Origin of the sequence: Micromonospora sp. C28ISP2-4, assembly GCF_030519385.1 — a bacterium.
GTDB classification, from domain to species: domain Bacteria; phylum Actinomycetota; class Actinomycetes; order Mycobacteriales; family Micromonosporaceae; genus Micromonospora; species Micromonospora tulbaghiae.
In genome coordinates this window covers 341499-567573 of record NZ_JAUMKG010000003.1, presented here as the reverse complement: position 1 = coordinate 567573, position 226075 = coordinate 341499, and the positions used below count along the sequence as shown (strand labels likewise).

At 73.8% G+C, this 226075-nt stretch carries 219 protein-coding genes, 1 pseudogene and 1 riboswitch (2 of these 221 only partly in view); of the genes and pseudogenes, 83 read left to right on the top strand and 137 right to left on the bottom strand.

All coding sequences use genetic code 11. The features are described 5' to 3' along the window. The 15 genes from Q3W68_RS15940 to rpe form a co-directional block, all read right to left on the bottom strand. Positions 1-37, bottom strand: the 5' portion of a protein-coding gene (locus Q3W68_RS15940) for an RNA methyltransferase (RefSeq protein ID WP_302906151.1). It extends 848 nt beyond the left edge of the window; 37 of the gene's 885 nt are visible here — the first part of the coding sequence; the start codon lies at positions 35-37; the stop codon falls past the left edge of the window. 32 nt (positions 38-69) lie between these two features. Next, positions 70-462, bottom strand: coding sequence for a 50S ribosomal protein L20 (gene rplT / locus Q3W68_RS15935; protein ID WP_013285541.1), 393 nt, complete (start codon positions 460-462; stop codon positions 70-72). A 32-nt stretch (positions 463-494) separates the two neighbouring features. Continuing rightward, positions 495-689, bottom strand: coding sequence for a 50S ribosomal protein L35 (gene rpmI / locus Q3W68_RS15930; RefSeq protein ID WP_007075851.1), 195 nt, complete (start codon positions 687-689; stop codon positions 495-497). Between the two features lie 19 nt (positions 690-708). Further along, entirely contained in the window at positions 709-1359 is a 651-nt protein-coding gene (gene infC, locus Q3W68_RS15925) for a translation initiation factor IF-3 (protein WP_302906150.1), read from the bottom strand. Positions 1360-1684: 325 nt separating this feature from the next. Continuing rightward, entirely contained in the window at positions 1685-2158 is a 474-nt protein-coding gene (locus Q3W68_RS15920) for a PH domain-containing protein (protein ID WP_302906149.1), read from the bottom strand. Continuing rightward, positions 2155-3117: a DMT family transporter gene (locus tag Q3W68_RS15915; RefSeq protein ID WP_302906148.1), complete on the bottom strand. Its 963-nt coding sequence runs from the start codon at positions 3115-3117 to the stop codon at positions 2155-2157. Before Q3W68_RS15915 ends, Q3W68_RS15920 begins: the two co-directional genes overlap by 4 nt. Further along, entirely contained in the window at positions 3114-3959 is an 846-nt protein-coding gene (hisG, locus tag Q3W68_RS15910; protein WP_302906147.1) for an ATP phosphoribosyltransferase, read from the bottom strand. Before hisG ends, Q3W68_RS15915 begins: the two co-directional genes overlap by 4 nt. A gap of 44 nt (positions 3960-4003) precedes the next feature. Further along, positions 4004-4285 (bottom strand): phosphoribosyl-ATP diphosphatase, encoded by a 282-nt coding sequence (locus tag Q3W68_RS15905; RefSeq protein WP_198039659.1) that lies wholly within the window; start codon positions 4283-4285, stop codon positions 4004-4006. Between the two features lie 26 nt (positions 4286-4311). Then, positions 4312-4809 (bottom strand): 6,7-dimethyl-8-ribityllumazine synthase, encoded by a 498-nt coding sequence (ribH, locus tag Q3W68_RS15900; RefSeq protein ID WP_302906146.1) that lies wholly within the window; start codon positions 4807-4809, stop codon positions 4312-4314. A 4-nt stretch (positions 4810-4813) separates the two neighbouring features. Next, positions 4814-6079, bottom strand: a complete 1266-nt coding sequence (locus Q3W68_RS15895) for a bifunctional 3,4-dihydroxy-2-butanone-4-phosphate synthase/GTP cyclohydrolase II (RefSeq protein WP_120573848.1) — start codon at positions 6077-6079, stop codon at positions 4814-4816. Beyond that, complete coding sequence (gene pnuC / locus Q3W68_RS15890; RefSeq protein WP_302906145.1) at positions 6076-6771, bottom strand: nicotinamide riboside transporter PnuC; 696 nt, start codon at positions 6769-6771, stop codon at positions 6076-6078. Before pnuC ends, Q3W68_RS15895 begins: the two co-directional genes overlap by 4 nt. After that, positions 6771-7382 (bottom strand): riboflavin synthase, encoded by a 612-nt coding sequence (locus tag Q3W68_RS15885; protein WP_302906144.1) that lies wholly within the window; start codon positions 7380-7382, stop codon positions 6771-6773. The genes pnuC and Q3W68_RS15885 overlap by 1 nt, the downstream gene beginning before the upstream one ends. 1 nt (position 7383) lies before the next feature. After that, entirely contained in the window at positions 7384-8445 is a 1062-nt protein-coding gene (gene ribD, locus Q3W68_RS15880) for a bifunctional diaminohydroxyphosphoribosylaminopyrimidine deaminase/5-amino-6-(5-phosphoribosylamino)uracil reductase RibD (protein WP_302906143.1), read from the bottom strand. 167 nt (positions 8446-8612) lie between these two features. Continuing rightward, positions 8613-8785, bottom strand: a riboswitch (FMN riboswitch). A 74-nt stretch (positions 8786-8859) separates the two neighbouring features. Further along, positions 8860-9816, bottom strand: a complete 957-nt coding sequence (locus Q3W68_RS15875; RefSeq protein ID WP_302906142.1) for a response regulator — start codon at positions 9814-9816, stop codon at positions 8860-8862. A gap of 1 nt (position 9817) precedes the next feature. After that, positions 9818-10498 carry a ribulose-phosphate 3-epimerase gene (rpe, locus tag Q3W68_RS15870; protein WP_030502483.1) on the bottom strand — a complete coding sequence of 227 codons (681 nt, stop codon included), beginning with the start codon at positions 10496-10498 and terminating at the stop codon, positions 9818-9820. Positions 10499-10758: 260 nt separating this feature from the next. On the opposite strand from rpe, the gene Q3W68_RS15865 reads away from it, so the two are divergent. Next, on the top strand, positions 10759-11646 hold the full coding sequence (locus Q3W68_RS15865; RefSeq protein WP_302906141.1) for a septum formation family protein: 888 nt from the start codon (positions 10759-10761) through the stop codon (positions 11644-11646). A 77-nt stretch (positions 11647-11723) separates the two neighbouring features. Beyond that, entirely contained in the window at positions 11724-12614 is an 891-nt protein-coding gene (locus Q3W68_RS15860; RefSeq protein WP_302906140.1) for a septum formation family protein, read from the top strand. A gap of 43 nt (positions 12615-12657) precedes the next feature. On the opposite strand, the gene Q3W68_RS15855 is transcribed toward Q3W68_RS15860, so the two are convergent. From Q3W68_RS15855 to pyrR, 20 genes are all read right to left on the bottom strand, one after another. After that, entirely contained in the window at positions 12658-14406 is a 1749-nt protein-coding gene (locus Q3W68_RS15855; RefSeq protein WP_302906139.1) for a M28 family peptidase, read from the bottom strand. A gap of 234 nt (positions 14407-14640) precedes the next feature. Then, entirely contained in the window at positions 14641-16305 is a 1665-nt protein-coding gene (locus tag Q3W68_RS15850; protein WP_302906138.1) for an RsmB/NOP family class I SAM-dependent RNA methyltransferase, read from the bottom strand. Continuing rightward, positions 16302-17228 (bottom strand): methionyl-tRNA formyltransferase, encoded by a 927-nt coding sequence (gene fmt / locus Q3W68_RS15845; protein ID WP_120573849.1) that lies wholly within the window; start codon positions 17226-17228, stop codon positions 16302-16304. The genes Q3W68_RS15850 and fmt overlap by 4 nt, the downstream gene beginning before the upstream one ends. Positions 17229-17233: 5 nt before the next feature. After that, entirely contained in the window at positions 17234-17794 is a 561-nt protein-coding gene (gene def, locus Q3W68_RS15840; RefSeq protein ID WP_043324943.1) for a peptide deformylase, read from the bottom strand. 42 nt (positions 17795-17836) lie between these two features. Then, positions 17837-19099 carry a cytochrome P450 gene (locus tag Q3W68_RS15835; protein WP_302906137.1) on the bottom strand — a complete coding sequence of 421 codons (1263 nt, stop codon included), beginning with the start codon at positions 19097-19099 and terminating at the stop codon, positions 17837-17839. A gap of 94 nt (positions 19100-19193) precedes the next feature. Then, positions 19194-20174 carry an AAA family ATPase gene (locus Q3W68_RS15830; protein WP_302906136.1) on the bottom strand — a complete coding sequence of 327 codons (981 nt, stop codon included), beginning with the start codon at positions 20172-20174 and terminating at the stop codon, positions 19194-19196. A 225-nt stretch (positions 20175-20399) separates the two neighbouring features. Next, positions 20400-22400, bottom strand: coding sequence for a primosomal protein N' (locus Q3W68_RS15825; RefSeq protein WP_302906135.1), 2001 nt, complete (start codon positions 22398-22400; stop codon positions 20400-20402). A 59-nt stretch (positions 22401-22459) separates the two neighbouring features. Continuing rightward, the gene (metK, locus tag Q3W68_RS15820; RefSeq protein ID WP_030271053.1) at positions 22460-23665 is read right to left on the bottom strand and encodes a methionine adenosyltransferase; all 1206 of its coding nucleotides are present in this window, start codon (positions 23663-23665) and stop codon (positions 22460-22462) included. Between the two features lie 82 nt (positions 23666-23747). Further along, positions 23748-24956 (bottom strand): bifunctional phosphopantothenoylcysteine decarboxylase/phosphopantothenate--cysteine ligase CoaBC, encoded by a 1209-nt coding sequence (gene coaBC / locus Q3W68_RS15815; protein ID WP_302906134.1) that lies wholly within the window; start codon positions 24954-24956, stop codon positions 23748-23750. A gap of 14 nt (positions 24957-24970) precedes the next feature. Further along, entirely contained in the window at positions 24971-25237 is a 267-nt protein-coding gene (gene rpoZ, locus Q3W68_RS15810) for a DNA-directed RNA polymerase subunit omega (protein ID WP_013285517.1), read from the bottom strand. Positions 25238-25240: 3 nt separating this feature from the next. Continuing rightward, complete coding sequence (locus Q3W68_RS15805; protein ID WP_302906133.1) at positions 25241-25792, bottom strand: guanylate kinase; 552 nt, start codon at positions 25790-25792, stop codon at positions 25241-25243. A gap of 25 nt (positions 25793-25817) precedes the next feature. Further along, on the bottom strand, positions 25818-26135 hold the full coding sequence (gene mihF, locus Q3W68_RS15800; protein WP_013285515.1) for an integration host factor, actinobacterial type: 318 nt from the start codon (positions 26133-26135) through the stop codon (positions 25818-25820). A gap of 175 nt (positions 26136-26310) precedes the next feature. Beyond that, on the bottom strand, positions 26311-27150 hold the full coding sequence (gene pyrF, locus Q3W68_RS15795; RefSeq protein ID WP_302906132.1) for an orotidine-5'-phosphate decarboxylase: 840 nt from the start codon (positions 27148-27150) through the stop codon (positions 26311-26313). 87 nt (positions 27151-27237) lie between these two features. After that, positions 27238-28512, bottom strand: coding sequence for an adenosylmethionine--8-amino-7-oxononanoate transaminase (locus Q3W68_RS15790; protein ID WP_302906131.1), 1275 nt, complete (start codon positions 28510-28512; stop codon positions 27238-27240). 129 nt (positions 28513-28641) lie between these two features. Continuing rightward, positions 28642-29655: a quinone-dependent dihydroorotate dehydrogenase gene (locus Q3W68_RS15785; protein ID WP_302906130.1), complete on the bottom strand. Its 1014-nt coding sequence runs from the start codon at positions 29653-29655 to the stop codon at positions 28642-28644. A gap of 112 nt (positions 29656-29767) precedes the next feature. After that, positions 29768-33115 carry a carbamoyl-phosphate synthase large subunit gene (carB, locus tag Q3W68_RS15780; protein WP_302906129.1) on the bottom strand — a complete coding sequence of 1116 codons (3348 nt, stop codon included), beginning with the start codon at positions 33113-33115 and terminating at the stop codon, positions 29768-29770. Further along, the gene (gene carA, locus Q3W68_RS15775; protein ID WP_302906203.1) at positions 33108-34250 is read right to left on the bottom strand and encodes a glutamine-hydrolyzing carbamoyl-phosphate synthase small subunit; all 1143 of its coding nucleotides are present in this window, start codon (positions 34248-34250) and stop codon (positions 33108-33110) included. The genes carB and carA overlap by 8 nt, the downstream gene beginning before the upstream one ends. Before the next feature lie 3 nt (positions 34251-34253). Then, entirely contained in the window at positions 34254-35531 is a 1278-nt protein-coding gene (locus tag Q3W68_RS15770; protein WP_302906128.1) for a dihydroorotase, read from the bottom strand. Further along, complete coding sequence (locus Q3W68_RS15765) at positions 35528-36454, bottom strand: aspartate carbamoyltransferase catalytic subunit (protein ID WP_302906127.1); 927 nt, start codon at positions 36452-36454, stop codon at positions 35528-35530. Before Q3W68_RS15765 ends, Q3W68_RS15770 begins: the two co-directional genes overlap by 4 nt. Next, positions 36451-37035, bottom strand: a complete 585-nt coding sequence (gene pyrR, locus Q3W68_RS15760; protein WP_302906126.1) for a bifunctional pyr operon transcriptional regulator/uracil phosphoribosyltransferase PyrR — start codon at positions 37033-37035, stop codon at positions 36451-36453. The genes Q3W68_RS15765 and pyrR overlap by 4 nt, the downstream gene beginning before the upstream one ends. A gap of 286 nt (positions 37036-37321) precedes the next feature. Here pyrR and Q3W68_RS15755 point away from each other — a divergent pair, with 286 nt between their 5' ends. After that, positions 37322-37810, top strand: a complete 489-nt coding sequence (locus Q3W68_RS15755) for a transcriptional regulator (protein ID WP_013285505.1) — start codon at positions 37322-37324, stop codon at positions 37808-37810. Positions 37811-37877: 67 nt separating this feature from the next. On the opposite strand, the gene nusB is transcribed toward Q3W68_RS15755, so the two are convergent. The 4 genes from nusB to aroB form a co-directional block, all read right to left on the bottom strand. Beyond that, on the bottom strand, positions 37878-38288 hold the full coding sequence (gene nusB, locus Q3W68_RS15750; protein WP_302906202.1) for a transcription antitermination factor NusB: 411 nt from the start codon (positions 38286-38288) through the stop codon (positions 37878-37880). Positions 38289-38311: 23 nt separating this feature from the next. Then, positions 38312-38869 carry an elongation factor P gene (gene efp / locus Q3W68_RS15745; RefSeq protein WP_013285503.1) on the bottom strand — a complete coding sequence of 186 codons (558 nt, stop codon included), beginning with the start codon at positions 38867-38869 and terminating at the stop codon, positions 38312-38314. An 85-nt stretch (positions 38870-38954) separates the two neighbouring features. Then, entirely contained in the window at positions 38955-39395 is a 441-nt protein-coding gene (aroQ, locus tag Q3W68_RS15740) for a type II 3-dehydroquinate dehydratase (protein ID WP_302906125.1), read from the bottom strand. Continuing rightward, on the bottom strand, positions 39392-40468 hold the full coding sequence (gene aroB / locus Q3W68_RS15735; protein ID WP_302906124.1) for a 3-dehydroquinate synthase: 1077 nt from the start codon (positions 40466-40468) through the stop codon (positions 39392-39394). The genes aroQ and aroB overlap by 4 nt, the downstream gene beginning before the upstream one ends. Before the next feature lie 92 nt (positions 40469-40560). On the opposite strand from aroB, the gene Q3W68_RS15730 reads away from it, so the two are divergent. After that, positions 40561-41103: a DUF2243 domain-containing protein gene (locus Q3W68_RS15730; RefSeq protein ID WP_302906123.1), complete on the top strand. Its 543-nt coding sequence runs from the start codon at positions 40561-40563 to the stop codon at positions 41101-41103. After that, on the top strand, positions 41100-41921 hold the full coding sequence (locus Q3W68_RS15725; protein WP_302906122.1) for a cytochrome c oxidase assembly protein: 822 nt from the start codon (positions 41100-41102) through the stop codon (positions 41919-41921). Before Q3W68_RS15730 ends, Q3W68_RS15725 begins: the two co-directional genes overlap by 4 nt. A gap of 233 nt (positions 41922-42154) precedes the next feature. Here the strand turns inward: Q3W68_RS15725 and Q3W68_RS15720 are convergent, their stop codons facing one another. The 11 genes from Q3W68_RS15720 to Q3W68_RS15670 all read right to left on the bottom strand — a co-directional run bounded on the left by Q3W68_RS15720 (position 42155) and on the right by Q3W68_RS15670 (position 55756). Beyond that, positions 42155-42664, bottom strand: coding sequence for a shikimate kinase (locus Q3W68_RS15720; RefSeq protein ID WP_091424298.1), 510 nt, complete (start codon positions 42662-42664; stop codon positions 42155-42157). Positions 42665-42719: 55 nt separating this feature from the next. Then, entirely contained in the window at positions 42720-43898 is a 1179-nt protein-coding gene (aroC, locus tag Q3W68_RS15715; RefSeq protein ID WP_302906121.1) for a chorismate synthase, read from the bottom strand. 160 nt (positions 43899-44058) lie between these two features. Further along, the gene (locus tag Q3W68_RS15710) at positions 44059-44871 is read right to left on the bottom strand and encodes a shikimate dehydrogenase (protein WP_302906201.1); all 813 of its coding nucleotides are present in this window, start codon (positions 44869-44871) and stop codon (positions 44059-44061) included. 34 nt (positions 44872-44905) lie between these two features. Continuing rightward, on the bottom strand, positions 44906-46111 hold the full coding sequence (mltG, locus tag Q3W68_RS15705) for an endolytic transglycosylase MltG (protein ID WP_302906120.1): 1206 nt from the start codon (positions 46109-46111) through the stop codon (positions 44906-44908). Beyond that, a complete protein-coding gene (gene ruvX / locus Q3W68_RS15700) occupies positions 46108-46569 on the bottom strand; it encodes a Holliday junction resolvase RuvX (protein ID WP_252448521.1) in 462 nt (153 codons plus the stop codon). The genes mltG and ruvX overlap by 4 nt, the downstream gene beginning before the upstream one ends. A 241-nt stretch (positions 46570-46810) precedes the next feature. After that, entirely contained in the window at positions 46811-49492 is a 2682-nt protein-coding gene (gene alaS, locus Q3W68_RS15695; protein ID WP_302906119.1) for an alanine--tRNA ligase, read from the bottom strand. Beyond that, positions 49489-49794: a DUF6167 family protein gene (locus Q3W68_RS15690; protein ID WP_026267797.1), complete on the bottom strand. Its 306-nt coding sequence runs from the start codon at positions 49792-49794 to the stop codon at positions 49489-49491. The genes alaS and Q3W68_RS15690 overlap by 4 nt, the downstream gene beginning before the upstream one ends. Before the next feature lie 31 nt (positions 49795-49825). Next, positions 49826-50287 (bottom strand): DUF948 domain-containing protein, encoded by a 462-nt coding sequence (locus Q3W68_RS15685; RefSeq protein WP_302906118.1) that lies wholly within the window; start codon positions 50285-50287, stop codon positions 49826-49828. 146 nt (positions 50288-50433) lie between these two features. Continuing rightward, positions 50434-51051, bottom strand: a complete 618-nt coding sequence (locus Q3W68_RS28345) for a hypothetical protein (protein ID WP_368045741.1) — start codon at positions 51049-51051, stop codon at positions 50434-50436. A gap of 2927 nt (positions 51052-53978) precedes the next feature. After that, positions 53979-55469 (bottom strand): replication-associated recombination protein A, encoded by a 1491-nt coding sequence (locus tag Q3W68_RS15675; RefSeq protein ID WP_302906116.1) that lies wholly within the window; start codon positions 55467-55469, stop codon positions 53979-53981. 74 nt (positions 55470-55543) lie between these two features. Further along, entirely contained in the window at positions 55544-55756 is a 213-nt protein-coding gene (locus Q3W68_RS15670) for a hypothetical protein (protein WP_013285485.1), read from the bottom strand. 132 nt (positions 55757-55888) lie between these two features. Here Q3W68_RS15670 and Q3W68_RS15665 point away from each other — a divergent pair, with 132 nt between their 5' ends. Continuing rightward, a complete protein-coding gene (locus tag Q3W68_RS15665; RefSeq protein WP_302906115.1) occupies positions 55889-56629 on the top strand; it encodes a GNAT family N-acetyltransferase in 741 nt (246 codons plus the stop codon). Between the two features lie 94 nt (positions 56630-56723). On the opposite strand, the gene Q3W68_RS15660 is transcribed toward Q3W68_RS15665, so the two are convergent. From Q3W68_RS15660 to Q3W68_RS15635, 6 genes are all read right to left on the bottom strand, one after another. Next, complete coding sequence (locus Q3W68_RS15660; RefSeq protein WP_302906114.1) at positions 56724-58088, bottom strand: MFS transporter; 1365 nt, start codon at positions 58086-58088, stop codon at positions 56724-56726. Next, on the bottom strand, positions 58085-58699 hold the full coding sequence (locus Q3W68_RS15655; protein WP_302906113.1) for a helix-turn-helix domain-containing protein: 615 nt from the start codon (positions 58697-58699) through the stop codon (positions 58085-58087). Before Q3W68_RS15655 ends, Q3W68_RS15660 begins: the two co-directional genes overlap by 4 nt. A 61-nt stretch (positions 58700-58760) precedes the next feature. After that, positions 58761-59570: a sugar nucleotide-binding protein gene (locus tag Q3W68_RS15650; protein ID WP_302906112.1), complete on the bottom strand. Its 810-nt coding sequence runs from the start codon at positions 59568-59570 to the stop codon at positions 58761-58763. Positions 59571-59634: 64 nt separating this feature from the next. After that, a complete protein-coding gene (gene aspS / locus Q3W68_RS15645) occupies positions 59635-61458 on the bottom strand; it encodes an aspartate--tRNA ligase (protein WP_302906200.1) in 1824 nt (607 codons plus the stop codon). A 443-nt stretch (positions 61459-61901) separates the two neighbouring features. Beyond that, entirely contained in the window at positions 61902-62948 is a 1047-nt protein-coding gene (locus Q3W68_RS15640; protein WP_302906111.1) for a S1 family peptidase, read from the bottom strand. A 201-nt stretch (positions 62949-63149) separates the two neighbouring features. Beyond that, positions 63150-63626 carry a helix-turn-helix domain-containing protein gene (locus Q3W68_RS15635; RefSeq protein ID WP_302906110.1) on the bottom strand — a complete coding sequence of 159 codons (477 nt, stop codon included), beginning with the start codon at positions 63624-63626 and terminating at the stop codon, positions 63150-63152. Between the two features lie 55 nt (positions 63627-63681). On the opposite strand from Q3W68_RS15635, the gene Q3W68_RS15630 reads away from it, so the two are divergent. Further along, positions 63682-64182 carry a PaaI family thioesterase gene (locus tag Q3W68_RS15630; RefSeq protein ID WP_302906109.1) on the top strand — a complete coding sequence of 167 codons (501 nt, stop codon included), beginning with the start codon at positions 63682-63684 and terminating at the stop codon, positions 64180-64182. Positions 64183-64341: 159 nt separating this feature from the next. On the opposite strand, the gene Q3W68_RS15625 is transcribed toward Q3W68_RS15630, so the two are convergent. Genes Q3W68_RS15625 through Q3W68_RS15615 form a run of 3 tightly spaced genes read right to left on the bottom strand, consistent with a single transcriptional unit; the run spans position 64342 to position 67443 of the window. Beyond that, positions 64342-65277 carry an acyl-ACP desaturase gene (locus Q3W68_RS15625; RefSeq protein WP_302906108.1) on the bottom strand — a complete coding sequence of 312 codons (936 nt, stop codon included), beginning with the start codon at positions 65275-65277 and terminating at the stop codon, positions 64342-64344. A gap of 51 nt (positions 65278-65328) precedes the next feature. After that, on the bottom strand, positions 65329-66669 hold the full coding sequence (hisS, locus tag Q3W68_RS15620; protein ID WP_302906107.1) for a histidine--tRNA ligase: 1341 nt from the start codon (positions 66667-66669) through the stop codon (positions 65329-65331). Positions 66670-66723: 54 nt separating this feature from the next. Then, on the bottom strand, positions 66724-67443 hold the full coding sequence (locus Q3W68_RS15615) for an MBL fold metallo-hydrolase (protein ID WP_302906106.1): 720 nt from the start codon (positions 67441-67443) through the stop codon (positions 66724-66726). Positions 67444-67679: 236 nt separating this feature from the next. On the opposite strand from Q3W68_RS15615, the gene Q3W68_RS15610 reads away from it, so the two are divergent. Continuing rightward, a complete protein-coding gene (locus Q3W68_RS15610; protein WP_302906105.1) occupies positions 67680-68549 on the top strand; it encodes a peptidylprolyl isomerase in 870 nt (289 codons plus the stop codon). A 94-nt stretch (positions 68550-68643) separates the two neighbouring features. Continuing rightward, positions 68644-69486 (top strand): peptidylprolyl isomerase, encoded by an 843-nt coding sequence (locus tag Q3W68_RS15605; protein ID WP_302906104.1) that lies wholly within the window; start codon positions 68644-68646, stop codon positions 69484-69486. 72 nt (positions 69487-69558) lie between these two features. Here Q3W68_RS15605 and Q3W68_RS15600 read toward each other — a convergent pair whose 3' ends face one another. The 8 genes from Q3W68_RS15600 to ruvC form a co-directional block, all read right to left on the bottom strand. Beyond that, positions 69559-72006: a bifunctional (p)ppGpp synthetase/guanosine-3',5'-bis(diphosphate) 3'-pyrophosphohydrolase gene (locus Q3W68_RS15600; RefSeq protein ID WP_302906199.1), complete on the bottom strand. Its 2448-nt coding sequence runs from the start codon at positions 72004-72006 to the stop codon at positions 69559-69561. A gap of 250 nt (positions 72007-72256) precedes the next feature. Further along, on the bottom strand, positions 72257-72823 hold the full coding sequence (locus Q3W68_RS15595) for an adenine phosphoribosyltransferase (RefSeq protein WP_120573853.1): 567 nt from the start codon (positions 72821-72823) through the stop codon (positions 72257-72259). Between the two features lie 97 nt (positions 72824-72920). Next, entirely contained in the window at positions 72921-74108 is a 1188-nt protein-coding gene (gene secF / locus Q3W68_RS15590; protein WP_302906103.1) for a protein translocase subunit SecF, read from the bottom strand. A 1-nt stretch (position 74109) separates the two neighbouring features. Beyond that, positions 74110-76017, bottom strand: a complete 1908-nt coding sequence (secD, locus tag Q3W68_RS15585) for a protein translocase subunit SecD (protein WP_302906102.1) — start codon at positions 76015-76017, stop codon at positions 74110-74112. A gap of 223 nt (positions 76018-76240) precedes the next feature. After that, a complete protein-coding gene (yajC, locus tag Q3W68_RS15580; RefSeq protein ID WP_199733067.1) occupies positions 76241-76585 on the bottom strand; it encodes a preprotein translocase subunit YajC in 345 nt (114 codons plus the stop codon). 140 nt (positions 76586-76725) lie between these two features. Next, entirely contained in the window at positions 76726-77790 is a 1065-nt protein-coding gene (gene ruvB, locus Q3W68_RS15575) for a Holliday junction branch migration DNA helicase RuvB (RefSeq protein ID WP_302906101.1), read from the bottom strand. Beyond that, positions 77787-78389, bottom strand: coding sequence for a Holliday junction branch migration protein RuvA (ruvA, locus tag Q3W68_RS15570; protein WP_302906100.1), 603 nt, complete (start codon positions 78387-78389; stop codon positions 77787-77789). The genes ruvB and ruvA overlap by 4 nt, the downstream gene beginning before the upstream one ends. Next, positions 78386-78913: a crossover junction endodeoxyribonuclease RuvC gene (ruvC, locus tag Q3W68_RS15565; RefSeq protein ID WP_071095759.1), complete on the bottom strand. Its 528-nt coding sequence runs from the start codon at positions 78911-78913 to the stop codon at positions 78386-78388. Before ruvC ends, ruvA begins: the two co-directional genes overlap by 4 nt. Before the next feature lie 184 nt (positions 78914-79097). Here ruvC and Q3W68_RS15560 point away from each other — a divergent pair, with 184 nt between their 5' ends. Further along, positions 79098-79880, top strand: a complete 783-nt coding sequence (locus tag Q3W68_RS15560) for a 3-hydroxybutyrate dehydrogenase (RefSeq protein ID WP_302906099.1) — start codon at positions 79098-79100, stop codon at positions 79878-79880. 14 nt (positions 79881-79894) lie between these two features. Beyond that, positions 79895-81814 (top strand): helix-turn-helix domain-containing protein, encoded by a 1920-nt coding sequence (locus Q3W68_RS15555; protein WP_302906098.1) that lies wholly within the window; start codon positions 79895-79897, stop codon positions 81812-81814. Positions 81815-81876: 62 nt separating this feature from the next. Here Q3W68_RS15555 and Q3W68_RS15550 read toward each other — a convergent pair whose 3' ends face one another. The 3 genes from Q3W68_RS15550 to Q3W68_RS15540 form a co-directional block, all read right to left on the bottom strand. Beyond that, positions 81877-82485 (bottom strand): TetR/AcrR family transcriptional regulator, encoded by a 609-nt coding sequence (locus tag Q3W68_RS15550; protein WP_302906097.1) that lies wholly within the window; start codon positions 82483-82485, stop codon positions 81877-81879. A gap of 11 nt (positions 82486-82496) precedes the next feature. Next, a complete protein-coding gene (locus tag Q3W68_RS15545; protein WP_302906096.1) occupies positions 82497-84062 on the bottom strand; it encodes an MFS transporter in 1566 nt (521 codons plus the stop codon). 120 nt (positions 84063-84182) lie between these two features. Beyond that, positions 84183-85244, bottom strand: coding sequence for an FAD-dependent monooxygenase (locus Q3W68_RS15540; RefSeq protein ID WP_302906095.1), 1062 nt, complete (start codon positions 85242-85244; stop codon positions 84183-84185). A 54-nt stretch (positions 85245-85298) separates the two neighbouring features. Between Q3W68_RS15540 and Q3W68_RS15535 the strand changes: the two genes are divergently transcribed. Then, positions 85299-85856: a TetR/AcrR family transcriptional regulator gene (locus Q3W68_RS15535; RefSeq protein WP_302906094.1), complete on the top strand. Its 558-nt coding sequence runs from the start codon at positions 85299-85301 to the stop codon at positions 85854-85856. Positions 85857-85935: 79 nt separating this feature from the next. Here the strand turns inward: Q3W68_RS15535 and Q3W68_RS15530 are convergent, their stop codons facing one another. From Q3W68_RS15530 to Q3W68_RS15515, 4 genes are all read right to left on the bottom strand, one after another. Next, on the bottom strand, positions 85936-86574 hold the full coding sequence (locus tag Q3W68_RS15530; protein ID WP_302906093.1) for a transcriptional regulator: 639 nt from the start codon (positions 86572-86574) through the stop codon (positions 85936-85938). A gap of 90 nt (positions 86575-86664) precedes the next feature. Beyond that, the gene (locus tag Q3W68_RS15525; protein ID WP_302906092.1) at positions 86665-87741 is read right to left on the bottom strand and encodes a zinc-binding dehydrogenase; all 1077 of its coding nucleotides are present in this window, start codon (positions 87739-87741) and stop codon (positions 86665-86667) included. Continuing rightward, complete coding sequence (locus tag Q3W68_RS15520; protein WP_120570549.1) at positions 87738-89180, bottom strand: aldehyde dehydrogenase family protein; 1443 nt, start codon at positions 89178-89180, stop codon at positions 87738-87740. The genes Q3W68_RS15525 and Q3W68_RS15520 overlap by 4 nt, the downstream gene beginning before the upstream one ends. 45 nt (positions 89181-89225) lie before the next feature. After that, the gene (locus Q3W68_RS15515) at positions 89226-89879 is read right to left on the bottom strand and encodes a TetR/AcrR family transcriptional regulator (RefSeq protein WP_302906091.1); all 654 of its coding nucleotides are present in this window, start codon (positions 89877-89879) and stop codon (positions 89226-89228) included. A gap of 87 nt (positions 89880-89966) precedes the next feature. On the opposite strand from Q3W68_RS15515, the gene Q3W68_RS15510 reads away from it, so the two are divergent. Continuing rightward, on the top strand, positions 89967-91139 hold the full coding sequence (locus tag Q3W68_RS15510; protein ID WP_120570551.1) for an acyl-CoA dehydrogenase family protein: 1173 nt from the start codon (positions 89967-89969) through the stop codon (positions 91137-91139). A 90-nt stretch (positions 91140-91229) separates the two neighbouring features. Further along, positions 91230-91745, top strand: coding sequence for a peptidoglycan-binding protein (locus Q3W68_RS15505; RefSeq protein ID WP_302906090.1), 516 nt, complete (start codon positions 91230-91232; stop codon positions 91743-91745). A gap of 121 nt (positions 91746-91866) precedes the next feature. Here Q3W68_RS15505 and Q3W68_RS15500 read toward each other — a convergent pair whose 3' ends face one another. Beyond that, positions 91867-92904, bottom strand: a complete 1038-nt coding sequence (locus Q3W68_RS15500; protein ID WP_302906089.1) for an aminotransferase class V-fold PLP-dependent enzyme — start codon at positions 92902-92904, stop codon at positions 91867-91869. A gap of 108 nt (positions 92905-93012) precedes the next feature. Continuing rightward, a complete protein-coding gene (locus Q3W68_RS15495) occupies positions 93013-93888 on the bottom strand; it encodes a DUF2268 domain-containing putative Zn-dependent protease (protein ID WP_302906088.1) in 876 nt (291 codons plus the stop codon). 221 nt (positions 93889-94109) lie between these two features. On the opposite strand from Q3W68_RS15495, the gene Q3W68_RS15490 reads away from it, so the two are divergent. Next, a complete protein-coding gene (locus Q3W68_RS15490) occupies positions 94110-95633 on the top strand; it encodes an N-acetylmuramoyl-L-alanine amidase (protein WP_233586245.1) in 1524 nt (507 codons plus the stop codon). A 28-nt stretch (positions 95634-95661) separates the two neighbouring features. Here Q3W68_RS15490 and dnaE read toward each other — a convergent pair whose 3' ends face one another. Continuing rightward, positions 95662-99195 (bottom strand): DNA polymerase III subunit alpha, encoded by a 3534-nt coding sequence (gene dnaE / locus Q3W68_RS15485; protein ID WP_120570555.1) that lies wholly within the window; start codon positions 99193-99195, stop codon positions 95662-95664. A gap of 184 nt (positions 99196-99379) precedes the next feature. Between dnaE and Q3W68_RS15480 the strand changes: the two genes are divergently transcribed. From Q3W68_RS15480 to Q3W68_RS15465, 4 genes are all read left to right on the top strand, one after another. Further along, entirely contained in the window at positions 99380-99721 is a 342-nt protein-coding gene (locus tag Q3W68_RS15480) for a PadR family transcriptional regulator (protein ID WP_120570556.1), read from the top strand. After that, positions 99718-100662: a permease prefix domain 1-containing protein gene (locus Q3W68_RS15475; RefSeq protein WP_302906087.1), complete on the top strand. Its 945-nt coding sequence runs from the start codon at positions 99718-99720 to the stop codon at positions 100660-100662. The genes Q3W68_RS15480 and Q3W68_RS15475 overlap by 4 nt, the downstream gene beginning before the upstream one ends. Positions 100663-100833: 171 nt before the next feature. Then, a complete protein-coding gene (locus Q3W68_RS15470; RefSeq protein WP_120570558.1) occupies positions 100834-101373 on the top strand; it encodes an RNA polymerase sigma factor in 540 nt (179 codons plus the stop codon). Beyond that, a complete protein-coding gene (locus tag Q3W68_RS15465; protein ID WP_302906086.1) occupies positions 101366-101935 on the top strand; it encodes a hypothetical protein in 570 nt (189 codons plus the stop codon). Before Q3W68_RS15470 ends, Q3W68_RS15465 begins: the two co-directional genes overlap by 8 nt. Before the next feature lie 9 nt (positions 101936-101944). Here Q3W68_RS15465 and Q3W68_RS15460 read toward each other — a convergent pair whose 3' ends face one another. Further along, the gene (locus Q3W68_RS15460; protein ID WP_302906085.1) at positions 101945-103354 is read right to left on the bottom strand and encodes a serine/threonine-protein kinase; all 1410 of its coding nucleotides are present in this window, start codon (positions 103352-103354) and stop codon (positions 101945-101947) included. An 83-nt stretch (positions 103355-103437) separates the two neighbouring features. On the opposite strand from Q3W68_RS15460, the gene Q3W68_RS15455 reads away from it, so the two are divergent. Then, positions 103438-104040, top strand: coding sequence for a hypothetical protein (locus Q3W68_RS15455; protein WP_302906084.1), 603 nt, complete (start codon positions 103438-103440; stop codon positions 104038-104040). A gap of 46 nt (positions 104041-104086) precedes the next feature. On the opposite strand, the gene Q3W68_RS15450 is transcribed toward Q3W68_RS15455, so the two are convergent. Continuing rightward, positions 104087-104647: a GNAT family N-acetyltransferase gene (locus Q3W68_RS15450; protein WP_302906083.1), complete on the bottom strand. Its 561-nt coding sequence runs from the start codon at positions 104645-104647 to the stop codon at positions 104087-104089. Positions 104648-104734: 87 nt separating this feature from the next. Here Q3W68_RS15450 and Q3W68_RS15445 point away from each other — a divergent pair, with 87 nt between their 5' ends. The 4 genes from Q3W68_RS15445 to Q3W68_RS15430 all read left to right on the top strand — a co-directional run bounded on the left by Q3W68_RS15445 (position 104735) and on the right by Q3W68_RS15430 (position 108731). Next, positions 104735-106024 carry a sensor histidine kinase gene (locus Q3W68_RS15445; protein ID WP_302906082.1) on the top strand — a complete coding sequence of 430 codons (1290 nt, stop codon included), beginning with the start codon at positions 104735-104737 and terminating at the stop codon, positions 106022-106024. After that, positions 106021-106698: a response regulator transcription factor gene (locus Q3W68_RS15440; protein ID WP_120570563.1), complete on the top strand. Its 678-nt coding sequence runs from the start codon at positions 106021-106023 to the stop codon at positions 106696-106698. Before Q3W68_RS15445 ends, Q3W68_RS15440 begins: the two co-directional genes overlap by 4 nt. Before the next feature lie 81 nt (positions 106699-106779). Beyond that, positions 106780-107673, top strand: a complete 894-nt coding sequence (locus Q3W68_RS15435; protein ID WP_121686010.1) for an ABC transporter ATP-binding protein — start codon at positions 106780-106782, stop codon at positions 107671-107673. Then, a complete protein-coding gene (locus Q3W68_RS15430; protein WP_302906081.1) occupies positions 107670-108731 on the top strand; it encodes an ABC transporter permease in 1062 nt (353 codons plus the stop codon). The genes Q3W68_RS15435 and Q3W68_RS15430 overlap by 4 nt, the downstream gene beginning before the upstream one ends. A gap of 68 nt (positions 108732-108799) precedes the next feature. Here Q3W68_RS15430 and Q3W68_RS15425 read toward each other — a convergent pair whose 3' ends face one another. From Q3W68_RS15425 to pgsA, 7 genes are all read right to left on the bottom strand, one after another. Beyond that, positions 108800-109549 carry a YebC/PmpR family DNA-binding transcriptional regulator gene (locus tag Q3W68_RS15425; protein ID WP_043324998.1) on the bottom strand — a complete coding sequence of 250 codons (750 nt, stop codon included), beginning with the start codon at positions 109547-109549 and terminating at the stop codon, positions 108800-108802. 230 nt (positions 109550-109779) lie between these two features. Continuing rightward, the gene (gene pdxT / locus Q3W68_RS15420; protein WP_302906080.1) at positions 109780-110385 is read right to left on the bottom strand and encodes a pyridoxal 5'-phosphate synthase glutaminase subunit PdxT; all 606 of its coding nucleotides are present in this window, start codon (positions 110383-110385) and stop codon (positions 109780-109782) included. Between the two features lie 7 nt (positions 110386-110392). Next, positions 110393-111304, bottom strand: a complete 912-nt coding sequence (gene pdxS / locus Q3W68_RS15415) for a pyridoxal 5'-phosphate synthase lyase subunit PdxS (RefSeq protein ID WP_302906079.1) — start codon at positions 111302-111304, stop codon at positions 110393-110395. A 126-nt stretch (positions 111305-111430) separates the two neighbouring features. Next, the gene (locus Q3W68_RS15410; RefSeq protein ID WP_302906078.1) at positions 111431-111934 is read right to left on the bottom strand and encodes a hypothetical protein; all 504 of its coding nucleotides are present in this window, start codon (positions 111932-111934) and stop codon (positions 111431-111433) included. Positions 111935-112017: 83 nt separating this feature from the next. Beyond that, positions 112018-113178, bottom strand: coding sequence for a glycosyltransferase family 4 protein (locus Q3W68_RS15405; protein WP_302906077.1), 1161 nt, complete (start codon positions 113176-113178; stop codon positions 112018-112020). Between the two features lie 9 nt (positions 113179-113187). Continuing rightward, the gene (locus tag Q3W68_RS15400; protein WP_302906076.1) at positions 113188-114120 is read right to left on the bottom strand and encodes a phosphatidylinositol mannoside acyltransferase; all 933 of its coding nucleotides are present in this window, start codon (positions 114118-114120) and stop codon (positions 113188-113190) included. Next, a complete protein-coding gene (gene pgsA / locus Q3W68_RS15395; RefSeq protein WP_151500838.1) occupies positions 114117-114737 on the bottom strand; it encodes a phosphatidylinositol phosphate synthase in 621 nt (206 codons plus the stop codon). Before pgsA ends, Q3W68_RS15400 begins: the two co-directional genes overlap by 4 nt. Before the next feature lie 252 nt (positions 114738-114989). Here pgsA and Q3W68_RS15390 point away from each other — a divergent pair, with 252 nt between their 5' ends. Then, complete coding sequence (locus Q3W68_RS15390) at positions 114990-117146, top strand: elongation factor G-like protein EF-G2 (protein ID WP_302906075.1); 2157 nt, start codon at positions 114990-114992, stop codon at positions 117144-117146. 489 nt (positions 117147-117635) lie between these two features. Here the strand turns inward: Q3W68_RS15390 and Q3W68_RS15385 are convergent, their stop codons facing one another. The 4 genes from Q3W68_RS15385 to thrS all read right to left on the bottom strand — a co-directional run bounded on the left by Q3W68_RS15385 (position 117636) and on the right by thrS (position 122244). Next, entirely contained in the window at positions 117636-118694 is a 1059-nt protein-coding gene (locus Q3W68_RS15385) for an aldo/keto reductase (protein ID WP_302906074.1), read from the bottom strand. Between the two features lie 169 nt (positions 118695-118863). Next, entirely contained in the window at positions 118864-119556 is a 693-nt protein-coding gene (locus tag Q3W68_RS15380) for a hypothetical protein (protein WP_302906073.1), read from the bottom strand. 32 nt (positions 119557-119588) lie between these two features. Continuing rightward, complete coding sequence (locus Q3W68_RS15375) at positions 119589-120104, bottom strand: HIT domain-containing protein (RefSeq protein WP_162881603.1); 516 nt, start codon at positions 120102-120104, stop codon at positions 119589-119591. A gap of 121 nt (positions 120105-120225) precedes the next feature. Beyond that, positions 120226-122244, bottom strand: a complete 2019-nt coding sequence (gene thrS, locus Q3W68_RS15370; protein ID WP_302906072.1) for a threonine--tRNA ligase — start codon at positions 122242-122244, stop codon at positions 120226-120228. A 203-nt stretch (positions 122245-122447) separates the two neighbouring features. On the opposite strand from thrS, the gene Q3W68_RS15365 reads away from it, so the two are divergent. Beyond that, complete coding sequence (locus Q3W68_RS15365; protein ID WP_302906071.1) at positions 122448-123362, top strand: YcnI family protein; 915 nt, start codon at positions 122448-122450, stop codon at positions 123360-123362. 148 nt (positions 123363-123510) lie between these two features. On the opposite strand, the gene Q3W68_RS15360 is transcribed toward Q3W68_RS15365, so the two are convergent. Next, the gene (locus Q3W68_RS15360) at positions 123511-124440 is read right to left on the bottom strand and encodes an ADP-ribosylglycohydrolase family protein (RefSeq protein ID WP_302906070.1); all 930 of its coding nucleotides are present in this window, start codon (positions 124438-124440) and stop codon (positions 123511-123513) included. A 73-nt stretch (positions 124441-124513) separates the two neighbouring features. On the opposite strand from Q3W68_RS15360, the gene Q3W68_RS15355 reads away from it, so the two are divergent. From Q3W68_RS15355 to Q3W68_RS15345, 3 genes are all read left to right on the top strand, one after another. Continuing rightward, positions 124514-125203: a response regulator transcription factor gene (locus tag Q3W68_RS15355; RefSeq protein ID WP_302906069.1), complete on the top strand. Its 690-nt coding sequence runs from the start codon at positions 124514-124516 to the stop codon at positions 125201-125203. A gap of 29 nt (positions 125204-125232) precedes the next feature. Next, the gene (locus Q3W68_RS15350; RefSeq protein WP_302906198.1) at positions 125233-126624 is read left to right on the top strand and encodes a HAMP domain-containing sensor histidine kinase; all 1392 of its coding nucleotides are present in this window, start codon (positions 125233-125235) and stop codon (positions 126622-126624) included. A gap of 230 nt (positions 126625-126854) precedes the next feature. Next, a complete protein-coding gene (locus tag Q3W68_RS15345) occupies positions 126855-127130 on the top strand; it encodes a hypothetical protein (protein WP_302906068.1) in 276 nt (91 codons plus the stop codon). Here the strand turns inward: Q3W68_RS15345 and Q3W68_RS15340 are convergent. Continuing rightward, positions 127087-128112, bottom strand: coding sequence for an adenosine deaminase (locus Q3W68_RS15340; RefSeq protein ID WP_302906067.1), 1026 nt, complete (start codon positions 128110-128112; stop codon positions 127087-127089). The two genes, Q3W68_RS15345 and Q3W68_RS15340, sit on opposite strands and share 44 nt — an antisense overlap. Then, a complete protein-coding gene (locus Q3W68_RS15335) occupies positions 128109-128900 on the bottom strand; it encodes a trans-aconitate 2-methyltransferase (RefSeq protein WP_302906066.1) in 792 nt (263 codons plus the stop codon). Before Q3W68_RS15335 ends, Q3W68_RS15340 begins: the two co-directional genes overlap by 4 nt. 84 nt (positions 128901-128984) lie before the next feature. Between Q3W68_RS15335 and Q3W68_RS15330 the strand changes: the two genes are divergently transcribed. Both Q3W68_RS15330 and Q3W68_RS15325 read left to right on the top strand, forming a co-directional pair. After that, positions 128985-129968, top strand: a complete 984-nt coding sequence (locus Q3W68_RS15330) for an aldo/keto reductase (protein ID WP_302906065.1) — start codon at positions 128985-128987, stop codon at positions 129966-129968. Positions 129969-130053: 85 nt separating this feature from the next. Beyond that, positions 130054-130245, top strand: a complete 192-nt coding sequence (locus Q3W68_RS15325) for a hypothetical protein (protein ID WP_128138226.1) — start codon at positions 130054-130056, stop codon at positions 130243-130245. Positions 130246-130327: 82 nt separating this feature from the next. On the opposite strand, the gene Q3W68_RS15320 is transcribed toward Q3W68_RS15325, so the two are convergent. The 7 genes from Q3W68_RS15320 to Q3W68_RS15290 all read right to left on the bottom strand — a co-directional run bounded on the left by Q3W68_RS15320 (position 130328) and on the right by Q3W68_RS15290 (position 134622). Continuing rightward, complete coding sequence (locus Q3W68_RS15320) at positions 130328-130531, bottom strand: cold-shock protein (RefSeq protein WP_007075740.1); 204 nt, start codon at positions 130529-130531, stop codon at positions 130328-130330. 289 nt (positions 130532-130820) lie between these two features. After that, positions 130821-131093, bottom strand: a complete 273-nt coding sequence (locus Q3W68_RS15315; protein WP_302906064.1) for a DUF4235 domain-containing protein — start codon at positions 131091-131093, stop codon at positions 130821-130823. Further along, a complete protein-coding gene (locus Q3W68_RS15310; protein ID WP_302906063.1) occupies positions 131090-131431 on the bottom strand; it encodes a DUF3618 domain-containing protein in 342 nt (113 codons plus the stop codon). Before Q3W68_RS15310 ends, Q3W68_RS15315 begins: the two co-directional genes overlap by 4 nt. Continuing rightward, entirely contained in the window at positions 131428-131862 is a 435-nt protein-coding gene (locus Q3W68_RS15305) for a phage holin family protein (RefSeq protein ID WP_013285414.1), read from the bottom strand. The genes Q3W68_RS15310 and Q3W68_RS15305 overlap by 4 nt, the downstream gene beginning before the upstream one ends. A 240-nt stretch (positions 131863-132102) precedes the next feature. Further along, positions 132103-133299, bottom strand: coding sequence for a mechanosensitive ion channel family protein (locus Q3W68_RS15300; RefSeq protein WP_302906062.1), 1197 nt, complete (start codon positions 133297-133299; stop codon positions 132103-132105). Positions 133300-133375: 76 nt separating this feature from the next. Next, positions 133376-134197, bottom strand: a complete 822-nt coding sequence (locus tag Q3W68_RS15295) for a DUF1206 domain-containing protein (protein WP_302906061.1) — start codon at positions 134195-134197, stop codon at positions 133376-133378. A gap of 65 nt (positions 134198-134262) precedes the next feature. Then, positions 134263-134622, bottom strand: a complete 360-nt coding sequence (locus Q3W68_RS15290; RefSeq protein ID WP_302906060.1) for a hypothetical protein — start codon at positions 134620-134622, stop codon at positions 134263-134265. An 85-nt stretch (positions 134623-134707) separates the two neighbouring features. On the opposite strand from Q3W68_RS15290, the gene Q3W68_RS15285 reads away from it, so the two are divergent. Together Q3W68_RS15285 and Q3W68_RS15280 are read left to right on the top strand one after the other, a co-directional pair. Further along, positions 134708-135934, top strand: coding sequence for a cysteine desulfurase-like protein (locus Q3W68_RS15285; protein WP_302906059.1), 1227 nt, complete (start codon positions 134708-134710; stop codon positions 135932-135934). Continuing rightward, positions 135931-136218: a GNAT family N-acetyltransferase gene (locus Q3W68_RS15280; RefSeq protein ID WP_302906058.1), complete on the top strand. Its 288-nt coding sequence runs from the start codon at positions 135931-135933 to the stop codon at positions 136216-136218. Before Q3W68_RS15285 ends, Q3W68_RS15280 begins: the two co-directional genes overlap by 4 nt. 45 nt (positions 136219-136263) lie before the next feature. Here Q3W68_RS15280 and Q3W68_RS15275 read toward each other — a convergent pair whose 3' ends face one another. Continuing rightward, positions 136264-137763, bottom strand: a complete 1500-nt coding sequence (locus Q3W68_RS15275; RefSeq protein WP_302906057.1) for a glycoside hydrolase family 3 protein — start codon at positions 137761-137763, stop codon at positions 136264-136266. 139 nt (positions 137764-137902) lie between these two features. Here Q3W68_RS15275 and Q3W68_RS15270 point away from each other — a divergent pair, with 139 nt between their 5' ends. The 5 genes from Q3W68_RS15270 (at position 137903) to Q3W68_RS15250 (ending at position 142503) form a co-directional block, all read left to right on the top strand. After that, entirely contained in the window at positions 137903-138025 is a 123-nt protein-coding gene (locus Q3W68_RS15270) for a hypothetical protein (RefSeq protein ID WP_013285408.1), read from the top strand. Between the two features lie 115 nt (positions 138026-138140). Next, the gene (locus Q3W68_RS15265) at positions 138141-139088 is read left to right on the top strand and encodes a TIGR03557 family F420-dependent LLM class oxidoreductase (RefSeq protein WP_302906056.1); all 948 of its coding nucleotides are present in this window, start codon (positions 138141-138143) and stop codon (positions 139086-139088) included. A 49-nt stretch (positions 139089-139137) separates the two neighbouring features. Beyond that, complete coding sequence (locus tag Q3W68_RS15260; RefSeq protein WP_302906055.1) at positions 139138-140769, top strand: ATP-dependent DNA helicase RecQ; 1632 nt, start codon at positions 139138-139140, stop codon at positions 140767-140769. A gap of 63 nt (positions 140770-140832) precedes the next feature. Next, complete coding sequence (locus Q3W68_RS15255) at positions 140833-141336, top strand: hypothetical protein (RefSeq protein ID WP_302906054.1); 504 nt, start codon at positions 140833-140835, stop codon at positions 141334-141336. Between the two features lie 123 nt (positions 141337-141459). Beyond that, entirely contained in the window at positions 141460-142503 is a 1044-nt protein-coding gene (locus tag Q3W68_RS15250; protein WP_302906053.1) for a helix-turn-helix domain-containing protein, read from the top strand. A 177-nt stretch (positions 142504-142680) separates the two neighbouring features. Here Q3W68_RS15250 and Q3W68_RS15245 read toward each other — a convergent pair whose 3' ends face one another. From Q3W68_RS15245 to Q3W68_RS15210, 8 genes are read right to left on the bottom strand one after another with little or no spacing between them, the layout of a single operon-like run. Further along, entirely contained in the window at positions 142681-143670 is a 990-nt protein-coding gene (locus Q3W68_RS15245; protein ID WP_302906052.1) for a DNA topoisomerase IB, read from the bottom strand. Further along, positions 143654-144613, bottom strand: coding sequence for a glycosyltransferase family 9 protein (locus Q3W68_RS15240; protein ID WP_302906051.1), 960 nt, complete (start codon positions 144611-144613; stop codon positions 143654-143656). The genes Q3W68_RS15245 and Q3W68_RS15240 overlap by 17 nt, the downstream gene beginning before the upstream one ends. Then, positions 144610-145311 carry an SDR family oxidoreductase gene (locus Q3W68_RS15235; protein WP_013285402.1) on the bottom strand — a complete coding sequence of 234 codons (702 nt, stop codon included), beginning with the start codon at positions 145309-145311 and terminating at the stop codon, positions 144610-144612. Before Q3W68_RS15235 ends, Q3W68_RS15240 begins: the two co-directional genes overlap by 4 nt. A 55-nt stretch (positions 145312-145366) precedes the next feature. Then, positions 145367-146857, bottom strand: coding sequence for a PfkB family carbohydrate kinase (locus Q3W68_RS15230; RefSeq protein WP_302906050.1), 1491 nt, complete (start codon positions 146855-146857; stop codon positions 145367-145369). Beyond that, the gene (locus Q3W68_RS15225) at positions 146854-147561 is read right to left on the bottom strand and encodes an SIS domain-containing protein (RefSeq protein ID WP_302906049.1); all 708 of its coding nucleotides are present in this window, start codon (positions 147559-147561) and stop codon (positions 146854-146856) included. The genes Q3W68_RS15230 and Q3W68_RS15225 overlap by 4 nt, the downstream gene beginning before the upstream one ends. Then, positions 147561-148778, bottom strand: coding sequence for a glycosyltransferase (locus Q3W68_RS15220; RefSeq protein WP_302906048.1), 1218 nt, complete (start codon positions 148776-148778; stop codon positions 147561-147563). Before Q3W68_RS15220 ends, Q3W68_RS15225 begins: the two co-directional genes overlap by 1 nt. After that, on the bottom strand, positions 148763-149737 hold the full coding sequence (locus Q3W68_RS15215) for a glycosyltransferase (RefSeq protein ID WP_302906047.1): 975 nt from the start codon (positions 149735-149737) through the stop codon (positions 148763-148765). The genes Q3W68_RS15220 and Q3W68_RS15215 overlap by 16 nt, the downstream gene beginning before the upstream one ends. Next, entirely contained in the window at positions 149734-151311 is a 1578-nt protein-coding gene (locus Q3W68_RS15210; protein WP_302906046.1) for an HAD-IIIA family hydrolase, read from the bottom strand. Before Q3W68_RS15210 ends, Q3W68_RS15215 begins: the two co-directional genes overlap by 4 nt. A gap of 272 nt (positions 151312-151583) precedes the next feature. Between Q3W68_RS15210 and Q3W68_RS15205 the strand changes: the two genes are divergently transcribed. Both Q3W68_RS15205 and Q3W68_RS15200 read left to right on the top strand, forming a co-directional pair. Further along, positions 151584-152030, top strand: a complete 447-nt coding sequence (locus Q3W68_RS15205) for an SRPBCC family protein (RefSeq protein WP_302906045.1) — start codon at positions 151584-151586, stop codon at positions 152028-152030. A 90-nt stretch (positions 152031-152120) separates the two neighbouring features. Further along, positions 152121-152888 (top strand): polyprenol monophosphomannose synthase, encoded by a 768-nt coding sequence (locus tag Q3W68_RS15200; protein ID WP_302906044.1) that lies wholly within the window; start codon positions 152121-152123, stop codon positions 152886-152888. A gap of 264 nt (positions 152889-153152) precedes the next feature. Here Q3W68_RS15200 and Q3W68_RS15195 read toward each other — a convergent pair whose 3' ends face one another. After that, positions 153153-154745 carry an NAD(P)/FAD-dependent oxidoreductase gene (locus tag Q3W68_RS15195; protein ID WP_302906043.1) on the bottom strand — a complete coding sequence of 531 codons (1593 nt, stop codon included), beginning with the start codon at positions 154743-154745 and terminating at the stop codon, positions 153153-153155. A 72-nt stretch (positions 154746-154817) separates the two neighbouring features. Between Q3W68_RS15195 and Q3W68_RS15190 the strand changes: the two genes are divergently transcribed. Beyond that, a complete protein-coding gene (locus tag Q3W68_RS15190; RefSeq protein WP_302906042.1) occupies positions 154818-156251 on the top strand; it encodes an aldehyde dehydrogenase in 1434 nt (477 codons plus the stop codon). 60 nt (positions 156252-156311) lie between these two features. Here Q3W68_RS15190 and Q3W68_RS15185 read toward each other — a convergent pair whose 3' ends face one another. Further along, complete coding sequence (locus Q3W68_RS15185) at positions 156312-156716, bottom strand: ChaB family protein (protein WP_302906041.1); 405 nt, start codon at positions 156714-156716, stop codon at positions 156312-156314. A gap of 138 nt (positions 156717-156854) precedes the next feature. On the opposite strand from Q3W68_RS15185, the gene Q3W68_RS15180 reads away from it, so the two are divergent. From Q3W68_RS15180 to Q3W68_RS15160, 5 genes are all read left to right on the top strand, one after another. Next, the gene (locus tag Q3W68_RS15180; RefSeq protein ID WP_302906040.1) at positions 156855-157922 is read left to right on the top strand and encodes a YihY/virulence factor BrkB family protein; all 1068 of its coding nucleotides are present in this window, start codon (positions 156855-156857) and stop codon (positions 157920-157922) included. A gap of 57 nt (positions 157923-157979) precedes the next feature. After that, positions 157980-158396, top strand: coding sequence for a DUF2795 domain-containing protein (locus Q3W68_RS15175; protein WP_302906039.1), 417 nt, complete (start codon positions 157980-157982; stop codon positions 158394-158396). Positions 158397-158452: 56 nt separating this feature from the next. Continuing rightward, the gene (locus Q3W68_RS15170; RefSeq protein WP_302906038.1) at positions 158453-158914 is read left to right on the top strand and encodes an SRPBCC family protein; all 462 of its coding nucleotides are present in this window, start codon (positions 158453-158455) and stop codon (positions 158912-158914) included. A 101-nt stretch (positions 158915-159015) separates the two neighbouring features. Further along, positions 159016-159276 carry a hypothetical protein gene (locus Q3W68_RS15165; protein ID WP_302906037.1) on the top strand — a complete coding sequence of 87 codons (261 nt, stop codon included), beginning with the start codon at positions 159016-159018 and terminating at the stop codon, positions 159274-159276. Positions 159277-159439: 163 nt separating this feature from the next. After that, the gene (locus tag Q3W68_RS15160; RefSeq protein WP_018784964.1) at positions 159440-159652 is read left to right on the top strand and encodes a hypothetical protein; all 213 of its coding nucleotides are present in this window, start codon (positions 159440-159442) and stop codon (positions 159650-159652) included. A 1-nt stretch (position 159653) separates the two neighbouring features. On the opposite strand, the gene Q3W68_RS15155 is transcribed toward Q3W68_RS15160, so the two are convergent. Further along, entirely contained in the window at positions 159654-160100 is a 447-nt protein-coding gene (locus Q3W68_RS15155; protein WP_302906036.1) for a hypothetical protein, read from the bottom strand. 163 nt (positions 160101-160263) lie between these two features. On the opposite strand from Q3W68_RS15155, the gene Q3W68_RS15150 reads away from it, so the two are divergent. Beyond that, positions 160264-160626, top strand: a complete 363-nt coding sequence (locus tag Q3W68_RS15150; RefSeq protein WP_302906035.1) for a DUF6401 family natural product biosynthesis protein — start codon at positions 160264-160266, stop codon at positions 160624-160626. A gap of 60 nt (positions 160627-160686) precedes the next feature. On the opposite strand, the gene Q3W68_RS15145 is transcribed toward Q3W68_RS15150, so the two are convergent. Further along, positions 160687-161544, bottom strand: coding sequence for a hypothetical protein (locus tag Q3W68_RS15145; protein WP_302906034.1), 858 nt, complete (start codon positions 161542-161544; stop codon positions 160687-160689). A 199-nt stretch (positions 161545-161743) separates the two neighbouring features. Between Q3W68_RS15145 and Q3W68_RS15140 the strand changes: the two genes are divergently transcribed. From Q3W68_RS15140 to Q3W68_RS15130, 3 genes are all read left to right on the top strand, one after another. Next, complete coding sequence (locus Q3W68_RS15140) at positions 161744-163897, top strand: SpoIIE family protein phosphatase (protein ID WP_302906033.1); 2154 nt, start codon at positions 161744-161746, stop codon at positions 163895-163897. A gap of 9 nt (positions 163898-163906) precedes the next feature. Beyond that, positions 163907-164584 carry an HAD family hydrolase gene (locus Q3W68_RS15135; protein ID WP_302906032.1) on the top strand — a complete coding sequence of 226 codons (678 nt, stop codon included), beginning with the start codon at positions 163907-163909 and terminating at the stop codon, positions 164582-164584. A 101-nt stretch (positions 164585-164685) separates the two neighbouring features. Further along, positions 164686-165975 (top strand): sodium:proton antiporter, encoded by a 1290-nt coding sequence (locus Q3W68_RS15130; RefSeq protein ID WP_302906031.1) that lies wholly within the window; start codon positions 164686-164688, stop codon positions 165973-165975. A 20-nt stretch (positions 165976-165995) separates the two neighbouring features. Here the strand turns inward: Q3W68_RS15130 and Q3W68_RS15125 are convergent, their stop codons facing one another. Further along, positions 165996-166934, bottom strand: a complete 939-nt coding sequence (locus Q3W68_RS15125) for an NAD(P)/FAD-dependent oxidoreductase (protein WP_302906197.1) — start codon at positions 166932-166934, stop codon at positions 165996-165998. A 101-nt stretch (positions 166935-167035) separates the two neighbouring features. On the opposite strand from Q3W68_RS15125, the gene Q3W68_RS15120 reads away from it, so the two are divergent. Then, complete coding sequence (locus Q3W68_RS15120) at positions 167036-167260, top strand: DUF3072 domain-containing protein (protein ID WP_302906030.1); 225 nt, start codon at positions 167036-167038, stop codon at positions 167258-167260. Positions 167261-167262: 2 nt separating this feature from the next. Here the strand turns inward: Q3W68_RS15120 and Q3W68_RS15115 are convergent, their stop codons facing one another. Both Q3W68_RS15115 and Q3W68_RS15110 read right to left on the bottom strand, forming a co-directional pair. Further along, complete coding sequence (locus Q3W68_RS15115; protein WP_302906029.1) at positions 167263-167763, bottom strand: metallophosphoesterase; 501 nt, start codon at positions 167761-167763, stop codon at positions 167263-167265. A gap of 84 nt (positions 167764-167847) precedes the next feature. Beyond that, on the bottom strand, positions 167848-169647 hold the full coding sequence (locus Q3W68_RS15110; RefSeq protein WP_302906028.1) for a glycoside hydrolase family 15 protein: 1800 nt from the start codon (positions 169645-169647) through the stop codon (positions 167848-167850). 111 nt (positions 169648-169758) lie between these two features. Here Q3W68_RS15110 and Q3W68_RS15105 point away from each other — a divergent pair, with 111 nt between their 5' ends. After that, positions 169759-170346, top strand: a complete 588-nt coding sequence (locus tag Q3W68_RS15105) for a general stress protein (protein ID WP_302906027.1) — start codon at positions 169759-169761, stop codon at positions 170344-170346. A gap of 53 nt (positions 170347-170399) precedes the next feature. On the opposite strand, the gene Q3W68_RS15100 is transcribed toward Q3W68_RS15105, so the two are convergent. Then, positions 170400-170984, bottom strand: a complete 585-nt coding sequence (locus tag Q3W68_RS15100) for a DUF1684 domain-containing protein (protein WP_302906026.1) — start codon at positions 170982-170984, stop codon at positions 170400-170402. 103 nt (positions 170985-171087) lie between these two features. On the opposite strand from Q3W68_RS15100, the gene Q3W68_RS15095 reads away from it, so the two are divergent. Both Q3W68_RS15095 and Q3W68_RS15090 read left to right on the top strand, forming a co-directional pair. Continuing rightward, positions 171088-171570 (top strand): MarR family winged helix-turn-helix transcriptional regulator, encoded by a 483-nt coding sequence (locus tag Q3W68_RS15095; protein WP_302906025.1) that lies wholly within the window; start codon positions 171088-171090, stop codon positions 171568-171570. Between the two features lie 11 nt (positions 171571-171581). Beyond that, positions 171582-172568 carry a pirin family protein gene (locus tag Q3W68_RS15090; RefSeq protein ID WP_302906024.1) on the top strand — a complete coding sequence of 329 codons (987 nt, stop codon included), beginning with the start codon at positions 171582-171584 and terminating at the stop codon, positions 172566-172568. A gap of 43 nt (positions 172569-172611) precedes the next feature. Here the strand turns inward: Q3W68_RS15090 and Q3W68_RS15085 are convergent, their stop codons facing one another. Beyond that, a complete protein-coding gene (locus Q3W68_RS15085) occupies positions 172612-172737 on the bottom strand; it encodes a hypothetical protein (RefSeq protein WP_302906023.1) in 126 nt (41 codons plus the stop codon). 140 nt (positions 172738-172877) lie between these two features. Between Q3W68_RS15085 and Q3W68_RS15080 the strand changes: the two genes are divergently transcribed. Then, on the top strand, positions 172878-174467 hold the full coding sequence (locus Q3W68_RS15080; RefSeq protein WP_302906022.1) for a phospholipase D-like domain-containing protein: 1590 nt from the start codon (positions 172878-172880) through the stop codon (positions 174465-174467). Here the strand turns inward: Q3W68_RS15080 and Q3W68_RS15075 are convergent. Then, entirely contained in the window at positions 174416-175153 is a 738-nt protein-coding gene (locus tag Q3W68_RS15075) for a hypothetical protein (protein ID WP_302906021.1), read from the bottom strand. The two genes, Q3W68_RS15080 and Q3W68_RS15075, sit on opposite strands and share 52 nt — an antisense overlap. A gap of 333 nt (positions 175154-175486) precedes the next feature. On the opposite strand from Q3W68_RS15075, the gene Q3W68_RS15070 reads away from it, so the two are divergent. Beyond that, a complete protein-coding gene (locus tag Q3W68_RS15070) occupies positions 175487-176308 on the top strand; it encodes a SigB/SigF/SigG family RNA polymerase sigma factor (RefSeq protein WP_302906020.1) in 822 nt (273 codons plus the stop codon). 134 nt (positions 176309-176442) lie between these two features. After that, on the top strand, positions 176443-179052 hold the full coding sequence (gene hrpB, locus Q3W68_RS15065) for an ATP-dependent helicase HrpB (protein WP_302906019.1): 2610 nt from the start codon (positions 176443-176445) through the stop codon (positions 179050-179052). A gap of 3 nt (positions 179053-179055) precedes the next feature. Here hrpB and Q3W68_RS15060 read toward each other — a convergent pair whose 3' ends face one another. Beyond that, complete coding sequence (locus tag Q3W68_RS15060) at positions 179056-179781, bottom strand: PP2C family serine/threonine-protein phosphatase (protein WP_194800983.1); 726 nt, start codon at positions 179779-179781, stop codon at positions 179056-179058. A 214-nt stretch (positions 179782-179995) separates the two neighbouring features. Here Q3W68_RS15060 and Q3W68_RS15055 point away from each other — a divergent pair, with 214 nt between their 5' ends. Both Q3W68_RS15055 and Q3W68_RS15050 read left to right on the top strand, forming a co-directional pair. Beyond that, positions 179996-182602 carry a glycoside hydrolase family 9 protein gene (locus tag Q3W68_RS15055; RefSeq protein ID WP_302906018.1) on the top strand — a complete coding sequence of 869 codons (2607 nt, stop codon included), beginning with the start codon at positions 179996-179998 and terminating at the stop codon, positions 182600-182602. A 44-nt stretch (positions 182603-182646) separates the two neighbouring features. Then, positions 182647-182967, top strand: a complete 321-nt coding sequence (locus Q3W68_RS15050) for a multidrug efflux SMR transporter (RefSeq protein ID WP_069089914.1) — start codon at positions 182647-182649, stop codon at positions 182965-182967. A gap of 6 nt (positions 182968-182973) precedes the next feature. Here Q3W68_RS15050 and Q3W68_RS15045 read toward each other — a convergent pair whose 3' ends face one another. Then, a complete protein-coding gene (locus tag Q3W68_RS15045; protein ID WP_302906017.1) occupies positions 182974-183504 on the bottom strand; it encodes a DinB family protein in 531 nt (176 codons plus the stop codon). Between the two features lie 39 nt (positions 183505-183543). Next, positions 183544-184101, bottom strand: coding sequence for a GNAT family N-acetyltransferase (locus Q3W68_RS15040; RefSeq protein ID WP_302906016.1), 558 nt, complete (start codon positions 184099-184101; stop codon positions 183544-183546). Positions 184102-184490: 389 nt separating this feature from the next. Between Q3W68_RS15040 and Q3W68_RS15035 the strand changes: the two genes are divergently transcribed. Both Q3W68_RS15035 and Q3W68_RS15030 read left to right on the top strand, forming a co-directional pair. After that, the gene (locus tag Q3W68_RS15035; protein ID WP_302906015.1) at positions 184491-185795 is read left to right on the top strand and encodes an MFS transporter; all 1305 of its coding nucleotides are present in this window, start codon (positions 184491-184493) and stop codon (positions 185793-185795) included. Positions 185796-185818: 23 nt separating this feature from the next. Beyond that, positions 185819-186352, top strand: coding sequence for a GNAT family N-acetyltransferase (locus Q3W68_RS15030; RefSeq protein WP_302906014.1), 534 nt, complete (start codon positions 185819-185821; stop codon positions 186350-186352). A 1-nt stretch (position 186353) separates the two neighbouring features. Here Q3W68_RS15030 and Q3W68_RS15025 read toward each other — a convergent pair whose 3' ends face one another. From Q3W68_RS15025 to Q3W68_RS15005, 5 genes are all read right to left on the bottom strand, one after another. Beyond that, complete coding sequence (locus Q3W68_RS15025) at positions 186354-186611, bottom strand: UBP-type zinc finger domain-containing protein (RefSeq protein WP_302906013.1); 258 nt, start codon at positions 186609-186611, stop codon at positions 186354-186356. Then, positions 186608-188188 carry a Na+/H+ antiporter gene (locus Q3W68_RS15020; protein WP_302906012.1) on the bottom strand — a complete coding sequence of 527 codons (1581 nt, stop codon included), beginning with the start codon at positions 188186-188188 and terminating at the stop codon, positions 186608-186610. Before Q3W68_RS15020 ends, Q3W68_RS15025 begins: the two co-directional genes overlap by 4 nt. A 37-nt stretch (positions 188189-188225) precedes the next feature. Next, the gene (locus tag Q3W68_RS15015) at positions 188226-189191 is read right to left on the bottom strand and encodes a TIGR03885 family FMN-dependent LLM class oxidoreductase (RefSeq protein ID WP_302906011.1); all 966 of its coding nucleotides are present in this window, start codon (positions 189189-189191) and stop codon (positions 188226-188228) included. 88 nt (positions 189192-189279) lie between these two features. After that, the gene (locus tag Q3W68_RS15010) at positions 189280-190692 is read right to left on the bottom strand and encodes an NADP-dependent succinic semialdehyde dehydrogenase (protein WP_302906010.1); all 1413 of its coding nucleotides are present in this window, start codon (positions 190690-190692) and stop codon (positions 189280-189282) included. A 12-nt stretch (positions 190693-190704) separates the two neighbouring features. Continuing rightward, positions 190705-190968, bottom strand: a complete 264-nt coding sequence (locus tag Q3W68_RS15005) for a DUF6343 family protein (RefSeq protein WP_302906009.1) — start codon at positions 190966-190968, stop codon at positions 190705-190707. A 162-nt stretch (positions 190969-191130) separates the two neighbouring features. On the opposite strand from Q3W68_RS15005, the gene Q3W68_RS15000 reads away from it, so the two are divergent. Further along, complete coding sequence (locus Q3W68_RS15000; protein WP_302906008.1) at positions 191131-191724, top strand: antibiotic biosynthesis monooxygenase; 594 nt, start codon at positions 191131-191133, stop codon at positions 191722-191724. A gap of 99 nt (positions 191725-191823) precedes the next feature. Beyond that, positions 191824-192663: a GDSL-type esterase/lipase family protein gene (locus Q3W68_RS14995; RefSeq protein WP_302906007.1), complete on the top strand. Its 840-nt coding sequence runs from the start codon at positions 191824-191826 to the stop codon at positions 192661-192663. 46 nt (positions 192664-192709) lie between these two features. Here Q3W68_RS14995 and Q3W68_RS14990 read toward each other — a convergent pair whose 3' ends face one another. The 3 genes from Q3W68_RS14990 to Q3W68_RS14980 all read right to left on the bottom strand — a co-directional run bounded on the left by Q3W68_RS14990 (position 192710) and on the right by Q3W68_RS14980 (position 194585). Beyond that, a complete protein-coding gene (locus Q3W68_RS14990) occupies positions 192710-193453 on the bottom strand; it encodes an EcsC family protein (protein ID WP_302906006.1) in 744 nt (247 codons plus the stop codon). Between the two features lie 39 nt (positions 193454-193492). After that, a complete protein-coding gene (locus tag Q3W68_RS14985; protein WP_013285352.1) occupies positions 193493-193639 on the bottom strand; it encodes a hypothetical protein in 147 nt (48 codons plus the stop codon). Between the two features lie 94 nt (positions 193640-193733). Continuing rightward, a complete protein-coding gene (locus tag Q3W68_RS14980) occupies positions 193734-194585 on the bottom strand; it encodes a peptidase M23 (protein ID WP_302906005.1) in 852 nt (283 codons plus the stop codon). Between the two features lie 392 nt (positions 194586-194977). Here Q3W68_RS14980 and Q3W68_RS14975 point away from each other — a divergent pair, with 392 nt between their 5' ends. From Q3W68_RS14975 to Q3W68_RS14965, 3 genes are read left to right on the top strand one after another with little or no spacing between them, the layout of a single operon-like run. Then, on the top strand, positions 194978-195898 hold the full coding sequence (locus Q3W68_RS14975) for a proteasome assembly chaperone family protein (protein WP_302906004.1): 921 nt from the start codon (positions 194978-194980) through the stop codon (positions 195896-195898). A gap of 37 nt (positions 195899-195935) precedes the next feature. Continuing rightward, a complete protein-coding gene (locus Q3W68_RS14970; RefSeq protein WP_302906003.1) occupies positions 195936-196733 on the top strand; it encodes an exodeoxyribonuclease III in 798 nt (265 codons plus the stop codon). Positions 196734-196758: 25 nt separating this feature from the next. Beyond that, on the top strand, positions 196759-197073 hold the full coding sequence (locus Q3W68_RS14965; protein ID WP_302906002.1) for an antibiotic biosynthesis monooxygenase: 315 nt from the start codon (positions 196759-196761) through the stop codon (positions 197071-197073). A gap of 141 nt (positions 197074-197214) precedes the next feature. Here Q3W68_RS14965 and Q3W68_RS14960 read toward each other — a convergent pair. Then, positions 197215-197850, bottom strand: a pseudogene (locus tag Q3W68_RS14960) (class F sortase); the annotation flags it as partial. A gap of 245 nt (positions 197851-198095) precedes the next feature. Then, positions 198096-198674, bottom strand: a complete 579-nt coding sequence (locus Q3W68_RS14955) for a hypothetical protein (protein WP_302906000.1) — start codon at positions 198672-198674, stop codon at positions 198096-198098. A gap of 139 nt (positions 198675-198813) precedes the next feature. Here Q3W68_RS14955 and trmB point away from each other — a divergent pair, with 139 nt between their 5' ends. The 3 genes from trmB (at position 198814) to Q3W68_RS14940 (ending at position 202787) form a co-directional block, all read left to right on the top strand. Beyond that, positions 198814-199440 (top strand): tRNA (guanosine(46)-N7)-methyltransferase TrmB, encoded by a 627-nt coding sequence (gene trmB / locus Q3W68_RS14950; protein WP_302906196.1) that lies wholly within the window; start codon positions 198814-198816, stop codon positions 199438-199440. 75 nt (positions 199441-199515) lie between these two features. Further along, complete coding sequence (locus Q3W68_RS14945) at positions 199516-202020, top strand: RNA helicase (RefSeq protein WP_302905999.1); 2505 nt, start codon at positions 199516-199518, stop codon at positions 202018-202020. Positions 202021-202139: 119 nt separating this feature from the next. Continuing rightward, positions 202140-202787 carry a hypothetical protein gene (locus tag Q3W68_RS14940; protein WP_302905998.1) on the top strand — a complete coding sequence of 216 codons (648 nt, stop codon included), beginning with the start codon at positions 202140-202142 and terminating at the stop codon, positions 202785-202787. Between the two features lie 123 nt (positions 202788-202910). Here Q3W68_RS14940 and Q3W68_RS14935 read toward each other — a convergent pair whose 3' ends face one another. Beyond that, entirely contained in the window at positions 202911-203561 is a 651-nt protein-coding gene (locus Q3W68_RS14935; RefSeq protein ID WP_302905997.1) for a response regulator transcription factor, read from the bottom strand. A gap of 110 nt (positions 203562-203671) precedes the next feature. Here Q3W68_RS14935 and Q3W68_RS14930 point away from each other — a divergent pair, with 110 nt between their 5' ends. From Q3W68_RS14930 to Q3W68_RS14905, 6 genes are all read left to right on the top strand, one after another. Continuing rightward, complete coding sequence (locus Q3W68_RS14930) at positions 203672-204382, top strand: sensor histidine kinase KdpD (RefSeq protein ID WP_302905996.1); 711 nt, start codon at positions 203672-203674, stop codon at positions 204380-204382. 15 nt (positions 204383-204397) lie between these two features. Continuing rightward, positions 204398-205267 carry a manganese catalase family protein gene (locus Q3W68_RS14925; RefSeq protein ID WP_302905995.1) on the top strand — a complete coding sequence of 290 codons (870 nt, stop codon included), beginning with the start codon at positions 204398-204400 and terminating at the stop codon, positions 205265-205267. A gap of 81 nt (positions 205268-205348) precedes the next feature. After that, the gene (locus Q3W68_RS14920) at positions 205349-205540 is read left to right on the top strand and encodes a hypothetical protein (RefSeq protein ID WP_302905994.1); all 192 of its coding nucleotides are present in this window, start codon (positions 205349-205351) and stop codon (positions 205538-205540) included. 79 nt (positions 205541-205619) lie between these two features. After that, on the top strand, positions 205620-206879 hold the full coding sequence (locus Q3W68_RS14915) for an Nramp family divalent metal transporter (protein ID WP_302905993.1): 1260 nt from the start codon (positions 205620-205622) through the stop codon (positions 206877-206879). Between the two features lie 106 nt (positions 206880-206985). Continuing rightward, positions 206986-207918: a MerR family transcriptional regulator gene (locus Q3W68_RS14910; protein ID WP_302905992.1), complete on the top strand. Its 933-nt coding sequence runs from the start codon at positions 206986-206988 to the stop codon at positions 207916-207918. 4 nt (positions 207919-207922) lie between these two features. Next, positions 207923-208282 carry a YciI family protein gene (locus Q3W68_RS14905; protein WP_302905991.1) on the top strand — a complete coding sequence of 120 codons (360 nt, stop codon included), beginning with the start codon at positions 207923-207925 and terminating at the stop codon, positions 208280-208282. Between the two features lie 5 nt (positions 208283-208287). On the opposite strand, the gene Q3W68_RS14900 is transcribed toward Q3W68_RS14905, so the two are convergent. Beyond that, entirely contained in the window at positions 208288-208761 is a 474-nt protein-coding gene (locus tag Q3W68_RS14900; RefSeq protein WP_302905990.1) for a cytidine deaminase, read from the bottom strand. Between the two features lie 139 nt (positions 208762-208900). Here Q3W68_RS14900 and hrpA point away from each other — a divergent pair, with 139 nt between their 5' ends. Next, the gene (gene hrpA / locus Q3W68_RS14895) at positions 208901-212896 is read left to right on the top strand and encodes an ATP-dependent RNA helicase HrpA (protein WP_302905989.1); all 3996 of its coding nucleotides are present in this window, start codon (positions 208901-208903) and stop codon (positions 212894-212896) included. Between the two features lie 124 nt (positions 212897-213020). Here hrpA and Q3W68_RS14890 read toward each other — a convergent pair whose 3' ends face one another. Next, on the bottom strand, positions 213021-213950 hold the full coding sequence (locus Q3W68_RS14890; RefSeq protein ID WP_302905988.1) for a LysR family transcriptional regulator: 930 nt from the start codon (positions 213948-213950) through the stop codon (positions 213021-213023). An 83-nt stretch (positions 213951-214033) separates the two neighbouring features. Between Q3W68_RS14890 and Q3W68_RS14885 the strand changes: the two genes are divergently transcribed. The 6 genes from Q3W68_RS14885 (at position 214034) to Q3W68_RS14860 (ending at position 220907) form a co-directional block, all read left to right on the top strand. Continuing rightward, on the top strand, positions 214034-214717 hold the full coding sequence (locus Q3W68_RS14885) for a succinate dehydrogenase cytochrome b subunit (RefSeq protein WP_302906195.1): 684 nt from the start codon (positions 214034-214036) through the stop codon (positions 214715-214717). A gap of 1 nt (position 214718) precedes the next feature. Beyond that, a complete protein-coding gene (locus Q3W68_RS14880; protein WP_302905987.1) occupies positions 214719-216656 on the top strand; it encodes a fumarate reductase/succinate dehydrogenase flavoprotein subunit in 1938 nt (645 codons plus the stop codon). Next, positions 216653-217405 carry a succinate dehydrogenase/fumarate reductase iron-sulfur subunit gene (locus Q3W68_RS14875; RefSeq protein ID WP_302905986.1) on the top strand — a complete coding sequence of 251 codons (753 nt, stop codon included), beginning with the start codon at positions 216653-216655 and terminating at the stop codon, positions 217403-217405. Before Q3W68_RS14880 ends, Q3W68_RS14875 begins: the two co-directional genes overlap by 4 nt. Before the next feature lie 154 nt (positions 217406-217559). Beyond that, positions 217560-218744 (top strand): zinc-dependent alcohol dehydrogenase, encoded by a 1185-nt coding sequence (locus Q3W68_RS14870; protein WP_302905985.1) that lies wholly within the window; start codon positions 217560-217562, stop codon positions 218742-218744. Next, positions 218741-219685 (top strand): SDR family NAD(P)-dependent oxidoreductase, encoded by a 945-nt coding sequence (locus Q3W68_RS14865; RefSeq protein WP_302905984.1) that lies wholly within the window; start codon positions 218741-218743, stop codon positions 219683-219685. The genes Q3W68_RS14870 and Q3W68_RS14865 overlap by 4 nt, the downstream gene beginning before the upstream one ends. Before the next feature lie 76 nt (positions 219686-219761). Continuing rightward, on the top strand, positions 219762-220907 hold the full coding sequence (locus Q3W68_RS14860; protein ID WP_302905983.1) for an MBL fold metallo-hydrolase: 1146 nt from the start codon (positions 219762-219764) through the stop codon (positions 220905-220907). Between the two features lie 48 nt (positions 220908-220955). Here Q3W68_RS14860 and dgt read toward each other — a convergent pair whose 3' ends face one another. Beyond that, positions 220956-222467 (bottom strand): deoxyguanosinetriphosphate triphosphohydrolase family protein, encoded by a 1512-nt coding sequence (dgt, locus tag Q3W68_RS14855; RefSeq protein WP_302905982.1) that lies wholly within the window; start codon positions 222465-222467, stop codon positions 220956-220958. A gap of 45 nt (positions 222468-222512) precedes the next feature. Next, complete coding sequence (locus Q3W68_RS14850; RefSeq protein ID WP_302905981.1) at positions 222513-223775, bottom strand: nucleotide sugar dehydrogenase; 1263 nt, start codon at positions 223773-223775, stop codon at positions 222513-222515. A 171-nt stretch (positions 223776-223946) separates the two neighbouring features. Here Q3W68_RS14850 and Q3W68_RS14845 point away from each other — a divergent pair, with 171 nt between their 5' ends. Next, a protein-coding gene (locus Q3W68_RS14845; protein WP_302905980.1) for a Tex family protein crosses the window boundary here: on the top strand, positions 223947-226075 show its 5' portion. It continues 361 nt past the right edge of the window; 2129 of the gene's 2490 nt are visible here — the first part of the coding sequence; the start codon lies at positions 223947-223949; the stop codon falls past the right edge of the window.

Below are 226075 nucleotides of genomic sequence, written 5' to 3'. Positions count from 1 at the left end.
CGGCGTCGAGGCGCCTCCCCTGCGACTGTGACTGCATGGGAGACGCCTCGATCTGCCGTACGGGGTGGGTCAGGCGGCCTGAGCCGCGGCGCCACCGGTGCCCTCGGCCGCCACGGCGGCGCGGGCCAGCTCGACGATCGCCGCGAACGCGGCGGCGTCGTTGACGGCCATGTCGGCCAGGATCTTCCGGTCGACCTCGATGCCGGCCAGGCGCAGGCCCTGGATCAGCCGGTTGTAGGTCAGGCCGTTGGCCCGGGCGCCGGCGTTGATCCGCTGGATCCAGAGCTGCCGGAAGTCGCCCTTGCGGTCGCGACGGTCCCGGTAGGAGTACTGCATCGAGTGCAGCACCTGCTCCTTGGCCTTGCGGTACAGCCGGGAGCGCTGACCGCGGTAGCCGCTCGCGGTCTCCAGCAGGGTACGACGCTTCTTCTGGGCGTTCACAGCCCGCTTGACGCGTGCCATCTCAACTCCTTCTTCGGTTCAGGTGGCGCGCGTCAGCGGCCGAGCAGCTTCTTGATGCGCTTGGTGTCGGCCTTGGCCAGCTCGACGGTGCCGGTCAGCCGACGGGTCTGGGTGCTGGGCTTCTTCTCCAGGTTGTGGCGAAGGCCGGCCTGCTGGGCAACGATCTTGCCCTTGCCGGTCACCTTGACCCGCTTGCCCATACCCGTGTGGCTCTTCATCTTCGGCATTGGAACGTCTTCTCCCCTGTTACTGGCCGCTGGTCTCAGCGGTCACGCCGGTCTCACCGGCTGCTGCGGTCTCGCCGGCCGCCGGGGTCTCGTCGGTCGCCGGGGCGCCCGAATCCTCCGCGGTCCGGTCGCGCGGTCCACCGCGGGACGCCGTGGCGGCGACCGCGGAGGCCTTGACGGCCCGGTGCGGAGCGAGAACCATGATCATGTTTCGGCCGTCCTGCTTCGGCGCGGCCTCGACGTATCCCAGTTCCGTGATCTCGGACTCGAGCCGGCGCAGGAGCCGGTAACCCAGCTCCGGGCGGCTCTGCTCCCGGCCGCGGAACATGATCGTCACCTTGACCTTGTCGCCGGCCTTGAGGAACCGCACCACGTGACCCTTCTTGGTCTCGTAGTCGTGCGGATCGATCTTCGGCCGGAGCTTCATCTCCTTGATGACGGTCTGCTGCTGGTTACGCCGCGCTTCGCGCGCCTTCAGTGCGCTCTCGTACTTGAACTTGCCGAAGTCCATGAGCTTGCACACCGGCGGGCGCGCCATCGGCGCAACCTCGACCAGGTCCAGGTCGACGTCCGCGGCCAGCTGCAGGGCGCGCTCCAGCGGGACGATGCCCACCTGTTCACCCTCAGGACCGACCAGTCGGACCTCACGTGCCCGGATCTGCTCGTTCACGCGTGGTTCGACGCTGATGGGGCCTCCTCGAGTCGAGTCTTCTACGGTGCCGACTCCGTGGGCCCCCGGGTGGGAGCCGACCCGGAAAGCAGAAGGCCCCGGCGTATGCCAGGGCCCACTCGACCGGTCGGCACGATCACAGGATCGCGCATCCGGCGTCGGGACGTGCCCGAAACCGGGGACCGGACCCGGCCACCGTGGCGGCGACTCGGGTGGGAGCGGGCGCTCCGCTTCTCGACCGCCCGCGCGTCAGGGACGGGGGCAGTCTGGTCGACTCCGCAACACTACACCCTCGGCCCAGGCCCGCCCAAACCGGGCTCGCTGGTCAGCGGGGTGCCGACTGGCCGGCGGACAGCGCCGCCAGGTGCGCCTGGTGCAGGCGGCGCAGCGCGCGGACCCCCTCGACGGCGCTCTCCTTGTCGGCGGCCTGCAGCGCGACCATCGGCAGCAGGTCGTCGTCGTGCAGCTCCAGGCTGGCCCACGGTGCGCCCCTGTCGAACCGGACACCGCGGACGACCTCCCACGGCAGCTCGTACGAGCTGAACACGTTGCGCACCCGTACGCCCCTGGCGTCGGCGACCACGCGGGGGCGGGTGAACAGCAGGAAGCCGAGCGCGCCGAAGACGCCCAGGCCGATCATGGCGAACTGGTCGCCGCGCTGGAACGTGCCGTAGCCGTTGCCGGTGTCGCCGGTCAGCGACGTCGCGACGAGGCTGAACACCACGATCAGCGTGACGGCCGAGGCCCAGCAGACGACCCGGACGCGGCGGGGTCGCACGGTCACCACGGAATCGCTCACCCGACCAGTCTGCCATCCGGTTCGCGCGCGCCTTCGGCCGCCACACGGTCCGGGCCGCGCCGGCGCAGCCCGGTGACCACCACGGCGAGCAGCGTGAGCAGGGCGCCGGCCAGCACCGGCAGCCGGACACCGGGGCCGCCGGGCAGCACCAGGTCCAGCAGCAGCGCACCGCCGAGCTGCCCGGCCACCAGCGCCAGACCGGTCCGCAGCACCCCGGCGGCGCGTACCCCGACCAGCAGTGAGAGCACGATGCCGACGCCGAGCAGGCCACCGACGTAGAGCCACCACTGGGTGGGCCAGCGGGGCTGGCTCGCGAGCGCTCCGGTGAGCGCGGCGACCGCGCCGATCACCACGGTGCTCACGGCGAAGTTGACGGCGAGGCCGGCGGCCGGGCCGACCGAGGCGGCGACCCGGCCGTTGAGCGCGGACTGCCCGGCGACCGCCAGCCCGCCCAGGACGCAGAGCAGCACCAGCCCGACCGCCAGGTCACCGATCGGACGGCCGAGCTGGGCGAGGGCGACAGCGCCGACGCCGAGCACGGCCCCGCCGACCCGGGGCACCGTGAGCGGCATCCGCCCGGTGGCGGCCAGCCCGGCCCGGTCCACCGCGAGGCCGCCGAGGCTGCCGCCGGCCACCTGGGCGATAGTGAACACCGCCACCCCGAGCACCGGCACCACCACCGGCGCGACCAGCACGATCACCGCGCCGCCCACCCCGCCGAGGTACGTCCACCAGGGCAGCCCGGAGCGGCGCAGCGCGGCCAGCCCGGCGCGCATCGACGGCAGCGCCACGATCCCGGCCAGCACCAGCAGGCAGCCGCCGAGGTTGTTGACCACCGCGCCGAGGACCGGGGCGCCGGTCCGCTCCCCCATCTCGGCGTTGACCACGCCCTGGGCGGCCGAGGCCACGCCGCCCAGGACGACAACGGCCAACGCGGCCGGGAGCGGCAGCGGTCTCACAGCCGGCAGGCGTGGATGTTGGTGACCAGGATCGCGCGGGCGCCCAGCTCGTACAGCTCGTCCATGATCCGGTGGACGTCGTCGCGGAGCACCATGGCCTGCACCGCGACCCAGCCCTCCCGGTGCAGCGGCGAGACGGTGGGCGACTCGATGCCGGGGGTCAGCGAGCTGGCCCGGTCGAGCAGGCCGGCCGGCACGTCGTAGGCGAGCATCACGTAGCGCCGGGCCACCAGGACGCCGTGCAGCCGGCGCTGCAGCTGCTCCTGCTGGGCGCCTCCGGGCGCGCCGGCGCGGCGGACCAGGACCGCCGAGGAGCGCAGCAGCGGCTCGCCGAAGACCACCAGGCCGGCCTGGCGCAGCGTCGCGCCGGTCTCCACCACGTCGGCGACCACGTCGGCCACGCCGAGGCGGATGGCGTTCTCCACCGCGCCGTCCAGCCGGATCACGTCGGCCTTGACACCCAGCTCGGCCAGGTGCCGCTCGACCAGACCGGGGTACGCGGTGGCGATGCGGTGCCCGCCGAGCTGCTGGACGGAGGCGACGTCGTCGGGCCGGGCGGCGAACCGGAACGTGGCCCGCCCGAAGTTGAGGTCGACGATCTCCTCGGCCGGCGCGCCGGAGTCGATCAGCAGGTCGCGGCCGGTGATGCCGACGTCCAGGTCACCGGAGCCGACGTAGGTGGCGATGTCCTTGGGGCGCAGGTAGAAGAACTCGATGTCGTTGACCTCGTCCCGGCAGACCAGGTCCTTCGGGTCGGTGCGCTGGCGGTAGCCCGCCTCGCGCAGCATCCCGGCGGCCGACTCGGCCAGGGCGCCCTTGTTGGGTACTGCGACACGCAGCATGGGAGTGCTCCTTCGTTCGATCGGATGATCAGCGGGGAGGGCACTCACAGATGTCGGTAGACGTCCTTCAGTTCCAGGCCGGTGGCGAGCATCAGCACCTGCGCCTGGTAGAGCAGCTGGGAGATCTCCTCGGCGGCCCGCTCCGGGCCCTCGTGCTCGGCGGCCATCCACGACTCGGCCGCCTCCTCGACGACCTTCTTGCCGATGAAGTGCACGCCCTTGGCGAGCGCCTCGACCGTGCCCGAGCCCGGGGTGCCGGCGGCGGCCTTGGCCTGCAGCTCGGCGAACAACTCCTCGAACGTCTTCACGGAAGGCGATTCTTCCAGCCGCTCCTGGTGACGGGCCGGGTGGGTCAGGCGAAGCCGACCCGGTGGGCGGACTGGGCGTCGAGGGCGCGGACGGCCAGCGCGGCGTCCAGCGCGGCAACCGTCGCCGACCAGCCCTTGTCCTCGGCCGAACCGGGCAGCCCGGCCCGGTCGCGGGCCTGCTCGATCGTGTCGACGGTGAGGACCCCGTGCGCCACCGGCTTGCCCTCGTCCAGCGCCACCCGGGTCAGCCCCTCCGTGACCGCCTTGCAGACGTAGTCGAAGTGCGCGGTCGCGCCGCGGACCACCACGCCGAGCGCGACGACCACGTCGAAGCGGCGGGCCATCGCCTGGGCCACCACCGGCAGCTCCACCGAGCCGGCCACCCGGGCCACCACGGCCCGCGCCCCGCACGCCTGCGCGGCGGCCACCGCCCGCTCGGTCATGTGGTCGGTCAGGTCGCCGTGCCACCGGGCGGCTACCACGCCGACCGTCATCCCGGCGGCGTCCACCGCGGTCACGCCCGGCTCACCGAAACCCGCCATCGCCCTACGCTCCGATCTCGTCACCGGCGACCGGGCGGCCCATCGGCGCCTCGGTCACCTCGTCCAGTCCGTCCAGCAGGTGACCCATCCGGTCCCGCTTGGTGCGCAGGTAGCGCACGTTCTCCGGGTTGGACCGCACGGGCAGCCCCTCCCGGCCGGTCACGGTGAGGCCGTACCCCTCCAGGCCGGCCCGCTTGGCCGGGTTGTTCGTCAGCAGCCGCATCGTCCGGACGCCGAGGTCGTAGAGGATCTGCGCGCCGGTGCCGTAGTCGCGGGCGTCGGCCGGCAGCCCCAGGTCGAGGTTCGCGTCCACGGTGTCGCGGCCCTGGTCCTGGAGCTGGTACGCCTGCAGCTTGTGCAGCAGGCCGATGCCCCGGCCCTCGTGCCCGCGCACGTAGAGGACAACGCCGCGTCCCTCCGCGGCGACCCGGGCCAGCGCGGCCTGCAACTGCGGCCCGCAGTCGCAGCGCAGCGAGCCGAACACGTCGCCGGTGAGGCACTCGGAGTGCACCCGCACCAGCACGTCCCGCCCGTCGCCGAGGTCGCCCATGACCAGCGCGACGTGCTCGGCCGGGTCGTGCTCGGCGCGGTAGCCGAGTGCCCGGAACACGCCGTACGGGGTGGGCATCCGCGCCTCGGCGGCCAGCTCGACCTGCTTCTCGGTACGCCGCCGGTAGGCGATCAGGTCCGCGATGGTGACCAGGGTCAGGCCGTGCTCGGCGCAGAACTTCTCCAGGTCCGGCAGGCGCATCATGGTGCCGTCGTCGTTGACCAGCTCGCAGAGCACCCCGGCCGGGCGCAGTCCGGCCAGCCGGGTCAGGTCCACCGCCGCCTCGGTGTGCCCGGGGCGGCGCAGCACCCCGCCGGCGCGGGCGCGCAGCGGCACCACGTGACCGGGCCGGGCCAGGTCGGTCGGGCCGGTCGCGGCGTCGGCGAGCAGCCGGATGGTGTGCGACCGGTCGGCGGCCGAGATGCCGGTGCTGACACCCTCCCGGGCGTCCACTGTCACCGTGTACGCGGTGCCGCGCCGGTCCTGGTTGGTGTGGTGCATCGGCGGCAGGTCCAGCCGGTCGCACTCGTCCTCGGTCAGCGGCACGCAGATGTAGCCGGAGGTGTAGCGGACCATGAACGCGACCAGCTCCGGCGTGGCCAGCTCGGCCGCGAAGATCAGGTCGCCCTCGTTCTCGCGGTCCTCGTCGTCGACCACTACCACCGGGCGCCCGGCGGCGATGTCCGCCACCGCCTGCTCGATCGAACCGAACGTGCTCATGCCACGGCCTCCGAGTACGTCGCCGGGATCGGGGCGGGCGCGGTCGCGACGGCCCGGGAGGTGCGCCACCAGCTGTACAGGCCGGCCGCGCAGAACGCGCCGTAGACCAGGTACATGGCGGCCGACGGGTAGAAGCCGCCGCGCAGCAGCAACGGAACGCCCACCGCGTCGACGGCGATCCAGATCAGCCAGAACTCCACCCAGCCGCGGGCCATGCCGTACGTGGCGAGCAGGCTGCCGACCAGGATCCAGGCATCAGGCAGCGGCCCCCACGACCCGAGCGCGGCGAGCGCCGGGTACGCGGCGGCGGTGCCGACGGCGGCTGCGACGAGCAGGCCGAGCCGCTCGCGCCAGGTGGCCCAGCGCGGCACCACGGCCGGCTCGTCCCCGGCACCGGCGCGCCGGTTGCGCGACCAGCGCCACCAGCCGTACACGCTGACGGCGAAGAAGAAGACCTGCCGGCCGGCCTGGCCGTAGAGGTCGTGCGCCTGCGGGGTGACGAACACGCCGCCGAGGAACACGGTGAGCAGCAGCGCGTTGCCGATCATGCCGACCGGCCAGGCCCAGACCACCCGGCGCAGCCCGAGCAGCGCCGAGGCGAGCCCGAAGACGTTGCCGACGATCTCCCGGCCCAGCACCGGCGAGCCGGCCACGTGCACCTGGGCGTCGAGCAGCCAGCCGAGCGGGCCCATCACCGCGCACCCCCCGCGCTCCGGTCGCCGAGCAGCCGCTCGACGTACTTGGCCAGCACGTCCACCTCCAGGTTGACCGGGTCGCCGATCCGCTTCGTGCCGAGCACGGTGAGCTTCAGCGTGGTCGGGATCAGCCCGACGGAGAACCAGTCGTCGCCGACCTCCGCCACGGTCAGCGACACGCCGTCGACGGTGATCGAGCCCTTCTCCACCACGTACCGGGCCAGCCCGTCCGGCAGCCGGAACCGCACCGTCTCCCACTGCGCCGCGGGCTCCCGGGCGACGATCTCGCCGACGCCGTCGACGTGGCCCTGCACCAGGTGCCCGCCGAGGCGGCTGTTGAGCGCGGCGGCCCGTTCCAGGTTGACCGGGTCGCCGGGGCGCAGCGCGCCGAGCGCGGTGCGGCGCAGCGTCTCGCCCATCACGTCGGCGGTGAACACGCCGCCGTCGACGTCGACCACCGTCAGACATACGCCGTTGACCGCGATCGAGTCGCCGTGCCGGGCGTCCGAGGTGACGAGCGGGCCGCGGATGGCGACCAGCGCGGAGTCGTCGCCGGTCTCGGTGCTCCGGACGATCTCGCCCAGTTCCTCGACGATGCCGGTGAACATGTCAGCCCTCCCTCTTCCGGGGCAGCGCGGTGATCCGCAGGTCGGGACCGACCCGCGTAACGTCGGTGATCTCCAGTTCGATGGCGTCGGCGATGGTGCTCACGCCGGCGCCGAGCAGCGCGGTCGGGCCGGCGCCGAGCAGCTTCGGCGCGACGTACCCGACGATCTTGTCGACCAGGCCGGCGGCGAGGAACGCGCCGGCCAGCGTCGGCCCGCCCTCCAGCAGCGCGGCCCGCACGCCGCGGTGGTGCAGCTCCGCGAGCAGCGCGGGCAGGTCGACCCGGCCGTCCGGGCCCGCGCCGACCTCCGCGGCGGTGGCGACCCACGTGCGGGCGGCGCCGTCGCGGACCCGGGCGTCGGCCGGGGTACGCCCCGAGCTGTCCACCACCACCCGCAGCGGCTGCCGGATGGCCAGCGTGCCGTCGCGCAGGTTGCGGGCGGTCAGCCGGGGGTCGTCGGTGAGCACGGTACCCACCCCGGCGAGCACCGCGTCGACGGTGCCGCGCAGCGCGTGCACGTCGATCCGGGCCGCCTCCGAGGTGATCCACATGCTGGTGCCGTCCGCCGCTGCGGAACGCCCGTCGAGCGTGGCCGCGTACTTCCAGATCACGTACGGCCAGCCGCGGCGCATCGAGGTGAGCCAGGCCACGTTGCCGGCCTCGGCCTCCTGCGCGCGTACCCCGAGAGCGACCTGGACCCCGGCGGCGCGCAGCGTGGCCGCGCCGCCCGAGGCGACCGGGTTGGGGTCGGGCACCGCGATCACCACGCGGGACACCCCGGCGGCGATGAGCGCGTGGCTGCACGGGCCGGTGCGGCCGGTGTGGTCGCAGGGCTCCAGGGTGACCACGGCGGTGCCGCCGCGGGCGCGCGTGCCGGCCTGTGCCAGCGCGACGATCTCCGCGTGCGGGCCGCCGGCGTACGCGTGGAAGCCCTCGCCGACTACCTCGCCGTCGGTGTCGAGCAGTACGCAGCCGACCACCGGGTTGGGGCTCGTGGCGCCGAGGCCGCGCGCGGCCAGTTCGATGGCACGACGCATCGCCTCGTCGACGGAGACGCTCGCCATGGCCGCCTGTCCTCCCGCTCGCCGGTCACGCGCGGGCGGTTCGGGAGCGGCGGCACGAAAGCCGCGGACACGCGGCGGCGGAGATCCCGGGGACGGCGACGCCGACCCCGGGGAGCCCACGCGGCGGCTGAGGGTGCTCAGCGGCCGGCAGGGGCCTCCCCCGTTCCGCGCGCTGTCTCCCATCCGGACTTTCTGGGGGCGGACGAGCCGCACCCCAACCGTCGGCCCCGGATTCTCACCAGGTCCACCGTCCGGCCGAAGCCGTCCGGGTCGCGGGCTTACCACGGTCGGACCGTGGATCACCGCCGGTTCGGAATTTCACCGAGCCCCGCCAGCGCGTGGTGGGTATACGGGAAGTCTTACACGTTCCGCCCGGGCGCGCGCCACAGAGGCGAGCTACCTCACAGGACCGCCTCAGGTGACGCCGCGCCGGCGGTCCACCGCCACGTACGAGCCGGGCTGGCTCTTGGCCACCGTCTTCATCTCCGAGGCCACCGCGATCGCCTCCAGCGGGTCGGTGAACCGCTTGCCGGAATCGGACAGCGACACGCCGATGGAGAGCGTGACGAGCGCGGCGCGGCGGATGTTGCCGCGCCGGTCCTTCAGCTCGACGAAGCCGCGTTCCCGGTCGGTCGGGTCGTAGAGCGCGTCCGCGGCCTTCTCGAAGTCGACGACGGCCCGGCTGGTCAGCGGCCGGACCTGACCGGGGGTGCAGACGATGACGAAGTCGTCGCCGCCGACGTGGCCGAGGAACGCCGGCGGCAGCCCGATCGACACCACCGCCCGGTGCAGGCTTCGGGCCAGTGCCGAGATGAACTCGTCGCCGCGCACGAAGCCGTACCGGTCGTTGACGCTCTTGAACCGGTCGATGTCGATGTAGCCGACGGCGTAGTCGACGCCGTTGCGTACCCGGTCACTGATCTCCCGCCGGATCCGGCTGTTGCCGGGCAGCCCGGTCAGCGGCGAGACCTCCCGGAACTCCTTGTTGCGCCGCAACGTGGAGTTGACCCGGGCCACCAGTTCCAGCGTGTCGAACGGCTTGACCAGGTAGTCGTCCGCGCCGACGCTGAGCCCATTGACCTTGTCCTGGGTCATCCCCTTGGCGGTGAGCATGATCACCGGCAGGGCCGATGTCATCGGGTCGGCGCGCAGCCGCCGGGTCAGTTCCAGCCCGTCGATGCGCGGCATCATCAGGTCGACCACCGCGAGGTCGGGCCGCTGCCGCTCGATGATCTCCAGCGCCTCCTGGCCGTCGGCGGCGTGCAGCACCTCGAAGCCGTGCAGGCGCAGGTTGAACTCGACGAAGCGGGCGATGTCCTCGTCGTCGTCGACGACGAGGATCACGTCGGGTCGCTCGCCGGCCGGGTCCATCTCAGGCCCCGGTCATCGCGCGTTCCGCCAGGCCCCGCAGGCGGCGTACCGCCTCCGCGGGATCGTCGGCGCCGTAGACGGCGGTGCCCGCGACGAACGCGTCGGCGCCGGCCGCGGCGGCCTGCTCGATGGTGTCCGCGGCGATGCCGCCGTCGACCTCGATGCGCAGCTCCAGGTGCCCGCTGTCGACGTGCCGGCGGGCCGCGCGCACCTTGTCCAGCAGCTGCGGCAGGAAACGCTGGCCGCCGAAGCCGGCCTTGATCGTCATGATCAGCAGCGTGTCGAAGCTCGGCAGCAGTTCCAGGTACGGCTCGATCGGGGTGTCCCGGTCGATCGCCAGCCCCGCCTTCGCCCCGGCCGAGCGCAGGTCCTTCGCCAGCGCCACCGGGTCGTCGCACGCCTCGGCGTGGAACGTGACGTTGTACGCCCCGGCGTCGGCGTACCCGGGCGCCCAGCGCCGCGGGTCGGTGATCATCAGGTGCACGTCGAACGGGATCCCGGTGACGGCGCGCAGGCTCTGCACCACCGGCAACCCGATGGTCAGGTTGGGCACGAAGTGGTTGTCCATGACGTCGACGTGCAGCCAGTCGGCGGCGGACTCCACGGCACGGACCTCGTCGGCGAGGCGGGCGAAATCGGCGGCCAGGATGCTCGGCGCGACGATCGGCGGCGGTACGGTCACCGGGCCAGTGTACGAACGCGGTGATCCGGAGGTCGCGGCACGCCTCCCGGAGTGACAGGTGGTGATGCCCCATTCACCCGTTGTGCACCGTCCGGCCGTCCGGAAAGAAAATCGGCACGAATAGTCGCCGGTGACTAGCCGATCGATTGAAAGATGACGAAACTCCTACAGGGACGGTCACGTATGCTGCACGCCCGGGCGCGGGGGACGCCGTCGGGCCTGTGGCGACCGGCTGTCATCTCTCCCGGAAGGGGCGGACGATGCGACGGTGGCTCCACGTGCTCGCGCTGGCCGGCGCCGCGACTGTGGTGCTCGCGGGATGCGTGCAGGCGCACCGGGCCGACGGCGACCTGATCGACGACTGGGGGGCGCTGCCGGTGCCGCAGTTGTTCGTCCCGGCGACCGAGGCGTGCCTGCCCCGCCTGAACACTGTGGTGGCCGCCGCCACGTACGAGACGGTGAACTGCGCGGGCAGCCACCTGGCCGAGACCGTGCACGTCGGCCGGTTCAGCGGGCCGGCGGCGCAGGGCGTACGCCCGGAACCGGGCTCACCGGCGCTGCGGACCGCCCGCGCCGAGTGCGACCAGCGGGCCCGCGAGATGATCGGCGGGGACTGGCACGCCGCCCGGCTGACCCTGAACATCGCGCTGCCCACCGTCACCGCCTGGACGTCCGGCGCCCGCTGGTTCCGCTGCGACCTGGCCGAGACCGACAGCATCGACAACACCCGCCCGGTCAACCGGGTCGGCAGCCTGCGGGGCGCGCTCGTCGGCGACAACCCGCTGGTACACAGGTGCTTCGACCCGAAGCTGATCGGCCAGAACCTCAACTACATGGCCCCGGTGCTGTGCACCGAACCGCACCGGGCCGAGTTCGTCGGCGTGTACGAGGAACGCGACATGAGCTGGGCGGAGTTCACCCGGGGCGCGCCCGCCACGCACCGGCGCTGCATGACGCTCATCGCCGCGTTCGCCGAGGTGCCGGACAACGCCGAGCTGCCGTACCGGGCCGGGTCCATCTTCTATCCGCCGTCGCAGCGGGAGTGGGAGGAGGGCGACCGGGGCGTGCGCTGTTTCCTGTGGAGTGACGACCGCAAGCTGAACCGCTCGGTGCGCGGCGCCGGGCCCGAGGGACTCCCGGTCACCTGAGCGGCTGCCGTATGCTGCACCGCCGAGGCGTACCGGTCGGCCGGGCGGCGCCGGATGCGCGGGGGAGGTCGGTCGGGATGCGGCGATGGCGGACGGCAGTCACCGTGGGCGCGGCGCTGGCGCTGGCGCTCGGCGGCTGTGCCGCGCCCGCCCGAGTGGACCGCGACCTGATCGACGACTGGCCCGCGTTCGCCGCGCCTGTCGGTTTCGTGCCGAAGTCCGGCGCCTGCCACCCCACAGTCGCCGACGTCGGCTACCTCAGCGGCTACCAGCCGGTCGACTGCGCGACCCCGCACCGCACCGAGACGCTGCACGTGGGCACGATGACCGGCGCGGAGGCGGAGCGTTCCGCGCCGCCGCGTACCGGCTCGGCCGGGATGCGCGCCGCGCACGCCGACTGCGCCCGGCAGGTCACCCGGGCCGTCGGCGCGGACTGGCGCGGCGGGCGGCTGCGCCTGGCGGTGGTCTTCCCCTCGGCGCTCGCGTGGTCCGGCGGGGCCCGCTGGTACCGCTGCGACGTCGCCGAGATCACCGATCTGGACGAGGGCGCCGTGGCCCAGCGCACCGGCAGCCTGCGGGGCGCGTTGAAGCCCGGCTCGAAGCTGGCGCTCGGCTGCTTCAACCCGAAGCTGAGCAAGGACGAGGTGCAGTCGATGCGGCCGGTGGCCTGCACCTCGCGGCACCACGCCGAGTTCGTCGGCGTCTACCAGGCGCCGGACATCAGCTACGCCGAGTTCGAGCGCACGCCGCTGCGCACGCACAAGGCGTGCCGCGGCCTGATCGCCAGGTACGCGAAGCTGCCGAACGACGGCAACATGCAGTACCGGGCCGGCACCATCATCTACCACCCGTTCGAGGAGCAGTGGCGTGACGGCGACCGGGGCGTGCAGTGCTTCCTGTGGGTGTCCGAGCGTTCGCTGACCCGGTCGGTCAAGGGCGCGGGCGCGAAGGCGCTGCCGATCACCTGAGACCCGGGCGGGGCGGGCCGGCGCCCACCCCGCCCGGGACCGCTCAGCCGACCTGCAGCGTCACGTCGTCCACGACGAAGCTGGTCTGCAACGAGGAGTCCTCGACCCCGGTCCACTTCAGCGTGACCGTCTGGCCGGCGTACGAGGCCAGGTTGAAGGTGCGCTGGGTGTAGCCGGTGGCCTTGTTCAGGTTCGAGTACGTGGCCAGCGTGGTCGAACCGACCTGCACGGTGAGCTTGTCGTACGCGGTCGAGCTGGTCGTCTCGGCCGTGTCGATGTGCAGCCAGAACGAGAACGTGTAGCTGCTGCACCCGGCCGGCAGCGTGACCGACTGGGACAGCGTCTCGGTCCGCGAGGAGCCGTACCCGTTCATCCACGCCTTGTACGACCCGGTGCGGGCCGCCTGCCGGGAGTCGTTGGTGATGACGCCGGAGCTGGCCGTCCACGGCGTGGTGCCGGACTCGAAGCTGCTGTTGCCGATGAGCTGGCCGCCGGTGCAGCCGCCGCTGCCGCCGGTCACGGTGATCGTGTAGCTGGCGGTGCGGGTGGCCGAGCCGGTGCCGGTCACGGTGAGCGTGAACGTGCCGGTGGTGGCCGTCGACGAGGCGGTGACCGTCATGGTGGCCGAGCCGCCCGAGGTGACCGACGACGGGCTGAAGCTCACCGAGACGCCGCTCGGGGCGCCGCTGGCGGACAGCGCCACGGTCTGCGCGCTGCCGGCGGTGGTGGCGGTGCTGACGGTGGCGGTGGTGGAGCCGCCCCGGGCGACGCTGCCGGCCGTGGGGCTCACCGAGACGGAGAAGTCGTTGGACGGGGTGCCGCCGCCGACCGCGAGCTGCCAGATCGCGTACGCGACGCCGTCCGCGGCCCGGTTGAGGATGGTCGTGTTGATGTTGCTGGTGTTGTCGCAGGAGCGGTGGTAGCACCCGTCGTACGCCGCGCCCGCGGTGCCGCCCCACTTGCTGGCCTGCGCCGAGCTCTTGGTGTAGCTGGCGCCGGCCGCGTAGCCGGAGGTCTGGATGCCGGCGTTGGCGAACGAGTAGTCGTCCGAGCGGCCCTGCCCCTCGGTGTTCTCCTCCGGCGAGATGCCGAACGAGTCCCAGTACGCCTTCAGCGGCGCGGCGGTGGCCGAGGTGATCCGGTTGATGAAGTAGCCGCCGTTGGGCGAGCCCACCATGTCGAAGTTGTAGTAGCCCTTGATGTAGCCGCGCTGGGTGGAGCTGAGCTGGTTGACGTAGTGCTTGGAGCCCTGGAGGCCCTGCTCCTCGCCGTTCCACCAGGCGAACCGGACGCGCTTGGTCATGGTCGGGTTCTGCGCGGCCAGCACCAGCGCGTTCTCCAGCAGCACCGACGAGCCGGAGGCGTTGTCGTTGATGCCGGGGCCGGCGGCGACGCCGTCCAGGTGCGCGCCGAACATGACGACCTGGTCGGAGGGGCCCTGCGGCCACTCGGCGATCAGGTTGTTGCCCGGGTAGGTGCAGGTGGAGCAGTTCTGCTCGGTGACCGTGTAGCCGGCGGCCTGGAGCTTGCCCTTGACGTAGTTGACCGACGCCGTGTAGCCGGCCGAGCCGGAGCGCCGGTTGCCGCCGTTGCTGGTGGCGATGGAGTTGAACTGGGTGAGGTGGGCCTGGATGTTGCTCAGGGAGACGTCCGGCGCGGCGAGCGCGGCGACGGCCGGGGCGGGGGCGGGGGCCGGAGCGGGCGCGGCGGAGGCGGTGCCGGCCAGGCTCGCCGTCGTCAGGGTGGCGACGAGGGCGAGCGCGAGGCTCGTGGTCGGCGTTCTGCGTCTCATGGAGACTCCTCGTGGGGGTTCGGCGGGCGGGGGTGCCGGGACCGGTGATCGGAACAGTTACATGTATCGATCGCACAGTCAACGGGCTGTCACATCCCACCGACCCCCTCCCCCCACCGGGATGCCGCACACGCTCCATCCCTCCCCATTTCGGCGCATGACGATCAAGGAGTTCGTGTCCGGGCACGGCGGCCCCGGGACGCGAACTCCTTGATCGACTGCGGAGAGAGTGGGTCAGACCCGGCGCAGGACCGCCAGGAACATGGCGTCGGTGCCGTGGCGGTGCGGCCAGAGTTGCACCGTGGGACCGTCACCCAGCCCCGGCATGCCGGCCGGCAGCAGCGGCCGCGCGTCGACGAAGTCGACGCCGAAACCGCACCGCCGGGCCGCCTCGGTCACCGTCACGTGCGTCTCCACCACGTGCGGCGAGCACGTCACGTACGCGACCAGGCCACCCGGCCGGACCGCCCGCAACGCCGCGGTGAGCAGTTCCCGCTGCAACCGGGTCAGCGGCGGCAGATCCGACGGCTGGCGGCGCCACCGCGACTCCGGGCGGCGGCGCAGCGCGCCCAACCCGGTGCACGGCGCGTCCACGAGCACCCGGTCGAAGTGCTCCTCCGGCAGCTTCGGGTCGCTGCCCACGCTGCGCCCGTCGGTGTTCAGCACCGTCACCGGCAACCCACGGGTGGCCTGTTCGACCAGCCGCGCCCGGTGCTCGGCCACCTCGACCGCTGTCAGCCGGGCACCACGGATCGCGGCGAGCGCGCCGAGCAGGCCGGACTTGCCGCCCGGGCCGGCGCACAGGTCCAGCCACCGGCCGTCCGGCCCGTCCAGCGGTGCGGCCGCCAGCGCGTCCGCCACCAGCTGGGAACCCTCGTCCTGCACGTGCGCGCGGCCGTCGGCCACCGCCGGCAGGTCACCCGGCGCGCCGCCGGGCAGGTAGACCGCGTACGGCGAGAACGCGCCGGGCGCGCCGCCCACCTCGTCGGCGAGCGCCACCGGATCCGCCAGACCGGGCCTGGCGCACAGGTGCACCGGCGGGCGCTCGTTGTCCTCGATGAGCAGCCGGGTCGTCTCCCCCATGTCGCCGCCGAGCGCCTCGGCGAACGACCGCACGATCCACTGCGGATGGCTGTACGCGAGCGCGAGGTGCCCGATCGGGTCGGTCTCCTCGGCCGGGGCGATCTTCGCCACCCAGGCGTCGGCGTCCCGGCTGGTGATCTCCCGCAGCACCGCGTTGGCGAACCCGGTGGCGCCCGGCCCCACCGACCGGACCAGGTCCACGGTGGACGACACAGCGGCGTGCGCGGGCACCCGGGTGTGCAGGATCTGGTACGCCCCGAGCCGCAGCGCGTCGCGCACCGGCGGGTCGATGCGCTGCACGTCCCGCCCGGCCGCGTCGGTGACGATCGCGTCGAGTGTGCCGGTGTGCCGCAGCGTGCCGTAGGTCAGCTCGGTGGCGAACGCGGCGTCCCGGCCGGTCAGCCCGGCCTCGCGCAGCATCGCCGGGAGCACCAGGTTGGCGTACGCGTCGTCGCGGTGCACCGCCGCGATCGCCTCGTACGCGATCTGCCGGGGCAGGTCGACGGCCGGACGGGCCGGACGCCCGCCCCGCCGGTCCCCACCGAACCGGTCCCCGCCTCGCCGGTCACCGCGCTCACGGTCACCGCGCTCACGGTCACCGCGCTCACGGTCACCGCGCTCACGGTCACCGCCGAACCGGTCGCCGGCACGCCGGTCCGCGGCGGGCCGGTCGGCACGCTGCCGGTCGCCGCGCTCACGGTCGCCGAAACGGTCGCCGCCCCGACGCTCGCCACCGGGCCGGTCGCCGTGCTCGCGCGCGTACCCCCGGGCACGCTCGCCCTCGACGGGCCGGTCCGGGCGCTGCGGCCCCGTCACGCGAACACCTCGCCGGCGGTGACCCGGGCGCCGCGCGCCCAGTCGCCGGCGGGCATGGCCTTCTTGCCGGCGGCGCGCACCTCGCCGAGGCGCACCGGCGTGGTGGCGGTGCCGACGAGCACGCCGGACTTCTCCACGTGCAGCTCCCCCGGCTTCAGCTCCGGGCCGTCGGCCAGCGGCGTCACCGGGCCGAGCTTGACCCGGTCGTCGCGGAACGTGGTCCACGGGCCGGGCGCGGGCGTGCAGGCGCGGATGCGCCGGTCCACCGCGAACGCGGGGTCGCCCCAGCGGACCCGGGCGTCCTCCACCGTCAGCTTCGGGGCGAGCGAAACCCCGTCGGCGGGCTGCGGGACGGCCCGGGCGGTGCCGGCGCCGATCGCGTCGAGCACCGCGACCAGCAGCCCGGCACCGGAGTGCGCGAGCCGCTCCAGCAGGTCACCGGAGGTGTCGGCGGGACGGATCTCGTCGGTGACGGTGCCGTAGACCGGGCCGGTGTCCAGCCCCTCCTCCAGCTCGAAGACGCTGGCCCCGGTCAGCTCGTCGCCGTGCAGCACGGCGTGCTGCACCGGTGCGGCGCCGCGCCAGGCGGGCAGCAGCGAGAAGTGCAGGTTGATCCAGCCGTGCCGGGGGATCTCCAGCGCCACCGGCGGCACCAGCGCGCCGTAGGCGACCACCGGTACGCAGTCCGGCGCCAGCTCGCGCAGCCGGTCGAGGAACTCCGGCTCGCGCGGGCGGGCCGGGGTGAGCACCTCGACGCCGTGCGCGTCGGCCCACGCGCCGACCGGCGAGCGGACCAGTCCCCGCCCCCGCCCGGCCGGGGCGTCGGGGCGGGTGACCACGGCGAGCAGCTCGTGCCCGGAGGCGGCGATCGCGTCCAGGGCCGGTACGGCGACAGCCGGCGTGCCGGCGAAGACCAGGCGCATCCGGGTCACCGCCCCAGGCCGAACGGGTTGCCGGCGGCGTGCGGGCTGAGCTTGACGGTGGGCGGCGCGGCCTGGTCGTACCACTCGGCCTGGCGGATCGCCTTCATGGCCTCCTTGCGACCGGCCGGGTCGAGCCGGTCGACGAAGAGGACGCCGTCGAGGTGGTCGGTCTCGTGCTGCACGCAGCGGGCCATCAGGCCGGTGCCGACGATCTGCAACGGGTCGCCGTAGCCGTTGAAGCCCTTGGCGATCACGTTCTGCCGACGCTTGGTGTCGAAGTAGAGCCCGGGGATGGACAGGCAGCCCTCCGGGCCGTCCTGTTCCTCCTCGTCGGGGAACTCCAGCACCGGGTTGACCAGGTGACCGAGGACGTCGTCGACGTCGAAGGTGAACACCCGCAGGCCCACCCCGAGCTGCGGCGCGGCCAGGCCGGCGCCGCTCTGCTCGCGCATCGTGTCGGTCAGGTCGGCGATCAGCTTGCGCAGCTCGGCGTCGAAGTCGACGACCGGGTCGGCCGGCGTGCGCAGCACCGGATCGCCGAACAGACGGATGGGCTGGACGGTCACTCGGCGTGGCTCCTTGTCTGGGTCGAACGATGCCCGTCCAGTCTACGGAGTCGGCCCGGCCGCCCCGGGTGGCGTACCGGGAACGGTGACCGGGGACGCTTCGCGCCCCACGCTCACCGGCAGCGTGGCGTGGCCACGCAGGGTGAGCCGGGCCCGCCGCTCGGGCCGCCCCGCCACTGCCAGCCCGGGCAGCCGGCGCAGCAGCAGCGGGAACGCCACCTGCGCCTCCAGCCGGGCCAGCGCCGCGCCGAGGCAGTAGTGCGGCCCGGCGCCGAAGGACAGCGGATGGACCTGCGCCCGCCACGGGTCGAAGCGGGCCGGCTCCGGATAGCGGCGCGGATCGCGGTTGGCCGCGCCGAGCATCACGATCACCCAGCTCTCCGGCGGCAGGTCGACGTCGCCGTGCCGGGACGGCGCGGTGCTCATCCGCGAGGTGAGCTGCACGGGCGAGTCGTAGCGCAGCAGCTCGTCGACGTAGGCGGGCGCGAGGTCGGGCCGCTCGCGCAGCGCCGCCGCGGCGCGCGGATGCTCCAGCAGCGCCACCAGGCCGTTGCCGAGCAGGTTGGTGGTGGTCTCGAAACCGGCCACCAGCAGCACGATCAGGTTGGCCAGCAGTTCGTCGCCGGAGAGCCGGTCGCCGCCGTCGTGGGCCTGGACGAGCGCGGTGGTGAGGTCGTCGGCCGGGGCCCGGCGGCGGGCCGCCACCAGCTCGGTGAAGTAGCTCCGCAGCTCGGCCGCGCCCCGGTCGGCCACCGCCAGCTCGTCGGCGGTGATCTCCGGTTCGAGCACGCCGGTCAGGTCGGTGGCCCAGCGCCGGAACAGCGGCCGGTCCGCCGCCGGCACGCCGAGCAGCGCGCAGATCACGCCGACCGGCAGGGGGTACGCGAACGCGGCCATGAAGTCGACCGGCCCGTCGGCGGCGAGCATCGCGTCGACGAGTTCGTCGGCCTGCGCCTGCACCACGTCGCGCATGGCGGCGATCCGGCGCGGGGTGAAGGCGCCCGCGGCCAGCCGCCGCATCCGGCTGTGGTCGGGCGGGTTGGTGCGCAGCATCGACCGGGAGATCGACAGCACCGCCGGGCTCTCCCGCCAGCCGGGCATGAACTGGTCGCGCAACGCGTCGTCCATCACACCGAACCGGGCGTCGCGCAGGATCGCGTCGGCCTCCGCGTAGCCGGTCACCACGTAGAAGACCGGCCCGGCCTGGACCACCGGGCCGTGCGCGCGCAGCCGCTCGTACGTCGGATAGGGGTCGAGACGACCCTCGGGGGACATCAGCAGCGCGAGCGCGTCGGTCGGATCCACGATTCCGCCTCCCCAGGCATCGGAGGCCTTCATCATGCTCCGGCGCGCCGGATCGGGTGAACCCGTGACGGCGAGGTGGCGGTATCGCGCGCGGTCAGGCGCCGGCGCCCGGCTCCCCGGCGAGCACCGGGCCGCCGCCGAGCAGCGCGTGCTCCGGCAGCGGCAGCGTGATGCCGTGCGCGTCCTCCCAGTCGTGGATCAGCCCCGGGCGCGCCTGCGCGGTGAAGAAGTCGACAGCGCTGATGCCGCCGACCACCGGCTCCTCCACCTCGGCGACCAGCCGGGCCGGGACCATCGGCAGCCCGGCGCGCACCGCCGCGCTGAGCCGCCGGTGCCCGTCCACCACGAAGAAGTACTCGCCGGTGTAGCCGATGCTCAGCGGCTCCGGCTCGCCGACGCTGCCGGCCGCCTCGGCGGCGGCCTCGGAGTCCCAGAGGCCGCGTAGCGTCGACACGTCCTCGGTGGGGTACACCCGGGTCGGGTCGAGCAGCAGCAACGGCTGGCCGGCGCGCAGCACGTCCGCCCCCAGGCGGCCCTCGTAGACGTCGATGACGTGCGCGATGACCTGCTCCGGGTCGGCCCGCGTGGTGTCGCAGACCAGGTCGTAGTTGCGCAGGCGGGCCTTGTCGACGCCGTACCGGACGATGAACCGGCTGCGCTCGCTCTCGCTGCGCTCACGCAGCTTGGCCCGCGCCTCCTCCAGCGAGGTGTAGCTCTCGGCCGGGCCGGACGGGCGGGCCAGCACCCGCCGGGCCGCCTCGGTCGGCTCGGTGATCATGTGCACCTTGAGCGCGTCGGTGAAGAAGTGCCAGGCCAGGCGGGAGTCCATGACCAGGGACTCGCCGGAGGCGGCGATGTCGCGCTGGAGCTGGTCGACGTAGCCGTCGACGGCCTGGTCCAGCTCGGCGTGCAGGTTGAGCTGGAGGGCGGTCATCTGCCGCTCCTGGGCCATCTGGCGGTAGAGGTCGCCGACGCTGACCCGGCGCAGCCCGAGCCGCTTGGCGATCTCGACCGAGACGGTGCTCTTGCCACTGCCGAGGTCACCGTTGAAGACGATCGACTGACGAACGGTCACGACTGGTCCACCCCTGCTCACCGGCTGACTGACGACATCGAGTGTCGGCCCGACGTGCTCTGGCACCCGCCGCGCCGCGTCCCGCGCGGGAAACCGCGCGGCTGGGCATGACGGGCGATGCTATCACCGCCCGCTACCCGATTGCCGGACCAGGTGTGCGGCAAACCCCAGCTCACGACCGTGCGCGAGGGTGCGCGTGCGCACCGTCACGCGGGTCGCGTCCGATCAGAACAGCGTGAGCGGGTCGACCTGGAGCCGTACCGGGTCGGCCGCCTTGCGGGCGCTGCGCCGCCCGGCGGCGGCGTGCAGCGCCTCGGCCATCGCGGCGGCCCGGGACCGGGGCACGCGCACCAGCATCCGCTCCCGGCCCTCGTCGGCCGGCACCGGGCCGAGCACCTCGGCGTCGCCCGGCAGCCGGGCGCCGGCGAACAGGTCGGCCACCGCCTCGGCCGCGCCGGTGACGCTCGCCATCCGCACCGCCGGTGGGAAGCCCAGCTCCCGCCGCTCGGCCAGTTCCCGGGCGGCGAACCAGGCGGAGTCCCAGCGCAGCAGCGCCTGCACGGGCGCGAGCGCGCCGTCGGCGACCACCACGACCCGGCCGCCGGCCGTGCCGGGCCGGGCCAGGGCGGCGGCGGCCATCCACCGCCGCAGCGCCTCCTCGCCGGCCCGCAGGTCGGCCCGGGTCAGCAGCGCCCACGAGTCGAGCAGCAGCACCGCGCCGTAGCCGCCCTCGGCGACCGGCTCGGCGCCCGGGGTGGCGATCACCAGCCCGGCCCCGGCCGGCACCGTCGCCAGCACGTCCTCCCGGCCGGACGTCCGCACCGGCACGCCCGGGAACGCCCGGCCCAGCTCCTCGGCGGTCCGCCGGGCGCCGGTCACCGACGCGCGCAGCCGCCGCCCGCCGCACTCCGGGCAGGCGTACGCGGCGGCCACCCGCCCGCACCAGCGACAGGCGGGCGTGCCCTGCGCCGACGGCAGCGCGAGCGGCCCGGCGCAGTGCGGACAGCGGGCCGGGGCGCGGCAGTCGGCGCAGGCCACCGACGGCACGTACCCCCGGCGCGGCACCTGCACCAGCACCGGCAGGTCCGCGCGCAGCGCGTCCCGGGCGGTGGTCCAGGCCAGGCTCGGCAGCCGCGCCGAGGCCGCGCCGGGATCGCGGGCCAGTTGCGGATCGTCGCCGGTGGGCGCCATGGCCGGGGTACGCGCACGCACCACCGCCCGGTCGGCCACCACCTCGCGCGCCCAGCCGGTCTCCACCAGCAACTGCGCCTCGGCGGTCCGGGCGTACCCGCCGACAAGGGCGGCGATGTCGCCGAGCTGGGCCCGGGTGAGCAGCACGTCCCGGGCGTGCGGATAGGGCGCGCGCGGTTCGGCGTGCAGGTCGTCACCGTCGTCCCAGATCGCCACCAGGCCGAGCCGCCGCACCGGGGCGAACATCGCCGCCCGGGTGCCGATGACCACGTTCGCCTCGCCCGTCCGGGCGGTGAGGAAGGCCCGGTAGCGGCGGGCCGGGCCGTCGGCGGCGGTGAGCCGGACGTGCCGTCCCGCGCCGAGCACGGCGGTCAGGGCGGCGTCGAGGCGGTCCAGGTCACGGGCGTCGGCCACCACGACCACGGCCCCCCGGCCGCCGGCCACCGTGGCGGCGACCGCGTCGGCGTACCGGTCGGCCCAGTCCTCCCCCGGCAGCGCCGACCAGACCGCGCGGGCGGGCTTGCCGTCGGTGAGCGCGCGCAGCAGCGCCGGCCCGGCCGGGTAGTCCCGCCAGCCGCGCGGGTCCACCTCCGCCCGGCCGCCCGCGTCGGCGGTGTTGCCGGCGGGCGCGGTGTCGCCGACGAGGGCGCTGCCGCCGGCGGGTTCGCTGCCGCCGGCGGGCGCGGGCGCGTCGGTGGGCGACGCGTCCGCCGCCGTGACGGCCTTCTCGGCGCGGGCGTGCCGGGGCGGCACCGCCAGCCGGAGCACGTCGGCGAGACTGCCGGCGTACCGGTCCGCGACCGCCCGGGCCAGCCGGGCCACCTCCGGCGAGAGCACCGGCACCGGGGACACGACCTTCTCCAGGTACGCCAGCTTCGGGTGCTCGGACGACTCGGCGCGCTCCAGCAGCCAGCCGTCGACGAGCTGCCCGGCGAACCGCACCTTCACGCGTACCCCCGGCCGGGCGTCGGCGTCGAGCGCCTCCGGCACCAGGTAGTCGAACGGGCGGTCGAGGTGGGGCAGCGGCACGTCCACGCAGACGCGCGCGACCGGCGACCCCTGCGCGGGTCGCCGGTCGCGGCGCGTGGTGGCGGTCAGGCTCCCGCGGCCGACTTGAGGTCGGCGGCCCGGTCGGTGCCCTCCCAGGTCAGCTCCGGCAGCTCCCGGCCGAAGTGGCCGTACGCGGCGGTCTGCTGGTAGATCGGGCGCAGCAGGTGCAGGTCCCGGATGATGGCGGCCGGACGCAGGTCGAACACCTCGGCCACGGCCTTCTCGATCGAGGCGACCGGCACGGTCTCGGTGCCGAACGTCTCGATGAACAGGCTCACCGGGTGCGCCTTGCCGATCGCGTACGCGACCTGCGCCTCGCACCGCTCGGCCAGCCCGGCGGCGACCACGTTCTTGGCCACCCAGCGCATCGCGTACGCGGCCGACCGGTCGACCTTCGACGGGTCCTTGCCGGAGAACGCGCCGCCGCCGTGCCGGGCGTACCCGCCGTACGTGTCCACGATGATCTTCCGGCCGGTCAGGCCGGCGTCACCCATCGGGCCGCCGATCTCGAACCGCCCGGTCGGGTTGACCAGCAGCCGGTAGCCCTCGGTCTCCAGGCCGAGGCCCTCCAGCTCCGGCGCGATGACGTGGTCCCGGATGTCCGGGGTGAGCAGCGACTCCAGCGAGATGTCCGCCGCGTGCTGGCTGGACACGACGACGGTGTCGAGCCGGACCGGGCGCAGCCCGTCGTACTCGATGGTGACCTGGGTCTTGCCGTCCGGCCGCAGGTACGGGATCGTGCCGTCCTTGCGGACCGCGGCGAGCCGGCGGGCCAGCCGGTGCGCCAGCGCGATCGGCAGCGGCATCAGCTCGGGCGTCTCGGAGCAGGCGAAGCCGAACATCATGCCCTGGTCACCGGCGCCCTGCGCGTCCAGCGCGCTCTCCGACCCACCGGTACGCAGCTCGAAGGCGTTGTCGACACCCTGGGCGATGTCCGGCGACTGGGCGCCGATGGACACGCTGACGCCGCAGGAGGCGCCGTCGAAGCCCTTCTTCGACGAGTCGTAGCCGATGCCGAGGATGGTCTCCCGGACGATGGTCGGGATGTCGGCGTACGCCTTGGTGGTCACCTCGCCGGCCACGTGCACCTGACCGGTGGTGATCAACGTCTCCACCGCGACCCGGCTGTGCGGGTCCTGGGCGAGCAGCGCGTCGAGAATGCCGTCACTGATCTGGTCGGCGATCTTGTCCGGGTGGCCCTCCGTGACCGATTCGGACGTGAAGAGACGTGTCACGGCACTCCTAAGCATGTGAAGACTTTTAAAGGTCGCTCGGCGGCAGTTTAGTCATCATCGTTCCGCCGCGACCCGGTGAACGCGGGTCGACCAACCGTCAGGAACGCGACGGCAACCGCTGACAGACGAGGTCCCAGACGGCGTCGGCCAGGGCCTCCTTGGGTTGCTCGGGCAACCGGTGCACGGCGCCGTCGGCGCCGATCACGGTGGCCGCGTTTGTGTCGGCGCCGAAGACCTTGTCCACGCCGACCTCGTTGACGACGATCATGTCGGCCCCCTTGCGGGCCAGCTTGGCCCGGCCGTTGGTCTCCGCGTCGTCGGTCTCGGCGGCGAAGATCACCAGCACCTGCCCGGGACGACGGACGCGCCCCAGCTCGGCGGCGATGTCCGGGTTGGTGACCAGCTCGATGGTGGGTGCGACCCCGTCGTCGGACTTCTTGATCTTCCCGGTGGCGTAGCTGGCCGGCCGGAAGTCGGCGGGCGCGGCGGCCATCACCACGGCGTCCGCGTCGGCGGCCGCCGCGAGCGTGGCGGAGCGCAGCTCCTCGGTGGTGCCCACCCGGACCAGGTCCGCCCCGGCCGGGTCGGGCAGCGCCACGTTGGCCGCGACGAGCGTGACCCGGGCGCCCCGGGCCACGGCGGCGCGGGCGAACGCGTACCCCTGCTTGCCGGACGACCGGTTGCCCAGGAACCGGACCGGGTCCAGCGGCTCGCGGGTGCCCCCGGCGGTGACCACCACGTGCCGGCCGGCCAGGTCGGCCTCGGCCTCGACGCCGCGGGCGAGCGCCCGGCGGGCCACCGCGAAGATCTCGGCCGGGTCGGGCAGCCGGCCCTTGCCGGTGTCCCGCCCGGTGAGCCGGCCCACAGCGGGCTCGATCACCCGGACGCCCCGCGAGCGCAGCGTGGCCACGTTGGCGACTGTGGCCGGGTGCTCCCACATCTCCGTGTGCATCGCCGGGGCCATCAGCACCGGGCAGCGCGCGGTCAGCAGCGTGTTGGTGAGCAGGTCGTCGGCGAGGCCGTGGGCGGCCTTGGCGAGCAGGTCGGCGGTGGCCGGTGCGACCACGACCAGGTCGGCGTGCTGCCCGAGCCGCACGTGCGGCACCTCGTGCACGTCGGACCAGACGTCGTCGGCAACCGGCCGGCCGGACAGGGCCGCCCAGGTCGGCGCCCCGACGAAGCGGAGCGCCGAGGCGGTCGGCACCACCCGGACCCGGTGACCCGACTCGGTGAAGAGCCGGAGCAGCTCACACGCCTTGTAGGCGGCGATGCCGCCGCCGACCCCGAGGACGATCTCGGCGGGCATCGGCGCGGGCGCGGTTACGGCTGGTCGGTCGGCTCGGCGGTGAGCAGGCCCGCGTTGATCTCGCGCATGGCGATGGAGAGCGGCTTCTCCTGCGGGGTGGTCTCCACCAGCGGGCCGACGTACTCCAGGAGGCCCTCACCGAGCTGGCTGTAGTAGGCGTTGACCTGACGGGCGCGCTTGGCGGCGAAGATGACCAGCGCGTACTTCGAGGTGGTCTTCTCGAGCAGCTCGTCGATCGGCGGGTTGGTGATGCCCTCGGGGTTGGTGGCGATGGATCCCACGAATTAAACCTCTGCGTCTCGTGCGCCGCCCGCGGGCGGTCGGGCCGGAGCCAGGAAGGACGAACCGAGCAATCCTACCAGCTCGGCCGCGGCGCGCTCGGTGTGGTCGTGTGCCACGGCGTGGGCGAAGACCGCCGCCACGTCCGGGTCGGCCCGGTACGCCGGCGGCGCGAGCAGCACCAGCCGGGCGCCGGGCGCCGCCGCCCGCACCGCCAGCGCGCCGGCCAGGTCCAGCGGCAGCAGCACCGGCCGTCCCTCGGCGAGCCGCGCCCGCACCCCGGCCCGGGGCACGCCCCGGCGGTACGGCCCGATCCGGCACCACTCCAGCAGCTCCCCGGCGGCGATCAGCCGGTCGAAGGCGGGCGCGTCGAGGAAGACGCGGTCCACGCCGTCACGCTCGTCCGGACGGGGTGGGCGGGTGGTGGCGACCACCGGCACCCAGACAGACGCAAGGCGCGCCCGGACCGCCTCGACGACACTGTTCCGGCCGGCCCCGGAGGGACCGGACAGGACAGTGAGCCGAGCTGCCGAGCGCGCCTCGTCATCCGTGCTCACCGCTTGTTTCTACACGGCGGACCGTTCAGTTGGCGGCGAACTCTCCGAGCAGAGCCTTGCGCTGCTGCTCGCCGAGGCCGCGCAGGCGACGGCTGTCCGCGATCTTGAGCTTCTCCATGATCTGGGTGGCCCGGATCTTGCCGATGCCCGGCATCGCCTGGAGCACGGCCGAAACCTTCAGCTTGCCCACGACGTCGTCGGACTCGGCCCGCTCGAGGACGGTGGCGAGGGTGGTCTTGCCCTGCTTGAGCTGCTCCTTCAGCTCAGCGCGGGCCTTGCGGATCTCCGCAGCCTTCTCCAGCGCGGCAGCGCGCTGCTCGGGGGTCAGTGACGGGAGCGGCACCAGTTCTCCTCAGGTCCCTAGTACGGCGGGCTGAGCGCCCCACCGCATCTGTGAAACGTGGTGTCGCTGGCAACCAAAGGGGTCCGTGGTTCCCAGCGCGGGGAAAACTAGCGGTCAACGGAGATTTCGGCAACGTGGACGCGCGATGATCAACCCAAAGTGACCGAGCCGTCAGTCAGTCCGCCGCGCCCAGGGCGGCCCGGCAGTCGGCCAGCACCCGCTCGGTGGCGGCGCGCAGGCCGGCCGGGTCCGGGCCCGCGCCGAGCACCTCCCGGGAGTACGAGGGAAGCACCGACGGAAGCGCGGCGCCGAACACGGTACGCAACCCGGCGGGCGTTCCGCCCTGCGCGCCCAGCCCCGGCGCGAGCAGCGGACCGTTTACCGAGTCCAGATCGTGACCCGTCTCACCAACCGTCGCGCCGACCACCAGACCGAAGCTGCCGAGCGGCTCCGCACCCCGGTTGAGCTGGGAAATCTCGTCGATAACGGTCTGCGCGACGGTGCGCCCGTCGGCACCCACGGCGCGCTGGACGGAGGCACCCTCCGGGTTGGAGGTGAGCGCCAGGACGAAGACCCCGCCACCGTGCTCGGCGGCGGTGGAGAACATCGGGGCGAGCGAACCCACTCCCAGGTAGGGGCTCGCGGTGACCGCATCGACATACAGAGGGCTGGATGGATCGAGGTACGCCGAGGCGTACGCGGCGACCGTCGATCCGATGTCGCCGCGCTTGACGTCAAGCAGAGTGAGCGCTCCCAAATCTCGCAACTGTCGGATAGTTGACTCAAGCACACCCACGCCCCGGGCGCCGAAGCGCTCGAAGAACGCCGACTGCGGCTTGACCACGGCGACCCGGTCACCGATCGCCTCCACCACAGTGCGGCAGAACCGCTCCAGGCCCGCCACGTCGTCGGACAGGCCCCAGGCGGTCAGCAACCCGGGGTGCGGGTCGATCCCCACGCAGAGCGGCCCTCGTTCCGCCACGGCCCGGTGCAGACGGGCGCCGAACGTCTCCATCGCGTCTCTCCCTCTCCCGGCGGCTCCGGGCCGCCTGGCGTGTGCGGCGACGGGCCTCCCGTCGCGCCCTGTCGAACCCGGCCGGGCTCAGCCGGCCTTGACCGCCGCGGCCACCCCGGCGGCGATCCGCGCCACGTCCGCGGCGTCGCAGACGTACGGCGGCATCGTGTAGACGAGATCCCGGAACGGGCGCAGCCACACCCCCTCGGCCACCGCGGCGGCGGTCGCCCGCGGCAGGTCCACCTCGTGGTCGAGCTGCACCACGCCGATCGCGCCGAGCACGCGTACGTCGGCCACGCCGGGCGCGTCCCGCAACGGCGCCAGGCCGGCGCGCAGGCCCTCGGCGATGCCCGCCACCCGTCCCGCCCAGTCCTCGGCCCGCAGCAGGTCCAGGGAGGCGTTGGCGACGGCGCAGGCGAGCGGGTTGCCCATGAACGTCGGCCCGTGCGCCAGCACCCCGTCGGCTGAGATGGCCCGCGCCACCTCGGGGGTGCACAGCGCCGCGGCGAGCGTCAGGTACCCGCCGGTGAGCGCCTTGCCGACGCAGAGCACGTCCGGGGTGACGCCGGCGTGCTCGGCGGCGAACATCCGGCCGGTGCGGCCGAAGCCGGTGGCGATCTCGTCGAAGACCAGCAGGATGCCGTGCCTGCGGGTCACCTCGCGCAGCACGCGCAGGTAGTGCGGGTGGTGGAACCGCATCCCGCCGGCGCCCTGGACCACCGGCTCCACGATCACCGCGGCCAGCTCGTCGGCGTGCCGCTCCACCGCCGCCACCAGCGCCGCCTCGTACGCCGGGTCCGGCGCGGCGTCGAAGCCGGGCGGCGGCACCGGCGCGAACACCTGCCGGGGCAGCACGTCGCCCCAGAGGTGGTGCATGCCGCCCTCCGGGTCGCAGACGCTCATCGGGTGGAACGTGTCGCCGTGGTAGCCGCCCCGCCAGGTGCCCAGCCGGCGGCGCTGCGGGCGTCCCAGCGCCCGCTGGTACTGCAGGCACATCTTCACCGCGACCTCGACGCTGACCGAGCCGGAGTCGGCCAGGAAGACGTGTTCCAGGCCGTCCGGGGTCAGCTCGACGAGCGTGCGCGCCAGGCGTACCGCGGGTTCGTGGGTGAGCCCGCCGAACATCACGTGGCTCATCCGCCCGAGCTGGTCGGTCACCGCGGCGTCGAGCACCGGGTGCCGGTAGCCGTGGATCGCCGCCCACCACGACGACATGCCGTCGACCAGCTCCCGCCCGTCGGCGAGCCGCAGCCGCACCCCTTCGGCGCTGTCGACGACGTACGGCGCGCTCGCGGCCGGCATGGCGGTGTACGGATGCCACACGTGCCGCCGGTCGGCCTCCAGGATCTCCTCGGGCGTCACGTCTCCTCCTTCACCCCCGCTCCCCTCCCCCTCTCCCCCGCGATCTTGCAGTTGCCGCCCCGGCCGCGCCCGGAATGAGGCGGTGTGCCGGGGCCGGAAGTGCAAGATCGCGGGGGTGGAGGGGTGGGGTCAGGGTCGGGTGGTGCGGGTTATGGCTCTCGTGAGGGCGGGGCCCCGGTAGATGAAGCCGGTGTAGAGCTGGAGCAGTGCGGCGCCGGCGTCGAACATGCGGGTGGCGTCGTCGGGGTGCAGGATGCCGCCCACGCCGATCACCGGCAGCCGTCCCCCGGTCTCCCGGTGCACGAAGGCGACCACGTCCCGGGCCCGGGCGGTCAACGGCCGGCCAGACAGCCCGCCGGCCTCGGCGGCGCGCTCCCGGTCGGCCGGGGCGAGCCCGTCCCGGGCGAGCGTGGTGTTGGTGGCGATGACCCCGGCCGCGCCCCGGTCGAGGCACACCTCCAGCAGCTCGGCCACGGCCGGCTCGGTCAGGTCCGGGGCGATCTTCACCAGCACCGGCTTCTCCCCCACCAGCGCGGCGAGCAACGCGTCCAGATGGGAGCGGTCCTGAAGCGACCGCAGTCCGGGAGTGTTCGGTGAGGACACGTTCACCGCGAAGTAGTCGCCGTGCTCCTTGAGCGCCCGGTAGGAGGCGAGGTAGTCCTCGACCGCCTCGTCCAGCGGGGTCACCTTGGACTTGCCGAGCGAGATGCCCAGCGGCACGCCGAGCGGGCGCGGCAACGCGGCCAGCCGGTCCGCGAGCGCCGCCGCGCCCGCGTTGTTGAAGCCCATCCGGTTGATCACCGCTTCGCTGTCGCGCAGCCGGAACAGCCGGGGCCGGGGGTTGCCCGGCTGGGCGTGCGCGGTCACGGTGCCGACCTCGACGAAGCCGAAGCCCAGCGCCGGCCAGGCCGGCAACGCGAGTCCGTTCTTGTCCATGCCGGCCGCCAGCCCGACCGGGTTGGGGAAGCGCACCCCGAACACCGTGCGCGGCGCCGACCGGAAGTACGCCGCACGCAGCGCCGCGAGCACCGCCGGCTGCCGGGACACCGCGGCGAGCCGCTCCAGCGTCCACTCGTGCGCCCCCTCCGCGTCCCCGCCCGCGAGCGAGAACAGCCGGGGCCGCACCACCTTCTCGAAGATCACGCCCCGGCCCTCCGCCCGGTCCGGCCGATCTCCCCGTTGATCATGAGGTTGGCGGCGATGTGGATCTCCATATCCGCCGCCAACCTCATGATCGGCGCGGTCGGGCGCGCTGTCACTCGCCCGCCCGGAGGGCGGCGTGGAGGTCCTGCAGCGGGCGGACCTTCAGGTCGCCGTTGATGCGGGCCTCGATGCCCATGACGGCCGCCGCCGCGCCGGGGACCGTGGTGACGCACGGGATGTCGGCGCTCACCGCCGCGCTGCGGATCTCGTACCCGTCGGAACGGGCGCTCGCCCCCGAGCCCTGCGGCGTGTTCACCACCAGCGCCACGTCGCCGCCGAGGATCAGCGACACCGCGTCCGCGCCCTCACCCGACTCGTAGTGCTTGCGGATCTGCTCGCAGGCGATGCCGTGCCGGCGCAGCACCTCGGCCGTGCCGGTGGTGGCCACGATCTCGAAGCCCAGGTCGGCCAGGCGCTTGATCGGGAAGATCATGCCGCGCTTGTCCCGGTTGGCGACCGAGACGAAGATCTTCCCGGCGGTCGGCAGCGACCCGTACGCGGCGGCCTGCGACTTGGCGAACGCCTGACCGAAGCCGGTGTCGATGCCCATCACCTCGCCGGTGGACTTCATCTCCGGGCCGAGCAGCACGTCGATGCCCTTGCCGGACGGGGTGCGGAACCGCTTGAACGGCAGCACCGCCTCCTTGACCGCGATCGGCGCGTCGGCCGGCATGGTGCCGCCGTCGCCGGTGGGCGGCAGCATCCCCTCCGCACGCAGCTGCGCGATGGTGGCGCCGAGCGCGATCCGGGCCGCCGCCTTGGCCAGCGGCACCGCTGTGGCCTTCGAGACGAACGGCACGGTACGGGAGGCGCGCGGGTTGGCCTCCAGCACGTAGAGCATGTCGCCCTGCAACGCGTACTGGACGTTGAGCAGGCCGCGCACCCCGACGCCGCGGGCGATCTGCTCGGTGTAGTGCCGCACCTGGGCCAGGTGCGAGCCGGCCAGGGTGATCGGCGGCAGCGCGCAGGACGAGTCGCCGGAGTGGATGCCGGCCTCCTCGATGTGCTCCATCACGCCGCCCAGGTAGACGTCGCCGTCGGCGTCCACGAGCGCGTCCACGTCGATCTCGATGGCGTCGTCCAGGAACCGGTCCACCAGCACCGGGCGGTCCGGCGAGATGGCGGTGGCCCGGCCGATGTAGTCGCGCAGCGTGGCGTCGTCGTAGACGATCTCCATGCCGCGCCCGCCGAGCACGTACGAGGGGCGGACCAGCACCGGGTACCCGATCTCGTCGGCGATCGCCTTCGCCTCGTCGTACGAGGTGGCCATGCCGTGCGCGGGCGCGCGCAGCCCGGCCCGGGCCAGCACCGCGCCGAACGCGCCGCGCTCCTCGGCCAGGTGGATCGACTCCGGCGAGGTGCCCACGATCGGCACGCCGGCGTTCTTGAGCCGCTGCGCCAGGCCGAGCGGGGTCTGCCCGCCGAGCTGCACGACCACCCCGATGACGCCGGGGCCGCCCGCCTCCTTGCCGGAGGTGTCCTCGGCGTGCCAGACCTCCAGCACGTCCTCGAACGTCAGCGGCTCGAAGTAGAGCCGGTCGGCGGTGTCGTAGTCGGTGGAGACGGTCTCCGGGTTGCAGTTGACCATCACGGTCTCATAGTCCACGTCCCGGAGAGCCTGGACCGCGTGCACGCACGAGTAGTCGAACTCGATGCCCTGCCCGATCCGGTTCGGTCCCGAGCCCAGGATGAGCACCTTCGGCCGGGCCGAGGGCGCCACCTCGGTCTCCGAGTCGTACGTCGAGTAGTGGTACGGCGTGGTCGCCTCGAACTCGGCCGCGCAGGTGTCCACCGTCTTGTAGACCGGCCGGACGCCGAGCCGGTGCCGCAGCGTGCGGACGCCGTCCTCGGCGGCCAGCTCGGGACGCAGCGCGGCGAGCTGCCGGTCGGACAGGCCGGCCCGCTTGGCCCGGCGCAGCAGGCCGGCGTCGAGCACCGGCGCGTCCACGATCTCGGCGCGCAGCTCGACCAGCGAGGCGATCTGGTCCAGGAACCACGGGTCCATCCCGCCGGACGCCTCGGACACCTCGGCGATCGACGCGCCGAGGCGCAACGCCCGCTCGACCGTGTAGAGCCGGCCGTCGTGCGGGGTGCGCAGCGCCGCGAGGGTGTTCTCCCGGGTCGCGCCCTCGGGATCGGGGACGGTCCAGAAGCCAGATGACTTGGTTTCCATCGAGCGCATCGCCTTGTTCAGCGCCTCGGTGAAGTTGCGGCCCAGGCTCATCGCCTCGCCCACCGACTTCATGGTGGTGGTCAGCTCCGGGTCGGCGCCGGGGAACTTCTCGAACGCGAACCGGGGGATCTTCACCACCACGTAGTCGAGCGACGGCTCGAACGCCGCAGGCGTCTTCAGCGTGATGTCGTTCGGGATCTCGTCGAGCGTGTAACCGATGGCGAGCTTCGCGGCGATCTTCGCGATCGGGAAGCCGGTGGCCTTCGACGCCAGCGCCGAGGAACGCGACACGCGCGGGTTCATCTCGATCACGACGATCCGGCCGTCGGCCGGGTTCACCGCGAACTGGATGTTGCAGCCGCCGGTGTCCACACCGACCTCGCGCAGCACCGCGATGCCGAGGTCACGCAGCCGCTGGTACTCCCGGTCGGTGAGCGTCATCGACGGCGCGACTGTGACGCTGTCGCCGGTGTGCACGCCCATCGGGTCGACGTTCTCGATCGAGCAGACCACCACCACGTTGTCGTGGCGGTCGCGCATCAGTTCGAGCTCGTACTCCTTCCAGCCGAGCACGCTCTCCTCGATGAGCACCTCGTGCACCGGGCTGGCCGCCAGGCCCGAACCGGCGATGCGCTCCAGGTCCTCGTCGGTGTGCGCCATGCCGGAGCCCAGGCCGCCCATGGTGAACGACGGCCGGATGACCACCGGCAGGCCCAGCTCGGCGACCGTCTCGCGGACCTCGTCCATCGAGTGGCAGACCCGCGACCGCGGCACCAGCGCGGACGGATCCTCCAGGCCCAGCCGTACGCCGGCCTTCGCGACGATCTCCTTGAACAGCTGCCGGTCCTCGCCCCGGTTGATCGCCTCGATGTTGGCGCCGATCAGCTCGACGCCGTACTTCTCCAGCACGCCCGCCTCGTGCAGGGCGACAGCGGTGTTCAGCGCCGTCTGCCCGCCGAGCGTCGGCAGCAGCGCGTCGGGGCGCTCCTTGGCGATGACCAGCTCGACGAACTCCGGGGTGATCGGCTCGACGTACGTGGCGTCGGCGAACTCCGGGTCCGTCATGATCGTCGCCGGGTTGGAGTTGACCAGGCTGACCCGGATCCCCTCGCTGCGCAGCACCCGGCAGGCCTGGGTGCCGGAGTAGTCGAACTCGCAGGCCTGTCCGATCACGATCGGCCCGGAGCCGATCACCAGGACGTGCTTGAGGTCGGTCCGCTTAGGCATTCGTGCGCCCCTCGATCAGCTCTGCGAAACGGTCGAAGAGGTAGTCCGCGTCGTGCGGGCCGGCCGCCGCCTCCGGGTGGTACTGGACGGTGAAGGCGGGCACGTCCACGGCCCGCAGCCCCTCGACCACGTTGTCGTTGAGGCAGACGTGTGACACCTGGACGCCGCCGAACTCGGTCTGGATCACCTGGTCCGGCACCACGGCGCCGTCCCCGGCGCCCGGCACCTGCACGGCGAAGCCGTGGTTGTGGCTGGTCACCTCGACCTTGCCGGTCGCCCGGTCGAGCACCGGCTGGTTGATGCCGCGGTGGCCGTACCCGAGCTTGTAGGTGCCGAAGCCGAGCGCGCGGCCGAGGATCTGGCTGCCGAAGCAGATGCCGAACAGCGGGATCCGCCGGGTCAGCACCTCCCGGGCCAGCGCCACCGGGCCGTCGGCGGTCGCCGGGTCGCCCGGGCCGGGCGAGAAGAAGACCGCGTCCGCGCCGGTGGCGAGCAGGTCCTCGATCGTCGACCCGGCGGGCAGCACGTGGGTGGTCACGCCGCGGGCGGCGAGCCGCCGCGGCACGTTGCGCTTGATGCCCAGGTCCACAGCGGCCACCGTGAACCGGTGCTCGCCCTGCGCCTCGACCACGTACGGCTTGGCGGTGGTCACCTCGTCGGACAGGTTCGCGCCGACCATCTGCGGCGAACGGCGCACCCGCTCCAGCAGGGCGGCCGGGTCGTCCTCGACGCTGGAGATGCCGACTCGCATCGCGCCGCGCTCGCGCAGGTGCCGGGTCAGCGCCCGGGTGTCCACCCCGCTGATGCCGACGACGCCCTCGGCGGCGAGCCGGTCCTCCAGGCCGCCGCCGGCCCGCCAGTTGGAGCTGATCCGGGCCGGGTCGCGCACCACGTACCCGGCCACCCAGATCCGGTCGGACTCGTCGTCCTCGCCGTTGACGCCGGTGTTGCCGATGTGCGGCGCGGTCTGCACCACCACCTGCCGGTGGTACGAGGGGTCGGTGAGCGTCTCCTGGTAGCCGGTCATGCCGGTGTTGAAGACCGCTTCGCCGAAGGTCTCCCCGACGCTGCCGTACGCCTCGCCGTGGAACGTGCGCCCGTCCTCCAGGACGAGGATCGCCGATCTACGCTTCACCATTTATTTGACAGCCTTTCCGTCCAGGACCGTCGGCTCGCCGCGCAGGAAGGTCGCCACGATGCGACCCGGCAGCGTCATGCGGGCGTACGGGGTGTTGCGACTGCGACTGGCCAGCTCCGCCGGTTCGATGACGCGGCGGGCGGCGGGGTCGACCAGGGTCAGGTTGGCCGGTACGCCGGGTGCCGGGTCGAGGCCGTGCCCGGCGAGCCCGGCGATCCGGGCCGGGGTGCGGGACATCCGCTCGGCGATCAGGTCCCAGCGAGGGCCGAACACGTCGAGCGCGATCGACAGCGCCGTCTCCAGGCCGAGCATGCCCGGCCGGGCGTACGCCCACTCGCACTCCTTGTCCTCCACGGCGTGCGGCGCGTGGTCGGTGGCGATGACGTCGATCACGCCCTCGGCCAGCGCCTCCCGCAGCGCGGCGATGTCGGCGGCGGTACGCAGCGGCGGGTTGACCTTGAAGACCGGGTCGTAGCTCTCCGCTTTCTCGTCGGTCAGCAGCAGGTGGTGCGGCGTCACCTCGGCGGTGACCCGTACCCCGCGCGCCTTCGCCTGGCGCAGCACCTCGACGCTGCCGGCGGTGGAGACGTGGCAGACGTGCAGGCGGCTGCCGACGTGCTCGGCCAGCAGCACGTCCCGGGCGATGATGGCCTCCTCGGCGACGGCCGGCCAGCCGGTCAGGCCGAGGCGGGTGGACACCTCGCCCTCGTGCATCTGCGCGCCCTCGGTCAGCCGGGGCTCCTCGGCGTGCTGGGCGATCACGCCGTCGAACGCCTTGACGTACTCCAGCGCCCGGCGCATCAGCCGCGGGTCCGACACGCAATGCCCGTCGTCGGAGAAGATCCGCACCCCGGCGGCCGAGTCGGCCATCGCGCCCAGCTCGGCCAGGCGCTCGCCGGCCAGCCCGACAGTGACCGCGCCGATCGGCTGCACGTCGACCAGGCCGGCCTCCTTGCCGAGGCGCCAGACCTGCTCCACCACGCCCGCGGTGTCCGCGACCGGGGAGGTGTTCGCCATCGCGCACACCGCCGTGTAGCCGCCGAGTGCCGCCGCCCGGGAACCGGACTCGACGGTCTCGGCGTCCTCCCGGCCGGGCTCGCGCAGGTGGGTGTGCAGGTCCACCAGGCCGGGCAGCGCGACCAGGCCGGTCGCGTCGACGACTGTGGCGTCGCCCGCGGCGAGCCCACGGCCCGTCCCGGCCACCACGCCGTCGCGGATGAGCAGGTCGGTCGGCTCGCCGCCGACGATGCTGACGCCTGTGATGAGGTACGCGGTCACCGGTTGTTCCCTCCGAGCAGCAGGTAGAGCACGGCCATCCGCACGGAGACCCCGTTGGCGACCTGTTCGACGATGGTGGAGCGGGGCGAGTCGGCCACCTCGGGCGTGATCTCCATGCCCCGGTTCATCGGGCCGGGGTGCATGACGATCGCGTGCTCGGGCAGCCGGCGCATCCGCGGCCCGTCGAGCCCGTAGCGGCGGGCGTACTCGCGGGCCGACGGGAAGTAGGAGTCACCCATCCGCTCGCGCTGCACCCGCAGCATCATCACCACGTCCACATCTGGGAGAACGGCGTCGAGGTCGTAACAGACGTCGGTGCCGGGCGCCAGGGCGGCGGCGATGTCGACCGGGATGAGCGTGGGCGGGCCGACCAGCGTGACCTTCGCGCCGAGCGTGGACAGCAGCAGCACGTTGGAGCGGGCCACCCGGGAGTGCAGCACGTCGCCGACGATCGCCACGTGCAGGCCGTCGAGCCGGCCCAGCCGGGACCGCATCGTGTACGCGTCGAGCAGCGCCTGGGTGGGGTGCTCGTGGGTGCCGTCACCGGCGTTGACGACCGAACCGTCCACCCACTCGGCGAGCCGGTGCGGTGCGCCGGAGGCGGGGTGCCGGACGACGACCGCGTCCGCGCCCATCGCCTGGAGCGTGAGCGCGGTGTCCTTCAGGCTCTCCCCCTTGGCCACGCTGGAGCCCTTGGCGGAGAAGTTGATCACGTCGGCGCTGAGCCGCTTGGCGGCCGCCTCGAACGAGATCCGGGTGCGGGTGGAGTCCTCGTAGAAGAGGTTGACCACTGTGCGCCCGCGCAGCGCGGGCAGCTTCTTGACCTCGCGACCGGCCACCGTCGCCATCTCCGCGGCGGTGTCCAGGACCAGGGTGGCGGTGGCGGCGTCCAGGTCGGCGCCGGAGAGCAGGTGCCGGATCATGAGAGGGATCCTCCGTACAGCCGTACCTCGTCGGCGCCGTCGGTCTCGGCGAGGGTGACCTTGACGTTCTCGGCCAGCGCGGTGGGGATGTTCTTGCCGACGTAGTCGGCGCGGATCGGCAGCTGGCGGTGGCCGCGGTCGACAAGGACCGCGAGCTGCACGGACGCCGGCCGGCCCACGTCGCTGAGCGCGTCCAGCGCGGCCCGCACGGTGCGGCCGGAGAACAGCACGTCGTCGACGAGGATCACCCGTTTGCCGTCGATCCCACCGGTGGGCAGGTCGGTCGGGCCGACCGCGCGGGTGGCGTGCCGGCGCAGGTCGTCGCGGTAGAGCGTGATGTCGAGCACCCCGACCGGGACCGTGACGTCCTCGAAGGTGCTGATCCGGGCCGCGAGGCGGTGGGCCAGCGGCACACCCCGGGTGGGGATGCCCAGCAGCACCGTGTCGGCGGCACCCTGGGTCTTCTCCAGGATCTGGTGGGCGATGCGGTCGACCACCCGCGACACGTCCGCTGCGGCGAGGATCACCTTCACCGAGGGTTGTCGCGGCGGCGACGAGTGGGCAGCCGGTGGGTAGGCCACGGCGGACCTCCTTCCCCGCCTCACGGGACGGGTCGTTAAAGGACGTCTGGTCGGCTCCGGCTGGCCCGCGCGGGGCCCGGGCCGGGGCTTCACGCCACGTTACCAGCGGTCACCGGGCCGCTCGCCGCCGGTCCTGACCTGCTGGTCAGCCCGGAGAAATGGGGACAAGCCACACGTGGGTGCCGGAGCCCGTGGACGGCAACACTTGACCACATGTCGCAATCCCCGTACCGTCACGCTCCGTAGCGATAGCTCGGGGAACCCGAACAGCACTGGGAGTGTCCGAATGCCCTCTGAATACGCCAAGTCGCTGGGCGCCCGCCTGCGCTCCATCCGCCAGCAGCAGGGCCTGTCCCTGCAGGGGGTGGAGGAGAAGTCGAACGGGCGGTGGAAGGCCGTGGTGGTCGGCTCGTACGAGCGCGGCGACCGCGCCGTCACCGTGTCCCGCCTGGCGGAGCTGGCCGACTTCTACCGCGTTCCCGTCTCGGAGCTGCTGCCCGACGGCAGCGGGGTGCGTCACGAGCCCACCAGCAAGATCGTCCTGGACCTGGAGCGGCTCTACGACGAGGCCTCCGAGGACCTCGCGTACGTGGCCCGCTACGCGCGCGCCATCCAGCAGCAGCGCGGCGACTACAACGGCCGGGTGCTCTCGATCCGCGCCGACGACCTGCGCGCCCTCGCGATCGTCTACGACGCCTCGCCGTCGGGCCTGATCGAGCGGCTGACCGAGCACGGCGTGCTGGTCGCCGACCCGCGGGCGTTCTTCGCGTCCTGACACCCCGTACGACGAGAAGGGCCCGTGCCACAGCCGGCACGGGCCCTTCGTCGTTGTGTGCTGCACGTCAGCGCGTGGCGTACTCCGCGATCCGGCCGAGGATGCCGTTGAGGAAGCGGGGCGAGTCGTCGGTCGACATCTGCCGGGCCAGCTCCACGGCCTCGCTGATCGCCACCGCGTCGTCGATCTCGTCGACGTAGAGCAGCTCGTACACGGCGATCCGGGCCAGGTTGCGGTCGACCACCGGCATGCGCTCCAGCGTCCACCCCTCGGCGTAGCTGGCGATGATCTCGTCGATCCGGTCGAGATGCGCCGCCACGCCCTCGACCAGCCCGACCGCGTAGCCGAGGTGGTCGGGGCGCGGCTGCTCGATCCGTTCCAGGTAACCGGCGAGCACCTCGACCGGCGGGCGGTCCCGCAGGTCCGCCTCGAAGAGCACGTCCAGCGCCCGCTTGCGCGCCTTACGGCGCGCCGGCATCTGCTGCTTGGGGCCCTCGGCCATCAGGCTCGGCCGAGGTAACGGCCGTCGCGGGTGTCGACCTTGATCTTCTCACCGGTGGTGATGAACAGCGGCACCTGCACGGTCGCGCCGGTCTCGACGGTGGCCGGCTTGTTGCCGCCGGTCGACCGGTCGCCCTGCAGGCCCGGCTCGGTGTAGGTGACCTCGAGCACGACCGAGGTCGGCAGCTCGATGTACAGCGGCACGCTCTCGTGGGTGGCGACCGTCGCCTCGGCCTCGGGGAGGAGGTAGTTGGCGGCCTCGCCGACCGTGCCGCCGGGGACGGTGATCTGGTCGAACGTCTCCAGATCCATGAAGACGTAGTCCTCGCCGTCGGCGTAGAGGTATTGCATGGTGCGCTTGTCGACGGTCGCGGTCTCGACCTTGGTGCCCGCGTTGAAGGTCTTGTCGACCACCTTGCCGGACAGCACGTTCTTCAGCGTGGTGCGCACGAAGGCACCACCCTTACCGGGCTTGACGTGCTGGAACTCGACGACGGCCCACAGCTCGCCGTCCAGGTTGAGTACCAGGCCGTTCTTCAGGTCGTTGGTGGTGGCCATTTCCTGCCTTGATCATCAATTGGCGGACAGACCGTCCAAGTCTACTCGCTCTGTCGAATCGGACTCGCACGAAGGAACCTGCGGCTCACGCTCCGGCGGCGAGCCGGGCGGCCAGGTGGTGCAGCGCCAGCCGGTAGCCGTCCACGCCCAGACCGCAGATCACCCCGGTGGCAACCGCGGAGACCACCGAGTGGTGCCGGAACTCCTCCCGGGCGTGGATGTTGGAGATGTGCACCTCGACCAGCGGGCCGCGCAGCATCGCGCAGGCGTCCCGCACCGCGATCGAGTAGTGCGACCAGGCGGCCGGGTTGAGCACCACTGCCGCCGCCTCGTCGGCCGCCTCGTGCAGCCACGCGAGCATCTCGTGCTCGGCGTCGGTCTGCCGGACCACCACGTCCAGGCCCAGCTCCCGGCCGTGCCGCTCGCAGTCGGTCACGAGCTGGGCGTAGCTGGTCACCCCGTACACGTCGACCTGACGGGTGCCGAGCCGGCCCAGGTTCGGCCCGTTCAGCACGTACACCCTCACGAGCTGATCTCCGCGTACGCGGCGGCGAGCAGGTCGTCCGGCGGCGCCTCCAGGATCGCCGGGCGGGCGAGCCCGTCGAGCACCACGAACCGCAGCCGGCTGCCCCGGGCCTTCTTGTCCACCCGCATCGCGGCCAGCAGCTCCGGCCAGGCGTCGGCCCGGTAGCCGGTGGGCAGGCCGAGCGCGGTCAGCACCCGGCGGTGCCGCTCCGCGTCGGCCGCGTCGAGCCGGCCGGCGAGCCGGGCCAGCGTGGCGGCGTACACCAGGCCGACCGCCACCGCGTGACCGTGCCGCCAGCGGTAGCCCTCCACCTTCTCGATCGCGTGCGCCAGGGTGTGCCCGTAGTTGAGCACCTCGCGTACCCCGGACTCGCGCAGATCCCCGGCGACCACGTCGGCCTTCACGCGGACCGCGCGTTCGACCAGTTCCCGCAGCACCGGCCCGGCCGGGTCCAGCGCGGCGGCCGGGTCCCGCTCGACCAGGTCGAGGATGACCGGGTCGGCGATGAACCCGCACTTGACCACCTCGGCCATCCCGGCGGCCAGGTCGGCCGGGGGCAGGCTGTCCAGCGTCGCCAGGTCGGCCAGCACGCCGGCCGGCGGGTGGAACGCGCCGACCAGGTTCTTGCCGGCGGCCGTGTTGATGCCGGTCTTGCCGCCCACGGCGGCGTCGACCATGCCGAGCAGCGACGTGGCGACCGGCACCCAGCGCACGCCGCGCAGCCAGGTGGCCGCGACGAAACCGGCCAGGTCGGTGACCGCGCCGCCGCCCACCCCGACCACCGCGTCGGTACGGGTGAACCCGGCGTCGCCCAGCCGGTCCCAGCAGGCCGCCGCCACGTCGACGTGCTTGCCCGCCTCGGCGTCGGGCACCTCGATCAGCAGCGGTGTCACGCCGCCCTCGCGGACACTGTCGGCGAGCCGGTCGGCGAGCGCCTTGAGCGGCGGCGCGTGCAGGAAGGCCACCCGCTCGGCGCCGGGCAGCAGCCGGGGCGGCGGGTCCAGCAGGTCACGTCCCACGAGCACGTCGTACGGCCGCTCGCCGCCGACCGGGATCCGGGTCACCTCGTCCATCGCGGGCAGCCTAGTGCAGCGCGCCGCCCCTCCGGGGCGGTTGTCCACTGGCTGGGTGTTTGCCCGGCCGCTACGGGGGTACGGCGGCCGGAATGAGCGAGACGACGGCACACGCGACCCGACCGGAATCCACGACGAGCATCCGGCTGCCCGCCACGATCCTCGGCGTCGGGCTCGGCGGCTTCGTCGACGGCATCGTGCTGCACCAGGTGCTCCAGTGGCACCACCTGCTCAGCAGCACCGGCAGCGACCGGATCGGCGTCCGGGAGTACCCGGTGGACACCGTGCCCGGGTTGCAGATGAACACGCTCTGGGACGGCCTGTTCCACGTGGTCACCTGGGTGGCGGTGCTGACCGGGCTGGCCCTGCTCTACTCCCGGGTCACCGGCTCCCGGGGCCGGCTGTGGCGCTCGCCGATGCTGTGGGGCTGGGCGCTGATCGGCTGGGGCCTGTTCAACCTGGTGGAGGGCATCATCGACCACCACCTGCTCGGCATCCACCACGTCCGCAGCGGCCCGAACCAGCTCTGGTGGGACCTCGGCTTCCTGGCCCTCGGCGTGGTGCTGATCGCTGTCGGCTGGGCGATCCAGCGCCGCGCCCTCGCCGTGGACCTCTGCGCGCCGGAGCGCCGGTGATCCTGGCGCACGCCGGGCACGCCGGCGGCGGCTTCCCGGCCACCGCGCTGATCCCGGTGGCGCTGTTCTGGGCGTACCTGGCCGCCGCGCTGCGGCTGCGCGACCCCGGCGGGCCGGGCTGGCCGCACGCCCGCACGGCGAGCTTCGGGCTGGGCGCGCTGCTGCTGACGGCCGGGCTGCTGTGGCCGGCCGGTGACTTCGTCGGGCACATGTGGCAGCACCTGCTGATCGGCATGCTGGCGCCGCTGGCGCTGGTGCTCGGCGCCCCGGTCACGTTGCTGCTGCGCACGCTGGACCGGCGTACCGGCCGGAGCCTGGTCCACCTGCTGCGGCATCCGGTCGCGCGGGTCCTCGGCCACCCGGTGACCGGCCTGCTGCTCACCGCGGGCGGGCTCTGGCTGCTCTACCTCACCCCGCTGTACCGGGCCACCCTGGACAGCCCGGTCCTGCACACGCTGGTGAACGTGCACTTCCTGCTCAGCGGATGTCTGTTCGCCTGGTCGATCGCCGGGCCGGACCCGGGCCCGCACCGCCCGCGCGTACCGGTGCGGCTGGTGGTGATCGGGTTCGGGGTGGCCGCGCACGCCACCATCGCCCAGCTGCTCTACGCCGGGCTGTTCGTGGACGTGCCCGCCACCGCCGCCGAGCTGCGGGCCGGCGCCACGCTCATGTACTACCTGGGTGACCTGGCCGAGATCGCGCTGGCGCTGGCGCTGCTCGCCACCTGGCGACCGGAGCGGAGCCCTCGCCGCCGGGCGCGGAGCCCTCGCCGCCGGGCCGGACGCCGGACGGCCGGGACCGCTGCGGCCAACGCCTGACCGTCCACCCTTGCGCCGGCACGCCTTCTCACTCGCCCATGGCGTTCCACCCACCGACGTCATGCACGCCGACTGGAACACCACGGGTGCCACAACGCCCTGGAGACACCCACACCGTTCCACCCACCGACGTCATGCACACCGACTGGAACGCCATGAGTGTCACAACCCTTGGGAGACACCCACCGCGTTCCACCGAGGGAGCCGGGAGCCGGGCGCAGCGAGCGGGCGGGTCAGGGCTTGAGCAGCGCGGCGATCTCCGCGGCCAGCTCCTGCGGCGTACGCCCGTCGGTGACCACGGTCGCGGTCGCCACCTCGGCGTAGAGCGGTCGGCGCTGATCCATCAGGTGCTTGAGCGTGGCGCGCGGGTTCAGCGCGAGCAGCGGCCGGCCGGCGCCCAGACCGACCCGCTTGAGCGCGTCGGGCAGCTCCACCGACAGGTGCACCACCGTGTGGCCGATCAACGCGGCCCGGTTCTCCTCGGCCAGGACCGCGCCGCCGCCGAGCGCGAGCACGCCCGCGTGCGACGCGAGCGCCGCCGCCACGGCAGCCCGTTCGAGGGTACGGAAGTGCTCCTCCCCCTCGTCCACGAAGATCTCCGGGATCGGCTTGCCGGCGAGGTTCTCGATGTCGGCGTCGGTGTCCCGGAAGCCGACGCCGAGCGCCTCGGCGAGCGCCGTGCCGACTGTGGTCTTGCCGGAGCCCGGCGCCCCGACCAGCACGCAGACCGGCCGGGTGCTCATCGTTGCCGCCTTTCGTTCGCGACTGCGGGACTCCGCTGCGCTGCGTTCCTCGCGCTCACCGGACGACCAGGCTGTCGAGGTAACCGTTCAGGTTGCGGCGCATCTCGGCTACCGAGTCGCCGCCGAACTTCTCCACCGCCGCCTCGGCCAGCACCAGCGCGACCATCGCCTCGGCCACCACGGCCGCCGCCGGGACCGCGCACACGTCCGAGCGCTGGTTGATCGCGGTGGCCGGCTCACCGGTGGTCACGTCGATGGTCGCGAGGGCCCGGTTCAGCGACGAGATCGGCTTCATCGCCGCCTTCACCCGCAGCGGCTCACCGGTGGTGATGCCGCCCTCCAGGCCACCGGCCCGGTCGGTGATGCGCCGCACGCCGGTGGCGGTGGGCACGATCTCGTCGTGCGCCTCCGAGCCGCGGGAGCGGGCCTGCTGCCAGCCGTCGCCGATCTCCACGCCCTTGATCGCCTGGATCGACATGAGCGCGGTGGCGAGCCGCGCGTCGAGCTTGCGGTCCCACTGCACGTGGCTGCCCAGGCCCGGCGGCACCCCGTACGCGAGCACCTCGACCACGCCGCCGAGCGTGTCGGCGGCCTTCTTCGCGGCGTCGACCTCGGCGACCATCCGGGCGCTGGCCTCGGCGTCGAGGCAGCGCAGCGGGTCGGCGTCGATGCGCGCGGCGTCCTCCGGCGTGGGCCGCAGGCCCGGCTTGACCGCCACCGGGCCCAGCTCGACCACGTGCGAGACGATCTCGACGCCGAGCGCCTGGCGCACCAGCGCCTTGGCGACGGTGCCCACAGCGACCCGGGCGGCGGTCTCCCGGGCGCTGGCGCGCTCCAGGATCGGCCGGGCGTCGGTGTGCCCGTACTTCTGCATGCCGGCCAGGTCGGCGTGACCCGGGCGGGGACGGGTCAGCGGCGCGTTGCGGGCCTGGCTCGCCAGCTCCTCCGGGTCGACCGGGTCGGCGGCCATCACGGTGCGCCACTTGGGCCACTCGGAGTTGCCGACCCGGATCGCCACCGGGCTGCCCAGCGTCACGCCGTGCCGGAGCCCGCCGATGATCTCGACCTCGTCCTGCTCGAACGACATCCGGGCACCTCGGCCGTAGCCGAGCCGGCGCCGGGCCAGCTCGCCGGAGATCTCCCCGGTGGTCACCTCGATGCCGGCGGGTACGCCCTCCAGCATCGCGACGAGGGCGGGTCCGTGCGATTCACCTGCAGTCAGCCAGCGCAACACGACGGTCAGTGTGTCACGCCCGGTGGTCACCGGCGTACGCCGCCCGCCGCGTCCCGCCCACCGGACAGGGCCACCTCCGGCGCGCTGGTCTGCCGCCCGGCGGGTGAGGTGTTAACAGGGGGCCCTTCCTCTACCGGAGGCGTTAAGAAGGGGCCCTTCCTTACACCGGCAGCGCGGCGCGCATCGCGGCGCGTGGGGCGGCGACGCCGGTGAACTGCTCGAACTGGCCGAACGCCTGGGCCAGCAGCAGGTCCAGCCCGGAGACCACCCGGCACCCGGCGGCCAGCGCCGCCGCCGCGAGCGGGGTGGGCCACGGGTCGTAGACCACGTCGAAGAAGACGGACTCGGGCCGCCAGTCGAAGTTGTCGGCGAGCGGGTCGGCGACGCCCTTCGGCACCGTGGAGATCACCAGGTCGGCGCGGGCGTGCGCGGGCGCGCCGTCCCACTCGGCGCCGGCGAGCGGCACGCCGGCCACCGCCGCCACCGGGCGCAGCTCGTCGACCGCCTCCGGGCGGCGGGCCACCACAGTCACCTCGGCCGCCCCGATCCGGGCCGCCGCCGCGATGGCGGCCCGGGCGGTGCCGCCCGCGCCGAGCACTGTGACCACCGCCCCGGCCACGCAGCCGGCGCCGGTGAGCACCTCGACCATGCCGGTGACGTCGGTGTTGTCCGCGTACCAGGTGCCGTCGGGCCGGCGTACCAACGTGTTGGCGGCGCCGACCGCGGCGGCGACCGGCGAGACCTCGTCGGCCAGCGCGAGCGCCGCCTCCTTGCCCGGCATGGTCACCGACAGCCCGGCCCACTCGGGGCCGAGGCCCGCGACCAGGCCGGGCAGCTCGTCGGCGCCGGCTTCGATCCGGGTGTACGACCAGCCGGTCAGGCCGGCCGCCGCGTACCCGGCGGTGTGGATCACCGGGGAGAGCGAGTGGGCGATCGGCTTGCCGACCACCGCGGCGCGGCGGGGAGCCGAAATATGCACTGCCTCTGTCCCCCGGGTGACGTCGTGCCTAGAGAACGCCGTTCTCCTTGGCCTTCTCGATGTTGCGCTCATGCTCGGCGTTCGTCGTCGCGAAGGCCGAGTGTCCCTGCTTGTCGATGGCGACGAAGAAGAGCCACTTTTCGTTCGGCGGGTTCAGCGCCCCCTCCAGAGCCTGCTTCCCCGGGTTGTTGATGGGAGTCGGGGGCAGGCCCGGGTGGGCATGGGTGCTGTAGGGGTTCTTCTCGTCGTACAGCTCCGCTCTGCTCATGTCCTTCGACGCCTTCGTCGGCTTGCCGGTCAGCTCCCAGTAGTAGTTGACCGACACGTCGAACTGCAGACAGTTGCAGGGGAAGTTGCCGCCGTAGACCCGGTTGTAGGCGACGCGCGCGATCTTGCCGAGGTCGTCCTTGTTGCCGGCCTCGGCCTGCGCGAGCGAGGCGACGACCAACGCCTCGTACGGGGTGATGCCGCCGCGATCCTTCTGCACCTTCTCCGCGTACTGCATGCCGGAGGTGACGGTGAGGAAGTTGTCCACCATCAGCTTGAGCACCGTCTCGGCGGTGGCCTTCGGCGGGATCTCGTAGGTGTCGGGGAACAGGAATCCCTCGATCGACGGCTTGACCTTCTTGCCGTCGGAGCGCTTGAACCACCAGTCCGGGACGCCGAGCGCCTCCGGGTCCTTCGCCGCGGCCTCGAAGTCCTTGACCGGGATGTCGGTCTTCTCGGACAGCCGCTTGTAGACCGTCTTCGCGGTGAGGCCCTCGGGAATGGTGATCCCGTTGACGATCTTGTTCTTGAGGTCCAGCAGGGCCACGACCGCCGCGTCACCGCTCATCTGCTTGCGCAGCTTGTACGTGCCGGGCTGGATGTTCTTGCTGCGCGAGTTCTCCTCGGCGGCCTCGATGAACGCCTTGGTGCTCTTCACCACGTCGGCGGCGACGAGCGCGTCGGCCATGTCGGCGATCAGCGCGCCCTGCTTGATCTCCACGGTCACCTCACCGGTGCCGGAGCCGTCGTAGTCGGGGGTGACGAAGTAGTTCTGGACCCGGTCGAAGCCGTAGAACGCGCCGCCGCCGATGCCGCCCAGCAGGATCAGCGCGAGTGCGAGGGCGAGAAGGGTCTTGCCCCGGCCGCCGCCGGACTTGCCCTGGCGCCGGCGCACCGCGCCGCGCCGGTGCCGGCCCTTCTCCCCCCTGTCCGGCTCGTCGAACCCCAGATCAAGATCGTCGATCATTGCGTCCGCCTCCGCTGTGCGTCCAGCCAGCTCTGCAGAATCTCCACCGCGGCAGCCTGGTCGACCACCGCTCGTTGGCGCTTTCCCCGGACGCCCCGTTCGGCCAGCCTACGACTCGCGACGACGGTAGACATCCTCTCGTCCGTCAGCGTCACCGGAATCGGCCTCATTACATCAGCCAATCGGCTGGCATATGCTGATACGTTCACCGCCGCGGGGCCGTGTTTTCCGGCGAGGTTGACCGGCAGCCCGACCACGATCCCCACTGCCTCGTGCTCGGCGGCGAGCCGGACCAGCTCCGCCATGTCGGCGGGCACCGCGTCCGGTTCGGCGGTCAGATCGCGGGCCAGCGTCACCAGGGGCGTGGCGAGGATGCCGTGCGGATCACAGCGGGCCACCCCCACCCGGACCTGGCCGACGTCGACACCCAGCCGGACGCCACGGGACAGCTCGGTCACGACCGGACACCTCCCCGCCGGTACGGGCCAGGGCGGACCGGGTGGTCCGCCCTGGCGTCGATCGGTGCGCTCATGCCGTGCCGACCGGGCATGCCCTCACGGCCCTCGCTCCGCTCGGTGCGTTCGCTCATGCCGTGCCGACCGGGCATGCCCTCACGGCCCTCGCTCCGCTCGGTGCGTTCGCTCATGCCGTGCCGACCGGGCATGCCCTCACGGCCCTCGCTCCGCTCGGTGCGTTCGCTCATGCCGCGTCGGCGACCGCCCGCTCGACGGTGACCAGCAGGTTCGGCGCCTCCGTCGCGGGCAGCCCGCCGCCCTGGGCCAGGTCGTCGCTGCCGCCGCCCCGGCCGGAGAACGCGGCCTTGACCAGGTCCTTCGCGCTCAGGTTCCGCCCCCGGGCGGCCTGGTTGACGGCCACCACGAGCGACGCCTTGCCGTTTGCGCGGGCGGCCACCGCGACCACCGCCGGGCGGGCCGCGTCGATCCGGCCCCGGATCTCCTGGGCGAGCGTCCGCACGTCGTTCGCCGCCGCGCCCTCCGGCGCCTCGGTGCCGACGTACGCGACACCCCGCACGTCCTTCGCCTGCGCCGCCAGGGCACCGGCCCCGCCGAGCACGAGCTGGGCGCGCAGCTTCTCCAGCTCCTTCTCCGCGTCGCGCAGCTGGGTGACCGTCTGCTCCACCCGGTCGGCGACCTGCTCCCCCGGCACCCGGAACAGCTCGGCCAGCCGGGACACCAGCAGGTGCTCGCGGGCCAGGAAGCCGAACGCGTCCATGCCGACGAGCGCCTCGATCCGGCGTACCCCGGAACCCACAGACGCCTCGGAGAGGATCTTCACCAGGCCGAGCTGGGCGGAACGGGCCACGTGCGTACCGCCGCACAGCTCACGGGCGTAGTCGCCGACCTCGACGACCCGGACCCGCTCGCCGTACTTCTCGCCGAACAGGGCCATCGCCCCGATCCGGCGGGCCTCCTCCTGGCTGGTGACGAACGCGTGCACCTCCAGGTCGGCCAGCAGCACCTCGTTGACCTGCTGCTCGACGTCGTGCAGCACGCTCGGCGCCACACCCGTCGGGGTGTTGAAGTCGAACCGCAGCCGGCCCGGCGCGTTCAGCGAACCCGCCTGCGTCGCCGACTCGCCGAGGAAGTTGCGCATCGTCTGGTGCACCAGGTGCGTCGCGGTGTGCGAGCGGGAGATCGCCCGGCGGCGGGACACGTCGATCTCGGCGTACCCGGTCTCGCCGGAACGCACCTCGCCGCGCACCACCTTGGCCCGGTGCACGATCAGGCCGGGCACCGGCTGCTGCACGTCGAAGACCTCGACCTGGCCGCCGCCGACGGTGATGAGCCCCTGGTCGGGCTGCTGCCCGCCGCCCTCGGCGTAGAACGGGGTGGTGTCGAGCACCAGCTCGATCGTGTCCCCCTCGACCGCCGCGGAGATCGCGGCGCCGCCGGACAGCAGCGCGCGCACCCGGGACTCACGGCTCAGCTCGGTGTAGCCGGTGAACTCCACCGGCCCGCCGCCGTCGAGCACCGACCGGTACGCCGACACGTCGGTGTGCCCGGTCTTGCGCGCCTGCGCGTCGGCCTTGGCCCGGCTGCGCTGGTCGGCCATCAGCCGGCGGAAGCCCTCCGCGTCGACCTGCAGGCCCTGCTCGGCGGCGATCTCCAGGGTCAGGTCGATCGGGAAGCCGTACGTGTCGTGCAGCTGGAACGCCTTGTCACCGGAGAGCGCCGCCCTACCGGCCGACTTGGTCTCGGCGATGGCGGTGTCCAGGATCGTGGTGCCGGCGCGCAGCGTGGCCAGGAACGCGTCCTCCTCGGCGTACGCGTACTGGGAGATCCGGCCGAAGTCCTCGGCCAGCTCCGGGTACGACGGCGCCATGCAGTCGCGGGCCACCGGCAGCAGCTCCGGCAGCGCCCGGTCCTGGTAGCCCAGCAGCCGCACCGCCCGGATAGCCCGGCGCATGATCCGCCGCAGCACGTATCCCCGGCCCTCGTTCGACGGGGTCACGCCGTCGCCGATGAGCATCAGCGAGGTGCGCACGTGGTCGGCGATCACCCGAAGCCGTACGTCGTCCGGGTGCGACTCGTTCGCCGCGTGACCGGAGTGCGCGCCGTAGCGCTTGCCGGTCAGCTCGGCGGCCCGGTCCAGGATCGGCTTGACCTCGTCGATCTCGTAGAGGTTGTCCACGCCCTGCAGCAGCGAGGCCATCCGCTCCAGGCCCATGCCGGTGTCGATGTTCTTCGCCGGCAGGTCGCCGAGGATCGGGAAGTCCTCCTTGCCGACACCCGGACCGCGCTCGAACTGCATGAAGACGAGGTTCCAGAACTCCAGGTAGCGGTCCTCGTCGACCTCCGGGCCACCCTCCCGGCCGTAGGCCGGGCCGCGGTCGTAGTACAGCTCGGAGCACGGGCCGCACGGGCCGGGAATGCCCATCGACCAGAAGTTGTCGGCCTTGCCGCGGCGCACGATCCGCTCGGCCGGCACGCCGGTGGCGCGCCAGATGTCGTACGCCTCGTCGTCGTCCAGGTAGACGGTCGCCCAGATCCGCTCCGGGTCCAGCCCGAAGCCGCCCGCCTCGACCGGCTTGGTGGCCAGGTCCCAGGCGAGCGGGATCGCACCGGACTTGAAGTAGTCGCCGAAGGAGAAGTTGCCGTTCATCTGGAAGAACGTGCCGTGCCGGCTGGTCTTGCCGACCTCGTCGATGTCCGGCGTCCGGATGCACTTCTGCACGCTCGTCGCCCGCGCGTACGGCGGGGTCTGCTGGCCCAGGAAGTAGGGCACGAACTGCACCATGCCCGCGTTGATGAACAGCAGGTTCGGGTCGCTGATGGCGGGCAGCGGAGCGGACGGCACCACGGTGTGCCCGTTCGCCTCGAAGTGGGCGAGGAACCGCCGCTTGATCTCCGCCGTCTTCATCGCTGGTGGTCCTCCGGGAAAATCTCTCGGTCACCGATGCGCGGGTCCTCCCGCAGCTCGGCGAACTGGTCGTCGTACACCTCGCCGCGGGCGAAGGCCTCGTGGATCTCCTGCTCACGCTCGGCCATGCCGACCCGGACGTCGTCCACGAACGCCCGTAGCGACTCGACCAGACCGCCGGCGGACTCGGACAGCCCGCTGGCGATGCCGGCCGGGGTGTACGCCTGCGCGGTCCGGGTGGCCTTGCGCACCACCAGGACGCCCACGGCCACCCCGATGCCCAGCCAGAACAACCGCCTCATGCTCTCATCCTCCCGCGTACGCCGGCCGGGGTCAGCGGTTGCCGCGCTTGGCGGCCCGGCGCTGCTGCTTGATCGTGTCGCGCACCTCGCGCTCGGTCTCGGCGTGCCGGCGGGCGGAGGCCGCGCGGCGCAGGCCGTAGCCGAACGCGGTCACCTTGACCAGCGGGTTCGCGGCGGCGGCCGAGACCACGGTGGCCAGGTTCGCCACGTTCGCAGTGACGTTCTGCGCATGGGTCGTCATGGTGTCCACCTTGGCGAGCTGGAGGTTCACCCCGTCCAGCGAGGTCTGCACCTGCTCCAGCGCCACGTTGACGTTCTTCACCGTGGTGTTCACGTCACCGAGCAGCGGCGCGGTGCGCTCGTTCACGTCGGTGATCATGCGGGTCGTCGCGTCCACGGTGTGCCGCAGCCGCAGGATCGGCACCGCCAGCACGAGCACCAGCATCAGGAACGCGCCGGCCGCGATCAGCGCAGCGATCTCTCCACCACTCACGCGAAAGTCCTCCTCAAGCAGTGTCCCGGGACCCGACGCCCCGGAACGCGCGACCGTACCTACCCCATTCGCGCCACGCCGACCCGGTCACCGGGCGCGGACGGGCGTGCCAGCCCCAGACCCTACCGTCCGTGATGAAAGTCGGCTCACGACGGTGAGGGGGTCGCCTCGCCCAGCGGGTCGTCGGTCAGGGTCGGGTACGGATCCTCACCGGTGAGTGACGGATCGGTGGTCGGTGTCGGTCCGGTGCGCTCGTCGTCGATCGCGTTGCGCACCTTCACCGACACCAACGAGCCGGTGCACTCCGCCGCTGCGGGCGTGGCCGGTGCGGTCGGCGCGGGCGCCCCGTCGATCGGCGGAGGCGTGCAGGTGCGGTCGCGTACCCACAGGTCGAGCGTCAGTTCGTCCCGGCGCCAGCAGGTGTAGCTACCAGGGACCTTCTCGTCCGGGCAGCGGTCCACCTTCCAGCGCCGCCATCCGTCCCCGGCCAGCGCCTTCTCGTAGACCGCGACGGTCTCCTTCCACCCCTGCTCCGACTCGACGGAACGTTCACGCAGGCGGCAGTCCTGAAGGCACCAGCGGCTGCCGCTGACGTTGTCGACCGTGTTGCTCTGCGCCCAGGCGGGCACGGCGAGCGCGTCGAGGGTGTCGAAGACCGGGTCGCGGCTGAGCGTCCGCATCCCGAAGTAGAGCGGCACCGCACCGAGCAGCACGAGGCTGACCAGGGCGAGGATGCCCAGTCGCAGCCGGCTGCGCTCGCGCATCTGCCGGCGCAACTCGGACCGGGCGCCGCGCAGGCCACCGGCCTCCGCGCCGCTGTCGTCCCGTCCGGGGCCGCCGGGCCGTGGCGCGCCGCCCGCTGCGGGCCGTGGCCCCGCGGGCTCCCCCGGGGGTACGACCACAGCCGCCCGCGCCGTCGCCGGTGCCGCCGCGTTGCCCGGGCCGGTCCGGTCCGGCTCCGGTCCGGGAGGCGTCGCCCGGCCGGTGGTCCGCTCGTCCGGCGCGACCGGACGGGCCACACCGGCTGCCGCGCGGGCGGTCACCGGTGCGGCCGGGGCACCCGCTGGGATCCCGCCCGTACGCTCCGCATCGCCCCGCGGACCGGGACCGGTCGGACCGGCCGGAGCACCACCGGGGCGGCCGCCACCCGCGGGAATCCCGCCGGTGCGATCGAGGTCGCCGCGCGGACCGGGGCCGGCCGGGGCGGGAGCGGGCGCGACACCCGGGCGGGCCGCGCCTCGGGCCGGGCCGGGCCGGCCGCGCGACGGGTCGGACGGCTGAGGCCGGGCCGGGGGCACGACCGGGCCGGGCTGGTCGGGTCGGACCGCCGGTTCGGCGCGCGCCGGCACATCGGGGCCGGGCTGTCCGGGGCGCGCGGCCGGCGTACCCGGCTCGGGACGCACCGGCGGAACCGCGACGCCGGCCCGGCCGGCTGGACCACCGGGACGGCCGGGTGGCTGGTCGGCCGGAGGGCCGGCCGGGCGGCGGGCGACCGGCATGGCCGGGTCGGTGTGCGGCGTGCGACCGGCCTGCCGCAGCCAGTCGGCGGGACGGTCGGGCCGCTGCGACCGCGGCTCACCGGTGTCGTCACGGGCGGCCCGGCGACCGGGCGCCTCGGTGCCGGCGCCGGGACCGGCCGACTCGTCCGGCGCGGCCGGGCGGCCGCCGGCTGGGTCGGGCGCGGCCCGGCGACCGCCGGGTACGTCGGGTGCGACCCGGCGACCGTCGGGTGCGGCACCGCGGCCGGCGGGCGTGCCGCGGCGGCCGGCGGGCGGGGTCGGGCCGGTCGCCGGACCGCCGGACACGGGCGCGCCCGGCAGGTCCGGCGCGTTTCCGCTGCGCGGGACGACCGGGGGACGGTCCGGGGCGGCCCGGCGGCCGGCGCCCGGCGCGGGCACGGCTGCGGATTCGCCACCGGGCGCGGACACGTGGTGCCCGCCGGTGGGCTCGTCGTGCCGGGCGCGTCGCCCGCCGCCGGAGACCGGGGCGGCGTCCGGAACGGCCCGTCCGGCCGGCCCGCCGGGCACGACACCTTCCGGCGCGGCGCGACGGCCCGCACCGGAGACGGGACGGGTACCGGGTGGACCGTCGTCGGCACGGGCCCGGCGGCCCGCACCGGAGACCGGCTGGGTGCCGGGTGCCACGTCATCGGGACGGGCCCGGCGGCCCGCACCGGAGACCGGCTGCGTGCCGGGTGCCACGTCATCGGGCCGCGCGCGGCGTACTCCACCGGGGACCGGCTGGACGGCGCCGGTGTCCTCGGCGCGGGCCCGGCGGGCGCCACCGGAGACGGGCTGGATGCCGGCGGTGTCGTCCGGGCGGGCCCGGCGGCCGCCGGACGGCGGCGGGATCGTCGGATCGGCCTGCTGCGGAACCTCGGGTCCGGATCCGTGCCGGCCGCGGGGCGTCGGCGGAACGCGGGTGTCGCCGTCGGCAGGCGGCCGGCCCGGATCGGTGGATGCCCGGCCGGGGGTCGGCGGAGCGGGCGGGACGCGGGTGCCGGCGACGGGCGGCTGCTGGCCGGTGGGTCCGTCCACGCGGCGGCGGTACGGCGCGTCGGCCGGACGGGGCGCCTCGGGCACGCCGGGCCAAGGACCGTCGACGGGGCGGCGCTGTGCGCCGGTTTCGGGGCCGCCGGGCCAGGGACCGTCGCCGGCCCGGCGCGGGGCACCGGTCTCGGGACCGCCCGGGCGCACCGGTGGCGCGGCCGGACCGGGCGTGCCGGGGCGGCGCATGACCGGCGGACGCGGACCGGGCCGGCCACCACCGGGCGGCGTCTCCGGGCCGGGACGACCACCGCCGGAGGGCGCGTCCACGGCCGGCGGACGGACCCCCGGCGGCATGTCCCCGGCCGGACGCCCGGGAGCCGGAGGCATGTCCACGCCGGGCCGGCCGGACGGCGGGGCGGCGTCCACGCGGGACCGTCCGGCTGGCGGAGACGTGTCCACGCCCGGTCGACCGGGAGCCGGGGGCAGGTCGGTACCGGGGCGTCCGGTGACCGGTCCGCCGGGACGTCCGGCGGCCGGAGGCGCAGCCGGGCCGGGGCGGCCGGTCACGGGCGGCATCGCCGGGTCGGTGCGGCCGGCCGGAGCGGGCCCGCCCGGATGGGGCCGGCCGGGAGCCTGCGGCGCGGCGGCGGCCGGCGGAACGGCCCGACCGGGAGCCTGCGGCGCGCCAGCCGGGGGCGGAACGGCCCGACCGGGAGCCTGCGGCGTGCCAGCCGGGGGCGGAACGGCCCGGCCGGGAGCCTGGGGCGCGCCTGCCTGCGGAGTGCCGGGCCGGCCGGCGGGCGGAGGCGGCGGAACCGGCTGACCGGTCGACGGCGGCTGGGCGCCCGGCGCCGGGGGCCGCGGAGCCGGTCGCCCGGCGGGCGGCACGCCGGGGCCGGGACCGGGCGGCACGGCGGGGCCCGGACCGGGCGCGGCGGCCGGGCGGGGTGGCCGGGCCGGCTCGCCGTCCGGCCAGGACGGGTCGGGGCCGGGACGCGGCGCGGGGCCGCCCCCGTCGGGTCCGAGTTCACCGCCCTGCTGCTTGGCGGTACGCAGGTCGTCGATCCAGCCGAGTTCCTCGCCGACGACAGTCGGGTCCAGCTCGGGCTCGGCCCGGCCGCGTCCCCACCGGCGGCCCTTGGCCCGCGGGTCGCGCCGCTCGTCGGGGCCGTCCGCCGGCCGCTCCGGACCACGCGCCATCACTACTGACCCCCCTCGGCGGCGTCGCTGCCGCCCTCACTCGCCCCGCTGGCCTGCTCGCCGCCCCCCACCCGGGCCCCGTTCGCGGCGGCCGGGGCGCCGGCCTCCGCCCGGGTCGCCGGAGCCGGCAGCCCGCGCACGATCCGGCGCAGCAGCGGCAGCCGGGTGGCCACCGCCCGCTCCGCGCCGTGCCCGCTGGGCTGGTAGTAGTCGGTTCCGACGAGGTCGTCCGGAGCGTACTGCTGGGTGACCACCCCCCGGTGGTCGTCGTGCGGGTAGCGGTAGCCGGCCCCGTGGCCGAGGCCCCGCGCGCCGGAGTAGTGGGCGTCGCGCAGCCCGCGCGGCACCGCGCCGCCACGACCCGCGCGTACGTCGGCGACGGCGGCGCCGATCGCTGTGGTGGCCGAGTTCGACTTCGGCGCGGTGGCCAGGTGGATGACCGCCTGGGCCAGGTTGAGCTGTGCCTCCGGCAGGCCCACGTACTCGACCGCGTGGGCGGCGGCGGTGGCCACTGTCAGCGCGGTGGGATCGGCCATGCCGACGTCCTCACTCGCGAAGATCACCAGCCGGCGGGCGATGAACCGGGCGTCCTCCCCGGCCACCAGCATCCGGGCCAGCCAGTGCAGTGCCGCGTCCACGTCCGAGCCGCGCATGCTCTTGATGAACGCGCTGGTCACGTCGTAGTGGGCGTCGCCGTCCCGGTCGTAGCGCACCGCCGCCACGTCGACCGCCTGCTCCGCCACGGCCAGGTCGATCCGGCCGGTGCCCAGCGCGGTAGCGGTGGCCGCCGCCGCCTCCAGCGCGGTCAGCGCCTTGCGCACGTCGCCCCCGGCGAGCCGGACCAGGTGGTCCTCCGCCTCCTCGGCCAGGACCAGCGCCCCGCCGAGCCCGCGCTCGTCGGCCACCGCGCGGCGCAGCAGCCCGCGTACGTCGTCGTCGTCAAGGGCCTGGAGGGTGAGCAGCACGCAGCGCGACAGCAGAGGCGAGATGACCGAGAAGTACGGGTTCTCCGTGGTGGCCGCCAGCAGCGTGACCGTACGGTCCTCGACGGCGGCGAGAAGCGAGTCCTGCTGGGTCTTGCTGAACCGGTGCACCTCGTCGATGAACAGCACCGTGGGCGGGCCGCCGGACCGGCGTTGCCGCCGCGCGGTGTCGATCACGGCGCGCACGTCCTTCACGCCCGCGGTGAGCGCGGACATCGCCACGAACCGCCGGTCGGTGGCCCGGGCCACGAGGTGGGCGATGGTGGTCTTGCCGCTGCCCGGTGGACCCCAGAGGATCACCGACATCGGCGCCGCGCCCTCGACCAGCTGACGCAGCGGCGCTCCCGGCGCGAGCAGGTGCTCCTGCCCGACCAGCTCGTCGATGCCCGCCGGCCGCATCCGCACCGGCAGGGGCGAGTCCGCCCGGGCGTCGGTGAAGCCGTCGGCGCCGCCCGAGCCCGCGGGTGCGCCGGCCGGCTCGCCGAGGGTGAAGAGGGCGTCCGATTCCATCACGAGAACAGTACCGGGCCGGGCCGACGACGCCGGAATCGCGCCGCCGCCCCGGCCCGGGTGGTCTTTTCCGGTCAGCCGCGACCCGGTCGCCGGCCCCGGTACCACCGGCCGCCACCGCCGCCGCGCGGGCCGGAGCCGACGCCGGCCAGGTAGAGCGAGAGCAGCAGGAAGCCGATGAGCATGAGGGTCGTGGTGCTGAACAGATCGGGTGCGCCGAGGTCGGTGTTCATGAAGTCGAGCAGCAGCGCGAAACCGAACACGATGGCCGCGAGAATGGCGAGCATGTCGTTCCTCCGGTGGGGGTTCCCAGCAGGTCGGCGACGGATGTACCCAATCGGTCTGTTCGTCAATCTCCACCGTGGAACAGGCGGTGCCCGGCCTCCGGTACACGCCGGGGGTGCTCGTAGGCTGGCGTGATGATCACGGTCGACGAGGAGCTGACCGGGCCGGAGGCACTGCTCGCCGCGACGGGCAACCACCCGTACGCCCGGCACGCGCTCCGGCGCGACCAGCCCGCGCGGGGATGGCGGCACGGCGGCGCGGTCGGGTGGCTGCTCCCGCCGGGCGAGTGGTCGGCCGGCGGCGCGGTCGGCGCTCCCGGCCCGGCGCTCGACGTCTTCGCCGCCCGGCGGGCGGACGGGACGCTGCCGGCCGGCCGGTCGATCAACCTGCCCCGGGCGGATCCGGACGAGGTGTCCGCGCGGCTGCCGGTGGCCGGGCTGACCGAGTGGGACTTCCTCTGGACCACCGGGCCGCCGCCGCACCAGCCGGAGCAGGACCGGGTGGTACGCCTCACCGCGGCCGACCGTCCCGCGCTGGCCGCGCTGATCGAGGAGGCGTTCCCGAGCACCACCTCACGGCCGGGCGACCCGGGCGTCGTCGACTGGTACGGCATCCGCGACGGTGACCGCCTGCTCGCCTGCGGCGCCGATCGCAGCCGGGGCGACGTCGGCTTCCTGGCCGGGTTGACGGTCGCGCCCGGGCATCGCGGCCGAGGGCTGGGCGCGGCGCTGACCGCCGGGATGACGTGTGCCCTGTTCGGCAGGTACGACGCGGTGGCGCTGGGTGTCTACCCGGACAACGTGGGCGCGATCCGGCTCTACCGCCGGCTCGGCTTCACCGCCACCGAACGCCGCACGTCGATCCGGCTCGCCTGACGCAGCGTCCCCACGCCGAGATCTTGGTACGGAACGGCCCCCGTCGGGGCGCTCGCGTACCAAGATCTCGTCCGTTCCGGGCGGACGGCCGGGGTCAGTCGCGGCCGGCAGGGGCCGGTGCGGCTGCCGCTGCGGCGTCGAGGGACGGGCCGGCCGGCTCGGGCGCCAGACCGGAGTGGCCGGGACCGGCCGTCGCCTCCGGCTCCACGGCGACGTCCGGCGGGGTACGGCGGGCGGCGCGCCAGGCCGGCAGGTAGAGCGGCGCGGCCACGGCGAGCATCACGGCGCCGACGATCATGGCGACGCTGACGCTCGTGGCGTCGGCCAGCGCGGTCAGCGTGACCGCGCCGAGCGCGCCGGCCGGCTGGGCGGCCATCGAGTTCAGCGAGAGCACGCTGGTCCGGTACGGGCCGTCGACCTGCCGGTGCAGCAGCCCCATGTGCAGCGGGTTCGACGCGCCGTGCACGGCGTAGCAGGCCAGGTAGGCGATGAGGATGCCGACCGGTCCGGCCAGCAGCCCCATGCCGACCACTGTGACGCCCTGCAGGACTCGCATCAGCGCGGCGGCCGGGGCGGCGCCGAGGCGGCGCAGCAGGAACGGGGTGAGGGCGGCGCCGGCCGCGTTCGCCAGCCAGGCCGCCGTGCTGGCGGGCCCGAGCAGCGCCGCCGCCCGGTCCGGGTCGCCGAGCACCTCGGAGAGGCGTACCGGCAGCAGCGACTCGAACGTGACCATACCGAAGCCCCAGAACAGCTCGACGGCGACCAGGGCCAGCAGCACCCGATTGCGGCGCAGCAGGCCGACGGCCTGCCCGACCATCCGGGGCGCGTCGACCACCGAGGCGCGCAGCGCCGCCGGGCCGGACGCGGGCCGCCGTTCCGCCATGAGCGACAGCAGCGCCACGATGGAGACGGCCTGGAGCACGGCGGCGACGATCACCGGCAGCGCGAGGGCGCTGACCGGGCCGACCGGGCCGAGCGCGACCAGCCCGCCGCTGAGCAGCGCGCCCGCGCCGATGGCGACACCGGCCACGGTGCCCGCCCAGCCGAGGCCGCGCTCGTACTCGGCGTTCGGGTCGGCGGCCAGCGTGGCGTCGACGTACCAGGATTCCAGCGGGCCGCTGTCGAGCGCCCGGTAGATCCCCTGCAACGCCCAGACCAGGAAGAACATCCAGAACGAGTCGGCCACCGCCATGAGCGCCAGCGAGCCCAGGCCGATGGCCCAGGCGAGCAGCAACACGGGCTTGCGGCCGAGCGCGTCGGCGAAGCCGCCGGTGGGCAGTTCCAGCGCCAGCACCACCAGGCCCTGCGCGGTGGCGACCAGGCCGATCTGGGAGAGCGTGAGCCCGCGCTCCTGCATCAGCAGGATCATCACCGGCATGAGCAGGCCGCTCGGCAGCCAGCGCAGGCCGTAGAGCGTGAGGTAGCGGGACCGGATCTGGCGTACGGACAGCGTGGTCACGGCTTCTCCTCGGCAGGCGGCGGGGTGGACCGCGGGTAGGCCGCGTCCATCGGCAGGGCGGCGAGGTAGAACTGCACCGTCTCGGCGTCGGGGTCGTCGGGGTCGGTGGCGTCGCGGTGCCGCTCGAAGACCGCGAAGAGCTCCTCCTGGATCGCCTTGAGGCGGTCGACCGGAATCCGCATGAAGAAGTCGCCCATGCCGAAGCCGTCGCGCCAGTCCGCCGACCACCGGTGCCGCTGGGCGAACCAGCGTTCGGCGTGCTGGGCGAAGAAGCGGACGTAGTCCGCCTCGATCCACTCGATGGCCGCCCGCGCGTCGGGGTCGTCGTCGAAGTCGCTGGACTCCCAGTTGGTGACGTCGTGCGCGGCCCGCCAGTAGCGCTGGCGGCCGGTGCCGAGGCTCGGGTCCTCCACCACGAGGCCCACCTCGGCGAGTTGGCGCAGGTGGTAACTGGTCGCGCCGCTGTTGGTGCCGAGCGCCTCGGCGAGGGCGGTGGCGGTGGCCGGGCCGCCCACGCGCAGCGCCCCGACCAGCCGCATGCGCAGCGGTTGGGCCAGGGCACGGACCTGGCGGTGGTCGATGCGGACGGTGCGCTCGTTCTTCTCCTCCATAGGACGCACAATATCTGTGCACACTTTCCATGCACAATAGGCTTGCAAAGAATCTGTGCAACTAGCCGTACAGCTCGGTGATCCCCCGCAGGCGGGTCCGCAGCAGCCCCGCGGCGCGGGCGGAGTCCAGCACCACCTCACCCGGGCGGTGCTGCCCGGCGGAGGCGATCGTGGTGGTGCGCAGCGCACCCGCGTCCACCCCGTCGTGCCGGGCCACCAGCACGCCCAGCTCGGCGCGGCTCACCGCCTCCGGCCCGGCCACGTTGAGCAGCCCGGCGTAGTCGCCCGGCACCAGCTCCAGCACCGCGGCGGCGAGGTCGGTGACGTGCACCGGGCAGCGCAGCTCGTCGGTGAACAACGTGGCCCGCCCGGCCAGCGCGTCCCGGCAGAGCTGGATCTGCCTGCTGCCCTCCCCCACGATCAGCGACGTCCGCACCACCGCCGCGCCCGGGTCCACCGCCCGCACGGCCGTCTCCGCCGCCGCCTTCGCCGCGCCGTACGGGTGCAGCGGCGTGGGCACGTCCTCGTCCGCGTACGGCGTGGGCCGCCCGGCGTGCAGCGCGTCGCTGGACAGGTGCACCAGCCGGGCGCCCACCTCGGCGGCGGCTACCGCGATGTGGGCCGCCCCGTCCGCCGTGACCGCCCAGTCGTCGTACCGGTAGGGGGTGGCGACGACCGCGTCGGGGCGTACCCGAATCAGCAGCTCGCGTACGGCGGCGCGGTCGGTGACGTCGAGCCGGTGCGTCGCGACGCCCGGCACCGCGACGGCGGCGGAGTGGTACGTGCCGGTCACCCGGTGCCCGGCGGCGACCGCCTGCCGGCACACCTCGGCGCCGAGGAAGCCGCTGGCTCCCACCACGAGCAGGTGCATCAGTCCCCCTGAAGATCGGAAAGGCCCGCGTCATCATGACGCGGGCCTTTCCGGCAGGCGAGGATCAGGTGGGGTCGGCCACCGGGGCGGCCGGGCCGGCGGTGCCGGCGTGCGGGCCGGCCGGCGCCTTCGGCTTGGCGTCGATGCCGGCCTCGGCGCGCTGCTGCCCGGTGATCGGGGTGGGCGCACCGGTCAGCGGGTCGAACCCGCCCCGCGTCTTCGGGAACGCGATCACCTCACGGATCGAGTCCGCGCCGGCCAGCAGCATGCAGACCCGGTCCCAGCCGAACGCGATGCCGCCGTGCGGCGGGGCGCCGTACTTGAACGCCTCCAGCAGGAAGCCGAACTTGTCCTGCGCCTCGTCGGCGGTGATGCCGAGCAGGTCGAACACCCGCTGCTGCACGTCGCCCCGGTGGATACGGATCGAGCCGCCGCCGATCTCGTTGCCGTTGCAGACGATGTCGTACGCGTAGGCGAGCGCCCGGTCCGGCGCGGACTCGAACCGGTCCACCCAGTCGGCGTTCGGCGAGGTGAACGGGTGGTGCACGGCGGTCCAGCCGCCCGCTCCGCCGTTCTCCTGGTCGGAGGTCCGCTCGAACATCGGCGCGTCGACCACCCAGCAGAACGCCCAGGCGCTCTCGTCGATCAGCTTCGCCCGCTTGGCGATTTCGATCCGGGCCGCGCCGAGCAGCTCCTGCGCCTCGCGGGTGTTCGTGCTCGCGGCGAAGAAGATCGCGTCGCCGGGCTTCGCGCCGACCGCGTCGGCCAGGCCGGACAGGTGCGCCTCGGACAGGTTCTTCGCCACCGGGCCGCGCGGCTCGCCGGTCTCGGCGTCCAGCACCACGTACGCCAGGCCGCGCGCGCCGCGCGCCTTGGCCCAGTCCTGCCAGCCGTCCAGCTCCTTGCGGGTCTGCGACGCGCCGCCGGGCATGACCACCGCGCCGACGTAGCCGCCCGCGTCGATCGCGCCGGCGAACACCCGGAACTCGGTGCCGCGCAGGTAGTCGGTCAGCTCGGTCAGCTCCACGCCGTAGCGCAGGTCCGGCTTGTCCGAGCCGTACCGGGACATGGCGTCGTGCCAGGTGATGCGCGGGATCGGCCGGGCGATCTCGTAGCCGGCGAGGTCCTTCCACAGCGCCGAGACGATCGCCTCGCCCAGATCGATCACGTCGTCCTCGGTGACGAACGACATCTCGATGTCGAGCTGGGTGAACTCGGGCTGCCGGTCGGCGCGGAAGTCCTCGTCGCGGTAGCAGCGGGCGATCTGGTAGTACCGCTCCATGCCGCCGACCATGAGCAGCTGCTTGAACAGCTGCGGCGACTGCGGCAGCGCGTACCAGCTACCGGGCTGCAGGCGCACCGGCACCAGGAAGTCGCGGGCGCCCTCCGGGGTGGAGCGGGTCAGCGTCGGCGTCTCGATCTCCAGGAAGTCCCGCTCGTGCAGCACGCCGCGGGCGATCTGGTTGGCCCGCGAGCGCAGCCGCATCGCCTTGGCCGGGCCGCCCCGGCGCAGGTCCAGGTAGCGGTACTTGAGCCGGATGTCGTCGCCGGCCTCGATCTGGTCGTCCACCGGCAGCGGCAGCGGCGCGGCCTCGGAGAGCACCTCCAGCTCGGACGCGGTCACCTCGATCTCGCCGGTGGGCAGGTCCGGGTTCTCGTTGCCCTCCGGGCGGCGGGTCACCTCGCCGGTGACCTTGACGCAGAACTCGTTGCGCAGCGCGTGCGCGTCCTCCTCGCGGAAGACCACCTGCACCACGCCGGAGGCGTCACGCAGGTCGACGAAGATGACACCGCCGTGGTCGCGCCGGCGGGCCACCCACCCGGCGAGCGTCACCGTCGAGCCGGCGTCCGCGGCGCGCAGGCTTCCGGCATTGTGGGTACGGATCACGGCTGGCGTCTCCTCAATCTGGTCCACTCACTGCTCCCCCGCATTCTGTCAGGGCGGGCGGGCCCGCTCCCCGGCACCCGTCGAGCCGGGCCGCCGCGGGGCGTGACCAAAGCGCGGTGCGGGCCGGGTCCGGCGGTTCACCGTGGCCGGGTGCGTGCCGTACCGAGCTGGGCCGTGGCCACCGCGGCCGCCGCGCCCGCACTGCTGGTGGCGGGCTGGACGGTGGCCGGCGCCCGCGGGTGGCAGCGCTCGCGGTGACGCTCTGGCCGCTTGTCGCGGTGCTGTCCGCGCGGCGGGCCCACCGGCACTGGACGGTCCGGCCGTCGGACCCGCCCCGGCCGGGCGGCCCGCCGATCGGTCCGGGCCGCCTCGGAGCAGGCGCCTGACCGGGTACGCGGAACGGGCCGCCGGTCGCCCGGCGGCCCGTTCGTGGAGTACGCGGATCAGAAGACGCTCACGCCGTAGCGGCTGAGCGCCTCGGTGACCGGCTGGAAGTAGGTAGTGCCGCCGGAGGAGCAGTTGCCGCTGCCGCCGGAGGTGAGGCCCAGCGCGGTGGTGCCGCTGAACAGCGAGCCACCGCTGTCGCCCGGCTCGGCGCAGACGTTGGTGCGGATGAGGCCGGAGACGCTGCCCTCGGCGTAGTTCACGGTCGCGTTGAGCGCGGTCACGCTGCCGCTGCGCAGGCCGGTGGTGCTGCCGGAACGGCGGACGGACTGGCCGACGTACGCGTTGCCGGCCGAGGTGATGTCCTGGAAGCTGCCGTTGTACAGCGAGACGTTGCCGGCCGCGTTGGCCGAGTTGCTGTGCCGGACGATGCCGTAGTCGTTGCCCGGGAAGCTGGTGCCGGTCCGGGTGCCGAGCACGGTGGTGCGGCTGGAGTTGGAGTACCAGGTCGAGCCGATGTTGGTGCAGTGGCCGGCGGTGAGGAAGTAGTACGTCGAGCCGCTGCGCACGTTGAAGCCGAGCGAGCAACGGCCGCCGCTGGCGTAGATCGCCTGGCCGCCGGAGATCCGGGTGCTCAGCACGCCGGCCTCGGCCTCGATGCGGATCGCGCCGTTGTGCCGGGCGGCGGCGGCCTTGACCCGCTCCAGCTTGGCGCCGGTGACGGTGCTGTCGACGGAGACGACGACCTGGTTCGTGGCCGGGTCGGTCCACCAGGCGGTGCCGGGGATCTTGGCGGAGCGCTCCAGCTCGCCGGCGGCGGCGTTGAGCTTGTCCGCTCCGCGGGCCACGATCTTCGGGATGGCGCCGGCGGCGCGCACCTGGCGGGCGGTCGCGGTGTCGGTCACCGTGACGACCATCTTGCCGCTGGCGTCGGCGTACGTGCCGGCCGCGCGGGCGCCGAGCTTCTCGACGAGGGTGGCGGCGGCGTCCGGCGAGAGGGCCGTGGGGGCGGCCTGCGCGGGGGCGCCGAGCAGCGAGCCGGTGACCAGGGTGCCGGCGACGGCGACTGCGGCGGCGCGGCGGAGCGTGGACCTCGTGGGTCGCATGTAACAACCTCCGAATGGGGGTGAACGGGCGCTGTCATGGGGGCGCGCCCGAGGACAACCCGGGCGACCTGGGGAAACCGCCCGGGTGCCCAAAGTATTCACACATTTAAGATCGTAAGCAAGACATGACTTTGCCCGGATTCGCACCGGCACCCGATGTAACGCGGGAGCAACAACATCGACATCATCTGTCAGACCGACTCAGGGTGTGCGGCGGCGGGCGCCCGGGCCCGGGCGGGGCAGCACGTCGCGCGCCTCGGTGATCTCGTGCCCCTCGGCGCAGCGCAACGCGACCCGGACCTCGGCGCCGCAGTCACGGTGCGCCACGCTCAGCGGGGAGCCCTCCGGGCCGGCCAGGTAGCGGTCGCCCCAGCCGAGCACCGCGACGAGCACCGGCCACAGGTCCAGCCCCATCTCGGTGAGCCGGTACTCGTGCCGCGGCCGGCTGCCCGGCTCACGGTACGGCTCCCGGCGCAGCACGCCGCGCTCGACGAGCATGGCGAGCCGGTTGGTCAGCACCTGGCGCGGGATGCCGGTGCGGACCCGCATGTCGTCGAACCGGCGTACGCCGTTGAAGACCTCGCGCAGCACGACGAGGGTCCAGCGCTCGCCGAGGATCTCCATGGCGCGCGCGATGGTGCAGTTCTCCACCGACCAGTCCAGTGCCGCGGGTCTCATGCCGACAGGCTAGGTCTGATTGACAGACTCAGCAACGCGCTGCGAGGCTGAGTCCATGACACAGACGCAGGAGCGCACCCGCACGTTCACCTGGTCCGACCCGGCGGCCGGCGCCGCGCACCTGGGCCGGCGCAGCGGCCTGGAACTGATGCAGGCGATGATCGCCGGCGAGCTGGCCGCGCCGCCGATCATGCACCTCGTCGACATGTCCCGGATGGAGGCCGAGGAGGGGCGCGTGGCTGTCGAACTGCTGCCGCAGGAGTTCCACTACAACCCGCTCGGCACCGTGCACGGCGGCGTCATCTCCACCCTGCTGGACACGGCCGCGGCGTGCGCCGTGCACACCACGTTGCCGGCCGGCGTCGGCTACACGTCGCTCGACCTCAACGTGAAGTTCCTGCGCCCGGTCACCGTCGACACCGGACTGCTGCGGTGCGAAGGCACCGTGCTCCAGCGGGGCCGCCGTACCGCCCTGGCCGAGGCCCGCCTCACGGACCCCGCCAACCGCCTGGTAGCCCACGCCACCTCAACCTGCCTCATCTTCCCCCTCCCCTGACCCCCTCCCCTCCCTCCCCGACCTCCGTCCCTCTCGACCCGGCGATCTTGCAGTTGCGGCCCTCGCTATGCCGTTTTCGCGGCATTTGCGAGGGCCGAAAGTGCAAGATCGCGGGAGCGGGGGGCGGGGAGCGGGGAGCGGGGACGGGGGCGGGAGGAGTCAGCGGGTTGCGGCTACGCGGGCGGCTCGGGCGGCTCGGCGCTCCTCGAAGCGGGACGCCTGGGTCTCCAGGGTGTCCAGGTGGGCGGCGATCTGCTCGCGGGCGGCTTCGCCGTCGGCGTTCAGGCCGGTCACGTCGAACAGGTTCCACTGCCGCAGCACCGGCATCACCACGTCGTCGCGGTGCTGGCGCAGGTCGTAGATGCCGGCCAGCGCGATCGCCACCGACTTGCGGGCGAAGCCGTCGATGCCCACGCCGGGCATCTGGAAGTCGGCAAGCACGTCGGCGACGGCGCGCATGGCCTGCGACGGCGCCAACTCGAACGCCGCGCCGAGCAGGTTGCGGTAGAAGACCATGTGCAGGTTCTCGTCGGCGGCCACCCGGGCCAGCAGCGCCTCGCACGCGGGGTCACCGGTGGCCCGACCGGTGTTGCGGTGCGAGATGCGGGTCGCGAGCTCCTGGAACGACACGTACGCCAGCGAGTGCAGCATCTCCTGGTCGTGCACGTTCTGGTAGCCCGCCGACATGTGCACCATGCGGGCCCGCTCCAGCGCCACCGGGTCCACCGCCCGGGTCACTGTGAGGTAGTCGCGGATCGCGGTGCCGTGCCGCCCCTCCTCGGCGGTCCACCGGTGCACCCAGGTGCCCCACGCGCCGTCGCGGCCGAACAGGGTGGCGATCTCGTGGTGGTACGACGGCAGGTTGTCCTCGGTGAGCAGGTTGACGATCAGCGCGGTACGGGCCACCTCGGGCAGCGTCGAGTCCTCCGGCGACCACGCCTCGCCACCCAGCGGACCGTCGAAGGTGCGGCCCTCGCTCCACGGCACGTACTCGTGCGGGAACCACTCCTTGGCCAGCGACAGGTGGCGGTCGAGGTTCTTCTCGACCACCGGCTCGAGTTCGGTGAGCAGAGCGGTCTGGCTGAGCACGGTCACGACGTTCTCCCTACGGTGGCGTAACTTACGCCACCGTAGGTCGAAACGTCTTCAGACGCCAGTGCCCGCCGGGCCGACCAGCGGCTTCAGGTCCGCCCGGGGCGGCGTCCACTCCCCCGCAGCGGCGGGCACCTGCTCGCCGGAACGGATGTCCTTGACCTCGTCGCCGTCCGCGCCGGGGAACCAGACGTACGGGATGCCGCGCCGCTCGGCGTACCGGATCTGCTTGCCGAACTTGGCCGCCGACGGGGACACCTCGGTGGGCACACCGCGCGACCGCAGCGCCGCCGCGACCGCGTCGCTGGCCGCCCGGTCCTCCTCGGCGGTGACCGCCACCAGCACGCAGGTCGGCACCGAACGGGACACCGACAGCGCCTCCCCGCCGAACAGCAGGCCGAGCAGCCGGGTCACGCCGATCGAGATGCCCACCCCGGGGAACCGCACGTTGCCCGAGCTGGCCAGATTGTCGTACCGGCCGCCGGAGCAGATCGAGCCGAACCGCTCGTAGCCGATCATCTGCGTCTCGTAGACCGTACCCGTGTAGTAGTCCAGGCCCCGCGCGATGCGCAGGTCGGCCACGCAGAGGCCGGGCGCGTGCGCGGCCGCGGTCTCCACCACGGCGGTCAACTCCGCGACGCCCTCGTCCAGCAGCGGGTCGCTCACCCCGAGGCCGCGCACCGCGTCGGCGAACGAGGCGTCCGGCGCGGAGATCTCGGCCAGCGACAGCACTGCCTTGGCCTGCGCCTCGCTCGCCCCGGCGGTGCTCGCCAGCAGCTCCGTCACCCCGGCCGGGCCGATCTTGTCCAGCTTGTCGACGGCGCGCAGCGCCGCCTCCGCGTCGGTCAGCCCGATGCCCCGGTAGAAGCCCTCGCAGATCTTGCGGTTGTTGACCTGGATGCGCACCGGCGGGATCGGCAGCGACCGCAGCGCGTCGCCGATGACCAGCGGCATCTCAGCCTCGTAGTGGGCCGGCAGCGTGTCCCGGTCGACGATGTCGATGTCGGCCTGGAGGAACTCCCGGTAGCGGCCCTCCTGCGGGCGCTCACCCCGCCACACCTTCTGGATCTGGTAGCGGCGGAACGGGAACTGGAGCTTGCCGGCGTTCTCCAGCACGTAGCGGGCGAACGGCACGGTCAGGTCGAAGTGCAGGCCGAGCGCGTCGTCACCGGCCGGGCCGTCGGTGTCGGCCTGCAACCGGCGCAGCAGGTAGACCTCCTTGGACGTCTCCCCCTTGCGCAGGAGCTGGTCCAGCGGCTCGACCGAGCGGGTCTCCAGCGGCGCGAAGCCGTACAGCTCGAACGTGGCGCGGATCCGGTCGAGCACGAACTGCTCGATCATCCGCTGCGCCGGCGTCCACTCGGGGAAGCCGGAGATGGGCGTGGGCTTGCTCATGGCGTACTCCTCGATCCCGCGCGGTGCGCGGGCGAACGTCGTGGGCCGCGGCGGTCAGAGGCCGCGGGTGGGCGCGGCCGGGCGCGCGCCGCCGGTGCCCGCCACCTCGACGAGGTACGGGTTGGTCGCGCGCTCGCGGCCGATGGTGGTCGCGGGGCCGTGGCCGGGCAGGACGACCGTGTCGTCGGCCAGCGGGAGCACCTTGTCCCGCAGGCTGGTCAGCATCCGGGGCATGCTGCCGCCCGGCAGGTCGGTGCGGCCGATCGAGCCGGCGAACAGCACGTCACCGGAGAGGCAGATCTGCTCCGCCTCCCAGGGCGAGCCGGCGCCGGGCAACCGGAACAGCACCGACCCGCCGGTATGGCCGGGGGCGTGGTCGACGGTGATCTCCAACCCGGCCAGCGACAGCGTCGCGCCGTCGGTCAGCTCGGCCACGTCGTCCGGCTCGGCGTACGGCAGCCGGCCGCCGAACAGCTGGGTCAGGTCCATCGACAGCGCCTTGCTCGGGTCGGCCAGCAGCTCCCGGTCGTCCGGGTGGACGTAGGCGGGGATGCCCCGCGCGCCGCAGACCGGGGCGACGGAGAAGGTGTGGTCCAGGTGGCCGTGGGTGAGCAGCACAGCGGCCGGGTGCAGGCGGTGCTCGGCGAGCACGGCGTCGAGCCGGTCGAGCACCCCGATGCCGGGGTCGACCACCACGCACTGCTCCCCCGGCCCGGTCGCCACCACATAGCAGTTGGTGCCGAAGGCGTCCGCGGGAAAGCCGGCCACGAGCACGTCGCTCCCCTTTCCGTCCGGTCGTCGTCCTCCTGCAGCCTAGTCGTAGCGGCCAGCGGGTTCCGTCCGCCACCGGCCCACCCACCCCGGCCCGGACGGAACCGGCGGGACCTCGTACACCACATTCACAGTCGGTACCCGTACACTCTGGCGGGCGTGTGGCGTGGCGCACCCCGATCGGAACGGCGGACGGCGCCCGGCGCCGGCGGCGATCAGGCAGAGGAAGGGGAGCGCGCGTGGCTTCCAGCAGGGACCGGCAGCGCAAACTGGCGCGCGCCAAGCTCGACCGGCAGCTCGCCCGGCGGGCGGCGGTCGCGAAGCGCCGCCGGCAGATCCGGGCCGGTGTGGGTGCCGCGGTGGTGCTCGTGCTGATCGTGGCCGGCTCCGCCTGGGCACTCGGCGCGTTCGACTCCGAGCCGGAGAAGAAGGCCGCCGAGGACGTCTGCCTGTGGACCGCGGAGGACGGCGCCGTCAACACCAACCTCAAGGACGTCGGCCAGCCGCCCACCACGGGCCTGCCGACCTCGGGCACCCGCCCGATGACGATCACCACCAACCAGGGTGGGCCGATCACCGTCGAGCTGGACCAGACCGACGCGCCGTGCGGCGCGGCGAGCCTGAGTTACCTGGCCGGCCGGTCGTTCTTCGACAACACCACCTGCCACGAGATCACCGCCGAGGGCGCGCTGCGCTGCGGTGACCCGACCGGCACCGGGCTCGGCGGCCCGACCTACTCGTTCTACGACGAGAACGTCCCGGCCGCGCCGGAGCCCAGCCCGTCGGCCTCGCCGGCGCCCGGCCAGCCGGCGACGTACCCGAAGGGCACGGTCGCCATGATCGGCAACCCGCCCGGCAGCAACAGCAGCCAGTTCCTGATCTTCTTCAAGGACGCCAGCCCGGCCAAGCCGGCCTACTCGGTGGTCGGCAAGGTCACCGGCGGGCTCGACGTGGTGGAGAAGATCGGCGCCATGCCGACGGTGGACAATGGCAACGGCGCCAAGGTCAAGCCGAAGACGCAGGTGCTGGTCCAGAGCGTCACAGTCGGCGAGCCCGGCGCGGCGCCGGCCGAAAGCCCCGCGCCCTCGCCCAGCGCCAGCGCGGGCTGACCCGACGAACCGATCCGGCGGCCCGCCGCCGGTGACCCACACGTGACCCGGCGGCGCGCGCGCCGACCCCATACGCAGCAGGTGAGGAGTGACCGTGACGTCCACCAGAGACCGCCAGCGCGCGGCGGCGCGGGCCAAGCTCGAGCGGGAGATGGCGGAACGGGCCGGCCGGGCCCGCAAGCGCCGGCAGACCCAGGCGATCGTCGGGGCCGCGGCGGTGCTGGTGCTCGTCGTGGCCGGCACGGTCTGGCTCGTCGCCGCGCTCGGCGACGACGACGAGAAGCAGGGCGGCACCGCCGCCGGGGCCGGCGCCGTCCAGTGCGCGTACACGGAGGTGCCCAAGGAGGGCCGTCCGGCGCAGATCAAGGACGTCGGCCTCCCGCCGGCCCAGCAGTCCGGCAAGGGCACCCAGACGATGACCATCGACACCAACCTGGGCCCGATCACCGCCAAGATCGACCGCGCCAAGGTGCCCTGCACCGCCGGCAGCTTCACGCACCTGGCGAGCAAGGGCTTCTTCGACAACACCAAGTGCCACCGGCTGGTCACCGAGGGCATCAAGGTGCTCCAGTGCGGCGACCCGAGCGCCACCGGCAAGGGCTGGCGGGACACCGACGGCACCGGCGGCCCGTCGTACAACCTGGCCGAGGAGAACCTGCCCACCGACAAGCGCCCGCCGTACCCGGAGGGTGTCATCGCGATGGCCAACTCCGGCCAGCCGGGCAGCACCGGCAGCCAGTTCTTCATCGTGTACGGCGACTCGCCGCTCGACCCGAACTACACCGTGCTGGGCACCATCACCGGTGGCATGGACGTGGTGAAGCAGGTCGCCGCGGCCGGTGACGACGGCGCGTTCGCCAAGCAGGCCGGCGGTGGTCACCCGAAGAAGGAGATCACCATGACCAAGGTGACGATGAGCCCGGTCGAGGGCGGCTGACCGCACCCGCACGACGACGAAGCGCCCGCCGGCTGATCGCAGCCGGCGGGCGCTTTCGCCTACGCCTGTGGCTCAGGCCCCCGAGGTGACCCGGTACGCGTCGAACACGCCGTCGACCTTCCGCACGGCGGCCAGCAGGTGGCCGAGGTGCTTCGGGTCGGCCATCTCGAAGCTGAACCGGCTCACCGCCACCCGGTCGCGGGTGGTGGTGACGGTCGCGGAGAGGATGTTCACCCGCTCCTCGGACAGCACTCGCGTCACGTCGGCGAGCAGCTTGTGCCGGTCCAGCGCCTCGACCTGGATGGCGACCAGGAACGTGGAGGCGGACGTGAGCTTCCAGCTCACCTCGACCACCCGCTCGGGCTGGGCGCGCAGGTCCTCGGCGTTGGCGCAGTCGTCCCGGTGCACGCTGACCCCGCCGGAGCGGGTGACGAACCCGAACACCGAGTCCGGCGGTACGGGCGTGCAGCAGCGGGCCAGCTTGATCCAGACGTCGCTGACACCGCGGACCACGACGCCCGGGTCGGCGCTGCTCTGCCGGCTGCGCGGCGGCCGGGTGGCGACGGCGGTCTCGGCGATGTCCTCCGCCGCGCCCTCCTCGCCGCCGTAGGAGGCCATCAGCTTCTGCACGACCGACTGCGCGGAGACCTGGCTGTCGCCGACCGCCGCGTAGAGCGAGGCCACGTCGGCCAGGTGCAGGTCCCGGGCGATCGCCATGAGCGCGTCCGAGGTGAGCATCCGCTGCAACGGCATGCCCTGCTTGCGCATCGCCTTGACGATCGCGTCCTTGCCGGCCTCGATCGCCTCCTCGCGCCGCTCCTTGTTGAAGTACTGGCGGATCTTCGTACGCGCGCGCGGGCTCTTGACGAAGCCCAGCCAGTCCTGCGTGGGGCCGGCGGTGTCGGACTTCGACGTGAAGATCTCGATCACGTCGCCGTTGGACAGCGTCGACTCCAGCGGCACCAGCTTGCCGTTGACCCGCGCCCCGATGCACTTGTGCCCGACCTCGGTGTGCACCGCGTACGCGAAGTCCACAGGCGTCGACCCGGTCGGCAGCGGGATGACGTCACCCTTCGGGGTGAAGACGTACACCTCCTGGCTGGACAGGTCGAACCGCAGCGCGTCCAGGAACTCGCTCGGGTCGGCCGCCTCGCGCTGCCAGTCCAGCAGCTGCCGCAGCCAGGTCATCTCGTCGATGTGCGCCGGCGGGCCCACCACCGGGGTGCCCTTGTGCTCCTTGTACTTCCAGTGCGCGGCGATGCCGAACTCGGCGGTGCGGTGCATCGCGTACGTGCGGATCTGCATTTCCACCGGCTTGCCGGTGGGCCCGATGACAGTCGTGTGCAACGACTGGTACATGTTGAACTTGGGCATGGCGATGTAGTCCTTGAACCGGCCCGGGACCGGCTGCCAGTTGGCGTGAATGACGCCCAGCGCCGCGTAGCAGTCCCGAACCGTGTCGACCAGGATCCGCACGCCGACCAGGTCGTAGATGTCGTTGAAGTCGCGCCCCCGCACGATCATCTTCTGGTAGATCGAGTAGAGGTGCTTCGGCCGCCCGGTCGTCTCCGCCTTGATCTTGGCGGCCTTCAGGTCGGTGGAGACCTTCTGGGTCACCTGGCGCAGCAGCGCCTCGCGCTGCGGCTGGTGCTCCCCGATCAGCCGGTTGATCTCCTCGAACCGCTTCGGGAACAGCGTGCCGAAGGCGAGATCCTCCAGCTCCCACTTGATCGTGTTCATACCGAGGCGGTGCGCCAGCGGGGCCAGGATCTCCAGCGTCTCCTTGGCCTTCTGCTCCTGCTTGGGGCGGGGCAGGAAGGTCAGGGTCCGCATGTTGTGCAGCCGGTCGGCCAGCTTGATCACCAGGACCCGCGGGTCCTTCGCCATCGCGACCACCATCTTGCGGATGGTCTCGGCCTTCGCCGCGTCGCCGAGCTTGACCTTGTCGAGCTTGGTGACGCCGTCGACGAGCAGCGCGACCTCACCGCCGAAGTCGGCGCGCATCTGGTCGAGCGTGTATTCCGTGTCCTCGATGGTGTCGTGCAGCAGCGCCGCGACCAGCGTGGTGGTGTCCATGCCCAGGTTCGCCAGGATGGTCGCCACTGCCAGCGGGTGCGTGATGTAGGGGTCGCCGGACTTGCGGTACTGCCCCGAGTGCCACCGCGCGGCCGTGTCGAAGGCGCGCTGCAGCAGCCGCGCGTCGGCCTTGGGGTGGTTCTCCCGGTGCGTAGCGATCAGCGGCTCCAGCACCTCGCTGACCTGCGAGGTCTGCCAGGGCGCGTTGAACCGGGCCAGCCGGGCGCGCACCCGCCGGCCGGTGGGTGCGTTGGAGAGCGCGAAACCGCTGCCGGGCGTGGACTCGGTGGAACCCTCGGTCGGGAACGGCACCACGACCGCCCCGCCGTCAGCCGGCGCGTCGGATGCGCCGCCGGTGGCGCCGGTCGCCCGGGCCGGCGGGTTGCCGCTGCGCTCGGTCACCGAGCCGTCCGCGTCGCCTGTCGGGTGCACCGTGCCCTCCACCGGAGGGACGACATCGTGGGACACCGGCCTCCTCACCGCTCGCCGGGATGCGCCGGCCGTCCGGCCGACGTCTGGTTCAACCGGCCCGGGGGCCGGTGTTGTTCCACGCGGTCGCCGGGGCCGGGCCCCGGCGCCTTCGCCGCCCCGGAGATCTCGGCCGGGTCGGGCAAAGGGCAATGCTACCCGTACGCAGGGTACGCCACCGCTCCCCCGGACGGTCCGCGCCGACCGGCCCGACGGGCCGGCCTGGTCAAACGGTCAACAGGGCATGCACCGGGCGCTGCGCCAGCCGCTTACGGCCTTCGAGGAAGCCCAGCTCCAGCAGCACGGTGAACCCGGCCACCGTCCCGCCGGCCCGTTCCACCAGGTCGAGCGTGGCCTCGGCGGTCCCGCCGGTGGCGAGCACGTCGTCGAGCACCAGCACCCGGTGGCCCGCGGTGAAGGCGTCCTGATGCACCTCCAGCGTCGCCTCGCCGTATTCGAGCGCGTAGGAGGCCGAGTGGGTGGCGCGGGGCAGCTTGCCGGCCTTGCGCACCGGCACCACGCCGACGCCGGTGGCGTACGCGACCGCCGCCGCCAGCACGAACCCGCGCGCCTCGATGCCGGCGACCGTGTCGAACGAGTCCCGCCCGTGGTACGCGATGATGCCGTCGATGACCGCCCGGAACGCCTCACCGTCGGCGAACAGCGGCATCAGGTCCTTGAACACGACACCCGGCTTGGGGAAGTCCGGCACGTCCAGCAACCGGCTGGCGACGAGCTGGGCGACCTCCGGGCCGCTGTCTCCGCGTACCCCTGCGGTGTGGGTCTCCGTCACGGTGCGTCCCATGTCCTCTCGAAACGACGACGGCGTCCGTCATGCCGTGACATCAGCATGACGGACGCCGTCGGACCGATTCCGTCCGGCCCTACGGTCAGCGGCGCTTGCCGCCGGGCCGGTTGCCGCCGCCCCCGGCGGGGCGGCCACCGCGGGCGCCGCTGGGGCGCTTGCCGGCGGGCCGGGCGCCCACCTTCGGTGCGGCGCCGGCCAGCGCGGCCGCCTCCGGGTCGATCGGCGCGTCGGCGGCCGGCGCGGCGGTACGCGGGCCCTTCGGCGTGATCTCGCCCCGGGCGAGCGCGGCCCGGCGGGACAGCACCCGCTTGTTGTGCGCGCTGATCCGCGGGTCCATGTTCTTCAGCAGCACCAGCAGCGGCGTGGCCAGCAGGATCGAGGTCAGGAACGCCACCGCCATACCGACGAACAGCACCAGGCCGAGGTCCTTCAGCGTGCCCGCGCCGAGCAGGCCGGCGCCGATGAAGAGCAGGCCGCCGACCGGCAGCAGCGCCACCACCGAGGTGTTCAGCGACCGCATGAGGCTCTGGTTGAGCGCCAGGTTCGACGCCTCGCCGTAGGTCATGTTGTTGTTCGCGGTGATGCCGCGGGTGTTCTCCTGCACCTTGTCGAAGACCACCACCACGTCGTAGAGCGCGAAGCCCAGGATCGTGAGGAAGCCGATGATCGTCGACGGGGTGACCTCGAAGCCGACGAGCGAGTAGATGCCCGCGGTGAGGACCAGGTTGGTCAGCAGCGAGACGATGGCGGCGACCGCCATCCGCCACTCGAAGCGCAGCACCAGGTAGATCGACACCACCGCGATGAAGATCACCAGACCGAGGAAGGCGCGCGAGGTGACCTGGCTGCCCCACGCCTCGGAGACCTGGCTGCCGCTGATCTGGTCGGCCTGGATGCCGAACTCCTGCGCCATCGCGGTCTTGGCCGCGTTGGCCTGCTCGGCGGAGAGCTGGCCGGTGCGCATCTCGTAGAACTCGCCGCTGGTGCCGCCGACCTTCTGCGCGCTGACCACCTCGACGCCCGGCGCCTCGTCGGCCAGCACCTCGTCGACGGTCCGCTCGGCCTGGTCCAGCGTGCCGACGCTGGCCGGCACCTGGAACGAGTTGCCGCCCGCGAACTCGATGCCCAGCTTGAAGCCGCTGATCGCGAAACTCAGCACGGCGATCAGCATGAGCACGCCTGCTACGCCGAACCACAGCTTGCGCCGCCCGACGATGTTGAGATCCGCCTCACCCCGGTAGAGCCGGGCGGCCAGACCGCTCTTAGCCATCTCAGGCCTCCTTCACACGCGGGTTGCGGGCGGTGCCCGGCTCGGCCGAACGGGCCGGCAGTGCCCGGCCCAGACCGCTGACCCGCGGCGACAGGAACGCCCGGGTACGGGCGAACATCGTCATGATCGGGTGGCGGAAGAGGAACACGACGACCAGGTCGAGCACGGTCGCCAGGCCGAGCGCGAAGGCGAAGCCCTTCACCGCGCCGACGGACACGATGTAGAGCACCACTGCCGACATCAGCGTGATGGCGTTCGCCGAGATGATCGTCCGGCGGGCCCGGATCCAGGCGCGCGGCACCGCGCTGCGTGGACTGCGGCCCTCCCGGATCTCGTCCTTCAGTCGTTCGAAGTAGATGACGAACGAGTCCGCCGCGACGCCCAGTGAGACGATCATGCCGGCGATGCCGGCGAGCGTGAGCGTGAAGCCGATCGACCGGCCGAGCACCACCAGCGCACCGAAGACCAGCAGCGCGGAGAGCACCAGGCTCAGGAAGATGACCGAGCCGAGCAGCCGGTAGTAGAAGAACGAGTAGATGATGACCAGCAGCATGCCGATGCCGGCCGCCAGCAGACCCGCCTTGAGGTGGCTGTCGCCGAGCGTCGCGGTGACGTTCTGCTGCTCCTGCGGCTCGAACGTCACCGGCAGCGCGCCGTAGCGCAGCTGGCTGGCGAGAGCGTTCGCGGCCTTGTTGTCGAAGCTGCCGGTGATCTGCGAGTCACCGGTCAGCACGCCCTGGATCTCCGGGGACGAGACGATCTCGTTGTCCAGCACCACGGCGACGCGGCACTTGCCGTCCTGGCCGAGCGCGGTCTGGTCGCAGGCCTGGCCCTCGTTGTTGAACGCCTCGCGGGTCAGCGCGGTCCACTTCTCCTGGCCGCTGCCGGTGAAGTTGAGGCTGACCACCCAGGAGCTGGTCTGGTCGAGCTGGGCGGAGGCGTTCTTGACGTCGGTGCCCAGCACCTTGGCCACGTCCAGCAGGTACTTCGCGCCGGACTCGCAGGCGACCGCCTTCTGCTTCTCGTCCTTGATCGAGGCGGCGGGCCGCTTGTCGAGCTGGGCGCAGGTGATGGTCGGGACGTTGAACTGCATCTCCACCGGCAGGACCGCGACCTCCTGCGGGGAGAGCGTGCCGAACGGCTTGAGCTTGTCCGCCAGCGACGGGTCGGTGGTCAGGTCCGCCGGGGCCTGCAGGCCCGAGGCGGCGGCCCAGGCGGCCGCGCCGACCTTCTGCTCGACGGCCTTGCGCTGCTGCTCGATGCTCTGCGGCACCGGCTCGGCACTGGCGCTCGGGCTCGGCGCGGCGGCGCTCGGGCTCGTGCTCGGCGCGGCGGCGCTCGGCGTCGCCGACGGGGACGCCGGGGCCATGCCGCCCTGCCCGCCGGCGCTCGGCGACCCGCTCACCTTGGGGCTCGCGCTCGCCTTCGGCGACGCGCTGCCCGACGGGGTGGCGGCTCCGGACGGGGTGGCGCTCGGCGTCGGCGCGGGCGCGGCCGCGGCGCCGCTGCCGTCGGTGGCCTTGAGCACCTTGCGGAAGCGCAGCTCGGCGGCCTCACCGACGTCGGTCAGGTCGCGGTTCTGGCCGGGCAGGGAGATGACGATGTTGCGGTTGCCCTCGGTGACCACCTCGGCCTCGGCCACGCCGTACGCGTTGACCCGGCTCTCGATGATCTGGCGGGCCTCCTCGAGGTTGTCGGCGGTCGGGGGCTTGCCGTCCACCGTGTTGGTGGCCTCGAGCGTCAGCCGGGTGCCGCCGACGAGGTCCAGGCCGAGCCGCGGCTCCAACCGGTCCTTCCAGCCGCCGCTGGCGCCGCCCGAGAAGAACACCAATAGATAGAGGACGACGAAGATGAGCCCGAGCACGGCGAGCTGCCGTCCGGGCCGCATCTGTCCCTGAGGTGGTGCCACGGCTGTCCTGTCTCCCTGTACGGTCGCGCCGCTTCCACGGCGGCGACAACTGTCGGGCCGGGGGTGTCCGCCCGACTGCTCCGGCGGGTCGGCACCGGAGGACGGCACGCCGGCTGGAGCGCGGCGCGGGGGCGCCGCACGGCCCGGCCGGATGCCGGCGCCGCGCGCCGACCCCAACTATCCACTTGTACGGATGAATCCGCTGCCCCTTCCGGGGCGTGGGTCACTCCTTGACCGGCTCGGCTTCCTCGGTGATCGTCTCGGCCGCCGGCGCCTCGGAGCGCTTGATCACCCGCGCGACGGCGGGACGGGCGTACCGGGTCTGCACTCCCGGGGCGACCTCGAGCAGGACCGTCTCGTCCTCGACCGCGGTGACCGTGCCGTGCAGGCCGCCGATGGTGACCACCTCGTCGCCCGGGGCGAGTGCGGCCTGCATCTGCTCGGCCTCGCGGCGGCGCTTCTGCTGCGGACGGATCATCATGAAGTACATGACGACGAAAAGCAGAGCGATCATGAGGATCGGCGTCAGACTGCCGGCTCCCCCGCCACTCGCTGCTGCGTAAAGCACGGTGTAGACCTTCCGGTTGGCCTCCACCCCGGCGCCGGAGGGCGCCGCAGCGGAAGCGGATTCTCACGTCCTGTACAAACCGCGGCGAAGTCTAGTCCCTGCTCCTGAGAAGACCGAATGCGGCACAGATCACGAACGGATCACGGCTGGTCGGTCTGCACCGAGAACAGATCGGGCCCCGGAGGGGCATCCGTACCAAATGTACCATTCGGGGGCGTACGGCCCAGATGGCGCCAGGCGGCCTCGGTGGCCACCCGCCCGCGCGGCGTACGGGCCAGCAGCCCGGCCCGGACCAGGAACGGCTCGCAGACCTCCTCGACCGTGTCCGGCTGCTCCCCCACCGCAACGGCGAGCGTGGACAGGCCCACCGGGCCGCCCCGGAACGAGTCGACCAGCGCGGTCAGCACCGCCCGGTCGAGCCGGTCCAGGCCCAGCGCGTCCACGTCGTAGACGGTCAGCGCGGCCCGTGCCGTCTCCAGCGTGACCACGCCGTCGGCACGCACCTCGGCGTAGTCGCGGACCCGGCGCAGCAGCCGGTTCGCGATACGCGGGGTGCCCCGGGACCGGCCGGCGACCTCCGCCGCGCCGTCCGCGGTGATCGGCACCCCCAGGATCCGGGCCGACCGGTGCAGCAGCGTCTCCAGGTCGGCCGGCGCGTAGAAGTCGAGGTGCGCGACGAAGCCGAACCGGTCGCGCATCGGGCCGGTCAGCAGACCGGACCGGGTGGTGGCGCCGACGAGCGTGAACGGCTCCACGTCGAGCGGGATCGCGGTGGCGCCCGGCCCCTTGCCGACCACCACGTCGACCCGGAAGTCCTCCATGGCGCTGTAGAGCAGCTCCTCGGCCGGCTTGGCGATCCGGTGGATCTCGTCGATGAACAGCACGTCGCCCTCGGCGAGGCTGGTCAGGATCGCGGCCAGGTCGCCGGAACGCTCGATGGCCGGGCCGCTGGTCACCCGGATCCCGGTGCCCAGCTCGGCGGCGACGATGTTGGCCAGGGTCGTCTTCCCGAGGCCTGGCGGACCCGACAGCAGGATGTGGTCCGGCGGGGAGCCGCGCCGCATCGCGCCCTGCAACAGCAGGTCGAGCTGGTCGCGGACGCGGTGCTGGGCGATGAACTCGTCGAGCCGCTTCGGGCGGACGCTCGCCTCGGCGTCCCGCTCGGCGTCGTCCACGTACGCCGAGACCAGGTTCTCCCCGTTCATCGGGTCCGGCCCAGGAGGCGGATGGCCTGCTTGAGCAGCACCGGCACCGGCGGGGTCTCGCCGTCGACGGTCTCTGCCACCGCGGCCACCGCCTGCTCGGCCTGGGCCGCCGTCCAGCCGAGCCCGACGAGCGCCTGACGGACCTGCTCCGGCCAGGCCCCGGCGGTCACCCCGGCCGCGCCGTCGACGCCCACCGGCACCGGGCCGACCCGGTCGCGCAGCTCCAGCACCAGCCGCTCGGCGCCCTTCTTGCCGATGCCCGGCACCCGGGTCAGCGCGGCGGTGTCGGCGTTGGCGATGGCCTTGCGGACCGCGTCCGGCGTGTGCACGGCGAGCACCGCCTGGGCCAGCCGGGGACCGACCCCGCTGGCGGTCTGAAGCAGCTCGAACAGCTGCTTGGCGTCGTCGTCGGCGAAGCCGTAGAGGGTGAGTGAGTCCTCCCGGACCACCAGGCTGGTGGCGAGCCGGGCGGGCTGGCCCACGCGCAGGTCGGCGAGCGTGCCGGGGGCGCACTGCACCGCCAGGCCGATGCCGCCCACCTCCACCACCGCGTGATCCGGGCCGGTGGCGGTCACCGTGCCGCGTACGCTCGCGATCATCGCGTCCCTCCTCGTCGGGCCCGTTGCGCGGCCGCGGCCAGCTTGGACCGGGTGCCGCCGCGCCACACGTGGCAGATGGCCAGCGCCAGGGCGTCGGCGGCGTCGGCCGGTTTCGGCGGCTCGGGCAGCCGCAGCAGCCGGGTGACCATGGTGGTCATCTGCTTCTTGTCGGCCTGGCCGGAGCCGGTCACCGCGGCCTTCACCTCGCTCGGCGTGTACGTCGTCACCGGCAGCCCCGCCCGTGCCCCGGCGAGCACCGCGACGCCGCTGGCCTGCGCGGTGCCCATCACGGTGCGGACGTTGTGCTGGCTGAACACGCGCTCCACGGCGACCGCGTCCGGCCGGTGCTCGGCGACCAGGCCGGTGAGCGAGCGGTCCAGGTGCAGCAGGCGCAGCGCGAGGTCGTCCTCCGGGTCGGTGTAGACCACGTAGTAGGCCACGAGCGTGCAGGGGCGGCCCGGCACGCCCTCGACCACGCCGACCCCGCACCGGGTCAGGCCCGGGTCGACGCCCAGCACGCGCACGCCGCCTCCTCCCCGAGCCGCCAGCAGTACGTGTGTTCGACACACCCTACTGGTGCGCGCCGACACCGGGGCGGGCGGACACGCCGGGCGCGGACGGTGACGCGGCGCACCACACACGCGGGCCGTGGAGTATGTGTCGCCGCCCCATGTGCCAGGGGGCACCCGGCTCGTACGTTCATGCGCCATGACGGCAGAACCCGTGGCGGTCCCCCACGTCGTACACGTCGACCTGACCGGTCGCACCGCGCTGGTCACGGGTGGTGGCGGCGGCATCGGACGGGCCTGTGCCCTGCGCCTGGCGGCGGCCGGCGCGACGGTCGTGGTGCTGGACCGCGACGTGGCGGCGGCCGAGGCGGTGGCGGCCGAGGCCGGCGGCCGGGCGGTGGGGATCGACCTGGCCGACCCGGCGGCGGTGGACCGGCTCGACGTCGACGCCGACATCGTGGTCAACAACGCCGGCCTGCAACACGTCGCGCCGGTGCAGGACTTCCCGGTCGAGCGCTTCGAGTACATCCAGCGGGTGATGGTGGAGGCCCCGTTCCTGCTGATCCGCCGCGCGCTGCCCCGGATGTACGCGAACGGCTGGGGCCGGATCGTGAACATCTCCTCGGTGCACGGGCTGCGCGCCTCGCCGTTCAAGTCGGCGTACGTCTCGGCCAAGCACGCGCTGGAGGGCCTGTCCAAGGTGGTCGCGCTGGAGGGTGCCGCGCACGGTGTCACGGCCAACTGCATCAACCCGGCGTACGTGCGCACCGCGCTGGTGGAGAGCCAGATCGCCGACCAGGCGGCCACCCACGGCATCGGCGAGGACGAGGTGGTCGAGAAGATCATGCTGGCCCGGGCGGCGATCAAGCGGCTGATCGAGCCGGCGGAGGTGGCGGAACTGGTGGCGTACCTGTGCTCCCCGCCCGCCGCGTTCCTCACCGGCACCTCGATCGCCCTCGACGGGGGCTGGACGGCGAACTAGTGGCCCCCCGCACAATGTCGGTCATGTCGTCGCCGGTCGAGTTCCTGGAGCTGCTGGCGCGCGAGGCCGCCGCGGTCGAGTTCGAGGGCCCGCTGGTGGCCGCGCGCGCCGCCGGCCTGCCCGCCGAACGGCTTGCCGAGCTGGAGCAGGCGAAGGTGGTGGCGCTGCGGGTACGGGCGCTGCTGGCCCGCCGACGCCGCCGGGAGACCGAGCTGTCCGGCCTGTACGACACCGCGAGCGACCTGGCCGGGCTGCGCGACCTGGACGACGTGCTGCGCGCGATCGTGCACCGGGCGCGCATCCTGCTCGGCACCGACGTGGCGTACATGACGCTGAACGACGACGAGCGCGGCGACACGTACATGCGGGTCACCGACGGCTCGATCTCGGCCCGGTTCCAGCGGCTGCGGCTGGAGCTGGGCGACGGGCTCGGCGGGCTGGTCGCGCAGACCGGCACCCCGTACGTCACCTCGAACTACCAGGAGGACGAGCGGTTCCGGCACACCGGGGAGATCGACGGCGGGGTGGGCGAGGAGGGCCTGGTGGCCATCCTCGGTGTGCCGCTGCGGCTCGGGTCCAGCGTGATCGGCGTGCTGTACGCGGCGAACCGCTCGGCCCGGCCGTTCGCCCGCGAGGAGGTGTCGCTGCTGGTGTCGCTGGCGGCGCACGCGGCGGTGGCGATCGACACCGCGCGGCTGCTGGCCGAGACCCGGGCGGCGCTGGCGGAGCTGTCGGCGGCGAACAGCACCATCCGGGCGCACAGCAGCTCGGTGGAGCGCGCCGCCGCGGCGCACGACCGGATGACCGCGCTGGTGGTGCGTGGCGGCGGGATGGAGGACGTGGCGGCGGCGGTCACCGAGGTGCTCGGCGGCGCGCTGCTGGCGCTGGACGCCGAGGGCCGGCGGCTGGCCCGGGTCGGTGAGATCGAGGAGCCGGACCGGGCCGACATCGTGGAGGCGGTGGCCGCGTCGCGTACCGAGGGGCGCAGCGTGCGCCGGGGCCCGCTCTGGTACGCGGCGGTGGTGGCCGGCGCGGAGAACCTGGGCGCGCTGGTGCTGCGCCCGGACGACGAGCTGGTCGACGCCGACCAGCGCATCCTGGAGCGCGCCGCGCTGGTGACCGCGTTGCTGCTGCTGTTCCGCCGGACCGTGGCCGAGGCGGAGGGGCGGGTGCGCGGTGAACTGCTGGACGACCTGATCGCCCGGCCGCTGCGTGACGCCGACGCGCTGCGGGCGCGGGCCCGCCGGATCGGGGTGGACCTGGACGCGCCGCATGTGCTGGTGGCGGTCGGCGACGACGCGTTCGCCGAGACCGGCTCGGCCCGGCAGCGGGTGCTGTCCTGGGCCACCACGTACGCCTCGACCCGGGGTGGACTGGCGGCGGCGCGCGACGGGCGGGTGGTGCTGATGCTGCCCGGTCACGACGCCGGTGGTGCGGCCCGCGCGGTGGCCCGGGATCTGTCCCGGGTGACCGGCCGGCCGGTGACCGCCGGGGCGAGCGGGCCGTCGACCGGTCCGGCGTCGCTGGCCGTCACGTTCGCCGAGGCGGAGCGGTGCCTGTCCGCGCTCGGCGCGCTGGGCCGGGCCGGGCAGGGGGCGAGCACCGCCGAGCTGGGGTTCGTCGGGTTGCTGCTGGGCGCGGTCGGCGACGCCGGGGACCGGGACGTGGCCCGGTTCCTCGCCACCACTGTGGGGCCGGTGCTGGACTACGACGCCCGGCGGGGCACCGCGCTGGTGAAGACGCTGGAGGCGTACTTCGGCGTGGGCGGCAGCCTGGCGCGCGCCGCCGAACAGCTGCACGTGCACGTCAACACGGTCACCCAGCGGCTGGAGCGGGTCGGGAACCTGCTCGGCGCGGACTGGCAGCGGCCGGAGCGGGCGCTGGAGGTGCAGCTCGCGCTGCGCCTGCACCGGCTGCGCACGCCCGCCCGCTGAGCGGCGCGCGGCGGGCCGGCCGGAGACGCCGTCCGGCCGGGAACCGCCGGCCGGGGCGCGGGTCAGCGGACTCGCAGGCCGTCCAGGACGGTGTCCACGATCCGCTCGGGCAGCAGCCGCTCGTCACGCTCCGGGTGCCAGCGCAGCATCCGCTGGGTGAGCATCGGCGCGGTGAGCAGCGACATGGTCACCTCGACGTCGAGGTCGGCGCGCAGCTCGCCCTGCTCGATCCCGCGGCGCAGCACCTCGCGCAGCGCCGCGCGCCGGGGCTCGACGATCGCCTCGTACGCCTGCCGGTGGGCCGAGCTGCGGTTCACCTCGGGCACCAGGCAGGGCATGATCTTGCGGACCCGGGGGTCGGTGTGCTGGCCCACGGCGCCGACGAGCAGCACCAGGTCGTCGCGGACGGAGCGCCCGGCCGTGCGGGGCGCGGGCCCCTTGAGCGTGCGCAACGCGTCCAGCAGCAACGCGTCCTTGCCCGGCCAGCGGCGGTAGATGGTGGCCTTGCCGACGCCGGCGCGGGCCGCGATCGCCTCGATGGACAGCGACTCTATGGTGCTGCCCTCGGCCAGCAGGTCGAGGGTGGCGTCGACGATCGCCTCGTCCGCGCGGGTGCTCCGCGGTCGCCCGGGCGACCGCGGAGCATCCGCCGTGGAAGTCATGTCAGACATTGTCCACGAACCTACGCGGTACCGGCCAACTCCCGGTCGGTGACCGGCGCCGCGTCGGGGGCGACGACCGGCCGGCCCGGCATCCAGCGCAGCACGATCACGATGCCGAGCGCGGCCACCACCGCGGAGGCGCCCGCCGCCCAGTGCATGGCCGAGACGAACGAGTCGTTCGCCGCGTCGATCAGCCGCGGCGCGTCGGGGCCGAGCCGGCTGGCGACCGCGTACGCCCCGGAGACCGACTCGCGGGCCGCGTCGCGCACCGGGGCGGGCAGGGCCGCCACCGCCGGGCCGACCTGGTCGCGGTAGACGGCGGAGAGCACCGAGCCGAGCACCGCCACGCCGAGCGCGCCGGCCACCTGGCGCACGGTGTTGCTGACTGCGGAACCGACGCCGGCCTTCTCCCGGGGCAGCGCGGACATGATCGACTCGGTGGCCGGCGGCATGATGTTGGCCATCCCGGCGCCCTGGAGGAAACCGAGCGCCGAGAAGATCCAGATCGGGGTGTCCGCGTCGATGAAGACGAACGCGGCGAGCGCCACAGTGGTGAGCAGCAGCCCGACGGCGGCGACCGCCCGGCCGCCGTAGCGGCGGACCATCGCCGCGCTGCGCGGCGCGAAGATGAGCTGGGCCGCGGCGAACGGCAGGAACAGCAGGCCGCTCTCCAGCGGGCTGTAGCCGCGGACGAGCTGGAGGTAGAACGCGCCGAAGAACATCACGCCCATGGCGGCGAAGAAGACCAGCCCGACCAGGGCCACCGGGGCGGCGAAGCGGGGCACCCGGAACAGCCGTACGTCCAGTGACGGGTGGTCGCTGCGCAGCTCGTGGGCGACGAACCAGCCGAGCACCGCGAGACCGCCGAGCACCGCGACCCACACCTGCGGGCGGCCGAAGCCGTGCTCGCCGCCGTCGATGATGCCGTAGGTGAGCGCGACCAGGCCGACCACCGAGAGCAGCACGCCGAGCAGGTCGACCCGGCCGGGCTTCGGGTCGCGTGACTCGGGGACCAGGGCCGCGACGAGCACCACGCCGAGCGCCACCACGGGCACGTTGATCAGGAAGACCGAGCCCCACCAGAAGTGCTCCAGCAGCGCGCCGCCGAGCACCGGGCCGATCGCCACCGCGAGGCCGACCGCGCCGGCCCAGACGCCGATCGCCTTGGCGCGCTCGCGCGGGTCGAAGACGTTGGAGATGATCGAGAGTGTCACCGGCATGATGGCCGCGCCGCCGACGCCCATCAGCGCGCGGGCCGCGATGAGCTGGCCCGGGTCCTGCGCGTACGCGGACAGCAGCGAGGACAGGCCGAACAGCGCCAGCCCGAGGATCAGGAAGCGGCGGCGGCCGAGCCGGTCACCGAGCACGCCGAAGGTGAACAGCAGCCCGGCGAAGACGAGCGTGTAGGAGTTGATCGCCCACTCCAGCTCGCCCTGGGTGGCGCCGAGGCCGTGCACCGGGTCGGCCAGGGTGCGCAGCGCGACGTTGAGGATGGTGTTGTCGAGGACGACCACGAGGAGGCTGATCACCAGCACCCCGAGGATCGCCCACCTCCTCGGGTGTCCGGTGTTCTCGTGCGGTTCCACTGCCGTTCTCCCCCCGGTTCACCCGCGTTCGAAATACGATACGGGCCAGACTCGTAACGCTGCCGAGCGTAGGTGAGCCTGTTTCGATACGGAACGGGTTCGTATCGGATGTGTCTCAGGTCACGCGGGTGGGCCGGCCGCCAGCGCCAGCCGCAGCAGCGCGTCCCGTACCGGCAGCAGCCGCCGCACGCCGGACAGCCGCCCGGCCCACCGCGCGCCGGCCGCGATCCGCTGCGTGGGCCGCCGGCGTCGCCCGTCGTACGCGCGCAGCGCGGCCGGCACGTCCCCGGCGTCGCGTACGCAGTCGGCGAGCGTGACCGCGTCGATCAGCGCCTGGCAGGCGCCCTGCCCGAGGTCCGGGGTCATCGCGTGCGCGGCGTCGCCGAGCAGCGCCGTCCGGCCGGACACGTACGACGGCAGCGGCGTCAGGTCGCGGATCTCGTGCCGCAGGATCCCCTCCGGGGTGAGCGCGTCGAGCACCTCCGGCACCGGCGAATGCCAGTCGCCGAAGAGGCGGCGCAGCTCGGCCCGGTCGTCCGGCGGCGCCGGGTGCCCCTCGGGCAGCCGCACCGCGGCGTACCAGTTGGTGCGGCCCGGCCCGGCCGGGGTCAGCCCGAACTTGCGCCCCCGCCCCCAGGTCTCGCCACCCTCGGCCAGGTCCATGTCGACCACGCCGCGCCAGGCCACCGCGCCCGCGTAGCGCAGCGGGTACCGCTGCCCGTACATCGCCGCGCGCACCACGCTGTTGATCCCGTCCGCGCCGACCACCAGGTCGTACGCGTCGAGCAGCGACACCGGGTCGGTCACCGGTGCGCCGAGGCGCAGCACCGGGCCGGGCAGCGCGCCGGCCAGGACGGCGAGCAGCACCGGCCGGGTGACCAGGTGCACCGGCTCGCCGTGCCGGCGTTCCAGCCGCTCGACGTCGACGGTGGCGATCCGGCTGCCGTCGGGACGCCGGATCGAGCCGCCGGCCTGACGGCTGCCCCGGCGGCGCACCTCGTCGCCGACGCCGAGGGCGTCCAGGGCGCGCATCGCGGCGGGCCAGATGCCGAGCCCGGTGCCGCTGTGCGGCAACGCGGCCGACCGCTCCAGGACCGTCACCTCCCAGCCCGCCGCACGCAGGCCGATGCCCGCCGCGAGCCCGCCGATGCCGCCCCCGACCACGACCGCGCGTCCGCCCATGCGGTCACCGTACTACAGATGTAGTCGGCTGCACTACGGCTGTAGTCTGACCGGGTGACCGATCGCCGGCAGCTCCTGCTCGACGCCGCCATCCGGGTGCTCGGCACCGGAGGGCCGCGGCAGCTCACCCACCGGGCCGTGGACGCGGAGGCGGGCCTGCCCGAAGGCTCGGCGTCCAACCGGTTCCGCACCCGGGAGGCGCTGGTCACCGGCGTCTTCGACCGGCTGGTCGAGGTGGAGACGGCGGCCTGGCAACGGCTCGCCGCGGACCTGCCGCCGGGCGACGTCGCCGCCTTCGCCGCCGTGGTCGGCCGGCTGATCCGGGAGTTCACCGACCAGCAGCGGGTGGTCACCCTGGCCCGGTACGCGCTGTTCGTCGAGGCGGCCGTGCGGCCCGACCTGCGCCCGGCGATCGAGGCCGCCCGGGCACGGCTGGCCGGCTGGGGCGAGCCGCTGCTCGCCACGCTCGGCTCGGCCGATCCGCCCGCCCACTTCCGGATGCTGCTGGCGCTCGTCGACGGGCTGCTGAGCAACCAGCTCGCCTCCCCCGATGACGGCTTCGACCCGGAGTCGGCCGTCGCCACGCTGCTGCGCGGTTGCCGCGCCGGCTGACCGGGTGCCAGGCTGCGGCGTCAGGCGCGGGCCGATCAGGTGACTGGCGTCCGGCGCTCGCCGATCAGGCGCCCGGGGGTCAGGCGCTGCCGCCGGCCAGGCAGGCCAGCGTCGCCTCGCCGAGCGTGGCGAGCCGCTGCGGCACGGCCGACGAGGGCGGGAACGGCTCGATCCACCCCGGACCGGCCGCGAGCACGCGTACCCCGGGCAGGTCCCGCCGCAGACGGACCAGGCGGTACGCGCGGCCGGTCAGCGGCGTCTGCGACCAGACCACCACGACCCGCGGGCGGACCCGGGCCACGGCGCTGGCCAGCGCGGACCAGGGCAGCGCCGGGCCGAGGTGCAGCGCGCCCCGGCCACGTTCGCGCAGCGCCGCGGCGAGGGCGTGCAGCCCGAGGCAGTGCGTCTCGTGCTCGGCGCCGGCGAGCAGCACGCCCTGGGCGGGAAGCGGCCGGGACGGCTCACGGCCGAACACGTCCAGGCCGACGCGTACCCCCTCGGAGAGGGCGTGCTCGACGGCGATCTCGGCGGCGCTGTCGCCGCGCAGCGTGCCCAGCAGCGGCAGGCAGACCTGTTCCCAGGCGGGCACCACCCCGGCCTCGGCGGCCAGGTCGAGCACCAGCCCGGCGACCCGGTTGTCGTCCAGGTCCTCGGCGGCGGCGGTCAGCCGTTTGCGGGCCGTCTCGGCGGCCCAGGCCGGCATGTTCTCGGTCAGCAACGGACGTACCCCCGGGTAGCTCTCCTACCCAGGGGTTCGTCCGCACGGCCCGATCCGGATGCGCCACCGGCGAATCCGGCCCGAGCCGGATCAGTCCGGGAAGGTGACCACCCAGCGGGCGCCCTCGCCGCGGGCCAGCCGCTGCAGCGCGGCGGGCGCCTCGGCCAGCGGCACCGTGCCGCTCACCAGCGGCCCCAGGTCCAGGTCACCGGCGGCGAGCGCCTCGGCCAGCTCCGGCACCTCCCGGTCCGGGTCGGTCGAGCCGTACACCGAGGAGCGCAGCGTGCGCGCGGAGTGGAAGATGTCCAGCGCGGAGAGGCTGAGCATGTCGTCCTTGCCGCCCATGCCGACCACGGTGACCGCTCCCCCGCGCCGCGTCGCCCGCCAGGCGGCGCGGATGGTGGCGGACCGGCCGACGCACTCGAACGCGTGGTCCACGCCGCGTCCCTCGGTGCGGACCCGGATCTCCTTGCCCAGCCGGTCGTCCGAGCGCAGGAAGTCGGTGGCGCCCGCGGCGAGCGCCAGGTCCCGCTTGGCCTCCACCACGTCCACGGCGAGGATGGGCGACGCGCCGGCCCGCCGCGCGGCGGTCAGCACGGCCAGGCCCACCCCGCCGAGCCCGATCACCGCCACCGACTCGCCGGGTGCGACCCGCGCGGTGTTGCGGACCGCGCCGACGCCGGTGAGCACCGCGCAGCCCAGCACCGCGGCCTGCTCCGGCGGCAGTCCGGCCGGCACCGGCACGGCGGCGTGCTGCGGCACCACCACCTCCTCGGCGAGCGCGCCGAGCCCGAGCGTGACCTGAAGCGGCTCACCGGCGGCCGTCTCGCCCCGGGGTGTCGACGGGTTGGGGTTGGCGGCGCAGAGCCACGGTTCGCCGTGCCGGCAGTGCCAGCACTCCCGGCAGGCCGGCGCCCAGTTGAGCACCACGGGTGTGCCGACCGCGAGCGTCGTGCCGGGCCCGGCCTCGGCCACCACGCCCGTGGCCTCGTGCCCCAGCACCAGCGGGTACGCGGGCGCCAGCGTGCCGTCCACCATGGCCAGGTCGGAGTGGCAGATGCCGGCGGCGCGGATGCGTACCCGCAGCTCACCCGGGCCGGGCGCGGGCAGCCGTACGTCCTCGACCGCCGGTGTCTCGCCCCGGCCGCGCACCACGAGCGCCCTCATCGCTGGATCGCCTTCACCTCGGTGAACTCCTCCACGCCGTACGCGCCCAGCTCCCGGCCGAGGCCGGACTGCTTGTAGCCGCCGAACGGGGCGAGCGGGTTGAACGCGCCGCCGTTGACGTCCACCTGGCCGGTACGCATCCGCCGCGCCACTGCCAGCGCCGCCTCCTCGTCGGCCGACCAGACCGCGCCGGCCAGCCCGTACCGGGAGTTGTTGGCGATGGCGACCGCCTCGTCGGTGTCGGCGAACGGGATCACCGCGAGCACCGGCCCGAACACCTCCTCCTGGGCGAGCGCGCTGTCCGGGTGCACGTCGGCGAAGACGGTGGGCGCCACGAAGTGCCCCTGCGGCGGCAGTGGCGCGTCCGGGCCACCGGCGACGAGCCGGGCGCCGTCGGCGAGCGCCCGGTCGACGTGGTCGCGTACCCGCTGGGCCTGCGCGGCGGAGGCCAGCGGGCCGAGCCGGGTGGCCGGGTCGAACGGGTCTCCGAGCCGGTAGCCGGCCACCGCCGCCGCGACCAGGTCCAGCGCCTCGGCGTAGCGGTCGCGGTGCACCAGCATCCGGGTCCAGGCGGTGCAGGTCTGCCCGGAGTTCAGCAGCGCGTTGCCCACGCCGACCTTGACCGCGGTGGGCAGGTCGGCGTCGGCCAGGACGACGTTCGCCGACTTGCCGCCGAGTTCCAGCGACACCCGGGCGATCCGCTCGGCGGCCAGGTGGGCGATGCGCCGGCCGGTGGCGGTGGAGCCGGTGAACGAGACCAGGTCGACGTCGGGGTGCGCGGCGAGCGCCTCGCCGACCACCGGGCCGGTCCCGGGCACCAGGTTCACCACGCCGGGCGGCAGGCCGGCGTCGGTGATCGCGTCGAACAGCAGGTACGCGGTCAGCGGCGTCAGCTCGCTCGGCTTCAGCACCACTGTGCACCCGGCGGCGAGCGCGGGCGCGACCTTGGCGACCACCTGGTGCAGCGGGTAGTTCCACGGGGTGATCGCCCCGACCACGCCGACCGGCTCCCGGACCACGAGCGAGTTGCCGACCGTGTGCTCGGCGGCCGGGCGGGCGGCCAGGTCGACCATGGTCCGCAGCACTGTCAGCGGCAGGCCGGCCTGGACGCGCGTGGCGAGCTTGAGCGGGGTACCCAGCTCGGTCGCCACCGTGCGGGCGATCTCGTCGGCGCGGGCGGCGAGCGCGGCGTGCAGCCGGTCCAGGTGCGCGGCCCGCTGCCCGGGGGCGGTGGCGGCCCAGCCGGGGAACGCGGCGCGGGCGGCGGCGACCGCGCGGTCCACGTCGGCCGGTGTGCCGGCGGGCACCTCGCCGACGATGCTCCCGGTGGCCGGGTTCTCGACCGGGATGGTGTCGCCCGACGACGGGTCGACCCAGTCACCGGCGACGTGCAGGTGGCGGCGCGTCAGCAGGGCGGGAGGGGCGGCGGCGAGATCCATGGCGTCCTTCGGGGGCGGTGGAAACTAGCGGTGGGAGTTTCGACGCTACTCCGGACCGCCGACCCGTTCCAGCGGGGCGACGGTGGCCGCGTACTCGGCGGCCAGCCCGTGCAGCAGCGCGTCCAGGCCGAGCGCGAACGCCCCCTCGTCCACGCTGCGCTGGTGGCCGGCGAGGCGGTGGGCCTGGTTGAGGTGCGGGTGCGCGGCGTAGAGCGAGGGGTCCTCGACGAAGCCGCGGGCGAACGAGCCGAGCGCGGACCCGGCCACGAAGTAGCGCATCGCGGCGCCGATGTGGGTGGCCCGCGCGGGCGGCCAGCCGGCCCGGACCAGTGAGCCGTAGACCGCGTCGGCCATGGCGAGCGCAGCGGGACGGCGGCCCGGCCCCTGCGCCAGGTACGGCACGATGTTCGGGTGCGCGGCCAGCGCGGCCCGGTACGAGCGCGCCCAGCGGCCGAGCGCGTCGAGCCAGTCGTACTTCTCGAAGACGCCGATGTCGACAGTCGCCGCGACGCCGTCGGCCACCGCGTCGAGGATCTCCTCCTTGGTGGCGAAGTGGTTGTAGAGCGAGGGGCCGCGGACGCCCAGCGCGGCGGCGAGCCGACGGGTCGAGAGCGCGTCCAGCCCGTCGGCGTCGATCAGCGCCAGCGCGGTCTCGACGATCCGGTCGCGGGTGAGCAGGGCCTGTCGGGGTCGGGGCACCTGGTCATCATCCTCCTTTCGACATCGGGTCTGGACGCGGGAAAACTTCCAGCGCTAGTTTATAGGCAGTCGACCTGAGGGGGCACCGTGGACTTCGCACTGTCCGACGAGGAACGCGCGATCCGGGACACCGTTCGCACGTTCGTCACCCGGGAGGTGATGCCGCTGGAGGCGGAGGTGCTGCGCCGCGAGCGCGCCCACCAGCCCGGCCTGGACCGCTCCGAGCTGCGCGAACTCCAGCTCAAGGCGAAGAAGTTCGGCTTCTGGGGGCTGGCCACGCCCGAGGAGTACGGCGGCATGGCCCTGCCCGCGGTGATGCAGTCGCTGATCTGGACCGAGCTGGGCCGCAGCTTCGTGCCGTTCCGCTTCGGCGGCGAGGCCGACAACATCCTGTTCCACGCCACCGAGGAGCAGAAGCGCGAGTTCCTGATCCCCACCATCGAGGGCGAACGGATCTCCTGCTTCGCCATCACCGAGCCCGGCGCGGGCTCCGACGCGGCGAACATCAAGCTGCGCGCCCGCCGCGACGGCGACGACTGGGTCCTCGACGGCGAGAAGACGTTCATCACCAACGGCAACGACGCCGACTTCGCCATCGTGGTCGCGGTGACCGACCCGGAGAAGGGCGCCCGCCGCGGCGGCGCGACCGCGTTCCTGGTGGACCGCGCGATGGGCTGGCGGTCCGAGTTCATCCAGACCATGGGCGAGGGCGGCCCGGCCTCGCTGATCTTCGACGGCGTACGGGTGCCGCACCGCAACATCCTCGGCGAGATCGGGCAGGGCTTCACGCTCGGCATGGAGTGGATCGGCAAGGGCCGCTACACCATTCCGTCGCACGCCGTCGGCATCGCCGAACGAGTCCTCCAGATGGCGATCGACCACGCCAACACGCGCGAGACGTTCGGCGCGCCGATCGGCACCAACCAGGCCATCCAGTGGATGATCGCCGACTCGGAGACCGAGCTGGAGGCGGCCCGCTGGCTGATCCTGCGCTCGGCCTGGACGGTCGACCAGGGCCTCGACCCCCGGCACGCCTCCTCGATGGGCAAGCTCTACGGCGCCGGCATGGTCAACCGCGTGGTGGACCGGGTGCTCCAGATCCACGGCGGCATGGGCTACACCCGTGAGCTGCCGATCGAACGCTGGTACCGGCAGGTCCGGCTGTACCGGATCTTCGAGGGCACCGACGAGATGCAGCGGCTGATCATCTCCCGCGACCTGCTCCGCGGGTACACGAAGATCGGCGGCCACCTGGCCTGACGCGTTGTGTCTCGACTCTGACTCTGCGCAACCGGCTACGGGCGCCAGGTGTGTCCCCGGCAAAGGCACCACCAGCCGGAGGAGATGCACATGCGTACTCGAATCACGGCCGTCGCGCTCACGACGGCCGCCGCCATGCTCGGAGTCCTCGCGGTCTCGGCCGCACCGGCCTCGGCGAGCGTGAGTCAGGGGTACATCACGGGTTCCGGCGACTGGCGGGACGACTGGGGCGACGAGGGCCCGATCTCGGCGTCGACACGCTCGTACAGCAACGTCGTCGCCATGTGGCAGATGATCCTGTGGGCGGACGGCTACCTCACCTACTCCGACGTCGGCTGCCGGTTCGGGCCGCAGACCACGGCGGCCACGAAGCGGTGGCAGAACGCCCGGGGCCTCGTCGCCGACGGCGTCGTCGGGGCCAAGACGCTGTCCCGGGCGGCCACCCGGCTCGTCGTCTGGGAGGGCGAGGGCTGGTACGCCTACGACGGAACCACCGACTACTTCCAGCTCGGTCGCCGGACCGACGGCAGGTGGGACATGACCCTCGGCCCGGACCGCGGATGGGAACTGCTCTCCTACACGTCCGCGACCTTCGACGTCTGCTGAGCGATTCGCAACGGCCGGCGCGCGCTGGCGCGCCGGCCGTTCTCCGGCTGCGCTCCGGATCGTTCCGGCCGCGCTCGGGCATACTCCCCGGCCGTTCCCCGGTTGCTCCCCGGTTGCGGGGTCAGCCGGTCAGCGCCTCGACCGCCCGGTCCACGTCCGCCTCGGTCGTGTAGAGGTGGAACGAGGCGCGGACCCGGCCGGCCCGTACCGCCGCGCGCACCCCCGCCCGGGCCAGCCGCTCCTGCGCGTCCGGCACGTCCACCGTGACGATCGCGCTGTCGCCGGGCGGCCGGCCCAGCCCGGCCAGGAACCGGTTGGCCAGCCCCACGTCGTACGCGCGCACCGCCTCCGGCTCCAGGTCGGCGAGCAGTTCCAGCGCCGGAGCCGCCCCGGCGTAGCTCATCCAGGCCGGGGAGATGTCGAAACGCCGGGCGTCGTCGGCCAGGCGTAGCGGCAGTCCGTAGTAGGAGGCGTGCGGGTCGCTTCCGGCGTACCACCCGGCCGCGTCCGGGCGCACCCGCTCGCGCAGCGCCGGGGCGAGGTAGGCGAAGGCCGAGCCCCGGGGCGCCATCAGCCACTTGTACGCCGCCACCACCACCGCGTCGGCCCGGTCCGCCGCGAACGGCAGCCACCCGCACGCCTGCGTCGCGTCGGCCACCACGAACGCGCCGTGCGCCCGGGCCGCCGCGACGATCTCGTCGTACGGAGTCACAGTGCCGTCGGCGGACTGCACCACGCTGAACGCCACCAGGTCCGTGTCGGCGTCGATCGCGTCGACCAGGCCGGCCAGCGGCACGGTGCGTACCCGCACGCCGCGCTCCTGCTGGACCAGCCACGGGAACAGGATCGAGGTGAACTCGGTCTCGGGCACCACCACGGTCGCGCCCGCCGGCAGCCCGGCCGCGATCGGCGCGACGAGTTGCGACGCGCTGGCGCCGACACTCACGTCGGGGACGTCCACACCGGTCAGGCGGGCGAAGGCGGCCCGGGAGCGGTCCACCGACTCCTCCCACACCTCGAACGACACCCGCCCGGTCCGCCAGTCGGCGAGCACCCGCTGCACGGCGTCCCACACCGGCTCCGGCGGCAGTCCATAGGTGGCCGTGTTCAACCAGCCCGCCTCGGGCTGCCACAACTTCTGCGCCTGCTCCAGCTCCATGGCCCGACGCTAGCCACCCCCTCCCCACCCCGACACCGCCAATCCCACCCCCGTGGCCCCCCGCGGCCATGGAGCGGGGCGGACGCGCGGGGTGGGGTGGGGTGGGCGTCAGGTGGGTGGGGGGAGGTCGGTCAGCGCTTCGGCGATCTCCCGCCGCACCCTCGGCAGGGGCCAGGTGGCCAGGTCGCGCAGGGAGTGGTGGTGGCGCAGGCGTCGTACCGCGGTCAGGCCGACCAGGTAGCCGCAGCGCTTGGGCAGGCCGCCGGCCAGCGGAGAGTCCCGCATCAGGAAGTACGGCGCGTGGTGCTCGGCGTCGGTGGCGTCGAGGTCGGCGCGCACCCGGCGCAGGATCTCCGGCCACCGGCGGCGGCACTCGTCGAGCCACTGCCGGTGGCCGGGACGGCCGAACCAGAGGTACGCCTCGTCCGGCCGTCCGGCGTCGAGTTCCGCGGTGACCTGCGTGGCGAGCCCTTCGGTGAACAGCGCGTTCGCCACCCCGTACTCGGGCCAGTCGCGGATCGCGGCGCGGCGGTCGTGCACCACGTGCGCGGCCTCGTGCCGCACCAGCAGGTCGAGGTCCTCCGGCGGCCCGAGCTGTTCCACGGCGAGGAAGAGCGCGTATCTGCCGTTCAGCTCGCCGGCCCAGCCGTTGGCCTGGTTCAGCCCGATCAGCACCACGCACTCGACCGGCCCACCGTCGCCGGACCAGCCCAGTGCAGCGGCCACCGCCGCGACACCGCCGGGCAGTGACGCGCGTACCGTCTCGGCTCGTGCCGCCAGGTCGGCGGCGCGGTCGCGAAGGCCGTCCAGGACGGTGGCCACGCCGGCGGCGTCGGACCAGTCGCCGTCGCGGCGCAGCGCCCGCGCCACGTCCGGGTGTCCGGCCAGGTAACGGGAGACCGGCAGCTCCGGCGCGCCGTGGCCGGCGCAGGCGAGGAAGTCGGGCACCAGATCGCGGACGCGCAGCAGGTCGGTGGGCGGCATCCGCACGATGCTGCCCGGCCGTGGCGCGCCGGGCAAGACCGCGACGGTACGGGGCCGGTCCAGAAACCTGAAGGAAGTCTTCATCAAATAGGCCGTCGATGCAAGGTATCGACATAGACAAACGTCACGCTATAGGGTGCGGCGAACCGGCGACGTGAGCACGGTCGCCCCCCTGTAGCGGACGAGGAGTGCCTGTGACGATTCGGAGACCCTCGCGTCGGATGAGCCACCTGCTCGGCGGCGCCCTGATCCTCATGATCGGCCTGACCGGCCAGCCGGCCCAGGCCGCGCCACAGCACGGCGCGCAACCGCTCGCCGCCGCCTTCGACCGGGCCGCCGCCGGCTCCGACGTGCCGCGCGACCTGCTCGCCGCGCTCGGGTACGCCGAGACCCGCCTGGACGGTCACGGCGGCGAGCCCAGCGCCTCCGGCGGATACGGCGTGATGCACCTGACCAGCAACCCGAAGGTGCGCACGCTCGACGAGGCCGCGCGCCGGACCCGGCTGGACCGCGCCGAACTGCGTACCCGGGACGCGGCGAACGTGGCCGGCGCGGCGGCGGTTCTGCGCTCCTACGCCGACGAGGCCGGGTTGACCGCGGCGCAGCGCGACGACGTCAACCAGTGGTACGGCCCGATCGCCCGCTACGGCGGCTCGGCGGACGCGGCCACCGCCCGGCTGTACGCCGACTCCGTGTACGACCTGCTCGCCCGGGGCTTCATCGCGACCACGGCCGGCGGCGAGGTCAGCGTGGACGGCCGCCCGGTCGCGCCCCAGCGGGGGCGGTACGCCGACGTGGCGCCGCTGGGCACCGGCGACTTCGGCACCCTGAGCACCGACTACGGCCCGGCGGCCTGGGTGCCGGCCAACTCGTCCAACTACACGGTCTCCAGCCGCGAGTCGGCGTACCCGATCAACTACATCGTCATCCACACCATGCAGGGCAGCTACGCCGGCTCGATCAGCTGGTTCCAGAACGCCGCCGCCGGCACCAGCGCGCACTACCTGCTCCGCTCCTCCGACGGCGCGGTGACGCAGATGGTGCGGGACAAGGACATCGCCTGGCACGCCGGCAACTGGACCTACAACACCCAGTCGATCGGCATCGAGCACGAGGGGTACGTCGACAACGCCTCCTGGTACACCGACGCGATGTACCGGTCGTCGGCGGCGCTGACCCGGTACCTGTGCGACAAGTACGGCATCCCGAAGACCCGCACCAACATCATCGGGCACAACCAGGTGCCGGGCGCGACGCACACCGACCCGGGTTCGAACTGGAACTGGACCTACTACATGCAGCTCGTCACCGGCGGCACCACGCCCCCGCCGACCGCCTGGTCGACCATCGTGGACAACACCACCGCCGGCCGGTTCACCGCGAGCGCCAACTGGAGCACCTCGACGTACTCGGCGCAGCGCTACGGCGCCGACTACCGGTACGCCAACCCCGTCGCGGCCAGCGACACCGCCTGGTACAAGGTGAACATCCCGGCGACAGCCACCTACCGGGTGGAGGTCTGGTATCCGGCAGTGGCCGGCTACAACACGTCCACGCCGTACATCGTCGCGACGACGAGCGGCAACCAGACGGTCTCGGTGAACCAGACGGCGAACGGCGGTGCGTGGCGCTCGCTGGGCACCTTCACCCTGGCCGCCGGGGACGCCAACAAGGTGGGTGTCAGCCGGTGGTCCGGCAGCACCGGGTACGTGATCGCCGACGCCATCCGCGTCACCCGCGTCTAGCTCGCTGAGCCGGAGGCGCTCGGCCCGGTCAGCTCACGTTGGCCGGGCCGAGCACGCTCTTCAGGTCACCCATCAGCGCGGTGGTCGGCGCGACCCGGAACGGGCCGAGGCGCAGCGTGGTGACCTTGCCGCCGTTGAGCAGCTTGACGTGCACCTCGGTGTCGCCGGGGTGCAGCACGAGCGTCTCCTTGAGCCGTTCCACCAGCGGCGGCGTGCAGCGGTGCACCGGGATGGTCAGCGTGACCGGCTTGTTGGCCGGGTTGCTGGTGACGTCCGGCATGGACATGTCCATCGCCATGATGCGCGGCGTGTCGTCGCGCCGGTCGACCCGGCCCTTGACCACCACGATGGCGTCCTCGGCGATGTACTGCCCGATCACCTCGTACGTGTTCGGGAAGAACAGCGTCTCCACGCCGCCGGCGAGGTCTTCGAGCGTCGCCGACGCCCACGCCCGGCCCTGCTTGGTGACCCGGCGCTGCACGCCGGAGAGGATGCCGGCCAGCGTGACCACCGCGCCGTCGGGCACTGTGCCCTCCTCGGACAGCGCGGCGATCGTGGTGTCGGCGGCGGCCCCGAGCACGTGTTCCAGGCCGAACAGCGGGTGGTCGGAGACGTACAGGCCGAGCATCTCGCGCTCGAACGCGAGCTTGTCGCGCTTGTCCCACTCCCCCTCGCCGATGACCGGCATGACCGTGGTGGTGCCGCCGGTCTCCGCCTCGCCGAAGCCGGCGCCGAACAGGTCGTACTGGCCGACCGCCTCCTTGCGCTTGACGTCGGCGTACGCGTCGATGGCGTCGGCGTGCACGGCGAGCAGGCCCTTGCGCGGGTGCTTGAGCGAGTCGAACGCCCCGGCCTTGATCAGCGATTCGATGGTCTTCTTGTTGCAGACCACCGCGTCGACCTTGGACAGGAAGTCGTAGAAGTCGGCGTAGTCGCCCTTCTCCTCCCGGCACCGCATGATCGAGGCGACCACGTTCGCGCCGACGTTGCGCACCGCGCCGAGACCGAAGCGGATCTCCTTGCCGACCGGCGTGAACGGCCCGGCCGAGGTGTTCACGTCCGGCGGGAGCACCTGGATGCGCATGCGGCGGCACTCGGACAGGTACATGGCCATCTTGTCCTTGTCGTCACCGACGGAGGTGAGCAAGGCGGCCATGTACTCGGCCGGGTAGTGCGCCTTGAGGTACGCGGTCCAGTAGGAGACCAGGCCGTACGCGGCGGAGTGCGCCTTGTTGAACGCGTAGCCGGCGAACGGCACCAGCACGTCCCACACGGCCTGGATGGCCTCGTCGGAGTAGCCGCGCTCGCGGCAGCCGTCCCGGAACGGGATGAACTCCTTGTCGAGGATCTCCTTCTTCTTCTTGCCCATCGCCCGGCGCAGCAGGTCGGCCTGGCCGAGCGTGTAGCCGGCGAGGATCTGCGCGGCGCGCTGCACCTGCTCCTGGTAGACGATCAGGCCGTAGGTGGGCGCGAGGATCTCGCGCAGCGGCTCCTCCAGCTCCGGGTGGATCGGGGTGATCTCCTGGAGCCCGTTCTTGCGCAGCGCGTAGTTGGTGTGCGAGTCCACGCCCATCGGGCCGGGCCGGTAGAGCGCCAGGACGGCGGAGATGTCCTCGAAGTTGTCCGGCTTCATCAGCCGCAGCAGCGAGCGCATCGGCCCGCCGTCGAGCTGGAACACACCGAGCGTGTCACCGCGGGCCAGCAGCTCGTACGCCTGCTTGTCGTCCAGCGGCAGGCCGAGCAGGTCCAGCTCCCGGCCGTGGTTGAGCTGGATGTTCTTCACCGCGTCGTCGATGATCGTCAGGTTGCGCAGGCCGAGGAAGTCCATCTTCAGCAGCCCGAGCGACTCGCAGGTCGGGTAGTCGAACTGCGTGATGATGACGCCGTCGGAGTCGCGCCGCATCAGCGGGATGTGCTCGATGATCGGCTCGGCGGACATGATGACGCCGGCGGCGTGCACACCGGTCTGCCGGATCAGGCCCTCGATGCCCTTGGCGGTCTCGATGACCTTCTTGACGTCCGGGTCGGACTCGTAGAGGCCGCGGATCTCGCCCGCCTCGGCGTAGCGGGGGTGCTTCGGGTCGAAGATGCCGGACAGCGGGATGTCCTTGCCCATCACCGCCGGGGGCATGGCCTTGGTGATCCGGTCGCCGACCGCGTACGGGTAGCCGAGCACCCGGGCCGAGTCCTTGATCGCGGCCTTCGCCTTGATCGTGCCGAACGTGGCGATCTGCGCGACCTTGTCCTCGCCCCACTTGTCGGTCACGTACTTGATGACCTCACCGCGCCGGCGCTCGTCGAAGTCGATGTCGACATCCGGCATGGAGACGCGCTCGGGGTTGAGGAACCGCTCGAAGATCAGGCCGTGCGGGATCGGGTCGAGGTCGGTGATGCCCAGCGCGTACGCCACGAGCGAGCCGGCCGCCGAACCACGCCCGGGGCCGACCGCGATGCCCTGGCTCTTGGCCCACTGGATGAAGTCGGCGACCACGAGGAAGTACGACGGGAAGCCCATCTGGATGATGACGCCCAGTTCGTACTCGGCCTGGACGACGTGGCCCTCGGGGATGCCGTCGGGGAACCGGCGCTTGAGCCCGGCGAACGTCTCCTTGCGGAACCAGGACTCCTCGGTCTCGCCCTCGGGGATCGGGAACCGCGGCATCAGGTTGTGGAACGTGAACATGCCCGCCGGGTCGACCTTCTCGGCCACCAGCAGCGTGTTGCGGCAGCCCTGCTGCCACAGCTCGGAGGAGTCGACGGCGCGCATCTGGTCGGCGGACTTGACGAAGTAGCCGCCGCCCTCGAAGCGGAACCGGTTCGGGTCGGCGACGTTGCTGCCGGTCTGCACGCAGAGCAGCACGTCGTGCGCCTCGGCCTGCGCCTCGTGGGTGTAGTGCGAGTCGTTGGTGACCACCGGCGGGATGTCGAGCTTGCGGGCGATCTCGGTGAGCCCCTCGCGGACCCGGCGCTCGATGTCGAGGCCGTGGTCCATGATCTCCAGGAAGTAGTTGTCCTTGCCGAAGATGTCCTGGTACGCGGCGGCGACCTTGAGCGCCTCGTCGAACTGGCCCAGCCGCAGCCGGGTCTGCACCGCGCCGGACGGGCAGCCGGTGGTGGCCATGATGCCCTCGGCGTGCTCGGCGATCAGCTCCATGTCCATCCGGGGCCACTTCACGTAGTGGCCCTCCATGGAGGCGCGCGAGTTGAGCTTGAACAGGTTGTGCAGGCCGTCGCGGTTCTTCGCCCACATGGTCATGTGGGTGATCGCGCCGTTGCCGGAGACGTCGTCGCTCTTCTGCTCGGGGCGGCCCCACTTGACCCGCGCCTTGTGGAAGCGCGACTCCGGCGCGACGTACGCCTCGACGCCGAGGATGGGCTTCACCCCGGCGTCCATGGCCTGCTTGTAGAAGTCGTTCGCGCCGTGCATGTTGCCGTGGTCGGTGATCGCCACCGCCGGCATGCCGAGCCGCGCCGCCTCGGCGAAGAGGTCCTTGAGCCGGGCCGCCCCGTCGAGCATCGAGTACTCGGTGTGTACGTGCAGATGCGCGAACGAATCGCCCATGCGTGGCGCCCCCCGGGTTGTGGATCAAGCTGCGTCGGAGTCGACCGACCCACCCTACCGAGGTGATCGTGCGGGCTCCACCGTCCGCGCCGAGGGTGGTCCGGGTCTCTCCGAGTGGCCGGTGTGCGGCACGCGGTGTTCTTCGCTGTTGCAATAGTGTGTGGCACACACTATCGTGTTGAGCATGGTCAGCGACGAGGTCCTCCGGACCCATCTCCAGGAGCTACGACGCGGCACTGTCGTGGTGGCCAGCCTGGTCGCCCTGCGCCGCCCCGACTACGGATACGCACTGCTGCAACGGCTGGCCGCGCACGGCTTCGCGGTCGACGCCAACACGCTCTACCCGCTGCTGCGCCGGCTGGAGGACCAGGGCCTGCTGACCAGCGAGTGGAACACCGAGGAGAGCCGGCCGCGCAAGTTCTACCGGACCAGCGACGACGGCCAGGACGTCCTGAACCGCCTGCTCGACGACATGACCGCGGTGCGGTCGTCCGTCACCGAACTGATCGAAGGAGCGGAACGATGAGTTCCCTGACCGACCGTTACGTCGCCGCCACCATGCGTTCCGTGCCCGCGCAGCGCCGCCTGGAACTCGCCGAGGAGCTGCGCGGCTCCATCGCCGACATGATCGACGACCGGACCTCCGGCGGACAGGACCACGCCTCCGCCGAGCGCGAGGTGCTCACCGAGCTGGGCAACCCCGAGCAGCTCGCGGCCCGTTACAGCGACCGCACGCTGCAGCTCATCGGCCCGCGCTACTACCTGATGTGGTGGCGGTTGCTGCGGCTGCTGCTCACCTGGATCCCGGCGATCGTCGGCGTGCTCGCCGGCGTCACGAAGGCGCTCGTCGACGGCGAGCCGGGCGCGGCGATCGGGGCGGCCGTCGTCGCCGCGATGCAGACGGCGGTGCAGATCGCGTTCTGGGTCACGCTGGTGTTCGCCGTGCTGGAACGCACCCGGACCCCGCTCGGCCTGCCCGAGTGGACCGTCGACCAGCTCCCCGAGGAGACCCGGGAGCGGCAGATCAGCCACTCCGACAGCATCGCCTCGGTGGTGTTCCTGCTCGCCACCGTCGGTGGCCTGATCGGTCAGCACTTCCAGCGCTGGACCACCGACGACGGTTCCCGGATGGCGGTGCTCGACCCGGCTCTCTGGAGCTTCTGGCTGCCGGCCCTGATCGTGGTGCTGCTGGCCACCGTCGGCCTGGAGATCGCGAAGTACCGGTCCGGGCGGTGGACCTGGCCGCTGGTGGCGGTCAACGCGGTGCTCGGCGTGGCCTTCGCCGCCCCGGTGCTCTGGCTGCTCGCCACCGACCGGCTGCTCAACCCGGAGCTGGTCGAGCGGTTCGCCTGGCTGCGCGAGGGCGGCACGGACCAGGTCGCCCGGGTGGCCGCCGCGGTGGTCGTGCTCGTCACGATCTGGGACGTGGCCGACAGCGCGGTCAAGGCCGCCCGCGCCGCCCGCTGACGCACGGCTCCGGTCCGGCGGCCGAGAGGCCGCCGGACCGGCTCCCCTTCCCGCCCCGGTGCCGTCGGCGCCGGGGCGGGACGCCGTCGGCTGCCCGACTCAGCCGGGGTGGCACCGCCTCCCGGGGCATAGCCTGGTGGCAGGACCACCGGCGAGCACTGGGACGCCCTGATGCCCCTCCCCGACGGCACGGACGAGCTGGCCCGGTCGGCGGCACGCGGCGACCGCGAGGCCCTCGACGCCCTGCTGGCCGCCGTACGGCCGGAGGTGCTGCGGCAGTGCGCCCGGCTGCTGCCCCACCGGCAGGACGCCGAGGAGGCCTGCCAGGACGCTCTGCTCGCGCTCGCCCATGGGATCACCGGGTTCGAGGGCCGCTCGTCGTTCGACACCTGGCTCTACCGGGTCACCGCCAACCGGGCCCGCTCCACCTACCGCACGTTGCGGCGACGGTGGCAGCGGGAGGCCGGCGGCGTCCCGCTGCCGGACCGGCCCGACCCGCGCCGGACCAGCGTGGTCGCCGGCACCCGGCTCGACCTGCTCGACGCGCTCGACGCGGTCCCGCCGGACCTCGCCGAGGCGGTGACCCTGCGCGACGTGCTCGGGCTGAGCTACCGGGAGATCGCCGGCCTGCTCGACGTGCCGGAGGGGACCGTGAAGTCCCGCATCCACGAGGCCCGCCGGCAGCTCCGGGCGCGGCTGTCCGATGCGTGACCCGGCCCGCCGCCGGCGCCGCCTCGCGGTCGTCGCCCTCGTCGCCCTCGCCGGGGCGCCCGCCTGCGCCGACCGCCCGGTCTCGCCGCTGCCGGTACGGCCGGCGGTGACCAGCGCCGTCGCCGTCGCGCCACCCACCGCCGCGACCTCGCCCGGCCCCACCCCGGCTCCGCGGGGCGCGAGCACCCCGGTCCCGGCACCGTCGAGGGCCGCGCCGACGAGCCCGGGTACGCGGTCACGACCGCCGGTCGTGCCCCCGGCCACCCGGCCCACCCCGTCGGTACGCACCACGGCCCCGGCCGCGTGCTTCGGCCCGGTCCGCTACGACCTGGTGCTCGCCGAGACCGAGCTGGCACTGCTGAAGTCCCTCTGCTTCGCCGCCGGCGGGATCCTGCGCATCACGGGGATCGGGCCGGGTGAGGTCACAGTGGACCGCGAGGACCTGGTCTCGCGCAGCTACGAGGCCGGTGTGGTGGACATCCGGTTCGTGCGCACCGGCACGGTGGTGGTCACCGTCCCGCAGGACGGCCGCGCGTACCCGATCACCGTGGTGGTGGTCTGACCGCGCCGCCTACCCGGCCCGCACCCCGGCGAGCACGCGGTCGACGAAGTCCGCGCCCACGTCCGGCGGCGGCACGAGCTGGACGTAGAGCAGACCGGCCCGGCCGGTGGCCGGCGCGGCCGCCTCGACGATCACCGGGCGGCCGGTGGGGCAGGTGTACGCGACCACCGTCCACTCCACGCCCCCCGGCCGACTGCGACGCGGCGCAGCCGCGGCGCAGTCCCCGTGGGCCCGTCCGGCGAGGAAGGCCGCCGGCCCGGCCCGGCCCTCCGCACCGGTGGAGAGGCCGACGAACGCGCCGGGCAGCGCCGGGTCGGCCGCCCAGTTCCCCGGGTCCGGGGAGATCACCAGCGCCGGTTCGAGGTCGCCGTCGTCGCCGTACCGTCCCGCCCAGCCGGTCCCCTCGGCCCGCCAGCCGGCCGGCAGGACCACTGTCAGCGGCCCGCTGCGGCCCACCGCACCGGCCGGGGCGGGGCGGACCGCGTCCGCCGCACACGTGGCGGCGACGGCGAGCGCCACCGCGACCGCCGCCACGGCGGAAACCAGGCGTGGCCGGGATGCGCGCCGCGCGTCGTCACCCGTGGGCACGCCTGCCACCGCGCGCCGCAGCGCCTGCCGGAACGCGTCCGCGTCCGGGTAGCGATCGGCGGGGCGCACGGCGGTGGCGGTCCGCAGCACCGTGTCCACCGCAGCGGGCACCCCGGCACGCAGCCGCGAGCCGGCCGTCCGGCCGTCGGCCGCACCGCCCGGCGGACGTTCCCGGCCGAGCAGCCGCAGCCCGAGGCGGCCCAGCCCGAACACGTCGGCGCGGGTGTCGACCACGGCGAGCGGATCGTCCTGCTCGGGTGCCATGTAGCCGGGCGTGCCGGCCCGCGCGGTCAGCCCGGAGGCGGAGGCGAGCGCCTTGGCCAGCCCGAGGTCGGCGACGAGCACCCGGTCGCCGCCGGGCGCCGAGTGGAACAGGACGTTGCTCGGCGTGAGGTCACGGTGCACCACCCGGTGCCGGTGCAGCACCGCCACTCCCGCCGCGATCTCGTCGAGCACCGTCAGCGCCCGTCCCACCGGCAGCGGACCGCGGGCCAGGCGGTCCCGCAGGCTGCCGCCGTCCGCCCAGGCCAGCACGGCGTACGGGCGGCCGTCGGGCAACTCACCCACGGCGTGCACCCGGACCAGACGGTGGTCGTCCAGCCGCCGCAGCAGCCGCGCCTCGTCGAGGAACCGTTCCCGCACCCGCAGGTCGTGGCTCCAGTTCTCGGCCAGGACCTTGACCGCCACCCGGTCGGCCAGGGCCGGGTCGTACGCGAGCCAGACCGTGGCGAAGGACCCCGTCCCGAGCAGACGCTCCACCCGGTACGCCCCGATCCGCGCCGGCGTGATCATCCGCATCACCTCCGGGACCGCCACCACGGCCGCCGTCACGTCGACGGTAGACGATCCACCGAACCGAACCGGGCCGGCCGGAGACCAACAGGACAGGAGAACCCGACCGAAGGAGATCCACCATGAACCGTCTCCCGTCCACCATCCTCGCCGGTCTGCTGGCGCTGGCCGGAACCGTCCCGGTCACCGCCGGCGCGCCGGCCGCCGCCGCCGCGCCCGCGCACCCGGCGACCGCCGGCCACAGCGACGACACGCCGGCCCGCGTCCGGTCGACCGTCGCGGAGAACGAGGTGCTCAGCGTCCGTGGCGCCGGGCCGTACCGGATCGGCGTCCGGCTGGACCGGCTCGTCGCGGCCGGGCTGATCGACTGGACCGCGCCGGGCTGTCCCGGAATCGTGCACGCCGGCGTCACCGGTTCCTGGGCGGGGGCGATCATGCTGACCTTCCGGGACGGCCGGCTCGTCTCGGTGGGTACGGCCACCGCCCCGCCGCGCTCCCCGGCCGGCGGGTCGGTCGGGATGTCCTTCGCCGAACTGGAGCGCATCTACGGGCCGCGCGGCAGCATGATCCGCAACGACGCGGGTGACGCCGAGGCGTACCTGGTCCGGTTCGGGTCGCGGGTCGAGCTGTTCAGCGACCACCCGATCCGGCCCGGGGTCGGCTTCTACTCCGCCGGTCTGGCGTCGTACGTCGAGCGGTCGTTCCGGCTGGGCTGCTGCTGCTGAGGGTTGGCGGGCCCGGCCGTCGCGCCGGGCCCGCCTCCGCCGTCGCTCAGGCCGCCGCCCGCCACTCGCGGGCCAGCAGCGCGTAGACCACCTCGTCGGCCCACTCCCCCTTGACGAACTCGTTCTCCCGCAGGTGCGCCTCCCGGCGCATGCCCAGCCGCTCCAGCACCCGGGCCGAGGCGGTGTTGCGGGCGTCCAGCCGGCCGACGATCCGGTGCAGCCCCAGCCCCTCGAATCCGACGCGCAGCATCTCCCGGGCCGCCTCGGTGACGTACCCCCGGCCGGTGTGCGCCGGGTGCGCCACGTACCCGATCTCGCCCTGCCGGTGCTCGCCGCTGGTCCAGCTCAGCAGCACGTCGCCGACGAACTCGCCGGTGTCCGCCAGCGTCACCGCCAGGTTGAGCACGTCGCCGGGAGCGCGCAGCGCGGTCCGCCGGACCAGCCGGTCGATCGCCGCGCGGGCGGCGTCGTCGTCGTACGGCTCGTGGTAGAGGAACCGGGTGACCTCCGGGCGGCCCCGGTAGTCCCGGAGCACCGCCAGGTCACCGGCGGTGAAGGCGCGCAGCAGCAGCCGCTCGGTGCGTATCGGCAGATCGGGTACGAACACCCCGGCAGGCTACGTCGTGGCTGTCGTCCGGCCCACCCGATTACGCCCCGGGCACCACGGCGGCCCGGCCGGTGGCATGGTCGTACGGTGAGCACCCCACCCACCACCGCCTGGCGCCGGCCGGCTCCCACGGCCGCGCAGTACCGCGCCGACCTCTGGGTCGGGCTCGCGGTCACCGTGCTGGCCCTGTTCGAGCTGACCCTGGCGTACAGCACCGGGGCCTTCCTGCTCGGGCCGCCGCCGAGCGTGGCCGAGCAGGTCTGGTGGACCGTCGCGGTGACCGCCCCGCTGGCCGTGCGGCGGCGGTGGCCCGCCACCGTCGCGGTGATCGTCGCCGTCGCCTTCGTCGCCGGGCAGGCGCGGGCCGTCCCGCTGGCGCAGCTCCCGTCGGGCGCGCTGTTCGCCGCCCTGTTCACGCTCGGCGCGTGGGGCACCGACCGGCGGCTGGCCGCGCGGCTGCGGGCGGGGATCATCGTGGCGATGTTCGGCTGGCTCGCGCTGTCCCTCGCGCTGCGGGCCGACCAGATCTCCGCGGCCTCCTTCGCCGACGCCGCCGGCCCGGTGCCGCCGGTGCTCGCCGCCGTGGTCAACGGCGTGCTCTACAACGTGCTGTTCTTCGGGTTCGCCTACTACTCGGGGCAGACCGCCTGGGTGGCCGCGCGCCGCCGGTACGAACTGCGGGAGCAGGCCGAGCAACTGCGCCGCTCGCAGGTCGAGGCGCGCGAGCGCGCGGTGATGGGCGAGCGGGTCCGCATCGCCCGCGAGCTGCACGACGTGGTCGCCCACCACGTGTCGGTGATGGGCGTGCAGGCCGCCGCGTGCCGGCGCGTGTTCGACCGGGACCGGGACAAGGCGCGGACCGCCCTGGCCGCGATCGAGGAGACGGCCCGCACGTCGGTCGACGAGCTGCGCCGGATGCTCGGGGTGCTGCGCGACCCGGACGCCGCGGCCGGCGCGGCCGCCGCCCCGGAGGACACCGCCGGCATCGACCAGGTCGCCGCGCTCGTCGACCGGGCCCGGGACACCGGGCTGCGGGCCGAACTCGGGGTGTACGGGGAACCGGCGCCGCTGCCCCGCTCGGTGTCGCAGGCGGCGTACCGGATCGTGCAGGAGGCGGTGACGAACGTGGTCAAGCACGCCCACGCCACCACGCTGGACGTGCGAATCCGCTATCTGGCGAGGGAACTGGAGATCGACGTGAGCGACGACGGACAGGGCGGCGTACCGGCGGCCGGGGCCGGGCTGGGCCTGATCGGCATGCGGGAGCGGGTCGCCGCGCACGGCGGTGAGGTGGAGGCCGGGCCGCGTCCCGGCGGCGGGTTCCGGGTCCGGGCCCGCATGCCGCTGCCGGTCGAGGCCGCCGGGCGGGCCGCGTGAGCGCGCCGGTGCGGGTGCTGCTCGTCGACGACCAGCACCTGGTCCGGACCGGTTTCCGGGTGATCCTGGAGGTCGAGGACGACATCGAGGTGGTCGGCGAGGCCGCCGACGGGCAGCGCGCCGTGTCGATGGCGTCCGCGCTGCGGCCGGACGTGGTGCTGATGGACGTGGAGATGCCGGTCCTCGACGGGCTGGAGGCCACCCGCCGGATCACCGGCGACGCGACGCCGGGCGGCCCGGCGGTGCTCATCCTCACCACGTTCGACAGGGACGACTACCTGTTCGCCGCGCTGCGCGCCGGGGCGAGCGGCTTCCTGCTCAAGAACGGCACGCCGGAGGACCTGATCGAGGCGGTCCGGGTGGTGGCGCGCGGCGAGGGACTCATCGCGCCGGCGCTCACCCGGCGGGTGATCTCCACGTTCGCCCGGCCCGGCGCGGCACCGCCGGACCCCCGCCACGACGCGGCGACGGCGGATCTGACCCCGCGTGAGCGGGAGGTGCTGGAGCTGGTCGCGAGCGGTGCGAGCAACGCCGAGATCGCGGACGCCCTGCGCGTCGGCGAGGCGACGGTGAAGACCCACGTCAGCCGCGTGCTGGCCAAGCTCGGGCTGCGCGACCGGGTGCAGGCGGTGGTGTTCGCGTACGAGCACGGGGTGGTGCGACCCGGCGGATGACGCCCGTCCGCCGTGCGACGGACCCCGTGATCGCTCCGTGGTGGGACGACGGGGGTGAGGACCGGCCGTAGCGTCGGGATCATGACCAGCGTGCTCCGCCTCGACGGCGTCGACCGCAGCTTCGGCGGCCGTCAGGTGCTCAAAGACGTCTCCTTCGACGTGACCGCCGGGCGCATGACCGGATTCGTCGGCGGCAACGGCGCCGGCAAGACCACCACCATGCGGATCATCCTCGGCGTGCTCGCCCCGGACGCGGGCCAGGTGACGTGGCGGGGGCAGCCGCTCAGCCGCGAGGCCCGGGCCCGGTTCGGCTACATGCCCGAGGAACGCGGCCTCTACCCGAAGATGACGCCCCGCGAGCAGGTGGTCCACCTCGGCCGCCTGTACGGGCTGGACGCCGCCGGGGCACGCCGGCGTACCGACGCGCTGCTGGAGCGGGTCGGTCTCGGCGAGCGGGCCGACGACCTGCTGGAGACGCTGTCGCTCGGCAACCAGCAGCGCGCGCAGATCGCCGCCGCGCTGGTGCACGACCCGGAGGTGCTGATCCTGGACGAGCCGTTCTCCGGGCTCGATCCGCTCGCCGTCGACATGGTGGTCGCCGTGCTGCGGGAACGCGCCGCCGCCGGCGCGCCGGTGTTGTTCTCCAGCCACCAGCTCGACGTGGTGGAGCGGCTCTGCGACGACCTGGTGCTCATCGCGGGCGGCACGATCCGGGCCGCCGGCGCCCGCGAGGAGCTGCGCGCCGCGTACACGCTGCCCCGGTTCTCGCTCGTGGTCGACGGCGACGCCGGCTGGCTGCGGGACCAGCCCGGCGTGCGGCTGGTCGACCTCGACGGCGCGCGCGCCGTGTTCGAGGTGGACCCGCCCGCCGACGACCAGTCGGTGCTGCGCGCGGCGCTGGCCCGCGGTTCGGTGCGCGCCTTCGGCCCGGTCACCCCGTCCCTCGCCGAGATCTTCCGAGAGGTCAACCAGTGAACACGTTCCAGGCCGCCCGGTTGGTCGCCGCCCGCGAGATCAAGGTCAAGGTCCGCGACAAGACGTTCCTCTACAGCACGCTGATCTTCCTGCTGCTCGCCGTCGTCGCCACAGTGGTGCCGGCGATGCTGAGCAGCGGCCCGTCCACAGTGGCGGTGACCGCCGCCGGCGCCGCACCGCTGCGCGCGGCCGGGCTGGACGTCATGCTGGTCGCCGACGACGGTGCCGCCGAGCAGGCGGTACGCGACGGCGACGCGGACGCCGCGGTGGTGACCGGTCCGGTCGTGGTCGCCGACGAGCGGGCCCCGGACGACGTGGTCTCCGCGCTCAGCGCGGCACCGCAGGTGAAGCTGCTGGACCCGGACGCGGTGGACCCGCTCGTCGCCTACCTGGTGCCGTTCGCGTTCGCGTTCGTCTTCTTCTTCATGTCGCAGACGTTCGGGTTGCAGATCGCGCAGAGCGTCACCGAGGAGAAGCAGACCCGGATCGTGGAGATCCTGGTCGCCGCCGTGCCGGCCCGGGCGCTGCTGGCCGGCAAGATCCTCGCCGCGGGCGCGCTGGCGCTGGGGCAGATCACCCTGATCGCGGCCGCCGCGCTGATCGGGATGCGCCTGACCGGCGGCGGTGACCTGCTGGGCCTGATCGCGCCGGCGGTCGGCTGGTTCGTGCCGTTCTTCCTGTGCGGCTTCCTGCTGCTCGCGGCGATGTGGGCGGCCGCCGGGGCGCTGGTGAACCGGCAGGAGGACATCGCCGGGGCGTCCACGCCGGTGCAGCTCGCGGTGATGGCGCCGTTCTTCGCCGTGGTGTTCCTCAACGACAACGCCGCCGCGATGCGGATCCTGTCGTACCTGCCGATCTCCTCGCCCACCGCGATGCCGGTGCGGCTGTTCACCGGCGACGCGGCGACGTGGGAGCCGTTCGTGTCGCTGGCGCTGCTGCTGCTCGCGGCGGCCGGGTTCCTGCTGGCCGGGGCGCGCGTCTACGAGGGCTCGCTGCTGCGCACCAACGGGCGGACCTCGGTGCGGGCGGCGTGGCGGCAGCGCGAGCCGATCGGCTGACCGGGCGATACGCCGAGCGCCGGCCACCCCGTAGCGGGGTGCCGGCGCTCGGCGCGTTCGGGCCGGGGTCAGCCGACGGCGGCCATCACCTCGTCGGAGACGTCGAAGTTGGCGTAGACGTTCTGCACGTCGTCGCAGTCCTCCAGGACGTCGATCAGCTTGAAGATCTTGCGCGCGCCCTCCTCGTCCAGCGGCACGTTCACGCTGGGGATGAGGGAGGACTCGGCCGATTCGTACTCGATGCCGGCGTCCTGCAGCGCGGTGCGGACCGCGATCAGGTCACCCGGCTCGGAGACCACCTCGTACGCCTCACCGAGGTCGTTGACCTCCTCGGCGCCGGCGTCGAGCACCGCCATCATCACGTCGTCCTCGGTCGTGCCGCCCTTGGGGACGATCACCACGCCCTTGCGGGAGAACATGTACGACACCGAGCCCGCGTCGGCCAGCGAGCCGCCGTTGCGGGTCAGCGCGGTACGCACCTCGGTGGCGGCACGGTTGCGGTTGTCGGTGAGGCACTCGATCAGCATCGCCACGCCGTTCGGGCCGTAACCCTCGTACATGATCGTCTGCCAGTCGGCGCCGCCGGCCTCCAGGCCGGAGCCGCGCTTGACCGCGCGGTCGATGTTGTCGTTCGGGACCGAGTTCTTCTTCGCCTTCTGGATGGCGTCGTAGAGAGTCGGGTTGCCGGCCGGGTCGCCGCCGCCGGTACGGGCCGCCACCTCGACGTTCTTGATCAGCTTGGCGAACATCTTGCCGCGCTTGGCGTCGATGACCGCCTTCTTGTGCTTGGTCGTCGCCCACTTTGAGTGGCCGGACATCTGTTACCTCCGTTGCTACCCGCCGTCTGCATCGACCGCACCGCACACGCCCCGCTCCCCAGGCGGCGCACGTCGAGGTGCCGTGATCTTCGCTGGGAGCCGCGGCGGGCTGATGGCCCTGCCGAATCTCCGCAATCCTACCGGCGGGAGCCGGGGCACTGTCACGCGCCGCACGGCAGCGGCCCGTCCCGGCCCACCCGAACCGGCACAACCGGGGACGGACCGGCCGCTCAGGCGACGGCCCGGACCAGCTCCACGAAGTGGCGGTGCAGCCGCAGGTCGCCGGTCAGCTCGGGGTGGAACGACGTGGCCAGCAGGTTGCCCTGCCGCACCGCGACGATCCGGTCCGCGGCCGGACCCTCGGTCACCCGGCCGAGCACCTCCACGTCCGGGCCGACGCGCTCCACCCAGGGCGCCCTGATGAACACCGCGTGGAACGGGCCGCCGTCGACGCCGCTGAGCGCCACCGGCGCCTCGAACGAGTCGACCTGGCGGCCGAACGCGTTGCGCCGCACCGTCATGTCGACGCCGACGAAACCGCGCTGGTCGGGGCGGCCGTCCAGCACCTCGGCCGCCAGCATGATCAGGCCGGCGCAGGAGCCGTAGACCGGCATGCCGGCGGCGATCCGCTTGTCGATCGGCTTGCGCATCTCGAAGATGTCCACCAGCTTGCTGATCGTGGTCGACTCGCCGCCGGGCACCACCAGGCCGTCGACCGCGTCCAGCTCGCCCGGCCGCCGCACCGGCCGGGCGTCGGCGCCCGCACCGGCCAGCGCGGCGACGTGCTCGCGTACGTCGCCCTGGAGGGCGAGCACGCCGATCACCGGTACGGCCACGCCCGGCTCACCAGCCGCGCTCGGCCAGGCGGTGCGGCTGGGGGATCTCGTCGACGTTGATGCCGACCATCGCCTCGCCGAGGCCGCGGGAGACCTTGGCGAGCACGTCCGGGTCGTCGTGGAACGTGGTCGCCTTGACGATCGCGGCGGCCCGCTGCGCCGGGTTGCCGGACTTGAAGATGCCCGAGCCGACGAAGACGCCCTCCGCGCCGAGCTGCATCATCATGGCCGCGTCCGCAGGGGTCGCGATGCCGCCGGCGGTGAACAGCACGACCGGCAGCTTGCCGGCCTCGGCGACCTCCTTGACCAGCTCGTACGGGGCCTGCAGCTCCTTGGCGGCGACGTACAGCTCGTCGTCGGGCAGCGACTGGAGCCGGCGGATCTCCTGCCGGATCCTGCGCATGTGCGTGGTGGCGTTGGAGACGTCCCCGGTGCCCGCCTCGCCCTTCGAGCGGATCATCGCGGCGCCCTCGGTGATCCGGCGCAGCGCCTCGCCCAGGTTCGTCGCCCCGCACACGAACGGGACGGTGAACGCCCACTTGTCGATGTGGTTGGCGTAGTCGGCCGGGGTCAGCACCTCGGACTCGTCGACGTAGTCGACGCCGAGCGCCTGGAGGATCTGCGCCTCGACGAAGTGACCGATCCGGGCCTTGGCCATCACCGGGATCGAGACGGCCTGGATGATGCCGTCGATCATGTCCGGGTCGCTCATCCGGGACACGCCGCCCTGCGCGCGGATGTCGGCCGGCACGCGCTCCAGGGCCATCACGGCGACCGCGCCGGCGTCCTCGGCGATCTTCGCCTGCTCCGGGGTGACCACGTCCATGATCACACCGCCCTTGAGCATCTCGGCCATGCCGCGCTTGACGCGGGCGGTGCCGACGGCGGTGGCGGTGGTCGGGGCTGCGGATTCAGACACGGGACATCGCTCCTCGGCGTGCTCGGGAGGTGACTGCGCAGGAATGCTACGACCGGCGCGGCGCCGTTCCGAGCGCCAATCGAACCCCCGGTGGCCTGCCGTGTGGCCCCCGTCACGGCCGGTGCGTCAGCCGGTGGTCACGTCCGCGTGCGAGGTCAGCGTGGGGTCGTCGATGTCGAAGTAGCGCGGCCACTCCCGCCCGCGCCCCATCCGGAACAGCCGCACCACCGGACGCCCCCGGGCCGAACGGGCGTCCCGGACCAGGTCGGTGTGCACCTGCCGGGCCAGCGCCAGCCGCCGGCTGGCCGCGATCACCGCCGCGCACGCCGGGTCGTCCGGGTCCAGCCGCACCCCGCGCAACTGCCGGGTCAGGTCGTTCTCGGCCGCCTCACGCTCCTCCGGCACGGCGTCCAGCGCGATCCGGGCGGCGGCGTACAGCTCCACGCCGTACCGCTGCTCGGCCAGGACCGCGGCGGCGGCCGCGCGGCGCAGCAGGTGCGCGTCGAGCGCGCGGGCCGCCGAGTCCGCGCGGACCTGCAGCCGCTGCACGCGGCCGGAGGTCCAGATCAGGTACGCCGAGACCAGCCCGAGCACCGCGACCGCGCCCACCACCCACCACATGCCCGGCATCGTAGTGCTGCTCCTCATCCCGGCCGGCCGGCGCGGTGCACCGGTCGACGCGCTCGTCACAGCGGCCGCAGCGGCCACAGCGGTCAGCCCAGACCCGCCCACTCCTGGTCCATGACCCGGCCGTCGGTGGCCTCGATCGCGGCTGCGTATACCTCCAGAACGCGGCGGGCAACCACGGGCCAGTCGAAATTCGCCACCACCTGGTCGCCGCAGGCGGTCAGCCCGGCGCGGCGGCCGTCGTCGTCGAGCAGTTCGGACAGCGCGGCGGCCAGCGCGGCCGCGTCACCGGTCGGGAACAGCCGGCCGGCCCGCCCGCCGTCGAGCACCCGGCGGAACGCGTCCAGGTCGCTGGCGACCACGGTGGTGCCGGCGGCCAGCGCCTCGGTGAGGATCATCCCGAAGGACTCCCCTCCGGTGTTCGGCGCGACGTACAGGTGCGCGCTGCGCAGCATGCGCGCCTTGTCCGCCTCGGAGACCAGGCCGAGGAACGTGACCCGGTCGCGCAGGCCGGCCGGGAACCGCCCGTACAGCTCGTCGGCGTCACCCGGGCCGGCGACCAGCAGCCGCAGCCCGGGGCGGTGCGGCGCCAGCGCGACGAACGCGTCCCGCAGGATCGGGAAACCCTTGCGCGGCTCGGTGAAGCGGCCCAGGAACCCCAGCGTGCCGCCGGTGCCCGGGGCGCACTCCCCCGGCCAGCCCGGCAGCGGCGGCACCCCGGCGAACTTCGCCACCGCCACCCCGTTGGGGATCTCCACCGCGCCGCCGTCCATGTGCTCGACCTGCACCTTGCGGGCCAGCGCGCTGACCGCGATCCGGGCGGTGATCCGCTCCAGCACGATCTGGAGCACGCCCTGCGCGGCGGACAGCACCCGGGAGCGGGTCATCGCGGTGTGGAAGGTCGCCACCACCGGGCCGCGGGCGCAGAGCACCGCCAGCATCGACAGGCTCGGCGTGAGCGGCTCGTGCACGTGCAGCACGTCGAAGTCGCCCCGGGTGATCCAGCGGCGCACCCGGGCGGTGGAGACCGGGCCGAACGCGATCCGGGCCACCGACCCGTTGTACGGCAGCGGCACCGCCCGCCCGGCCGACACCACGTACGGCGGCAGCGCCGAGTCCTCGTCGGCGGGCGCCAGCACACTCACCTCGTGGCCGAGCCCGAGCAGCGCCTCGGCCAGGTCCATGACGTGGTTCTGCACGCCGCCCGGCACGTCGAACGAGTAAGGGCACACGATGCCGATACGCACTGCGTCCCCCTAGACCGTCCCGGTGGTGGCCGGTGGTTGCGCCGACGTGGGCGTACCGTCCCGGCCCTGGTCCAGCCACATCCGCTGCAACATGTGCCAGTCTTGCGGATGCCGGGCGATACCCGCCGCCAGACCGTCGGCAATCCGCTGCGTCACCGCGCGCACCCGGGCGTCCAGCGGGGCGCTGTCCGGATCCGGCAGCGGCAGCGGGCCCTCGATCGAGGCGCACGCGGCGTCCGGTTCGTACCACATCGAGGCCACGTAGAGCGGGGCGCCGGTGCGGATGGCCAGCAGCGCCGGCCCGGCCGGCATCCGGGTCCGGCCGCCGAAGAAGTCGACCTCCACGCCCCGGGCGGACAGGTCCCGGTCGGCGAGCAGGGGCACCACGTAACCGGCGCGCAGCCGGTCCACCAGCACGTCGAACGCGGGACGCGGACCGCCGGTATTGGGCAGGATCTCCATGCCCAGCCCTTCCCGGAACCCGACGAACCGCTCGTAGACGCCGTCCGGCAGCCGCTCCGCCACAGTGGTCATCGGCCAGCCGGTGGCCGCCACCCAGGCGCCCGCGGCGTCCCAGTTGCCGGCGTGCGGCAGCGCCACCACGGCGCCCCGCCCGGCCGCCACGTCGGCGGCGAGCAGTTCCTGCCCGTCGAGGCGGAACCCGGCGAGGATGTCCGTGCGGCTCAGGCCGGGCAGCCGGAACGCCTCCATCCAGTACCGGGCGTACGAGCGCAGCCCGTCGCGCACCAGCGCGTCCAGTTCCGCGTCCGGCATCTCCGGGCCGACCACCCGGCGCAGGTTGGCGCGCAGCCGGCGCGTACCCCCGCCGTCCTTGCGGTGGGCGCGGTCGGCGCCCATCCGGAAGGCCGCCGCCGCGACGGGCCGGGGCAGCGCCCGGACCAGGCGCCAGCCCGCGACGAAGCCCGCCTCGGTCAGGTTCACTCGGCGCCGACCCGCTGGGCCTGGCGGTACACGTGGGCCATCCGCTGCCCCACCGTGAAGATCGAGACCGCGGCGAGCAGCCAGAGCGCGATCTCCAGCGCGGGACGGACGCCCAGGCCGGTGAGCAGGCCGCCGACGCCGACGATGAGCAGCCGCTCGGTGCGCTCGGCGATGCCCACGTTGCAGGTCATGCCGAGGCCCTCGGCGCGGGCCTTGACGTAGGAGACCAGCCCGCCCGCGGCCAGGCAGATCAGCGCCGCCGCGACGCCCGAGTAGTCGTGCTCGGTGGCCAGCCAGTACGCGACAGCGCCGAACACCGCGCTGTCGGCGACCCGGTCCATGCTCGAGTCGAGGAACGCCCCGAACCGGGTGGACCCGCCGCTCATCCGCGCCATCGTGCCGTCGAGCAGGTCGGTGAGGGCGAAGACCGTGACGATCAGCGCGCCGGCGACCAGATGGCCGCGCGCGCCGAAACCGAGCGCGCCCACGAGCACGCCGACGGTGCCGGTCACGGTGACCGCATTGGGGGACACGCCCGCACGCAGCAGCGCGCGGGCGATCGGCTCCACGACGCGGGTCATGCCCGCGCGGGCCGTCACTTGGAAGATCTTCGCCATGGCGGTCCCACGATAACGGCCCGCAACCGCCAGGGACACAGCCGGGCGTACGACCCGCCCGGCGGCCCTTGTGCGGGCACCCGTGCGGGTGTGAGATCGAGCCAGGAGGTGAGCCAGTTCACCGGATCACCGGTCCGCGTTCCCGTGCAGCAGGAGATCACCGGAAGATATCGCCGCGGCGCCCGTCCCGGGTCCGCTCCCCCGTCGCCCGCGGCGGTCGCCACCACCACCGGTTGAGGGAGGTGCGCCGCGATGGCGCAGAAGAACGAGAAGGGTGTCACCGGCGGCGCGCCGGTGGTGACCGAGCCCGGCAGGGTCCGCAACGTGGTGCTCGTCGGGCACTCGGGGGCCGGCAAGACGACGCTCGTCGAGGCGTTGCTGGCCGCCAGTGGCACGATCGGCCGGGCCGGCGCCGTCACCGAGGGCACCACCGTCTGCGACCACGACCCCGCCGCCGTACGCCAGCAGCGCTCGGTGAGCCTGGCCTGCGCCCCGCTGATGCACCGCGACGTCAAGGTCAATCTGCTGGACACCCCGGGGTACGGCGACTTCGTCGGCGAGCTGCGCGCCGGGCTGCGCGCCGCCGACGCGGCCCTGTTCGTGGTCTCCGCGGTCGACGGGATGGACGCCGCCACCGCCGCCCTCTGGGAGGAGTGCGCCGCCGTCGACATGCCCCGGGCGGTGGCCGTCTCCCGGCTGGACCACCCGCGCGCCGACTTCGACGAGGCGGTGGCGCTGTGCCAGCGCGTCTTCGGCGACAACGTGCTCCCGCTCTACCTGCCCATGCTCGGCGACGACGGCGAGTCGGTCGCCGGCCTGATGGGGCTGATCACCCGCCGGGTGTACGACTACTCCGCCGGGCTGCCGGCAGAGGTGCGCGAGCCGGACCCGCAGCACCTGCCGGCCATCCAGGAGTCCCGCGACGAGCTGATCGAGGGGATCATCGCGGAGAGCGAGGACGAGACCCTGATGGACCGCTACCTCGGCGGTGAGGAGATCGACCCCGAGGTGCTGATCACCGACCTGGAGACGGCTGTCGCCCGCGGCCACTTCTACCCCGTGGTGCCGGTCTGCGCGGAGACCGGCGTCGGCCTGGACGCGCTGCTCGACGGTCTGGTCGCGGCGTTCCCGTCGCCGCTGGAGCACGACCTGCCCGCGGTGACAGGCGTGGACGGCTCGCCCCGCCCGCCGCTGACCTGCGACCCGGACGGCCCGCTCGTCGCCGAGGTGGTCAAGACGACAGTCGACCGCCACGTCGGGCGGGTCTCGCTGGTGCGCGTCTTCTCCGGCACACTCCGCCCCGACCAGGTGATCCACGTGTCCGGCCACGGCATGGCCGAGCGCGGCCACCCCGACCACGACGCCGACGAGCGGGTCGGCCACGTCTACAGCCCGCTCGGCGCGACGCTGCGCGAGGTGCCCGCCTGCGTCGCCGGTGACCTGTGCGCGATCACCAAGTCGGGCAGCGCGGAGACCGGCGACACCATCTCGGCGAAGGACGACCCGCTGCTGATCGCGCCCTGGGAGATGCCGGAGCCGCTGCTGCCGGTGGCGATCGTGGCGCGCAGCCGGGCCGACGAGGACGCGCTGGCCCGCAACCTGTCCCGGCTGGTCGCCGGCGACCCCACGCTGCGCCTGGAACGCAACGCGGAGACCCACCAGCTCGTGCTCTGGTGCATGGGCGAGGCGCACGCCGACGTGGTGCTCGACCGGCTGCGCGGCGGCGGCGTCGAGCTGGACACCGAGCCGGTCCGGGTGCCGCTGCGCGAGACGTTCACCGCCGCCGCCCGCGGGCGCGGGCGGCACGTCAAGCAGTCCGGCGGCCACGGCCAGTACGCGGTCTGCGACATCGAGGTGGAGCCGCTGCCCCGGGGTGCCGGCTTCGAGTTCGTCGACCGCGTGGTCGGCGGCGCCGTCCCGCACAACTACATCCCGTCGGTGGAGAAGGGCGTCAAGGCGCAGATGGAGCGCGGCCTGGTCGCCGGCTACCCCGTGGTGGACCTGCGGGTCACGCTCGTCGACGGCAAGGCGCACAGCGTCGACTCCTCCGACGCCGCGTTCCAGACCGCGGGCGCGCTGGCGCTGCGCGACGCCGCGGAGAAGGGCCAGCCGGCGCTGCTGGAGCCGGTCGACGAGATCACCGTACGGGTGCCGGACGCCTCGGTCGGCGCGGTGATGGGCGACCTGTCCGGGCGGCGCGGCCGGGTGCTCGGCACCGAGCCGGACCCGGAGGCCGAGGGCCGCACGCTGGTCCGCGCCGAGGTGCCCGCGACCGAGTTGCTGCGGTACGCGGTCGAGCTGCGCTCGATGACGGCCGGCACTGGGACGTTCCGCCGCGAGTTCGCCCGCCACGAGCCCATGCCCGCCCACCTGGCCGACCAGGCCCGCAAGGAATCCACAACCCGCTGACCACTCTCCCCCCGGCCCCGCGCCGCCCCGCCCCCGCCCCCGCCCCCGCCCCGCGATCGTGCACTTGCGGCCCCCGCTAATGGGGGCATTCCCGACAAAGTAAGGGCGGTAAGTGCAAGATCAGCGCCGACGAGGGCGGGCTCGACCACCGCGCCGGGGCCAGCGCCAGGTCGCGTCGGGGTTGGGACGCGCAGATCTTGGTAGGAAGTGGCCCCTATAGGGGCGCTTTCGTACCAAGATCTGCGGTGGTTTCGGGAGCTGGGAGGCGGGTTTCGGTGTGTGGGAGCGATCGCTCGGCGCGCGGGATGGGCTCGATGAGCCCGATCAACCGGCGAGCCCGATCAACCCGGCGAGCCCGATCAGCGCGGCGAGCTCGATCAGCGCGGCGAGCTCGATCAGCCGGGCGGACTCGATCGGCTAGGCAAGCGCGGGGGCCGGGGAGGGCGGGTCGGTTCGGCGGCTCGGTGGGTGGGTGGCGAGGTGGTGCGGTCAGGGGCGGACGGCGGGGACCGGGGGCATCGGCCAGTGGGGGCGGTCGGCGTCCCGGAGGGCGGCCCGGCGTACCGCCGCCAGCTGCCGCTCCACCTCGGCGAAGTGGTCCGCGGCGAGCGGGCCCCAGGCGAGCGCGGCCGCATTCTCCTCGACCTGCGCGACGGTACGGGCGCCGGGGATCGGCACGGCCCGGTCGCTGCGCGCCCAGATCCACCCGATCGCCCCCTGCGCCAGGGTGCGCCCGTCGGCGGTCAGCGCGTCGCGCACGGCGGCGACCCGCCGCAGCCACTCCGGGGCGGGCCGGCCGCTGCGGAACCACTCCAGCCAGGTCGGCCCGAGTCCGCGTACGTCGTCGCGGGGCAGCGTGGACTCCGGCGTGTACTTGCCGGTGAGCAGACCCATCCCGAGCGGCCCCCGGGCCAGGCTGGCCAGGTCGTGTTTGTCGCAGGCGTCGAGCATGGCAGGGGCGTCCCGGAGCACCGACAGCGCGTGCTGCACGGCGGCGGCGCCACGGGCGACCTGGGCGAAGGCGGCGGCCCGGTCGGCCCGGTCGGTGCTCCACCCGTACGCCCGGATCAGGCCGGAGTCGACCAGCTCGTCGAGCGTGCCGACGAGCGCCTCGGCCCGGGGCAGCGGCAGGTCGCCGAGGTGCAGTTGGTAGAGGTCGATGCGGTCGGTGCCCAGCCGGCGCAGCGAGTCGGTCACCGCCCGGCGCAGGTAGTGCGGGGAGGCGTTCTCACCGGTGGCCTGGCGGGCGCACTCGTCGAACGTGTAGCCGAACTTCGTGGCGATGACCGCCTCGTCGCGCCGGCCCGCGAGCGCCCGCCCGAGCACCCGCTCGCCGTGCCCGGCGCCGTACGTGTCGGCGGTGTCGAACAGGGTGACGCCGAGGTCGAGCGCGCGGCGGACGGCGCGTACCGACTCGTCGTCGTCGACCCGGCCCCAGCCCAGCGGCCGGGCGCCCTCGGCCCACGGGCCGCCGATCGCCCAGCACCCCATGCCGAGGGCGCTCACCTCGATGCCGCTGCACCCCAACTGTCGCGTGTCGACTGCCACCGCCGCATCCTGTCACCTTCCCGGCGTCGGCGGGCCGGATCGTCATCCCGCCGTCCGACAACGATCACCGCGCGTGACGGCGGCAGACCTGCCAGGACGCCGGCCCGCGGCCCGGGAGCGATCCCGCCGCCCAGCACGACCGCCTCCAGGGCCAGGACGGCGGTGATCGTCAGCGCGCGTACGCCAGCAGCACCGGCTCGTCCTGGCCCGGCCAGGTGCCGGCGAGCCCGCCCGCCGCCGGAACGTCCGCCGGGACGGGCCGCCGGACCACCGCCAGCTCGACGTCCCCCACCCGCACCACCGTCACGCCGCCGTCATCCGGACCGGCCGGAGCCGGTCCAGCCGACACCGGACCAGCCGGCTCCAGAGCGGGCGACACCGGAGCGGCCGACGCCGGCGACACCGGAGGGGCCGGGACCGGGCGGCCGGTACGGCTCCCCGTCAGCGTCATGCTCGCCGGACGCACCTCGCGCTTCCCGTCGACCTCGAAGTACTCCTCGGCCTGCCCGGCGTCGGCGAGCGCGGCGGCGGCCAGCAGCGGCGGGTACACCGGGTCGCCGCAGGCGTCGTACACCCAGCGGCGGCCGAGCACCGAGTGCTCGACGAGGCCCACGAAGAAGTCGTCCGCTCCGGCCAGCGGCGCGCCCCGGTAGGTCAGCGGCACCTGGAGCACCGGGCCGTCACCGGCGCGCACGAGCAGCGTCTCGACGCCGACCTCGCCGGCCGGGTCGTCGAACCGGTACGCCGCGACGCGGGTGACCTCCGCGCCCGCCTCGCCGGCGAACCAGGACCGGCCGGGCAGCCAGGGTACGAGCAGCTCCAGTTTCGAGGGGCGCAGTTCCGCGCGGTGCAGGAGGGCCATGCGCAAGATCGTACTGTCGGAACGGGCCGCCGTCAGGCCGCCGCCCACGCCTTGGCGAGCAGCTCCCGGGTGTCGGCGAGCAGTTGCGGCAGCACCTTCGTCCGGCCGATCACCGGCATGAAGTTGGCGTCGCCACCCCAGCGCGGCACCACGTGCTGGTGCAGGTGCGCGGCGATGCCCGCGCCCGCCACGCCGCCCTGGTTCATGCCCAGGTTGAAGCCGTGCGCGCTGGAGACGTGCCGGACCACCCGCATGGCGGCCTTGGTGAAAGCGGCCAGCTCGACCGTCTCCGGCTCGTCCAGCTCGGTGTAGTCGGCCACGTGCCGGTAGGGGCAGACCAGCAGGTGGCCGGGGTTGTACGGGTAGAGGTTCAGCACCGCGAAGACGTGCTCACCGCGGGCCACCACCAGGCTCTCCTCCGCCGGCAGCCCGGGCGCCAGGCAGAACGGGCAGCCGGCCGGCTTCTCGTACCCGCCCTCGGGCCGGTCCTCGCCGGAGATGTAGGTCATCCGGTGCGGCGTCCAGAGCCGGTCCAGCCCGTCCGCCAGACCGTTGTCGCCGCCGTACCCGGTGTCCCGCTCCGCCCCTGTCACACAGGCGATCCTACGATCCGGGCCGGACCGCCGCCGAACCGCGCCGCCGCCCGGGCGGCGCGGCTCGGCGGACCGCCTACTCGGCGGCGGTGGCGGTGGGGCCGGCGTTGGTGCGCGACTCCACCACCTCGCGGACGTGCGCCACCGCCTCGTCGATCGGTACGCCGTTGCGCTGCGAGCCGTCCCGGTAGCGGAACGAGACGGTGCCGGCGGCCACGTCGTCGTCACCGGCGATCACCATGAACGGGATCTTCTGCTGCTGCGCGTTGCGGATCTTCTTCTGCATCCGGTCGTCGCCCAGGTCGACCTCGGCCCGGATGCCGTGCCGGCGCAGCGTCGCGGCGAAGTCGACCAGGTAGTCGCCGTGCTCGTCGCGGATCGGGATGCCGACCACCTGCACCGGCGCCAGCCAGGCCGGGAACGCGCCCGCGTAGTGCTCGGTGAGCACGCCGATGAACCGCTCGATCGACCCGAACTTGGCGCAGTGGATCATCACCGGCTGCTGCCGGGTGCCGTCGGCCGCCTGGTACTCCAGCCCGAAGCCCTTGGGCTGGTTGAAGTCGTACTGGATGGTCGACATCTGCCAGGTGCGGCCGATCGCGTCCTTGGCCTGCACCGAGATCTTCGGGCCGTAGAACGCCGCGCCGCCCGGGTCCGGCACCAGATCCAGCCCGGTCTCCAGCGCGCACTGCTCCAGGACGGCGGTGGCCGTCGCCCAGTCGTCGTCGGAGCCGACGAACTTGTCCGGCCGGGAGTCGTCGCGGGTCGACAGCTCCAGGTAGAAGTCGTCGATGCCGAAGTCGCGCAGCAGGCTGAGCACGAAGCCGAGCAGGTGCTTGATCTCGGCCGGCGCCTGCTCCTTCGTGCAGTAGGAGTGCGAGTCGTCCTGGGTGAAGCCGCGCACCCGGGTCAGGCCGTGGATCACGCCCGACTTCTCGTACCGGTAGACCGACCCGAACTCGAACAGCCGCAGCGGGAGCTGCCGGTAGGACCGCCCGCGCGACCGGTAGATCAGGTTGTGCATCGGGCAGTTCATGGCCTTGAGGTAGTAGTCGCTGCCCTCCATCTCCATGGGCGGGAACATCGTGTCCTTGTAGTAGGGCAGGTGTCCCGAGGTGTGGAAGAGACCTTCCTTGGAGATGTGCGGCGTGCCGACGTAGTCGAAGCCCTCCTCGATGTGGCGCGCCCGGACGTAGTCCTCCATCACCCGCTTGAGCACGCCGCCCTTGGGGTGGAAGACGGGCAGGCCGGACCCGATCTCATCGGGGAAGCTGAACAGGTCGAGGTCCGCGCCGAGCTTGCGGTGGTCGCGGCGGGCGGCCTCCTCCAGCAGCTTCAGGTACGCCTTCAGCTCGTCGCGGGTCGGCCACGCGGTGCCGTACACGCGCTGGAGCTGCGGGTTCTTCTCCGACCCGCGCCAGTACGCGGCGGCCGAGCGCATCAGCTTGAACGCGCCGATCAGCCGGGTGTTCGGCAGGTGCGGGCCACGGCACAGGTCCGACCAGCAGACCTTGTCCTCGTTCGCGGCGAGGTTGTCGTAGATGGTCAGCTCGCCGCCTCCCACCTCCATCACCTCGGAGGAGTCCAGCCCCTCCCCCTTGACGTCGATCAGCTCCAGCTTGAACGGCTCGGCGGCCAGCTCGGCCCGGGCCTCGTCCAGGTCGGCGAACCGGCGGCGGCGGAACCGCTGGCCGGACTTCACGATCTCCTGCATGCGCTTCTCGAGCTTGGCCAGGTCGTCCGGCTGGAACGGCTTGTCCACGCCGAAGTCGTAGTAGAAGCCGTTCTCGATCGGCGGGCCGATGCCGAGCTTCGCGTCCGGGAAGACGTCCTGCACCGCCTGGGCCAGCACGTGGGCGGTGGAGTGACGCAGCACGTTCAGCCCGTCCGGGCTGTCCAGGGTGACCGGCTCGACAGCCACGTCCTCGGCCGGGCGCCAGTCCAGGTCGCGGAGCTGGCCCTGCGGATCGCGGACCACCACGATCGCCTTCGGCCCGCTCGCCGGCAGGCCGGCCGCGGCCACCGCGTCGGCCGCCGTGGTCCCGGCGGCGACGACGACGGGGTCGGCCACGACGGGGGTACGGGGTGCGGACACGGTGACTCCTGTCGTCGACGGTACGGAAGGGCCGGTGACCGGCCCCTGCGATGCTATCGGTCGCCCCGACCCATACCGCCGCCGACGCCGGTGCCCGCCTTCGGCGAGTTCCGTGCCGGGTTGAACCTTTTCGCCCCGCCGCCCGAACTACCAGGTGGGGCCGGAGCCGGTGCCGACCCCAGTCGAGAAGGACGGTGACGACCATGAGGATGACCCGTCAGGGCCGGTGGGCGGCTGCGTTGCTGACGGCCGTACTCGCCGGGGCGGTGGGATGGCCGGGCGCGGCGAGCGCGGCCGGGGTGACAGTCACGACCTCGCCCGCCCAGGTACGCCAGGGCGACGCGATCGAACTCGCGGTGCTGGTGCCGGCGGACAAGCCCGGTACGCGGACCACCCGGATCGAGCTGACCATGCCCGCTGACGCCCCGATCGGCGAGGTGTACCCGCTGTCGGTGCCGGACTGGGCGCCGACCATCACCACCCGCACGCTCGACCAGCCCGTCCCCGGCATGCACGCGGCCGAACTGAACCAGGTGACCCACTCGGTGAGCTGGCTGCGGATGCCCGGCACCGGCACCGGGCCGGCCCGGCTGCCACTGGGCATGGGACCGATGCCCGCCACCGACCGGCTCATGTTCACGGTGGTGCAGACGTACGACGACGGCACTGTGGTCCGGTGGGCGGACCCGGCGGGTGGCACGCATCCCGCGCCGACGGTCGAGCTGCTGCCGCCGCTGCCCGGCACCGTGACGCACGACGGCGGCGCCGGTACGAACGGCGGCGCGCACGGCGGTCACGGCGCGGCGGGCGGCCCTGGGGCTGCCGACGGCGCGCAGGGCGGTGCGGCACCGGCGGCCGGCGCGGCCGACGACGGGCCGAGCGCGGATCTGCTGCTCGGCGGCGGCCTGCTCGCCGGGCTGGCCGGCGGCGCGGCGATCGGCTGGCTGCTCAGCCGCCGCCGGCGCGACACCATGACCCTGCCGCCCGACAGCGAGAGCCCTTCCGACCCCACCGCGCCCCCTGGCGCCCCCGCGACCCCCGACAGCACGCCCCCCGACACCGCGACCTCCGAGGCCAGCGAGCCCGTCACCGCAGGCACCGCCTCCACGCGCCCCTGACCGCCACCTACCCGCCCGCCAAGCGGGAACACCCATCCACGATGCGAGACCGCAGTAGATCTTGGTACGAAACGGCCCTCCTGGGGGCCATTTCGTACCAAGATCTCGGACTCCTCCGACGGCGGAGCGCGGGCACGGGCGGGGGTGGTCAGGCGGGGGCGGTGAGCCAGCCGGGCAGCGGCTCGCGGGCGGTCAGCCAGCCCTCCGGCACGCCGCCCGGCGCGCCGACCCCGGTGTACGCGGCCACGATCCCGCCCACGATGGCGGCTGTGGTGTCCACGTCGCCGCCCGCCTCGACGCAGGTCCGGATCGCGGCGGGGTAGTCGTGCAGCAGCGTGGCGGCGACCCAGAGGGTGAACGGGACGGTGTCCTGCGCGGTGACCCGGGAGCCGTTGCCGAGCGTGTCGGCCGCCGCGGCGGCGGGGCGACCGAGCAGCGCGGTGGCCCGGCGTACTCCGCGGTGCACCTCACCGCCCGGGTCGAGCGCCGCGGCGACGGCGGTGAGCAGCCGGGCCGGGTCGGGCCGGCCGCCGTCGAGGCGCGCCCGGGCGGCGAGCGAGGCGGCCACCGCGACAGCCACCGCACCGGCGACGCCCTCCGGGTGGGCGTGGGTCACCTCGGCGGAGGCGCGGGCCTGCTCGGCGGCGCGCCGGGTGGAGTCGGCGTGCCAGGCGCCCAGCGGCGCGACACGCATGGCGGCGCCGTTGCCGCAGGAGCCCTGCCCGTCGAACGCGGACGCGGCGGCCACCGGCCACGGCGTGCCCGTGCGGATCAGCCGCAGCACAGTCACCGCGCCCGGCCCGTACCCCCGGTACGGCTCGCAGCGCTGCGCGAACGCCAGCGCCAGCCGGTCCCGGTCGATGCGGCCCGCGGCGGCCAGCTCGGCCACCACCGAGCAGGCCATCTCGGTGTCGTCGGTCCACTCCCACGGCGGCGCGGGCAGCCGCCCGGCGGCGAGGTCGTCCGGGTGCCGGCCGGGAACGAAGAACTGGGAACCGAGGGCGTCGCCCACCGACAGGCCGGCCAGCGCGTCGCGGGCGAGCGTGAGGCGGGTGTCGGGGAAGAGCGTGAACGTCATCGCCGTCCCAGCTTGCCCGGTTGGCCGGACCGCCGCAACGCGACCGGCTTGCCACGCCGAGTACGGTGCTGACGTGGCAACCGTCCTGCTGGTCGAAGACGACCACGTCGTGCGCGGCGCCATGCTGCGGTCGCTGACCGACCGGGGGCACGCGGTGCACGCGGTCGGCACCGCGCTGGACGCGCTGCGCCGGGTCGCCGCGGAGACACCCGATCTGGTGGTGCTCGATCTCGGCCTGCCCGACCTGGACGGCTCGGACGCGCTGCGCATGCTGCGCGGCATCACCGACGTGCCGATCATCATCGCCACCGCCCGTGACGACGAGCAGTCGGTGGTACGGCTGCTGCGCGCCGGTGCGGACGACTACATGGTCAAGCCGTTCACCGGGGCGCACCTGGACGCCCGGATCACCACCGTGCTGCGCCGGGCCGGGCGGGCCAGCCGTACCGCCGCGCCGGCCGTGCACACGGTCGGCGGCCTGCGCGTCGACGTCGGCGAGCGCAGCGCGGTGCTGGACGGGGAGGCGCTGGCCCTGACCCGCAAGGAATTCGACCTGCTGGCGTATCTCGCCGCGCGTCCCGGCCGGGTAGTGTCCCGGCGGGAACTCTTGGAGGAGGTATGGCGGCAGCCATCGGTCGGCGAGGACCAGACCATCGACGTTCACCTGTACTGGCTCCGCCGCAAAATGGGCGAGTCCGCGGCGAAGCCGCGCTACCTGCGCACCGTGCGGGGGGTCGGCTTCCGGCTGGTGGCGCCGGACTGAGGCTCACGCTCGCCGGGCTCACCGCCGGCCTGTGCGGCCTGATCGCGCTCGCCTTCCTCGTCCCGCTCGGGCTCACCCTCGCCGACCGGACCCGGGAGGCGGAGCTGGCCGACGCGGCCCGCCGGGCCGCGCTGGTGACCGGCGCGCTCGCGGTCAGCACCGACACCGCGACCATCGAGCGGGCGGTGGCCGCCGCGGCCGGCGACGATCCGGCCAAGCGTCCGGTCGTGCACGGCGTCGGCGCGGACGAGTCGGCCGGCCGCGCGAACCCGCGGGTGCTCGCCGACGCCGCCGCGCAGCGGCGTTCGGTGGTGACCGAGGTGGACGGCGGGGTGCTGCGGCTGGACCCGGTGGTGCTCGGTGACCGGGTCGCCGTGGTGGAGGTCTTCGTCCCCGACGAGGTGCTCGACTCCGGCGGCGGCGGGCGGTGGCTGCTGCTGCTCGCGATCGGCCTGGCGCTGGTCGGCGCGGCGGTGGCTGTGGTCGACCGGGTGGCGGCCCGGGCCGTGGACGCCACCGGCGACCTGGTCAAGGCGGCGCTCGCGGTGGGCGACGGCGAACTGGGGGTACGGGTCGAGCCGACCGGCCCGCGCGAGCTGGCCGAGGCCGGGCACGCGTTCAACCGGATGACGGAACGGCTGGTGGCGCTGCGCGCCGACGAGCACGAACTGGTCGCCGACCTGTCGCACCGGCTGCGTACGCCGCTGACCGCGCTGCGGCTGGACGCCGAGGCGCTGGAGTCCGACGACACGAGCATCGGCACGTTCAGCGAGGCGGAGCTGGACCGGCGGCGCGGCATCCGGCGTATCCGGCAGGCGATCGTCACGCTGGAGGGCGAGGTCGACCAGCTCATCAAGACGACCCGCAAGGCGGTCGCCCAGGAGACCGCGCCGGCGTCGTGCGACGTGAGCGAGGTGGTCCGGGACCGGATGGTCTTCTGGTCGGCGCTGGCCGGGGACCAGAACCGGCCGCACCGGGTGGTCGGGGCGCAGTTGCGGATCCCGGCGCCGGTGCCCCGCGCCGAGCTGGCCGCCGCGCTCGACGCGGTGATCGGCAACGTGTTCCGGTACACGCCGCAGGGCACCGCGTTCGAGGTGGCGGTGAGCCGCCGGGACGGCTGGGTGGCGATCCGCATCGACGACGCCGGGCCGGGCATCGCCGACCCGGACCGGGCGTTGCGCCGGGGCGAGAGCGACAAGGGCTCCACCGGGCTCGGGCTGGACATCGCCAAGCGGGTCGCGTTGCAGGCGAACGGTTCGGTGAGCATCGACCGGGCCCGGCTCGGCGGGGCGAGCGTGGTGATGCTGCTGGCCGACCCGGACGCGGCGCCCCGTCCGGTGAACCGGTTCGGGCTGGTCGGGCGGATGGCCCGGGAGGCACGCGAGCCGCGTCCCGGGCGGCGCTGGCCGCGCCCGCGCTGACCCGTGGCTGTGTACCGGCGCAAGTTCTCCTTAAAGGTGGTTTAACGACTGCCGGAAAACCGGCGTGAACTGTCAGGATCGCTGACAGAACCCATCAGTTCCGTCGGCCGGGACGCCCCGTAAGACCTTCCGGCCGACGGATCATGCGCGCGGCGGGAGTCCGGTCCCCCCACACCTCGCTCCCGTCGCGCGCGCTCTCCCCCGTCGATCCCGGGCGCGAGGTGACCGTCATGCCACCGGCCGTCAGTCGTCTGCTCCGCTGGGCCGCCGTCATCGGCCTGGGCATCGCGCTCACGCTCGCGGTCTGGCAGGACCCGGTGCTCGCGCACGGTCCCGCCCGGCCCTCGCCCGTCGCTCCCGGCCCCGCCGCCGCGCTCACCGCGCTGGCGCTGACCGGGATGCTGCTGACCGCGCGGCGTCGGCCGCCCCGGGTGTCCCGGCGGCCGGTGCCGGTACGGCCGCTCAGCGTGCCGCGCTCGCCAGGTACGCGTCGATCTCGGCGGTGATCCGGGCCTGCTCGGCCGGTGCGAGGAACGCCGCCGCGACCGCGTCGCGGGCCAGCGCGGCCACCCCGTCGGGGCCGAGTCGCAGCAGCCGGGCGGCCACCGCGTACTCGTCGTTGAGCGTGGTGCCGAACATCGGCGGGTCGTCGGAGTTGATGCTCACCGGCACGCCGGCCTCGACCAGCCGGGGCAGCGGGTGCGCGTCCAGGCTCGGCACGGCCCGCGTGCGCACGTTTGACGTCGGGGAGATCTCCAGCGGGATGCGCCGCTCGGCGAGGTGGCTCAGCAGCGCCGGGTCCTGTGCGGCGGAGATGCCGTGGCCGATCCGCTCGGCGCCCAGCTCGCGCAGCGCGTCCCAGATGGTCTCCGGGCCGGTGGTCTCGCCGGCGTGCGGCACCGAGCGCAGCCCGGCCGCCCGGGCCTGGTCGAACCACGGCTTGAACTGCGGCCGGGGCACCCCGATCTCGGGGCCGCCGAGGCCGAAGCTGATCAGCCCGTCGGGGCGTTCGTCGAGCGCGATCCGCAGCGTCTGCTCGGCGGCGGGCAGCCCGGCCTCGCCGGGGATGTCGAAGCACCAGCGCAGCGAGATGCCGAAGTCGGCCTCGGCGCGCTTGCGGGCGTCCTCGATCGCCTCGCAGAACGCCGGCGCCGGGATGCCGCGGTTGACGTGCGAGTACGGCGTGACGGTCAGCTCGGCGTAGCGGACCTGCTGGCGGGCCAGTTCCCGGGCGACCTCGTGGGTGAGCAGCCAGACGTCGTCGGCGTCGCGGATCAGGTCCACGACGCTGAGGTAGACCTCGATGAAGTGGGCGAAGTCGCGGAACGCGAAGTAGTCGGCGAGCGCCTCCGGGTCGGCCGGGACGGGGCTGCGCCCCTCGTGCCGGGCGGCCAGCTCGGCGACGATCCGGGGCGAGGCCGAGCCGACGTGGTGCACGTGCAGCTCCACCTTTGGCAGTCCGGCGATGAAGGTGGGCAGGTCGGTCACGAGTTCTCCTCTGCGCGGGCGCCGGTGCGGGCCACCATGAAGATCCGGCGGAACGGGAAGTACACCTGACCCTGCCGCACCGGGTACGCCTGCGCGAGCCGTACCCCCAGCTCGGCGCGGAAGGCGGCCCAGCCGGCGGCGTCCAGCGCGGCGCGGACCGGGCGCAGCGCGGTGCCCTCCATCCAGGCCAGCACCGGGTGGTCGGCGCCGGCGGCGGGCAGCAGATGCACGTACGTAGTCTCCCAGGCGTCGACCGCGCAGCCCGCATCGGTCAGCAGCGTGGCGTAGCCAACCGGCTCGTCGACGGGCGCCTCGCGCAGCTTTCCGGCGAGCGCGTCGCGCCACCTGTCCCCCGCGGCGACGGAGCGCAGCAGCCGGTGCGACGGCGCGTCGAAGTTGCCGGGCACCTGGAACGCCATCCACGCGCCAGCCGGCAGCGCGTGTGCCCAGCGGCGGAGCAGGTCGCGGTGTTCCGGCACCCACTGGAGCACGGCGTTGCCGACCAGCACGTCCACGTCGGGCTCCGGCCGCCAGTCGCGGACGTCGCCGACCGCGTACGTGACCGGACCGCCCTCGGCGGCCGCCCGGTCGATCATCTCCGGGGAGGAGTCGAGGCCGGTGACCCGGCTGCCGGGCCAGCGTCCGGCGAGCGTGGCGGTGAGGGTGCCGGGGCCGCAGCCGAGGTCGACCACGGCGCGCGGGTGCTCCGCGCCGACGCGGGCCAGCAGCTCGTGGAACGGCCGGGAGCGCTCGTCGCCGTAGCGCAGGTAGGTGCGCGGATCCCACATGACAGCCTCCAAACCGTACGTACGTCTTGTTAGACCGTACGGCCCGGCGCGCGCACCCGCAAGCCGCTCACTAGGCTCGACCGGGTGGAACAGCGCAGCTTCGACCGGCTCGGCCGGCATGTCGGCATCATCGGACTCGGCGCGTGGCAGCTCGGCGCGGACTGGGGCGAGGTCAGCGAGGACGACGCGCTCGCCGTGCTCGCCGCCGCCGTCGACGCGGGCGTCACCTTCCTGGACACCGCCGACGTGTACGGCGACGGCCGCAGCGAGGCCCTGATCGGCCGGTTCCTGCGCTCCCGCCCCGGGCACGGGCTCACCGTGGCGACCAAGATGGGCCGCCGGGTGGAGCAGACGCCGGAGGCGTACACGCTGGACAACTTCCGGGCCTGGACCGACCGGTCCCGGGCCAACCTCGGCGTCGACACGCTCGACCTGGTGCAGCTGCACTGCCCGCCCACCGCCGTCTTCGCCGACGACCGGGTCTTCGACGCCCTCGACACGCTCGTCGACGAGGGCCGCGTGGCCGGGTACGGCGTCAGCGTGGAGACCTGCGACCAGGCGCTCACCGCCATCGCCCGGCCCGGCGTGGCCAGCGTGCAGATCATCCTCAACGCGGTCCGGCACAAGCCGCTGGAGCAGGTGCTGCCCGCCGCCGCTGCCGCCGGGGTCGGAATCATCGCCCGGGTGCCGCTGGCGAGCGGCCTGCTCTCCGGGCGGTACGACGAGAACACCACGTTCCCGGCGAACGACCACCGCACGTTCAACCGGCACGGCGAGTCGTTCGACGTGGGCGAGACGTTCTCCGGCGTCGACTACGACAGCGGTCTGGCCGCGGTGCGCCGGCTCGCGCCGCTGGTCGGCGACGACCGCACGATGGCGCAGTTCGCCCTGCGGTGGGTCCTCGACCAGCCCGGCGTGACTGTGGTGATCCCCGGCGCCCGCTCCCCCGAGCAGGCACGGCGCAACGCCGAGGCGGCCGGGCAGCCGGCACTGACCGAGGTGGAGCTGGCCGCGGTGCGGGCCACCTACGACGAGCTGATCCGCCCGCAGGTGCACGACCGGTGGTGAGCCGGCCGGCCGGCGCGGCGTCGCGGCCGGGAGTCAGCGGCGGCGGGCATGCTGGAGCGCGACTGTCGTCGTCGGAGGGGGAACGATGAGGGGTTGGTTCCGGCTCACCCTGGGGCTGCTCGCCGTGGTGCTCGGTGCGCTGTGGACGGTGCTCGGCCTCGGGTACGTCGAGGGCAGCGTCATGAGCGACCAGCGGATCTGGGCGCTTGTCGGTCCGGTGCTCGTCCTGTTCGGACTGGCCGGGCTCTGGTGGGGCATGCGGGCGCGGCGGCGCTGAGGCGCCCGGCACGATGAAGCCCCGCCTCCCGTGCGGGATGCGGGGCTTCCGGCACCGGCCGGCGCGGCCGGTGCGGTGCGACTCAGATGGGGCGGACCTGCTCGGCCTGCGGACCCTTCTGACCCTGAGCGATCTCGAACTCCACCCGCTGGTTCTCCTCCAGCGTGCGGTAGCCGCTGGTCTGGATGGCCGAGAAGTGGACGAACACGTCAGCACCCCCGCCGTCGACGGTGATGAAGCCGAAGCCCTTGTCAGCGTTGAACCACTTCACGGTTCCCTGCGCCATGTGTATCTCCTTCTAAAACTGGCGGCCGAGCACGCCGTGCGGCCGATTGGCCGTTTTCGAGCAGCGGCGCCTGAGGCGGCCCCCATTGCAGGAGACTTCTCTCAACCCACGCGTCTCTCAACAGCGTGAGACAGCAAACCACGTACGCAAAAACTTCGCACAGCCTAGCGGACGAATTTCTCCGACATGTGACCTGAAGGTCTTGCGGACGGCGCTGCGCGGCCGTGCCGGAGCCATGCGAAAGGCCCCTTTCCCGCGCTCGGGAAAGGGGCCTTTCCGGCCTTTTTCGTCAGTCCGGCCAGCGACCGGTCAACCGGCGTACGCCCACCGCTCCGCCTCTGTCGACGGCGGCCCGCACCACCGCGAAGATGGCACCCTGCAGGGCCGCGGCGGCCAGCACCTCGCCCCAGCGGCGCTCCTCGTCGGTGGCACTCGGCGCCTCGCCGTCGCCCGCCGTCACCTTCCACACCTGGCGGAAGATCGCCCCGGCGACAGCACCGGCGGCCAGGCCGAGCAGCACCCCCACCGGTCGGTACGCCGCCTTGCCGATCTTCCCGCTCACCTGCGCCTCCCTCGGACGATCACCAGCACCACCGCGGTCACCAAGGCGCCGGCCGCGACCGCCGCCCACGGCAACGGGTTGCGCCCGACCGCCTCACCCTTCTCGTACGCCTGCGCCCGGACCAGCCGGGCCCGCTCCGCCGCCCGCCCGCGCACCCGGGCCGCGGTCAGCGACGCCTGCTCACGCATCCGCGCCTTGGCCGCCTCGGCGGAGTGCCGCACCAGCGCCTTCGGATCGGCCCTGGCCGCGAGCAGCTCCATCGTCTCACCGAGCTCCACCCGGGTCCGGCGGATCTCCTCCCGGAGCGCCGCCACGTCCCCGGTCCCGTTACCGGTCATGCCCGCCTCCCGTCCTTCACCGCGGCGGTGACCGTGTCGACGTCCGCCCGAACGCTGCGGACCGCCGCCTGGGGCACCGGCGGGACGGCACGGCTGACCTGCTTCTTGCCCACCAGCGCCAGGATCCCGGCGAGCAGGAACAGCGCCACCGCCACGATCAGGGCGGCCAGCCACGCCGGCATGACAAGCGCCAGCAGCAGGATCACGGTGGCGACCAGGGCGCCGGCGCCGTAGAGCGCCATCACCCCGCCGCCGCCGAACAGACCGATCCCGATCCCGGCGTGCTTGCCCTTCTGGGTCAGCTCCGCACGGGCCAGGGCCAGCTCGTCCCGCACCAGGCGGGTGACCTGCTCGGTGGCGCGCTGCACCAGTTCGGCGGTGGACGGCTCGCTCCCGGTCCGCGACGTGCTGCGACTCGCGACGTCAGCCATGCTGTCCTCCTTTCGTCATCACCGCGCTGTATGCCCGGAGTCGCCGCCCGTCAATCCTGCGCGGAGCGGCCGGTCCGCCCGGCCGCGCGCCCCCGAGATCCGGTGCCGGGCACCGGATCCGGGGCGTGCGCACCACGTCCCCCGCAACCGCCCGGCCAAACCCGTCCGGCCGGAAAGCCGCCCGTACGCGCCGAACCCCCGGCACCGTGGGCGGCCGGGGGCTCCGATCGGGGTACGGGGTCAGCGACGCGCCTCCGCGTGCTCCTCCCGGCCCACGAACACCTCGCTGCGGGCCTCCCCGTCGTCGCTGCCGCCGAAGACACGCGCGTCGTCGGGCGCCTCGGTGTCGGCCGGGCGGCGTACCGGGCGGCGCGGCTGCATCGCCTGCCAGGGCAGCGGGCCGGTGGTGTCGCCGACCTCGGCGCGCAGCCGGGGCAGGGCGGTCGGGCGCTGGTCGCGTACCCAGGTCACCAGGTGCTCGCGGACCAGGCACCGCAGGTCCCACAGGCTGCCCGCGTCGGCGGCGCTGACCAGCGCGCGGACCTTGACCATGCCGCCGGTCGCGTCGGTCACCTGGAGCACGCAGACCCGGCCGTCCCACAGCTCGGTGCCTTCACACAGCCGCCGCAGCTCCTCCCGCATCGCCTGCACCGGGACGGCCCAGTCCAGCTCGAACTCGGCGGTGCCGAGCACCGCCGCCTCGGTGCGGGTCCAGTTCTGGAACGGCCGGCTGGTGAAGTACGAGGTGGGCAGGATGAGTCGCCGGTCGTCCCAGATCTGCACCACCACGTAGCTGAGCGTCAGCTCCTCGATCCGGCCCCACTCCCCCTCGACCACCACCACGTCGTCCAGGCGTACCGCGTCGCTGAACGCGAGCTGGAGACCGGCGAAGACGTTGCCGAGCAGGCTCTGCGCCGCCAGCGCGGCGACCGCGGCGATCACACCGGCGGAGGTCAGCACACCGGCGCCGACGCCGCGTACGGCCGGGAACGTCATCAGCATCACGCCGACCGTGAGGATCACGATCACCGCGATGGTGAGCCGGCGCAGCAGCACCACCTGCGTACGCACCCGGCGGGCGTGCCTGTTGTTCGGCACGTCGACCCGGAACCGGGCCAGCGCGGTGTCCTCCGCCACCACCAGCAGCGAGGCCACCAGCCAGGCCGTGGCGGCGATAGTCGCCAGCACCAGCGTGTGCAGGACGAACTGCCGCCACGGGCTGCCGACCGCGTACGCGGTGGTGAACCGGACCGCGAACTGCACCGCGGCCACCGTGACGGCGACCTGGAACGCGCGGTGCGCGTGCTCGGTCAGCTCGGTCATCAGCTGCGAGCGGCGGCCGAGGCGGCGGGTGACCCGGTGCACCACCTGGGCCAGCACCAACGCGATCGCCGCCGCGGCGAGCGCGGCGGCGATGGTCACGACGTAACTCTGCACGAACTCTCTCTCCCTCCGACGGGCGCGAATCGGGCAAAGGCCCAATGGTGCCCGGCGGCCCGGGTATCGACCAGGATCAGACCTTGCGGTACCGGGACTGGAAGAAGCAGTAGACACCGAAGGCGGCGATGCCCAGCGCCATGAGCGCCAGCAGCCACGGGCCGTACGACTGGTCGCGCAGCGTCCGCAGCGCGGCGTCCAGGCCACGCGCCTTCTCCGGGTCGTAGTTGACGGCCGCGGCCACGACCAGCACGCCGGCGATGGCGAACACGGCGCCGCGGGAGGCGTACCCGGCCATGCCGAGGCGACGGGTCAGCTGGCGGGTCTTCGGGCTCATCTCGCCGGTCTTGAGGTTGCGCTCGAACTTCTTCTTCAGGCCGTAGATCACCATGCCGATGCCGAGCGCGGCGAGGGCCACGCCGGCCAGTCCGACCAGCCACCGGCCGCCGTCGGAGGCCATCAGCTTCTCGGAGAGCTGCTGCTGCTGGTCGGAGGCGTTGGAGCTGGCGTCCTGGAAGACCTTGATCGCGGTCCAGCCGAGCCAGACGAAGACGACGACCCGGAACACCGAGGCGATCCGTTCGAACAGTCGTTCCTTGCCGGTCTTGGACACGTGGCCGGAGATCGCCTCGAAGGCCTGCCAGATCGCCATGGCGAACAGGCCGACCGCCACCGCGATCAGGAGGAACTTCCCGAGCGGCTGTTCACCGAGGGTGCGCAGCGCGCCGTTCTGGTTTCCCTCCTCGCCCGATTTACCGAAGGCGATCTGCAGCGCCAGCCAGGCGAAGAGGAGGTGCACCACCCCGTATCCGATGAATCCGGCACGGGTCAACAGTTCGAGCCACCGGCTGTTTCGAGCCTGGGCGGCGGTGGCTCCGGCGTTCCGGGTGAGAGACATGAGCCCTCAATCTCCCGGCGGGCGATTTTCCAAACGTCGCCGCCCGCCGGGACGGCCGAAACGGATCAGCCGGCGAGGTCGCGGGCGACCCGCAGCACCACCTGCTGTTCGGTGACGCTGTCCAGGCTGACCTGGAAGCCGGCGACCTCGGTTGCCTGCTGGCCCACTGTGAGCGAGAGCTGCTCCCCGGCGACCTCGACCGTGACCTGGTCGCCCTCGGCGCCGACCAGCTTCGCCTCGACGCCGAGGATCCGGGCGCTGGCCTCCACGCCGCGGTCGAAGGTGATCGTGCAGGCGTCGAGGCCGCAGTCGGTCTCGGCGCCTTCGGAGCTGCATCCGGCGAGCAGCGCGGCGCCGAGGGCGAGGCCGGCGAGCAGACCGGCGGCACGTCGGGCGGGGGCGGAGGTGGCGCGTCGCATCGTCACCCGCCCAAGGATAGGCGGCCCGTTCCACAGCGCCGGCGCCCGCGGGCGCGGGGCGGCACGCCGGGCTGCGCGCTAGGGTGCCGGAATGGCTTTCGACGTCGCCCGGGTCCGGGCCGCCTACCCTGCCCTGGGCGAGGGATTCGCCCACTTCGACGGCGCCGGGGGCACCCAGACCGCCGCCGCTGTCGTCGAGGCGGTCGCCGCGGCGATGCGCGCCGCCACGGGCAACCGCAGCGCCGCCTTCCTGCCCGGCCGCCGGGCGCTGGATCTGGTCGCCGGGGCGCGGGCCGCGGTCGCCGACCTGCTCGGCGCGCAGCCGTCGGGCGTGGTGCTCGGGCCGAGCGCGACAGCTCTCACGTACACACTGGCCCGGACGCTCGGCGCCGGCTGGCGCCCGGGCGACGAGGTGGTGGTGTCCCGGCTGGACCACGACGCGAACGTCCGCCCGTGGGTGCAGGCCGCGCAGGCGTCCGGCGCCACCGTGCGGTGGGCCGAGTTCGACCCGGCGACCGGTGAGCTGCCCGCCGGTCAGTACGCCGACCTGGTCGGCGAGCGCACCCGGCTGGTCGCGGTGACCGCCGGCAGCAACGCGATCGGCACCGTGCCGGACGTGGCCGCGATCGCCAAGACCGCGCACGCCGCCGGCGCGCTGGTGTGCGTGGACGGCGTGCACTCGGTGCCGCACGGCCCGACCGACCTGGCCTCGCTCGGCGCGGACTTCCTGGTCACCAGCGCGTACAAGTGGTCCGGTCCGCACCTGGCGGCGATGGTCGCCGACCCGGCGCGCTGGGAGGCGCTGCGCCCGGCGAAGCTGCTCCCCTCCGCCGACGGGGTCCCGGACCGCTTCGAGTACGGCACGCCGAGCTTCCCGCTGCTGGCCGGCGTGACCGCCGCGGTGGACCACCTGGCCGGCCTGGATCCGGCCGCGACCGGCGACCGCCGGGAGCGGGTACGCGCCGGTCTGGCCGCCGCCCAGGCGCACGAGGAGGCGGTCTTCGACCGGCTGCTCGCCGGACTGGCCGACCGCCCGTTCGTGACCGTGTACGGCTCACCGGCCCGGCGCTGCCCGACTGTGTCGTTCCGGGTGGCCGGCCTGACCCCGGCGCAGACCGCGGCGGCGCTCGGCGAGGCGGGCCTGTGCCTGTCCCACGGCGACTACTACGCCTACGAGTACTTCGAGGGCATGGGACTGCGGGGCAGCGGCGGCGCCGTGCGGGCGAGCGTCTACCACTACAACACAGCAGACGAGGTGGACCGGCTGCTGGCCGAACTGGACCGGCTGGCCGGGCCCGGAGGGAGAATGATCCGGTGAGCTTTCTGGTCGAGGAGAACACCGCCGAGCGCCGTTTCGAGATCCTGGTGGACGACGCGCTGGCCGGGTTCGCCGCGTACACGCCCCGGGGCGAGACGCTCGTCTTCACCCACACCGAGGTCGACGACCGGTTCCAGGGTCAGGGCGTGGGCGCGGCGCTGGTCCGGGGCGCGCTGGACCAGGTCCGCGCCCGGGGCGGCCGGGTGGTCGCGCAGTGCCCGTTCGTGGCCTCCTTCATCGAGCGCCACCCGGAGTACGCCGACCTGGTGGCCGACAAGCCGTGAGGCCCGGCCCGGCCGGGGGACCTCCCCACCCGGCCGGGCCGGGAGTCAGCGCGCCCCGGTCAGCACCTCGGCGGCGGCTCGCGCCGCTGCGGCGGTGGCGCCGTGGGTGGCCAGGTGCACCGCGCCGGTGACCAGCTCGGGCACGCCCAGCTCGACCACCACCGCGTCGGGGCGGGCGGCGAGTGCCCGGCGTACCGCGTCCCGCATCCAGTCGTGGCGGTGCAGGTCGCGCACCACGAGCACCAGCGGCCGGCCGGCCGGCGTCGCGCCCGGCTCGGCCGGTACGGCGTCGGCGGCGTAGCGGGCGGTGGTGGTGCCGGGCGCCAGGTGGGCCAGCGGCGCGGCGATGCCCCACGGCGTCTCCTCGCCGATGGCGATGTTGCGCGGCGGCGCGAACTCCACCACGTGTGCCGGACCGGCGAGCGGCAGCAGCCCGGCGTCGCCGGTGACCCGTACCGCCCGGCGGGCTGCTGCCAGCCCGATCGGTGAGCCGTCGGCGGAAGGCGGGCCGGCGACCCGGCGGGCGCGGGCGGCGACGCTCCACGCGGCGAGCTGACCGACCCGCTTCGCCGCCTCGGCGAGCCGTTCCTCGGGCAGCTCCCCGCTGATCACCGCCGCCACGATCGCGTCGCGCAGCTCGCGGGCGTCCGCCTCGGTGGCCCGTTCCCCGCCCACGCAGATCGCGTCGGCACCGGCGACCAGCGCGCGTACGGCGGCACCGGTGAAGCCGTACCGGTCGGCCACCGCGCGCATCTCCACCGCGTCGGTGACCACCACGCCGCCGAAGCCCATCTCCTCGCGCAGCAGGCCGCCGAGCACGCGCGGGCTGAGCGTGGCGGGCAGCTCCGGGTCGAGCGCGGGCACCAGCAGGTGACCGGTCATCACCGCCTGCGCCCCGGCCGCCACGGCGGCGCGGAACGGGGCCAGCTCGACCGCGTCGAGGCGGGCCCGGTCACCGCCGATCCGGGGCAGGTCGTGGTGCGAGTCGACCCGGGTGTCGCCGTGTCCGGGGAAGTGCTTGGCGCAGGCGGCGACGCCGCCGGACTGCAGGCCGCGTACCCAGGCGGCGGTGTGCCGGGCGACCAGGTCCGGATCCGCGCCGAACGAGCGCACCCCGATGACCGGGTTGGCCGGGTTGGAGTTGACGTCGGCGTCCGGCGCGTAGTCCAGCGTCACGCCGACCGCTGCCAGTTCGGCGCCGAGATCGCGGGCGACCTCCTCGGTCAGGGCCGGGTCGTCGACCGCGCCGAGCGCGTAGTTGCCGGGACGGGAGCTGCCCCGGGCGGACTCGATCCGGGTGACGTCACCGGCTTCCTCGTCGATCGCCACGATGACGTCGGGCCGCTCGGCGCGCAGGTTCGCGGTGAGCGCGGCGACCTGCTCGTGGTCGACGACGTTGCGGGCAAACAGGACGACCGAGCCGAGGCCCTCGCCGAGCCAGCGGCACACCCACGGCGGCGGTGTGGTGCCGACGAACCCCGGTTGCAGGACGGCGGCGGCGAGCGCCGCCAGGTCTCCGGTCGATCCCACGGTCCGCTCACTCATGTGCTGTCGTACCCCCGTCTCCCCCACGGACCCGCCGCGGCCGGCGGGTGCTGCCATGGTCACACCGCGCAGCTAAATAGTCAACAATCCTTACTGTTAGCCGCTGGCGTCCCGCGACGGCCCGTGGGAGAGTTCCCACATGTCCGCTCTGCCGCTCGCCGACGCCACCAGCGCCGCCGACATCCCCGGCGTACGCCTGCTCGGCCTCGTGGTCGGCGGCCTGTTCCTGCTGATCGCGATCCGGGCCATGTTCCGGCGCTGATCCCGCGCCGCCCGAGGTTGGAGCCGACTTCCGGGGGTAGGGCTTGCCCTGTCCGGACACGACGGAGCCGTCCGGTCACCGGCGGACCCGCCGGTCACGGCGGAGAGGGCACACCATGAAGATCGGCTACTTCCTGTCCAGCGAGGAGTACACCCCGGCGGAGCTGCTGGCCCAGGCGCGCGGCGCCGAGCAGGCCGGCTTCGAGGCACTGTGGATCTCCGACCACTACCACCCGTGGGTCGACGCCCAGGGCCAGAGCCCGTTCGTCTGGTCCACCATCGGCGCGCTCAGCCAGGTCTGCCGGCTACCGGTGACCACGGCTGTCACCTGCCCGACCATGCGCATCCACCCGGCTGTCATCGCGCAGGCGGCGGCGACCAGCGCGGTGCTGCACGAGGGGCGGTTCGTGCTCGGCGTGGGCACCGGCGAGGCGCTCAACGAGCACATCCTCGGCGACGCCTGGCCGCAGACCGACGTACGGCTGGAGATGGATGAGGCGGTCGAGGTGATCCGCGAGCTGTGGCGCGGCGAGTTCGTCAACCACCACGGCAAGCACTACACGGTCGAGCACGCCCGCATCTACACCCGGCCCGACACGCCCCCGCCGATCTACGTCTCCGGGTTCGGCCCGAAGTCGATCGAGCTGGCCGGCCGGATCGGCGACGGTTACGTCAGCACCATGCCGGACGCCGACATGGTGCGCCGGTTCCGCGAGTCCGGCGGCGGCGACAAGCCGTGCCAGGGCGGCTTCAAGGCGGCGTACGCCGACACCGCCGACGAGGGCGCGCGAATCGCGTACGAGCGCTGGCCGAACGCGGGCGTGCCGGGCGAGCTGTCCCAGGTGCTCCCCTCCCCCCGCCACTTCGAGCAGGCCGCCGAGCTGGTCCGGCCCGAGCAGGTGCGGGAGGCGTTCGTCTGCGGCCGGGACGCCGACGCCCACCTGGACATGATCGGCAAGTACGCCGAGGCCGGCTTCGACGAGGTCTACGTGGCGAACACCGGCCCGCACTGGCAGGGCCTGTTCGACCTGTACCAGCGCGAAGTCCTGCCCCGGCTGCGGTGACGGGGGCGACGGTTTCGCGCGGGATCGCCGCGGGTAGCTGAGGCGCTTGATGAAACTGACCACGCACTCCTCCAGCCTGCGCCGGGCGGCGCGGAACCTGTTCGGCTGGACCGCGCTGCGGCCCAACCAGCTCGCCGCCATGCGCGCCGTGATGAAGCGCCGCGACGCCCTGGTGGTGCTGCCCACCGGCGCCGGCAAGTCGGCGATCTACCAGATCCCGGCCAGCCTGATCCCGGGCCCGACGGTGGTGATCTCCCCGCTGCTCGCGTTGCAGCAGGACCAGATCGCCGCGCTCAACGAACGGCAGCGTCCGGAGCTGCGCGCGGTGCGGATCAGCTCGGACGAGAGCGCCGCCCAGCAGGCCGAGGCGATCGAGGACATCCGCGCCGGGCGGGCGGAGTTCCTGTTCATCACGCCGGAGGCGCTGACCAACCCGGACCGGCTCGCCGAGGTCCGCGAGCTGAAGCCGGCGCTGGTTGCGATCGACGAGGCCCACTGCATCTCCGCCTGGGGCCACGACTTCCGGCCGGACTACCTGGCGCTCGGTCACCTGATCGACGGCCTGGGCCGGCCGCCCGTGGTGGCGCTCACCGCGACCGCCTCCCCGCCGGTACGCGACGACATCATCGCCCGGCTGCGGCTGCGCGAGCCGGAGGTGGTGGTCTCCGGGCTGGACCGGCCCAACCTCTTCCTGGAGGTGGCCCACTGCCCGACCGACGACTACCGGTGGCGGCGGCTGATCGCGCTGCTGCGCGACGACGAGCGGCCCGGCATCATCTACGTGCCGACCCGGCGGTCGGCGGAGGAGCTGGCCGAGCGGCTCACCGGCGCCGGATTCCCGGCCGAGTTCTACCACGGCGGCATGCCGACGGCGGCCCGGCACGAGCTGCACGAGGCGTTCCTGGCCGACCGGGTGCCGATCATGGTGGCCACGTCGGCGTTCGGCATGGGCATCGACAAGCCGAACATCGCCTGGGTGGTGCACATGGCGCTGCCCGACTCGCCGGACAGCTACTTCCAGGAGATCGGCCGCGCCGGGCGCGACGGGTCACCGGCCCGGGTGCTGCTGCTGTGGCGCTCCGAGGACGTCGGCCTCCAGCGCTACTTCAGCGGCGGCCTGCCCGACGAGAAGGAACTGACCGAACTCGCCGCGGTGCTGCGCGGCAAGGCCCGTAACCGCAAGGAGCTGCGCGAGGTGACCGGCCTCGGCCCGCGCAAGCTGGGGCAGTACCTGTCCCTGCTGGAGCAGGTCGGCGCCGCCGAGCCACGGGCGAAGCAGCGCATCGGGGCGCCCCGGTACGCGCCGGCGGCCGCCGAGTCCGGCCGCGCCGCGCTGGCCGAGGCGGAACGGCAGCAGACAGTGACCCGGTCGCGTACCGACATGATGCGCGCCTTCGCCGAGACCACCGGTTGCCGGGGCCAGGCGCTGCTGGCGTACTTCGGCGAGCAGATGAACGAGGTCTGCGGGCACTGCGACAACTGCCACGCGGGCACCAGTGTGGCAGCCGACGGCGCGGTCGGGCCGTTCCCGGTGCACAGCCAGGTACGCCACCCGGAGTGGGGCGCCGGCCTGGTGCTCAGCTACGAGGAGGACCGGATGACAGTGCTCTTCGACGAGGTGGGCTACAAGACGCTGTCCGTGCGCGTGGTGTCCGAACAGGGCCTGCTGGAGCTGGACTAGCCTGACCCGGGCGCCGCGGGGGCGCCCGTCGACAACGACGACCACGGCGAAAGGGGCCTGATCGTGATCGAGCAGCCGGCGTACACCCGGTTCGGCGTCTCCGACGAGGAGTGGGGGCTGCTGGTGGGGCTGCCGCAGTCGGTGCTCACCGCGGCGGCCGCCGCCGAGTCCGACGGCACCCGCCGAACCATGGCCGAGAACGCCGCCGGGTTGGAGACCATCGCCGCCGGCCGGGAGTCGGCCAGCCCGCTGGTCGCCGCGGTGGCCGGTGAGGTCGTCGACCGGGTGGGCGACCCGGAGACCGGCGCGGAACTGCCGGTGCTCACGCCCCAGGACCCGAAGGCGATGATCGAGGACGTGCTGGCCCGGGCCGGGCAGGCGTCCGCGCTGCTCGCCGCGCGGGTGGACGAGGGGCAGGCCGGGGCGTACCGGCACTGGCTGGTGGAGATCGCCGAGCAGGTGGTGGGCGCCGCCTCCACCGGCGGCATCCTGGGCCTGGGCGGCGACGCGGTGACCGACTCCGAGCGCCGGTTCCGGGACCGGCTGTCACAGGTGCTCAACGACTGAACGGACTACTAACAGAAGGTTCCAGGTCCGTCTATGACGGACGTCACGGCCCCACGGGTGTCGCTTTCCGGCCCCGTGGGGCGTCCTGTGTGTGCAGGGTGTGACGAACACGGGGGTCGTGTGATGGACGGGAAGCTGCACCGGCAGGTCGTCGACACGGAGACGCTGCCGCCGCGGGAGCGCTTCGGCATGTGGCTGGACGTCATGAACGACACCCCGGTGCCGCTGCTGGTGCGCACCGCGCACGCCGACGACTTCGTGGCCCGGGCGGAGTTCATCGAGCTGGGCCGGATGCGGCTCGTCCGCTACCGCTACCCCTCGGTGGACTGCGCGCGCACCTCGAAACTGATCCAGCGCTCCGACCCCGACTACTACCTGCTCGCGCTGACGGTCAGCGGCACCAGCCAGGCCGACCAGGAGGGGCGGCGCGCCCGCTGCCGCCCGGGCGACCTCACCTTCTACGACTGCTCGCGCCCGCACGAGGTCAGTCACCACGCCGACCCCGCCGGGCCCGAGTACGCCCGCTCGATCGTGGCCCTGATGCCGTACGACGCGTTGCCGTTGCCGCCCCGCCGGCTCGCTCCCCTGTTCGCCGGCCGGATGTCCGGCTCGGAGGGCGTCGGCGGGCTGCTCGCCGACTTCCTCATCCGGATCACCGCGAACCCCGAGCAGTACCACGCGGCCGACGCGGAGCGGCTCGGCGCCGTCGGTCTCGACCTGGTCGCCACGCTGCTCGGCCGCAACCTGGTCTCCGAGGACGAGGTGCCCACCGAGGTCCGGCGCCGGGCCCTCCAGGCCCAGGTGCGCGCGTACGTGCGCCAGCACCTCGGTGACGCCACGCTGGACCCGGGCGCGATCGCCGACGCGCACCACATCTCGCTGCGCTCGCTGCACCGGCTCTTCGAGGACGAGGAGACCACAGTGGCCGCGTACATCCGGGACGAGCGACTGGCCCGGTGCCGCCGGGACCTGGCCGACCCGGCACTGAGCGAGCGCTCGATCCAGGTCATCGCCGCCCGCTGGGGTTTCCGGGACAAGGCGCACTTCAGCCGCGTCTTCCGGGCCGCGCAGGGCGAGACGCCACAGGCGTACCGGGCCCGTCACCTGGAACCGGCACGGATCGTCAACAGCGCGGCATCCACCGTCAACCTGGCCCGTACATACTGAACTCGGGCCGTACCGCTCGCGGTGGGCCCACGGATATCGGGGGGGCCGTGGCGCGGCGCCCGTGGCCGTCCCGGCCGCGGGCGGCCCCGCCCGGCGGTGCCCCCGGGACCGCACCGGCGGCCATGATCTCCGGTCCCGTCGCACATCCCCCCAGGATTCGACGGGGCCGGTCGGCGGTCAGCCGGCCTCCTCCTCCAGCAGCGCCAGCACCGACTTCTCCACCGCCTCGCGCGGCATCTCCGGCTGCACCGGCGCCAGCACCCCGTCGTGGTAGAGGTCGACCACGCGCGGGTCCACGTACGAGGTCCGGGCCACCGTCGGGGTGTTACCGAGCAGGTCGGCCACCGAACGCATCACCGCCGCCACGGCGCGCTTGCGGGCGGTCGCGGAACGCTGCGGCCCCACGGTGGCCAGTTCGGCGGCGGCCAGCACCGTCGCGTGCCAGGTGCGGAAGTCCTTGGCCGTCATCTCCCCGCCGCTGGCGTCGCGCAGGTAGTCGTTCACCTCGTCGCTGCGCACGTCGCGCCAGGCCCGGCCGTCCCAGTAGCCGAACAGCCGCTCCTGGGCGCGCCGGCGGCGGCGCAGGTTGAGCAGCACCCGGCACAGCTCGGCGTCCTCGATCCGGCGGACCTGGTCGATGCCGCCCTTGGCCGGGAACTCGAACACCACGCAGCCGCCCCGGGAGCGGGCGTGCTCGGGGCGCAGCGTGGACACCCCGAACGTGGGGTCGTCGCCGGTGGCGTACTGGTCGCTGCCGACCCGGAACGCGCCCATGTCGAGCAGCCGGGCGACCGTGGCCAGCACCCGCTCCCGGCGCAGTCCGCGCAGCGCCAGATCGTGCGTGACCCGGTCGCGCAACGCGGGCAGCCGGTGGGCCACCTCCAGCACGTGGTCGAACTTGGCCTCGTCGCGTTTCTGCCGCCAGCGCGGGTGGTAGAGGTACTGCTTGCGCCCCGCCGCGTCGATGCCCGTGGCCTGGATGTGGCCGTTCGGGTACGGCGAGATCCAGACGTCCCGCCAGGCGGGCGGGATCACCAGCTCGCGCAGCCGGGTCAGCTCCCCGGAGTCGCGCACCGGCTCACCGGCCGGGTCGAGGAACAGCCAGCCCTTGCCCCGCCGCCGGCGCGCGTATCCCGGCCGGCCCGGATCACTACGCCGCAACCGCACCGGAGACCCGTTCCACCTCGGCCACCGCAGCCACCACCTCGTCGATCCCGATGGCATTCAATGTCGGGTGGGTTCCTACCCCGCCCGACCCGGTCGAATCCCGGTTGACGGGCGTGTGCTCGATCGCACCCAGCGCCCGGTGCCGGGGCCGGTCCGGCGGTGGTCCCCAGTGCGCGGCCGGCACCGGACCGAACAGCACCACCGACGCGGTGCCGTAGCCGGTGGCGAGGTGCGCCACGCCGGTGTCCCCGCTGACCACCAGCCGTGCGCCCGCGACGATCGCGGCCAGCTCGGCCAGTCCGGTCCGGCCGGCCAGCACCGCCTCCGGCGGCAGCCCGGCCTCGCGGGCGACCCGCTCGGCCAGCGCCCGCTCGTCCGGCGAGCCGGTGACCGCCACCCGGTGCCCGCGCGCGGTCAGCTCCCGGGCCAGCCCGGCGAACCGCTCCGCCGGCCAGCGCTTCGCCTGCATCTTGCCGCCCGGGTGCAGCAGCGTCACACCGGCCGGTACGCCGGTCACCGCCGGACGCCGCAGCGCCAGGTCCCCCGGGTCGGCCGGCAGGCCGTACGCGTGCAGCAGCCGGCACCAGCGGCGGACCTCGTGCTCGTCGTCGTCCCAGGCCGGGCCGTCCGGATGGCCGGCGTCGAGGTTGCGATGGGCGAGCAGCCGGCCGGGACGGGCGGCGGCCAGCGCCCGGTGCGACAGCGGCCCGCGGCCGTGCAGGTTGACCGCCACCTCGGGCGGCGGACCGGTCCACGCGACCCGGTCCGGCCCGATGGTGGGCAGCACCCGGTCCACCGCCCCGGTCAGCTCCGCCAGCGGCGCCAGCCAGGCCGGGGCGGCGAGCACCAACTCCCGGCCCGGCAGGCCGGCGCGCAGGCCGCGCAGCGCCGGCACGGCGGTGGCCAGGTCGCCGACCCCGAGCGCCCGCAGCACCAGGATCACGGGTACGAGGACTCCTGCGCGGCGCAGACCACCATCTCGCGTACCGCGCAGCCGGCCGGCTGGGACAGCGCGAACATGACGGCGGCGGCGGTGTCGGCCGGCTCGTTGAGCACCGCGTCCGGGCCGGGGCGGTACTGCGCGTCCCGCTCGTCGAAGAACGCGGTCCGCATCCCGCCCGGGATCAGCAGCGTCACGCCGACCGCGCCGGCCAGTTCGGCGGCGAGCGCGCGAGTGAAGCCGACCACCCCGAACTTCGCCGCGCAGTACGCGGTCGCGTCGCTGACCGCCTTCACCCCGAGCGTGGACGCCACCGTGACGATGCTGCCCCGCGAGGCCTCCAGCCAGGGCAGCGCGGCCCGGATCACCGCGGCGGTGGCGAGCAGGTCCACTGTGACGATCCGCTCCCAGGTCTCGGCCGGGATGTCGGCCAGCTTCCCGGGGACGTCCATCCCGGCGGCGGTGACCACGGCGTCCAGCCCGCCGGAGCGTTCCGCGAGGTCGCGGGTCGCGGCCTCGGCGGCGCGGGTGTCGGCCAGGTCGCACTCGACCCAGGGCACCCCGTCGGCGGGACGCTGCCGGTCCAGTACCAGCGGGCGTCCGCCGGCGCGCGCCACAGCGGCGACCACCGCCGCGCCGAGCCCGCTGGAGCCGCCGGTGACCAGGACGGTCGGCCCGGCTCCGGGCGCGCCGGCGCTCACGCCGCCACCGTCGGCTCGGCGGGCGCGACCGCGCCGGGTCGGATGCGTCGCTCGTTCATCGTGCTCCCTTCGCCGTGGACCGGACGTGCGCGGCGGCCTCGGCCGGGTCGACCGGCGCGGCCGGCCAGCCGCCGCTGCCCCGCCCGGCCCGCGCCGCCGCGATCATGTCGGTGGTCGAGCGCCCGTCGAGGTACGGCACGACCACCGTGTGACCGCCCCAGCGGGCCAGGATCTCCGTCTCGGGCAGCGTCTCCGGGCCGCCGCCGCTGGCGTAGTCGCCGCCCTTGACCCAGATGTCCGGGCGAAGCCAGGACAGCGCCGCCTCCGGGGTCGGCTCGTCGAAGATCAGTACCGCGTCGACGCAGCCGAGGGCGGCCAGCAGCCGCCCCCGGTCGCCCTGCGGCACGACCGGGCGCTCCGGCCCCTTGAGCCCGGCCACGCTGGCGTCGGAGTTGAGGCAGACCACCAGGCAGTCCCCGAGTTGCCGGGCGGCCTGCAGCGTCGCCACGTGCCCGGCGTGCAGCAGGTCGAAGCAGCCGCCGGTCGCGACGACCGTGCCGCCGGCCGCGCGTACCCGGGCCACCACCTCGCCGGCCGCCCCGGCGCCGATCCGGTCCCCGCCGCCGGTGACCACCGCCGGGGCCACCGCCCGCACCGGCGCGGGCAGCGCGGCGGCCACGCCGCCGCCGGCCACGTACGCCGACGCCTCGGCGACCGCCTCCTGCACCGCCTCGGACACCAGCGCGCCCCGGCCCAGGGCCAGCGTCGCGGTGGACGCGAACCGGTCGCCCGCCCCGCAGGTGTCCCCCTCGGCGGGCGGCGCCGGCACCACCAGAGGCGTCGAGCCCGCGTGGCTGAGCAGCGCGCCGTCCCCGCCGAGCGTCACCGCCACCGCGCGCGCCTGCCAGCGGCGTCGCAACGCGTGCGCGCTGCGGGACGCGACGGCCAGGCGGGAGCCGCCGGGCGGCGTCTTGGCCAGCTCGCGGGCCTCCGGCTCGTTCGGGGTGGCCAGGTGCACCCCAGGTACGGCGGCCGGCCCGCGCGGATGCGGATCCCAGACCACAGGCGCCCGGGTGGCGGCCAGCGCGGCGCGCAGCGCCGGATGCCCCGCCACCCCACGGCCGTAGTCGCTGACCAGGACGGCGGACGCGTTGGCGATCAGCCGCAGCACCGCGTCGCTCGGCTGGCCCGGCACACCGGCGCTTCCGCCCCGGTCGTGCCGCAGCAGCACCCGGCCGCGCGCCCGCAGCCGGATCTTCTCCGGGGTGGCGCCGGCCAGCGGAAGCGCGTACAACCGGACCTCGGCGGCGGCGAGCAGCGTGCCCAGCCGCGCCCCGCCCGCGTCGTCGGCGACGGCGGTGACCAGCGCGACCTCGGCGCCCTGCGCGGCGGCGAAGACGGCGGCCAGCCCGGCGCCGCCGGGCCGGTCGACGGATACGGTCTCGTCCAGCACCGGCACCGGGGAGTCGGGGCAGAGCCGGTTCACCAGACCTTCGACGTCGCGGTCCAGCAGCGTGTCACCGAGCACCACCACCGGTCCCCTCATGCCGGGCCTCCCCGGCCGGCCGGCGCCGCCGGGTCCGGCTCGGTGAGATCCGGCTCGGTGAGGACGACCTCGACACCGGCGCGTACCGGCCCGGCCGCGGTCCGGGCGGCGAGCGCGGCGGGCAGCGCCAGTTCGACGTACTCGCAGAGCACGTGCGAGGCCACCAGGTGCAGTTCCTGCACCACCTGCCCGTCCGGCGAGTCGATCGCCAGGTGCTCGTGGCAGAGGTCGGCGAGGGGGTTGGGTGCGGGTCCGGTGAAGGCCCAGGTGCGTAGGCCGGTCTGGTGTGCGGCGTGGGCGGCGGTGAGGAGGTTGGTGCTGGTACCGCTGGTGGTCATGAGGAGGAGGTGGTCGTGGGGTCGGCCGTGGGCGCGTACCTGCCGGGCGAAGGTTTCGTCGTATCCGTAGTCGTTGGCGATGGCGGTGAGGGCGCTGGTTTCGGCGTGCAGGGCGATGGCGGACAGGGGTTGGCGGTCGTGGCGGAGTTTGCCGACGAGTTCGGCGGTGAGGTGCTGTGCTTCGGCGGCGCTGCCGCCGTTGCCGGCCACCAGCAGCCGGCCACCGGCGGCGAGCCGCTGCGCCAGCTCCTCACCCCAGCGGGCCAGCATCTGTTCCGCCTCCCGCAGCGGCAGCAGCGCGGCCGCCAGCAGGCTCAGGTGGTCCTCCAGCACCGTCGCGCCGGCCGCCGGCGTCCCGGCCGTCATCAGGCGACCACCCGGGTCGGGCGGCGCACGGTGGCGACCTCGCCGTACAGCTCCGTGAGGCGATCCGCGGTGGTGGCCCAGGAGTAGCGGGTGCGGGCCCGCTCCAGCGCGGCGGTGGCGTAGGCGAAACGGCGGATCCGGTCGCCGAGCAGGCCCCGGATCGCCGCGCCGAGGGCCGCCGGCTCCCGGGGCGGCACCAGGTCGCCGGTGCGCCCGGCCACCACCGTGTCGATCAGCCCGCCGACCGCCGTCGCGACCACCGGTACGCCGCAGGCCATCGCCTCCAGCGGGGTGAGTCCGAACGGCTCGTACCAGGGGGCGGCCACGAGCACGTCCGCCGACCGGTACCAGCGGCTCATCTCCTCCCGGGGAACCGCGCCGACCAGCCGTACCCGGTCCGCGACGCCGAGCGATTGGGCCAGCGCGCGCAGGCGCAACGCGTACGGGTCGGTCTCCAGCAGCCCGGCCGGCGGCCCGCCGACCACCACGCACTCGGCGTCCGGCACCTCGGCGACGGCCCGGATGACGTCCTGGAAGCCCTTGCGCTCGACCAGCCGGCCGACGGTGAGGATGCGGGCCCGGCCGCCGTCGCGTTCGGCGACCGGGCCGAGCGGGGAGAACGTCGTGAGGTTCACCCCCGACGGCACGACAGTCATCCGGGACCGGGGCACGCCCATCCGGACCAGTTCGGCGACCTCGTCCTGACACTGGGCGACCACCCGGTCCACCGAGCGGCCCAGTCTCCGCTCGTGCTCGGCCCGGCCCGGCGGGCTGGTGTCCTGCACGCCCTGGTGGCGGCGCTTGACGGTGCCCAGCGCGTGGTACGTCTGCACGACCGGCACGCCGGCGCGACGGGCCGCGGCGAGCCCGGCCAGCCCGCTCATCCAGAAGTGCGCGTGCACCACCTCTGGCTGCCAGTCGCCGGTGCGCCACCGGTCGGCCAGCCACTGCCCGAACGCCGGCATGTACGGCAGCAGGTCGTCCTTGGCCACCGGTTCGGCCGGCCCGGCCGGTACGTGCACCACCTCGTACCCGTCCGGGGTGCGAACGCTCACCGGCAGGTCCACCGCGTCGAGGCGGGTGTAGACGCGCACGTCGTGGCCGGCGGCCGCGAGCGCGGCGGAGAGTTCCGCGACATGCGTGTTCTGGCCACCGGCGTCCTCCCCGCCGAGGACGGCGAGCGGGCTGGCATGCTCCGAGATCATCGCGATGCGCATACTTCCTCCTCCAGCAGCCGGTCCCAGTCGGCGAGGAATCGCTCCAGGCCGTAGCGGTTCCGGGCGGCGGCCCGGGCCACGGCGCCCGCCCGGCGGGCGGACTCCCTGTCGTCCAGCAGGCCACGGGCGGCGTCGACGAGCGTGTCGACGCGGGTGGACAGCGCGCCCGCGGCCGGCGGCACCGCCTCCACCGCCTCGGTGGTGGCCAGTGCCACCACGGGCATGCCCATGGTCATGGCCTCGATGAGGCTGAGGCCGAGTGAGGTCCAGCGGCACAGGTGCAGGTACGCGCGCCGTTTGGCGAGTTCGGCGTGCATGGCGTGCTGGGGTACGTCGTCGTGGCTGGTCAGCCGGTCCTCGGGCAGGCCGAGGTGGGCGGCGAGACCGTCCACCTTCATCCCGTAGACGTCCAGCGGCGCCAGCGCGGCGAACCGGGCGAGCAGGTCGGTGCCGGTGACCCGCCAGCGCCGTACCGGCTCGTTGATCACCACGGCGAGACGGTCGAGTTCCCCGGTCCACTCCACTGCGGGCGGTACGACGCCGTGGTCGACGACCGTGGTGCGGGTGGCGCCGTTGTCCCAGAACAGCTCGTTGAACGCGGTGACGTGCGTGAGCAGCAGGTCATCGCGGTCGGCCATCGGGTGGCGGGTGTTCGGCACGTCGCCCTTCGGGGTGTTGTGCTCGACGTAGATCGCCGGCACGTCGCGGCCGGGCCGGCGGCCCAGCCACTCGGCTGCCAGGTCGATCTCCTCCGGACGTTGCAGGATCACCAGGTCCACGTCGGTGTCGCGCAGGTCCTCGGGAGTGACCTCCACCGCGCTGTCCGGCCACGGGTAGGTGCGCGCCCGGCCCAGCCCGTACGGACCCCGGTCCGGCGTGACCGGTACCAGGTAGCGGTGCTTGCCGTGCACGAAGGAGGTCGTCCACGACCCGTGGACGTGCCACAGCAGGATGTTCATCCGGCCACCCCGCCCGCCACCGGCGCCGGCACGCGCAGCAGCCGCAACGCCTCCAGCACCCGGCCCGGCTCGACCGCCGACAGGCACGGGTGCCCGGGGACCGGACAGACGGTGGCGCGGGTGTCCCGGCACGCGGCGCCCGCGTCACCCAGCCGGACTGTCGGCACCCGGTACGGTCCCCACTGTCCGAACGGCACCGTCGGGGCGAACAGGCTCACCACCGGCACACCGAGTGCCGCGGCCAGGTGCGCCGGGCCGGTGTTGCCCACCACCAGCGCGCCGGCTCCGGCGATCACCGCCGCCAGTTCGTCCAGCCCGGTCCGCCCGCCCAGGTCGACGCCGCCCGCCGCGGCGACGCGCGCGGTCAGGTCCCGCTCGTCCGGCCCGCCGGTGACCACGACCCGGTAACCGGCGGCGCCGAGCACGCGGACCACGCGGGTCGCCAGTTCCTCCGGGCAGGCGCGGGTCTCCACAGAGGATCCCGGATGCAGGACCACGTAGCCGGGCGCCCCGGCGTCGGCCGCGGGCGGCGGAAGCCGGTCGGTGCGGATGCGCAGCGCTGGTTCGTCGTGGTCGGGCAGCGCGAAGCCGGCGGCGGCGGCGAGGGACAGGGCGCGTTCGGGTTCGGGCACGCCGGCCGGGACGCGGTGGCGGACGTCGAGCAGGCTGCCGGGGTAGTCGTCGCTGATCGCGCTGATCCGGGGCACGCCGGCCAGGCGCAGCAGCAGGGCCAGGGGCAGGGCGGACTGGTGGAACGAGGTGAACACGACAGCCTCGTCGGCGCGTACCTCCGCGAGCCGGTCGGTCAGCGCGCGCACGGCGTCGGGGTCGACGGGCGGGGCGGGAGCGTCGATCCAGGGCAGCGGGGCTTCGATGATCTCGTCGACGCCGGGCAGCAGTTCGGCGGCGGCCCGGCCGCGTGGCCCGCACAGCAGCACCACCCGCGCCGCGCCGGCCGCTACCGCCCGGATACCGGGCCCGGTCACCAGCACGTCGCCCGCCGCGTCGCTGCGCACCACCAGGACTGTGCCCCGGCGGGACCGTCCCGCGGGCCGCGGCGCTGCTGTCAGGCGCATCCGGTCCAGCACGATGCCCGCCGCGTCCGGCAGGTCGGCGGCGACAGTGGGCGCGGCGGCCACCTCGGCAGCCCGGGTGGCGGGCGTGGGCACCATGATCGCGGCGGCGCCGGCCGCCGCCGCGGCCGCCGTGTCCGCGCCGATGTCCCCGATCAGCACGCACCGGGTCGGCGTGGTTCCGAGCGCGGCGGCGGCTTCGTGTACGAGGCCGGGCGCGGGCTTGCGGCAGGCGCACCCGTCGGCCTCCGCGTGCGGGCAGATCGCCCAGTGGTCGAAGGGCCCGAGCAGCTCCTCCACCCGGGCGTTCACCAGGCGCAGGTCGTGCGCGGTGAAGCAGCCCCGGGCAAGGCCGGACTGGTTCGTCACCACCGCCAGCCGCAACCCGGCGGCCCGCAACCGGTCCAGCGCCTCCCTCGCGCCGGGCACCGGCCGTACCTTCTCCGGGTCGCCGTTGTACGGCACGTCCTCCACCAGCGTGCCGTCGCGGTCGAGCAGCACCGCGTCGTACAGGCCGGACGGGAACCGGTCAGCACCCGGGTCAACCCGGGCTGACCTGCACTGATCCCGCTCCTGGTCCCGTCGCACGGGCGGCGGGTTCCCGACGCCCCGAGGAGTAAACGTCAACTTCGGCGCCAGGCCGCCCCGCCGGTGCCGCACAGCCGGGTGTGCACGCCTGCCACGACCGGCCCGGTCCGGCGATACCCGCCGCCCCGGAGAAGCTAACCCGGATCGGCCGTTAGCGACGGCCCGCGCCGGGGTACCGCTCGATGATGGCGGTTGTGCAGAAAGTGATCGACGCGCCCCCGGAGCAGGTCTTCGAGGTGCTCGCGGACGGGTGGACGTACAGCGACTGGGTGGTGGGCACCGCGCACGTGCGGGACGTGGACGACACGTGGCCCCGCGTCGGCAGCAACCTGCACCACCGGGCCGGGCCCTGGCCGTTCTCGCTGCAGGACAAGTCGACGGTGCTGGAGTGCCAGGCGCCGCACCGGCTGGTGCTGCGCGCCGGGCTGTGGCCGGCCGGGGAGGCGATCGTGGCGTTCGCCCTGGAGCCGCTGGACGGCGGCAGGACCCGGGTGACGATCGGCGAGGACTTCGCCGCCGGGCCGTTGCGATGGGTCCGGACCAAGCTCAACGACCTGGTGCTGCACCTGCGCAACCGGGAGACGCTGGCGCGGCTGTCCGACATCGCGACAAGGCAGAAGCCGGAGCGGTGATCGATCGGTGGCGGGGCGTCTGTGCGGCTGCCGCGCGAGGGACTGGCTACCCTCTCAGGTGAACCTGTCGGCTGACCGAGGATGTCCGTGATGATCGAACCCGTGCAGTTACCCTCCCCGTGGGGGGATGCGCGCCTGACCGTCGTCGTTCCGACCTACAACGAGGCGGGCAACCTCCCGGTGCTGGTCGAGCGCCTCCTCGCGCTGCCGCTGCCGGGGCTGAAGGTGCTGGTCGCCGACGACAACTCCCCGGACGGCACCGGCGAGGTCGCCGACAAGCTGGCCATCGAGCACCCGGACCGGGTGACGGTGCTGCACCGCCCGGGCAAGGAGGGTCTCGGCCGGGCGTACGTGGACGGCATCGGCCGGGCGCTCGACGACGGCGCGGAGTTCGTCGCGCAGATGGACGCCGACCTGTCGCACCCGCCGGAGGCGCTGCCGGGCATGCTCGGCGCGCTGCTGTCCACCCAGGCGTCGGTGGTCATCGGCTCGCGTTACGTGCCCGGTGGTGAGCTGGACGAGAACTGGCCGCTGTACCGGCGCGCGCTCAGCGGCTGGGCGAACCTGTACGTGCACACGCTGCTGCGGGTACGCATCCGCGACCTGACCGCCGGCTTCAAGATCTGGCGGTCCGACGCGCTGCGCGCGATCGGGCTGGACCGGGTGCAGTCCAACGGCTACAGCTTCCAGGTGGAGATGCACTACCTGGCCACCAAGCTGGGTCACACGATCCTCGAGGTGCCGATCCGCTTCGAGGAGCGCCGCGACGGCGACTCGAAGATGACCACCGCCACGAAGATCGAGAGCGCGCTGATGCCGTTCAAGCTGCGCAGCCGGCATCGCAACCTCGACACCTGACCGCTCCCGCAACTCCACCGCGCCCTCACGCTGCGTGATTGTCACAGCACGTGAGGGCGCGGTCGTTTCGCCACCTACCAGTCGGCCCGGTCGGCGCAGTCGGCCGATGCCGCTTGCACCTCGCCGCGGGGAGCCCGTAGATCTTGGTAGGAAACGGCCCCCATAGGGGCACTTTCGTACCAAGATCTACGGCGCTCCCGGGATGTGGGCGGCCGATCTCGCGTGCCGGGCAGTGGCGGTTCCCTTGGCGAGGATGCGGTCGGGTCAGCGGTAGACGGTGCGGTGGGCGGCGGCGATGGTCCGGGCGTACACCGCGCCCGTGACGGCCCGGTCGCGGGCCAGCGCGGCCCGCGCCGCGTTCGCCCCCGGCGCGCCGTGGACGCCGCCGCCGGGGTGGGCGGAGGCGCTGGCCAGGTAGAGCCGGTCCACCGGGGTGTCGGCGCGGCCCAGGCCGGGGATCGGCCGCAGGAACAACTGCTGGTACGCCGCGGCCGTGCCGCCGCCCAGCGCGCCGCCGACCAGGCTCGGCTCGGCGGCTTCCAGATCGGCCGGGCCGGCCACGTGCCGCCCGACGATCGACGCCCGGAAACCCGGCGCCGCCGCCTCCAGCACCTCCTCCATCCGCTCCACGTGCCCCGCCACGTCCTCGGCCCGCCAGTTACGGCGGAACGGCAGGTGGGTGTAGGACCAGAGCGACTCGGTGCCGGGCGGTGAGTGGCTCGGGTCGGCCACCGACATCTGCCCCACCAGCAGGAACGGATCCCGGGGCAGCTCGCCGCGGGCCAGCTCGGCCGCGTACGTGGTGAGGCCGTCGAGGTCTGCGCCCAGGTGCACGGTGCCGGCGCCGGCCAGGTCGCGGTTCTTCCACGGCACCGGCGCGGACAGCGCCCAGTCGACCTTGAGCGTCGAGCCGTCCCACTTGAAGTGCGCCAGGTCCTCGACCATCCGGGGCGGCAGCGCCGCCGCGCCGACCAGGTCGAGGAAGAGCGCCGGCGCCGGCACGTCGGCGAGCACCGCGCGCCGGGCCCGCCAGTCGGTGCCGCCCGCGGTGCGGACGCCCATCGCCCGGCCCCGGGCGGTGAGCACCCGCTCGACCCGGGCACCGTACGTGATCCGCCCGCCCCGTTCGACCAGCCGGGCGACGAGCGCGTCGGTGATCCGCTGGGCGCCGCCGACCGGCACCGGCCAGCCCACCTGCTGGCCGAGCATGGCGAGCAGCCAGCCGTACACCCCGGAGCCGGCCTCCTCCGGGGACAGGTCGGTGTGCAGGGCGCAGCCGGCCAGCAGGACGGTGCCGCCCTCGCCCTCGAACAGCTCGGCGCCGAGCTTGCGGACCGGGAGGACGAGGCGGCGGGCGAGCCGGAGCGCGCCCCCGACCCGCAGCTGCCGCAACAGGCCCAGCCCACCGCGTACCGGCGGGAACGGGGTGGTGATGGTCTGCAGCATCGGCTCCGCGACCTGGCACCAGTCGTCGTACGCGTGCCGCCAGCGCTCCCCGTCGCCGGGGGCGAACGCCTCCAGCGAGGCGGCTGTGACGTCCAGGTCGCGGTTGACCACCGCCGCCCGCCCGTCCGGGAGCAGGTGCGCCAGGACGTCCGGCGCGTGGGTCCAGGACAGGCCGTGACGCTCCAGGCCCAGCCCGTCGAGAACCGGGGAGGCGTAGCCGAGCGGATAGAAGGAGCTGTAGAGGTCGCTGAGGTAACCGGGCGCGGTCACGTAGGCGGAGCGGACCGCCCCGCCGGGCGCCTCGGTGGCCTCCAGGACCTCGACGTCCCAGCCGGCGTCCACGAGCAGGTTCGCGGCCACCAGCCCGTTGTGCCCGGCCCCGATGACGACGGCGTCTGCGGTGGAGGTCATCGGATCCGCCTACCCGGCCGGTCACCGGGCGAAACGCGTTTGTCCCGCCCAGGCCGGGGCAAGCATGGCCGCATGTACACGGTTGCGCAGCTCATTGGTGGAGTGTGGGGCGCCGGAGGCGAGGGCGGCGAGCTGGTCGTCCACGATCCGGCGGACGGGTCGCCGGTGACGCGGGCGCCGGTGGCCACCGTCGACGAGGTGGCCAAGGCGGTGGAGGCGGCCCGGGGAGCGGCGGCGGAGTGGGCGGCGACCGCCCCCGCGGAACGGGCCGCGGCGCTGCACCGGGCGGCGGACGCGGTCGAGGCGGCGGCCGGGGAGCTGGCCGAGGCGACCACGGCGGAGATGGGCAAGCCGCTCGACGACGCGCGGGGCGGGGTGGCGGCGGGCGTCGGCACGCTGCGACAGTACGCCGAGCTGGGCCCGGTGCGGGGCGGCCGGACGCTGCACGGCGCGCACGACGCGCTGGACTTCATGGCTCCCGAGCCGCGCGGCGTGGTCGCCGCGATCACCCCGTGGAACGACCCGGTGGCGGTGTCCTGCGGCCTGCTCGGCGCGGCACTGGTCACCGGCAACGTGGTGGTCCACAAGCCGAGCGAGCGGACCCCGGCGACCGGCTGGCTGCTGGCCCGCGCGCTGGACTCGGCGTTGCCGGCCGGGGTGCTGTCGCTGCTCACCGGCGGTGGCGAGGTGGGCGCCGCGCTGGCCGGGCAGGAGCTGGACGTGATCGCCCACGTCGGTTCCACGGCCACCGGCCGGGCGATCGCCGCCGCGGGCGCGCGTACCGGGGCGAAGGTGCTGCTGGAGAACGGCGGCAGCGATCCGCTGGTGGTGGACGCCGACGTCGACCCGGTCTGGGCGGCCGAACAGGCGGCGCTGGGCTGCTTCGCCAACGCCGGCCAGATCTGCGTGGCGGTGGAGCGGATCTACGTGCACCGCGACGTCGCCGAGGGTTTCCTGGACGCGCTCGTGGCGCGCGCCGAGGCGCTGACAGTGGGCCCCGGCCGTGACCCGGGCACCCAGCTCGCGCCGCTGGTCGACCGGCGGCACCGGGACCACGTGCACGGGCAGGTCACCGCCGCGCTCGCCGACGGGGCCCGGGTACGCACCGGCGGCGTGCTGCCGGACGGGCCCGGCGCGTTCTACCCCGCCACGGTGGTCGAGGGCTGCCGCCACGACATGGTGCTGGTCCGCGAGGAGACGTTCGGGCCGGTCGCCCCGGTCGTGGTGGTCGACTCGTTCAGCGAAGGGCTGCGCTGCGCTGCCGACTCCCCGTACGGACTGGCCGCCACCGTGCTGACCGGTTCGATGAGCCACGCCCAGCGCGCCTGGCGGGAACTGCCGGTCGGCACCGTGAAGATCAATTCGGTGTTCGGCGGGGCGCCCGGCGGCGCGGCCCAGCCGCGCCGGGGCAGCGGTCAGGGCTTCGGGTACGGCCCGGAGCTGCTGGACGAGTTCAGCACCGTGAAGGCGGTGCACCTGGAGGCACCGGGCGGCGGCCACTGGTGAGACGGCACGAAGCGAGCCCGGGACCGAGGCGGTCCCGGGCTCGACGCGTACCCCCAGGGGTCAGCGACCCCCGCGGGCCTTGCGGGTCGCGTTGTTGTTCGCCTTCTCGATCGCCTTGACCAGTTCCGGCTTGGTCATCCGGGACCGGCCACGCACGTCGAGCTTCTTCGCCACGTCCATGAGGTGGTCCTTGGTGGCGTTGGCGTCCACCCCGCCGGCCGTGTTCGCGCGCCGGGCCGGGCCGCCGCCTTCGGCCTGCTTGTCGCTGGGCCCCTTGCGGCCCTTGGGCTCCCAGTGGTCGCCCACCTTCTCGAACTCGTGCTTGACCGCGGCGAAGGCGGTGCGGTGCGCCCGCTCCCCCTCGCCGTACGTCTCGACCGCCGAGTCGTGCGCCTTCTCCCAGGTCCGCTGCGCCTTCGCCGGGGAGCGCCGCAGCGTGCTGGGCAGTACCTCGCGCCCGGGCATCTCGTCCTCCTGGAGTCTCGATCTGGTGTCTGGTGTGGTTCCCTCCCGCCCGGCGGGCAAACCGGCACCCGGTTTGTCGATTTCCCCCCGGGGGTACCGCCCGCCCACGCCCGACGGCGGGGCCTGGAGGAGGCGGACATGACCGTGACGACACCGCAGACGGCCGGCACCCGGACGCGGTCCCGTTTCCCCCGCCGGATCCGCCAGCTCAACTGGCGCACCTGGCGGGGCGTGCTGGTGCGCAGCGGCAAGGGTTTCGTCACTGACAACTGCGCGGACTGGGCGGCGGCGCTCACCTACTACGGAGTGCTGGCCCTGTTCCCGTCCACGATCGTGGTGGTCGCGCTGGTCGGCCTGGTGTCCGACGGCCCGCGCACCGTCGACACCGTGATCGACCTGGCCCGGGAGATCGGCGCCGGCTCGGTGGTCGGCAACGACGCGTTCGTGGGCGTGGTGCGCAACGTGGTCGAGCAGCAGGGCTCGGCGAAGGTGCTGCTCAGCTTCGGTCTGCTCGGTGCGCTCTGGTCGGCGTCCGGGTTCATCGGCGCGTTCACCCGCGCCTCCAACGCGATCTACGGGGTGCGGGAGGGCCGGCCGTTCTACCGGCTGCGTCCGCTGCAGATCGGCATGGCCGCGGTGACGATCGTGCTGCTCGCGGTGGTGGCCACCGGGTTGATCGTCAGCGGCCCGGTCACCGACGCGGTGGGCGACCTGGTGAACGCCGGGGCGGCGGCCCGTACGACGTGGTCGGTGGCGAAGTGGCCGCTGCTCGCAGTCGTCGCCATGACGCTGCTGTCGCTGCTGTTCTGGATCGCGCCGAACGTGCGCCAGCCACGGTTCCGCTGGCTCACCCCGGGTGGCGCGCTGGCGCTCGTGGCCTGGGTGCTCGCCTCCTTCGGCTTCGGCCTGTACGTGGCCAACTTCGGCTCGTACGACGTCACGTACGGCAGTCTCGGGGCGGCCATCGCGTTCCTGGTGTGGCTCTACCTGTCCAACTGCGCGCTGATGCTCGGCGTCCAGGTCAACGCCGAGTTGCAACGCGGGCGGGCGATGCAGGCCGGGGTCGAGGATCCGGACGACCCGGTGCTGCCGCCCCGCGCCCCGGCCGACGACGAGAGGGCCGACGAGGACAAGTCGGACGGGGAGAAGGACGACGCGGAGAGGTCAGGCGGCGTGAAGACGGCCAACCGGTTGCCGCCCGGATGACCGGCTCTCCCAACCGGCGCCGGTTTACCGGCGGCCCCCCGGGGCATCTCCCCAGGCATGGAACGAGGCAGCAGCAAGCACTCGCCCAGGGTCGACGACCAGATGAGCAGCGAGGTCAAGGGACTCGTCCAGGGACCGGGCACCGGCGGTGCGCGGGTCGACGAGTTCCGCCAGCCCGAGCCGTCCGGCGAGGACCAGCCCGAGGCGACCACCGCCCCGGCGGGCGAGCTGCGTACCGGCGCCCCCAAGGGCATGAGCTCGGCGGACGTCGAGGAGCGCAGCCGTCTCGGCCGCTTCATCGGCATGGCCGCGCTGCCCGGCGACCGGGACACGCTGATCGCCAACGCGCAGGAGAACGAGGCGCCGGCGGACATCGTCGCCGCCCTGGAGACCCTGCCCGAGGGCACCCGCTACCAGACGATCTCCGAGGTGTGGGCCGCACTCGGGCACCGGAACGAGACGACGCGCTGGTGAGCGGGCCGGCCCACGGCCCGTACGTAGACACCCAGCGGAACAGGAGGAACCCCGACATGAGTGGCGTTACCGAGCACGTGGACGTGGACGTCCCGATCCGGACCGCGTACGACCAGTGGACCCAGTTCGAGGAGTTCCCGCACTTCATGGAGGGCGTGCAGGAGGTCCGGCAGCTCACGGACACGATGACCCACTGGACCGTCGAGATCGCGGGCGTGAAGCGCGAGTTCGACGCCGAGATCACCGAGCAGTTGCCGGACGAGCGGGTGGCCTGGCGCTCCACGGGTGGCACCCAGCAGGCGGGCGTGGTGACCTTCCACCGCCTCGACGAGGGGCACACCCGGGTCACGCTCCAGATGGAGTTCGAGCCGCACGGCGTGGTCGAGCAGGCCGGCGACAAGCTGGGCGTGGTCGACCGGCGCGCCAAGGGTGACCTGGAGCGGTTCAAGCAGTTCATCGAGCGACGCGGCCAGGAGACCGGCGCCTGGCGCGGCGCGGTCGACCGGCCGACGCCCTGAGCCACATCCCCCGTACCCGAGTTTCGATGGCCGCCGGTGACGCCGGCGGCCATCGCCGTGCCCGGCCGTTTGCGATCATCCGGTCCGGGTACCGCAGGGGAATGACCGACAACGACCGCCAGTGGCGCGACGAGGACCGTACTCCCCTGCACGAGCTGGACCAGGCCGTCGCCCGGTCGGCCATGGACGGCCAGGGCGACGACGTCACCGCCAACGACGCCGGCGAGGAGGCCGCGTTCGGCCACGGCCCGGAGGCGGTGGACCGGGGCGCCGGCCCGGAGGCCGAACGGCGTGAGGTGACCGACGCGGACCGGGCCTACCGGCCGTCGACGATCGGGCGGACCGGCCCGGACAGCATGTGACACCTCGGCTGCGGGCACCGGCCACCGGTGCCCGCAGCCGCCGGATTCATGCTCGGCCGATGCGACAAAAAGTGCGGTACGGACGGCCAGGAAAACGGACAGCCCATCCAGAATCGGCCGAACGGCTGACGGCACTCCCCCTGTCGCGCGTAAGACTTTCGGGATGCAACAGGGCTCCGGTTTCCTCTCCAACCGTCAGCGCAAGCTCGCCTGGCTGGGCTTCCTGCTCGCCGCGATCCAGGCTCCGGTCTCCGCCCGGTTCACCGAGGACAGCTCCTGGCTGTTCAGCCTGGTGGTGGCGCTGATGGTCGCGACCGTGATCATCGCCGACGACGGCGCCCGCCGTCGCCCGGCCGAAGCACGCTCCTCCGACTGAGTCAGCGTGTGCCGGGGCGCGCCTCGTGCCCCGGCATCCCCCGGCTGCGGCGGCGCTCCTTCATCTCCGCCTCGTAGAGGTGCCGCCGGCCCTCGACCAGTTCGTCGCGGGCCTGCCGGTCCAGCTCCCGGAAGAGCGCGTAGTAGCCGTCGTCGAAGTCCTCGACGATCTGGAACGTCCACCGCCCGGCGATGACGTTGCGGCCGAGCAGTTCCCGGTCGATCCGCTCGGCGAGCGCCGGATGACCGGCGGAGCGGAACATCTCCACCGCGTCGTCGAGCATCAGGTCGGCGTGGCCGATGAGCTGGTGCAGCTCGTACAGGTGACCGCGGGCCCGTTCGACGCACTCCAGGGCCTCGCTGAGCTTGCCCAGCGCCTCGACCGTGGCGTCACTCACTCCGTCCGGGCGCCGGTGTGCCCGGTCCGGTCCGTCGGCCGGCTGTCCCATCGTGTCCCTCCATGGCCCCGATCGTGTGCTCTGCGTACCGGACTTCTGCCCCCGCACGGGCGACTCAATCCCGGCGGAGGAGGCGGCCGCTCCCCCGGACGACCCGGGTATCCGCCGCTCGGCCGAGGTCGGGCCGTCCGGACCGGCGTTAGCCTCGGACACCATGCGCGTGTCGAACAAGCGGGTCGCGACCCGCTCCGCGGCGGTGGCCGCCCGGACGACCCTCACCACGCTGACCGCCGCCGTCGGCAGCGCCGGTCTCGCCGCGGCCTACGCGAACCCCGGGCTGCTCGCCGAGGTCGACCAGCACGCCGCCGGGGTACGTGACAGCCTCGACGGCGACCGCCGCCCGCTCACGGTGGCGGCGCTCGCCGGATACGCCGAAGGGCTGCGCGGCGCGGCGGTCGAGCACGGCTGGACGCCGCCGGCCGAACCGTCGGACTGGTCCGAGCCGGACTGGGTGCTCACCCGCCTGCTCGCGGTCTGCCTGCTGGCCCGCGGACTGGACCCGCGCCACCTGGCCTGACCCGGGCACGGCTAAGGGGCGCCCGCGATCGCCCCGCGGACACCCCGTCACCCGTTGCCGTCAGCCGCCCGGCCGACGGAACTGCTGCGTCTGGTCCCCTGCCTCGCCGGAGCGGTACGTGCCCGCGCCCGACATCGGCTGCGGTCCGGCCGGCGTCGGCTGCCCGCCCCGGTCGGCCTGCTGCCGTTCGTAGTCGCCACGGCCGGCCTGCTGCGCCTGCCGCTGCTCCCGGAACGCCCGGGACTCCTCCGCGGCCCGGTGCAGCCAGCCGTCCCAGCGGTCCTGCATCGGCTTCACCAGACCACCACCGACACCGACGATCAGGATGCCGGCCACTGTGGCGAGGAAGGCCACGAGCACCGGTGTGGTCACCGTGGTGGCGATACCCACCTGGTTCAGCGCGGCGATCACGCCGAGCGCCAGGATGAAGATCGCCGTCACGTCGGCCAGCACCCGCCCGTACGAGAGCCCACCCAGCGCGCCGGAGACCAGGTCCCGGACGGCGTTGGCGATGGCAGCCGCGATCACCACGATCACGATCGCCACGAAGGCCCGCGGCAGCCAGGACACCACCCCGCGGATCAGGTCGCTGATCGCGTTCGGTCCCCACACCCCGAAGGCGAACTGCAGGGTGAACAGCAGGACCGCGTAGTAGGCCAGTTTGGCCAGGATGTCGCTGGCGTCGTACTTGGTGCGTTCCAGGGCCCGTTTGACGCCGCCGCGCTCGACGGCGCGGTCGAATCCGACCCGTTCCAGTGCCGCGTCCACGATTTTGAGGACGGCTCGGGCGATGAGCCAACCCACGACGAGGATCGCGATGAACGCGATCGCCCGCGGTACGAAGAGCAGCACCGACCTCCAGAAGTCGGTCCAGGCCGCACTGATGTCGACCTGCCCGACCGCGAGGGTTTTCGGCATGATGTCCCTCCTGTCGCGTGAACTGCGCCGCCCGCATACCCGGTCGCCTGGACAGCACGCCGGGCCGGACCGGGGCAATTTCCCGACATGCCCTCCGAAACGGCCCTGACCTGCCCGAACGTCCTCGCCACCCGGCACCCGCGCCCGCCACGGACGCATGATCGGAACCCGGCGGCCACGCTCCGGTTAGGCTGCGGTCATGCCAGGCACCGTCGGTCGGGTTCCCACACCGTCCGCCCCCGCACCGGGAGCGCCCACCGATCCCGTCGTCGGCGGGCAGGCGGCCGGGACCGCCCACCCGTGGGCCGGCACGCCGCTGGGCGCCCCGCACACCTGGGACCCCGCGGTACGCGCCGTGACGGACGTGGTGCTCGCCTCCCCGGTGCCGATGGCCCTGCTCCTCGGCGACGATCTGGTGGTCTTCTACAACGACGGGTACGCCGAGCTGATCGGCGACCGGCACCCGGACGCGCTGGGCCGGCCGGCGGCCGAGGCGTTCGCCGAGGTGTGGCGCGACCCGGGGGCCGGCGAGGCGCTGGAACGGGTCTACCGGCACGGCGAGCCGTTCCTGCAGCGGGAGGCGGTGCTGCCGGCCGACCGGCAGGGCCCGGCCGAGCCGGCCGTGTTCACCCGGGGTCACTGCCCGGTCCGCGACTCCACCGGCCGCATCGTCGGCGTGCTCACCGTCTCGGCGCAGACCACCCAGCTGACCCAGCAGTTGCAGAGCCTGAGCGACTTCGCGGCGGCGCTGGCCGGCACGCTCACGCTCGACGACGTGGCGCGGGTGACGCTGCGCTACTGCCTGCACTCCTTCGACGCCGACCGGGTGTCCTTCGCGGTGGACGAGGGCAGCGCGTGGCGGCTGGTCCGCCGCATCCGTGGCGAACTGCTCGACGAGGCCGACGAGCGGCTGCCCCCGCTGTGGCGGCGGATGTCCGCCGAGTCGCCGCTGCCGGCGGTGGTGACCGCGCGCAGCGGCGTGGCCTCGTTCACCGCCGACGGGCAGCCGCTGCGCGGCGTCGCGGCGGACCGGCACGACGAGAAGATCCGCGCGCTGGCGGCGCTGCCGCTGCGTACCACAGCGGTCCGGGGCTCGCTCACGGTCGGCTACCGGACGCCGCGCCCCTGGTCCCCGGCCGAACGGGCGCTGCTGACCGCGTCCGCCGAGCTGGTCGGTCAGGCCGCCGAGCGGGCCCGCCGCTTCGAGACCCAGCACGGCACCGCCCAGATGCTGCAACGCAGCATGCTGCCGGAACGGCTGCCGGACCTGCCCCGGCTGCGCATCGCCGCGCGCTACGACCCGGGCGTGGACGGCAACGCGGCAGGCGGCGACTTCTACGACGCGTTCCTGCTGCCCACCGGCGCACTGGGCGTGGTGCTGGGCGACGTGGCCGGGCACGACGTGCAGGCCGCCGCCCGGATGGGCCAGGTGCGCGCCGCGCTGCGCGCGCTCGCCCTGGTCGACTCCCGCCCGGACGCGGTGCTCGACGGCCTGGACCGGCTGGTGTCCAGCCTCGGCGTCGAGGGGGGCACCCAGGAGCTGTTCGTGACGGTGGTCTTCGGTGTGATCGAGGCGGACCGGGAGCGGATCACGCTCGCCAGCGCCGGCCATCCCGCGCCGCTGATCCGGCGCGCCGGGCCCGACTCGGCGGTGGCCGAGTTCGTGGACGTGCCGCCCGCTCCTCCGCTGGGCCTGGGCGGACGGGCGCGTACCACCACCGTGCCGTTCCGCCCGGGCGACACCCTGCTGCTCTACAGCGACGGCGTGGTGGAGCGGCGCTGGCAGGACCTGGCCGCCGGGATGGCCGGGCTGGGCGCGGCGGTGACCGGGGCAGCCGGCGGCGATCCGCGCGCGCTGTGCGCGGTGGCGACCGCCTCGGTCCCGGGCGCCACCGAGGACGACGTGGCGGTGCTCGCGGTGGAGTACGCGGTGCGCCCCAGCCGGTCGGCGAGCATGGAGGTGCCGGCCGAGCCGACCGCGCCGAGCCGGGTCCGGCACTGGATGACCGCGCAGCTCAGCGAGTGGCAGGTGTCCGAGGCGGTGATCGGCGCGGCGGTGCTGTGCACCAGCGAGCTGACCACGAACGCGCTGCTGCACGCCGGCACCGCCGCCCGCGTCGAGGTCGACCTGTCCGCGGAGCGGCTGCTGGTGTCGGTGGCCGACTCGGGCACCCGGGGTCAGGTCACCCGGGCGCAGACCGACACGCTCAGCAGCCGGGGCCGCGGGCTCGGTCTGATCGAGGAGCTGAGCGACGCCTGGGGCACCGACCCGACCGTACGCGGCTCGACCGTGTGGTTCGAGATCCTCATTCCGCCGGGCGGGTCGCGCGTCGGCGACGCCCCGGCCGGGTAGGAGCCCGACATGAGCGACGACAAGCGCCGCGGTGTCCTCTTCGACGTGGACGGCACCCTGGTCGACACGACGTACCTGCACACGGTGAGCTGGTGGGAGGCGCTGCGCCAGGCCGACCACCGGGTGCCGATGGCGCGGATCCACAGGTCCATCGGCATGGGATCGGACAAGCTCCTCGACCACCTGCTCGGTGCCGAGCGGGACCGGGACGCCGACGGCCGGCTGCGCGACGCGCACGACGCGCTCTACGCGGAGTACTGGGAGCGGCTCGCGCCGCTGCCCGGGGCGCGGGAGCTGCTGCGCGCCTGCGCGGAGCGGGGGCTGCGGGTGGTGCTGGCGACCTCGGCCGCCGAGCACGAGGTCACCGCGCTGCGGGCCGCGCTGGACGTGGACGACGTGATCGACTCGGTCACCTCGTCGGCCGACGCCAAGGAGAGCAAGCCCGCACCGGACATCCTGGTCGCCGCGCTGGAGCAGTCGGGGCTGGCCGCCGAGCGGGTGGTGTTCGTCGGCGACTCGGTCTGGGACGTGGCCGCCGCCGGCAAGCTGGACATCCCGTGCATCGGGCTGACCTGCGGCGGCACCGGCCGGGCTGAGCTGGCGGGCGCGGGCGCGGTGGCCGTCTACGACGACCCGGCGGCGTTGCTGGACGCCCTGCCGGACAGCGCCATCGCCAAGCTCGGCTGACCGGCCGTCCGATCGACCGGTGCGCGCAGGCTTAGCCGGGTCCGCTTCGGGGCACTGCTGGACTCCGCCGCCCGGCCGCCGGGCGACCGAAGGGTGGTGTCGTGGAACCGGTCGATGTCGCGTTCGCTCTGCTGGGCGTCGGTGCGCTGCTGGCCGGGGTGCTGCCCCGGGTCCTGGAGAGACGGCCGCTGTCGATGCCGATCGCGTTCCTCGGGCTCGGCATGCTCGTGTTCGTGCTGCCCACCGGTCTGCCCACACCGGACCCGCTGCGCTGGCCGGAGCTGACCACGCACCTCACCGAGGTCGGGGTGATCGTCGCGTTGATGGGTGCCGGCCTGAAGATCGACCGCCCGTTGAGCTGGGCCCGCTGGTCGTCCACCTGGCGGCTGCTGGCGATCGCCATGCCACTGTGCATCGCCGCGGTGGCGCTGCTCGGCTGGTGGTGGGCGGGCCTGGTGCCGGCCGCTGCGCTGCTGCTCGGCGCGGCGCTCGCCCCCACCGACCCGGTGCTCGCCTCCGACGTGCAGGTGGGCGAACCGACCGACGTGGAGGACTCGGAGGACGAGGTGCGCTTCGCGCTCACCTCGGAGGCGGGCCTGAACGACGGGCTCGCTTTCCCGTTCGTGTACGCGGCCATCGCGATCGCCACCACCGGGCTCGCGCCGTCCGGCTGGCTGGCCGAGTGGTTCGCCGTGGACGTGCTCTACAAGCTCGCCGCCGGGGTGGGCGGCGGCCTGCTCGTCGGCTGGCTGCTCGGCAAGCTGTTCTTCCGCGCCCCGAGCAAGCTGCGGCTGGCCAAGCACTCCGAGGGCTTCCTCGCGCTGGCCGCGACGTTCCTCGCGTACGGGCTGGTCGAGGTGATCGGCGGGTACGGCTTCCTGGCCGTGTTCGTCGCCGCCCGCGCGATCCGGGCCGCCGAGCGTACGCACGAGTTCCACTCCGTGCTGCACGACTTCGCCGAGCAGGTGGAGCGGCTGCTCACGGTGCTGTTGCTGCTGCTGTTCGGCGGGGCCGTGATCGGCGGGCTGCTCGCGCCGCTGACCTGGCCGGCGGCGCTGGCCGGGCTGGCCCTGGTGCTGGTGATCCGGCCGCTGGCCGGGTGGCTGTCGCTGCGCGGTGCACCGGGCACACCGGCCGAGCACTGGGTGATCTCGCTGTTCGGCATCCGCGGCGTCGGCTCGTTCTACTACCTGGCGTACGCCACCAGCAAGACCGACTTCCCGCAGGCGGATCTGGTCTGGGCCACCGTCGGCCTCGTGGTGGTGGTGTCGGTGGTGGTGCACGGCATCGCCGCGACACCGGTCATGCAGTTGCTGGACCGGGAGGGCGAACGCACCGGCGGGGACACGCGGGCCGGATCGGCGGCGCAACCCGTGGGTGCCACCGGCTGAGCGTCCCGGTAGCGGGGCGATCAGCGCAGCCGGGCGGCGAGCGCGCGGCCCAGGTCCCGGCCGGAGCGCCAGGCGGTCTGCACGCGCGGGCGGCCGAACGCGTCACCGGCCAGGCCGATCCCGTCGCCGTCCAGGTGGAACGTGGCGCTACCGGCGTGCGCCGCAGGGGTCGCGTACTTCCAGCGGTGCACGTGGGCCGACACGGCCGGCTCGGGCAGTGCGAGCAGGTCGCGGACCGCCTGCTCGATCGCCGGGCGGGCGGCGGCGGGCTGGGGCAGGTGCCCCGCGGCGAACTCGGCTGTGGTGTGCGCGACGAGCACCGGTGCGCCGTCGCCGCGCCGGTCGCCGTCGTCGCAGACCAGGCTGAGCACGGGGTGGTCGTTGACGAACGCGCCCCGGAAGTCCGGCCAGCGGCGGGCCGGGAAGTGCAGCACCCCGCTGAGCGCCGGCGACCACCGCTGCGCAGCCACCGCCCGGGTGGCCTCGGCCAGCGCCGGGTCCAGCAGCAGAGCGGCCTGCGGACCCGGCATGGCGAGCACGACCGCCTCGGCCTCGCTGCCGTCCACCCGGGGGCCGGGCTCGACTGTCGTCACCGGCCGGTCGTGCGTCACCGGCAGGTCGCCGGCCAGGTGCTCGACGAGCGAGCGCAGCCCGCGCGGGGCGGCCCAGCGCATCGGGCCGGTGACCTGCTCGCGCCCGCCCGGCCCGTACGCGACGAGCGTGTCGGTCCACTCCCGCGCCAACCCGGCGGCCCGCCACCGGTCCACCACGGCGGCGAAGTCCCAGTCGTCCACGGTGAAGTACGCGGCGCCCAGGTCGGCCGGGCGGCCGTCGAAGCGTTTGCTGGCCATCCGCCCGCCGGTGACCCGGGCCCGTTCGCGCATCCGCACCAGGACACCGGCCCGCGCCAGCTCGGTCGCGCACGCCACCCCGGCGATGCCCGCGCCGACCACCACCACGCCCGCCCGCTCCGCCGCCACCAGGTGATCGTAGGCGGCAGGCGGCATGAACCCGCCGGACCGGGGGTAGTGGTACACGTGTTCGAGGAGAGGTGATCAGCATGGCCGACCGCAACAACACCAGCAGCAGGAACGTGAACCCCGACGCCGCCGTCAAGGACCCGGACGACTGGGTCACCGGCGACGAGCCGCCCACCGCCGCCCAGGAGTCGTACCTGCACACCCTGGCCCAGGAGGCGGGCGAGCCGGTGCCGGAGGGCCTGACCAAGGCCGAGGCGTCCCGGCGGATCGACGAGCTCCAGGCGGAGACCGGCCGGGGCCGCTGAGGTCAGCGCGGGGGCAGGCGGTGCAGCTCGACCCGGTCGAGCCGCCCCGCCGCCACCCGGGCAGTCAGGTAGGTGGCGTACGGCTGCGCCCGCCGGTCGGTCGGTGAGCCGGGGTTGAGCAGGCGCAGGCCGCCCGGGGCGACGCTGTCCCACGGGATGTGCGAGTGACCGAAGACGAGCAGGTCGCAGTCGCCGTACGCGGCGGCGCAGCGCTCCTCGCGGCGGGTCTTCGGGCCGGTCTCGTGCACCACGGCGACCCGCAGGCCGTCCAGCTCGACCCGGGCCACCTCGGGCAGCCGGGCGCGCAGCTCCGGCCCGTCGTTGTTGCCGTACACGCCGACCAGCCGGCGCGACCGCTCCTCCAGCGCGTCCAGCAGCGCCACGTCCACCCAGTCCCCGGCGTGCACCACCACGTCCGCGGCCTCCACCGCCGCCCAGACCTGCGCCGGAAGGTCCCGAGCCCGCCGGGGCACGTGCGTGTCAGCCATCACGACCAGATCCACCCCCTCATCCTCCCCCACCGCGCTCGTTTCACGCGGCGATCATGAAGTTGGCGGCACTCAGGGAGATCGACTTCGCCGTCAACCTCATGATCGACGGGAAGAGGCGGGGGCGCGGGCGGCGGCGTCGGTGATGCGGCCGGCGGCGACGATCAGGCCGATGTGTGAGTACGCCTGCGGGAAGTTGCCGACCTGCTCGCCGGTGTCCGGGTCGATCTGCTCGGCGTACAGGCCGAGGTCGTTCGTCCGGGCGGCGAGGCGTTCGAACAGCCGCCGCGCCCGGTCCAGTTCCCCCGCCTCGGCCAGGCAGGCGGCCAGCCAGAACGAGCAGATCACGAACCCGGCCGGGTCGCCGTCCCAGCGGCGCAGCAGCCCGTCGCGGGACAGCCGCCGCTCCAGCACGTCCATCGTGGCCCGCATCCGGTCGTCGTCCGCCGGCAGGAAGCCGACGAGCGGCATGACCAGCACCGAGGCGTCCAGGTCGTCGGAGCCGAACGCCCCCGTGTACGCCCCGACCCGCTCGTTCCAGCCGTGCGTGAGCACCGCCGCCCGTACCTCGTCGCGGGCGGCGGCCCAGCGGGCCACGTCGGCGGGCTCGCCGATGCGGGAACCGAACCGCACCGCCCGGTCCAGCGCGGTCCAGCACTCCACCTTCGACGACACGTAGTGCCGCTCCGGGCCACGCCCCTCCCACATCCCCGCATCGGGCCGGTGCCAGCCGCGCTCGGCCTGGTCGGCGAGCGTCCGCAGCAGGTCGCGGACCTCGGGTGACATCGGGTCGAGGTAGTACCGCATCAGCCAGGCGGCGTCGAGCACCTCGCCCAGCACGTCGTTCTGCCGCTGCCGCCACGCGTCGTTGCCGACGAGCACCGGCCGGCTGTGCTCGTACCCGGCCAGGTGGTCGAGGCCGTGCTCGGTCAGGTCCCGCTCCCCCTCGACGCCGTACATGATCGGCACCGGCTCGTCGCCGATCCGGCCCATCGCCCGCGCCACCCACGTGAACTGCCGGTCCGCCTCGTCCGGGCACGCCGCCCGCCACAGCGCCTGAAGGGTGAGGCTGAAATCGCGCAGCCACACGTAGCGGTAGTCGTAGTTGCGGTCGCCGCCGAGCCGCTCCGGCACCGACGTGGTGGCCGCCGCGACGACGGCGCCGCTGGGCGCGTACGTCATGCCCTGCACCGCGAGCGCGCTGCGCCGCACCTCGTCGCGGTACTCGCCCTGGTAGTCGTGCAGCGCCGACCACGACCGCCACCCGGCGACCGTCTCGGCCACCACCTCGGCGGCGTCGGGCAGCGCCGGTTCGGCGCCGGCGTACGTCGGGGCGTACCCGAGGGTGAAGCGGTGGACGCTGCCGGCGCGGGCGGTGAACCGTCCGGCGGCGGCCCCCTCGGCGACGGTCAGCGGGACGTCGGCGCGCAACTCCAGGCGGCAGGCGCCGGCGGTGGCGGCCACCACCCCGTCGCGCTCGGTGAGGTACGCGCCGACCCGGCCGTACTCGAATCGCGGCGCGTACTCGACGCGCATCGGCACCTCGCCGGTGAGCCCCTCGACGAGCCGGGCCAGCACCCGCGGCGAGCGCATCCCGATGTCGTGACCGCGCGCGCCGGGCTCCAGCGCCAGCGCGTCGGTGACGGCGACCGTGCCGGTCGCCGTGGTGAAGACGGTTCGCAGCACCAGCGCGTCGTCCAGGTAGGACCTGCTGCTGGTGGCCGCGCCCTCGGGGCGGATGCTCCAGTGCCCGGCGTCCTCGTCGAGCAGGCGCCCGAACACCGACGGCGCGTCGAACCGGGGCGGGCACCACCAGTTGACCGCGCCGTCCCGGTCGACCAGGGCCGCGCTGCGCCCGTCGGCGAGGAACCCGTGCTCGCTGATCCGTCGGATCGGCACGACTGTGGCTACCCGGCCCGGGTGCCGCCATGCCTGGCCACATCGGTCCCGGTCGGCGCGTTACCGCTGCCCGGCGGCGGGAACGCGGCGAGTTGACGAAGGAGGATGCTCATGACCAGACCCTCGACTCCGACCGCGGCCTGGCAACCCGGAATGCCGGGCAGCGACAACCTCCCGTCCGGCCCGGGCGGTCGCCCGACGCCGCCGAGCGGGGACGGGGACGGCCCGCACGCCGGTTCGCCGACCGTCACGATCGGCTCGTACCCGGACTATCCGTCCGCCCAGCGCGTGGTGGACTATCTGGCCGACAACCGGTTCCCGGTGGAACGTACCTCGATCGTCGGTACGGACCTCACGCTCGTCGAGACCGTGATGGGACGGCTCACCACGGGCCGGGCGGCCCTGCTCGGGGCCGGCACCGGCGCCTGGTTCGGCTTGTTCATCGGGTTGTTGTTCGGCATCTTCACCGCCGGCAACTGGCTGGCGGTGATCCTGGTCGGGCTGGTCATCGGTGCGATCTGGGGTGCGGTGTTCGGCGCGGTCGCGCACGCCATGAGCGGTGGGCAGCGTGACTTCACGTCGGCCAGTTCCCTGCGGGCCGCCCAGTACGCGGTCACAGTGGACGCGGAGCTGGCCGGTCAGGCCCAGCAGCTGCTCAGCCGGATGCACCTGACACCGACCGGTGCCACCGCCCGCTGACCGGCGGTACGCGACATCGAGGGAGGGCCCCGCCGGGGTCCTCCCTCGCCACATCAGTGGTACGCCCGCTCGCCGGCCCGCAGCGGCACGTCCACCCGGTTCTCGGGCGGGGCCAGCGGGCAGGCCCACCTGTCGTCGTACGCGCAGCTTGGGTTGTAGAGGTAGTTGGCGTCCAGCCGGACCCGGTCGCCGGGCAGCACGGTCAGGCCCCGGCCGAACGTGCCCTTCACCGTGTCGGTGAGGTACCGGCCGCCGCCGTACGAGCCGTCGCCGCAGGTGGCGTCGCGCAGCGGCAGGAACAGCCCGCCCCCGTACGCCTCGATCCACCAGAGCGTGAGCGGTCCCCACGCCGTCTCGGCGACCGCGACCCGTCGGTACGCGACCACGCCGTCCGGGCCGCCGGTGTCGATGCGCAGCTCGCCGGAGGCGGGCCGCAGCGGCGCCTCGACCACTGCCGACGGGTCGGGCGGGTACCAGCGCAGCCCGGTGAAGCCGGGCCGGTCGGCGGGTGGCACCGGGCTGCTCGGGTGGGTGCGGAACAGCTCGTCGCGGGCGGCCCGGAAGCCGGCCAGGTCGAGGTCGGACAGGTAGAGCGCCGCCACCCGCTCCCGCCAGTCGAGCAGGTCGAGATCGTCCATCCCCCGACCCTATATTCAGTTTTCAAGAAGAGCAGCTTGAAGCGCATCACCGCACGCGGCAGAGGCACTTGTTTAAATTTTAAGTAGTGCTACTCTCGGAGCCATGACGGAGAGCCTGGACGCGGAGCGGATGGCCTGCTGGCGCGCGTACATCGAGTCGAGCCAGCGGCTGTTCACCCGGCTCGAGGACGACCTGCGTGCCGACAGCGACCTGAGCTTCGCCGACTACCACGTGCTGGTGCTGCTCTCCGAGGCACCCGGCCAGCGGCTGCGCATGGGTGAGCTGGCCGACCGGCTGGTCTTCTCACCGAGCCGGCTGACCTACCAGATCACCACGATGCGCAAGCGCGGCCTGGTGGCGAAGGAGGCCTGTCCGGCGGACCGGCGCGGCAGCGAGGCGGTGCTCACCGCGGCCGGCCTGTTCGCCCTGCGCGAGGCCGCACCGCACCACCTGCGCTCCGTGCGCGCCCACCTGATCGACGACCTCGACGACGCCGAGGTCGCCTGCCTCACCCGGGTCTTCGAGCGGCTCGGCCGGCGCCTGCGCGCCGACGCCACCGCGTCGTCCACCCCGGCCGACAAGTAAGGAGTCCCGCGATGCCCGCGATCACCGTCGACGACGTCCTCGTCCTGCCCCGCCTGCCGAAGCTCGGCGAGGCCACCGAGTACCGCTCGGTCACCCGGGTCACCACCGCCCCCAGCGGCTATGAGGGTGAGGGCTTCCCGGTCCGCCGGGCCTTCGCCGGCGTGCCGATGACCGAGCTGGACCCGTTCATCCACCTCGACCAGATGGGCGAGGTCGACTACGCGCCGGGCGAGCCGAAGGGCACCTCCTGGCACCCGCACCGCGGCTTCGAGACGGTGACCTACATGATCGACGGGATCATGGACCACCAGGACTCGACAGGTGGCGGCGGCACCATCACCGACGGCGACACCCAGTGGATGACAGCCGGAAGCGGCCTGTTGCACATCGAGGCGCCGCCGGAGCACCTGGTGATGAGCGGCGGGCTGTTCCACGGCCTGCAGCTCTGGGTCAACCTGCCCCGGGTGGCGAAGATGAGCGCGCCCCGCTACCAGGACATCCGCGGCCGGGAGTCGGCGCTGCTGACCACGCCCGACGGCGGCGGCCTGATCCGGGTCATCGCCGGCGAGGTCGCCGGGCACCGGGGTCCGGGCTCGACGCACACGCCGATCACCATCGCGCACGTCACGTTGCAGCCCGGCGCCGAGCTGAGCCTGCCGTGGCGGTCGGACTTCAACGCGCTGGTGTACGTGCTGGCCGGCCGCGGCACCGTCGGCACCGACCGGCGGCCGATCCACCTCGGCCAGCTCGCCGTGCACGGGCCCGGTGAGGCGCTGCGGATCACCGCCGACCCGACGCAGGACTCCAACGCCCCGGCGCTGGAGCTGTACCTGATGGGCGGCCAGCCGATCCGCGAGCCGGTGGCGCACTACGGCCCGTTCGTGATGAACACCCGGGCCGAGCTGATCCAGGCGGTCGAGGACTTCCAGGCCGGCCGGCTCGGGGTGATCCCGACCGGGCGGGTGCCGCACACCGGCGGCCAGGGCGACCGGCCCTGACCTGCTACGGGCGCCCCGGTTCGCCGGGGCGCCCGGGCGCGGTTCAGGAGACGGCGAAGATCCCGGCCACCCCGAGGATCACCATCAACAGGACCGCCACCAGCGCACCCCGCTCCCCCTCCACCGCCTGCTCGCGGTCGGCCACGGTGTTCGTCGTCTCGGCGGGCATGTCGGTGCCTCCTCGGTTTCGCGGTCCAGGGGTCCGGCGCACCCCTGACGCGCGCACCGACGCCGACCTGCTGCTCGACGTGCGGGGCCCTGCCGGGGGTCCTACCGTGTGAGGACGTCGTCGACCTCGGGGGGTGGAACGTGACTCTGCGGGACTGGTTCCTCACCGCACAGGAACGCGCCAACCCGGGCTCTGAATTACCCGTCTGGACCGATGGAAACCTCGCCGAGCCGCTCATTCACGGTGCCGCGTACTTCGACCGCCTGGTCAGCGAGGTGGAATCACTCTCGGCGGGCGACCACCTGTTCTTCACCGACTGGCGGGGTGACCCGGACGAGCGGATGCGCCCGGACGGCCCGACGGTGGCGCAGTTGTTCGCCCGCGCCGCCCAGCGCGGGGTGATCGTCAAGGGCCTGATCTGGCGTTCCCACCTCGACACGCTCTCCTACAGCGAGGCGGAGAACCGCGACCTCAGCGAGGCGATCCGCGCGGCGGGCGGCGAGGTGCTGCTCGACCAGCGGGTCCGGCGCGGCGGCTCGCACCACCAGAAGCTCGTGGTGCTGCGCCACCCGGGCGACCCGAGCCGCGACATCGCCTTCGCCGGGGGCATCGACCTGTGCCACAGCCGCCGCGACGACGCCGGCCACGCCGGCGACCCGCAGCCGGTCGGCATGTCCCCCCGGTACGGCCCCACGCCGCCCTGGCACGACGTGCAGCTCGCGGTGCGCGGGCCGGTGGTCGGCGCGCTGGACACCACGTTCCGGGAGCGGTGGACCGATCCGATGCCGCTGGACTCGGAGAACCCGATGGCGTACCTGCGGGACCGGCTGCGCGGCTCCGACCTGCGCCCGGACCCGCTGCCCGAGCAGCCCGCCGACCCGCCGCCCTGCGGCCCGCACCACGTGCAGGTGCTGCGCACCTACCCCGCGGTGCGGCCCCGCTACTCCTTCGCCCCGGACGGCGAGCGCACAGTGGCCCGCGGCTACACGAAGGCGGTACGCCGGGCCCGGCGGCTGATCTACCTGGAGGACCAGTACCTCTGGTCGACCGAGGTGGCCGAGCTGTTCGCGCAGGCGCTGCACGAGCACCCGGACCTGCACCTGGTGGCGGTCGTGCCCCGGCACCCGGACGTGGACGGCCGGCTCGCGCTGCCACCGAACATGGTGGGCCGGGAGCAGGCGCTGTCGCTGTGCCACCGGGCCGCGCCGGAGCGGGTGCACGTGTTCGACGTGGAGAACCACGACGGCACACCGGTCTACGTGCACGCGAAGGTCTGCGTGGTGGACGACGTCTGGGCCAGCGTGGGCAGCGACAACTTCAACCGCCGGTCCTGGACGCACGACAGCGAGCTGTCCTGCGCGGTGCTCGACGACACCCGCGACGAGCGGGCGCCGGCCGACCCGGCCGGGCTGGGCGACGGCGCCCGGGTGTTCGCCCGCGACCTACGGCTGCGTCTGTGGCGCGAGCACCTGGACCGCGATCCGGGCGGCGCGCAGGACGACGACCTGCTGGACCCGGCGGACGCGGTGGCGACGATCACCGCGGCGGCGGAGGAGCTGGACCGCTGGCACGCCGAGGGCCGGACCGGTCCCCGTCCGCCGGGCCGGTTGCGGCCGCACCGCCCGGAGCGGTTGCCCTGGCGTACGCGACTCTGGGCGCTGCCCGCGTACCGGCTGGTCTACGACCCGGACGGCAGGCCGCTGCGGGCCCGGCGGGCCGGCACCTGGTGAAGATCCGCCACCTCGTCCGGCACGTCCGGGCGGGCCGGGTACGCGAACGACACGCGCGGCGAGTAGAACCCCCAGCACACCTGCAGCGGGTTGGCCGGGCGTAGCGCGTGGACCGGGTGCTCCGGGGCCGGGAACTCCACCGACTCGACCTCGAACGGTGACACCGGCTCGGCCACGTACGGGTAGTCGGTGACGACCAGTTCGCCGTCGTGGCCGGTGAGGTAGCGGTGGTGACCCAGGTGCGCCTCGGTGCCGGTGTGACCGACCCGGGCGGTGACCCGGATCAGCAGAGTGCCGTCGGCGGCCCGGGTCTCGGCGGTGAGCTGATCGCCCCGCAGATCGAGGCGGGTCTGCCCGGGGACGGCCGGCGCGCCCCGCGCGGCGGCGTACTGCCGGACCCGCTCGCTGGAGGAGAGGTAGTGCGTCCACCAGCCACCGGGCGTCTCGCCGTCGGGCGGGTTCATGTCCGTCAATGAGACACCCAGGTAGGTGAGCGAGTACGCCCCGAAGCCGGAGGTCTGCGTGTCGTCGTCGACCACGTACTGGTTGACGAACACCTGCCGCTGCGGGTGCGGGCGCAGACCCACCGGCAGCAGCGTGTCGACCGCGCCGGGATCCGCCGGGAGCCAGCTGAACAGCAGCGTCCGGGCATTGATGACGAGTTGCGGCGCGGCGGGATCGAGCACGGTGCCTCCGTTGACGTGTCGCTACGGACGGTACGGGCGGTCCCGTCGGCGGGACAACGACAGAAAGGCGACACTTCGGCCACCTGTCGGATTCCACGTTGACCGGTCGGGGTACGAGCGGGTCCGGCCGGTCAGCGCCGCCCGCCGCCCCGCCGGGCGCGAAATCAACCGGCTCATGCCTTTCCTGGCCGCTTACACCTTAAGTACATCGTACTTTCGGCTAGATTTCCGCAGGACGATCAGGCTATGGTGGCTTCCGAACGTACGACAGACACCTAAACCTAAGCGTCACGTCTTTTTTCTTCCGTGGACGAGGTGCAGGGAGGACCACCCATGACCGCTCCCACGACCAGCGCACCGGCGAGCACGCCGGCCGCCTCCGCGAAGCTCGACCCCCGCTCGCTCACCGACAGCGCCGCCGACCTCCTCGCCGCGATGGCCGCCCTGCCCGCCGACCACCCGTCGCGGCCCGCGCTGCGCGACCGTGCCATCGAGGCGTGGCTGCCGCTGGCGAACCACCTGGCCCACCGCTACAGCGGCCGGGGCGAGCCCAACGACGACCTGGCGCAGACCGCCGCGATCGGCCTGATCAAGGCGATCGACAAGTTCGACCCGTCGCGCGGCGTCGACTTCGCCGGCTACGCCATCCCCACCATCATCGGTGAGCTGAAGCGCCACTTCCGCGACCGCACCTGGGACATCCGGGTGCCGCGCCGGCTCCAGGAACTGCGCCTGGCGATCTCCGACGCCAACAGCACGCTGCTGCAGACGCTCGGCCGCTCGCCGACTGTCGCCGACATCGCCACCCACCTCAAGCTCACCGAGGAAGAGGTGCTGGAGGGCCTGGAGGGCGCCCGCGCCTACAACGCGGTGTCGCTGTCCACCCCGACCGGCGACGGCGAGCGGGCCACCGAGCTGGGCGACCTGCTCGGCGGCGAGGACGGCGAGTTCGAGCTGGCCGAGATGCGGGTCGCCCTCGGCCCGGCGCTGGCCACGCTCGACCAGCGCGAGCAGAAGATCCTCACGCTGCGCTTCTACGGCAACCTGACCCAGTCGCAGATCGCCGAGCAGATCGGCGTCTCGCAGATGCACGTGTCGCGGCTGCTGGCCCGGGCCCTGACCAAGCTGCGCGGTCAGCTCGACGGAACGTACTAGCAAGGGGGGCGGCGGCCGGGTCGGCGGACCCGGCGCGGCGGCCCACCCGGCCCGGTCGGCGGTGCGCCGGCCGGGCCGTTCCGCGTCCCGGGGGCGACGCCGCCCGTCCGGCGGCGCGGTGCGAGAGTGGGTCGGTGCTCGCCGACATCCCGCTCGACCTGCCGGTCCGCCCGGTCCTGCCGGCGCTCGTCGGCGCGCTGCGCGAGCGCGGCGCCGCCGTCCTGGTGGCGCCGCCGGGCACCGGCAAGACCACCACCGCGCCGCTCGCGGTCGCCGACGCGGTCACCGGCCGGGTGGTGATCGCCCAGCCCCGGCGGGTGGCCGCCCGCGCCGCCGCGCACCGGATGGCCGCCCTGCTCGGCGAGCGGGTCGGCGACCGGATCGGGTACGCGGTGCGCGGCGAACGCCGGACCGGGCCGGGTACCCGGGTCGAGGTGGTCACCACCGGCCTGTTGGTCCGCCGCCTGCACCACGACCCGGAGCTGCCGGGCGTGGACGCGGTGGTGCTCGACGAGTGCCACGAGCGGCACCTCGACGCCGACCTGGCGCTGGCGTTCAGCGTCGAGGCCCGCGCGACGCTGCGCCCGGACCTCTGGCTGCTGGCGATGTCGGCCACCCCGCGGACCGACCGGTTCGCGGCGCTGCTCGGCGCCGGCGACCCCGCCCCTGTGGTACGCGCCGAGGCCGCGCTGCACCCGGTCGAGCGGGTGTGGGCGCCGACGCCGCGCCCGGTGACGCCGCCCGGCGCCGGGCGGGTCGACCCGGCACTGCTCGACCACGTGGCCGCCACCGTCCGCCGGGCGCTGCGGGAACGCGACGGCGACGTGCTGGTCTTCCTGCCCGGCGCGGGTGAGATCGCCGCCGTGGCGGGCCGGCTGGCCGGTCTGCGCGACGTCACCGTGCTGCCGTTGCACGGACGGCTGCCGGGGCCCGCCCAGGACGCGGCGCTCACCCCTGCCGCCGGGCGGCGCGTGGTGCTGGCGACGGCGGTGGCCGAGAGCAGCCTGACCGTGCCCGGCGTACGGGTGGTGGTGGACGCCGGACTGAGCCGGGTGCCGCGCACCGACCTGGCCCGAGGACTGGGCGCGCTGGTGACCGTGCCGGTGTCCCGGGCCGGGGCCACCCAGCGTGCCGGCCGGGCCGGACGGGAGGCGCCCGGCGCGGTCTACCGCTGCTGGTCCGAGGCGACGCACGAGCGACTCGCCCCGCAACCCGAACCGGAGATCGCCACCGCCGACCTGACCGGGTTCGCGCTGGAACTGGCCGCCTGGGGCACACCGGACGGCGCCGGGCTGGCGCTGCCCGACCCGCCACCGCCGGCCGCGCTGACGGTGGCTCGGGAGACGCTCACCACGCTCGGCGCGGTGGACCAGGACGGGCGGATCACCGCGCGGGGGCGGGCGGTCGCGGCGGCGGGCACGCATCCCCGGCTGGCGCGGGCGCTGCTGGACGGCGCACCCCGGGTGGGCGCCGAACGGGCCGCCCAGGTGGTGGCGATCCTCGGCGAGGACACGCTGGGCGGGGCGGCGGACGACCTGCCCGCCCGCTGGCGGCGGCTGCGCGACGGCGCCGACCCGGGCGCCACCGCGCGCTGGCGCACCGAGGTACGCCGGCTGCGCGCCGCCCTGCCCGCCGACGCCGCCGACCCGCGCCCCGGCTCACCCGTCGGCCCGGCGGACCGGCGACAGACCGGCGTGCCCGGCGACCGGGCGGCGCAGCGGCGCGACGCCGGGCGGGCGGCGGGAGACGAGCGGGAGCGCCTGCCCGACGATCTGGCCGCGGGGCTGCTCGCCGGACTCGCGTACCCGGAACGGCTGGCCCGGGTGCGGCGGCCGGGCGGGTCCGCGTACCTGATGGCCGGCGGGACCGCCGCGGAGCTGGCGCCGGGGTCGGGGCTGGCCGGGTCGGCGTGGCTGGCCGTCGCGGTGGCCGACCGCTCCCCCGGCGCGCCGGCCGCCCGGGTGCGGCTGGCCGCGCCGATCGACGAGGCGACCGCCCGGGAGGCCGGGGCCGCGCTGCTGCGCGCCGGACGGGAGGTGGCCTGGTCCGGCGGGGACGTGGTGGCCCGGGAGGTGGTCCGGCTCGGCGCTGTCGAGCTGGTCGACCGGCCGCTCACCGCGCCGGAGCCGGAGCTGGTCGCGGCCGCGCTGCTGGACGGGCTGCGGCAGGAAGGGACGGGACTGCTGCGCTGGACGCCGGAGGCGAGCGGGCTGCGCCGCCGGCTGGCCTTCTGCCGCCAGGCGCTCGGCGACGACTGGCCGGACGTGTCCGACACGGCCCTGCTCGACCGCGCGCCCGAATGGCTCGGACCGGAGCTGGCACGCGCCCGCCGCCGGGCCGACCTGGGCCGGGCGGACGTGACGGCGGCCCTGCGCCGGCTGCTGGACTGGCGGCAGGCGGCGCGGCTGGACGATCTGGCCCCGGAGCGGATCGAGGTGCCCAGCGGGTCGCGGATCCGGGTCGACTACGCCGACCCGGCCGCACCGGTGCTGGCGGTCAAGCTCCAGGAGACGTTCGGCTGGCGGGACGTGCCGCGCATCGCCGACGGGCGGGTGCCGGTGCTGCTGCACCTGCTCTCCCCCGCCGGGCGGCCGGTGGCGGTCACCGCCGACCTGGCCTCGTTCTGGCGCACCGGATATCCACAGGTGCGGGCGGAGCTGCGCGGACGTTACCCGCGCCATCCCTGGCCGGAGGACCCGACCACTGCCGAGCCGACCCGGAGGGCCGCTCCGCGCCGGCGGTGAGGACTACTCCTCGACGACGTCGGCGATCACGACGGTGATGTTGTCCGGGCCGCCGGCCCGCAGCGCCAGGTCGATCAGCCGGGCCGCGCAGGCGTCGCGTTCCGGCTGCTCGCTGAGCACCTCGGTGAGCGTGTCGGCGCGGACCACGTTGGAGAGGCCGTCGCTGCACAGCAGCCAGCGGTCACCGGCCCGGGGCACCATCGTGGCGTACGACGGGGAGACCTCGTCGCCCTGCAACGCCTGGGTCACCACCGCCCGCCGGGGATGGCTGCTGGCCTGCTCCGCGGTGATCACGCCCTGGTCGACGAGCATCTGCACGAACGTGTCGTCGCGGGTGACCTGCTTGAGCACGCCCTCGCGGTAGAGGTAGGCCCGGGAGTCGCCGACGTGCGCCAGCGCGAGGCAACTGCCGGTACGGGCGAACAGCAGCGCGGTGAGCGTGGTGCCCATGCCCTGGCGTTCCGGGTCCTCCTCGACGGCCTGCCGGATCCGCGCGGTGGCCAGCTCGATCCCGCCCTGGAGCGCGGCGACGAGCGCGTCCTCCGGCGTCTCGACGTCCAGCGGGGCGACCGCGTCGATGGCGATGCGGCTGGCCAGGTCGCCGGCCGCCATGCCGCCCATGCCGTCGGCGACCGCGACCAGCCAGGCGCCCGCGTGCTGCGCGTCCTGGTTACCGCTGCGGATCAGCCCACGGTCGCTCGCTCCGACGGAACGAAGCTTCAGGGTCATGGGTCGCAGCCTGCCAGGTCGAGGGCTCGGATGTCTCTAGGAGATCACTGACATCGTACGTGGCGCGCGGAATCGCGCCGCGCGCGGGCGCGCGACGCTCATCGGGCCGGATCGATTGACAGCGGCGGAACGCGGTGGAAACATCGGGCTGATATTGGGAGCGCTCCCAGCCCCCGGTCTCCCCCACCACCCCCCGAGCACGGAAGGAACCTCCGTGACCCGATCCCGTCGTCGGCTCGCCGCACTCGCGGCCACCACGCTGGCGCTCACCGGCCTCACCGCCGGCCCGGCGAGCGCCGAGGTGCCGCCGGACGCCCCCGAACAACTCCGCAACGGCGACTTCAGCGCCGGTGTCTCCCCCTGGTTCTCGTACGGCACCGGCGACCTCGCGGTCGTCGACGGCCGCCTCTGCACCTCCGTCGCGGCGGGCACCGCCAACCCGTGGGACGCCGGCATCGGCCAGGACGCGGTGCCGCTGACCCAGGGCGCCGAGTACGAGCTGTCCTTCGACGTGTCCGCGACCCCCGGCGCGCCCCTCAAGGCGGTGCTCCAGCTCGGCAGCGCCCCCTACACCTCGTACGCCAGCGTCGACGCCACAGCCACCGGCACCGCGCAGCGCGTCACCACCACGTTCACCTCCCCGGCCGACAACCCCACCGCCCAGCTGATCTTCCAGATCGGCGGCAGCGCCCAGGCGCAGACGTTCTGCCTGGACAACGTGTCGCTGCGCGGCGGTGAGCCGGCGCCGCCGTACGAGCCGGACACCGGGCCCCGGGTGCGGGTCAACCAGGTCGGCTACCTGCCCGGCGGTCCCAAGCACGCCACCGTCGTCACCGAGGCCACCGACGCGCTGCCGTGGCAGCTGAAGTCGGCCGGCGGCGCGGTGGTCGCCAGCGGGCAGACCACGCCGCGCGGCACGGACGCCGCCTCCGCGCAGAACGTGCAGACGGTCGACTTCTCCGCGTACCGCACGCCGGGCACCGGCTACACGCTGACAGTGGACGGCGAGACCAGTCACCCGTTCGACATCTCCGGGGCGCTCTACGACCGGTTGCGCGCCGACTCGCTCCAGTTCTTCTACGCCCAGCGCAGCGGCATCGCCATCGACGGTGACCTGATCGGCGAGGAGTACGCCCGCCCGGCCGGCCATCTCGGCGTCGCGCCCAACCAGGGCGACACCGACGTGCCGTGCCAGGCCGGCGTCTGCGACTACTCGCTGGACGTGCGCGGCGGCTGGTACGACGCGGGCGACCACGGCAAGTACGTCGTCAACGGCGGCATCGCCACCTACCAGCTCCTGAGCACCTTCGAGCGGACCAAGACCGCCGAGACCGCCGACGGCGGCGCCGCCCTTGATGACTCCACGCTGCGGCTGCCCGAGCGCGGCAACGACGTGCCGGACGTGCTCGACGAGGCCCGCTGGGAACTGGAGTTCCTGCTGCGCATGCAGGTGCCGGCCGGCAAGCCGCTGGCCGGGATGGTCCACCACAAGATCCACGACCGGAACTGGACCGGCCTGCCGCTGCAGCCCCAGGACGACCCGCAGCCGCGCGAGCTGCACGCGCCGTCCACCGCCGCCACGCTGAACCTGGCCGCCGTCGCCGCGCAGTGCCAGCGGCTGTACGCCCCGTACGACGCCGCGTTCGCCGCGCGCTGCGGCACCGCCGCGAAGACCGCGTACGCGGCGGCCAAGGCGCACCCGGCGGTCTACGCCCCGGCCAGCGACAGCACCGGCGGCGGCGCGTACGACGACACGAACGTCAGCGACGAGTTCTACTGGGCCGCGGCCGAGCTGTGGCTGACCACCGGCGACAAGGCGTACCTGGCCGACGTCACCGGCTCGCCGCTGCACACCGCCGACGTGTTCGCCCCGAACGGCGCGTTCGGCTGGCAGAGCGTCGCCGCGCTGGGCCGCCTGGACCTGGCCACCGTGCCGAACACGCTGCCCGCCGCGGAGAAGACCCGCATCCGCGAGTCCATCACCGCCGCCGCCGACAGCTACCTGGCCACCATCGCCGGCCAGGCGTACGGGCTGCCGTTCCCCGGCACCGCCGACGCGTACGTCTGGGGCAGCAACAGCAACCTGGTGAACAACGCGATCGTGCTGGCCACCGCGTTCGACCTGAGCCGCGACGCGAAGTACCGGGACGGCGCGGTGCAGGCCGCCGACTACCTGTTCGGCCGCAACGCGCTGAACATGTCGTACGTGACCGGGTGGGGCGAGCAGCACGCCCGCAACCAGCACAGCCGGATCTTCGGCCACCAGCTGAACCCGGACCTGCCGCCTCCGCCGGCCGGTTCGCTCGCCGGTGGCCCGAACGCCGCGCTGCAGGACCCGTTCGCGGCGAACCTGCTCGCCGGGTGCGCGCCGATGTTCTGCTACGTCGACGACATCAACTCGTACGCGACGAACGAGGTGGCGATCAACTGGAACTCGGCGCTGGCGTGGCTCGCGTCGTTCCTGGCCGACCAGGGTGACGCCGGCGCGGTGCCGGCGCCGTCCTGCGCGGTCACCTACACCACGCACGGGAGCTGGCCGTCCGGCTTCACCACCCAGGTGACGGTGCGCAACACCGGCACGACGGCGGTGAACGGCTGGAGCCTGCGCTGGGCGTTCCTCGGCGACCAGAAGGTGAGCCAGGCGTGGTCGGCGCAGGTCGGTCAGACCGGCGCCACTGTCACCGCGAAGAACCTGCCCTGGAACGCGAAGCTGGCGCCGGGCGCCTCGACCACGTTCGGCTTCAACGGCACCGCCTCCCGTTTCCCGAACCCGGACCCGGGGCTGGTCACCCTGAACGGAAAGGCCTGCACGGTCTCCTGACCGGGCTGACCGGACGCCATCGCAGGACCGGGTACGGTCCTGCGATGGCGTACCTTTTCCTGCTCGGCGCGATCACCGCCGAGGTGATCGGCACCAGCCTGCTCAAGGCCACCGACGGCTTCACCCGGCTCTGGCCCACGCTCGGCCTCGCCGTGGCGTACCTGTCCGCGTTCGGGCTGCTCTCGCTGGCCGTGAAGGACATCCCGGTCGGCGTCGCGTACGCGGTCTGGTCCGGCCTCGGCACCGCCGCCATCATGGCGATCGGCGCGGCGTTCCTCGGTGAGCCGCTGAGCGTGGCGAAGGTGGTCGGGGCGGGGCTGGTCATCGCCGGGGTGGTGGTGCTCAACCTCGGCGGCGCGCACTGAGCCGAATCAGGACGGCTGCCGCGCCGCCCGCAGCAGCCGGAGCTGGCCGATCTCGGCCACGTTCTTCATCAGCTCGGCGTTCACCCAGCCGGCCAGGTGCGCGACGGTGAGCCCGGCGTCGGCGGGCCAGGGGTACGCGGACGGCCGGTCCAGGTCGGCCTCGCCCAGCCCGTCCAGCGCGTCCGTCCACTCCGTCCGCAGCTCCCGCAGCCACGCGACAGTCTCCGCGCCCGGACCGGGCCACCTGATGTCGTCGCGTTCCCGCGCCGGGCGCTGCCGCACGTGGTCGGCGGCGACGGACCACCACCAGCCGATGTGCCAGGTCAGCCAGGCGATCGTGGGCGCCGGCACCGGGTCCGGCTCGGTGTCGGCCCAGTCCGGACGCCAACCGCCGTCCGAGCCGGGACGCATGGTCCAGCAGAGTCCTCCCGGCTCCCAGAGGAAGTCCGCCGGCTCCAGCCGGTCGAGGTGGTACTCGGCCAGCGCCCAGGTCAGGTCGAACTGCCAGCGCAGCAGGGCGTTCACGGAGGCGGACACCGCGCGATCGTGGCACGGCCCGCGTCCCCGGTCGACCGGTTAACGGCTGTTTCGCTCCGCAGCCGAGCCGCCGCCCGGGTCGGGCCCGGGGACCGGTCGACGCATCGCGATCCGCTCGGCCGGGTCGAGGCCGAGCGCCGCCTCGGCGGCCAGCAACTCGACCAGCCCAGGCGTCAACTCCGCTCCGGCCAGCTCACGGAAACCGCAGCGCACGTAGTACGGCCCGTTCCACGGCACCGACCGGAACGTGGTCAGCGTCAGCGCCGGCAACCCCTCGGTGGCCGCCCACCCGGCCACGCCGTCGAGCAGGCGCCGCCCGATGCCACGCCGGGCGTACGCCGGATCGACGCTGATCTGCTGCACGTGCGCCGCGCCGTCGACCAGGTCGGCCAGCACGAACGCGATCGGGCGGTCGGCCGGGTCGGTCGCCACCCACAGCCGTCCGGCGCGCTGCCCGGCGGCCAGCGCGTCCAGCGGCAGCGGCGGCATGTCGGCTACCAGGGTCATGCCGATCTCGCGGAACGGGGCACCGGAGGCCACCTCGATCCGCTGCACCTCGGTCAGCTCACCGGCCCGGGCGATCCTGCTGCGCTCCACGGGCCGACCCTGGCAGAGCACGCACCGGAAGGCGAGCGGGTTTCCCCGTACCGCGCTCCATTGTGTTCCTGACTCGTCCGGCTGCCCAGAGAATCGGGTCCGTCCGATGCTCGGTGGCGGCCCGGTTCCGCTGCACGACGAGCCCGAGCGGCGACGGGGTCGCGGCTACTACCGGGGTGCGGCGCTGCGGGTAACGGTCCGCCACGGCGGATGGGAGATCGGTGACGGCGGCTTCACCGACTGGACCGCACGGCTGCTCGGCGAACCGCCCGCGAGCGACATGCCTCCCCGCCGAGCCCTCGGGTGTGACAGGCGTCGCCGGTTCCGGGGCGCCGCGACAGCCGGCCCACGCCTAGCGTCGACCGCATGGCCCTCGCCGGACCCCGCTGATGGGGCGCCTCTCGCCGCTCCCGCCGCCCGGGCCGCTGCGCACGCTCGCGTACGCCACGCTGGTCAACACCGTCGGCGCGGGGCTTTGGCTGGCCGGCGGGGCGCTCTACCTGACCCGGGATGTGGGGCTGTCCGCCACCTCGGTGGGCGCCGGGCTCACAGTCGCCGGGCTGGTCGGGCTCAGCGCGAGCGTGCCGCTGGGCGCGCTGGCCGACAGGTGGGATCCGCGTACGCTCCGGGCCGCCCTCCAGGCGGGCCAAGCGGTCGTCGCGCTGGCGTACCTGCTGGTCGGCTCGTTCCCGGCGTTCCTGGCGGTGGCGGTGCCGGAGGCGCTGCTCGCGGCCGGCAACCTGGCGGTACGGGCGGCGCTCGTCGCCGCGGTGGGCGGCCCCGACGGCCGGGTGCACGCCTTCGCCACACTGCGCGCGGTGGCCAACCTGGGCATCACCGTCGGTACCGCGCTGGCCGGGATAGCGCTCGCGGCGGACACGCACCGGGCGTACCAGGTGCTCGTGGTCGGCAACGCGGCCACCTACCTGCTCTCGGCGGCGCTGCTGCTGCGCCTGCCGCCGCAGCCGACCGCCGACGCGCGCCGGGCCACGGCGGCGAGGCCGGCCCCCGACGCGGAGACGACGCCCGGACCGCTGACGACCGGCGGCGGCACCCGGCGCGGACCGGGCGGGCCGCTGCGGGACGGGCGGTTCCTCGCGGTGAGCGGCGCGTCGGCGGTGCTGAGCACGCACGTGACGGTGCTCGTCCTCGTCGTGCCGCTGTGGACCGTGGACCGGGCCGGCGCGCCACCATCTGTGGTGTCGGCGGTGCTGCTCGTCAACACGGTCCTCACCGTGCTGCTCGCGGTGCGGCTGAGCCGGGGCGCGGAGCGTGCCGCGCCGGCCGCCCGCAAGCTGCGCCGGGCCGGGCTGGTGCTCGCGGCGGCGACACCGCTGTACGCGGCGACGGCCGGCCTGCCGGTGCTCCCGGCGGTCGTCCTGCTGCTCGTCGCGACGGCGGTGTGGACGGTGGGCGACCTGTGGCACGGCGCGGCCGGCGCGGGCCTCGCCTACGACCTGGCCCCACCCGGGGCGATCGGGGCCTACCAGGGCGCGGACGGCCTGCTCGCCGGGCTGGCCCAGGCGCTCGGCCGGGGCCTGCTCACGCTGCTGGTGCTGGGCGGCGGGCCGGTCGGCTGGCTGGTGCTCGGCGGGATCTTCGCCGTCGCCGGGCTGGCCGCCCCGGCGCTGACCCGCCGGGCGGTCGCGGACCGGCCGGTGCCGGAGGCACGACCCGCCGGGGTGCCCGGCTGAGCCCGGTGTAGCAGCATGGCGGGATGACCGACCAGCAGAGCATCACCATCCGCCCGGGTGGACCCGGCGACGCCCCCACGCTGCTGCGGCTGCTCGACAGCGCCACCGCCTGGCTGGCCGAACTCGGGCGTACCGACCAGTGGGGCACCGAGCCGGCATCGATCGACCCGCGCCGCATCGCCCAGGCCGACGCGTGGGCCGCCGGGGACGGCCTGTACCTCGCCGAGATCGACGCGACTGTGGTGGGCGCGCTTGTGGTGGGCGCGGCGACCGAGTACGTGCCGCCCGCCACCGAGCCGGAGCTGTACGTGAACCTGCTGGTCACCGACCGGGCGTACGCGGGACGCGGGGTCGGGGCGCGGCTGCTGGCGTACGCGGCGGAGCGGGCCCGCGAACGCGGCGTCGGCCTGCTGCGGGTGGACTGCTTCCGGAGCCCGGACCGGGCGCTCGTGCGGTTCTACGAGCGCTGCGGCTTCACCGCCACCGAGCCGTTCACGGTGGAGCGGCCGGGCCGCCCGCCGTGGCCGGGGCAGGTGCTGGAGCGCCGGGTCGGCTGAGTCAGCCGATCTCCTCGTCCACGAAGCACCAGCGCCACGACTCCCCCGGCTGGATCGACCGCATGACCGGGTGTCCGGTGGACTCGAAGTGCTTCGTGGCGTGCTGGTACGGCGAGGAGTCGCAGCAGCCCACGTGCCCGCAGGTCAGGCAGGCGCGCAGGTGGACCCAGTCAGGGTTGCCGATGGCGACGCAGTCGGGGCACTCGGTCGTGGTGTCCGGCTCGGCCGTGCCCGCCTCGGCCAGGTGCTGGCAGCTCATTCGACGGCCTCCTGTCGCAGCATGGACTCCTCCAGATCCAGATCACGATAGGCGCGGGTGAGCGCCTCCTCCGGGATCTGCCCGGAGTCGCGGGCGGCCCGGAACACCTCCCGCTCGGCGTCGATCATCTCCTGCCGCAGGCGCGCGTACGCCTGGGAGGGGGTTTCCCGTTCGGTGCCGCCGAGCCGCTCCCAGGCCAGGTTGGCACGGGAGGTGGTCAGCCCGCGCAGGCGTTCCACCACCGCCTCCGGCGCGCCGGCGGCCAGCTCGTCGAGCCGTTCCCGGGCCGCCCGGCTGGCCCGCTGCTGCACCCCGGCGGCGGACAGCGCGTCCTGCACCGGGTCGTCCGGGGGCAGCCGCAGCCGCCGGGCCAGCCAGGGCAGCGTGGCGCCCTGCCCGACCAGCGTCGCCACGATCACCGCGAAGGCCAGCCAGATGAGCAGCCCGCGCGGGTACGGCGTGTCGTCGGCCAGGGTGAGCGGCAGGCCCAGCGCGGCGGCGAGCGTCACCACGCCCCGCATGCCGGCCCAGCCGATGACGACCGGGAACTGCACCGGTGGCGCCGGGTCGCGCCGGCGGACCCGGGGCACGAGCCGTGCCAGGTAGGTGGCCGGGAACACCCAGACGAACCGGGCCAGGAAGACTGCGGCCAGCACCGCCGCGGTGATCGCCACCAGCGAGCCGAACGGCTCGTCGAGGTCGCGTACCACCTCCGGCAGTTGCAGGCCGACCAGCAGGAACACCAGTCCTTCGAGCAGGAACCGGATCAGCCGCCAGAACGCGGTCACCTGCAGCCGGGAGGCGGCCGACAGCAGCGTGGGCAGCTTGTGCCCGATGCCGAGGCCGGTCACCACCACGGCGACCACGCCGGAGGCGTGGATCTCCTCGGCGGCGAACACCACAGCGAACGGCACGATCAGCGACAGCGCGTTGTCCAGCACCGGATCGGTGATGCGCTTGTGCAGGTAGCCGAAGACCACCACGCCCAGCAGGCCGACCAGGATGCCGCCGCCGGCCGCGACGACCACCTCCCGGGCCACCGCGCCGACGCCGACGCCGCCGGTGGTGGCGGTCGCGGCGACGATCGCCACCCGCAGCAGCACCAGCGCGGTGGCGTCGTTGACCAGGCTCTCGCCCTCCAAGATGGTGACGACCCGCCGGGGCAGGCCGACCCGCCGGGCCACCGCCGTGGCGGCGACCGCGTCCGGCGGCGCCACCACCGCGCCGAGCGCCAGGCAGATCGCGTACGGCAGCTGGGGCAGGAACCAGTGCACGACGGTGCCGACCACGAACGCGGTGAAGACGACCAGCCCGACCGCGAGCAGCAGGATCGGCCGCAGGTTGAGCCGGAACGCCGGCACCGACGTCTCCAGCGCCGCCACGTAGAGCAGCGGCGGCAGGATGCCCACCAGCACCAGGTCCGGGTCCAGCCGCACGTGCGGGAAGAACGGCAGGAAGGACAGCGCGAGGCCGAGCACCACCAGCAGGATCGGCGCCAGCAGGCCGAGCCGGCGGGCCAGCGCCGCACCGAAGGTCGCGATGGCCAGGAAGACCACGACCTCGAACAGAGCATCCACGAACGACGAGCCTAAGCGCCGGAGGGCCGATGTGTGATCAGGCGGCGGAGCGCAGCTTCGGCAGCACCTCGGCGCCGAACGTGTCGATGAACTCGCGCTGCTCCTGCCCGACGTGGTGCAGCGCGATCTGGTCGAAGCCGAGCGCCACGTACTCCTCCAGCCACCCGACGTGCCGGCCCAGGTCGGCGGAGACGTTCACGGTCTCGGCGACCTTGGACATCGGCACGTCCGCGCTGGCCACGTCGAAGTGCTCGGGGGTCTCCAGGTCCCAGCAGACCGGCGGCGCGAACACGTTGCTGCGCCACTGCTCGTACGCGATCGCCTCGGCCTGCTCCTGCTCGGGCGCCCAGCTGACGTGCACCTGGAGGTGCAGCGGGCCACGTCCGCCCGCGTCCCGGTAGGCGTCGATCATCCGCCGCAGGTGCTCGACCGGCGCGTTGACGGTGATCAGCCCGTCCGCCCACTCGGCGCACCAGCGCGCGGTGGCGACGCTGACCGCGGCGCCGACCAGCGCGGGCGGCTCCTCCGGCCGGGTCCACAGCTTGGCCCGGTCCACAGTGACGAGGCCGTCGTGGCTGACCTCCTCGCCGGCCAGCAGCGCCCGGATCACGTCGACGCACTCGCGCAGCCGGGCGCTGCGGACGTCCTTGCGCGGCCAGACGTCGCCGGTGATGTGCTCGTTGGCCGCCTCGCCGGTGCCCAGCGCGGCCCAGAACCGGCCCGGGTACATGGCGCCGAGCGTGCCGATGGCCTGCGCGATGATCGCCGGGTGGTAGCGCTGGCCGGGCGCGTTCACCACGCCGAAGGGCAGGTTCGTGGCCTGGAGCGCGGCGCCGAGCCAGGACCAGGCGAATCCGGACTGGCCCTGCCGCTCGCTCCACGGCGAGAAGTGGTCGGAGCACATGGCCGCGTCGAAGCCGGCGCGCTCGGCGTGGATCACCGCCTCCAGCAGCCGGGCCGGGTGGATCTGCTCGTGGGATGCGTGGAAGCCGAACGCCGTCATGGTGGGCACTCCTACCCACCCTTGCGGAGATGTAAGCAGGGGCCCCTTGTTAACGCCTCCGGTAGAGGAAGGGGCCCCTGTTAACACCTCACTCGGAGTGCGCGCCGGCGCCCGCGCCGGCCTCCCCCGCACCGATCCACACGGTCTTGGTGTTGCAGAACTCGCGCATGCCGGCGGCGGACAGCTCGCGGCCGTACCCGGAGTTCTTCACGCCGCCGAACGGCAGCTCCGGGTAGGACGTGGTCATGCCGTTGATGAACACGTTGCCGGCGTCCAGGTCGACGGCGAAGCGCTCCTGCTCGGCCGGGTCGTTGGTCCAGGCGTTGGAGCCGAGGCCGAAGCTGGTGCCGTTGGCGACCTCGATCGCCTCGTCGTACGAGCCGACGCGGTAGAGCCCGGCGACCGGCCCGAACACCTCCTCGCTCCACATCCGCATCTCCGGACGCAGGTCGGTGACCACCGTCGGCGGGTAGTACCAGCCGTCCCCGGAGGGCTTCTCGCCGCCGCAGAGCACCGTCGCGCCCTGGTCGACGGCGTCGGTGACCTGGGCGTGCACCTCGTCGCGGCCGCGCTCGCTGGCCAGCGGGCCGACGTCGGTGCCGTCGTCCATCGGGTCACCGACGCGCAGTGCCGCCATCCGGGCGGCGAACTTCTCGGCGAACGCGTCGAAGACGTCGGTGTGCACGATGAACCGCTTCGCGGCGATGCAGGACTGGCCGTTGTTCTGGCAGCGGGCGGTGGTGGCGACCTCGGCGGCGGCGTCCAGGTCGGCCGAGGGCATCACCACGAACGGGTCGCTGCCGCCCAGCTCCAGCACCGTCTTCTTGATCTCCCGGCCGGCGATCTGGGCGATGGACCGGCCGGCCGGCTCGCTTCCGGTGAGCGTGGCGGCGCGGACGCGGGGGTCGCTGAGGATCCGGTCGACAGCGTCGGAGCCGACGAGCAGCGTGGTGAACGCGCCCTCGGGGAACCCGGCGCGGCGGAACAGGTCCTCCAGGTAGAGCGCGGTCTGCGGCACGTTGGAGGCGTGCTTGAGCAGGCCGGTGTTGCCGGCCATCAGGGCCGGGGCGGCGAACCGCATCACCTGCCACAGCGGGAAGTTCCACGGCATCACCGCCAGCACCGGGCCGATCGGCTGGTAGCGCACGTACGCCCGCTTGGCCTTGACCGCCGCGGCGTCGGCCGGTTCGTCGGCGAGCATCCGGGGCGCGTTGTCGGCGTAGAAGCGGCAGGCGGTGGCGCACTTGGTGACCTCCGCCTTCGCGGCGGCGTACGTCTTGCCCATCTCGGTGGTCATCAGCCGGGCCGTCTCGTCGCGCTCGGCGTCGAGCAGGTCGGCGGCGGCGGTCAGCCAGCGGGCCCGCTGCGCGATGGTGGTGTCGCGCAACTGCCGGAAGGCGAGGTCGGCCCGCTCGATCGCGGCGTCGATCTGCTCGTCCGACATCGCCTCGTACGTCTTGAGCACCTGTCCGGTGGCGGGATTGGTGGTGGCGATGGGCATCTCGTACTCCTGTCACTCGAACAGCGAGTGCCGCACGCCCGGTTCCTCCCGGCGGCGCGCGGCGCGGCGGCGCTGGATCACGACCAGGTCGACCACCGCCACCACGGCGAGCAGCGCGCAGACCACACCCAGCCAGGCGATGTCGGCGCCGAACGCGAGCACCGCGAAGACGGTCATCACGACCAGACCGAACGTGGCGAGCACGAGCCGCAGGTTCAGTGCGCTGTTCGCGTGGCCGACCGTGCCGCGGGCGCGTCGGGGCTGTGATCGGGTCATTCCTGGGGCCTACCCCGGCACGGGCTGGGATAACCGGCCGGCGCGGGAACGCCGGTGATCCGGGACACCCGGCGGGCAGGCGCCGGATGTGCCCGGACAGCGGGTGCGTTACATCGGTGCGCCGGTACCGGCGGAGATCCCGCGGACGGTGGAGAGGATGGCATGACCACGACGCAGGCCGTACCCGTGACCGTCGCCGTGTCCCGGCGCGCCGATCCGGCGCGTACCGACGAGGTGGTGGCGTGGATGCGGGCCGGGACGGCGCTCGCGGAGAGCTTCCCCGGCTTCCTCGGCGCCGGTTTCGTCCGCAGCGCCCCCGGCTCGGGCGAGTGGCACGTGATGTACCGCTTCGCCGACGCGGACACGCTGCGCGGCTGGGAGGACTCGCCGCAGCGGCGCTGGTGGCTCGGCTCGGCGCAGGGCATCGTCGAGCACACCCGGGTGGAGCGGCGCACCGGCATCGAGGGCTGGTTCGACCCGCCGGTGGACCACGTGGTTGAGACGTTCGGCGAGCCGGAGCCGGCCGCGCCGCCGCGCTGGAAGCAGGCGGTCACGATCTGGCTGGCGTTCTTCCCGCTCAGCCTGGCGGCCACGCTGCTGACCACCCGGTTCCTCGCCGGTGTGCCGCTGGCCGGCCGGACGCTGCTGATGACGCTGGTGCTCACGCCGCTGATGACCTACCTCGTGCTGCCCCGGATCACCCGGGTGCTGCACCGGTGGCTGCACGGACGGCCGGCGCCGGCACGACAGATGTGAACGACAGTGGCCGATGCCCGATAGCCGACAGAACCGCCGCCGGCTCTCGGCCGGGGCATAGGGTCGACGGGCCCGTTGCCGCCGCCGGACGGGGGGCCGATGAGACGCTGGATCGCCGCGCTGGCCTGCCTGGCGGCGCTCGTCGCGCTCGCCTGTGACGGCTCCGGTGAGGGTGCACCCCGGCCGTCCGGCACGCCCCGCCCGGGCGAGCCCCGGGTGCTGGTCGCGCTCGGCGACTCGGTGAGCACCGGCTACGGCTCCTGCCTGGTGCTGGTGAGCTGCGAACGCAACTCCTGGTCGACAGGGGACGGCCTGCGCGTGGAGAGCCTCTACCGGCGGCTGCGCGCCGACGCGCCGGGGCTGCGGGCGTACAACCGGGCCGTGCCCGGGGCCCGCGCGGCCGCGCTGACCGGCCAGGCCCGGTCGGCGGTACGCGACAAGGCCGACCTGGTCACCGTGCTGATCGGGGCGAACGACGCCTGCCGGGGCGACGTCGACGACATGACACCCGTCGCGACGTTCCGGGACCAGGTCGACGCGGCGCTCGCGGTGGTGCGGGAGGGCCGGCCGAAGGCCCAGGTGCTGGTGGTCAGCATCCCGGACCTGTACCGGCTCTGGCGGATCGGGCACACCGAGCCCCGCGCCGTGCGCGCCTGGTCGCGGGGCGTCTGCCCGTCGCTGCTGGCCGACGCCACGTCGACCGCGCCCGCCGCGGTGGCCCGCCGGGCGCGCGTCCGGGACCGGATCGAGGCGTACGACGGGCAGCTTCGCGGCGCCTGCCGGGCGTACGGGTCACGCTGCCGCTGGGACGGCGGCGCGGTGCACCGCCACCGCTTCGACCTGGACCAGGTCAACGCGCTCGACTGGTTCCATCCGAACGCGGCCGGTCAGGGCCGGCTGGCGGAGGTGGCCTGGAACGCCTCCGGCTGGGCGGACTGAGCGGCCGGTGCCGGCCGCGCCGGGTGGAGCGGCCGGCGCACGGTGATCAGGGCCGGCGCGGATCCGGTAGCTGCCGGGGGCCGGCGGCGCGGTAGAGGGCGCGCGTGCGGTCGGCCAGTTCCTTCGTGGCCGAGGAGTTGGCCCAGGTGCCGAGCACGATCGCGGCGCCCGGCACGACCTTGGCGAACATCCGCTTGGCGGCGCGCACCCCGGCCATCCGGGCCAGGCGGACCCCGAGCTGGAGCATCACCCGGCCCAGCGCCCGGTCACCTGCCGAGCCGAACAACGCGCCGGCCCGTTCCCGCCCGGCTGCCACTCCGAGCGCCAGGCGGGCCGTGGTGGCGGCCTTGTGCACCCGCTGGAGCACAAGCAGGTCGGTGGCCCGGTCGGGGTGCGTCGGGTCGGCGCCGTAGGCGGCCGCGACGTGCAGCACCAGCCGGGCCTGGGTCCAGGCCAGCACGCCCACGTCGATCACCGCGCCGGGCAGCCCGGCCGCGCCGGACACCGCGCCGGAGAGACGGGCGTGGTTGACGAACTTGCGTACCGCCTGGTCGGCCAGCTGCTCCGGCGGCGCGTCCGGCCGCAGCGCCCGCTCGCGGGCGGCCCACTGGGCGGCCTCCGGGCCGAGCCGGCGTACCGCCTCCAGGGCGAGGTGTTCCGGCGCGTACTGCGGGTCCTCCCGCATCCGGTCCCACAGCTTGGCCGGCGGCGCCTCGGGCGCCTCCACCGGCGGGACGGGGGCGGCGGGGACGGCGTTGGGCTCCCCGTCGACGGGGGCGGGGTCGGTCACGAAGGGCTCCGGAGGCTCGTGCGGCGGGGGTGACGCGGGTCAGCGCCGGCGCGACTGCAGCCGGTTCGCGATCTGCCGCAGCCGGGCCTGGTTCTCCGGCTTCGACATCTCACGCCGGCCGCGGTCGACCAGCTGCTGGCCCCGCGGCGACCGCAGGAAGGCGGTGATCCGTTGCATCAGCGACATGAGGGTCCTCCCGTCCCGCGGTCCCCTTCATGTGTACCTGGGACCGGCAAGTCCCTGATACCCGAATCGGCCCTTCGCCAACCACCCGTCCGGGTCAGCCCAGGATCTCGGCCACCACCTCGCCGGCCCGCCACTCGTGCTGGGCGTACGCGTCGGGGAACGCCGAGATCTGCACCGCCTGCGCGGCCACCGAGAGCGGCAGGTTCTGCCAGCCGGGGATCTCCGCCAGCGCGGACAGGAACGCCTTCGTCGCGTACTCGGGGTCCATGAGCTGCTCGACGGTGCCCCAGCCGCTGCTCGGACGCTGCTGGAACAGCCCGACCGAGTCGTGGTCCCAGCCGATGGCCTGGTGCGGGTAGCTCTGCGACTCGGGCAGCACGCCGCTGGCGTAGTTGAGCAGGGTGCTCTCCTGCATGGCGGTCGCCACCGCGATGACCAGGGCGCGGCGCGGCATGCCCATCTCCTTGCCGGCCTGCACGATCTTCTTGGCGTTGTTCATCTGGGTACGGTCCAGGCCGGCGACCGGGACGATCTGCCGGACCGTCTTCTTCGGCTTGGGCTTGGCGGTCGCCTTCGGGCTCGCCGTCGCCGACGCGGACGGGTCGGTGCCGGGGGTGGCGGGGGCGGCGCTCGGCCGGGCCATGGCCCGGGAGGCCGGGTCGACCGCCGCGCGCTCGGCGACCTCCGCCGAGGGCGCCGGGCCGGCGGCGCGGTCCGGGGCGCCGAAGCCGGCCTGGCTGACGCCGACCAGGCCCAGGCAGCAGGCCGCGCCGGTGGCGACCGCCAGCTTCGTCCGGCCGGGCCGGGGGTTCGTGGGGGCCCAGAAGCGGGTACGCCGGGCAAGTCCCCGGAGCGTGGTCAACCGATCGGTGGAAGGGGTATCGTCCGAACGGTCAGCCGGGCGGCCGGAGCCGAACGGGTCGTCGAGGTTGCCGTCGTTACGCATCCGACGAGGCTAGGCAGGGCAAACCGGGATCACCCAGGCCGAAAGGGTGGCCCTCGCCACACTTCGGCCGTTCCGAAGCGGACGGGCCACCCCAGCGCGGACCAGCCGACGACGGACCTCGGGAACCGGATCAATCACCCGGGCGACGGCGGGCGCAGCGGGCCGGGCAGGAACGCCGCAGATCTCCCGGTCCCGCCCGATGATCGACTAACTCGTCCGTTCGGACGATCCGGATATGGGTCGCCGGACCGGGGCGTAGCCGAATCGTGATCATCATCCGGGCATCGGATGTGGCCGTAACGGAATGGACCACCCGCCCCGGTACGTTGGCCGAACCGGGGAGGCCGCACGCTCGGCGCTCCCCCGTACGCGTCGACAGGGAGGACCCACCGGTGCTCGATCCACACGAGCTCTACGAACTCACCGACGAGCTGCCCGAGCTCGGCCAGCCGGTGCTGATCCAGGCGCTCACCGGCTTCGTCGACGCCGGCAACGCCACCCGGCTCGCCCGGGAACAGCTGCTCACCTCGCTCGACGCCCGGGTGATCGCCCGCTTCGACGTGGACCAGGTCTTCGACTACCGCTCCCGCCGCCCGGTGATGACGTTCGTCGAGGACCACTGGGAGTCCTACGACGCCCCGGCGCTGGAGCTGCACCTGCTGCGCGACGACGACGAGACCCCGTTCCTGCTGCTCACCGGCCCCGAGCCGGATCTGCAGTGGGAGCGTTTCGTGGCCGCCGTCGCCGGGCTCTGCGCCCGCCTCGACGTGCGGCTCACAGTCGGGCTCAACTCGATCCCGATGGCGGTGCCGCACACCCGGCCCAGCGGCGTCACCGCGCACGCCACCCGCAAGGAGCTGATCGCCGGGCACGAGCCCTGGTTGCAGAAGGTGCAGGTGCCGGCCGGCGTCGGCCACCTGCTGGAGTACCGCCTCGGCCAGCAGGGGCGTGACGCCCTCGGCTTCGCCGCACACGTGCCGCACTACGTGGCCCAGGCCGAGTACCCGGCCGCCGCCGAGGCGCTGCTGTCCGCCGTGTCCCGCAGCACCGGGCTGCTGCTGCCCGTCGAGACCCTGCGGACCGCCGCCGAGGCGGTCCGGGTGGAGATCGACCGCCAGGTCACCCAGACCGAGGAGGCGGCGACGCTGGTCCAGGCGCTGGAGGAGCAGTACGACGCGTTCGCCCGTGGCCGGGGCGAGAAGAGCCTGCTCGCCGGCGAGACCGGGCCGCTGCCCACCGCCGACGAACTCGGCGCCGAACTGGAACGCTTCCTCGCCGAGCAGACCCGCCCCGGCGACACCCCGGAGCGCTGACCGGGCGGGGCGGGCGGGGATGCGGCAGGCTGGGGACATGCGCCTGGCGACCTGGAACGTCAACTCGGTGAAGGCCCGCCTGCCCCGGCTGCTCGACTGGCTGGCCACCACGAAACCCGACGTGGTGTGCCTGCAGGAGACCAAGTGCCCCGACGGGGCGTTCCCGGTCGCCGAGGTGGGCGAGCTGGGCTACGAGGTGGCAAGCCACAGCGACGGGCGGTGGAACGGCGTCGCGGTGCTGTCCCGGGTCGGGCTGGCCGACGTGGCGGTCGGCTTCCCGGGCGAACCCGGTTTCCCCGAGCCCGAGGCCCGCGCCATCTCGGCCACCTGCGACGGGCTGCGGGTCTGGTCGGTGTACGTGCCGAACGGCCGCGCGCCGGACGACCCGCACTACGCGTACAAGCTGGCCTGGTTCGCCGCGCTGCGCGACGCCCTGGAGGCCGAGGTGGCCGGTCCCCTCCCGGTTGCGGTCTGCGGTGACTTCAACGTCGCGCCCACCGACGCCGACGTCTGGGATCCCGCGCTGTTCGCCACCTCCACCCACGTCACCCCCGCCGAGCGGGCCGCCCTGGCCGCGCTGCGCGACCTGGGACTGGAGGACGTGGTGCCGACGCCGATGAAGGGGCCGCACCCGTACACGTACTGGGACTACCGGGCCGGAATGTTCCACCAGAACAAGGGCATGCGGATCGACCTGGTGTACGCCAGCGCGTCGTTCGCCCGTGCGGTCCGCTCCGCGTACGTGGACCGGGAGGCCCGCAAGGGCAAGGGACCATCCGACCACGCCCCGATCGTGGTCGACGCGGACCTGGCACCGGCCGTCGAGACGTTCTGAGGGCGGCGCTGGTTAGGGTGGACGCATGGCTGTCGTGAAGATCAACGCGATCGACGTCCCGCCCGGCGCCGGCGAGGAGCTGGAGAAGCGGTTCGCGGCCCGGGCCGGCGCGGTGGAGAACTCCCCCGGTTTCCTCGGCTTCGAGCTGCTGCGCCCGGTCGCCGGGGACACCCGCTACTTCGTGTACACGCGCTGGGAGAGCGAGGAGGCGTACCAGGCGTGGGCGCAGGGCCCGTCCCGGGCCGCGCACGCCGAGGGCGGCGAACCCCGCAAGCCCGTCGCCACCGGCGCCACGCTGCTGGAGTTCGAGGTGGTCCAGCAGGTCCCCGCCAAGCCCTGACCCCGCCCTCTCGCCTCCCCCTCCCTCCCCTTCTCCGCTCCGTCGATCATGAAGTTGGCGGTGACGAAACGGGCAACCTGGGCCGCTAACCTCATGATCGACACGGTCAGGGCGGGGGACGTGCCGGGCGGGGCGGGGCGGTCAGCTCGCCAGGGATGCGAAGACGATCACGTTGTCCTGGTAGCCGGTACGGCCGCCGACCCACTCGCCGCCGCAGGTGATCAGGCGCAGCTCGGCCGGACCCGAGTCGCCGTAGACCCGGGCGGCCGGCAGGTTCGACTTGTCGAAGTACTCGACGCCGTCCACCTTGAAGGTCACCACGCTGCGGTCCGCGCGGGTCACCTGGATCCGGGCGCCGGGTTTGAGCGAGCGCAGCCGGTAGAACACGGCCGGGCCGCTCTTGGTGTCGACGTGGCCGACGATGATCGCCCGGCCGGGGTCGCCGGGCACCGCCCCTCTGTCGTACCAGCCGGTCTGGTCGTGCTCGGTCAGCGGCGGCACGTCCACCGAGCCGTCCTTGGCCTGCCCGACCGGGGTGACCGGCGCGTTGACCTTGATGGCCGGCACCGCCAGGCGTACCGGCCGGCTCGCCGGCTTCCGGACCGGGGCGGCAGCGCTCGCCGGGGCCGCCGCACCCGACCCGTTCGACCGGCTCGACTCGGTCGACGCGTCGGCGAAGTCGAACGGCCCGGCCGTGCGGCCGAGTCCGGCGCCGGTGGCGAACACGCCGACCAGCACCAGCACCACTGCCAGCGGCTTCGACCAGGAGCCCCGGCCCCGGTCCCCCCGGCCTGGCGACGCCGGTGGCGGCTCGACCGGCGGCGGCCCCGCGGGCCGGGGGCGCAGGGCCGGCGGATCGGCGGACGGCGGATACCACGGTCGCGACGCGGCGGGCGGCGCGACCCTGGACAGCCGGGCCCCGTCAGTGGGCGGTGCCGCGGGTGGGGGCAGCGCCAGGAACGGCCGGTCGGAGCGCCGTGCTCCGGCGGGCGGCGGAACGAAGTGCTCGGCCATGACCGGCCTCAGCGTCCGGCGGCGCCGCGGGCGTGCCGGCGGGACGCGGCCACGCCGAGCCCGGCGCCGACCACGGTCACCGCCAGCCCGACCGGCACCAGCAGGCCGCCCAGCCCGGGGCCGGCGGTGCCGCCGAATCCTGTCGCCGGGCCGCGGCTGGGCAGGTGGCTCGGCTGGCTCGGCTGCCGGGTGGGCCGGCCCTGCTTCACCACCTGGAGCATGGTGGAGGCGGTCTCCCCGCCCGGGCACTCCAGCTTGACCCGGTAGTTGCCGGGCCGGGTGCGCTCGTGCACCATCGGCGAAGCGGTGAGCAGGCCGCGCTGCGGCTGCACCTGGATCTTGCCGAACGCGTCCGAGGTGACAATCGCCGGAACCGAGTTGTTCCGGCAGCTCGCCCGGATGCCGACGAGGTAGCCGGGCGAGACGGTGCCCGGGGTGACCTCCACGAAGATCACGTCGGCCGGGGGCTGTTCCGGCACCGGTTCGGCGGCGCGCGGCGCGGCCTGGGCGGGCGTCGCGCCGGCCAGCGGGGCGGCGCACGCGGCGACCGCGACCAGCAGCGCCCTACGTACCCTGAACGACCCCATGACCCCTCCCGGCGTACGGGATGAATCCTCTCACCCCCGGCCGCACATCACATCCGATCCGGGCTAGGCTCGGATCGCTGTGACCCTCCCCGACATCGCCGCCGGCCGCATCCGTACCTTCCATCCGCGTCGCGGACGGATGAGCGAGCGGCAGCGCGACGCGCTCACCCGGCTCTGGCCCGCGTACGGCCTGGAGATCGCCGCCCTCGACGGGCCGTGCGATCCGACGGCGCTGTTCGGACGACCGGCGCCGCTGGTGCTGGAGATCGGCTCCGGCATGGGCGACGCCACCGCCGCCATGGCGGCGGCCGACCGGGACCGACACTATCTGGCGGTAGAGGTCCATACGCCGGGAATCGCCAACCTGCTCGACCTGGTCGAACGTCACGGTCTGGACAACGTGCGGGTGGCCGAGGGCGACGCGCTGGACCTGGTCCGGGCCATGCCGGAGGGCTGCCTGGACGCGGTGCACGTCTACTTCCCCGACCCGTGGCCGAAGACCCGCCACCACAAGCGGCGGATCATCGCGCCGGCGCACGTGGCGCTGCTGCGGTCCCGGCTGGCGCCCGGTGGCACGTTGCACTGCGCGACGGACTGGGCCGAGTACGCCGAGTCGATGCGCGAGACGCTCACCGCCGATCCGGAGCTGGTCGACGTGTACGGCGGCTACGCGCCGCGTCCGGCGCACCGGCCGGTGACGAAGTTCGAGCGCCGGGCGCTGACCGCCGGCCGGGAGGTCTTCGACCTGATCCACCGGCGGCGCTGAAGCCGGCGCCCGGAAGCCGGTGCGCTGAACCCGGTTGGCGCGGCGTGGTGTGATCCAGGCACGATGGGAGCCGCCATGACTCTCACCGCCGCGCTGCCGAAGACCGCCGATCCCGACACCCTCTACGACGCGTTCGCCTCCTGGGCGTCCGAGCGCGGCCTCGACCTCTATCCCCATCAGGAGGAGGCGGTCATCGAGATCGTCTCCGGCGCGAACGTGATCATGAATACGCCGACCGGCTCGGGCAAGAGCCTGGTGGCGATCGCGGCGCACTTCGCGGCGCTCGCAGACGACCGGACGACGTTCTACACCGCGCCGATCAAGGCACTGGTCTCGGAGAAGTTCTTCGCGCTCTGCGAGGTCTTCGGCGCCGAGAACGTCGGCATGCTCACCGGCGACGCCAGCGTCAACGCGGACGCCCCGATCATCTGCTGCACCGCGGAGATCCTTGCCAACCTGGCGCTGCGCGAGGGCCGCCGCGCCGACGTCGGCCAGGTGATCATGGACGAGTTCCACTTCTACGCCGAGCCGGACCGCGGCTGGGCGTGGCAGGTGCCGCTGATCGAGTTGCCGCAGGCCCAGTTCGTGCTGATGTCCGCCACGCTCGGCGACACCACGCGCTTCGTCGACGACCTGACCCGGCGTACCGGGCGGCCGACCGCCGTCGTCCGCTCGGCCGAGCGGCCGGTCCCGCTCCTCTTCTCGTACGCGACCACGCCGTTGCACGAGACGCTGGAGGAGCTGCTCCAGACCAAGCAGGCGCCGGTGTACGTCGTGCACTTCACCCAGGCCGCCGCGCTGGAACGCGCCCAGGCGCTGATGAGCGTGAACGTCTGCACCCGCGCCGAGAAGGACATGATCGCGAGTGCGATCGGCAACTTCCGGTTCACCTCAGGCTTCGGCAAGACGCTGTCCCGGCTGGTCCGGCACGGCATCGGCGTGCACCACGCCGGCATGCTCCCGAAGTACCGCCGCCTGGTCGAGACGCTCGCCCAGGCCGGCCTGCTCAAGGTCATCTGCGGTACGGACACGCTCGGCGTCGGCATCAACGTGCCGATCCGTACCGTGCTGTTCACCGGTCTCAGCAAGTACGACGGCACCCGTACCCGGCTGCTGAAGGCCCGTGAGTTCCACCAGATCGCCGGCCGGGCCGGGCGGGCCGGGTTCGACACGCTCGGCCGGGTCGTGGTGCAGGCCCCCGAGCACGTGATCGAGAACGAGAAGGCCCTCGCCAAGGCCGGTGACGACCCGAAGAAGCGCCGCAAGGTGGTGAAGAAGAAGCCGCCGGAGGGCTCGATCGGCTGGGGCGAGCCGACGTTCCAGCGCCTGGTCGAGGCCGAGCCGGAGCCGCTCACCTCCAGCTTCCAGGTCAGCCACTCGATGCTGCTGAACGTGATCGGCCGCCCCGGGGACGCGTTCGCCTCGATGCGGCACCTGCTCACCGACAACCACGAGGACCCGTCCGCGCAGCGCCGGCACATCCGCCGGGCCATCGCCATCTACCGCGCGCTGCGCGCCGGCGGCGTGGTCGAGGAACTGCCGGAGCCGGACGAGACCGGCCGGCGGGTGCGGCTCACCGTCGACCTCCAGCTCGACTTCGCGCTCAACCAGCCGCTGTCACCGCTGGCGCTGGCCACCGTCGAGCTGCTCGACCGGGAGTCCCCGTCGTACGCGCTCGACGTGCTCAGCGTGATCGAGTCGATCCTCGACGACCCGCGCCAGGTGCTGTCCGCGCAGCAGTTCAAGGCCCGCGGCGAGGCGGTCGCCGCGATGAAGGCCGAGGGCATCGAGTACGAGGCCCGCCTCGAACTGCTCGACGACGTGACCTGGCCCAAGCCCCTCGCGGAGCTGCTGGACTCCGCGTACGAGATGTACCGGCAGGGCCACCCGTGGGTCGCCGACCACCAGCTCTCCCCCAAGTCCGTGGTCCGGGACATGTACGAGCGGGCCATGACGTTCCCGGAGTACGTCCAGTTCTACGGGCTGTCCCGGTCCGAGGGGCTGGTCCTGCGCTACCTCGCCGACGCGTACAAGACGCTGCGGCAGACAGTCCCCGAGGACGCCAAGACCGAGGAACTGGTCGACCTCATCGAGTGGCTGGGCGAACTGGTCCGCCAGGTCGACTCCAGCCTGATCGACGAGTGGGAGCGGCTGCGCAACCCGTCGGACGTGGCCGAGGTGGCCGCCTCGCTGGACGACCGGCCGCCCGCTGTCACCCGCAACGCGCGGGCGTTCCGGGTGCTGGTGCGCAACGCGATGTTCCGCCGCGTCGAGCTGGCCGCGTTGCGCCGCTGGGACCTGCTCGGCGAGCTGGACGCCGGCGACGGCTGGAACGCCGACGCGTGGGCCGACGCGCTGGAGCCGTACTTCGAGGCGTACGACTCCATCGGGGTGGGACCGGACGCGCGGGGCCCGGCGCTGCTGATGATCGAGCAGGGCCGGGACAGGTGGACCGTACGGCAGATCCTGGACGACCCGGACGGCGACCACGACTGGGGCATCAGCGCCGAGATCGACCTCGCCGCCTCCGACGAGACAGGCGCGGCGGTGGTCCGGATCACCGACGTCGGCCAGCTCTAGGACTACGCGAAAAAGGGCCGCCCGGGATGTCCGGGCGGCCCTTTTCGTACCCTGGGCGATGTCAGGCCCGTCGATTAGAATGTATGTACTAATCGAGCTGCTGACCTGGGAGGATGCTCGTGACTGCGCCCACCTCCGCGACCCCTGTCACCCCCTACGCCACCCTCCTCGGATTCACCCGGTACGTCGACCGCACCGGCCCCACCAAGGCCACCTTCGTCGGCGGGCTGCGCCGGCAGCGGGCCAGCCGGCACGGCTTCAACCCGCACGGCCAGTTCGTCAAGGCGCTCAAGGCCGACGTCGCGTTCCACACCGGCGGCACCCACCTGGCGCAGGTCGCCGACCTGGTCAAACCGCGCTGGCGCCCGCTCTACGAGTCGCTCGTGCCGGGCGCGACCCGCTGGCTGCACTCGCTCGGCGAGCCGGCCGGCGTCGACCTGGCCCAGACCCGCGACGCGCTGGCCATGCTGGGTGACCTGCCCGTGAAGATCAACCCGCAGTTCGGTGTGCGCTTCGCCGACGGCCGGGCCGAGGCGATCCGGCTGCACTTCGACGAGGCGCCACCGAGCGAGGAGGCCACGCTCGCCACGCTGCACCTGATGGCCCGGCACATGGACGCGGTGCTGCCGCACGCCGAGCCGGTCCTGGTCGACGTGCGGCGCGGCGAGGCACACCGGATGCCCGCCGACGTCAAGCCCGAGCAGATCGAGCAGTGGCTGGCCGGTGAGGCGGCCGCGTTCCGGGCCATCTGGTCCACCGCCGCCTGACCGGCCGCCGCGACCCCCTCCGGCGCACCGAGGCACCGCCCGACCGAACGGCCGTCCCGCTCCCCCGGGGCGGCCGTTCGCCGTCCCGGGCCCGCGCCGGAGGCGACCCGGCCGGTCGACGCCTCACCGGTCCGAGTGCTCGTCCAGCAGCCCGGCCCGCCCGGCCAGCGCGGCGGCCTCCACCCGGTTGGTCACCCGCAGCTTGCGCAGCAGGGAGGCGGTCATCCGCTTCACCGTCCGTTCGGAGGTGTGCATCCGCTCGGCGATCGTCACAGTGCCCTCGCCGGCCGCGATCGCCCGCAGGAGCCGGCGTTCCTCGTCGTCGAGGTTGAGCCCGGGTGCCCTGGTGGGCCCGACCAGCCGCCGCAGCAGCGCGCCCGGCATCACCGCCCAGCCGTCCAGCACGGCGAGCAGTGGAGGCAGCAGGTCCTCCGGCTCGCTGGTCTTGGGCAGGTAGCCCTCGGCACCACAGCGCAGCGCCTCCACCGCCGGCGCCGGATCGTTCGAGCCGGACATGGCCAGGACGCGCACCCGCGGGCTGGTACGGCGGATGGCGGCGATGGCCCGGAGCCCGCCGGGGGGTGGCATGTGCAGGTCCACGAGAGCGAGATCAGGTACGCACCGGGCGACGAGGGCGGCGGCGCCGGCCGCGTCGGTGGTCGAGCCGACGACCCGGGCCCGGCCGTCGGTGGTGGCGGACAGCAGCAGTTCCAGCCCGCGTACGAACAGCGCGTGGTCGTCCACCACCACGAGCCGGACGGCGCCGTCTCTCATGTCTGCTTTCCCCCTTCCGGCTCAGGTTAGTGGCATATGTGAGTAGCCGTCGGGAACAACCGGGCATGACCCTTGACTCCTTAACCCCACCCGGCCGTCGCAATCGTGAATTGGCCGATCGGGACGAGTCCTTGTCGGTCCGGGTGCTCTGCCACGAGCTGCGCACCCCCGTACAGGCGCTGGCGGCCCTCACCCGGGCCCTCGCCGAGCAGGCGGCGCTCACCCCACCGGACCGCCGGGCCATCGCCGCGCTGGCCCACGAGCACGCCGTACACCTGGGTGCCCTGCTGGACGACCTCGGCGGACCCGGCACCCGCGACGAGCCGGAACCACCCCGCCGCGTCCCCCTGTCCGCCGTGGTGCGCGCGGTGACGGCCGGCGCCGGTTCCCGGCTGTGCGCGCGGCTCGACCCGGCGGCCGCCGGACTGCCCGTGCCCGAGCAGCACGTCCGGCAGATCCTCACGAACCTGGTCGACAACGCGCGGCGCCACGGCCCGGCCGACGGCGAGATCGTCGTCCGAGCCGCGACGCGCTGTCACACGCTGACGCTGTCGGTCCTCGACCGGGGCAGCCCCTGTCCCGCGCTGCGCGCGGCGCTGGCCCGGCCCGTCCCGTCGGCCACCGGGCACGGCCTCGGGCTGTGGATCGTGCGGCGGCTCGTCGACACGTACGGCGGAACCGTTCGCGCCCGCCGCCCTCGGTGCGGCGGGCTGGCGGTGGACGTCCGGCTGCCGGTCCCGGTGTGGCCTGTCCCGTCCGGGACACGAGTCGGCCCCGGCGGGCCGTCGCAGCGGGCACCCGAGAGAGGACAGCATCGGTGAACCGGAGGAGACGACATGTTCACACACATGAAGGACCTGCAGTTCGAGGCGAAGCCGGACGGACCGGACGCTGCGTTCGCCCGCCGCCTCCAGGAAGTGCTCGGCGGCAAGTGGGGTGAGATGACGGTCGCCAACCAGTACCTGTTCCAGGGCTGGAACTGCCGGCTGCCCGGCAAGTACAAGGACCTGCTGCTCGACGTCGGCACCGAGGAGATGGGTCACGTCGAGATGATCGCGACGATGATCACCCGGCTGCTGGAGAACGCACCGCTGTCGCTGGAGGAGGCCGCCGAGGAGAACCCGATGGTCGGCGCGATCTACGGCGGATCCAACCCGGCGCACTTCATCCACGGTGGCGGCGGGGCCCTGGCGGTCGACAGCGCCGGCGTGCCGTGGAACGGCAACTTCATCACCGCCAGCGGCAACCTGATGGCCGACTTCCACCTGAACGTCACCGCCGAGGCGCAGGGCCGGCTCCAGGTGGCCCGCCTGTTCAACATGACCGACGACCCGGGCGTCAAGCAGATGCTGCGCTTCCTGCTGGCCCGCGACACCATGCACCAGAACATGTGGATGGCGGCCATCGAGCAGCTCAAGGAGGACGGCCTGGAGGAGATGCCGGTGCCGGACGCCTTCCCCGACTCGCCCGAGTTCACCGAGGAGTTCAGCTACACGTACCTGGACTTCTCCCCCGGCCAGGACGCCGCCGAGGGCCGGTGGGCGTCCGGTCCGACGCCGGACGGCAAGGGCCAGTTCCGCTACGACAACAGCCCGCGCGCGCACGCGCCCGAGCCGGTGCTCGCCCCGGGCGACCCGCGCCTGTACGGCACCAACCCGGGGATGGTCGGCAAGGTCGCCAACAAGGTCAAGAGCAAGCTCACCTGACCTCGCCCGCGCCGGGCCGCCCTCGCGGCGGCCCGGCGCGAGGACCGCCGTTCTCCGCACCGCACCCACCCGGGAGTCGTCATGTCCACGTCCAACCGCACCAGGACTGCCGTCCTCGCCCTGCTCACGCTCGTATCCGTGGGCGCCGGCCTGGCCCTGCCCGCGATCCTGGCGCTGGCCGCCCTCACCGCGCTGGTCCCGTTCGCGGACGCGCTCGAACGCGACCCGGCCCCGGCCACCCACCAGGCGACCGCCCGGCACGAACCCGCCTGACCCCGCCCCTGCGCGCCACCCCCTGCCGCCCCCCGCCGTCCGTCGCCTGAATCCCGTCGTCCGTCGTCGAGGAGCACCAGTGGTAACCAACGACTCGCCCGTCCTGCCCCCGCTGCGGACCGTCACCGCCCCCCGACCGGTCCGTGGGCGCCTCATCCTGCTCGGGCCCGCGTTCGTGGCGGCGGTCGCCTACGTCGACCCCGGCAACTTCGCCACCAACTCCACCGCCGGCGCCCGGTACGGATACCTGCTGGTCTGGGTGGTGGTCGCGGCGAACCTGGCCGCCATGCTGGTGCAGACGCTCACCGCCAAGCTCGGCCTGGCCACCGGGCGCAGCCTGCCCGAGCTGTGCCGGGAGCACCTGCCCCGGCCGCTCAACCGGGTCATGTGGGCGCAGGCCGAACTGGTCGCCATGGCCACCGACCTGGCCGAGGTGATCGGCGGGGCGGTCGCGCTGTACCTGCTGTTCGGGGTTCCGCTGCTGCCCGGCGGCCTGATCATCGGCGCCGCCTCGTTCGCCATCCTGGCACTGCGGGCCCGGGGTTTCCGGACGTTCGAGATCGCCATCGCGGTGCTGCTCGGCGTGATCATGCTGGCGTTCGCGGTCAACGTGGTCAGCGCGCAACCGGACGTGTCCGACGCGGCGGCCGGACTGCTGCCCCGGATGCAGGGCACCGACAGCATGCTGCTCGCCGCCGGCATCCTGGGCGCGACGGTGATGCCGCACGTCATCTACGTGCACTCGGCGCTGACCCCGAACCGCCTGCCGGCCGAGGGCGAGGCGCAGCGGCGTGTGGTCGCCAAGGGCCTGCGCATCGACGTGCTGATCGCGCTGGGCGTCGCCGGGGCGGTCAACCTGGCCATGCTGCTCGTGGCCGCGAGCAGCTTCCACGGCACCTCGATCCCCGGCACCGACACCCTCGAAGGCGTGCACGCCGGGCTCGCCACCACGCTCGGCGCGGCGGCGGCGGTCGGCTTCGCGGTCGCCCTGCTCCTGTCCGGACTCGCCTCCACGAGCGTCGGCACGTACGCCGGCGAGATCATCATGCAGGGCTTCCTGCGCCGCCGGATCCCGCTGCTGGTCCGCCGGATGATCACGCTGCTGCCCGCGCTGGTGGTGCTCGCGATCGGCGTCGACCCGACCCGCGCGCTGGTGCTGTCCCAGGTGGTGCTGAGCTTCGGCATCCCGTTCGCGCTGATCCCGGTGGTGATGTTCACGCGCCGCCGGGACCTGATGGGCAGCCTGGTCAACCGCCGGGCCACCACCGCCGCCGCGGTGGCGATCACCGCGTTCGTGGTGGCGCTCAACGCGTTCCTGCTCTGGCAACTGGTCGCCTGAACACAGCCGCGCCCGTCCAGCCCTGGTGCGGCTGGACGGGCGCGGCGGGGGCGGGCGCTGTCGATGGGGTTGCGCCTCCACCGGGGGGAGGCGCGATGGTGGCCGTATGGACGGTACGGAGCGCTACTCGATCGGTGACCTGGCCCGGCGGACCGGGCTGCCGGTGAAGACCATCCGCTTCTGGTCCGACCGCGGCATCGTGCCGCCCACCGACCGGGGACCAGCCGGCCACCGCCGCTACGACGCGGCCGCGGTGGCCCGGCTCGACCTGGTACGGACGTTGCGCGAGCTGGGCGTCGACCTGCCCACTGTGCGCCGGGTGGTGACCCGGGAGGTCACCCTGGCCGAGGTCGCCTCGGCGCACGCGGAGGCGCTGACCGCGCAGATCCGGCTGCTGCGGTCGCACCGCGCGGTGCTCACAGTGATCGCCCGGCGCGGGGCCGGCCCGTCCGAGGCCGACCTGCTGCACCGGCTGGCGGGTCTGGCCGCGCGGGAGCGGCGGCGGCTGGTCGACGAACTCCTCGACACGGCGTTCGGCGGCCTGACCGACCCGGGGTTCGCGGGCATCCGCCGGTCGCTGACGCCGGAGCTGCCGGACGATCCGGACGACGCCCAGATCGAGGCGTGGGTGGAGCTGGCCGAGCTGGCTCTCGACCCGGAATTCCGGGCCGGGCTGCGCCGGCTGGCCGAGCAGCACGCGGCGGACCGGGCCGGCGCCGATGGCGTACGCCGGGACGTGGTCGCCGTGGTCCGGGAGGAGGTGGCCCCGGCGCTGGCCGCCGGTGTCGAGCCCGCCTCGCCCCGGGCCGATGGCGTCCTGGCCCGGGCCGCGGGCCGGTACGCGCGGCTCTGCGGCCGGCCGGACGACGCCGACCTGCGCCGGCGGATGCTGGACCGGTTGCGGGCCGCGCGCGACCCTCACCGGGAGCGGTACCTCAGGCTGCTCTCCGTGGTCAACGGCTGGCCACCGCCCGAGAGCCTGACGCCGGTGCTGGACTGGTCGATCCGGGCACTGCGCGCCCGGCAGCCCCTAGCCTGAGGACATGCGATTCGACAGGCACACGGTGGTGCTCCTGGTCCGCCCGGACGACGCGCCCGAGCTGCCGCAGGACGCACTCGACCGGATCCAGGACGCCCACCTGGCGCACCAGGCCGGGCTGGTGGAGCAGGGCGCGGTCCTCGCGGCCGGGCCGTTCCTCGACGGCGACGACGGGCGCGTACGCGGCTTCGTGGTGCTTTCGGTGGACCCGCAGATGGCCCGTGAGCTGTACGCGAACGACCCGGCGGTCCGCGCCGGCCTGCTGGTCGCGCAGGTGAGCAGCTGGATGGTGCCGGAGGGGCAGGTCCGCTTCGAGCAGGTACCGGTCCCCCGCTCGATGCTGGAGGCGGCGGCCGGCGACTGAGGCGGTCAGTCCTCCGGGGCCTGCCGGCTGCCCGGCACCACGGGCGTCGGCCACACCCCGGCGCGCGCGGCCACCGGCACCTCGACCTGCTGGTCGGACCAGACGTACGTCTCGGGCAGCAGGTCGGCGATCGGGACGGCGCGCAGACCGTCGGGCGGGCCGACGATCACCTTGATCGACGGGAAGTAGTCGAGCAGCACCTGGCGGCAGCGCCCGCACGGGGGCAGGACGCCCCGGCCCCGGTCCCCCACCGCGACGATGGCCTCCAGCTCACCGGCGCCCTGGGTCGCGGCGGCGCCGAGTGCCACCACCTCGGCGCACGGGCCGCCGGTGAAGTGGTAGACGTTCACGCCGCTGAACACCCGGCCGTCGGTGCTGCGTACGGCGGCGGCGACGGTGTGGTTGTCGCTGCGGCAGCGCAGCTTCGCGACGGCGGTGGCGGCCTGCACGAGCGCCCGGTCGGTGTCCCGCATGATCATCCCCGCCCCTCGTCGGCCTCTCCGTCGGCCTCGTCGGCGGCAACCTTATCCGGCGGGGACGGCCCGGACAGGGAGGGCACGCCCGGCACCGGTAACCCGGGGGCGGTCCGGCGCGCGGCTGCCTATCCTTGGCGACGACATGCAGAATCCAGCCGTACCCGCCGCCCCTGAGACCGCCCGCGACCTGCACCGCCGCCTCGGCCCCCTGATGTTCCGCGACCAGCGGCGGCTCCAGCGGCGGCTCGACGGCGTGCGCAAGCTGCGCGACCCGCAGCGGCGGGAGGCGGCGCTGGCCGAGATCGCGGCCGAGGTGGCCCGGGCCGAGGCGCGGCTGGCGGCGCGCCGCGCGGCCGTGCCGGCGATCACCTATCCGCCGCAGCTGCCGGTGAGCGAGCGCAAGGACGACATCGCCGCCGCGATCCGCGACCACCAGGTGGTGATCGTGGCCGGTGAGACCGGCTCCGGGAAGACCACCCAGCTCCCAAAGATCTGCCTGGAGCTGGGGCGCGGCGTCACCGGCCTGATCGGGCACACCCAGCCCCGCCGGCTGGCGGCCCGCACGGTCGCCGACCGGATCGCCGACGAACTCGGCACCGAGCTGGGCGACGTGGTCGGCTACAAGGTCCGCTTCACCGACCAGGTGGGCGACAACAGCCTGGTCAAGCTGATGACCGACGGCATCCTGCTGGCCGAGTTGCAGACCGACCGGATGCTGCGGCAGTACGACACGCTGATCATCGACGAGGCGCACGAGCGCAGCCTCAACATCGACTTCATCCTCGGGTACGTCAGGCAGCTCCTGCCCCGCCGGCCCGACCTCAAGGTGGTCATCACCTCGGCCACCATCGAGACCGACCGGTTCGCGAAGCACTTCGCCGACGCCGAGGGCAACCCGGCGCCCGTGGTCGAGGTGTCCGGGCGCACGTACCCGGTGGAGGTCCGCTACCGGCCGCTGGTCGAGGTCACCGAGACCGAGGAGGAGGACGAGGCCGACGAGGAGAACGTCCGGGACCAGATCCAGGCCATCGGCGACGCGGTCGAGGAGCTGGCCGCGGAGGGGCCGGGCGACATCCTGGTGTTCCTCAGCGGTGAGCGGGAGATCCGGGACACCGCAGACGCGCTGGGCAAGCTGGTGCAGTCCAAGCGGTCGCTGCTCGGCACCGAGATCCTGCCGCTGTACGCCCGGCTCTCCACCGCCGAGCAGCACCGGGTCTTCGCCGCGCACAGCAACCGGCGGGTGGTGCTGGCCACGAACGTCGCGGAGACCTCGCTGACGGTGCCCGGCATCAAGTACGTGGTGGACCCGGGCACCGCCCGGATCTCCCGCTACTCCAGCCGGCTCAAGGTGCAGCGGCTGCCGATCGAGCCGGTCTCGCAGGCCAGCGCCAACCAGCGCAAGGGCCGCTGCGGGCGTACCTCGGACGGCATCTGCATCCGCCTCTACGACGAGCAGGACTTCGACTCCCGTCCCGAGTTCACCGACCCGGAGATCCTGCGGACCAACCTGGCCTCGGTCATCCTCCAGATGACATCGATCGGGCTCGGCGACGTCGCGGCGTTCCCGTTCATCGACCCGCCGGACCGGCGCAACGTCACCGACGGCGTGAACCTGCTGCACGAGCTGGGTGCGCTCGACCCGGCCGAGACCGACCCGGCGAAGCGGCTCACCGCGCTGGGCCGGCGGCTGGCCCAGCTCCCGGTCGACCCCCGGCTGGCCCGGATGGTCCTCGAAGGCGAACGCAACGGCTGCGCCACCGAGGTGGTCGTGATCGCCGCCGCGCTGTCCATCCAGGATCCCCGCGAGCGCCCGGCCGACAAGCAGGCCCAGGCCGACCAGGCGCACGCCCGGTTCGCCGACAAGGAGTCCGACTTCGTCGCGTACCTGAACCTGTGGCGCTACCTGCGGGAGAAGCAGCGCGAGCTGTCGTCCAGCGCGTTCCGCCGGATGTGCAAGGCCGAATACCTCAACTACCTCCGGGTACGCGAGTGGCAGGACATCGTCAGCCAGTTGCGCCAGGTGCTGCGTACCTCCGACAAGGGTGAGGGCCGGCGCGGCGCCGGCGCGGACCTGCCGGAGGAGATCGACACCCCGAAGGTGCACCAGTCGCTGCTGCCCGGCCTGCTGTCGCACCTCGGCCTCAAGGACGCGCAGAAGCACGAGTACCTCGGCGCGCGGGGCGCGAAGTTCGCGATCTTCCCCGGGTCGGCGCTGTTCAAGAAGCCGCCGCGCTGGGTGATGGCCGCCGAACTGGTGGAGACGTCCCGGCTGTGGGGTCGCGTCGCCGGCCGGGTCGAGCCGGAGTGGGTCGAGCCGCTGGCCCAGCACCTGGTCAAGCGCAGTTACAGCGAGCCGCACTGGGAGAAGAAGCAGGCCGCGGTGATGGCCTACGAGAAGGTCACGCTGTACGGCATCCCGCTCGTCACCTCCCGCAAGGTGAACTTCGGGCGGATCGACCCGGTCCTGAGCCGGGAGCTGTTCATCAGGCACGCCCTGGTCGAGGGCGACTGGCAGACCCACCACCAGTTCTGGCGGGACAACCAGAAGCTGCTGACCGAGATCGAGGAGCTGGAGAACCGGGCCCGGCGCCGCGACATCCTGGTCGACGACGAGACCATCTTCGCCTTCTACGACCAGCGCATCCCCGCCGACGTGGTCTCGGGCCGGCACTTCGACTCCTGGTGGAAGAAGACCCGCCGGGAGCGGCCCGACCTGCTCACGTTCACCCGTGAGCTGCTCGTCAACGACGGCCGGGGCGGGGTGGACGAGGAGGACTTCCCCGACGAGTGGCGGGCCGACGGCGTGACGCTGCCGCTGACGTACACGTTCGACCCGACCGCACCCACCGACGGCGTGACTGTGGACATCCCGCTGCCGCTGCTCAACCAGGTGCCGGCGGAGAGCTTCGACTGGCAGGTGCCGGGGCTGCGCGAGGAGCTGGTGATCGCGCTGATCCGGTCGCTGCCCAAGCCGGTACGGCGCAACTTCGTGCCGGTGCCCGACTACGCGCGCGCCGCGCTGGCCGCGATCACGCCGGGCGAGGAGCCGCTGCTCGCCGCGCTGACCCGGCAGTTGCGCCGGATGACCGGCGTGACAGTCCCGGCGGACGCGTGGGACCTCAGCAGGCTGCCGCCGCACCTGCGGGTCACGTTCCGGGTACTCGGCGACGACGACAAGCCGGTCGCCGAGGGCAAGGACCTGCCGGCGCTGCAACGCGAGCTGCGCCAGGAGGTACGCCAGGTGGTGGCCGCCGCCGCGCCGAACGTCGCCCGTACCGGGCTGACCGAGTGGTCGATCGGCGCGCTGCCGCGCACCATCGAGCAGGTACGCGCGGGCTTCGCGGTGACCGCGTACCCGGCGCTGGTGGACGAGGGCGCGACGGTCGGGGTGAAGGTGTTCGACTCCGCCGCCGAGCAGGAGGCCGCGCACTGGGCGGGCACCCGGCGGCTGCTTCGGCTCACGCTGCCGTCACCGGCGAAGTTCCTCCAGGGCCGGTTGAGCAACGAGGCGAAACTGGCGCTGTCCCGCAACCCGCACGGCAGCGTGCCGGAACTGATCGAGGACGCGGCCGGGGCGGCGATCGACAAGCTCATCGGCGACGCGGGCGGTCCCGCCTGGGACGCCGAGGGCTTCGCCGCGCTGCGCGACAAGGTCCGCGCCGACCTGGTGGACACGGTCGTCGAGGTGATGGAGCGGGTGCGCCGGGTGCTCGCGGCCGGGTACGCGGTGGAGCAGCGGCTCGGCGCCACCCGCAACCTCGCTGTGGTGGCCGCGCTGGCCGACATCCGCAACCAGCTCACCGGCCTGGTGCACAAGGGTTTCGTCACCGAGACGGGGTACGCGCGGCTGCCCGACCTGCTGCGCTACCTGACCGCGATCGAGCGGCGGCTGGACCGGTTGCCGGGCAACCCGCAGCGGGACAAACAGCAGCAGGACCGGGTCGCGGTGGTGCAGAAGGAGTACCAGGACATGCTGGCCGCGCTACCCCCGCCGAGGCGCCAGGAGGCGGCCGTCCGCCAGATCCGCTGGATGATCGAGGAGCTGCGGGTGAACGTCTTCGCCCAGGCCCTGGGTACCCCCTACCCGGTCTCGGAGCAGCGCATCTACCGAGCCATGGACGACGCCGAGTCCCGCTGACCCCCCGCACCCCCGCCCCGCCCTGCCCCCACCCCGTCGATCTTGCACTTGGTGCCCCCGCCCAGTGGCATTCGCACCTTCCGCCGGGGCCGAAACTGCAAGATCGCGCGGGAGGGGGGCGGGGCTAGAGGGGTTCTACGCCTGGGGGGAGGGCGGCGGTGGCGGTGGCGTCGTGGACGTACTCCAGGAGGATGCGGCGCAGCTCGCGCCCGGCGTGGGTGGGCACCACGTCGCGGCGGCGGGCCACCGCGATGGTCCGGCGGACGCCGGGCGGCACGAGCCGGGTGACCCGGATGCCGGCGCGGCGGGCCACCACGATGCCCGGCACCAGCGCGACGCCGAGCCCGGCCTCGACGAAGCTGAGCACCGCGTCCATCTCCCCGCCGTCGACGGACAGGGTCGGCTCGAACCCGGCGGCCCGGCACGCCTGGAGCGTGGCGTCGCGCAGGTCGTAGCCCTCGCGGAACATGACGAGCGGCTGGTCGCGCAGGTCGGTGATGCGCAGTTCCCCGGCGGGCGAGGCACCCGGCAGCGGGTCGACCGAGGCGACCACCAGGCTCTCGCGCAGGATCGGGTCGGCGCGCAGCCCCGGGTCGGTGCCGGTCGACGGCATGATGATCAGCGCGAGGTCGAGGTCGCCGCGGAGCAGGTCCCGGACGAGGTCCTGCGAGCCGCCCTCCTCCACCCGCAGGTCGACTGTGGGGTACGCGTCGCGGAACCGGCGCAGCACCGGCGGGGCGAGCGAGGTGGCCAGGCTGGGCGTGGCACCGAGCCGGACCCGCCCGCGGCGCAGCCCCACCAGCTCCTGCACCTCGCGGGTGGCGGTCTCCACGTCGGCGAGGATCCGCTTGGCCAGCGGCAGCAGCACCTCACCGGCCGCGGTGAGTGTGATGTTGCCCCTTACCCGCTCGAACAGCGGGGCCCCCAGGTCGGTCTCCAGCGCGTGAATTTGCTTACTCAACGAGGGCTGGGTTATGCCGACAAGATCGGCTGCCTGGGTGAAATGTCGTACTTCGGCGACCGCTACGAAGTACCGAAGCTGATGGAGCTGCATCTACATAGCTTACGGCTATCAACACTGCGATTTCGATGCATTGGACGCCTGATCGAAGTGCTCCTAGCGTCGACCGCGTGGTAATCACGAAAACTCGGTCGCCCATCCGCTCGAACGTCGGCCTCAAGGCCGTCATGGCGGTGACGGGCATCATCCTGGTGCTGTTCCTGATCCTGCACATGGTCGGCAACCTGAAGATCTTCACGGGCGAGACCTCGTTCGACCACTACGCGCACTGGCTGCGGGACATCGGCACGCCGCTGCTGCCGACGACGTGGTTCCTGTGGATCCAGCGCACGGTGCTCACCCTCGCCGTCCTGGGGCACATCGGCGCGGCCACCGTGCTCGCGATGCGCGCCCGGGCCGCCCGCCCGGTGAAGTACGCGCACCGCCGCAAGATCCACGTGAACTACGCGGCCCGCACGATGCGCTGGGGTGGTGTGATCATCCTGCTCTTCGTGATCTACCACATCCTGGACCTGACCACTGGTCACCTGAACCCGCAGGGCGACCCGTCGAACCCGTACGGCAACGTGGTCGCCGACTTCGCGCCGGAGCGCTGGTACGTCACGCTCTTCTACACCCTCGCGCTGGTGACCCTCGGCTTCCACCTGCGCCACGGCGCCTTCAGCGCGTTCCGCAGCCTCGGCCAGCAGACGCCCAAGGGTGAGCGCCGGGCCCGGATCGCCGCGCTCGTCTTCGCCGTCGCGCTCGTCGGCGGCTACCTGCTGGTCCCGTTCGCCGTGATCACCGGATTGGTGGCCTGACATGGATCTCTACACCGAGGGCGACCCGATCGCCGACACCCGGGCCCCGGACGGCCCGATCGAGACGCGGTGGGAGCGCCACCGCTTCGAGATGAAGCTGGTCAACCCGGCCAACCGCCGGAAGATGACGGTGATCGTGGTCGGCACCGGCCTGGCCGGCGGCTCCGCCGCCGCCACGCTGGCCGAGCAGGGCTACCGGGTGAAGTCCTACTGCTACCAGGACAGCCCGCGCCGGGCCCACTCGATCGCCGCGCAGGGCGGCATCAACGCCGCCAAGAACTACCGCAACGACGGCGACTCGGTGCACCGCCTGTTCTACGACACGGTCAAGGGCGGCGACTTCCGCTCCCGCGAGTCGAACGTGCACCGGCTGGCCGAGGTGTCGGTGAACATCATCGACCAGTGCGTGGCCCAGGGCGTGCCGTTCGCCCGCGAGTACGGCGGCCTGCTGGACACCCGCTCCTTCGGCGGTGCCCAGGTGCAGCGCACCTTCTACGCGCGGGGCCAGACGGGCCAGCAGCTGCTGCTCGGCGCGTACCAGGCGCTGGAGCGGCAGATCGGCCTGGGCAACGTGGAGATGAACGCCCGCCACGAGATGCTCGAACTGGTCCTCGTCGACGGCCGCGCGCGCGGCATCGTGGTCCGCGACATGGTCACCGGCGAGATCAGCACCGAGATGGCCGACGCTGTCGTGCTCGCCTCCGGCGGCTACGGCAACGTCTTCTACCTCTCCACGAACGCCAAGGGCTGCAACGTCACCGCCTCCTGGCGGGCGCACCGCAAGGGCGCGTACTTCGCCAACCCCTGCTACACGCAGATCCACCCGACCTGCATCCCGGTCTCCGGCGACCACCAGTCGAAGCTGACCCTGATGAGCGAGTCGCTGCGCAACGACGGCCGGGTGTGGGTGCCCAAGGCCAAGGGCGACCAGCGCAGCCCGCGGGACATCCCCGAGGACGAGCGGGACTACTACCTGGAGCGGATCTACCCGTCCTTCGGCAACCTGGTCCCCCGCGACATCGCCTCCCGCGCCGCGAAGAACGTCTGCGACGAGGGGCGTGGGGTCGGCCCGACCGGCCTCGGCGTCTACCTGGACTTCGCCGACGCGATCAACCGGCTCGGCCGCAAGGCCATCGAGGCCAAGTACGGCAACCTCTTCGAGATGTACGAGCGGATCACCGGCGAGGACCCGTACCAGGTGCCGATGCGGATCTACCCCGCCGTGCACTACACGATGGGCGGCCTCTGGGTCGACTACGACCTGCAGTCGAGCATCCCCGGCCTGTTCGTGATCGGTGAGGCCAACTTCTCCGACCACGGCGCGAACCGGCTCGGCGCCTCGGCGCTGATGCAGGGCCTGGCCGACGGCTACTTCGTGCTGCCGAACACGCTCGCCAACTACCTGGCCTCCTCCGGCCCGCTGGACAAGGTCGACGCGAGCCACCCCGAGGCGGTCGCGGCGCGTACCGACGTCGAGGACCGGATCAAGCGGCTGCTGGCGATCAACGGCGACCGCACCGTGGACTCGTTCCACCGCGAGCTGGGCCAGATCATGTGGGAGCACTGCGGCATGGAGCGCTCCGAGGCCGGGCTGCGCAAGGCGATCGACGAGATCCGCGCGCTGCGTGAGCAGTTCTGGCAGCGGGTGCGCGTCCCGGGCGACGGCGAGGGGCTCAACCAGTCGCTGGAGAAGGCCGGCCGGGTGGCCGACTTCTTCGAGCTGGCCGAGCTGATGTGCATCGACGCCCTGCACCGCGAGGAGTCCTGCGGCGGCCACTTCCGGGCCGAGCACCAGACGCCCGACGGCGAGGCGCAGCGCGACGACGACCGGTTCGCCTACGTGGCGGCGTGGGAGTACACCGGCACCGGTGAGCCCGTGCTGCACAAGGAAGACCTGACCTTCGAATACGTCCACCCCACGCAGCGGAGCTACAAGTGAACCTGACCCTGCGCATCTGGCGCCAGACCGGCCCCGAGGACAAGGGTCGGATGGTGACCTACCCGGTGCAGGACGTGTCCCCTGACATGTCCTTCCTGGAGATGCTCGACGTACTGAACGAGCGACTCATCCTCGACGGCGAGGAGCCGGTCGCGTTCGACCACGACTGCCGCGAGGGCATCTGCGGCATGTGCAGCCTCATGATCAACGGCGAGGCGCACGGCCCGCAGCGCGGCACCACCGCCTGCCAGCTGCACATGCGGCAGTTCTCCGACGGCGACACGATCGACATCGAGCCGTGGCGGGCCCGGGCCTTCCCAGTCGTCAAGGACCTGGTGGTCAACCGCAACGCGTTCGACCAGATCATCGCGGCCGGCGGCTACGTCACCGCGCCGACCGGCAGCGCCCCGGAGGCGCACTCCGTGCCGGTGCCGAAGGCCGACGCGGACGCCGCCTTCGAGTCGGCTGCCTGCATCGCCTGCGGCGCCTGCGTGGCGGCCTGCCCGAACGGCTCCGGCATGCTGTTCACCGCCGCGAAGATCACCCAGCTCTCGCTGCTGCCGCAGGGCCAGCCGGAGCGCTACACCCGGGTGATCGGCATGGTGGACGCGCACGACGAGGCCGGCTTCGGCGGCTGCACAAACATCGGCGAGTGCGCGGCGGCCTGCCCGAAGGGCATCCCGCTGAACACCATCGGCCGGCTCAACCGGGACTACCTGAAGGCGACGGCCAAGCGCGCCGGCTCCTGACACGCGGCCACCAACCCACGCGACCGCCGCGCCCCGCATCCGGGGGCGCGGCGGTCGCCGTTGACCGGGGTATCAGGCTGCCGGCGCCGCCGATTCAACAGCCCCCTGCCGGGTAGCAGTCCGAGGGACGGCACCGGAGAGGGGACATACAGGCATGAAGGCACTGACCTGGCACGGCAAGCGGGACGTTCGCGTCGAGGACGTCCCGGATCCCCGGATCGAGGAGCCGACCGACGCGATCGTCCGGATCACCTCGACCGCCATCTGCGGCTCCGACCTGCACCTGTACGAGGTGCTCGGGCCGTACCTGCAGCCCGGCGACATCCTCGGGCACGAGCCGATGGGCATCGTCGAGGAGGTCGGACCCGGGGTGACCCGGCTCAAGAAGGGCGACCGGGTGGTCATCCCGTTCAACATCTCCTGCGGCTCGTGCTGGATGTGCGAGCGGCAGCTCTACGCCCAGTGCGAGACCACGCAGGTGACCAGCCAGGGCAAGGGCGCGTCCCTGTTCGGCTACACCTCGCTGTACGGCTCGGTCCCCGGCGGTCAGGCCGAGTACCTGCGCGTCCCGCAGGCGCAGTTCGGCCCGATCAAGATCCCGGACAGCGGCCCGGACGAGCGCTGGCTCTACCTGTCCGACATCCTGCCCACCGCCTGGCAGGCGGTGAAGTACGCGGACACCCCGCCCGGCGGCACGCTCGCCGTGTTCGGGCTCGGCCCGGTCGGGCAGTTCTGCGCCCGGATCGGCCGCCACCTGGGCGCCGGCCGCGTGATCGGGCTGGACCTGGTCCCCGAGCGGCTGGAGATGGCCCGGCGGCACGGCATCGAGGTGCTCGACGTCAGCCAGCTCGACGACGTACCGGGCACGCTCATCGACCTGGTCGACGGACGCGGCCCGGACGCCGTGATCGACGCGGTCGGCATGGAGGCGCACGGCGCGCCGCTGGGCAAGATGGCGCAGACCGCCGCCGGGCTGCTGCCGGACAAGCTGGCCCAGGCGATGACCGACAAGGCCGGCGTGGACCGGCTCGTGGTGCTGCACGCCGCGCTCAAGGCCGTGCGGCGCGGCGGCACCGTGTCGATCTCCGGCGTGTACGGCGGCGAGCAGGACCCGATGCCGCTGATGGAGATGTTCGACAGGGGCATCCAGCTGCGCATGGGCCAGTGCCACGTGCGGCGCTGGGTCGACGACATCATCCCGCTGCTGGAGCGCGACGACGACCCGCTGGGCGTGGAGGACCTGCGGACCCACCGGCTGCCGCTGACCGACGCGCCGCGCGCGTACGAGATGTTCCAGAAGAAGGAGGACGGCTGCGTCAAGGTCGTGCTCGCGCCGTGACCCGGACGGTGGTCGTCACCGGCGCGACCAGCGGGATCGGCCGGGCGACCGCCCGCGAGCTGGCGGGCCGCGGAGACCGGCTGGTCCTCGCGGCCCGCTCCCCCGCCACGCTCGACGAGGTGCGCGACGAGTGCCGGGCCGCGGGCGCGACGGCGATCGCCGTACCGACGGACGTGACAGCGCCCGGCGCGGTGGCCGCGCTGGCCGACGCTGCGCGGGCCGAGTTCGGCCGCGTCGACGCCTGGGTGCACACCGCCGCGGTGATGGCATACGGCCGCTTCGACGAGACCCCGGCCGAGGTGTTCGAGCAGGTGGTCCGCACCGACCTGCTGGCCGCCGCCGCTGTGGCCCGGGAGGCGCTGCGCCGGTTCCGGGACGCCGGCGGCGGCACGCTGGTGCTCACCGGCTCGGTGCTCGGGCACATCACCGCGCCCTACATGAGCGGCTACGTGGCAGCCAAGTGGGGCCTGCAGGGACTGGCCCGCACCCTCCAGCAGGAGGCGCGGGAGACACCCGGCATCGCGATCTGCCTGGTCAACCCGGGCAGCGTCGACACACCCGTCTACCGGCAGGCGGCCAACTACCTGGGCCGGATCGGCCGGCCGCCACCCCCGATCGCTTCGCCCGAACGGGTGGCCCGGGCCATCGCGCACTGCCTCGACCGGCCGCGCCGGGAGGTCTCGGTGGGACGGCTCAACGTGATCATGCGCTTCGGCTTCACCGCCCTGCCCGGCGTGTACGACGTGCTGGTGGGGCCGCTGATGCGCCTGGCCGGGCTGACCCGGCAGCCGGTCGCCGCGCACCAGGGCATCGTGTTCACGCCCAACCCGGCCGGCGAGGCGGTCCGCGGCGGATGGGTGCCCGACGTGTCCCAGGTGGTCCGCGCCGTCGGCGGGCGCGCGGCGACTGTGGCGTCCGCGGTGCGCCGCCGGCTGCCCTGACCGGGCGGACCGTCGCGTGGGCGGACCGGGACGAGGGTGGTTACCGTGTACGACGGGACACGGCGGAGGGACGAGCATGCGGCAACCAACGGGGCGGGAACCGGACCGGACGCGCGGCGGGCGGGTGTGGAAGCTCGCCGGGCTGGCCGCAGTCGCCGGGCTGGCCTGGGTGGCGCGGGACGTACCCGCCCAGCTCGGTGGCCGGCTCACCGGCGCCCGGGCGGAACGGGCGGCCCGGTCACCGCGCTTCCACGACGGCACGTTCCACAACCCGGCCGGCGCCAGCGCCACGATGGTCGCCGACCCGGGCCGCAACCTCGTCCGGGAGCTGATCTTCGGCAAGCAGAAGCGGCGGCCGGGCAGCCCGGTGCCGCTGCTGCGCCCGGCCGCCGCGCCGGCCGGCGACCCGGCCCGCGAGCTGAACGTCATCTGGTACGGCCACGCCTCCACGCTCGTCGAGATCGAGGGGCACCGGGTCCTGCTCGACCCGGTGTGGAGCGACAGGTGCTCCCCGTCCGGCCTGGTCGGCCCGCGGCGCATCCACGAGCCGCCGGTCCGCCTGACCGAGCTGCCCCCGCTGGACGCGGTGCTGATCTCGCACGACCACTACGACCACCTGGACATGGAGACCGTCCGCACACTGGCCGATCTCCAGTCCGCGCCGTTCGTGGTGCCGCTCGGCGTCGGCGCCCACCTGGCCCGCTGGGGCGTACCGGAGCACCGCATCGTCGAGCTGGACTGGTCCGAGAGCCACCGGGCCGGCGGGCTGACGCTCACCGCGACCGCCGCGCAGCACTTCTCCGGACGTGGCCTGCGCCGCGACGGCACGCTCTGGAGCTCCTGGACGATCACCGGTACGCACCGGAGCGTCTTCTACACCGGCGACTCCGGCTACTTCGACGGGTACGCCGCGATCGGCGCCGAACACGGCCCGTTCGACGTGACGCTGATGCAGATCGGCGCGTACGACAGGGCGTGGCCGCACATCCACATGTTCCCGGAGGAGGCGGTCGCCGCCCACCTCGACGTCCGCGGCGGACTGCTGGTGCCGGTGCACTGGGGCACGTTCAACCTGGCCCTGCACGACTGGTCCGAGCCGGTGGACCGGCTCTGGGCCGAGGCGAAGGCGCGCGACGTCCGGCTCGCCGTGCCGCGCCCCGGCGAGCGGGTGGTGGTGGACGAGCCGCCGGCGGTCGACGGGTGGTGGCAGTCGGTCGCCTGATCCGGCGCGGCCCCTGGGTGGCGCGGTCGCCTCGTGCTCTCGGCCGGCTCAGAGCACGAAGGCGTCCGTCCACAGCGCGCCCGAGCGGCCCGACAACGCGTCGAGCATCGCCACCGCCTGACCGTCGGTGAGCTGCGCGACGAAGTCGATGATGGCCCGGCCCCGGGCTCGGCCGATCCGGTCCGGGGTACGCGGGTGCAGCTCCGCCTCGGCCAGCTCCACCAGGTCGTGCAGCCGGCGCGGCAGCCGGGACTCCTCGTCCGGGTCCAGCAGCCACTCCCAGAGCGCCTCCACCAGCGTGCCCAGCAGCCGGGCCTGGCCGCGCTGGTGCAGGGCCAGGTCCGGGCGGGCCAGCACGAACCGGTGATGCACGAACTTGAGCACCTGCACCTCGTGCCACTGCGCCTTCGCCAGCAGCACGTACCCGGAGCGGACCCCCGGATCCGGTGTCACGGTGATGGCGTCCACGAAGCGGGTGGACCAGCGGGCGGAGAACCGGGCCACGTACTGCTCCGCCTCGATCGAGCCGTCGAACGGCAGCGCCAGCAGCCCCTCGACCAGCTCCTCGCGGACGTGCTCGACAGCGGCGGCGAACGCCTCGTCGTCGGCGATCCAGCCGTCCTTGCGGTGCAGCTGCCGGCGCAGCCGCTCGATCGCCACGCCCGGCCGCCGGCCCGCCGCCTCCAGCGCCGAAGCGGTGATCGACCGCAGGTGACCGCACTCCCGCTGCCAAGCCATCAGCTCGGCCGCCACCGCGCCCTGCTGGAGCACCCCGACACGGTAGAAGTCCTCCACGTCGTGGATCGCGTACGCGATGTCGTCGGCGGTGTCCATCACCGACGCCTCGGGGGTCTGCTGCCAGTCCGGGATCCGCCCGGTGAACGGCTCCCGTGCCTGCCGCAGGTCGTCCAGCTCGGTGCGGTACGCGCCGAACTTCACCGACCCGCTCTCCGGATCCTCCGGCGGCGCCGCCGCGCCCCGGGGCGGGGGGTCCAGGTGACGCGGGTGCGGGTCGGGATGGTCCAGGCGGGTCCACGGGTACTTCAGCATGGCCGCCCGGACCGCCGCGGTCAGGTCCAGCCCGGTGGTCGCCGCGCCGCGGATCTCGGTGCTGGTGACGATCCGGTACGACTGGGCGTTGCCCTCGAAGCCGTCGGCCAGCCCGAGGCGCTGCCGGGCCAGCCGGTCCAGCACCCGCTCCCCCAGGTGCCCGAACGGCGGGTGCCCGAGGTCGTGCGCGAGCGCGGCGGCCTCCACCACCTCCGGGTCGCAGCCGCCGAGCTTCTCCAGCAGGTCGCGGTGGGCCGGGTCGGCGTTCAGCCGCTCCGCTATCGCCCGGGCCACCTGGGCCACCTTCAGGCTGTGGGTGAGCCGGTTGTGCACGAGCAGCCCGGACCCACCCGGGCTGATCACCTGGGTCACGCCGCCCAGCCGGGCGAAGAACGGCGATCCGACGATCCGGTCCCGGTCGGCCCGGAACGGGCCGGCGGCCAGGTCGCCGAGTGCCCGGGCGCTGCCACCGAACAGCCGCCGGGCCCGCGGATCCGCAGGTGCCTCCATGATCGCCACGCTAGCGCAGCCGGCGGCGGGCCGGGCAGGGTGTGCCTAGAGGCGCTCCACCACCGGTCCGGAGCACCGGTTGCGGGCATCGAACACGTAGCGGGCCCGCCGGGACACCATCTCGTAGTCGAAGACGTCGTGGTCGGTCGTGACCACCACCGCGTCGGCCGCGTCGACCTCCTGCTCGGTCAGCGGCACGACGAGCACGCCACCCGGGATCTGGTGCGCCTCGGCGTACGGCTCGGCCGCGCGGACGTCCGCACCGAGGTCGCACAGCCGCCGGGCGACGTCCACCGCCGGTGAGTCCCGCATGTCCCCGGTGTTCTTCTTGTACGCCAGGCCGAGCATCAGCAGGCGCGCGCCGTTGACGGCACGACCGGTGCGGTTCAGGCCGGCCATCACCCGCTGCGCCACGTGCTCGGGCATCTCGTGGTTGACGTCGTTGGCCAGCTCGATGAACCGGAACTGGCGGCCCAGGCGCCGCTTGACCTGCCAGGACAGGTAGCAGGGGTCGATCGGCAGGCAGTGTCCGCCGACACCCGGGCCGGGCCGGAACGGCATGAACCCGAACGGCTTCGTCTCCGCGGCGTCGATCGCCTGCCAGACGTCGATGCCCAGGTGGTGGGAGAGCACCGTCAGCTCGTTGATCAGGCCCAGGTTCACCTGACGGAACGTGTTCTCGATCAGTTTGGTCAGCTCCGCGACCCGGGTGGAGGACACCGGGACGGTCCGTTCCACGATCCGGCGGTAGAACCCGTCCACCCGCGCCAGCGAGGGCTCGTCCACGCCGGCGACGACCTTCGGTGTGTTCTCCAGCCGCCAGGTCGGGTTGCCGGGGTCGATGCGTTCCGGGCTGTAGCCGAGGTGGAAGTCGCCCGGCGCGTGCAGCCCGCTGGCCGATTCGAGCAGCGGACGCAGCAGCTCCTCGGTGGTGCCCGGGTACGTCGTCGACTCCAGCACCACGGTGCTGCCCGGCCGCACGTACGGGCCGATGCCCCGGCCGGCCTGCTCCACGTAGCTCAGGTCCGGGGTGCCGTCGCGCAGCGGCGTGGGCACGGTGATCACGCAGACGTCGAAACCCTCGGCGTCGGCGTACTCGGTGCTCGGCAGGTAGCGGCCGCTGCCGAGCGCCCGGCCCAGCCGGTCGGCGGGGATGTCCTCCACGAAGGACTCGCCGGAGGCGAGCCGCTTGACCCGGTCGGCGTCGACGTCCAGCCCGACCACGTCGAAGCCGGCCTCGACGGCCCGCATGGCCAGCGGGAGGCCGACGTACCCCTGACCGATGACGACCACTTTCTCAGCGCTCACCCGGGCTCCAGACAACCGTAGGAAATCACCTGATTGGAGGCTAGAGGGGTTTCTGAGACCGGAAGTCCGTTTTCGGGATATCGGTCCGGCCCGCCGTGCGGCCGGTGCGGCGCGCGCGGCGGCAGCGGGCAGAATGCACGACGGAACCCACCCGAGAAGGCGGATCAGATCGTGACCCAGTCTGTGCACCAGCGGATCGCCGAGGAACTCGGCGTCGCCGAACGGCAGGTACGGGCGGCAGTCGAGCTGCTCGACGGCGGCGCCACAGTGCCGTTCATCGCCCGCTACCGCAAGGAGGCCACCGGCCTGCTCGACGACGCGCAGCTGCGCACGCTGGAGGAGCGGCTGCGCTACCTGCGCGAGCTGGACGAGCGGCGCGCTGCGGTGCTGGAGTCGATCCGGAGCCAGGGCAAGCTCGACGAGGCGCTGGAGGCGCAGATCCTCGCCGCCGACTCGAAGTCCCGCCTGGAGGACATCTACCTGCCCTACAAGCCGAAGCGACGTACCCGCGCGCAGATCGCCCGCGAGGCCGGGCTGGAACCGCTCGCGGACACGCTCCTGACCGATCCGGCCCAGGACCCGAAGACCGTGGCCGCCGGGTTCGCCGACCCGGACAGGGGCGTCGCGGACGCGGCTGCCGCCCTGGACGGGGCGCGGGCCATCCTGATCGAGCGCTTCGCCGAGGACGCCGACCTCATCGGCACGCTGCGCGAGCAGATGTGGTCGCGGGGCCGGCTGGTCTCCCGGGTACGCGACGGGCAGGAGACTGCCGGCGCGAAGTTCGCCGACTACTTCGACTTCGCCGAGCCGTACCCGAAGCTGCCCTCGCACCGCATCCTCGCCATGTTCCGGGGCGAGAAGGAGGGCGTGCTGGAGCTGACCATGGACCCGGAGGCCGAGGGCGACGCCGACACCGCCACCGGACCGAGCCGCTACGAGGCCGCCGTGGCGGGACGCTTCGGCATCAGCGACCAGGGGCGCCCGGCCGACCGGTGGCTGGCCGACACGGTGCGCTGGGCCTGGCGTACCCGGATCCTCATCCACCTGGGTGCGGACCTGCGGATGCGGCTGTGGCAGGCGGCCGAGGAGGAGGCCGTGCGGGTCTTCGCCACCAACCTGCGTGACCTGCTGCTGGCCGCCCCGGCCGGGGCGCGGGCGACGATGGGTCTCGACCCGGGCCTGCGCACCGGCGTGAAGGTGGCGGTGGTCGACGCCACCGGCAAGGTGGTCGCCACCGACACGATCTATCCGCACGAGCCGCGCCGGCAGTGGGACGCGTCGCTGCACACGCTCGCCACGCTCGCCGCCGCGCACGGCGTCGAGCTGGTCGCGATCGGCAACGGCACCGCCAGCCGGGAGACCGACAAGCTCGCCGGTGACCTGATCAAGCAGCACCCGGAGCTGAAGCTCACCAAGGTGGTCGTCTCCGAGGCCGGCGCGTCGGTCTACTCCGCCTCCGCGTACGCCTCGCAGGAGCTGCCCGGCCTGGACGTGTCGCTGCGCGGCGCGGTGTCGATCGCCCGCCGCCTCCAGGACCCGCTGGCCGAGCTGGTGAAGATCGACCCGCGGTCGATCGGCGTCGGGCAGTACCAGCACGACCTGTCCGAGGTGAAGCTGTCCCGCTCGCTCGACGCGGTGGTCGAGGACTGCGTCAACGCGGTCGGCGTGGACGTCAACACCGCCTCCGCGCCGCTGCTCACCCGGGTCTCCGGCATCGGCGCCGGGCTGGCCGAGAACATCGTGCTGCACCGCGACGCCAACGGGCCGTTCCGCACCCGGACCGAGCTGAAGAAGGTGCCGCGGCTCGGGCCGAAGGCGTTCGAGCAGTGCGCCGGCTTCCTGCGCATCCCCGGTGGCGACGACCCGCTCGACTCCTCCAGCGTGCACCCCGAGGCGTACCCGGTGGTGCGTCGCATCCTCTCCACCACCGGACAGGATCTGCGGGCGCTGATCGGCAAGTCGGCCATCCTGCGCGGCCTGCGCGCGACCGACTTCGTCGACGACACGTTCGGCCTGCCCACCGTCACCGACATCCTGGCCGAGCTGGAGAAGCCCGGTCGCGACCCGCGCCCGGAGTTCCGCACCGCGACGTTCGTCGAGGGCGTGGAGAAGATCAGCGACCTGACCCCGGGCATGGTGCTGGAGGGCGTGGTGACGAACGTGGCCGCGTTCGGCGCGTTCGTCGACGTGGGCGTGCACCAGGACGGCCTGGTGCACGTCTCGGCCATGTCGCACACCTTCGTCAAGGACCCGCGCGACGTGGTGAAGTCCGGCGACGTGGTCAAGGTCCGGGTGCTCGA

Excerpts from the sequence above, each read along its gene's own strand:
- Q3W68_RS14935 (WP_302905997.1), bottom strand. The coding sequence starts at position 203,561 with ATGAGAGACGGCGCCGTCCGGCTCGTGGTGGTGGACGACCACGCGCTG.
- Q3W68_RS15150 (WP_302906035.1), top strand. The coding sequence starts at position 160,264 with ATGCGCGTGTCGAACAAGCGGGTCGCGACCCGCTCCGCGGCGGTGGCC.
- Q3W68_RS14925 (WP_302905995.1), top strand. The coding sequence starts at position 204,398 with ATGTTCACACACATGAAGGACCTGCAGTTCGAGGCGAAGCCGGACGGA.
- pnuC (WP_302906145.1), bottom strand. The coding sequence starts at position 6,771 with ATGGGCCCGCTCGGCTGGCTGCTCGACGCCCAGGTGCACGTGGCCGGC.
- Q3W68_RS15390 (WP_302906075.1), top strand. The coding sequence starts at position 114,990 with ATGGCGCAGAAGAACGAGAAGGGTGTCACCGGCGGCGCGCCGGTGGTG.
- Q3W68_RS14980 (WP_302906005.1), bottom strand. The coding sequence starts at position 194,585 with ATGCGTAACGACGGCAACCTCGACGACCCGTTCGGCTCCGGCCGCCCG.
- Q3W68_RS15000 (WP_302906008.1), top strand. The coding sequence starts at position 191,131 with ATGACCACGACGCAGGCCGTACCCGTGACCGTCGCCGTGTCCCGGCGC.
- Q3W68_RS15320 (WP_007075740.1), bottom strand. The coding sequence starts at position 130,531 with ATGGCGCAGGGAACCGTGAAGTGGTTCAACGCTGACAAGGGCTTCGGC.
- Q3W68_RS15325 (WP_128138226.1), top strand. The coding sequence starts at position 130,054 with ATGAGGGGTTGGTTCCGGCTCACCCTGGGGCTGCTCGCCGTGGTGCTC.
- trmB (WP_302906196.1), top strand. The coding sequence starts at position 198,814 with ATGAGCGAGCGGCAGCGCGACGCGCTCACCCGGCTCTGGCCCGCGTAC.
- Q3W68_RS15755 (WP_013285505.1), top strand. The coding sequence starts at position 37,322 with ATGCCCTCTGAATACGCCAAGTCGCTGGGCGCCCGCCTGCGCTCCATC.
- Q3W68_RS15180 (WP_302906040.1), top strand. The coding sequence starts at position 156,855 with ATGACCGTGACGACACCGCAGACGGCCGGCACCCGGACGCGGTCCCGT.
- Q3W68_RS15875 (WP_302906142.1), bottom strand. The coding sequence starts at position 9,816 with ATGGACCCGGCCGGCGAGCGACCCGACGTGATCCTCGTCGTCGACGAC.
- Q3W68_RS15360 (WP_302906070.1), bottom strand. The coding sequence starts at position 124,440 with ATGACGTTCACGCTCTTCCCCGACACCCGCCTCACGCTCGCCCGCGAC.
- Q3W68_RS15035 (WP_302906015.1), top strand. The coding sequence starts at position 184,491 with ATGGGGCGCCTCTCGCCGCTCCCGCCGCCCGGGCCGCTGCGCACGCTC.
- Q3W68_RS15425 (WP_043324998.1), bottom strand. The coding sequence starts at position 109,549 with ATGTCCGGCCACTCAAAGTGGGCGACGACCAAGCACAAGAAGGCGGTC.
- dnaE (WP_120570555.1), bottom strand. The coding sequence starts at position 99,195 with ATGGGCGATTCGTTCGCGCATCTGCACGTACACACCGAGTACTCGATG.
- secF (WP_302906103.1), bottom strand. The coding sequence starts at position 74,108 with ATGGCTAAGAGCGGTCTGGCCGCCCGGCTCTACCGGGGTGAGGCGGAT.
- Q3W68_RS15050 (WP_069089914.1), top strand. The coding sequence starts at position 182,647 with ATGGCGTACCTTTTCCTGCTCGGCGCGATCACCGCCGAGGTGATCGGC.
- Q3W68_RS15305 (WP_013285414.1), bottom strand. The coding sequence starts at position 131,862 with ATGGCTGACGTCGCGAGTCGCAGCACGTCGCGGACCGGGAGCGAGCCG.
- Q3W68_RS15410 (WP_302906078.1), bottom strand. The coding sequence starts at position 111,934 with ATGCCGGGCATGTGGTGGGTGGTGGGCGCGGTCGCGGTGCTCGGGCTG.
- Q3W68_RS15855 (WP_302906139.1), bottom strand. The coding sequence starts at position 14,406 with ATGAGACGCAGAACGCCGACCACGAGCCTCGCGCTCGCCCTCGTCGCC.
- Q3W68_RS15200 (WP_302906044.1), top strand. The coding sequence starts at position 152,121 with ATGATCGAACCCGTGCAGTTACCCTCCCCGTGGGGGGATGCGCGCCTG.
- Q3W68_RS15165 (WP_302906037.1), top strand. The coding sequence starts at position 159,016 with ATGACCGACAACGACCGCCAGTGGCGCGACGAGGACCGTACTCCCCTG.
- Q3W68_RS15345 (WP_302906068.1), top strand. The coding sequence starts at position 126,855 with ATGCCACCGGCCGTCAGTCGTCTGCTCCGCTGGGCCGCCGTCATCGGC.
- fmt (WP_120573849.1), bottom strand. The coding sequence starts at position 17,228 with ATGCGCCTGGTCTTCGCCGGCACGCCGGCTGTCGCCGTACCGGCCCTG.
- Q3W68_RS15475 (WP_302906087.1), top strand. The coding sequence starts at position 99,718 with ATGAGTTCCCTGACCGACCGTTACGTCGCCGCCACCATGCGTTCCGTG.
- Q3W68_RS15495 (WP_302906088.1), bottom strand. The coding sequence starts at position 93,888 with ATGCCGCCCACCGACCTGCTGCGCGTCCGCGATCTGGTGCCCGACTTC.
- Q3W68_RS14985 (WP_013285352.1), bottom strand. The coding sequence starts at position 193,639 with ATGTCGCTGATGCAACGGATCACCGCCTTCCTGCGGTCGCCGCGGGGC.
- Q3W68_RS15185 (WP_302906041.1), bottom strand. The coding sequence starts at position 156,716 with ATGCCCGGGCGCGAGGTACTGCCCAGCACGCTGCGGCGCTCCCCGGCG.
- Q3W68_RS15560 (WP_302906099.1), top strand. The coding sequence starts at position 79,098 with ATGACGGCAGAACCCGTGGCGGTCCCCCACGTCGTACACGTCGACCTG.
- pgsA (WP_151500838.1), bottom strand. The coding sequence starts at position 114,737 with ATGGCGAAGATCTTCCAAGTGACGGCCCGCGCGGGCATGACCCGCGTC.
- alaS (WP_302906119.1), bottom strand. The coding sequence starts at position 49,492 with ATGAAGACGGCGGAGATCAAGCGGCGGTTCCTCGCCCACTTCGAGGCG.
- Q3W68_RS15135 (WP_302906032.1), top strand. The coding sequence starts at position 163,907 with ATGAGCGACGACAAGCGCCGCGGTGTCCTCTTCGACGTGGACGGCACC.
- hisG (WP_302906147.1), bottom strand. The coding sequence starts at position 3,959 with ATGCTGCGTGTCGCAGTACCCAACAAGGGCGCCCTGGCCGAGTCGGCC.
- Q3W68_RS15265 (WP_302906056.1), top strand. The coding sequence starts at position 138,141 with ATGAAGATCGGCTACTTCCTGTCCAGCGAGGAGTACACCCCGGCGGAG.
- efp (WP_013285503.1), bottom strand. The coding sequence starts at position 38,869 with ATGGCCACCACCAACGACCTGAAGAACGGCCTGGTACTCAACCTGGAC.
- Q3W68_RS15640 (WP_302906111.1), bottom strand. The coding sequence starts at position 62,948 with ATGCGACCCACGAGGTCCACGCTCCGCCGCGCCGCCGCAGTCGCCGTC.
- ruvA (WP_302906100.1), bottom strand. The coding sequence starts at position 78,389 with ATGATCGCGAGCGTACGCGGCACGGTGACCGCCACCGGCCCGGATCAC.
- Q3W68_RS15470 (WP_120570558.1), top strand. The coding sequence starts at position 100,834 with ATGCCCCTCCCCGACGGCACGGACGAGCTGGCCCGGTCGGCGGCACGC.
- Q3W68_RS15690 (WP_026267797.1), bottom strand. The coding sequence starts at position 49,794 with ATGAGGCGGTTGTTCTGGCTGGGCATCGGGGTGGCCGTGGGCGTCCTG.
- Q3W68_RS28345 (WP_368045741.1), bottom strand. The coding sequence starts at position 51,051 with ATGCGCGAGCGCAGCCGGCTGCGACTGGGCATCCTCGCCCTGGTCAGC.
- Q3W68_RS14890 (WP_302905988.1), bottom strand. The coding sequence starts at position 213,950 with ATGCAGCTCCATCAGCTTCGGTACTTCGTAGCGGTCGCCGAAGTACGA.
- Q3W68_RS15070 (WP_302906020.1), top strand. The coding sequence starts at position 175,487 with ATGACCGCTCCCACGACCAGCGCACCGGCGAGCACGCCGGCCGCCTCC.
- Q3W68_RS15120 (WP_302906030.1), top strand. The coding sequence starts at position 167,036 with ATGGCCGACCGCAACAACACCAGCAGCAGGAACGTGAACCCCGACGCC.
- Q3W68_RS15720 (WP_091424298.1), bottom strand. The coding sequence starts at position 42,664 with ATGAGCACCCGGCCGGTCTGCGTGCTGGTCGGGGCGCCGGGCTCCGGC.
- Q3W68_RS15160 (WP_018784964.1), top strand. The coding sequence starts at position 159,440 with ATGCAACAGGGCTCCGGTTTCCTCTCCAACCGTCAGCGCAAGCTCGCC.
- Q3W68_RS15085 (WP_302906023.1), bottom strand. The coding sequence starts at position 172,737 with ATGCCCGCCGAGACGACGAACACCGTGGCCGACCGCGAGCAGGCGGTG.
- Q3W68_RS15860 (WP_302906140.1), top strand. The coding sequence starts at position 11,724 with ATGCGGCGATGGCGGACGGCAGTCACCGTGGGCGCGGCGCTGGCGCTG.
- Q3W68_RS15015 (WP_302906011.1), bottom strand. The coding sequence starts at position 189,191 with ATGACGGCGTTCGGCTTCCACGCATCCCACGAGCAGATCCACCCGGCC.
- Q3W68_RS14965 (WP_302906002.1), top strand. The coding sequence starts at position 196,759 with ATGGCTGTCGTGAAGATCAACGCGATCGACGTCCCGCCCGGCGCCGGC.
- Q3W68_RS15095 (WP_302906025.1), top strand. The coding sequence starts at position 171,088 with ATGACGGAGAGCCTGGACGCGGAGCGGATGGCCTGCTGGCGCGCGTAC.
- Q3W68_RS14920 (WP_302905994.1), top strand. The coding sequence starts at position 205,349 with ATGTCCACGTCCAACCGCACCAGGACTGCCGTCCTCGCCCTGCTCACG.
- Q3W68_RS14870 (WP_302905985.1), top strand. The coding sequence starts at position 217,560 with ATGAAGGCACTGACCTGGCACGGCAAGCGGGACGTTCGCGTCGAGGAC.
- Q3W68_RS15675 (WP_302906116.1), bottom strand. The coding sequence starts at position 55,469 with ATGGAATCGGACGCCCTCTTCACCCTCGGCGAGCCGGCCGGCGCACCC.
- Q3W68_RS15865 (WP_302906141.1), top strand. The coding sequence starts at position 10,759 with ATGCGACGGTGGCTCCACGTGCTCGCGCTGGCCGGCGCCGCGACTGTG.
- Q3W68_RS15630 (WP_302906109.1), top strand. The coding sequence starts at position 63,682 with ATGACACAGACGCAGGAGCGCACCCGCACGTTCACCTGGTCCGACCCG.
- Q3W68_RS15250 (WP_302906053.1), top strand. The coding sequence starts at position 141,460 with ATGGACGGGAAGCTGCACCGGCAGGTCGTCGACACGGAGACGCTGCCG.
- coaBC (WP_302906134.1), bottom strand. The coding sequence starts at position 24,956 with ATGCCCGCCGAGATCGTCCTCGGGGTCGGCGGCGGCATCGCCGCCTAC.
- mltG (WP_302906120.1), bottom strand. The coding sequence starts at position 46,111 with ATGATCGACGATCTTGATCTGGGGTTCGACGAGCCGGACAGGGGGGAG.
- Q3W68_RS15555 (WP_302906098.1), top strand. The coding sequence starts at position 79,895 with ATGTCGGTCATGTCGTCGCCGGTCGAGTTCCTGGAGCTGCTGGCGCGC.
- pyrF (WP_302906132.1), bottom strand. The coding sequence starts at position 27,150 with ATGGAGACGTTCGGCGCCCGTCTGCACCGGGCCGTGGCGGAACGAGGG.
- Q3W68_RS15650 (WP_302906112.1), bottom strand. The coding sequence starts at position 59,570 with ATGCACCTGCTCGTGGTGGGAGCCAGCGGCTTCCTCGGCGCCGAGGTG.
- Q3W68_RS15765 (WP_302906127.1), bottom strand. The coding sequence starts at position 36,454 with ATGATCCGGCACCTGCTCTCCGGCGCCGACCTGGACGCCGCCACCGCC.
- Q3W68_RS14905 (WP_302905991.1), top strand. The coding sequence starts at position 207,923 with ATGCGATTCGACAGGCACACGGTGGTGCTCCTGGTCCGCCCGGACGAC.
- Q3W68_RS14900 (WP_302905990.1), bottom strand. The coding sequence starts at position 208,761 with ATGATCATGCGGGACACCGACCGGGCGCTCGTGCAGGCCGCCACCGCC.
- Q3W68_RS14910 (WP_302905992.1), top strand. The coding sequence starts at position 206,986 with ATGGACGGTACGGAGCGCTACTCGATCGGTGACCTGGCCCGGCGGACC.
- Q3W68_RS15170 (WP_302906038.1), top strand. The coding sequence starts at position 158,453 with ATGAGTGGCGTTACCGAGCACGTGGACGTGGACGTCCCGATCCGGACC.
- Q3W68_RS15275 (WP_302906057.1), bottom strand. The coding sequence starts at position 137,763 with ATGAGTGAGCGGACCGTGGGATCGACCGGAGACCTGGCGGCGCTCGCC.
- Q3W68_RS15140 (WP_302906033.1), top strand. The coding sequence starts at position 161,744 with ATGCCAGGCACCGTCGGTCGGGTTCCCACACCGTCCGCCCCCGCACCG.
- Q3W68_RS14955 (WP_302906000.1), bottom strand. The coding sequence starts at position 198,674 with ATGGGGTCGTTCAGGGTACGTAGGGCGCTGCTGGTCGCGGTCGCCGCG.
- Q3W68_RS15895 (WP_120573848.1), bottom strand. The coding sequence starts at position 6,079 with ATGAGCACGTTCGGTTCGATCGAGCAGGCGGTGGCGGACATCGCCGCC.
- Q3W68_RS15225 (WP_302906049.1), bottom strand. The coding sequence starts at position 147,561 with ATGACGGCCGGGACGCCGGCGGCCGGCGCGACGGTGCTGGAGGACCAC.
- Q3W68_RS15270 (WP_013285408.1), top strand. The coding sequence starts at position 137,903 with ATGTCCGCTCTGCCGCTCGCCGACGCCACCAGCGCCGCCGACATCCCC.
- Q3W68_RS15260 (WP_302906055.1), top strand. The coding sequence starts at position 139,138 with ATGAAACTGACCACGCACTCCTCCAGCCTGCGCCGGGCGGCGCGGAAC.
- Q3W68_RS15090 (WP_302906024.1), top strand. The coding sequence starts at position 171,582 with ATGCCCGCGATCACCGTCGACGACGTCCTCGTCCTGCCCCGCCTGCCG.
- Q3W68_RS15335 (WP_302906066.1), bottom strand. The coding sequence starts at position 128,900 with ATGTGGGATCCGCGCACCTACCTGCGCTACGGCGACGAGCGCTCCCGG.
- Q3W68_RS15490 (WP_233586245.1), top strand. The coding sequence starts at position 94,110 with ATGAGCCACCTGCTCGGCGGCGCCCTGATCCTCATGATCGGCCTGACC.
- Q3W68_RS15105 (WP_302906027.1), top strand. The coding sequence starts at position 169,759 with ATGACCAGACCCTCGACTCCGACCGCGGCCTGGCAACCCGGAATGCCG.
- Q3W68_RS14880 (WP_302905987.1), top strand. The coding sequence starts at position 214,719 with ATGGATCTCTACACCGAGGGCGACCCGATCGCCGACACCCGGGCCCCG.
- rplT (WP_013285541.1), bottom strand. The coding sequence starts at position 462 with ATGGCACGCGTCAAGCGGGCTGTGAACGCCCAGAAGAAGCGTCGTACC.
- Q3W68_RS14970 (WP_302906003.1), top strand. The coding sequence starts at position 195,936 with ATGCGCCTGGCGACCTGGAACGTCAACTCGGTGAAGGCCCGCCTGCCC.
- ribD (WP_302906143.1), bottom strand. The coding sequence starts at position 8,445 with ATGGCGAGCGTCTCCGTCGACGAGGCGATGCGTCGTGCCATCGAACTG.
- Q3W68_RS15455 (WP_302906084.1), top strand. The coding sequence starts at position 103,438 with ATGAACCGTCTCCCGTCCACCATCCTCGCCGGTCTGCTGGCGCTGGCC.
- dgt (WP_302905982.1), bottom strand. The coding sequence starts at position 222,467 with ATGGAGGCACCTGCGGATCCGCGGGCCCGGCGGCTGTTCGGTGGCAGC.
- Q3W68_RS15520 (WP_120570549.1), bottom strand. The coding sequence starts at position 89,180 with ATGGATCTCGCCGCCGCCCCTCCCGCCCTGCTGACGCGCCGCCACCTG.
- Q3W68_RS15100 (WP_302906026.1), bottom strand. The coding sequence starts at position 170,984 with ATGGACGATCTCGACCTGCTCGACTGGCGGGAGCGGGTGGCGGCGCTC.
- Q3W68_RS15010 (WP_302906010.1), bottom strand. The coding sequence starts at position 190,692 with ATGCCCATCGCCACCACCAATCCCGCCACCGGACAGGTGCTCAAGACG.
- Q3W68_RS15540 (WP_302906095.1), bottom strand. The coding sequence starts at position 85,244 with ATGGGCGGACGCGCGGTCGTGGTCGGGGGCGGCATCGGCGGGCTCGCG.
- Q3W68_RS15005 (WP_302906009.1), bottom strand. The coding sequence starts at position 190,968 with ATGACCCGATCACAGCCCCGACGCGCCCGCGGCACGGTCGGCCACGCG.
- Q3W68_RS15025 (WP_302906013.1), bottom strand. The coding sequence starts at position 186,611 with ATGAGCTGCCAGCACCTGGCCGAGGCGGGCACGGCCGAGCCGGACACC.
- hrpA (WP_302905989.1), top strand. The coding sequence starts at position 208,901 with ATGCAGAATCCAGCCGTACCCGCCGCCCCTGAGACCGCCCGCGACCTG.
- Q3W68_RS15155 (WP_302906036.1), bottom strand. The coding sequence starts at position 160,100 with ATGGGACAGCCGGCCGACGGACCGGACCGGGCACACCGGCGCCCGGAC.
- Q3W68_RS15465 (WP_302906086.1), top strand. The coding sequence starts at position 101,366 with ATGCGTGACCCGGCCCGCCGCCGGCGCCGCCTCGCGGTCGTCGCCCTC.
- Q3W68_RS15195 (WP_302906043.1), bottom strand. The coding sequence starts at position 154,745 with ATGACCTCCACCGCAGACGCCGTCGTCATCGGGGCCGGGCACAACGGG.
- Q3W68_RS15670 (WP_013285485.1), bottom strand. The coding sequence starts at position 55,756 with ATGCTCGCCATTCTCGCGGCCATCGTGTTCGGTTTCGCGCTGCTGCTC.
- Q3W68_RS15145 (WP_302906034.1), bottom strand. The coding sequence starts at position 161,544 with ATGCCGAAAACCCTCGCGGTCGGGCAGGTCGACATCAGTGCGGCCTGG.
- Q3W68_RS15550 (WP_302906097.1), bottom strand. The coding sequence starts at position 82,485 with ATGTCTGACATGACTTCCACGGCGGATGCTCCGCGGTCGCCCGGGCGA.
- Q3W68_RS15175 (WP_302906039.1), top strand. The coding sequence starts at position 157,980 with ATGGAACGAGGCAGCAGCAAGCACTCGCCCAGGGTCGACGACCAGATG.
- Q3W68_RS15310 (WP_302906063.1), bottom strand. The coding sequence starts at position 131,431 with ATGACCGGTAACGGGACCGGGGACGTGGCGGCGCTCCGGGAGGAGATC.
- nusB (WP_302906202.1), bottom strand. The coding sequence starts at position 38,288 with ATGCCGGCGCGCCGTAAGGCGCGCAAGCGGGCGCTGGACGTGCTCTTC.
- carB (WP_302906129.1), bottom strand. The coding sequence starts at position 33,115 with ATGCCTAAGCGGACCGACCTCAAGCACGTCCTGGTGATCGGCTCCGGG.
- Q3W68_RS15215 (WP_302906047.1), bottom strand. The coding sequence starts at position 149,737 with ATGAACATCCTGCTGTGGCACGTCCACGGGTCGTGGACGACCTCCTTC.
- rpmI (WP_007075851.1), bottom strand. The coding sequence starts at position 689 with ATGCCGAAGATGAAGAGCCACACGGGTATGGGCAAGCGGGTCAAGGTG.
- Q3W68_RS15885 (WP_302906144.1), bottom strand. The coding sequence starts at position 7,382 with ATGTTCACCGGCATCGTCGAGGAACTGGGCGAGATCGTCCGGAGCACC.
- hisS (WP_302906107.1), bottom strand. The coding sequence starts at position 66,669 with ATGAGCAAGCCCACGCCCATCTCCGGCTTCCCCGAGTGGACGCCGGCG.
- Q3W68_RS15525 (WP_302906092.1), bottom strand. The coding sequence starts at position 87,741 with ATGAGGGCGCTCGTGGTGCGCGGCCGGGGCGAGACACCGGCGGTCGAG.
- ruvB (WP_302906101.1), bottom strand. The coding sequence starts at position 77,790 with ATGAACGGGGAGAACCTGGTCTCGGCGTACGTGGACGACGCCGAGCGG.
- ribH (WP_302906146.1), bottom strand. The coding sequence starts at position 4,809 with ATGGCGGGTTTCGGTGAGCCGGGCGTGACCGCGGTGGACGCCGCCGGG.
- Q3W68_RS15665 (WP_302906115.1), top strand. The coding sequence starts at position 55,889 with ATGATCACGGTCGACGAGGAGCTGACCGGGCCGGAGGCACTGCTCGCC.
- Q3W68_RS15190 (WP_302906042.1), top strand. The coding sequence starts at position 154,818 with ATGTACACGGTTGCGCAGCTCATTGGTGGAGTGTGGGGCGCCGGAGGC.
- Q3W68_RS15285 (WP_302906059.1), top strand. The coding sequence starts at position 134,708 with ATGGCTTTCGACGTCGCCCGGGTCCGGGCCGCCTACCCTGCCCTGGGC.
- Q3W68_RS15730 (WP_302906123.1), top strand. The coding sequence starts at position 40,561 with ATGAGCGAGACGACGGCACACGCGACCCGACCGGAATCCACGACGAGC.
- Q3W68_RS15635 (WP_302906110.1), bottom strand. The coding sequence starts at position 63,626 with ATGAGACCCGCGGCACTGGACTGGTCGGTGGAGAACTGCACCATCGCG.
- Q3W68_RS15435 (WP_121686010.1), top strand. The coding sequence starts at position 106,780 with ATGACCAGCGTGCTCCGCCTCGACGGCGTCGACCGCAGCTTCGGCGGC.
- Q3W68_RS14945 (WP_302905999.1), top strand. The coding sequence starts at position 199,516 with ATGACTCTCACCGCCGCGCTGCCGAAGACCGCCGATCCCGACACCCTC.
- Q3W68_RS15655 (WP_302906113.1), bottom strand. The coding sequence starts at position 58,699 with ATGGAGGAGAAGAACGAGCGCACCGTCCGCATCGACCACCGCCAGGTC.
- Q3W68_RS15220 (WP_302906048.1), bottom strand. The coding sequence starts at position 148,778 with ATGCGCATCGCGATGATCTCGGAGCATGCCAGCCCGCTCGCCGTCCTC.
- metK (WP_030271053.1), bottom strand. The coding sequence starts at position 23,665 with ATGCTTAGGAGTGCCGTGACACGTCTCTTCACGTCCGAATCGGTCACG.
- Q3W68_RS15500 (WP_302906089.1), bottom strand. The coding sequence starts at position 92,904 with ATGGAGCTGGAGCAGGCGCAGAAGTTGTGGCAGCCCGAGGCGGGCTGG.
- aroB (WP_302906124.1), bottom strand. The coding sequence starts at position 40,468 with ATGGACGAGGTGACCCGGATCCCGGTCGGCGGCGAGCGGCCGTACGAC.
- Q3W68_RS14995 (WP_302906007.1), top strand. The coding sequence starts at position 191,824 with ATGAGACGCTGGATCGCCGCGCTGGCCTGCCTGGCGGCGCTCGTCGCG.
- Q3W68_RS15295 (WP_302906061.1), bottom strand. The coding sequence starts at position 134,197 with ATGTCTCTCACCCGGAACGCCGGAGCCACCGCCGCCCAGGCTCGAAAC.
- Q3W68_RS15030 (WP_302906014.1), top strand. The coding sequence starts at position 185,819 with ATGACCGACCAGCAGAGCATCACCATCCGCCCGGGTGGACCCGGCGAC.
- Q3W68_RS15480 (WP_120570556.1), top strand. The coding sequence starts at position 99,380 with ATGGTCAGCGACGAGGTCCTCCGGACCCATCTCCAGGAGCTACGACGC.
- Q3W68_RS15380 (WP_302906073.1), bottom strand. The coding sequence starts at position 119,556 with ATGGCCCTCCTGCACCGCGCGGAACTGCGCCCCTCGAAACTGGAGCTG.
- Q3W68_RS15060 (WP_194800983.1), bottom strand. The coding sequence starts at position 179,781 with ATGACCCTGAAGCTTCGTTCCGTCGGAGCGAGCGACCGTGGGCTGATC.
- Q3W68_RS15230 (WP_302906050.1), bottom strand. The coding sequence starts at position 146,857 with ATGAGGGGACCGGTGGTGGTGCTCGGTGACACGCTGCTGGACCGCGAC.
- Q3W68_RS14860 (WP_302905983.1), top strand. The coding sequence starts at position 219,762 with ATGCGGCAACCAACGGGGCGGGAACCGGACCGGACGCGCGGCGGGCGG.
- Q3W68_RS15365 (WP_302906071.1), top strand. The coding sequence starts at position 122,448 with ATGAGGATGACCCGTCAGGGCCGGTGGGCGGCTGCGTTGCTGACGGCC.
- Q3W68_RS15505 (WP_302906090.1), top strand. The coding sequence starts at position 91,230 with ATGCGTACTCGAATCACGGCCGTCGCGCTCACGACGGCCGCCGCCATG.
- Q3W68_RS15205 (WP_302906045.1), top strand. The coding sequence starts at position 151,584 with ATGGCGGTTGTGCAGAAAGTGATCGACGCGCCCCCGGAGCAGGTCTTC.